General features: G+C 53.9%; 218 protein-coding genes, 3 tRNA genes and 3 pseudogenes (1 of these 224 cut by a window edge). 116 read left to right on the top strand and 108 right to left on the bottom strand.

The features are described from left to right. Positions 1–509: the 5' portion of an ABC transporter ATP-binding protein gene (locus DS739_RS06625; protein WP_006115341.1), read on the bottom strand. The gene continues 283 nt to the left of window position 1, outside the view; 509 of the gene's 792 nt are visible here — the first part of the coding sequence; the start codon lies at positions 507–509; its stop codon lies beyond the left edge, outside the window. 36 nt (positions 510–545) lie between these two features. Next, positions 546–1,076: a DUF2165 family protein gene (locus DS739_RS06620; RefSeq protein ID WP_006115340.1), complete on the bottom strand. Its 531-nt coding sequence runs from the start codon at positions 1,074–1,076 to the stop codon at positions 546–548. Positions 1,077–1,224: 148 nt separating this feature from the next. Here DS739_RS06620 and DS739_RS06615 point away from each other — a divergent pair, with 148 nt between their 5' ends. Next, the gene (locus DS739_RS06615; protein WP_006115339.1) at positions 1,225–2,238 is read left to right on the top strand and encodes an ABC transporter substrate-binding protein; all 1,014 of its coding nucleotides are present in this window, start codon (positions 1,225–1,227) and stop codon (positions 2,236–2,238) included. Then, positions 2,235–3,605, top strand: coding sequence for an amidohydrolase family protein (locus DS739_RS06610; protein ID WP_006115338.1), 1,371 nt, complete (start codon positions 2,235–2,237; stop codon positions 3,603–3,605). Before DS739_RS06615 ends, DS739_RS06610 begins: the two co-directional genes overlap by 4 nt. A gap of 27 nt (positions 3,606–3,632) precedes the next feature. Here the strand turns inward: DS739_RS06610 and DS739_RS06605 are convergent, their stop codons facing one another. Continuing rightward, positions 3,633–4,505 (bottom strand): PhzF family phenazine biosynthesis protein, encoded by an 873-nt coding sequence (locus DS739_RS06605; RefSeq protein WP_006115337.1) that lies wholly within the window; start codon positions 4,503–4,505, stop codon positions 3,633–3,635. A 15-nt stretch (positions 4,506–4,520) separates the two neighbouring features. Continuing rightward, complete coding sequence (locus DS739_RS06600) at positions 4,521–5,435, bottom strand: ketopantoate reductase family protein (protein ID WP_100070278.1); 915 nt, start codon at positions 5,433–5,435, stop codon at positions 4,521–4,523. A 228-nt stretch (positions 5,436–5,663) separates the two neighbouring features. Between DS739_RS06600 and DS739_RS06595 the strand changes: the two genes are divergently transcribed. After that, positions 5,664–6,968 (top strand): aromatic amino acid transport family protein, encoded by a 1,305-nt coding sequence (locus DS739_RS06595; protein ID WP_006115335.1) that lies wholly within the window; start codon positions 5,664–5,666, stop codon positions 6,966–6,968. A 59-nt stretch (positions 6,969–7,027) separates the two neighbouring features. Here the strand turns inward: DS739_RS06595 and DS739_RS06590 are convergent, their stop codons facing one another. After that, entirely contained in the window at positions 7,028–7,369 is a 342-nt protein-coding gene (locus tag DS739_RS06590; RefSeq protein WP_035351694.1) for a zinc ribbon domain-containing protein YjdM, read from the bottom strand. A gap of 216 nt (positions 7,370–7,585) precedes the next feature. On the opposite strand from DS739_RS06590, the gene DS739_RS06585 reads away from it, so the two are divergent. Next, positions 7,586–8,701, top strand: coding sequence for an S-(hydroxymethyl)glutathione dehydrogenase/class III alcohol dehydrogenase (locus tag DS739_RS06585; RefSeq protein WP_006115333.1), 1,116 nt, complete (start codon positions 7,586–7,588; stop codon positions 8,699–8,701). Positions 8,702–8,716: 15 nt separating this feature from the next. Here DS739_RS06585 and treF read toward each other — a convergent pair whose 3' ends face one another. The 3 genes and pseudogenes from treF to DS739_RS06570 all read right to left on the bottom strand — a co-directional run bounded on the left by treF (position 8,717) and on the right by DS739_RS06570 (position 13,445). Next, complete coding sequence (gene treF / locus DS739_RS06580) at positions 8,717–10,771, bottom strand: alpha,alpha-trehalase TreF (protein ID WP_006115332.1); 2,055 nt, start codon at positions 10,769–10,771, stop codon at positions 8,717–8,719. 65 nt (positions 10,772–10,836) lie between these two features. Next, a complete protein-coding gene (locus DS739_RS06575) occupies positions 10,837–12,645 on the bottom strand; it encodes an ABC-F family ATP-binding cassette domain-containing protein (protein WP_035351348.1) in 1,809 nt (602 codons plus the stop codon). A gap of 51 nt (positions 12,646–12,696) precedes the next feature. Continuing rightward, positions 12,697–13,445 (bottom strand): annotated as a pseudogene (locus tag DS739_RS06570) (response regulator). A gap of 187 nt (positions 13,446–13,632) precedes the next feature. On the opposite strand from DS739_RS06570, the gene DS739_RS06565 reads away from it, so the two are divergent. The 12 genes from DS739_RS06565 (at position 13,633) to glpK (ending at position 27,533) form a co-directional block, all read left to right on the top strand. After that, the gene (locus DS739_RS06565) at positions 13,633–14,085 is read left to right on the top strand and encodes a sigma-70 family RNA polymerase sigma factor (RefSeq protein WP_231621187.1); all 453 of its coding nucleotides are present in this window, start codon (positions 13,633–13,635) and stop codon (positions 14,083–14,085) included. Positions 14,086–14,185: 100 nt separating this feature from the next. Further along, positions 14,186–14,779 (top strand): sigma-70 family RNA polymerase sigma factor, encoded by a 594-nt coding sequence (locus DS739_RS06560; protein WP_006115328.1) that lies wholly within the window; start codon positions 14,186–14,188, stop codon positions 14,777–14,779. Positions 14,780–14,853: 74 nt separating this feature from the next. Next, a complete protein-coding gene (locus DS739_RS14440) occupies positions 14,854–15,066 on the top strand; it encodes a NepR family anti-sigma factor (protein WP_003624310.1) in 213 nt (70 codons plus the stop codon). Positions 15,067–15,167: 101 nt separating this feature from the next. Then, a complete protein-coding gene (locus DS739_RS06550) occupies positions 15,168–16,850 on the top strand; it encodes a sensor histidine kinase (protein ID WP_035351697.1) in 1,683 nt (560 codons plus the stop codon). Positions 16,851–16,942: 92 nt separating this feature from the next. Beyond that, on the top strand, positions 16,943–18,664 hold the full coding sequence (cydD, locus tag DS739_RS06545; protein ID WP_006115325.1) for a thiol reductant ABC exporter subunit CydD: 1,722 nt from the start codon (positions 16,943–16,945) through the stop codon (positions 18,662–18,664). Between the two features lie 2 nt (positions 18,665–18,666). Continuing rightward, the gene (cydC, locus tag DS739_RS06540; protein WP_006115324.1) at positions 18,667–20,361 is read left to right on the top strand and encodes a thiol reductant ABC exporter subunit CydC; all 1,695 of its coding nucleotides are present in this window, start codon (positions 18,667–18,669) and stop codon (positions 20,359–20,361) included. 78 nt (positions 20,362–20,439) lie between these two features. Next, the gene (locus DS739_RS06535) at positions 20,440–20,817 is read left to right on the top strand and encodes an OmpA family protein (protein WP_035351352.1); all 378 of its coding nucleotides are present in this window, start codon (positions 20,440–20,442) and stop codon (positions 20,815–20,817) included. A 4-nt stretch (positions 20,818–20,821) separates the two neighbouring features. Further along, entirely contained in the window at positions 20,822–22,702 is a 1,881-nt protein-coding gene (gene recQ / locus DS739_RS06530; protein WP_035351354.1) for a DNA helicase RecQ, read from the top strand. After that, entirely contained in the window at positions 22,699–23,469 is a 771-nt protein-coding gene (locus DS739_RS06525) for a DeoR/GlpR family DNA-binding transcription regulator (protein ID WP_006115322.1), read from the top strand. The genes recQ and DS739_RS06525 overlap by 4 nt, the downstream gene beginning before the upstream one ends. Before the next feature lie 140 nt (positions 23,470–23,609). Further along, positions 23,610–25,130, top strand: coding sequence for a glycerol-3-phosphate dehydrogenase (gene glpD / locus DS739_RS06520; protein WP_035351356.1), 1,521 nt, complete (start codon positions 23,610–23,612; stop codon positions 25,128–25,130). Positions 25,131–25,175: 45 nt separating this feature from the next. Further along, entirely contained in the window at positions 25,176–26,006 is an 831-nt protein-coding gene (locus tag DS739_RS06515) for an MIP/aquaporin family protein (RefSeq protein WP_006115320.1), read from the top strand. A 27-nt stretch (positions 26,007–26,033) separates the two neighbouring features. Continuing rightward, entirely contained in the window at positions 26,034–27,533 is a 1,500-nt protein-coding gene (glpK, locus tag DS739_RS06510; protein ID WP_006115319.1) for a glycerol kinase GlpK, read from the top strand. 62 nt (positions 27,534–27,595) lie between these two features. Here the strand turns inward: glpK and DS739_RS06505 are convergent, their stop codons facing one another. Continuing rightward, a complete protein-coding gene (locus tag DS739_RS06505) occupies positions 27,596–28,114 on the bottom strand; it encodes a copper chaperone PCu(A)C (protein ID WP_035351360.1) in 519 nt (172 codons plus the stop codon). Positions 28,115–28,252: 138 nt separating this feature from the next. On the opposite strand from DS739_RS06505, the gene nrdR reads away from it, so the two are divergent. The 3 genes from nrdR (at position 28,253) to thiL (ending at position 30,277) form a co-directional block, all read left to right on the top strand. Next, positions 28,253–28,729, top strand: coding sequence for a transcriptional regulator NrdR (nrdR, locus tag DS739_RS06500; RefSeq protein ID WP_006115317.1), 477 nt, complete (start codon positions 28,253–28,255; stop codon positions 28,727–28,729). Between the two features lie 65 nt (positions 28,730–28,794). Continuing rightward, entirely contained in the window at positions 28,795–29,319 is a 525-nt protein-coding gene (gene nusB / locus DS739_RS06495) for a transcription antitermination factor NusB (protein WP_006115316.1), read from the top strand. Then, positions 29,288–30,277 (top strand): thiamine-phosphate kinase, encoded by a 990-nt coding sequence (gene thiL, locus DS739_RS06490; RefSeq protein ID WP_006115315.1) that lies wholly within the window; start codon positions 29,288–29,290, stop codon positions 30,275–30,277. Before nusB ends, thiL begins: the two co-directional genes overlap by 32 nt. 24 nt (positions 30,278–30,301) lie before the next feature. Here the strand turns inward: thiL and DS739_RS06485 are convergent, their stop codons facing one another. Next, complete coding sequence (locus DS739_RS06485) at positions 30,302–31,450, bottom strand: hypothetical protein (protein WP_035351361.1); 1,149 nt, start codon at positions 31,448–31,450, stop codon at positions 30,302–30,304. 31 nt (positions 31,451–31,481) lie between these two features. Here DS739_RS06485 and DS739_RS06480 point away from each other — a divergent pair, with 31 nt between their 5' ends. Further along, positions 31,482–32,324, top strand: a complete 843-nt coding sequence (locus DS739_RS06480) for an SDR family oxidoreductase (protein WP_050793082.1) — start codon at positions 31,482–31,484, stop codon at positions 32,322–32,324. A gap of 428 nt (positions 32,325–32,752) precedes the next feature. Here the strand turns inward: DS739_RS06480 and DS739_RS06470 are convergent, their stop codons facing one another. Both DS739_RS06470 and DS739_RS06460 read right to left on the bottom strand, forming a co-directional pair. Continuing rightward, on the bottom strand, positions 32,753–33,013 hold the full coding sequence (locus DS739_RS06470; protein ID WP_035351362.1) for a hypothetical protein: 261 nt from the start codon (positions 33,011–33,013) through the stop codon (positions 32,753–32,755). 358 nt (positions 33,014–33,371) lie between these two features. Continuing rightward, positions 33,372–33,445 (bottom strand) — tRNA-Cys (locus DS739_RS06460). A 153-nt stretch (positions 33,446–33,598) separates the two neighbouring features. Between DS739_RS06460 and DS739_RS06455 the strand changes: the two genes are divergently transcribed. The 5 genes from DS739_RS06455 (at position 33,599) to msrA (ending at position 40,004) form a co-directional block, all read left to right on the top strand. Next, positions 33,599–34,315 (top strand): protein-L-isoaspartate O-methyltransferase, encoded by a 717-nt coding sequence (locus DS739_RS06455; RefSeq protein WP_006115311.1) that lies wholly within the window; start codon positions 33,599–33,601, stop codon positions 34,313–34,315. Between the two features lie 120 nt (positions 34,316–34,435). Beyond that, a complete protein-coding gene (locus DS739_RS06450; protein WP_006115310.1) occupies positions 34,436–35,875 on the top strand; it encodes a TolC family outer membrane protein in 1,440 nt (479 codons plus the stop codon). Between the two features lie 36 nt (positions 35,876–35,911). Next, entirely contained in the window at positions 35,912–36,553 is a 642-nt protein-coding gene (locus DS739_RS06445; RefSeq protein WP_006115309.1) for a DUF2497 domain-containing protein, read from the top strand. Positions 36,554–36,694: 141 nt separating this feature from the next. Then, positions 36,695–39,388, top strand: coding sequence for a valine--tRNA ligase (locus DS739_RS06440; protein ID WP_035351700.1), 2,694 nt, complete (start codon positions 36,695–36,697; stop codon positions 39,386–39,388). A 79-nt stretch (positions 39,389–39,467) separates the two neighbouring features. Then, positions 39,468–40,004, top strand: a complete 537-nt coding sequence (gene msrA, locus DS739_RS06435) for a peptide-methionine (S)-S-oxide reductase MsrA (RefSeq protein ID WP_035351367.1) — start codon at positions 39,468–39,470, stop codon at positions 40,002–40,004. Between the two features lie 12 nt (positions 40,005–40,016). Here the strand turns inward: msrA and DS739_RS06430 are convergent, their stop codons facing one another. From DS739_RS06430 to DS739_RS06410, 5 genes are read right to left on the bottom strand one after another with little or no spacing between them, the layout of a single operon-like run. Then, positions 40,017–41,372: a nitrate/sulfonate/bicarbonate ABC transporter ATP-binding protein gene (locus DS739_RS06430; protein WP_006115306.1), complete on the bottom strand. Its 1,356-nt coding sequence runs from the start codon at positions 41,370–41,372 to the stop codon at positions 40,017–40,019. Positions 41,373–41,387: 15 nt separating this feature from the next. Continuing rightward, the gene (locus tag DS739_RS06425; protein ID WP_006115305.1) at positions 41,388–43,136 is read right to left on the bottom strand and encodes an ABC transporter permease subunit; all 1,749 of its coding nucleotides are present in this window, start codon (positions 43,134–43,136) and stop codon (positions 41,388–41,390) included. Next, complete coding sequence (dut, locus tag DS739_RS06420) at positions 43,133–43,612, bottom strand: dUTP diphosphatase (protein WP_035351369.1); 480 nt, start codon at positions 43,610–43,612, stop codon at positions 43,133–43,135. The genes DS739_RS06425 and dut overlap by 4 nt, the downstream gene beginning before the upstream one ends. A gap of 35 nt (positions 43,613–43,647) precedes the next feature. Next, the gene (coaBC, locus tag DS739_RS06415; RefSeq protein ID WP_006115303.1) at positions 43,648–44,877 is read right to left on the bottom strand and encodes a bifunctional phosphopantothenoylcysteine decarboxylase/phosphopantothenate--cysteine ligase CoaBC; all 1,230 of its coding nucleotides are present in this window, start codon (positions 44,875–44,877) and stop codon (positions 43,648–43,650) included. Positions 44,878–44,888: 11 nt separating this feature from the next. Further along, positions 44,889–45,671: a class I SAM-dependent methyltransferase gene (locus DS739_RS06410; protein ID WP_006115302.1), complete on the bottom strand. Its 783-nt coding sequence runs from the start codon at positions 45,669–45,671 to the stop codon at positions 44,889–44,891. Positions 45,672–45,700: 29 nt separating this feature from the next. Here DS739_RS06410 and mutM point away from each other — a divergent pair, with 29 nt between their 5' ends. From mutM to gyrB, 6 genes are all read left to right on the top strand, one after another. After that, positions 45,701–46,540: a bifunctional DNA-formamidopyrimidine glycosylase/DNA-(apurinic or apyrimidinic site) lyase gene (gene mutM / locus DS739_RS06405; protein WP_006115301.1), complete on the top strand. Its 840-nt coding sequence runs from the start codon at positions 45,701–45,703 to the stop codon at positions 46,538–46,540. A 137-nt stretch (positions 46,541–46,677) separates the two neighbouring features. Next, positions 46,678–46,947 carry a 30S ribosomal protein S20 gene (gene rpsT / locus DS739_RS06400; RefSeq protein WP_012812907.1) on the top strand — a complete coding sequence of 90 codons (270 nt, stop codon included), beginning with the start codon at positions 46,678–46,680 and terminating at the stop codon, positions 46,945–46,947. Between the two features lie 341 nt (positions 46,948–47,288). After that, complete coding sequence (dnaA, locus tag DS739_RS06395; protein ID WP_006115300.1) at positions 47,289–48,722, top strand: chromosomal replication initiator protein DnaA; 1,434 nt, start codon at positions 47,289–47,291, stop codon at positions 48,720–48,722. A gap of 115 nt (positions 48,723–48,837) precedes the next feature. Next, on the top strand, positions 48,838–49,962 hold the full coding sequence (gene dnaN, locus DS739_RS06390) for a DNA polymerase III subunit beta (protein ID WP_006115299.1): 1,125 nt from the start codon (positions 48,838–48,840) through the stop codon (positions 49,960–49,962). A 45-nt stretch (positions 49,963–50,007) separates the two neighbouring features. Next, positions 50,008–51,156: a DNA replication/repair protein RecF gene (gene recF / locus DS739_RS06385; RefSeq protein WP_006115298.1), complete on the top strand. Its 1,149-nt coding sequence runs from the start codon at positions 50,008–50,010 to the stop codon at positions 51,154–51,156. A gap of 91 nt (positions 51,157–51,247) precedes the next feature. Beyond that, a complete protein-coding gene (gene gyrB / locus DS739_RS06380) occupies positions 51,248–53,686 on the top strand; it encodes a DNA topoisomerase (ATP-hydrolyzing) subunit B (protein ID WP_035351372.1) in 2,439 nt (812 codons plus the stop codon). Positions 53,687–53,801: 115 nt separating this feature from the next. Here the strand turns inward: gyrB and kdsA are convergent, their stop codons facing one another. The 4 genes from kdsA to tpiA form a co-directional block, all read right to left on the bottom strand. Further along, positions 53,802–54,635, bottom strand: a complete 834-nt coding sequence (gene kdsA / locus DS739_RS06375; RefSeq protein WP_006115296.1) for a 3-deoxy-8-phosphooctulonate synthase — start codon at positions 54,633–54,635, stop codon at positions 53,802–53,804. Further along, the gene (locus tag DS739_RS06370) at positions 54,632–56,266 is read right to left on the bottom strand and encodes a CTP synthase (RefSeq protein WP_003625521.1); all 1,635 of its coding nucleotides are present in this window, start codon (positions 56,264–56,266) and stop codon (positions 54,632–54,634) included. The genes kdsA and DS739_RS06370 overlap by 4 nt, the downstream gene beginning before the upstream one ends. A 141-nt stretch (positions 56,267–56,407) precedes the next feature. Next, entirely contained in the window at positions 56,408–56,752 is a 345-nt protein-coding gene (gene secG, locus DS739_RS06365) for a preprotein translocase subunit SecG (protein WP_006115295.1), read from the bottom strand. A 26-nt stretch (positions 56,753–56,778) separates the two neighbouring features. Continuing rightward, positions 56,779–57,519, bottom strand: a complete 741-nt coding sequence (tpiA, locus tag DS739_RS06360) for a triose-phosphate isomerase (protein WP_006115294.1) — start codon at positions 57,517–57,519, stop codon at positions 56,779–56,781. Positions 57,520–57,765: 246 nt separating this feature from the next. On the opposite strand from tpiA, the gene DS739_RS06355 reads away from it, so the two are divergent. From DS739_RS06355 to DS739_RS06295, 13 genes are all read left to right on the top strand, one after another. After that, the gene (locus DS739_RS06355) at positions 57,766–59,685 is read left to right on the top strand and encodes a peptidyl-prolyl cis-trans isomerase (protein ID WP_006115293.1); all 1,920 of its coding nucleotides are present in this window, start codon (positions 57,766–57,768) and stop codon (positions 59,683–59,685) included. Next, positions 59,682–61,223 (top strand): anthranilate synthase component I, encoded by a 1,542-nt coding sequence (gene trpE, locus DS739_RS06350; RefSeq protein WP_006115292.1) that lies wholly within the window; start codon positions 59,682–59,684, stop codon positions 61,221–61,223. The genes DS739_RS06355 and trpE overlap by 4 nt, the downstream gene beginning before the upstream one ends. 58 nt (positions 61,224–61,281) lie before the next feature. Next, on the top strand, positions 61,282–61,878 hold the full coding sequence (locus DS739_RS06345) for an aminodeoxychorismate/anthranilate synthase component II (RefSeq protein WP_006115291.1): 597 nt from the start codon (positions 61,282–61,284) through the stop codon (positions 61,876–61,878). Continuing rightward, positions 61,878–62,990: an anthranilate phosphoribosyltransferase gene (gene trpD, locus DS739_RS06340; RefSeq protein WP_035351375.1), complete on the top strand. Its 1,113-nt coding sequence runs from the start codon at positions 61,878–61,880 to the stop codon at positions 62,988–62,990. Before DS739_RS06345 ends, trpD begins: the two co-directional genes overlap by 1 nt. A gap of 17 nt (positions 62,991–63,007) precedes the next feature. Next, entirely contained in the window at positions 63,008–63,874 is an 867-nt protein-coding gene (gene trpC, locus DS739_RS06335) for an indole-3-glycerol phosphate synthase TrpC (protein ID WP_006115289.1), read from the top strand. Between the two features lies 1 nt (position 63,875). Beyond that, positions 63,876–64,352 carry a cyclic pyranopterin monophosphate synthase MoaC gene (gene moaC, locus DS739_RS06330; protein WP_003625539.1) on the top strand — a complete coding sequence of 159 codons (477 nt, stop codon included), beginning with the start codon at positions 63,876–63,878 and terminating at the stop codon, positions 64,350–64,352. 127 nt (positions 64,353–64,479) lie between these two features. Continuing rightward, positions 64,480–65,490, top strand: a complete 1,011-nt coding sequence (gene pdhA / locus DS739_RS06325; RefSeq protein WP_006115287.1) for a pyruvate dehydrogenase (acetyl-transferring) E1 component subunit alpha — start codon at positions 64,480–64,482, stop codon at positions 65,488–65,490. An 8-nt stretch (positions 65,491–65,498) separates the two neighbouring features. Next, complete coding sequence (locus tag DS739_RS06320) at positions 65,499–66,848, top strand: pyruvate dehydrogenase complex E1 component subunit beta (protein WP_035351377.1); 1,350 nt, start codon at positions 65,499–65,501, stop codon at positions 66,846–66,848. Between the two features lie 11 nt (positions 66,849–66,859). Then, on the top strand, positions 66,860–68,107 hold the full coding sequence (locus DS739_RS06315; protein WP_006115285.1) for a pyruvate dehydrogenase complex dihydrolipoamide acetyltransferase: 1,248 nt from the start codon (positions 66,860–66,862) through the stop codon (positions 68,105–68,107). Positions 68,108–68,137: 30 nt separating this feature from the next. Further along, positions 68,138–69,550 (top strand): dihydrolipoyl dehydrogenase, encoded by a 1,413-nt coding sequence (lpdA, locus tag DS739_RS06310; protein ID WP_006115284.1) that lies wholly within the window; start codon positions 68,138–68,140, stop codon positions 69,548–69,550. 121 nt (positions 69,551–69,671) lie between these two features. After that, positions 69,672–70,652, top strand: a complete 981-nt coding sequence (lipA, locus tag DS739_RS06305; protein WP_035351710.1) for a lipoyl synthase — start codon at positions 69,672–69,674, stop codon at positions 70,650–70,652. Continuing rightward, positions 70,652–71,140: a type II toxin-antitoxin system RatA family toxin gene (locus DS739_RS06300; protein WP_006115282.1), complete on the top strand. Its 489-nt coding sequence runs from the start codon at positions 70,652–70,654 to the stop codon at positions 71,138–71,140. Before lipA ends, DS739_RS06300 begins: the two co-directional genes overlap by 1 nt. Positions 71,141–71,289: 149 nt before the next feature. Continuing rightward, on the top strand, positions 71,290–71,715 hold the full coding sequence (locus DS739_RS06295) for a hypothetical protein (RefSeq protein WP_035351380.1): 426 nt from the start codon (positions 71,290–71,292) through the stop codon (positions 71,713–71,715). 58 nt (positions 71,716–71,773) lie between these two features. Here the strand turns inward: DS739_RS06295 and DS739_RS06290 are convergent, their stop codons facing one another. From DS739_RS06290 to DS739_RS06275, 4 genes are read right to left on the bottom strand one after another with little or no spacing between them, the layout of a single operon-like run. Continuing rightward, entirely contained in the window at positions 71,774–72,286 is a 513-nt protein-coding gene (locus DS739_RS06290; RefSeq protein WP_035351383.1) for a CinA family protein, read from the bottom strand. Positions 72,287–72,304: 18 nt separating this feature from the next. Beyond that, the gene (locus DS739_RS06285; RefSeq protein ID WP_035351386.1) at positions 72,305–72,781 is read right to left on the bottom strand and encodes a phosphatidylglycerophosphatase A; all 477 of its coding nucleotides are present in this window, start codon (positions 72,779–72,781) and stop codon (positions 72,305–72,307) included. Position 72,782: 1 nt separating this feature from the next. Continuing rightward, the gene (locus tag DS739_RS06280) at positions 72,783–74,759 is read right to left on the bottom strand and encodes a lytic transglycosylase domain-containing protein (RefSeq protein WP_006115278.1); all 1,977 of its coding nucleotides are present in this window, start codon (positions 74,757–74,759) and stop codon (positions 72,783–72,785) included. Positions 74,760–74,817: 58 nt separating this feature from the next. Then, positions 74,818–75,429, bottom strand: coding sequence for a YjbE family putative metal transport protein (locus DS739_RS06275; protein WP_035351390.1), 612 nt, complete (start codon positions 75,427–75,429; stop codon positions 74,818–74,820). Between the two features lie 171 nt (positions 75,430–75,600). Between DS739_RS06275 and purB the strand changes: the two genes are divergently transcribed. The 9 genes from purB (at position 75,601) to DS739_RS06230 (ending at position 82,423) form a co-directional block, all read left to right on the top strand. Next, positions 75,601–76,950, top strand: coding sequence for an adenylosuccinate lyase (gene purB, locus DS739_RS06270; RefSeq protein ID WP_012812894.1), 1,350 nt, complete (start codon positions 75,601–75,603; stop codon positions 76,948–76,950). Positions 76,951–77,103: 153 nt separating this feature from the next. Beyond that, positions 77,104–77,871 (top strand): phosphoribosylaminoimidazolesuccinocarboxamide synthase, encoded by a 768-nt coding sequence (gene purC / locus DS739_RS06265; RefSeq protein ID WP_003630621.1) that lies wholly within the window; start codon positions 77,104–77,106, stop codon positions 77,869–77,871. A gap of 28 nt (positions 77,872–77,899) precedes the next feature. Further along, positions 77,900–78,142 carry a phosphoribosylformylglycinamidine synthase subunit PurS gene (gene purS, locus DS739_RS06260; protein WP_035351393.1) on the top strand — a complete coding sequence of 81 codons (243 nt, stop codon included), beginning with the start codon at positions 77,900–77,902 and terminating at the stop codon, positions 78,140–78,142. Further along, positions 78,139–78,510: a Rap1a/Tai family immunity protein gene (locus tag DS739_RS06255; protein WP_035351396.1), complete on the top strand. Its 372-nt coding sequence runs from the start codon at positions 78,139–78,141 to the stop codon at positions 78,508–78,510. Before purS ends, DS739_RS06255 begins: the two co-directional genes overlap by 4 nt. Next, complete coding sequence (gene purQ, locus DS739_RS06250; protein ID WP_035351398.1) at positions 78,507–79,208, top strand: phosphoribosylformylglycinamidine synthase subunit PurQ; 702 nt, start codon at positions 78,507–78,509, stop codon at positions 79,206–79,208. The genes DS739_RS06255 and purQ overlap by 4 nt, the downstream gene beginning before the upstream one ends. After that, positions 79,205–81,409 carry a phosphoribosylformylglycinamidine synthase subunit PurL gene (gene purL / locus DS739_RS06245; RefSeq protein ID WP_006115273.1) on the top strand — a complete coding sequence of 735 codons (2,205 nt, stop codon included), beginning with the start codon at positions 79,205–79,207 and terminating at the stop codon, positions 81,407–81,409. The genes purQ and purL overlap by 4 nt, the downstream gene beginning before the upstream one ends. A 27-nt stretch (positions 81,410–81,436) precedes the next feature. After that, positions 81,437–81,667 (top strand): BolA/IbaG family iron-sulfur metabolism protein, encoded by a 231-nt coding sequence (locus DS739_RS06240; RefSeq protein ID WP_006115272.1) that lies wholly within the window; start codon positions 81,437–81,439, stop codon positions 81,665–81,667. Between the two features lie 27 nt (positions 81,668–81,694). Then, positions 81,695–82,033, top strand: coding sequence for a Grx4 family monothiol glutaredoxin (grxD, locus tag DS739_RS06235; RefSeq protein WP_006115271.1), 339 nt, complete (start codon positions 81,695–81,697; stop codon positions 82,031–82,033). A gap of 72 nt (positions 82,034–82,105) precedes the next feature. Then, positions 82,106–82,423: a hypothetical protein gene (locus tag DS739_RS06230; protein ID WP_006115270.1), complete on the top strand. Its 318-nt coding sequence runs from the start codon at positions 82,106–82,108 to the stop codon at positions 82,421–82,423. Positions 82,424–82,482: 59 nt separating this feature from the next. Here DS739_RS06230 and DS739_RS06225 read toward each other — a convergent pair whose 3' ends face one another. Beyond that, positions 82,483–82,932 (bottom strand): YraN family protein, encoded by a 450-nt coding sequence (locus DS739_RS06225; RefSeq protein WP_170315276.1) that lies wholly within the window; start codon positions 82,930–82,932, stop codon positions 82,483–82,485. Between DS739_RS06225 and cls the strand changes: the two genes are divergently transcribed. Next, a complete protein-coding gene (gene cls / locus DS739_RS06220; RefSeq protein WP_035351401.1) occupies positions 82,931–84,358 on the top strand; it encodes a cardiolipin synthase in 1,428 nt (475 codons plus the stop codon). The two genes, DS739_RS06225 and cls, sit on opposite strands and share 2 nt — an antisense overlap. 3 nt (positions 84,359–84,361) lie before the next feature. On the opposite strand, the gene DS739_RS06215 is transcribed toward cls, so the two are convergent. Then, positions 84,362–85,045, bottom strand: a complete 684-nt coding sequence (locus tag DS739_RS06215) for an endonuclease/exonuclease/phosphatase family protein (RefSeq protein WP_006115267.1) — start codon at positions 85,043–85,045, stop codon at positions 84,362–84,364. Next, complete coding sequence (locus tag DS739_RS06210; RefSeq protein ID WP_006115266.1) at positions 85,042–86,133, bottom strand: AI-2E family transporter; 1,092 nt, start codon at positions 86,131–86,133, stop codon at positions 85,042–85,044. Before DS739_RS06210 ends, DS739_RS06215 begins: the two co-directional genes overlap by 4 nt. A gap of 69 nt (positions 86,134–86,202) precedes the next feature. On the opposite strand from DS739_RS06210, the gene DS739_RS06205 reads away from it, so the two are divergent. Then, positions 86,203–87,144, top strand: a complete 942-nt coding sequence (locus tag DS739_RS06205) for a sulfurtransferase (RefSeq protein WP_081461401.1) — start codon at positions 86,203–86,205, stop codon at positions 87,142–87,144. After that, a complete protein-coding gene (gene metC / locus DS739_RS06200) occupies positions 87,141–88,349 on the top strand; it encodes a cystathionine beta-lyase (protein WP_035351405.1) in 1,209 nt (402 codons plus the stop codon). The genes DS739_RS06205 and metC overlap by 4 nt, the downstream gene beginning before the upstream one ends. 30 nt (positions 88,350–88,379) lie before the next feature. On the opposite strand, the gene DS739_RS06195 is transcribed toward metC, so the two are convergent. From DS739_RS06195 to DS739_RS06180, 4 genes are all read right to left on the bottom strand, one after another. Then, positions 88,380–89,891: a YifB family Mg chelatase-like AAA ATPase gene (locus DS739_RS06195; protein ID WP_006115263.1), complete on the bottom strand. Its 1,512-nt coding sequence runs from the start codon at positions 89,889–89,891 to the stop codon at positions 88,380–88,382. Positions 89,892–89,893: 2 nt separating this feature from the next. Next, positions 89,894–91,153 (bottom strand): phosphoglycerate dehydrogenase, encoded by a 1,260-nt coding sequence (serA, locus tag DS739_RS06190; RefSeq protein WP_006115262.1) that lies wholly within the window; start codon positions 91,151–91,153, stop codon positions 89,894–89,896. 103 nt (positions 91,154–91,256) lie between these two features. Further along, positions 91,257–92,054 (bottom strand): inositol monophosphatase family protein, encoded by a 798-nt coding sequence (locus DS739_RS06185; RefSeq protein ID WP_035351407.1) that lies wholly within the window; start codon positions 92,052–92,054, stop codon positions 91,257–91,259. Next, the gene (locus tag DS739_RS06180) at positions 92,051–92,569 is read right to left on the bottom strand and encodes a cytochrome c family protein (protein ID WP_035351409.1); all 519 of its coding nucleotides are present in this window, start codon (positions 92,567–92,569) and stop codon (positions 92,051–92,053) included. Before DS739_RS06180 ends, DS739_RS06185 begins: the two co-directional genes overlap by 4 nt. Positions 92,570–92,676: 107 nt before the next feature. Here DS739_RS06180 and DS739_RS06175 point away from each other — a divergent pair, with 107 nt between their 5' ends. Genes DS739_RS06175 through smpB form a run of 4 tightly spaced genes read left to right on the top strand, consistent with a single transcriptional unit; the run spans position 92,677 to position 95,722 of the window. Continuing rightward, the gene (locus tag DS739_RS06175) at positions 92,677–93,411 is read left to right on the top strand and encodes a 3-deoxy-manno-octulosonate cytidylyltransferase (protein WP_006115259.1); all 735 of its coding nucleotides are present in this window, start codon (positions 92,677–92,679) and stop codon (positions 93,409–93,411) included. Between the two features lie 7 nt (positions 93,412–93,418). Next, the gene (locus DS739_RS06170) at positions 93,419–94,315 is read left to right on the top strand and encodes a prephenate dehydratase (protein WP_006115258.1); all 897 of its coding nucleotides are present in this window, start codon (positions 93,419–93,421) and stop codon (positions 94,313–94,315) included. A 10-nt stretch (positions 94,316–94,325) separates the two neighbouring features. Further along, positions 94,326–95,216, top strand: a complete 891-nt coding sequence (gene dapA, locus DS739_RS06165) for a 4-hydroxy-tetrahydrodipicolinate synthase (RefSeq protein WP_006115257.1) — start codon at positions 94,326–94,328, stop codon at positions 95,214–95,216. Continuing rightward, entirely contained in the window at positions 95,216–95,722 is a 507-nt protein-coding gene (gene smpB / locus DS739_RS06160) for an SsrA-binding protein SmpB (protein ID WP_006115256.1), read from the top strand. The genes dapA and smpB overlap by 1 nt, the downstream gene beginning before the upstream one ends. 109 nt (positions 95,723–95,831) lie before the next feature. Here smpB and DS739_RS14590 read toward each other — a convergent pair whose 3' ends face one another. After that, the gene (locus tag DS739_RS14590; protein ID WP_006115255.1) at positions 95,832–96,509 is read right to left on the bottom strand and encodes a cold-shock protein; all 678 of its coding nucleotides are present in this window, start codon (positions 96,507–96,509) and stop codon (positions 95,832–95,834) included. A 379-nt stretch (positions 96,510–96,888) separates the two neighbouring features. On the opposite strand from DS739_RS14590, the gene DS739_RS06150 reads away from it, so the two are divergent. From DS739_RS06150 to mltG, 10 genes are all read left to right on the top strand, one after another. Next, on the top strand, positions 96,889–97,950 hold the full coding sequence (locus tag DS739_RS06150) for a lipid A deacylase LpxR family protein (RefSeq protein WP_004449120.1): 1,062 nt from the start codon (positions 96,889–96,891) through the stop codon (positions 97,948–97,950). A gap of 214 nt (positions 97,951–98,164) precedes the next feature. Next, positions 98,165–98,527 (top strand): hypothetical protein, encoded by a 363-nt coding sequence (locus DS739_RS06145; protein ID WP_006115252.1) that lies wholly within the window; start codon positions 98,165–98,167, stop codon positions 98,525–98,527. Between the two features lie 202 nt (positions 98,528–98,729). Further along, positions 98,730–99,479, top strand: a complete 750-nt coding sequence (locus DS739_RS06140; RefSeq protein ID WP_006115251.1) for a glycine betaine ABC transporter substrate-binding protein — start codon at positions 98,730–98,732, stop codon at positions 99,477–99,479. Positions 99,480–99,496: 17 nt separating this feature from the next. Then, positions 99,497–100,756: a bifunctional 2-polyprenyl-6-hydroxyphenol methylase/3-demethylubiquinol 3-O-methyltransferase UbiG gene (locus DS739_RS06135; RefSeq protein ID WP_006115249.1), complete on the top strand. Its 1,260-nt coding sequence runs from the start codon at positions 99,497–99,499 to the stop codon at positions 100,754–100,756. A gap of 29 nt (positions 100,757–100,785) precedes the next feature. Beyond that, entirely contained in the window at positions 100,786–101,301 is a 516-nt protein-coding gene (locus DS739_RS06130; protein WP_006115248.1) for a YdcF family protein, read from the top strand. Between the two features lie 171 nt (positions 101,302–101,472). Continuing rightward, positions 101,473–102,417, top strand: a complete 945-nt coding sequence (gene fabD / locus DS739_RS06125) for an ACP S-malonyltransferase (protein WP_035351412.1) — start codon at positions 101,473–101,475, stop codon at positions 102,415–102,417. Between the two features lie 22 nt (positions 102,418–102,439). After that, positions 102,440–103,183 carry a 3-oxoacyl-[acyl-carrier-protein] reductase gene (gene fabG, locus DS739_RS06120; RefSeq protein WP_006115245.1) on the top strand — a complete coding sequence of 248 codons (744 nt, stop codon included), beginning with the start codon at positions 102,440–102,442 and terminating at the stop codon, positions 103,181–103,183. A gap of 303 nt (positions 103,184–103,486) precedes the next feature. Further along, positions 103,487–103,726 (top strand): acyl carrier protein, encoded by a 240-nt coding sequence (locus DS739_RS06115; protein WP_003628807.1) that lies wholly within the window; start codon positions 103,487–103,489, stop codon positions 103,724–103,726. 63 nt (positions 103,727–103,789) lie between these two features. Continuing rightward, the gene (gene fabF / locus DS739_RS06110; protein ID WP_006115244.1) at positions 103,790–105,100 is read left to right on the top strand and encodes a beta-ketoacyl-ACP synthase II; all 1,311 of its coding nucleotides are present in this window, start codon (positions 103,790–103,792) and stop codon (positions 105,098–105,100) included. Beyond that, positions 105,090–106,124, top strand: coding sequence for an endolytic transglycosylase MltG (mltG, locus tag DS739_RS06105; RefSeq protein WP_035351418.1), 1,035 nt, complete (start codon positions 105,090–105,092; stop codon positions 106,122–106,124). The genes fabF and mltG overlap by 11 nt, the downstream gene beginning before the upstream one ends. 55 nt (positions 106,125–106,179) lie before the next feature. On the opposite strand, the gene DS739_RS06100 is transcribed toward mltG, so the two are convergent. The 12 genes from DS739_RS06100 to DS739_RS06045 all read right to left on the bottom strand — a co-directional run bounded on the left by DS739_RS06100 (position 106,180) and on the right by DS739_RS06045 (position 118,852). Beyond that, positions 106,180–107,025 carry a lipid-binding SYLF domain-containing protein gene (locus DS739_RS06100; RefSeq protein ID WP_035351421.1) on the bottom strand — a complete coding sequence of 282 codons (846 nt, stop codon included), beginning with the start codon at positions 107,023–107,025 and terminating at the stop codon, positions 106,180–106,182. 91 nt (positions 107,026–107,116) lie between these two features. Beyond that, positions 107,117–107,944, bottom strand: a complete 828-nt coding sequence (locus DS739_RS06095) for an inositol monophosphatase family protein (RefSeq protein WP_006115241.1) — start codon at positions 107,942–107,944, stop codon at positions 107,117–107,119. Between the two features lie 93 nt (positions 107,945–108,037). After that, positions 108,038–108,961, bottom strand: coding sequence for a lysophospholipid acyltransferase family protein (locus tag DS739_RS06090; RefSeq protein ID WP_006115240.1), 924 nt, complete (start codon positions 108,959–108,961; stop codon positions 108,038–108,040). Next, positions 108,958–109,953 (bottom strand): tetraacyldisaccharide 4'-kinase, encoded by a 996-nt coding sequence (gene lpxK, locus DS739_RS06085; RefSeq protein ID WP_006115239.1) that lies wholly within the window; start codon positions 109,951–109,953, stop codon positions 108,958–108,960. The genes DS739_RS06090 and lpxK overlap by 4 nt, the downstream gene beginning before the upstream one ends. After that, positions 109,947–111,971: a glycosyltransferase N-terminal domain-containing protein gene (locus DS739_RS06080; RefSeq protein ID WP_170315275.1), complete on the bottom strand. Its 2,025-nt coding sequence runs from the start codon at positions 111,969–111,971 to the stop codon at positions 109,947–109,949. The genes lpxK and DS739_RS06080 overlap by 7 nt, the downstream gene beginning before the upstream one ends. Before the next feature lie 15 nt (positions 111,972–111,986). After that, positions 111,987–112,475: a DUF934 domain-containing protein gene (locus DS739_RS06075; RefSeq protein WP_035351716.1), complete on the bottom strand. Its 489-nt coding sequence runs from the start codon at positions 112,473–112,475 to the stop codon at positions 111,987–111,989. Beyond that, positions 112,462–114,153 (bottom strand): nitrite/sulfite reductase, encoded by a 1,692-nt coding sequence (locus DS739_RS06070; protein ID WP_006115237.1) that lies wholly within the window; start codon positions 114,151–114,153, stop codon positions 112,462–112,464. The genes DS739_RS06075 and DS739_RS06070 overlap by 14 nt, the downstream gene beginning before the upstream one ends. 33 nt (positions 114,154–114,186) lie before the next feature. Then, on the bottom strand, positions 114,187–114,528 hold the full coding sequence (locus tag DS739_RS06065) for a DUF2849 domain-containing protein (protein WP_006115236.1): 342 nt from the start codon (positions 114,526–114,528) through the stop codon (positions 114,187–114,189). A 193-nt stretch (positions 114,529–114,721) separates the two neighbouring features. Next, positions 114,722–116,602 carry an adenylyl-sulfate kinase gene (gene cysC / locus DS739_RS06060; RefSeq protein ID WP_006115235.1) on the bottom strand — a complete coding sequence of 627 codons (1,881 nt, stop codon included), beginning with the start codon at positions 116,600–116,602 and terminating at the stop codon, positions 114,722–114,724. Between the two features lie 28 nt (positions 116,603–116,630). Next, a complete protein-coding gene (cysD, locus tag DS739_RS06055; RefSeq protein ID WP_003628792.1) occupies positions 116,631–117,425 on the bottom strand; it encodes a sulfate adenylyltransferase subunit CysD in 795 nt (264 codons plus the stop codon). Positions 117,426–117,489: 64 nt separating this feature from the next. Beyond that, positions 117,490–118,254, bottom strand: coding sequence for a phosphoadenylyl-sulfate reductase (locus tag DS739_RS06050; RefSeq protein WP_006115233.1), 765 nt, complete (start codon positions 118,252–118,254; stop codon positions 117,490–117,492). Positions 118,255–118,576: 322 nt separating this feature from the next. Next, on the bottom strand, positions 118,577–118,852 hold the full coding sequence (locus DS739_RS06045; RefSeq protein ID WP_081461399.1) for a DUF333 domain-containing protein: 276 nt from the start codon (positions 118,850–118,852) through the stop codon (positions 118,577–118,579). A gap of 169 nt (positions 118,853–119,021) precedes the next feature. On the opposite strand from DS739_RS06045, the gene bioB reads away from it, so the two are divergent. The 4 genes from bioB to DS739_RS06025 are packed head-to-tail and all read left to right on the top strand — an operon-like array spanning position 119,022 to position 121,970. Further along, complete coding sequence (gene bioB, locus DS739_RS06040; protein ID WP_035351428.1) at positions 119,022–120,032, top strand: biotin synthase BioB; 1,011 nt, start codon at positions 119,022–119,024, stop codon at positions 120,030–120,032. A 3-nt stretch (positions 120,033–120,035) separates the two neighbouring features. After that, positions 120,036–120,686, top strand: a complete 651-nt coding sequence (gene queE, locus DS739_RS06035; protein ID WP_006115230.1) for a 7-carboxy-7-deazaguanine synthase — start codon at positions 120,036–120,038, stop codon at positions 120,684–120,686. A 2-nt stretch (positions 120,687–120,688) separates the two neighbouring features. After that, positions 120,689–121,429, top strand: coding sequence for a 7-cyano-7-deazaguanine synthase QueC (gene queC, locus DS739_RS06030; protein WP_035351430.1), 741 nt, complete (start codon positions 120,689–120,691; stop codon positions 121,427–121,429). Then, positions 121,422–121,970: a 6-carboxytetrahydropterin synthase gene (locus DS739_RS06025; RefSeq protein WP_035351433.1), complete on the top strand. Its 549-nt coding sequence runs from the start codon at positions 121,422–121,424 to the stop codon at positions 121,968–121,970. Before queC ends, DS739_RS06025 begins: the two co-directional genes overlap by 8 nt. A 48-nt stretch (positions 121,971–122,018) precedes the next feature. Here the strand turns inward: DS739_RS06025 and DS739_RS06020 are convergent, their stop codons facing one another. Further along, positions 122,019–123,518: a malate:quinone oxidoreductase gene (locus DS739_RS06020; RefSeq protein WP_035351721.1), complete on the bottom strand. Its 1,500-nt coding sequence runs from the start codon at positions 123,516–123,518 to the stop codon at positions 122,019–122,021. 287 nt (positions 123,519–123,805) lie between these two features. Here DS739_RS06020 and DS739_RS06015 point away from each other — a divergent pair, with 287 nt between their 5' ends. Continuing rightward, positions 123,806–124,240 (top strand): OsmC family protein, encoded by a 435-nt coding sequence (locus DS739_RS06015; RefSeq protein ID WP_006115227.1) that lies wholly within the window; start codon positions 123,806–123,808, stop codon positions 124,238–124,240. Positions 124,241–124,256: 16 nt separating this feature from the next. Here DS739_RS06015 and aroC read toward each other — a convergent pair whose 3' ends face one another. Together aroC and fabI are read right to left on the bottom strand one after the other, a co-directional pair. Further along, positions 124,257–125,327, bottom strand: coding sequence for a chorismate synthase (gene aroC / locus DS739_RS06010; protein ID WP_006115226.1), 1,071 nt, complete (start codon positions 125,325–125,327; stop codon positions 124,257–124,259). 9 nt (positions 125,328–125,336) lie between these two features. Further along, a complete protein-coding gene (gene fabI, locus DS739_RS06005; protein WP_035351437.1) occupies positions 125,337–126,176 on the bottom strand; it encodes an enoyl-ACP reductase FabI in 840 nt (279 codons plus the stop codon). A 187-nt stretch (positions 126,177–126,363) separates the two neighbouring features. Here fabI and pdxH point away from each other — a divergent pair, with 187 nt between their 5' ends. Further along, positions 126,364–127,002 carry a pyridoxamine 5'-phosphate oxidase gene (gene pdxH, locus DS739_RS06000; protein ID WP_035351439.1) on the top strand — a complete coding sequence of 213 codons (639 nt, stop codon included), beginning with the start codon at positions 126,364–126,366 and terminating at the stop codon, positions 127,000–127,002. 53 nt (positions 127,003–127,055) lie between these two features. Next, positions 127,056–127,934 carry a universal stress protein gene (locus tag DS739_RS05995; RefSeq protein ID WP_035351441.1) on the top strand — a complete coding sequence of 293 codons (879 nt, stop codon included), beginning with the start codon at positions 127,056–127,058 and terminating at the stop codon, positions 127,932–127,934. Positions 127,935–127,993: 59 nt separating this feature from the next. On the opposite strand, the gene DS739_RS05990 is transcribed toward DS739_RS05995, so the two are convergent. Genes DS739_RS05990 through DS739_RS05955 form a run of 8 tightly spaced genes read right to left on the bottom strand, consistent with a single transcriptional unit; the run spans position 127,994 to position 135,849 of the window. Further along, positions 127,994–128,788, bottom strand: a complete 795-nt coding sequence (locus tag DS739_RS05990) for an MBL fold metallo-hydrolase (protein WP_006115223.1) — start codon at positions 128,786–128,788, stop codon at positions 127,994–127,996. 31 nt (positions 128,789–128,819) lie between these two features. After that, positions 128,820–129,632 carry a TatD family hydrolase gene (locus DS739_RS05985; protein ID WP_006115222.1) on the bottom strand — a complete coding sequence of 271 codons (813 nt, stop codon included), beginning with the start codon at positions 129,630–129,632 and terminating at the stop codon, positions 128,820–128,822. Further along, positions 129,632–131,170 carry a methionine--tRNA ligase gene (gene metG, locus DS739_RS05980; protein ID WP_006115221.1) on the bottom strand — a complete coding sequence of 513 codons (1,539 nt, stop codon included), beginning with the start codon at positions 131,168–131,170 and terminating at the stop codon, positions 129,632–129,634. Before metG ends, DS739_RS05985 begins: the two co-directional genes overlap by 1 nt. Next, the gene (locus DS739_RS05975) at positions 131,167–132,111 is read right to left on the bottom strand and encodes a DNA polymerase III subunit delta' (protein ID WP_035351723.1); all 945 of its coding nucleotides are present in this window, start codon (positions 132,109–132,111) and stop codon (positions 131,167–131,169) included. Before DS739_RS05975 ends, metG begins: the two co-directional genes overlap by 4 nt. A gap of 4 nt (positions 132,112–132,115) precedes the next feature. Next, a complete protein-coding gene (tmk, locus tag DS739_RS05970; RefSeq protein ID WP_035351444.1) occupies positions 132,116–132,760 on the bottom strand; it encodes a dTMP kinase in 645 nt (214 codons plus the stop codon). Between the two features lie 3 nt (positions 132,761–132,763). After that, positions 132,764–133,984: a D-alanyl-D-alanine carboxypeptidase family protein gene (locus DS739_RS05965; protein ID WP_006115218.1), complete on the bottom strand. Its 1,221-nt coding sequence runs from the start codon at positions 133,982–133,984 to the stop codon at positions 132,764–132,766. 6 nt (positions 133,985–133,990) lie between these two features. Further along, the gene (locus DS739_RS05960) at positions 133,991–134,857 is read right to left on the bottom strand and encodes a septal ring lytic transglycosylase RlpA family protein (RefSeq protein WP_006115217.1); all 867 of its coding nucleotides are present in this window, start codon (positions 134,855–134,857) and stop codon (positions 133,991–133,993) included. Next, positions 134,854–135,849, bottom strand: a complete 996-nt coding sequence (locus DS739_RS05955) for a lytic transglycosylase domain-containing protein (protein WP_006115216.1) — start codon at positions 135,847–135,849, stop codon at positions 134,854–134,856. Before DS739_RS05955 ends, DS739_RS05960 begins: the two co-directional genes overlap by 4 nt. 228 nt (positions 135,850–136,077) lie before the next feature. On the opposite strand from DS739_RS05955, the gene DS739_RS05950 reads away from it, so the two are divergent. Together DS739_RS05950 and DS739_RS05945 are read left to right on the top strand one after the other, a co-directional pair. Beyond that, complete coding sequence (locus tag DS739_RS05950) at positions 136,078–136,644, top strand: DedA family protein (protein ID WP_006115215.1); 567 nt, start codon at positions 136,078–136,080, stop codon at positions 136,642–136,644. Further along, positions 136,641–137,708 (top strand): ATP-grasp domain-containing protein, encoded by a 1,068-nt coding sequence (locus DS739_RS05945; protein WP_006115214.1) that lies wholly within the window; start codon positions 136,641–136,643, stop codon positions 137,706–137,708. Before DS739_RS05950 ends, DS739_RS05945 begins: the two co-directional genes overlap by 4 nt. A 1-nt stretch (position 137,709) precedes the next feature. Here the strand turns inward: DS739_RS05945 and DS739_RS05940 are convergent, their stop codons facing one another. Next, positions 137,710–139,236: an amino acid permease gene (locus tag DS739_RS05940; protein WP_006115213.1), complete on the bottom strand. Its 1,527-nt coding sequence runs from the start codon at positions 139,234–139,236 to the stop codon at positions 137,710–137,712. 15 nt (positions 139,237–139,251) lie between these two features. Beyond that, the gene (locus DS739_RS05935) at positions 139,252–140,100 is read right to left on the bottom strand and encodes an undecaprenyl-diphosphate phosphatase (RefSeq protein ID WP_006115212.1); all 849 of its coding nucleotides are present in this window, start codon (positions 140,098–140,100) and stop codon (positions 139,252–139,254) included. A gap of 59 nt (positions 140,101–140,159) precedes the next feature. Here DS739_RS05935 and DS739_RS05930 point away from each other — a divergent pair, with 59 nt between their 5' ends. Both DS739_RS05930 and DS739_RS05925 read left to right on the top strand, forming a co-directional pair. Next, complete coding sequence (locus tag DS739_RS05930; RefSeq protein WP_170315274.1) at positions 140,160–140,681, top strand: MlaD family protein; 522 nt, start codon at positions 140,160–140,162, stop codon at positions 140,679–140,681. 99 nt (positions 140,682–140,780) lie between these two features. Further along, positions 140,781–140,855, top strand: a tRNA-Met gene (locus DS739_RS05925). Positions 140,856–141,030: 175 nt separating this feature from the next. Here DS739_RS05925 and DS739_RS05920 read toward each other — a convergent pair. Both DS739_RS05920 and prmC read right to left on the bottom strand, forming a co-directional pair. Then, complete coding sequence (locus DS739_RS05920) at positions 141,031–141,462, bottom strand: DUF4167 domain-containing protein (protein ID WP_006115210.1); 432 nt, start codon at positions 141,460–141,462, stop codon at positions 141,031–141,033. Positions 141,463–141,720: 258 nt separating this feature from the next. Then, positions 141,721–142,599: a peptide chain release factor N(5)-glutamine methyltransferase gene (prmC, locus tag DS739_RS05910; protein WP_006115209.1), complete on the bottom strand. Its 879-nt coding sequence runs from the start codon at positions 142,597–142,599 to the stop codon at positions 141,721–141,723. A gap of 37 nt (positions 142,600–142,636) precedes the next feature. On the opposite strand from prmC, the gene DS739_RS05905 reads away from it, so the two are divergent. After that, positions 142,637–143,101 (top strand): hypothetical protein, encoded by a 465-nt coding sequence (locus DS739_RS05905; RefSeq protein WP_006115208.1) that lies wholly within the window; start codon positions 142,637–142,639, stop codon positions 143,099–143,101. On the opposite strand, the gene prfA is transcribed toward DS739_RS05905, so the two are convergent. The 6 genes and pseudogenes from prfA to DS739_RS05875 all read right to left on the bottom strand — a co-directional run bounded on the left by prfA (position 143,098) and on the right by DS739_RS05875 (position 150,420). Continuing rightward, positions 143,098–144,156: a peptide chain release factor 1 gene (prfA, locus tag DS739_RS05900; RefSeq protein WP_006115207.1), complete on the bottom strand. Its 1,059-nt coding sequence runs from the start codon at positions 144,154–144,156 to the stop codon at positions 143,098–143,100. The genes DS739_RS05905 and prfA overlap by 4 nt on opposite strands. Beyond that, positions 144,153–145,402 (bottom strand): annotated as a pseudogene (gene hisS / locus DS739_RS05895) (histidine--tRNA ligase). Before hisS ends, prfA begins: the two are co-directional and overlap by 4 nt. Positions 145,403–145,527: 125 nt before the next feature. Beyond that, on the bottom strand, positions 145,528–146,688 hold the full coding sequence (gene ispG, locus DS739_RS05890; RefSeq protein ID WP_003623480.1) for a flavodoxin-dependent (E)-4-hydroxy-3-methylbut-2-enyl-diphosphate synthase: 1,161 nt from the start codon (positions 146,686–146,688) through the stop codon (positions 145,528–145,530). 136 nt (positions 146,689–146,824) lie between these two features. Next, positions 146,825–148,099 (bottom strand): RodZ domain-containing protein, encoded by a 1,275-nt coding sequence (locus tag DS739_RS05885; RefSeq protein WP_170315273.1) that lies wholly within the window; start codon positions 148,097–148,099, stop codon positions 146,825–146,827. Next, complete coding sequence (locus tag DS739_RS05880) at positions 148,092–149,174, bottom strand: nitronate monooxygenase family protein (protein WP_170315280.1); 1,083 nt, start codon at positions 149,172–149,174, stop codon at positions 148,092–148,094. Before DS739_RS05880 ends, DS739_RS05885 begins: the two co-directional genes overlap by 8 nt. Continuing rightward, positions 149,167–150,420, bottom strand: coding sequence for an aspartate kinase (locus tag DS739_RS05875; protein ID WP_035351732.1), 1,254 nt, complete (start codon positions 150,418–150,420; stop codon positions 149,167–149,169). The genes DS739_RS05880 and DS739_RS05875 overlap by 8 nt, the downstream gene beginning before the upstream one ends. Before the next feature lie 172 nt (positions 150,421–150,592). Between DS739_RS05875 and ubiG the strand changes: the two genes are divergently transcribed. Further along, positions 150,593–151,333 (top strand): bifunctional 2-polyprenyl-6-hydroxyphenol methylase/3-demethylubiquinol 3-O-methyltransferase UbiG, encoded by a 741-nt coding sequence (ubiG, locus tag DS739_RS05870; RefSeq protein ID WP_006115201.1) that lies wholly within the window; start codon positions 150,593–150,595, stop codon positions 151,331–151,333. A 54-nt stretch (positions 151,334–151,387) separates the two neighbouring features. On the opposite strand, the gene DS739_RS05865 is transcribed toward ubiG, so the two are convergent. The 5 genes from DS739_RS05865 to DS739_RS05845 all read right to left on the bottom strand — a co-directional run bounded on the left by DS739_RS05865 (position 151,388) and on the right by DS739_RS05845 (position 154,912). Then, the gene (locus DS739_RS05865; RefSeq protein WP_006115200.1) at positions 151,388–152,650 is read right to left on the bottom strand and encodes a lactonase family protein; all 1,263 of its coding nucleotides are present in this window, start codon (positions 152,648–152,650) and stop codon (positions 151,388–151,390) included. Positions 152,651–152,681: 31 nt separating this feature from the next. Next, entirely contained in the window at positions 152,682–153,194 is a 513-nt protein-coding gene (locus tag DS739_RS05860) for a DUF2147 domain-containing protein (RefSeq protein WP_006115199.1), read from the bottom strand. Positions 153,195–153,325: 131 nt separating this feature from the next. Further along, positions 153,326–153,808, bottom strand: coding sequence for a DUF1178 family protein (locus DS739_RS05855; RefSeq protein WP_006115198.1), 483 nt, complete (start codon positions 153,806–153,808; stop codon positions 153,326–153,328). 20 nt (positions 153,809–153,828) lie between these two features. Continuing rightward, positions 153,829–154,095: a glutaredoxin 3 gene (gene grxC / locus DS739_RS05850; RefSeq protein ID WP_035351735.1), complete on the bottom strand. Its 267-nt coding sequence runs from the start codon at positions 154,093–154,095 to the stop codon at positions 153,829–153,831. Positions 154,096–154,144: 49 nt separating this feature from the next. Further along, on the bottom strand, positions 154,145–154,912 hold the full coding sequence (locus tag DS739_RS05845) for a ComF family protein (protein WP_006115196.1): 768 nt from the start codon (positions 154,910–154,912) through the stop codon (positions 154,145–154,147). 72 nt (positions 154,913–154,984) lie between these two features. On the opposite strand from DS739_RS05845, the gene DS739_RS05840 reads away from it, so the two are divergent. Then, positions 154,985–155,860 carry a methyltransferase domain-containing protein gene (locus DS739_RS05840; protein WP_035351450.1) on the top strand — a complete coding sequence of 292 codons (876 nt, stop codon included), beginning with the start codon at positions 154,985–154,987 and terminating at the stop codon, positions 155,858–155,860. Between the two features lie 12 nt (positions 155,861–155,872). Here the strand turns inward: DS739_RS05840 and moaA are convergent, their stop codons facing one another. The 4 genes from moaA to DS739_RS05820 form a co-directional block, all read right to left on the bottom strand. Further along, entirely contained in the window at positions 155,873–156,889 is a 1,017-nt protein-coding gene (moaA, locus tag DS739_RS05835) for a GTP 3',8-cyclase MoaA (RefSeq protein ID WP_006115194.1), read from the bottom strand. 137 nt (positions 156,890–157,026) lie between these two features. Continuing rightward, on the bottom strand, positions 157,027–158,436 hold the full coding sequence (gene pgmG, locus DS739_RS05830) for a phosphoglucomutase/phosphomannomutase PgmG (protein ID WP_006115193.1): 1,410 nt from the start codon (positions 158,434–158,436) through the stop codon (positions 157,027–157,029). Further along, complete coding sequence (gene galU, locus DS739_RS05825; RefSeq protein WP_006115192.1) at positions 158,436–159,326, bottom strand: UTP--glucose-1-phosphate uridylyltransferase GalU; 891 nt, start codon at positions 159,324–159,326, stop codon at positions 158,436–158,438. The genes pgmG and galU overlap by 1 nt, the downstream gene beginning before the upstream one ends. Before the next feature lie 335 nt (positions 159,327–159,661). Next, positions 159,662–159,748 (bottom strand) — tRNA-Leu (locus DS739_RS05820). A gap of 72 nt (positions 159,749–159,820) precedes the next feature. Between DS739_RS05820 and lipB the strand changes: the two genes are divergently transcribed. Beyond that, on the top strand, positions 159,821–160,522 hold the full coding sequence (lipB, locus tag DS739_RS05815; protein ID WP_006115191.1) for a lipoyl(octanoyl) transferase LipB: 702 nt from the start codon (positions 159,821–159,823) through the stop codon (positions 160,520–160,522). On the opposite strand, the gene DS739_RS05810 is transcribed toward lipB, so the two are convergent. Both DS739_RS05810 and DS739_RS05805 read right to left on the bottom strand, forming a co-directional pair. After that, complete coding sequence (locus tag DS739_RS05810; RefSeq protein WP_006115190.1) at positions 160,503–161,075, bottom strand: outer-membrane lipoprotein carrier protein LolA; 573 nt, start codon at positions 161,073–161,075, stop codon at positions 160,503–160,505. The genes lipB and DS739_RS05810 overlap by 20 nt on opposite strands. Next, positions 161,075–161,413 (bottom strand): BolA family transcriptional regulator, encoded by a 339-nt coding sequence (locus DS739_RS05805; protein WP_006115189.1) that lies wholly within the window; start codon positions 161,411–161,413, stop codon positions 161,075–161,077. Before DS739_RS05805 ends, DS739_RS05810 begins: the two co-directional genes overlap by 1 nt. Positions 161,414–161,464: 51 nt before the next feature. Here DS739_RS05805 and DS739_RS05800 point away from each other — a divergent pair, with 51 nt between their 5' ends. From DS739_RS05800 to cobT, 3 genes are all read left to right on the top strand, one after another. Then, a complete protein-coding gene (locus tag DS739_RS05800) occupies positions 161,465–162,085 on the top strand; it encodes a J domain-containing protein (protein WP_006115188.1) in 621 nt (206 codons plus the stop codon). 89 nt (positions 162,086–162,174) lie between these two features. Further along, complete coding sequence (gene cobS, locus DS739_RS05795) at positions 162,175–163,182, top strand: cobaltochelatase subunit CobS (RefSeq protein WP_035351452.1); 1,008 nt, start codon at positions 162,175–162,177, stop codon at positions 163,180–163,182. A 13-nt stretch (positions 163,183–163,195) separates the two neighbouring features. Beyond that, positions 163,196–165,112 carry a cobaltochelatase subunit CobT gene (gene cobT / locus DS739_RS05790; protein ID WP_035351737.1) on the top strand — a complete coding sequence of 639 codons (1,917 nt, stop codon included), beginning with the start codon at positions 163,196–163,198 and terminating at the stop codon, positions 165,110–165,112. Between the two features lie 30 nt (positions 165,113–165,142). Here cobT and DS739_RS05785 read toward each other — a convergent pair whose 3' ends face one another. Together DS739_RS05785 and DS739_RS05780 are read right to left on the bottom strand one after the other, a co-directional pair. Beyond that, positions 165,143–166,588 carry a pyridoxal-dependent decarboxylase gene (locus DS739_RS05785; RefSeq protein WP_035351740.1) on the bottom strand — a complete coding sequence of 482 codons (1,446 nt, stop codon included), beginning with the start codon at positions 166,586–166,588 and terminating at the stop codon, positions 165,143–165,145. A 24-nt stretch (positions 166,589–166,612) separates the two neighbouring features. Beyond that, complete coding sequence (locus tag DS739_RS05780; RefSeq protein ID WP_006115184.1) at positions 166,613–167,608, bottom strand: bile acid:sodium symporter family protein; 996 nt, start codon at positions 167,606–167,608, stop codon at positions 166,613–166,615. A gap of 47 nt (positions 167,609–167,655) precedes the next feature. Between DS739_RS05780 and DS739_RS05775 the strand changes: the two genes are divergently transcribed. Next, positions 167,656–168,606 (top strand): DUF945 family protein, encoded by a 951-nt coding sequence (locus DS739_RS05775; protein ID WP_035351456.1) that lies wholly within the window; start codon positions 167,656–167,658, stop codon positions 168,604–168,606. A gap of 51 nt (positions 168,607–168,657) precedes the next feature. On the opposite strand, the gene mfd is transcribed toward DS739_RS05775, so the two are convergent. After that, entirely contained in the window at positions 168,658–172,134 is a 3,477-nt protein-coding gene (gene mfd / locus DS739_RS05770) for a transcription-repair coupling factor (protein ID WP_035351459.1), read from the bottom strand. An 81-nt stretch (positions 172,135–172,215) separates the two neighbouring features. Further along, positions 172,216–172,542, bottom strand: a complete 327-nt coding sequence (locus tag DS739_RS05765; RefSeq protein WP_006115181.1) for a succinate dehydrogenase assembly factor 2 — start codon at positions 172,540–172,542, stop codon at positions 172,216–172,218. Between the two features lie 69 nt (positions 172,543–172,611). Between DS739_RS05765 and recG the strand changes: the two genes are divergently transcribed. Then, positions 172,612–174,759: an ATP-dependent DNA helicase RecG gene (gene recG / locus DS739_RS05760; protein ID WP_035351462.1), complete on the top strand. Its 2,148-nt coding sequence runs from the start codon at positions 172,612–172,614 to the stop codon at positions 174,757–174,759. 12 nt (positions 174,760–174,771) lie between these two features. Here recG and DS739_RS05755 read toward each other — a convergent pair whose 3' ends face one another. The 5 genes from DS739_RS05755 to DS739_RS05735 form a co-directional block, all read right to left on the bottom strand. After that, complete coding sequence (locus tag DS739_RS05755) at positions 174,772–175,377, bottom strand: thiamine phosphate synthase (protein ID WP_006115179.1); 606 nt, start codon at positions 175,375–175,377, stop codon at positions 174,772–174,774. After that, entirely contained in the window at positions 175,374–176,150 is a 777-nt protein-coding gene (locus DS739_RS05750) for a thiazole synthase (RefSeq protein ID WP_006115178.1), read from the bottom strand. Before DS739_RS05750 ends, DS739_RS05755 begins: the two co-directional genes overlap by 4 nt. 3 nt (positions 176,151–176,153) lie before the next feature. Next, positions 176,154–176,351, bottom strand: coding sequence for a sulfur carrier protein ThiS (gene thiS, locus DS739_RS05745; protein ID WP_035351465.1), 198 nt, complete (start codon positions 176,349–176,351; stop codon positions 176,154–176,156). Between the two features lie 13 nt (positions 176,352–176,364). Continuing rightward, on the bottom strand, positions 176,365–177,336 hold the full coding sequence (gene thiO / locus DS739_RS05740; protein WP_006115176.1) for a glycine oxidase ThiO: 972 nt from the start codon (positions 177,334–177,336) through the stop codon (positions 176,365–176,367). A gap of 101 nt (positions 177,337–177,437) precedes the next feature. Then, the gene (locus DS739_RS05735; RefSeq protein ID WP_006115175.1) at positions 177,438–177,914 is read right to left on the bottom strand and encodes a DUF3429 domain-containing protein; all 477 of its coding nucleotides are present in this window, start codon (positions 177,912–177,914) and stop codon (positions 177,438–177,440) included. Between the two features lie 183 nt (positions 177,915–178,097). Between DS739_RS05735 and eno the strand changes: the two genes are divergently transcribed. Together eno and DS739_RS05725 are read left to right on the top strand one after the other, a co-directional pair. Next, positions 178,098–179,378 (top strand): phosphopyruvate hydratase, encoded by a 1,281-nt coding sequence (eno, locus tag DS739_RS05730; RefSeq protein WP_035351467.1) that lies wholly within the window; start codon positions 178,098–178,100, stop codon positions 179,376–179,378. Positions 179,379–179,548: 170 nt separating this feature from the next. Further along, entirely contained in the window at positions 179,549–179,878 is a 330-nt protein-coding gene (locus tag DS739_RS05725; RefSeq protein ID WP_006115173.1) for a septum formation initiator family protein, read from the top strand. A gap of 112 nt (positions 179,879–179,990) precedes the next feature. Here the strand turns inward: DS739_RS05725 and rpmG are convergent, their stop codons facing one another. Beyond that, complete coding sequence (gene rpmG / locus DS739_RS05720) at positions 179,991–180,158, bottom strand: 50S ribosomal protein L33 (RefSeq protein WP_003623017.1); 168 nt, start codon at positions 180,156–180,158, stop codon at positions 179,991–179,993. Positions 180,159–180,227: 69 nt separating this feature from the next. Here rpmG and glp point away from each other — a divergent pair, with 69 nt between their 5' ends. Together glp and lexA are read left to right on the top strand one after the other, a co-directional pair. After that, positions 180,228–181,502, top strand: a complete 1,275-nt coding sequence (glp, locus tag DS739_RS05715; protein WP_006115172.1) for a gephyrin-like molybdotransferase Glp — start codon at positions 180,228–180,230, stop codon at positions 181,500–181,502. Between the two features lie 85 nt (positions 181,503–181,587). Further along, positions 181,588–182,238, top strand: coding sequence for a transcriptional repressor LexA (gene lexA, locus DS739_RS05710; RefSeq protein WP_035351469.1), 651 nt, complete (start codon positions 181,588–181,590; stop codon positions 182,236–182,238). Positions 182,239–182,286: 48 nt separating this feature from the next. Here the strand turns inward: lexA and bioD are convergent, their stop codons facing one another. Genes bioD through DS739_RS05695 form a run of 3 tightly spaced genes read right to left on the bottom strand, consistent with a single transcriptional unit; the run spans position 182,287 to position 185,554 of the window. Further along, complete coding sequence (bioD, locus tag DS739_RS05705) at positions 182,287–183,684, bottom strand: dethiobiotin synthase (protein WP_035351471.1); 1,398 nt, start codon at positions 183,682–183,684, stop codon at positions 182,287–182,289. Beyond that, positions 183,681–184,373, bottom strand: coding sequence for an alpha/beta fold hydrolase (locus tag DS739_RS05700; RefSeq protein WP_035351474.1), 693 nt, complete (start codon positions 184,371–184,373; stop codon positions 183,681–183,683). The genes bioD and DS739_RS05700 overlap by 4 nt, the downstream gene beginning before the upstream one ends. Continuing rightward, the gene (locus DS739_RS05695) at positions 184,373–185,554 is read right to left on the bottom strand and encodes an 8-amino-7-oxononanoate synthase (RefSeq protein ID WP_035351477.1); all 1,182 of its coding nucleotides are present in this window, start codon (positions 185,552–185,554) and stop codon (positions 184,373–184,375) included. The genes DS739_RS05700 and DS739_RS05695 overlap by 1 nt, the downstream gene beginning before the upstream one ends. A gap of 42 nt (positions 185,555–185,596) precedes the next feature. Here DS739_RS05695 and DS739_RS05690 point away from each other — a divergent pair, with 42 nt between their 5' ends. After that, a complete protein-coding gene (locus DS739_RS05690) occupies positions 185,597–186,895 on the top strand; it encodes an adenosylmethionine--8-amino-7-oxononanoate transaminase (RefSeq protein ID WP_006115168.1) in 1,299 nt (432 codons plus the stop codon). A 12-nt stretch (positions 186,896–186,907) separates the two neighbouring features. On the opposite strand, the gene DS739_RS05685 is transcribed toward DS739_RS05690, so the two are convergent. The 6 genes from DS739_RS05685 to DS739_RS05660 all read right to left on the bottom strand — a co-directional run bounded on the left by DS739_RS05685 (position 186,908) and on the right by DS739_RS05660 (position 192,328). Beyond that, complete coding sequence (locus tag DS739_RS05685) at positions 186,908–187,378, bottom strand: molybdenum cofactor biosynthesis protein MoaE (protein WP_006115167.1); 471 nt, start codon at positions 187,376–187,378, stop codon at positions 186,908–186,910. Between the two features lie 5 nt (positions 187,379–187,383). Next, entirely contained in the window at positions 187,384–187,647 is a 264-nt protein-coding gene (gene moaD, locus DS739_RS05680; RefSeq protein ID WP_035351479.1) for a molybdopterin converting factor subunit 1, read from the bottom strand. 63 nt (positions 187,648–187,710) lie between these two features. After that, complete coding sequence (locus DS739_RS05675; protein ID WP_035351481.1) at positions 187,711–188,238, bottom strand: hypothetical protein; 528 nt, start codon at positions 188,236–188,238, stop codon at positions 187,711–187,713. Positions 188,239–188,423: 185 nt separating this feature from the next. Next, complete coding sequence (gene pgsA / locus DS739_RS05670) at positions 188,424–188,993, bottom strand: CDP-diacylglycerol--glycerol-3-phosphate 3-phosphatidyltransferase (protein ID WP_003623001.1); 570 nt, start codon at positions 188,991–188,993, stop codon at positions 188,424–188,426. Between the two features lie 102 nt (positions 188,994–189,095). Next, positions 189,096–191,009 carry an excinuclease ABC subunit UvrC gene (gene uvrC / locus DS739_RS05665; RefSeq protein ID WP_006115164.1) on the bottom strand — a complete coding sequence of 638 codons (1,914 nt, stop codon included), beginning with the start codon at positions 191,007–191,009 and terminating at the stop codon, positions 189,096–189,098. Between the two features lie 257 nt (positions 191,010–191,266). Further along, the gene (locus tag DS739_RS05660) at positions 191,267–192,328 is read right to left on the bottom strand and encodes a dipeptidase (protein WP_006115163.1); all 1,062 of its coding nucleotides are present in this window, start codon (positions 192,326–192,328) and stop codon (positions 191,267–191,269) included. A gap of 105 nt (positions 192,329–192,433) precedes the next feature. Between DS739_RS05660 and DS739_RS05655 the strand changes: the two genes are divergently transcribed. Then, on the top strand, positions 192,434–193,246 hold the full coding sequence (locus tag DS739_RS05655) for an exodeoxyribonuclease III (protein WP_035351484.1): 813 nt from the start codon (positions 192,434–192,436) through the stop codon (positions 193,244–193,246). Between the two features lie 54 nt (positions 193,247–193,300). Here the strand turns inward: DS739_RS05655 and DS739_RS05650 are convergent. Further along, a pseudogene (locus DS739_RS05650) lies at positions 193,301–197,529 on the bottom strand (translocation/assembly module TamB domain-containing protein). Continuing rightward, positions 197,529–199,457, bottom strand: coding sequence for an autotransporter assembly complex family protein (locus DS739_RS05645; RefSeq protein ID WP_035351488.1), 1,929 nt, complete (start codon positions 199,455–199,457; stop codon positions 197,529–197,531). The pseudogene DS739_RS05650 and the gene DS739_RS05645 overlap by 1 nt, the downstream one beginning before the upstream one ends. Before the next feature lie 254 nt (positions 199,458–199,711). Between DS739_RS05645 and DS739_RS05640 the strand changes: the two genes are divergently transcribed. The 8 genes from DS739_RS05640 (at position 199,712) to DS739_RS05605 (ending at position 210,963) form a co-directional block, all read left to right on the top strand. Beyond that, a complete protein-coding gene (locus DS739_RS05640; RefSeq protein WP_035351490.1) occupies positions 199,712–200,803 on the top strand; it encodes a 1-acyl-sn-glycerol-3-phosphate acyltransferase in 1,092 nt (363 codons plus the stop codon). Positions 200,804–200,974: 171 nt separating this feature from the next. Further along, complete coding sequence (miaB, locus tag DS739_RS05635; RefSeq protein ID WP_006115158.1) at positions 200,975–202,393, top strand: tRNA (N6-isopentenyl adenosine(37)-C2)-methylthiotransferase MiaB; 1,419 nt, start codon at positions 200,975–200,977, stop codon at positions 202,391–202,393. After that, the gene (locus DS739_RS05630) at positions 202,378–203,475 is read left to right on the top strand and encodes a PhoH family protein (RefSeq protein ID WP_006115157.1); all 1,098 of its coding nucleotides are present in this window, start codon (positions 202,378–202,380) and stop codon (positions 203,473–203,475) included. Before miaB ends, DS739_RS05630 begins: the two co-directional genes overlap by 16 nt. Positions 203,476–203,491: 16 nt before the next feature. Further along, on the top strand, positions 203,492–203,998 hold the full coding sequence (gene ybeY / locus DS739_RS05625; RefSeq protein WP_035351755.1) for an rRNA maturation RNase YbeY: 507 nt from the start codon (positions 203,492–203,494) through the stop codon (positions 203,996–203,998). Continuing rightward, positions 203,995–204,939 (top strand): hemolysin family protein, encoded by a 945-nt coding sequence (locus tag DS739_RS05620; RefSeq protein WP_035351492.1) that lies wholly within the window; start codon positions 203,995–203,997, stop codon positions 204,937–204,939. Before ybeY ends, DS739_RS05620 begins: the two co-directional genes overlap by 4 nt. 71 nt (positions 204,940–205,010) lie before the next feature. Next, positions 205,011–205,631 carry a thioredoxin domain-containing protein gene (locus DS739_RS05615; protein ID WP_006115154.1) on the top strand — a complete coding sequence of 207 codons (621 nt, stop codon included), beginning with the start codon at positions 205,011–205,013 and terminating at the stop codon, positions 205,629–205,631. 39 nt (positions 205,632–205,670) lie between these two features. After that, positions 205,671–210,218, top strand: a complete 4,548-nt coding sequence (locus tag DS739_RS05610; RefSeq protein WP_006115153.1) for an AAA family ATPase — start codon at positions 205,671–205,673, stop codon at positions 210,216–210,218. Then, on the top strand, positions 210,205–210,963 hold the full coding sequence (locus DS739_RS05605) for a hypothetical protein (protein ID WP_035351494.1): 759 nt from the start codon (positions 210,205–210,207) through the stop codon (positions 210,961–210,963). The genes DS739_RS05610 and DS739_RS05605 overlap by 14 nt, the downstream gene beginning before the upstream one ends. Positions 210,964–211,048: 85 nt before the next feature. Here the strand turns inward: DS739_RS05605 and DS739_RS05600 are convergent, their stop codons facing one another. Further along, positions 211,049–212,566 carry an acetyl-CoA hydrolase/transferase family protein gene (locus tag DS739_RS05600; protein WP_006115151.1) on the bottom strand — a complete coding sequence of 506 codons (1,518 nt, stop codon included), beginning with the start codon at positions 212,564–212,566 and terminating at the stop codon, positions 211,049–211,051. A gap of 306 nt (positions 212,567–212,872) precedes the next feature. Between DS739_RS05600 and DS739_RS05595 the strand changes: the two genes are divergently transcribed. From DS739_RS05595 to gltA, 4 genes are all read left to right on the top strand, one after another. Continuing rightward, the gene (locus tag DS739_RS05595) at positions 212,873–213,604 is read left to right on the top strand and encodes a metallophosphoesterase (RefSeq protein WP_006115150.1); all 732 of its coding nucleotides are present in this window, start codon (positions 212,873–212,875) and stop codon (positions 213,602–213,604) included. A gap of 66 nt (positions 213,605–213,670) precedes the next feature. Continuing rightward, positions 213,671–214,000: a chorismate mutase gene (locus DS739_RS05590; RefSeq protein WP_006115149.1), complete on the top strand. Its 330-nt coding sequence runs from the start codon at positions 213,671–213,673 to the stop codon at positions 213,998–214,000. A 9-nt stretch (positions 214,001–214,009) separates the two neighbouring features. Beyond that, entirely contained in the window at positions 214,010–214,534 is a 525-nt protein-coding gene (locus tag DS739_RS05585; RefSeq protein WP_006115148.1) for a histidine phosphatase family protein, read from the top strand. A 152-nt stretch (positions 214,535–214,686) separates the two neighbouring features. After that, on the top strand, positions 214,687–215,997 hold the full coding sequence (gene gltA, locus DS739_RS05580; RefSeq protein WP_035351757.1) for a citrate synthase: 1,311 nt from the start codon (positions 214,687–214,689) through the stop codon (positions 215,995–215,997). A 162-nt stretch (positions 215,998–216,159) separates the two neighbouring features. Here gltA and DS739_RS05575 read toward each other — a convergent pair whose 3' ends face one another. Continuing rightward, the gene (locus DS739_RS05575) at positions 216,160–216,399 is read right to left on the bottom strand and encodes a hypothetical protein (RefSeq protein ID WP_003622965.1); all 240 of its coding nucleotides are present in this window, start codon (positions 216,397–216,399) and stop codon (positions 216,160–216,162) included. 246 nt (positions 216,400–216,645) lie between these two features. Here DS739_RS05575 and DS739_RS05570 point away from each other — a divergent pair, with 246 nt between their 5' ends. Both DS739_RS05570 and DS739_RS05565 read left to right on the top strand, forming a co-directional pair. Then, positions 216,646–217,401: an orotate phosphoribosyltransferase gene (locus tag DS739_RS05570; RefSeq protein ID WP_006115146.1), complete on the top strand. Its 756-nt coding sequence runs from the start codon at positions 216,646–216,648 to the stop codon at positions 217,399–217,401. A 4-nt stretch (positions 217,402–217,405) separates the two neighbouring features. Continuing rightward, entirely contained in the window at positions 217,406–218,260 is an 855-nt protein-coding gene (locus DS739_RS05565) for a glutamate racemase (protein ID WP_035351497.1), read from the top strand. 34 nt (positions 218,261–218,294) lie between these two features. On the opposite strand, the gene DS739_RS05560 is transcribed toward DS739_RS05565, so the two are convergent. Further along, the gene (locus DS739_RS05560) at positions 218,295–219,365 is read right to left on the bottom strand and encodes a polyprenyl synthetase family protein (RefSeq protein ID WP_006115144.1); all 1,071 of its coding nucleotides are present in this window, start codon (positions 219,363–219,365) and stop codon (positions 218,295–218,297) included. A gap of 117 nt (positions 219,366–219,482) precedes the next feature. Here DS739_RS05560 and DS739_RS05555 point away from each other — a divergent pair, with 117 nt between their 5' ends. After that, on the top strand, positions 219,483–220,238 hold the full coding sequence (locus tag DS739_RS05555) for a tRNA1(Val) (adenine(37)-N6)-methyltransferase (RefSeq protein WP_006115143.1): 756 nt from the start codon (positions 219,483–219,485) through the stop codon (positions 220,236–220,238). A 5-nt stretch (positions 220,239–220,243) separates the two neighbouring features. On the opposite strand, the gene DS739_RS05550 is transcribed toward DS739_RS05555, so the two are convergent. From DS739_RS05550 to DS739_RS05540, 3 genes are all read right to left on the bottom strand, one after another. Then, on the bottom strand, positions 220,244–221,263 hold the full coding sequence (locus DS739_RS05550; protein WP_006115142.1) for a ribonucleotide-diphosphate reductase subunit beta: 1,020 nt from the start codon (positions 221,261–221,263) through the stop codon (positions 220,244–220,246). A 73-nt stretch (positions 221,264–221,336) separates the two neighbouring features. Further along, entirely contained in the window at positions 221,337–223,268 is a 1,932-nt protein-coding gene (locus tag DS739_RS05545; RefSeq protein ID WP_035351500.1) for a ribonucleoside-diphosphate reductase subunit alpha, read from the bottom strand. Between the two features lie 188 nt (positions 223,269–223,456). Then, positions 223,457–224,437, bottom strand: a complete 981-nt coding sequence (locus DS739_RS05540; RefSeq protein WP_035351501.1) for a Gfo/Idh/MocA family protein — start codon at positions 224,435–224,437, stop codon at positions 223,457–223,459. Positions 224,438–224,671: 234 nt separating this feature from the next. Between DS739_RS05540 and secD the strand changes: the two genes are divergently transcribed. After that, positions 224,672–226,237, top strand: a complete 1,566-nt coding sequence (gene secD, locus DS739_RS05535; protein ID WP_006115138.1) for a protein translocase subunit SecD — start codon at positions 224,672–224,674, stop codon at positions 226,235–226,237. A gap of 12 nt (positions 226,238–226,249) precedes the next feature. Further along, positions 226,250–227,200, top strand: a complete 951-nt coding sequence (gene secF / locus DS739_RS05530; RefSeq protein ID WP_006115137.1) for a protein translocase subunit SecF — start codon at positions 226,250–226,252, stop codon at positions 227,198–227,200. A 70-nt stretch (positions 227,201–227,270) separates the two neighbouring features. Here secF and DS739_RS05525 read toward each other — a convergent pair whose 3' ends face one another. The 3 genes from DS739_RS05525 to DS739_RS14155 form a co-directional block, all read right to left on the bottom strand. Beyond that, positions 227,271–227,675, bottom strand: a complete 405-nt coding sequence (locus DS739_RS05525; RefSeq protein WP_231621179.1) for a hypothetical protein — start codon at positions 227,673–227,675, stop codon at positions 227,271–227,273. 85 nt (positions 227,676–227,760) lie between these two features. Beyond that, a complete protein-coding gene (mscL, locus tag DS739_RS05520; protein ID WP_006115135.1) occupies positions 227,761–228,240 on the bottom strand; it encodes a large conductance mechanosensitive channel protein MscL in 480 nt (159 codons plus the stop codon). A gap of 140 nt (positions 228,241–228,380) precedes the next feature. Further along, on the bottom strand, positions 228,381–228,530 hold the full coding sequence (locus DS739_RS14155) for a hypothetical protein (protein ID WP_162269445.1): 150 nt from the start codon (positions 228,528–228,530) through the stop codon (positions 228,381–228,383). Between DS739_RS14155 and rpmE the strand changes: the two genes are divergently transcribed. The 3 genes from rpmE (at position 228,529) to DS739_RS05505 (ending at position 230,283) form a co-directional block, all read left to right on the top strand. Then, complete coding sequence (gene rpmE, locus DS739_RS05515; protein WP_006115134.1) at positions 228,529–228,759, top strand: 50S ribosomal protein L31; 231 nt, start codon at positions 228,529–228,531, stop codon at positions 228,757–228,759. The genes DS739_RS14155 and rpmE overlap by 2 nt on opposite strands. A gap of 183 nt (positions 228,760–228,942) precedes the next feature. Then, entirely contained in the window at positions 228,943–229,449 is a 507-nt protein-coding gene (locus DS739_RS05510; RefSeq protein WP_035351759.1) for an Hsp20 family protein, read from the top strand. A gap of 243 nt (positions 229,450–229,692) precedes the next feature. Then, positions 229,693–230,283 carry a DUF1013 domain-containing protein gene (locus DS739_RS05505; RefSeq protein WP_035351508.1) on the top strand — a complete coding sequence of 197 codons (591 nt, stop codon included), beginning with the start codon at positions 229,693–229,695 and terminating at the stop codon, positions 230,281–230,283. A gap of 69 nt (positions 230,284–230,352) precedes the next feature. Here the strand turns inward: DS739_RS05505 and DS739_RS05500 are convergent, their stop codons facing one another. Next, positions 230,353–230,517 carry a YdcH family protein gene (locus DS739_RS05500; protein ID WP_080585990.1) on the bottom strand — a complete coding sequence of 55 codons (165 nt, stop codon included), beginning with the start codon at positions 230,515–230,517 and terminating at the stop codon, positions 230,353–230,355. Positions 230,518–230,686: the final 169 nt, after the last annotated feature.

Genomic DNA, 230,686 nt, shown 5'->3' with positions numbered 1-230,686 from the left:
AGTTCATCCAAAGCGCCAAAGGGCTCATCCATTAAAAGCAGGTTCGGGCGTGTGACCAACGCCCGCGCAATAGAGACACGCATCTTCATTCCGCCTGAAAGCTGGGCGGGAAAGCGCTCTGCCGCATGGGCCAAGCCAACAATTTCCAGCGCATGCTGCACGCGTGATTCTGATACTGCGGGAGAGATACCTTCCAGATCCAGCGGCAAACGCACGTTTTTGCGTACTGTGCTCCACGGCATAAGGGTAGGCTCCTGAAACACGAAGGACAGCCGACGGTTTTCCTTGCCTACTTCTGCAAACCCTTTGTTCCACCACTTCAAATGCCCAGAGGAAGGTTGATGTAAATTGGCAATCAGCTTTAGCAACGTGCTTTTACCGCAACCAGAAGGGCCAATCAGGCCGATACGTTCTTTGGGATGAATATCCAAGGTAATAGGTGCCAGCCCCTGAACACCGTTTGGAAAGGTTTTTTCAGCAGACTGAATGCTGATAACGGTTTCTTGCATGATCCATCCAAACTTTGCAGAAGAAAAGGCAAAAGATTATTCGGGCTGTTGCACGTAAATACACACAGCCAGCATAGTTATAAAAAAGCGGAATGCAGGTTGCTGGCCATTCCATGCTTGTGATTGCCACATGAGAAACCACTCGGCACCTACAACAGAAAAGCCAAAAAACCAGATCAGAAACCCCAGTGCGGTGGCTACGGGCACAAACTTTTTTGCTACTCTAAACGTATCTTGCGGGGCCAGAAGGCGCGCACCCATCTGGCAAGCAGCAATGGCAAAAAGCAAACCCGTTGCAGCTTCCCCCAGAATAATCAGGCCGTAAAACAGGTGCCACAGAACAGGCTGGGATATAGCGCGCCACATCAGGCTGTTCCCACGGAAAGTTGTGTCCATGCTTAAAACATGACGTACAAACTGAAAATTGGATTTATAATCTGTCACGTTGTTCAGCGCGACAATCAGGCCAAACGTACCCAATGCCCCCACCATGGCGGTTTTAGCCAAACGAGAAAGAACAACCGGGGAAGAAAAAGCGGACAGGCGCAACATATAACATTCCTGCATAGAAATGATTTATGCAGTTTAGGCCATTCAATCCTGCGAAGATCAAGGGGGAAATCATTACAAAAAAAGCAATGGCGCGTGCTCTATTTTACAGCTTCCCAAATGCGTACGTTCTGTATGAACATACCGGATACGAAATAATCAGATCGTGCCAGTGCAGGAACTCGGAATGTCTCTTACACGTCGAACATTGCTTTCAGCTGCTGCGGCATCGTCTGTTGCTGCATTTACGCCGTTTAAACGTGCGCACGCCGCTACGCCGGTCAGGCTGCTGCTATCATGGTTTGCGCAGGCAGAAGTAGGCGGATTTTATCAGGCGCTGGCCAAGGGGTTTTACGCGCAAAAAGGGCTGGATGTACAAATAGATATGGGCGGCCCGCAGGTAAATACTATGCAAATACTGGCCGCTGGCCGCGCAGATTTTGTAACAGGTTATGATTTTCAGACCCTACGCGGCATACAGGGCGGCATGCCGTTGCTGACTGTCATGTCCTCTTTTCAGCATGATCTGCAAGGGTTGATGACGCACGATAACATTACCGATCTAGCCCAGCTACGTAATCATCCCATTCTCATTTCCAGCCCCGCCCATGCATCCTACTGGGGGTGGCTGTGCAAGAAGTTTGGTTACAGCCCAGCACAAGCAAAGCCTTACACCTTTAACCTGCAACCATTTTTTCTGGACCCGGAAATGGCTGTACAAGCCTATGCATCGTCCGAACCCTACGAGGCCCAGCAGCGCAACGTGCCTGTAAAATTTTTTCCATTTGCAGATCTGGGCTACCCACCATACGGCACACCCGTGCTGACCACGCACGAATTTGCAGACAAAAATGATGCCACCACGCAAGCCTTTGTGCATGCCTCTCTCTTAGGGTGGCAGGATTATATGCAAGACCCAGAACCCGGCAATGCCCTGATACGTAAAGCCAACCCACGCATGACAGAAGGCCAGATCATGTTTGGCCATAACGCCATGGCCAAAGCCAATGTTGTGGAAGGTGGAGATACAAAAACATTAGGGCTAGGCTGCATGACAGAAGCCCGCTGGCAGGCAACATATCAATTCATGGTGGATAATGATCTGCTGGATAAAACCGTAAACTGGCAATCCGCCTTTACAAGCAAATTCACAGATCTCGCCAAGGTAATGCCCGCATGAATGATCTGGTTATACGCAACGCATCCGGCATTCTCACTGGCCTGAAAGGGCCACAGGAACGGCGCACAGGAGATATCCGCATACGGGCAGGCCGCATTCTCAGTATTGGGCATATTCCCGAACAGGCAGAAGATACGGTGCTGGATGCAAAGGGTGGGGTGATTACCCCAGGCTTGGTTTCCACCCACCATCATTTGTTCCAGAGCATGCTGAAGGGCATTCCATCTGCCATTAATGCGCCACTTGAAAAATGGCTGCGCTTGGTACCCAACACGTATTGGCGTTATCTGGATGAAGATACGCTGCAAACTGCTGCTCAAGTTGGTATGGTAGAGCTTCTTCTCTCCGGCTGCACGACGGTAGTGGATCATCATTATCTGTTTGCCCGCAGCTATCAGTATGATCCTGCCGCTGTGTTGTTTGAAACAGCGGAAAAACTGGGTATGCGGCTGGTTCTGGCGCGTGGAGGCACCACCCGAACCCGCAAGTTTGATACGGATGAAATTGTTCCAGCCCCCACAGAAACGCTGGATGAAATGCTCAAGCGCGTGAGTGATCTGGTCAGTCGTTATCATGATCCGGCACCAGATAGCAGCAGACGCATTGCGATAGCGCCCAACACCCCTACATGGGGCGTCACACCGGATGAGCTACGCGCACTAGCGGAAGGCGCACGTAGCATGGGCATTGGCCTGCATACCCATCTTTCTGAAACGGAGAATTACGTTAAATACTGCAACGAAGTGTACGGCATGCGCCCCGTTCAGTTTGTAGGGGAGTATGGCTGGCTAGGCCCGGATGTCTGGTTTGCCCATTTGGTGCACCTTGATGCCAGCGAAATAGCGCTTCTGGCCCAAACTCAAACAGGCATGGCCCATTGTCCGCAAAGCAACGGGCGGCTGGGTTCTGGCATTGCGCCTGCACCGGCTTTGGAACAGGCCGGAGGGCGTGTTTCTCTAGCTGTTGATGGCGCGGCTTCAAACGAGGCCTGCGATATGGGGGCAGAAATGCATACCGCGTGGCTTTTGCATCGCTTCGTGCATGGCGCAGATGCTATTCGGTGCGAAGATGTGGTGCGCTGGAGTTCTTACGAGGGCGCCCGTATTCTGGGGCTACCAGATATAGGAGCCGTAGCGGAAGGTATGGTGGCGGATCTGGTTGTGCACGATATCAATCACCCGCGTCATGCTGGGTTGGCAGATCCACTTATTGCACCTGTTGCTTCCGGAGCTGCATGTGTTCGGCACGTGCTGAAAGCGGGTAAGCCCGTTGTGTATGATGGCATCGTAAAAGGTGTTGATCTGCCAGAACTCATGCAGCATTCACGCCACGTTGTAAAACGTCTGGCAAAAATTGTGTCTGCATAAAGGGAAGGTGTTTAAAAACAGTTTCCGTTAGTTTTGTAAAATGCCATCCACTGTTGTCACGCACTGGCCGCCAATTGCTATTTGACCATCGGGGGCAATGTGCACCGCAATACGGCCAGATCGCCCAAGGCAATGCCCTTGCGTGGCTGTATAGGCGCTAGGTCTTTTAGGCAGCAGCCCATGTGCTTGGCAAAATATGGCTACACTTCCGTTTCCGCTGCCACATACCGGGTCTTCCTGCACACCTTGAGAACAGGCAAAAGACCGCACTTCTATTTGGGCATCACCTGTTGCATGCGGCCCAAAAACCGTAATTCCGGTAGCGCCAAGGCTGTGCTCAAATGCCACGGAACGTGCAAAATCTGGGCGCAAGGCACGCACTTTGGCTGCGCTGGAAAGTTGCGCAACAATCCAGACCACACCCATATCCACAATCATGGGGGTTATTTTACGCTCAACTGTAGCGCCCAAAATACCCTCCAACCTTTCAATTTGGGCTGGGTTTAACGGGGTAAGCTTTGCTGGCGGCACGGCAAAAGAGAGTGTTCTGTTTACGCCATCTCCATCCACAGCCAGCTTTACAAGCCCAACGCCACATTCCTGCACCACCACACCATTGCGTGGCGCAGCGCGCCCGACTTCCAGCACGGCATGAGCACTGCCAAGGGTTGGGTGACCGGCAAATGGGAGTTCATGCCGTGGAGTAAATATGCGTAACTGGTAATCAGCCTGCGGGTTTTGAGGCGGCAACAGAAACGTGGTTTCAGACAAATTTGTCCAACCTGCAATGGCCTGCATGGTTTTTGTATCCAGCCCATCTGCATCCAGCACAACGGCTACCGGATTACCCAGAAGAGGCGTTTTTGTAAAAACATCTACAACTTTAAACGCACGTTTCATGATGCTACTGTGCCTTTACGGATGTGCGGGATGGATAGAAGATAACAGAGATAAAACCAGATGGTTCAGTGGCACATCAATTCCATGCTTTTCTGCTGCTTGCACAACGTAACCTGTTAAAGCTTCATATTCCAACTCTCGTCCAGCCTGACGATCCTGCAACATAGATGTGACACTCTCTGCCGGTATGGTTTGCAGCCATAAAAGAATATCCTCTACATGCTGCGCAGTCAGTTTTGCGCCTTCAGCTTTCCCAACCTTTATGGCTTCGGCCATAATCTGCCGTGCGGCAGCCTGAATAGCACATTCTTGCATGATGCCTGTGCGGCGGCCTGTAAGCGTGGTGATAGGGTTGGCTGTAATATTAGCCAACAATTTTAACCACAGTGCAGTGGCCATATCTGCTGTTACCTGCACCCGCATGCCTCCTTTTTGCAGAACATCCGCAAAATATTGTGCTGCGGCATCATCTGGCACGCATAAATCATACGCTCCAATACGCTTTAACGTGACCCTGCCGGGGGCAAAACGCTGCGCGTTAAAATAAACAATAGCTGGCAGAATATTGGCGTGTGGCGCATAGGCAGCCACACGCTCTTTTTGCCCAAGCCCGTTTTGTGCAACCAAAAAAGTGGCGCTGGCCCGGTTAAACGCGCTTATCCAAGCGGAGACATCTTGGGTCTGGTGGGACTTCACAGCCAGAATAGCGGTATCGCAAGGGCCAATATCTGCCGGTGTGGCAGCATGTCGGATAGAATATGTGTGGGTATCTGTTCCTTCGGTTTCTTCAATTTGAGGAAACCTCGCCCGCGCTCCACACACCACAACCTGCCATCCAGCCTGCATAAAAGCCGCAGCTAGACAAAGCCCGACAGCTCCAGCACCGATAAGGGCAACGGTTTTAGTGTTTGGAGAAAACTGTGTGTTCATTTTTATAAAAACAATATCGCTCAGAAGAAAGGATTGATGGCTAAAAACGCCCATAGCATAGACATCATTAAAATGAAGCATATTGGCCGTGCACAGCTTTTAGCTTTAACGTCCTTAATTAACGATTTTTATTCGTTAATTTATCTGATTACGTAAAATTTGTTGTTTTATGTGTTTTCTCAATCTACTCGTTCTATAAATGAGATCACCTAGATTACGGAAACATTTATGCAGCCCCCTGACACACGCATATTAAACGCCGGCCCCGATGCGCTTTCTCCCCAGCAATGGAAAGAGGCAACCCGGTTTGATGGCACAGATATTGGCTGGATTGTCATGAGCATTGGCATGGCCATTGGTGCTGGTATTGTATTTCTGCCCGTTCAGGTAGGGCTGATGGGCGTGTGGGTTTTTTTACTGTCTGCTGTTGTCGGGTACCCCGGTATGTATCTGTTTCAGCGGCTGTTCATCAACACGCTGGCATCTGCGCGCGTAAGCCAGACATACCCAGATATGATCTCCAGCTATCTGGGGCGAGGCTGGGGCACCTTGTTAGGTGCACTGTATTTTGTCATGCTGGTTATATGGATGTTTGTATATGCCACCGCCATTACGCGGGATAGCGCATCTTACTTGCACAGCTTTGGCATAACGCCGCATCTGCTTTCCAATTATGCGTGGTACCCGCTTATTCTGCTAACCGTTCTGGTAGGCTTGGCCTCTCGTGGGGAAAAACTGCTGTTCCGCATGTCTTCCTTTATGGTGATCACCAAACTGCTGATTGTAGCGGCCATGGGCATTTTCATGATCCCACGCTGGAACACCGCCAACCTTGGCGCATTACCACCCGTTGGCACGTTGGTAACAAAAGCCGTTATCACGCTGCCTTTTACGCTTACGTCCATTTTGTTTATTCAAACCCTCAGCCCAATGGTTATTTCCTACCGGGCACGGGAAAAATCTCCAGAAGTGGCGCGTTACAAGGCCTTGCGGGCCATGAATATTGCTTTTGCCATTCTGTTTGTAACGGTCTTTTTCTACGCAATATCCTTTACACTGGCCATGAAGCCCAGTGATGCCATTGCCGCGTATCAGCAAAACATTTCTGCCTTGGCCATTATTGCGCAGGTATTTCCGACAAGTTCTATCAGCTTAATTGGCGTTATTCTGAACCTTTTTGCCGTTATGACAGCATTTTTTGGGGTCTACCTTGGTTTTCGGGAAGCCAGCGTGGGTATTTTCAGTTCCATACTGGGGCATTGGGTCAAACCTGGGCATCTGCACCGCAACTGGGTTCAGTATGGCGTTATGGGGTTTGCTATCCTTCTTTCATGGGGTGCGGTGGTTGCCAATTTGCCGGTGTTGTCTTTTACAACATTCAGTAGCCCGATTTTTGGTATTATTGGCTGCTTGCTACCCGTCTGGCTGGTGGTAAAAACGCCTGATCTGCGCAAATATCGCAAGCCCAGCCTCGTATTTATTACCCTTATTGGCGTACTGCTTTGCATCTCACCCTTGTTGGCGTGGATGTAAACACAAAACCGAACAAACCAAAGGGCGCATGTTTGAACATACGCCCTTTGGTTGACTCATCAGGATTTTTTCACGAATTCTGATTTCAGGTTCATCGCACCAAAGCCAGCTATCTTACAGGCAATGTTGTGGCCATCACCCGCATCAACCAGCCGAATGTTCTTAACCTTGGTTCCGCCTTTAACAGCCTGAGAAGATCCTTTAATTTTCAGGTCTTTCAAAACCGTTACCGTATCACCATCAGCAAGCTGGTTTCCGTTGGCATCTCGCACAACGGAGGAAACCTCCGCTTCTGCAGCATCCGCTTGGGTTTCTGCATTCCATTCATGGGCACATTCCGGGCAAACCCACAAATTTCCATCATGATAGGGATACTCGGAACCACAAGAAGGGCACTTCATTTTATCATCCTTTAATTTCTCCGTCTGAAATCCTGAACCCAAAGGGCAGGGGCAGAAGGTGTTTTTGATAAATACCATTTATGATGGAGAACACGAAATACCACGATGCTTATATTTAAGCAGAAATTGTGATGGGTTCACCCTGAACTCTCAATATCAATAGGCAAGTGAATATGGCAGATTACTGCCAGCCTTGATGAACAGGAGAAAATTTTCATGAAATCACGCGCCGCAGTTGCATTCAAACCGGGCCAGCCTCTGGAAATTGTTGAAATTGATGTAGCCCCCCCACAGGCCGGGGAAGTTCTGGTTAAAATCCTAAACACTGGCGTTTGCCACACAGATGCCTTCACTCTTTCGGGGCAGGACCCGGAAGGCCTCTTTCCCGTTGTGCTGGGGCATGAGGGCGCAGGTATTGTGATGGAAGTTGGCGAAGGCGTTACCAGTGTTAAGCCCGGAGATCACGTTATTCCGCTATATACGGCAGAATGCGGTAAGTGTGAGTTCTGCACTTCTGGCAAAACCAACTTGTGTATTGCAGTGCGTGCCACGCAGGGTAAAGGTGTGATGCCGGATGGCACCAGCCGTTTTTCCTACAAAGGTCAGCCACTTTACCACTACATGGGGTGTTCCACCTTTAGTGAATACACGGTGGTAGCCGAAGTTTCCTTGGCTAAAATCAACCCAGAATCTAACCCCGAACAGGTTTGCCTACTAGGCTGTGGCGTTACCACAGGCATTGGGGCCGTACACAACACGGCCAAAGTGCAAGAAGGGGATTCTGTAGCTGTTTTTGGCTTGGGCGGTATCGGGCTAGCCGTTATTCAGGGTGCGCGCCAAGCCAAGGCCGGACGAATTTTTGCTATTGATACTAACCCGGACAAGTTTGAACTGGCCAAGGCTTTTGGAGCTACGGATTTCATCAATCCCAAGGATTATGAAGCCCCCATTCAGCAGGTTATTATTGAAATGACAGGTTGGGGCGTGGACCACAGCTTTGAATGTATCGGCAATGTTGAAATTATGCGCGCGGCCTTGGAATGTGCACACCGCGGCTGGGGCCAATCTGTAGTTATTGGCGTAGCCGGTGCCGGAAAGGAAATTTCCACCCGTCCGTTCCAGTTGGTAACGGGCCGTACATGGAAAGGCACGGCATTTGGTGGCGTTAAAGGCCGTACACAGCTCCCCGGCATGGTGGAAGATGCCATGGCAGGCAAAATTGATCTGGCCCCATTTGTAACCCACACCATGCCACTGGAAGATATCAACACAGCGTTTGACCTGATGCACGAGGGCAAATCCATTCGGAGTGTAATTCACTACACCCCGTAATACACTAACCGGTGCTTACTGATCCTTTGGTTTAGCTGGCTGATCGCTATGCTGGATCGGTTTGTCTGATGAAGGCGCACTGTGCGGGGCATCCTGTGCAGGGGCGTCATCATCATCGTCTCCATCATCATCCTTGTTGAATTGTTCCATATTGAGGGATGACAACGGCACACCACGCAAGGGCGAACGTTCTTCCACTGGAATTTCCGGGCCCTTTGCATCCCACGCATCAATTGGGGGCAGAGGTTCTTGCGAGGGTTGATCTGCCAGTGGATTGTTATCCAACACCTGCCGCGTATTTTGCGGATAGCGGTTCATAAAGCCCACCAAGGTGCCGTTCGTCCAACCAAAGCCAATCTGCATGGGGTATTCCCCACCACCTTTACCGCCTGTTGGGCTGATCTCGGTGGCAGAAACATCGTATTTTTCCAGCAACACACCACTGCGTTCAAAAGTGCCAATCACGCGGGCCATCCAACGGCGCGCAATATCGGCCGCAAATTCGTGGTGCCCATATTGTTCCAGCCCTTTAACGGCCATCCATTCCAACGGCGCCCAGCCATTTGGGGCATCCCACTGCTGGCCTGTTGGATGCTCTGTTGCAGTTAAACCGCCCGCATGCAGCAAGCGGGTTTTAAGGGTTTCAGCCACCGCATCGGCCTGATTGACACTGGCTTGATGCAAAAACAGCGGCATGGAGGTGGCAATGGAAAGGATATTTGTTTGCCGCCCGGTGCGCCAATTATAATCAAAATAGGCACCCTGTTTTTCGTTCCACAAAAACCGATTAATGCCAGAACGTAAAATTTCTGCCTGCTGCGCGTAATAACTGGCCTTATCTTCCTGCCCATTCAGCGCATAAGCATGAGAGAGTGTCTGATCCAGATGTACCATCAGACAGTTCAATTCAATTGTCAGCAGTGATGTGGTTTGGATTGTTGTCAGCGTTTTACCATCAGCCAACCAACGTGATGAAAAATCCCACCCGCTTTCGGCCCCAGCCCGCAAATCACGCCAGACTTCGCCAGAAGGGCGGCTTGTTTCCTGCGCTGTGGCCATATCCTGCGGCCAGCTTTCATCACGCGGGGCGCTGCGTGTATCCCAGTGGCGGAACATGAGGGTGCCATCTTGCAGGCGCACCACATGGTGCCGCGCCATGCCCGGCGGCAGATTGGCCGCACCCAAGGTCCAGTAATCATATTCCTTCTGCAGTTCTGGCAGAAAGGATGTGTAGGCAATCTGCCCATCATGGCTAGCAAGCAAATCCAGCATGAGGGAAAAAAATGGCAGGCCAGAACGGCTGAGGTAATAGGTGCGGTTGCCGTTGGGCATATGCCCATATGTATCTATAAGCGATGCAATATCGCGCACCATATCACGCATGAGATCTACATGATCATCCTCATACAGGCCGATCATGGTGAAGTAGCTGTCCCAGTAATAAATCTCTGCAAACCGCCCACCCGGAACAATATACTTATAAGGGAGGGGCAGTAGGGTAGACCACGGCATGGCCACGTCCGGGTCTCGCGTCAGAACATCCCACATGCCGGAAATGTAATCCCGCACACTTTCATCCGGTTTGCGCGTATAGGCGGCAGAGCGCAGGGCAGGGATAGTAAAATGCTCTGTTACAAAGTCTTTCAGGTTAAAGCCTGGCTTGTCTTTTTCCTGCTTCCATAATGCCACCAGATCGGTAGGAGAGCGATCGGGCACAATGTCTGAAACCACTTTGGGGTCTGTAAACATACGTGTTTGATGAATGGCTGCAAAAAGCCCATCAAACGCAATAGAAGGCGGGCGGATATCCTGTTCCACCGCTACTGGCGTTTCACTCTTGCTTTTGGCCATAACTTCTGGCGCTTTTCTCCCCTCCGGCTTTGGGGCTGCTGGCTGTGCACTCCCCGGCGGTAAAGGCGCCAGACTGAGCAATGGTTGCGCGCCTTCAGCATCCGCGGCATCAGTCATATCCTGCGCATACGCCATAGGCGCTGCGGTGATGAGAGCAAGAAGCGCCACACTACAGAAAGGAAGAGTGCGCTTATAAAGAGAACCAGTAAAACAAGGCATACCAAAACATAGGCATTGCCACTGCTTACCTGCAAGCCGAAGATGATTGAAAAATGCGCCAGACTTTAATCTACTTGCAGGGCTTCGCGCTTCATTTCCAGTTCCAGCCAGCGTTCTTCAGATTCGGCCAGCTTTGTTTCCAGCTTTTGTAAATCAACCGAAATTTTTTCAAACTGCGCTGGGTTTTTGCCATACAGGTCTGGATCAGCCAGTTTTTCACGCAGCGTTGCAGCCTGTGCTTCCAGCTTTTCCATTTCCTTAGGCAGATTATCCAGCGCGAACTGATCCTTATAACTCAGTTTTTTGGCGGGGCCGCGTGCTGGGGCCGCATCCTTGGGTTTGGCAGGTTCATTTTCCACCACGGCAGCGGTTGTAAGTGGTTTCTGGTGCCGTTGAGCCAGCATATCGCTGTATCCACCGGCATATTCTATCCAGTTACCATCTCCCTCCGTTGCCAGAACAGATGTGGCAACACGGTCCAGAAAATCACGATCATGGCTTACAAGCAGCACTGTGCCTTCATAACTGGCCAGCATATCCTGCAAGATATCGAGTGTTTCCAGATCCAGATCGTTAGTCGGTTCGTCCAGCACCAGCAGATTGGAGGGCTTGGCCAAGGCGCAAGCCAGCATTAACCGCCCACGTTCCCCACCAGATAGAGCACTTACGGGCGTGCGTGCCTGTTCCGGACGGAACAAAAAGTCTTTCATATACCCAATAACGTGGCGCTTTTCTGTGCCCACCAGCACCATATCGCCGCCACCTTCGGTTAGGGTATCGGCCAATGTGCGTTCTGGGTTTAAGCTCCGGCGCTGCTGATCCAGCGTAACCATATTAAGAGATGGGCCAAGCGAGATTGTGCCGCTATCGGGCTGGTCCAGCCCTGTGAGCATACGCAACAATGTGGTTTTGCCTGCACCGTTGGCCCCGACAATACCCAGCCGGTCTCCGCGCAGAACACGCAGATCCAGATGGCGAACCACCTGTTTTTCACCCCATGCCTTGCTGATATCTTCCGCTACAGCCACCAGCTTGCTGGATGTTGCGGCGGCCTGTGTGTTCAGGGTGAGGGTACCGGGGGCGCGAATAGCTTCCTTACGCGCGGTGCGCAAATCTGCCAGTTCTCGCACGCGGCGCACGTTACGTTTACGGCGTGCGGTTACGCCATAACGCATCCAGTCTTCTTCTCGCGCAATCTGGCGGTCCAATTTGTGCGCATCGCGCTCTTCCTGTTCCAGAACCTCTTCACGCCAAGCTTCAAACCGCCCAAATCCTTCATCAAGCCTGCGGGTTACCCCCCGATCCAGCCACACAACAGAGCGTGACAGCGTAGAAAGAAGCCGCCTATCATGGCTGATAATCACCATGGCGCAACCAAGGCTCAGCAATTCACGCTCCAGCCATTCAATGGTGGGCATGTCCAGATGGTTGGTCGGTTCATCCAGCAACAGCACATCAGGGGCCGCAGCCAGCGCCCCGGCAATGGCGCAACGTCGGCCCTCACCGCCAGAAAGGTTTTGCGTGTTTTCTTTGCCTGTCAGGCCCAGCGCATCTAGCAATGGCGCAGCTCGCCATGCCATATCCGGGTCTCCTATCTGGTTCACCACGTAATCTGCTGTTGTGGTATAGGCAGTTAAATCCGGCTCCTGCGGTAGATAGCGCAGGGAAGCGCCGGGCTGCACAAAAACAGAGCCTGAATCCGGCTGAATAACACCAGCCGCTATTTTGAGAAGAGTGGACTTGCCCGATCCGTTTCTGCCCACAAGGCACAGGCGCTCACCCCGCCCAACGGCAAAGCCTGCGCCATCCAGAAGTGGGTTCCCCCCCAGTGTAAGAGTGATGTCCTGCAGGTGGAGTAAAGGAGGATGCGCCATGCTTAGAAAAGATAATCCGTATTTATGAAAGAACAATAAAGGCTGATTTGGTTACGCAGCCTGTGTGCGTGCGCTACTGACAGCCTGATACGTGGCAACCGCAAGGGTGAGGGGATCAAACGGCTTGGTAATAACAAAGCTGGGTTCCATGGTTTCCCCAGTCAGCAAGCGTTCGGGATACGCTGTTACGTAAATAACCGGCACATTGAAGGATGAGGTAATTTCTGCCACCGCTTGTATGCCATCCCCCCAGGGCCAAGGTTGATATCTGCCAGAATAAGCCCCGGCTTGGTTTCTTTAGCCAATTTTACCGCATCTGCCTGTGTATGGGCTATGCCTGCCACCTGATGCCCGCATTGCAGCACAAGCTGTTCGATATCCATGGCAATAATGGGTTCATCTTCAATAATCAGCACAGATGTCTGTACATTTTTGCGCAAGCGGCCCTGTGCGTCTTCCAGTTCCAGTTCCGCTTGCTTGGGGGGCACGCCTGTAATCCGCGCGGCCATTTCAACCGGCACTTCTTCCAGCGTGATCAAAAGCAAAAGCTGGCGCTGTGTTACAGAAAGCCCCGCAACATCATATTCCGCGGCAAATCCCTTGCGAGAAAACAGCCCTGAAATTGCCTCATAGAGCTGATAGAGGGGCGTAAAACCTTCCTTCAGCCGTTGCGCAGAAAGGCCGCGCAGGCTTTCAGCCACCAGCAGATCACCTTCTGGTTGGCTGCCTGTCAGCGCCCGCGCGTAACGTCTGCCATAAGGGAGGGCCCGGATCAGGCCGTCACGCAGCGACTCTGACATGGCAAGTCTCCTTCATAATGGGTCATGACAAAAACATGCGAGAACGCGATGATGCACGCGCACCGGCTTTCCGGAAAGGGGATTTATCCTGACTCGCACTCCACATTCCACCCATGTTGCCACGCGGCGCACGTTTCGCACAGAACTTCTTGCAATTATCCCTGCATTACGTGGGTTTGCACGCTTTCTGGCGCGTGATTCCGCCATTGCAGATGATCTGGTGCAAGATACAATTGTGCGTGCTCTGGATAAGGCAGAAAGCTTTACACCCGGCACAAACCTGCGGGCATGGTGCTTTGCCATTTTACGCAATCTGTTTTTGGAACAGCACCGCCAAGGCCGTAGGGAACGCATTGCGCTGGAAGATTACGGGCACCATCCCGCATTAACCTCCGAATCGTCACCGCACGCGCAAACCGAAATGCAGGAGCTGGAAAGCCTGTTGTGGCAGATATCTCCGCTCCTGCGTGAGGCTTTGGTGCTTGTTGGTGCGCAGGAGCTAACATACGCAGAAGCCGCAGACATATGTGGGGTGGAAGTGGGCACTATGAAGGCCCGCGTTTCCCGCGCGCGGGCCGCACTTAAAAAAGTTATGGCCACGCAGGATGGAAAAAATGGACCAGAGGACACACAAACCTAAAGCTCTCGTTTTCGTGAACACTCACTTGTTTTTAAATGTAACCTTTCCACTTCGCCGAACATTGAAGGGGTAAGAGATCCACAAGGCGGAGAACACAAAAATGACAGCCTCTTTCCATGATCAGGTTATCGCTATCCTCCCCAAACTGCGCGTGCAGGCATTGGCGCTTACCCGCAATCGTTCTGTGGCCGAGGATCTTGTGCAGGATACTGTGTGCAATGCTTTGGCGGCGCAGGATAGTTTTGTAATGGGCACCAATTTTGCGGCATGGATGCACCGTATCTTGCGTAACCGTTTTATCTCCGACCTGCGTAAAAAGCGGGAAGTCGGGAACATTGATGATACCCCTCAATCCCTATTGTCTGTAAGCGGGCGGCATGAAGACAGGCTGGCCCTGAAGGAACTGGATGCAGCGCTTGCACGGCTGCCAGACGACCAGCGGGAAGCTTTGGTCTTGGGTGTTCTGGAGGGGATGAGCTATCAGGAACTGGCAGACGTTGCCGGATGCGCTGTGGGTACAGCAAAAAGCCGGGTTTTTCGGGCGCGCCGGCAGCTAGAAGTCTGGCTGATGGGAGAAGACGAAGACGGTGTTTCTGCCAAAACAAGCGCAGAATCCACCACAAGAGTTTCTTCTACCCGACGCAAAACCCGCACGGCCCGAAACACAACGCGTAACGCACAGCAGACGGCATAAGCGCAATGGCGTACGATACTGATGTTAGGGACCCAAAGCCCGCAGAGTCGTGCAAACACAGCACCCAACAGGCCATGCCCGGATGGATGGCATGGCAGAAACCGGAGTTCAGGATGGGAAAAAGGAGAGACGATGCCCACTCCCGAAAGCCGAAAAAAAAGCGGGATAAAGCTTTTGACCTATGGCTAAAGCGTGGCCTGCACCAGATGTTCGATAACGTTGTGAATGAACCCGTGCCTGAAGAGCTGCTTAAGCTTATTCAGGAAGATCGAGAAAAACAGGATTAAGCATTTTGCATATCAGTGGGCGAGGGGAAGGCCCAGCAAGCCGGGTAGCGGCCTCCCTTCTGTCTGGTCTGGGGCGTATTTTTAGCACCACAAGCGCACGAATGCGGCTGCTGATCTGCCTTTCAGCCGTTCCTGTTATTGCCATTGGCGCCGTACTGGCTCTGCATAATTACCGCGAAGTTACTCTTGGCAGTGCGCAGCGTGCTGGCAATGCCATTATGCGGCTAGACCTGCAATTCCGCCATGATACAGACAGATTACGTAGCGCCCTTGAAACCATAGGCCATATGGATCTGACCCCCGATCAGATCGTGCATGCCCTGCGGCTTATGGAAACCATTAGTGGGCAGCGTTACTGCTTTCTTTCCGTGCTGGATGATGAAGGAAAGCCCATACAATCCGTTTCCCCCCAAGGGCGGGGATGTGCGGAGGTAGGGGCGCTTTCTGCCCCAACCGATGTGCATTCCACTCTACTTGAAGCCGTGCAGACCAGTGGTGGGCCGGGTGAAGGTGGCGCTTTTTTACGTATTACCGTACCCGCAGGGTTTCTAGCTCTACCAGAAGCACATGGTTATCTGATGGGTATTCTCCAGATATCTCGGCAAAGGGCATATCTGGGCAGCGCCTCCGGCTGGCAGGTTTTTGCAGAGGACGATAACCCCATACAGGCATGGCTGCTGATGCATAATGGGCAATTACTGCCCGTATGCTCAGATTGCGGGTGGCAACCTCCACCGCCTTCCATTGTGCATGAACTCAAAAACGCGCTGGAAAACAGCGAGCGCAGCATTATCACACTCCCCACTGGGCTGGGGGGCTATGCTCTGGGCGCTATTGCGGGAGGAGCAGATATTCTGGTTTCCACCCAGCGCACATCCATGGAATCTGATGCTCTGCATACCATGATCCTGCAAATTGTAGGGCTGGTGCTGTTGCTGGTTATCGGGCTTGTTGCCGTTACATTGGCCGCCAATATTGTGCTGATAGGCCCTTTGCGCCGTCTCACATACTCCGTGCAGAAATGGCAGATGGAAGGGATTTTTGATGCACGCATCACCCGCTCCATGCCGCTTGAGCTTCAACGCCTTGGGCAGGCTTTTACCCGTGCCACACGCCGCCTCTCCCGCCATGAAGCGCGGCTTAAAAAAGCCATGGCGCATCAGCAACTGCTAATGAAGGAAGTGCATCACCGCGTTAAGAACAATCTCCAGATTGTGGCTTCCTTGCTCAACCTTCAGGCCAATCAGATTGAACACCCGGAGGTGCGAGCAGAATTTGCCCTGGCGCGAGATAGAATTCGAGCGTTGGCAACACTGCATCGGACACTCTATGCAGAAGATGCTCTGAACAGCCTGAACATGTCTGTCTTTCTGCAAGAACTTTGTGAGCAGACACTTCACATTGCCGGAGAATCTGAATTCGGGCGCATTACGCTGGACGTGATTTCAGACAGTTTCTGGATGGACCCGGATCAAGCTGTGCCGCTTGCCCTGATCGTTACAGAAATTATCACCAACTCCATTAAATATGCTTTTCCGGATAGCCAGAAAGGCACCATTTTTGTGCGCCTGCACCGCAGCCACGGGCAACTCACCCTTCAGGTTGGGGATAACGGGGTAGGGTGCGCATGGGAAGAACCGCCAATACATCAAGGCATTGGCCTAAAACTTATTCACGCATTTGCGCGCCAGCTTAAAGCAACGCTTACGTATAAAGGGGAAGGCGGCGTGCAATATACGTTGGTGATGCGCCTGCCAGAAAACCCGCCAGAGGCCAGAAAATAAGGCAAAAAATACACGCTATGCCCAGATTGCAGCGGGGGATGGCTTTCTAAACTGTTTGCGTCTTGCGTCTGTCGGTATAAACGCCTTGTGTTATGAGCAACGAGAAAGCAGCAATCCGCAACTGGACACGGACACAATCGCGTCTGGGGCGTCAGGCAGCGCGATCAGTGGTTGGAGCCGGGCTGCTCTCCAGTCTTGTCGGTATAGGGCAGGTCTGGTGTGTGGCCGTTGTGCTGGGGCATGCCCTGGTTAACTGGAAGATGGCAGATGCCGCAGGCCCTATGCCTGTATGGCCTTTTCTGGCCTTTCCGGTTTTGGCCATTCTACGCGCTTTGGTTATGGTTCAGGCCGATACAGGTGCCGCGCGTGCAGGCATTGCCGCACGCCGCCGGTTGCGTGGTGAGGTTCTGGCCTCCGTTCTTACAGGTGGGCCTGCACTTTTGCGCCGCGTGCATAGCGGGGTGCTGGCTTCCACCATTGTAGATAGGGTGGAAGCGCTGGATGGCTTTTTTGGCCGTTGGATCCCGGCCTCTATTCTTTGGATTGCTGCACCTGTTGCCATTCTCATTCCCATAGCCATTGTGCAACCACATGCAGCACTGGTTCTGGGCTTATGCGGCATAGCCGTACCTTTCGGGCAGGCTCTGTTTGGCATTGGGGCGGCTGTGGCTTCCCGCAATCAATTTCTGGCCATGACACGCCTGCAGGCTCGGTTTTTAGATCGCGTTAAAGGTATTGCCACTATTGTTCTGGCTGGCCGTGCGGAAGATGAAACCCGCAAGCTGGGCGATGCAGCAGAAGAATTGCGCCAACGCACCATGAAGGTGCTGCGGGTTGCCTTTCTGTCTTCCGCCTCTATCGACTGCGCCATGGTTGTTGCTCTTATTGCCATCGCCATTATGGATGGCCGGCAGGCTTTGGCCCTACAGGCGGAAGGAAGCGCCCCTGCATTGGTGCATGCCGTTACTGCGGGGCTGTTTGTTTTGCTAGCTGTGCCAGAGTTTTTTGCCCCCCTCCGTGGCTTGGCCCTTGCTTATCAAGATAGAGCACATGCCCAAGGGGCTGCTACAGCTGTTCTGGAACTCCCTGAAGCTCAAGAGCGCCCTGCGCCGGAGGGCGCCCGCACCGTCAACGCCAATGGCGTGATGGTCTCCTTTGATGATGTCAGTTTTTCATGGGACCCAGCACGCGGTTTAGCGCTAGACCATGTCAGCTTTACTGTGCCTGCGGGTGAAACACTGATTCTGGCTGGGGCTTCTGGTTCTGGCAAATCCACTATCATGGAATTGCTGCTCGGCTTCATTCAGCCCGATACCGGGCGCGTTCTGTTCAACGGTGCTCCGCTAGATAGCATTGTGCCAGACGCACTGGCTCGCATGGTCTCATGGATTGGGCAAAAGCCTGTTCTGTTTGCTGGCACATTGCGTGAGAATATTCTGTTTGCAAAACCCGATGCCAGCGATGCCGAGCTTCAGGCCGCACTAAAATCTGCTGCTGTTGATCAGTTCTTGCCCAACCTGCCCGAAGGGCTTGAAACCCGGATTGGGGAAGGTGGGTTTGGTCTTTCTGGCGGGCAGGCCCAGCGCATTGCCATTGCGCGCGCTTATCTGAAAAATGCTCCGGTGCTGCTGTTGGATGAGCCCACAGCACATCTGGATCCAGCAACAGAAAAAAGCGTGTTTGAAAGCCTGCAACGCTTGGCCGTAGGCCGCACCGTTATTTTGGCCACCCATTCTGCCGCCGTGCATATGTTCAAAGGCCGCCGCATAGATCTGGCCAGCGGCCGCGTTATCAGCCGACAGGGAGCAGCCTGAGCATGACCTCTCTCCCTAACCCACGCCCCACCGGGGAACTGACAGATTGGCAAGCCATCCGTACTGTTTTTGCGCTCTGGCGCAAACAGGGGGTTCGCCTTGCTGGCGGTATTGTTCTGGCTCTGCTGGCCTTGGCTTTTGGGCTGGCGCTCATGCAAACATCTGGGCTGCGGCTGGCCGGTTGCGTTATGGGTGAAATTGTTATTGCCACAACAGCTTTGCGCTGGATTGGTGCGGGCCGTGTGATCCTGCGTTATGCAGAACGCCTGTTTGCGCATGATGCCATGTTCCGCGCGTTGGCTGATTTGCGTGTGTGGTTTTTCCGCTCCCTCGCGCAGGGAGCTGCTGCCGGTCTGGGCTTCCGGCGGGCGGGGGATATGCTTTCCCGCCTTGTTTCAGATATTGGCACGTTGGACGGCCTTTACCTGCGCATTGTGGTGCCGCTTATCTGTGCCTGCGTTACATTTCCGGCCCTCGTTATTATTGCAGGCCATGCCAGTATGTTGCTGGGCCTTGTTGTGGGGCTGCTATTTGCCTGCTCTGCCTTTGTGGTGCCATGGATGATTGCGCGCTCTAGCCGAGCATCTGCCAGCCAGATCGTGCATCATCTGGCCCATTTGCGCATTACGGTGCTGGATCTGGTTGGTGGCCTGCGTGAAATCCGCGCTTTTGGCGCAGAAGGCCGTATGCTGGCACGTGTGCAGGCGGCAGATGCCGCTCTCCTGCAAGATCAGCTCCGTCTGGCGCGGCGGGCAGCCCTTGCCAACGCCATGGCCTTTCTGGCCGGACAGATTGCTGTATTTGCTGTGCTACTGAGCATTGGCGGACTGTTTGCAGAACATATTCCTGCACTGGAAGGCGTGGGCATTCTGTTTTTAACCATTGCTGCTTTTGAAAGTGCCGCGGCACTTACCCGTGCAGGGCTACAGGCTGGTGCAATGGGGGCAGCAGCACGCCGCGTAGTGGAAGTGGCTGAACAACCTTCCGCCATCACCATTCCCACGTCTGAGCAAACAGATGCACCGCTAGATACGCATATCCATGTAGAAGGCGTAAAGTTCCGCTGGGCGGCAAATCGCCCATGGGTGTTTGATGGCCTTACACTGGATATTCCGGCAGGTGCACGCGTGGCCATTCTGGGGCCATCTGGCGTGGGCAAATCCAGCCTTGCAGCTCTCCTTCTTAAAGCTGCCACACCAGAAGCCGGAACAATCACACTGGGCGGGGAAGACATTTCCCGCATTAAGGCAGACTCTTTGCGCCAGCGTATCGCATGGCTTTCCCAAGCCACGCATTTGTTTGATGATACCATCCGCGCCAACCTGCTACTGGGCCAGCCAGATGCTACGGAAGAAGACCTGTGGCAAGCGTTGGAAGAAGCCGCCATTGCAGATGTTGTGCGGAACCTGCCAGAAGGGCTGGATACATGGTTGGGTGAAGGCGGTGTTCGGCTATCTGGCGGGCAAGGGCGGCGTATTGCGCTGGCCCGCACATTACTGACACAAGCCCCCATCATGATTTTGGATGAACCCGCCACTGGGCTGGATGCTCAGACAGAGCAGGACTTCCTACGCACACTCAACACCGTTACAGAAGGGCGCACAGTTATCCTTATCGCACACCGCCTGACTGGCGTTGAAAAGCTGGATCGCATCTGGCGGCTTTCTGCTGGAGTTGCCAAGGCCGCCGTTGCATAAGCAAATCTATGTTGACGTAATGCCCCCGGCAGGGCACCAGTTAGGAAATAATGACATATCTTGATTAGGATATTTTATATGCGCCGCTTGCTTCCTGTTGCTGGTCTCTGCCTTTTGGCTGCTTGTGCTGGCAATGCACCACGCAAATACGTGGTTTTCTTCTCCGCTCGTTCAACAGAGCTGGATGACAATGCTCGCAATGTCCTGTTGCAGGTGGCAGACGAATCCAGAAAGCATCCTTCCCGCATTGTAAAGGTGGAAGGTTACGCACATGCAGGGCAGGATCTTTCTGCCGATGCGCTTTTGGCCATTCAGCGCGCTAAAACTGTTGCCCAGCAGCTAAGCGAAGATGGTGTGGCGGGTGATCATATCGTTCAGACCCCACGCGCACCTTCCAGCAGCGAAGGCATGCAGGTTGGCTCCCGCCGCGTGGAGATCGAACTGGCCAACCCCTGATAGAATGACAGAAACCGGCTCCATATCCACGCCCTCTCAGTTTTCACATAACAGGCTGGAACGGGATCGGTTTGCTGGCAAACCGCCGCAGGAGGTTCTGCAGGCGGTTTTTGGCTTTCCGGGTTTCCGCAGCCTTCAGGCGCAAGCCGTTGAATGCGTTATGGAAGGCAGAGATACACTGGTGCTTATGCCAACCGGCGGCGGCAAAAGTGTTTGTTACCAAATACCCGCCCTGTGCCGCGAAGGCATGGGGCTGGTTATTTCCCCCCTTATTGCCCTTATGGATGATCAGGTTGCAGGCCTGCGCCAACTTGGCATCAATGCAGCGGCCCTTCATTCTGAACTGGAAGGGGATGAAGCCGCCAAAATCAGATCCGATCTGGCAAATGGGCGGATAGACCTGCTGTATATTTCCCCAGAACGGCTGCTTTCATCCGGCACGCTAGACAGGCTTGTGCGCATACCGCTTTCGGTTATCGCTATTGATGAGGCTCATTGTATTTCGGCATGGGGGCATGAGTTCCGGCCAGAATACCGCGCCCTTACAGCGTTGCCACGCCATTTTCCGCATGTGCCACGTATTGCCCTTACCGCTACCGCGGATGAACGCACGCGAGAAGATATTCTAACGGCGCTGGATATGCCGCATGCCGAGGTGCTGGTTTCCAGCTTTCATCGGCCTAATCTCAACATTTCCGTGCAGCCCAAAGCGTCTGAAACCCGCCAGCTTATTACAGCACTGGAACGGCATAAGGATGCCGCCAGTATTGTATATTGTGGCAGCCGTGCCCGCACAGAGCGCATGGCCGCTTCTCTGCGTGAACGCGGGTGGCCTGCCTTGGCCTATCACGCCGGGCTTTCCCCCATAGAAAAACGTGCCGCGCTCCTGCGTTTTCGATCTGGTGAACCTCTTGTTATTGTTGCCACTGTCGCCTTTGGCATGGGCATAGATAGGCCAGACGTGCGCGCTGTCGTGCATCTGGACATGCCATCCTCGCCAGAGGCCTATTATCAGCAAATTGGTCGGGCAGGGCGTGATGGCCTGCCATCTGACACACTTCTGCTGTACGGCGGGGAGGACATGGCTCGCGCCCGTTATTGGCTGGATCAATCCGCCGCACCAGAAAGCGAAAAACGGATTATGCGCAGCCGGCTGGAAGCCATGATCGCACTAACCGAAACCACGGGTTGCCGCACCCGTGCGTTATTGCATTGTTTTGGTGAAGAATTGGCCGAACCCTGCGGCCATTGCGATAACTGCCTACATCCGGTGCTAACATTTGATGGCACAGAAGCCGCCCGCAAGCTGCTTTCTGCTGTGTATCGCACGGGGCAATGTTTTGGTGCACTACATGTTATCAGTGTGCTGCGCGGCAAAACCACAGAAGCCGTTAAGCGTAATGGGCATGACAAGCTGACTGTGTGGGGTATTGGTAAGGATAAAAGCGAGCAGTTCTGGCGCGGCGTGGTGCGTCAGCTTATTGCGCGTGGGGCCTTGCGCACAGAAGGCCAATACGGCGGCCTGATTTTAAACCAGAATGTAGCGCGCCCCATTTTACGCGGTGAGGAAGACATTCACCTACGTGCAGATCCTGTAGTGGAAACAGCCAGCCGCATATCAGACCGCAGCAGCCAAAGCGCAGGCATTACCCTTACGGAAGATAGCAAAGCCCTGTTTGATGCCCTACGCCAATGGCGCCGGGAAGAAGCGCAGGAGCAGGAAATTCCGCCTTACGTTATTTTCCATGATTCCGTGCTGCGCGATATCGCCATGGAAAAACCCTCAGATTTGGATGAACTGGGAGATATCAAAGGGGTAGGGCGCTCCAAACTGGAACGGTATGGAGAAGCCGTGCTGGAGGTTCTTGAGACAGCGCAGGCATGACACAGGCAGTGCAACAACGTCGGTTTCGCATTCTTAAACTGGTGCAGCAACACGGCTATGCAACCAGCGAAGATTTGGCGCGTGAACTCAATGTTACCGTGCAAACCGTACGCCGAGACGTCAACATCATGGCTGCACAGGGGCTGCTGGCGCGCCATCATGGTGGAGCCAGCTCTCTTTCGCCATCAGAAAATATTTCTTATTCCGATCGGCAGATCCTGAATTTGCGCGAAAAGGAAGCCATTGGGCGTAATGCCGCACAGGCCATTCCCAACGGGGCTTCGCTTTTCATCAATATTGGCACAACTACAGAAGCCTTTGCGCAATCTCTCCGCACCCATAAGGCACTGCGGGTGATTACCAACAATATTCATGTAGCCACGCTTTTGGCCCCCGCTCCAGAATGTAGTCTGATTATTACGGGTGGGCACGTTCGCCTGCGTGATGGCGGCATAGTTGGCCCCACAGCCGCCGCCATGATGGAACAATACCGGGCAGATTTTGGCGTAATCGGCATTAGCGGCATTGATGAAGACGGCACATTGCTGGATTTTGATGCAGATGAAATTAGCGCCGCGCAGGCCATTCTGCGCAATGCCCGCACTGTTTTTTTGTTGGCAGACCACACCAAGTTCCGCCGCAGACCCATGGCGCGGGTAGGGCATATTACGCAGGTCAACGCGTTTTATACCGATCAACCACCACCAGCGGGCATTCGCGCGCTGTTAAAAGAACACGATATCAAACTGCATATTGCCCAACCATGATCCATGATTTTCGTAAAGGAAAGCAGGAAGGGCCGTTAAAAACCGCCATCTGGCCATATTGACGCCATTCTTCTTGCGTTTTCTTTTCGAATACGAATAAAAGACAGAAGTTTGCGTTCTGACCGAAACCGGAAGAAACCATGACCACACCTACTGCATCTCCCGCCCGCATTTATGATCTGCTCATTGTTGGAGGAGGGGTAAACGGCGCAGGCATCGCACGAGATGCTGTTGGCCGTGGCGCCTCTGTTCTGCTGGTAGAGCAGGATGACCTTGCCAGCTACACATCATCTTCCAGCACGAAGCTTATCCACGGTGGCTTGCGTTACCTGGAATATTACGAATTCCGCCTGGTGCGCGAAGCCCTTATGGAACGTGAACGCCTGCTGAAAATGGCCCCGCATATTATGTGGCCACTCCGGTTTGTGCTGCCTCATTCCAAACTGGTGCGCCCGGCGTGGATGCTTAAGGCTGGCCTGTTCCTTTACGATCACCTTGCCTCCAACATGACGCTGCCGAAGTCTCGCGGCATTGATTTCCGCACGCATTCATCTGGCGCGGCTCTGAAGCCAGAATACACCAAAGGTTTTGTGTATTCCGATGGTTGGGTGCAGGACAGCCGCCTTGTGGTGCTGAACGCCATGGATGCCGCAGAACGTGGTGCAGATGTGCGTACACGCACACGCCTGATTGCGGCCAACCGCGCCAACGGTGTGTGGGAAGCCACGCTGGAAGACCGCACAACCGGCAAAACCACAACCGTACGCGCCAAGGCGCTGGTCAACGCTGCTGGCCCGTGGGTTGCGCGTTTGCTGGCCGATACGCTGAAAATCCCGAATTCCAAATCTGTTCGGTTGGTCAAGGGCAGCCATATTATTGTGCCGCGTGTGTATGAAGGCCCGCAGGCTTACATCTTCCAGAATCCGGATAAGCGTATTGTGTTCGCTATTCCATATGAACAGAATTTCACGCTGATCGGCACCACCGATATTCCGTGGAAGCAGGAACCGGGCAAAGTGAACATTGCGCCCGATGAAGTGACTTACCTGTGTGAAAGCGTAAACCGCTACCTGAACGTGCAGGTGAAAGAAAGCGACGTGGTGTGGAGCTATGCTGGCCTACGTCCGCTGTATGATGATGCCTCTGCCAACGCCTCTGCCGTAACGCGTGATTACGTGCTGGATCTGGATACGCAGGACGGTGCGCCGCTACTTTCTATTTTTGGCGGCAAGATCACCACATACCGCAAACTGGCCGAACACGCGCTGGAAAAACTGGCGCCTGTTCTGCCCGCAGTGGGTGGCGAAAGCTGGACTGCACAGGAAGTTCTGCCCGGTGGTGACTTGGGAGATGGCGGCTTTGATCAGGCTCTGGCTCGCCTGCGCCGTACAGCCCCATGGCTGCCAGAAGGTCTTGCATGGCGCCTGATGCGCAATTATGGCAGCCGCACCTACGAAATTATTGGTGAAGCCAATAGCATGCAGGATATGGGCGAAGTGCTGGGCGGTGACTTAACATCGCGTGAAGTAGATTATCTGATCTCTCGCGAATGGGCTCGCACGGCAGAAGATGTTCTGTGGCGCCGCAGCAAGCTGGGTCTGCATCTGAGCGATGCAGAAAAAGCCAATGTTGAAGCATATGTCGGGAAGAAACTTGCCTGATATCTGAGAACCATAGATACGTCCTTTCCAACAAGAAAAATAATAATGAGGAAGGTCATGGAAAAAACAGGAAAAGCCCTGCTTGGGGAAATGATAGCCGAATGTCTGGCTGTTATGATTATTGTGACTATAGGGGATTCAGTGGCAGCAATGTTCTCGCTGTATGATCCCAGCCCCTTCAAGCAGGCTTACTGGGGTGTTGCCATTACATGGGGGCTGGCTGTTACGCTGGCCATCTATGTCACTGGTTCTGTATCTGGCACGCATGCCAACCCGGCCGTTACGCTGGCTTTGGCATGCTACCGTGGTTTTTCCTGGAAAAAAGTTGTGCCTTATTGGGTGGCGCAAGTTGGGGGCGGCTTTTTAGGCGCTTCGCTTGTATATGCCCTGTATGGCTCCGTTATCCAGCATTACGCGCTCGCTAATCATCTGGATTGGGTGAATGACGGCGCAGCTTCTGGCGTTTTCTTTACCCATCCCGGTGATTTTGTAACCCCACTTCACGCCATGATGAATGAGGTTATCCTTACCGCTATTTTGGTGCTGGGTATTTTTGCCATTACCTGTGAATACAATACCGTGGCCCCGCAGGCTAATTCCGGTGCGCTGATTATTGGCTTGCTGGTTGCCATTTTGGGCGCATCTTCCGGCTTTTTGGAAGGCTGGGCCCTCAACCCTGCGCGCGATCTTGGGCCGCGCATTTTCTGTTTTGTTGCAGGATGGGGACGTGCCGCGTTTCCTTCCCCCGGCAATTATTGGTGGATGCCTATTGCTGGCCCCATGGTGGGCGGTTTAGTGGGCGCCACACTTTACCAGACACTTCTCCGCCCATTTATGCCCGCAAGGGCCCGGGTGACCACGACGGCGGCAGACTGACCGCAACACGCAGAAGGATACTCCTTAATGAGTAAGCAAGACTGTGTCCTGGCTATTGATCAGGGAACGACATCAACACGCAGCATTGTCTTTGATCGTGATGCGCAGGAACTCGCTGCCGCCAGAGAGGAGTTTGCACAGCATTACCCCAAGGCGGGTTGGGTAGAACACTGCCCGGAAGATATCTGGAAAGATGTTGTTAACACCGCACGCACAGCGCTGGAGAAATCTGGCGCGGCAGACCGGGTGGCGGGCATTGGCATTACCAACCAGCGCGAAACCATTGTGGTGTGGGAACGCGCCACAGGTAAGCCTATCCACCGCGCCATTGTCTGGCAGGATCGGCGCACGGCCAATGTGTGCCAGAAACTGCGTGATGAAGGCGCAGAAACACTGGTGCGCGAACGCACCGGGCTTTTGATTGATCCGTATTTTTCTGCCACCAAGCTGGCATGGCTGCTGGATAACGTGCCCCAGGCCCGTGAGCGTGCAGAAAAAGGCGAGCTGGCTTTTGGCACCATTGATTCCTTCATTCTCTGGCGTCTGACTGGCGGCAAGGTGCATGCAACGGATGTCACCAACGCATCTCGCACCATGTTGTTTGATATCCACCGCCAACAGTGGGATGAAGACCTTCTGCGTCTTTTCCGCGTACCTGCGGCACTTTTGCCAGAAGTGAAAGATAGCAGCTGCATTTACGGTGAAACTGATCCCGAACTGTTCGGCCGATCCATTCCTATCGCAGGTATTGCGGGGGATCAGCAGGCCGCTGTGGTCGGGCAGGCGTGCTTTACACCAGGCATGGCCAAGGCCACCTATGGCACGGGCTGCTTTTTGCTGCTGAATACGGGGGATAAACCCGTAACATCTCGCAACCGCATGCTCACCACCATTGCCTACCGTATTAATGGCAAAACCACCTACGCGCTGGAAGGCTCCATTTTTGTGGCGGGTGCCGCTATCAAATGGTTGCGTGATGGGCTGCACCTGATCACCCACGCATCTCAAACCGATGATATGGCGACACGTGTGCCAGATAGCCACGGCGTTTACATGGTGCCGGGGTTTGTAGGCCTAGGCGCCCCGCATTGGGACCCTGATGCACGCGGACTGATCTGCGGCCTAACGCTGGATTCAAGTGCTGCGCATATTGCCCGCGCTGCTTTGGAATCCGTAGCCTATCAGACGCTCGATCTGGTTACGGCCATGATGCAGGATGGCGGTGGCACCACAGATAGCATTCGCGTAGATGGCGGCATGTCTGCCAATGACTGGTACTGCCAGTTTCTTGCAGACATGCTGCAAGCCAAGGTGGAGCGTCCACGCAATGTGGAAACCACCGCTCTGGGCGCAGGCTTTCTGGCGGGCATTGCAACAGGTGTGTGGGATAGCGAGCAGACCGTGGCTTCCGAATGGGCACGGGGCTCTCTATTTGAACCTAAAATGGAAAATGAACAGCGCCGCACCATGATTGCCGGATGGCATCAGGCGGTTAAGCGCACTCTTAGTACCTATACGGGCAGCTAAAAAACAAGCTCTGGCGGGAATATTTTTCCTGCCAGAGCAACGCTTTGCTGAATAAGGCGTGATCAGTCTGGCTTATGGTCGCTTTCTGCATCTGTGCCTGCATCCTGAACAGGAACAGATACGGTTTTTGAAGATCCACCCATAAATGTAAATGTAAACGGCACGTTCTGATTGGCATGCACGTTATTGGAAAGGCCAAAGCAGAGCAGGTGGTACCCGCCCGGCGGAAACACCAGTGTAGAGTTGCCCGGCAGGGCAAGATGGGTAAACAGCACCCTAGTACCACCTGTGCTTTCCTGATCGGCATGGTGGCCCACCAGTTTCTGGCAAACGGGAGAACTTACCCCCGTAAGCAGATGCGCGGTTTCACTGGCATTGGACAGGGCAAAATAAACTGTTGCCGGTTCTCCTTCCGATGCCAGATGCAAAGATGTGTCAAATATGGTAATATCCTTTTGAGCATCCACCTGCTCCGGCAAAACGGGCTGGGAAGGCTGATTATCGGCCAACGCCTGCGGTAAGGCATAGGCTGAACAAGAAAGAGCTGCACAGAACAGAACAGCAAAATGGCTGCGTTTCATAATTTCTCCATCCAGATGGACCGCCACATGGTATGGACGAAACGGCCCAAAAGAAATAAGTGGTGCCTTTACATACGCGCTCTTTTAACAACAGAAAACGCCAGCCAAAAATGCGCCTGAGGGAAGGTTGATACCACCATGCGTTGCCCTTTTTGCGGGAACCCAGATAGTCAGGTCAAGGACAGTCGCCCCAATGAGGAAGGACTGGCCATTCGGCGGCGGCGTGCATGCCTGTCCTGCGGGCAGCGTTTTACCACGGTAGAACGTGTGCAACTACGAGAACTGGTTGTGGTGAAAAACGATGGCAGGCGCGCGCCCTTTGATCGGGAAAAAATTGCACGCTCCATCCGTATCGCCCTGCGCAAACGCCCTGTTTCCGAAGAACAGATTGAGCAGATTGTTACCGGCATTGTGCGCCAGCTTGAAGGGAACGGAGAAACCGAGGTGACATCCACCCGCATAGGTGAACTGGCAATGGATGCCCTTAAGGAAGTAGATGGCGTTGGATATGTGCGGTTTGCAAGCGTGTACCGCGATTTTACGGAAGCCAAGGATTTTTCGGAAATTCTGAACCTTATGGAATCAGGTGGCGCCCCAGCCCCCGGAAAAGACTAGACCTTAGAACAGAAAAGCGCCATGAAACCCGGCTTTGCAACTGACTGGCCGGGCAGGAGGGATGGATGACAGAACTACAGGACGAACCCCGTTTGAAAGGGGCGCAACGGCCCCGCACGGCAGCACGCGTTGCCGCTGTGCAAGCCCTGTTCCAGATTGACCAGAATGGAGACCGCCCAGAAAACGTTATTGAACAGTTTCTGGTCCATCGGTTTGGCACAACGCTGGATGGCGCAAGTTATGAAGACGGCTGCATTCCAGAGGCCGATACACAGCTTTTCAGCCACATTGTGCGGCTGGTAACCTCCCTACGCACGCAGGTTACGCAGGAAGTTGAAAAAACGCTTCCAGAAACGTGGCCCATTGCACGGCTAGACCCCGTATTGCGCGCATTGCTTCTGGCAGCCGCGGCAGAAGCAACAGAAGGCGATGCACCAGCCCCTGTGCTGATCAACGAATATATGGACGTGGCCCACGCCTTCTTCTCTGGTGACGAACCGCGCCTTGTGAACGGCGTTCTGGATACGCTCTTCAAACGTCTGGCGGCTGAACGGAACCATGATACAGAACAAACCCAGCAACCAGACTGATCTGCCGCAGGAATTTGCGTTTATCCGGCAGCACTTTTCTGCTCTGGCTGGGGCTGCTGCCCTTGAATTGAGGGATGACGCCGCTGTTTTCACGCCGCCCGAAGGGCGAGAACTGGTGATTGCAGCGGATGGTATGGTAGAAAATGTTCACTTTCTGCCAGATGATCCGCCAGAAACCATTGGCCGCAAGCTGCTACGCTGTAACCTGTCTGATCTGGCTGCCATGGGCAGCCGCCCGGAAGGTTGGCTGCTAACATTTGCACGCCCACCTCATACTACCGAACAGTGGGTGGCACAGTTTTGCAAAGGGCTTAAAGCGGATCAGGAGCAATTCGGGCTCCAGTTACTAGGGGGCGATACAACCTCCACCCGTGGCCCGCTGGTCTTATCCCTGACCATTCTTGGCTCTGTGTTGCCGGGGCAGGCTATCCGCCGACAAGGCGCTCAGGCTGGTGATGGTTTATGGGTTACCGGCACTATTGGTGATGGCGCATTAGGCCTACGCGCCCTTAAAGGTGAGATACCTGATCCATCTGGCCATCTGGCGCAGCGTTACCGCCTGCCACAGCCCCGTATTGGTTTGCCCTTATACGGCCTTGCTTCTGCTGCCATGGATATTTCAGACGGTTTGCTCCAAGATGCAGGGCATCTCGCGCGGGAAAACGCGCTGCATGTGACCATCCACGCAGATACCGTGCCTCTATCAGACGCAGTTCGCCAAGCAGGCCCCAAATGGCTGGAAACCTGCCTGACTGGCGGCGATGATTACGAGATTTTATTTGCCGTTCCCACGCAGCATGAAGCCTCATTGCTACGCAAAGGCGCGTTAGATACCGCCTGCGGCCCCATAAAAGTAACCCGTATCGGGGAATTCACGCGGGGATCTACCAGTGTAACGGTTGTAGATAGCACAGGCAAAAGCCTGCAATTCCGTTCCCACGGGTGGAGCCACCTTTAGGCGCTCCACCCGCCAGAGCGCGATTTATTCCACCAGAAGTTTTTCGTACATCCGGTGCCGTTTGTAAGGCGTGGGAGAAATGCGCTCAATCAGCTTACGCAGGCCTTCATGCGTTTCCAACACCCAGCCTAGCTCAATACTGCGATAAGGCAGCACATGGCCACGCTTCATCAGTTCATCAATAATCAGGGCAGGTAGCATGGCGCGCAGGGCGGTGCCGAGATACTTCTTGCGCACACCCAACAGCACCACCCGTGCAGACCGGAAATCATGGCTCATTACGCGAGAGGCCAGCTTGAGCCAGCCCAGCGGAGAGGGCGCACCACCTAAGTCACCGCTGATATCAAACATGTTGGGAATAACCAGCGCAATGGCAGCCGGTTCTCCGGCTACTTCAGCCAGCACATACTGTTCTGGCCGCAAAATGGGCTTAAGGGCCTTTAGCAGGCTTTTGACCTCATCCTGCGTAAGGGGAATATTTCCCCACGTATCAGACCACGCATCATTATAGATTTCACGCAGGATTTCGGCATCTTCATTCACCTTATCCTTACGCAGGCCGCGCATGGTAATCGCACCCAAGCGCTGCCGAATGTTGGCAGGTATCTGGTTTGCACGCTCTGCAGAAGGGCTGGTTTCCATCCGGTAGGATAGCAAATCTACCGCACGCTTAAACCCAGCAGCCTCCACAGCAGGCCCCAGAGTTTTGGGGTGCCACGGTATGCCAATCATGGGGGGCTCATCTTGCCCCTCCACCATAATCCCGGATTCACCATTGCTATTCAGTGTCCACGGGCCACGTATGCGCTCAATTTTGCGCAATTTTAGCCATTGTATCGCGGCTTCAAGCAATGGGGCCACGCATTCCGGCTCCAGCGTATCCAGCGCCCCAAAAAAGCCTGTGCGCGGGCCGGGCTGCTTGAGAGCCAAAGCATCTATCTGGGCAGATATACGCCCAATGGGCTTTCCATTCCGCCACGCAAGAAAATAACAAGCAAAGCCGTGCTCAAAAAATGGCGCATGCGTGGGTGAAAAAATATCCCGCTGCTCCATATCTAAAGGAGGCACATAACTTGGCAAGCCATCGTAAAGAAGGCGTGGTAGTTTTATAAAGAGAGAAAGCTGGCGTGAACCCGAAACAGGTGTAACCGTAATCTGAGTGGGGGAAGACATTGCCACTCCGTTGTGTGAAAGCCAAAAGCCAATGGGTGATGCCTTATTACGCAGCATTGGGAAAGGGAAAAGTGTGAAAGTTGTTGCGAACGGAAAACACACCGCACGCTCTGTTCTGCTGACTGGGGCCACCGGCGGAATTGGAATGGAACTGGCCAAACGTTACGCACGACCAGGCCGGACACTGATACTATGGGGCAGAAACCCGCAACGGCTGACAGAAATTGCCACAACGTGCTGTGCACGCGGCTCTGCTGTTTTTACCCGGCAGATTGATCTGTGTGATGGTGAAGCCGCTCTGGCAGCATTTAAGGCAGATTATGCTGAGCATAAACCTGATCTGGTTATTCTGGGGGCAGGGCTATCTGACATACAGCCATTAGACAGCATGACAGAAGACCCGCAAAAGGTCTTACAGCTTGCGCAGGTTAACTATGCCACGCCTGTAGCTTTGGCCACAGCCGCTGCCCAGAATATGATTCCTAATGGAGGCGGGCATATTGCCCTTATCGGCTCTGTTGCAGGTTTTTACGAACTCCCGTGCTCTCCTGCCTATAGCAGTTCTAAATGTGGGCTGGATTTTTTTGCACGTGCGGCAGGTCTGGCGTGGGAAGATAAAGGTGTGGGCCTTACGCTGATTGTGCCCGGCTTTATAGACACACCTATGAGCCGCAGACTGGAAGGGCCACGGCCATTTCTGGTTTCAGCCAAAAGTGCTGCACGCCGCATTATCCGGGCCATTAACAAAAGAAAGAAAGTTTATATCTTTCCGTGGCCATTTCGGGCGCTGCGCGTTCTTGAGCGGCTGCTGCCTCAATGCCTGCGCGAACGCATTTTACGCAGCCTGATTGTTGGCCAAAAAGAGCGACAATAAGTTTTTCTGGATAGCTTGTGCTGCTTGAAAAAAGTAAAGCACAAGCTTGATGGAGCAGAAAAAACTAACTCTCACCACCCGGTAATCTGCCTTTTCCAACCCATAAGATGAGAGGAGGCAGGAAAAAATAAAATGCCATGATAAAAATAAGATCTCGCACCAGATAAGCCAGATCAATATGCAGGCCAAAATGGCAGATCAGATTAGCCAACCCCAGCATAAAACAGACACATAAAAAAGCGCCTGCGCTGGCATAAATAGTCCGCCCAGCGTTTATCTGTTCTACTTTCTCCAAAAAAACATCAGCAAATTTTTTCTGCACAAGCCAAGCCCTTATTTTACGAAATATTTATACCCGGCATGGCACACCGGAGCCCAAGATATGCGGGCAGCAGCACCTTTTTCAGATTCGCTGCCCGCAGTATCTTTTATTCCGCAAAATTTGGAAGCGTGATGTTCTGATCTTTTGCCAGTTTCTGAATAGCAACCTTGGTCAGGCCCAGCAGATTGGCTGTATCAACAAAAGCAGCATCGGCACTTGCGCCAGGCGTTGGGGGCAGGGTGACCGTTACAGAAAATTCAATATTCTGATCCTGCTTTGTAAAGCACAGCTTAGCCTTGGTGCTTCCGTCCTTCTGCACCTTAACGGAACGCAGAATGCCATTTTGTGCTGTAGTGTCATTACCCACGAGCGTATTCCTTTGCAAAATTATGACAGCGGGAATGTGAACGCAGCAGCCACAAGTAGCAACGCTTCTACCTGCACCCCAGACCACCCAAAATATGCAGACTCCCCAAGAGATTCTGAACACACACTGTAAGCTATACGTGCAATAAGGCGGCTTTTCCTGACAGCAGAAAAATCATCTGCATTCACGCAGGTAAATCTCTTCCGAATCAGCTCATTTAAGTGGGGTTTATTTCGAGGCTTTACGCAACAAATTTCGGCATCTTCCGCCGCATCATTCCATGTCATACGAATAAGAGCTGACAACCGCAGTTTTCTGCGGAAACTGTCAAGCATTGTCTTTTAGTTTCGTAGGGAATTGGAGGTCTGGGCGGGAATCGAACCCACATTCGCGGATTTGCAGTCCGCTGCATCACCATTCTGCCACCAGACCATCGGGTGATGGGGAGCCTTATCTCCTGTTCTGGCGCATTGGTCAAGCCGTTGTGTTGTGCGAATTTTAAATCTGTGTGTCACAAAATGTTTTGCCCTTAATCTGGCAGGCACTGCAAAGGGCATAAACCTTAACCGCAAGGGATAGGAAAACGTGACACTTCAGGCCGCAATACAGCAGAATTCCTACCCAATGCCGTATCCAAAAGATAAAGATATGGAAACAGCTCGTAACCTTATGGTGGACGATCAGCTTCGTCCTTCAGAAATTACAAACCTCTCATTATTATCGGTTATGCGGGAATTGCCCCGCGAATGCTGTGTTATGCCCGATCAGCAATCTGTAGCTTATGCAGATATGACACTCTCCCTAGGGCAAGGGCGTGTATTGCCCCAACCTTTGCTCACAGCGCGCCTTGTGCAGGCCGTTATGCCAGTAGAAAAAGCGCGGGTTCTTGTTGTAGGGGCTGCAACCGGATACACAGCAGCACTTTTTGCCGCCCTTGGTGCCGATGTCACGGCGCTTGAATCAAGCACACGCCTTGCCGAACAAGGGCAGCACTTCTGCCAGCAAGAGTCTCTGAACGTTTCATGGGTTATCGCCCCCCTTAGCGAGGGCATAACGGGCAACGCGCCTTATGATGTCATTTATTTTGATGGCGCCATTCTACGTTTTCCCGCTTTTTGTGCTGCGCAACTGGCCACATCCGGCATCATGGCTGGTGTTATGGCCACCCCCAATAGATTAGCAGAAGCTTTTACGGCCAGAAGAGAGCCAGAAAGTGCGTCCAGTTTTATTGTCACTAACCTTTTTGAAACACAGCTACCTTTACTGCCAGATCTTGCCGCACCCGTTACTTTTGAATTCTAGAAATAAACTTTTAGAAAGATATTATGCCGCAGATGATTACAAACTTGTAGAAATAGGTTCAGTATCGTGGCATGAGCAGTGCCTTAAGCGGCAATACGGTAACTGAATCAGGAGTATCAGATGCGGCGTATTTGCGGAGCAGGGGTGGGTATGGCTGTTGTGCTATGCAGTTCCACTGCATGGGGGCAGAAATACGATGGCAGTGGTTCGCCAACCTTTGTGCCACATACGCTGCAGGAAGCACTTGCTGCGGCCTATCTGACAAACCCGACCCTTCAGGAAGCACGTGCCACCCTACGCGCTACCGATGAACAGGTGCCAACCGCTTTGGCTGGCTGGCGGCCAACCGTAACCGGCACAGTAGGCCTGACATACTATAAGGGTGTGAACGATTATCAGGGTGAGGCAGATCAGCCTTCTACTGGTTATATTCGCCAATATAACACCCCTGGTTATACGGCAGGCGTAAGTGTTAATCAGCCGTTATATACGGGTGGCAAAACCACATCCTCTACACATCAAGCTGTTAACAAAGTTATGGCAGCCCGCGCGCATCTGATTTCTGCCGAACAGCAAGTGTTCAAGCAGGTTGTGAATGCGTATGTTTCCGTTATTGAAGATGAACAGCTCTTGCAGTTGAACATCAACAACGAACGCGTGCTTCAACAACAGCTCCGCGCAACGAATGAACGCTTCCGGGTAGGGGAAATTACGCGCACAGACGTTGCGCAGGCTGAATCTGCTTACGCAACAGCCAAAGCTACCCGCCAGCAATCCGAAGGCACACTTCAAACTGCACAAGCCACATATATGCAGATTATCGGCATGGCGCCGCCGCCTAATCTGGTTCCGCCGCAGCCTTTGGTATTACCTGTTAAAAATGAGCAGATGGCCGCAGCTATGGCGGTTAAAAACAATCCAGATGTCATCAATGCACTCTTTACCGAATCTTCCCAAAAAGATGCAGTAGCCGTTGCAATGGCAGCCATTATGCCAAAAGTTTCCGCCACTCTGGCTTATTCTAGGCAGGTAAACCAAAGCCTGAATAACCAGATTGACGAAAACAAATACGCCATGATCAACTTCAACATCCCGGTTTATCAGGGGGGCTCAGAATACGCAGCTGTGCGGCAGGCCAAGCAGCAGGCGCAAGCAGCACACCGTGAAGTTGATGTGCAGCGCAGAACAGCCGCGCAGGATGCTGTTTCAAACTGGCAGAAACTGGTTGCCTATCAGGCTGCAATCAACAGTAACCGCGCCGCTATTCAGGCAGGCACCGTGGCTCTTGATGGGGTGGAACGTCAGGCTATTGTAGGCACCAGCACAACGCTGGAAGTGTTGCAGCAGCAGCAAACTTTGCTGCAAGCACAGGTGGCTCTTGTTCAAAGCTTAAGCAATATGGTGCTGACTTCGTACAATGTTGCCGCAGCCATTGGCCGCCTAACCGCAGCCGATCTCAAGTTGAATGTTCCTCTTTATGATGACAAAGCTTACTATAACGCTGTAAAAGATCGTCTTTGGGGGCTGAACGATTATGCGGTCAGCCAGCCAGGGCGCTAAAAGCTGAACAGTAAGGGTAAGGGCAGGGGTTATTGTATGGCATCGTCACAGGATCCATCTGAAGGCACAGGTAAATCAGTAGCAGATGTGCTGTCTTCTATACGGCAGACCCTGCATGATGAGCATCTGGCAGCCATGGCTCCCCCTTCTTCGGACACAGACTCCGCAGAGGGTGATGAAGACGATGATATGCTGGTTCTTTCCCCTTCCATGATGGAAGGGCTTGTGCAGGAATCGCAGCCGGATCATCATTCCAGCCAGCCCAATAGTTCAGCGCATCATCCAGTCAATATGGGAGAAGACACGGCTCTTGTGCAGTCATCACCTATCGCTCATGATGACGGTATCCTATCCGTAACTGATCTGAGACAGATCCCGCTAACTGAAAAGGCAGAACACGATATGTCTGGTCCTCTCCCAATCCCCCTGAATGACGAAACCATGTCAGATACATCAAATTCATTCGCTGTTCTGCAGAAAACCCTGCAGGATAAGTATCTAAGAGAGCATGAGGAGAGAAAAGTGGCTATTTCACATGAAGGGTCTCTGACTGTTGAAGATATCGTGCGCCAGGAAGTGCGCGTATTCCTTAAAAAGTGGCTGGATGCACATCTTGCAGGCATCGTGCAGGCTGCTGTCCGTAAGGAAGTGGAACGTCTGACGCAGCGCGGTCTGTAATACCGGAAACCAGACACGCCGTTACTGGGTGAACGCACACATTTCAGTAACGGGTGCTCTGCCAAAAACCGGATGATTGCTCTGCAAAGGCGGAGGCAGTACATGCCTGCCGCCTTTTTTACGTTGTGTGGTGGAATACATATGCTGAACAAGTCTTTTGAGCCGGCCCAGATAGAAACACGTCTGTACGAATTATGGGAAAGCAGAAAGGCATTTTCTGCACAGCCCAACAGCGGCAAAAAGCCGTTTACTATTATGATTCCACCGCCGAATGTTACCGGCACCCTGCACATGGGCCATGCCCTTACCATGACATTGCAGGATACGCTTATCCGCTGGAAGCGTATGCAGGGGTTTGACACCCTGTGGCAGCCCGGCACAGACCACGCAGGCATTGCCACCCAGATGGTGGTGGAACGCACCTTGGCCACCGAAGGAAAAACCCGTCAGGAAATGGGCCGTGATGCGTTTATTGAGCGCGTGTGGGAATGGAAGGAACAATCCGGCGGCGGCATTACAAAGCAGCTGCGCCGCCTTGGCTCCTCTCTCGATTGGCCGCGTGAACGCTTTACGATGGATGAAGGCCTTTCCCGCGCAGTGCGGGAAGTGTTCGTAACCCTTTATAATGAAGGGCTGATTTATCGTGATCGCCGGTTGGTAAACTGGGACCCGGTTTTCCGCTCCGCCATTTCTGATCTGGAAGTGGAAAGCAAGGATGTTGCCGGTAATCTGTGGTATATTCGCTACCCTGTTGAAGGCGCTGGGGATGCAACAATTACCGTTGCCACCACGCGGCCAGAAACCATGCTGGGCGATACCGCTGTAGCCGTTCACCCAGAAGATGAGCGCTATAAAAACCTGATTGGTAAATCCGTTCGTCTGCCACTAACTGGCCGCCTGATTCCGATTGTTGCAGATGAACATTCGGATCCGGAAAAAGGCACGGGCGCTGTTAAAATCACGCCCGCGCACGATTTTAATGATTTCGAAGTCGGCCGCCGCCACAACCTGCCCATGATCTCTGTTCTGGACGATCAGGCCCGCATTGTGCTGGATGAAATCGAGCAAGACCTCAGCGCTGTTGAAGGACTGGCTGACCCAGTTTTTGTGCGCAGTCTGGCTGGCCTTTCCCGCGAGGAAGCACGTAAAACTATTGTCGCCCGTCTGGAAGAAGATGGCTGGCTGGAAAAAATCGAACCCCATCGCCATCAGGTGCCGCATGCTGAACGTGGTGGAGCAGTTATAGAACCACGCCTAACCACGCAATGGTATTGTGATGCTGGCAAACTCTCTGGCCCAGCCGTGGAAGCCATTACATCCGGCCGCGCCAGCTTTATTCCCAAACAGTGGGAAAACACCTTCTTTGCTTGGATGCGTGATATCCAGCCTTGGTGTATTTCGCGCCAGCTTTGGTGGGGCCATCGTATTCCGGCATGGTATGGCCCGGACGAACATGTGTTTGTGGCGCATGATGAAGCCGATGCTCAGGCACAGGCCAACGCCCATTACGGCAAGGTAGAAGTACTACGGCGTGATGATGATGTACTGGACACATGGTTTTCTTCCGCCCTATGGCCGTTCTCCACATTGGGCTGGCCAGATAAAACACCAGAACTCGCCCGGTATTACCCAACTGATGTTCTGGTAACAGGCTTTGACATCATCTTCTTCTGGGTTGCCCGGATGATGATGATGGGCCAGCACTTCATGCATGATGTGCCGTTCCGCAACATTTTCATTCATGGCCTTGTGCGCGATGAGCACGGGCAGAAAATGTCCAAAAGCAAAGGCAATGGCATTGATCCGCTGGAACTGATTGACCAGTACGGTGCGGACGCCATGCGCTTTACCATTTGCGCACTCACCGGTATTGGACGAGACGTCAAACTAGGCCGCAAACGGGTAGAAGATTACCGCGCCTTCATTACCAAGCTCTGGAATGCTGCTCGCTTCTGTGAAATGAACGGCGTTAAACCTGTTGAAGGGTTTGATCCGGCAACCGTTAAATCTCCGCTTGGTCGGTGGATTATTGCCGAAGCGGCCGCTGCTATTACAGAAGCAACGCGTGCGCTGGATTCCTACCGTTTTGATGAATACGCACTCAGTTGCTACCGCTTTGTATGGAACCGATTCTGTGATTGGTTCCTTGAATTCGCAAAACCCGTATTTAACTCTACGGATGAAGCCGAAGCCGCAGAAATTCGCGCTGTAGCAGCTTATGTTTTGGGCGTTATCCTGCGCCTGCTACAGCCTGTTATTCCGTTTGTAACGGATACGCTGTGGCACTCCTTTGGATATGGGGAAGAAGGCAGCCTTATTTCTGCAAGCTGGCCAGAACCTGTTGTGCCAGCCGGTGCAGAAGCAGCTCAGGCAGAATGCGACCAGATTATTCGCCTGATTACGGAAATCCGTACAGTGCGGGCAGAAATGAACGTGCCACCAGCACAGAAAGCCCCTGTGTTTTTGAAAGATGCCTTGCAGCAAACATTGGATCACGCACAGCGGTGGCAGGAAGCCATTGGCCGCATGGCGCGTGTTTCTGAAATTGCGCCATTGCAGGGTGATATTCCGCACGGCTCTGCACAGGCTGTGGTGGATGAGGCAACTCTTATCATCCCGCTGGCCGGGTTGATTGATCTGGATGCCGAACGTGCACGCCTGAAAAAGGAGCTGGGTAAGGCAGAAGATGAAGTTGCCAAAACTGAAAAGAAACTTGGCAACCAAAACTTTGTCACCCGCGCCAAACCCGAAGTGGTGCAGGAAATGCGGGACCGTCTGGAAGTGCAGCAGGGTGAGTGCGTGCGCCTGAAAGCAGCTCTATCTCGCATCGGGTAACAACCGCGCGATCCCATATAGCCTGCTGGCTTAATTGCTGGCAGGCTATATGAGCATACAAGCAGGAGAGAACAGCAGCATGGAAACAGCAATACTTGGCGGTGGATGCTTCTGGTGTCTGGAAGCTGTTTACCGTGGCATGAAAGGCATTCTCTCTATTGCGCCGGGTTATGCGGGCGGCACTGTGCAGCATCCTACCTATCAGCAAGTGTGCACCGGGCAGACAGGCCATGCCGAAGTTATCCGGCTAGAGTTTGATCCTGCCATTATCAGTTATGCTGAAATCCTACGCATCTTCTTTGTTATGCATGACCCCACAACCCTGAACCGACAGGGAAATGATAAGGGCACACAGTATCGCTCTGTTATTTTCTATGAAAATAACCAGCAGAAGCAGCTTGCGGAAAGCGCCAAACAAGAAATTGCGCAGGAAAAAATCTGGGGTAATCAGCCTGTGGTGACAGAAATTCAGCCTCTCACCACTTTCTGGCCAGCGGAAGAAGCGCATTTTGATTATTACGCCCGCAACCCTATGGCGGGGTACTGTCAGGTTGTTATCAGCCCCAAAGTGGCTAAAGCCCGCAAGGAATTTGCGCGTTACTTTAGCCCCACATAAAAAACAAATGGCTTATTCTGAAGTTTCATCTTCCAGAAAAAAGCGGTCTCCTTCTTCATCATAATCAAACAGTTCCGCAAACCGGCCCCAACCAATAATGGTCTGGAGTGTCTGGCGCGCGTAATCGGCAGACATACTATCTTCCAACTCACTACGGAAACGCTCTGCTTTAATGCTGTGAGATGGCCGTTCATCCAGAAGGGTGCAGATCATCCGCACCAACGGCACGTTATGGAGCAACGCGTGGCCCATAATAGCCTTGCGCTCATCCAAATCGCTCAGAACAAAATGCACGCCCTCGTTGGTGAGCAGGATATCTCCATCTTCCAGTTCTGCCAGACGCAAAAGTTCCAGAGATTCCCCTAGTGGGAACAGATCATCCAGTTCAAGCTGAAGCTTTTCTGCCAATACCGGCAAATCCGCTCGGCCATTGAGCGGGGGTGCAGCCAAGGCCTCCATCATTCCAATCATCATGGTAATGGAAACAGGCACCAAAGCGCGGAAGGAGCGGGTAAGGGCCGCGCCTTGTGGCGCGCCTCGGCGTGCCAGATCGGCCTCAGAAACAATAGGGGCACGCTGCGTCATCAACGCGTAAATGTGATCTACCAGTTGGCGGAACTCTGCATCTTCGCGGTTACGCGGGTGTGCAAACGGCACATTCAGCACATGCGCAATGCGCCCAGGGTTGGAAGATGCAATCACGATGCGATCACACATCAACACAGCTTCTTCAATATTATGCGTCACAATCAGCATACATTGAACTGGCAGCTTTTCTTCCGACCATAGCTCTATCAGATCTGTGCGCAAATTTTCCGCTGTCAGCACATCCAGGGCAGAAAAAGGCTCATCCATAAGCAGCAAGTCAGGATGCACCACCAAGGCACGAGCCAACCCTACACGCTGCTGCATGCCGCCAGAAAGCTCCTTGGGCCAAGCATTCTCATACCCACCCAAGCCAATCAGATCTATGGCATCATCAACCAGCTTGTCACGCTCTGCGGCAGGCACTCCGCGCGCATCTAGCCCCAGTGCTACGTTTTCTTCAACTGTCATCCACGGAAAGAGGGCGAAGGACTGAAAGACCACTGCAATTTCCTGCGTGGGTTTATGCAGAGGCTGCCCTTTCCACACTATCTCACCAGAAGAGGGCGGCAGCAAACCAGCTAAAATACGCAGCAGGGTAGATTTGCCCGAACCTGAACGCCCAAGCAGCCCAACTATTTCTCCGGCATGCAAGGTAAGGCTAATGTTATCCAGCACCTGCACATCAGCAGCGCTGTCCTTATGGTAAAAACGGCTGACATGACGTGCTTCTGCCAAAACAGAGCCGGATGGAAATGTTTTTTTCTCTGGGCCAGATGCCATTGCTCTCTATCCGGTTCAGTTCAGTTTTAGGCGACGAGCGACAAAGTCCGACAAAGGCCGCCATACCAAAGCATTGGTGAACATGACAAATATACACATCACCACCGTACCCAACCCAACATTACTTATGTTTCCCAGTTGAGTGCTTTGCGCAACATAAGCGCCTAGGCCGTGGGCCGTTAAGGTTGTTTCTCCCCACTGCGCCACTTCCGATGCAATGGCTGCATTCCATGCGCCACCTGCGGCCGCCATAACGCCCACAAGGTAATAAGGTGCAATGCCCGGCAGTATAATACGCCGCCACCAGAACCAGCCTCTCACTTCCAGATTTCGGCCAACTTCCAACAAATTGGACGGGAAGGAGGACGCCCCAGCAATAACGTTGAACAGGATGTACCACTGCGCCCCCAAAATCATCAGGGGGGTGAGCCAGATATCTGGCGTCAGATGAAAATGTACAATTACCACCACAAACACCGGAAAGAACAGGTTAGCCGGAAAAGCCGCCCCATACTGTGCCAATATCTGCGCCCGCCGGGCGCGCATGGGGTCCAAACCGCACCAGATACCCACCGGCACCCATATTAACGATGCCAGCACCAACATGCTGACCACACGCAGCAATGTGATACCACCCAACCCAAACACATAGGCAATCTGGCCAAACGTGTAATGGGTATGCGCGTAAGCCCACACCTGCCATGAAGCCGCAAGGCAGACAATCAGAAGAAAGCCCCACCACAGCCAATCTGCACCATCACTGTTGTCATCCGCTGTGGCATGCACTGTATCAGGGCGAGCCCCCAGAGGCAGGTAGCTTATACGCCGCCCAACAGAAAGCAGGGCATTGCCCCCCATCCGCAGCAAACGTGTACGGCGCACCAGCCGCAAAAACCATGGCTCCACAACCTGGGCCGTATTAACACTTTCCAGCCTGAAGCGTGTGGCCCACGCGGCCAAAGGCCGAAACAGCACCTGATCATAAACCAGAATAACAACCATCATGGCCACAATGGCTGCGGCTACAGCACCAATATTCTGCTGATCTATGGCCATACCAACATAGGAGCCTATGCCCGGCAGCGTAACATCCGTGCTGCCAACGGTAATGCTTTCAGAATACACCACCATGAACCAGCCACCGGCCATGGACATCATGGCGTTCCATACCAAGGATGGGATAGTGCAGGGCACTTCCAGCCGCCAGAACTTCTGCCAGCTTGTTAGGCCAAAACAACGTGCGGTTTCTTCCAGCTCAGGCGGCACAGACCGCAGGCCCTGATACATGCCCAACGCCATGTTCCATGCCTGACTGGTGAAAATAGTAAAAATTGCCGCACATTCTGCCCCCAGTATACGCCCCGGAAACAACCCCAGAAAAAACGTGATGGTGAAAGACAGAAACCCAAGGATGGGAACAGATTGCAGTACGTCTAATAAAGGTATCAAAATCTGCCCTGCACGCCTGCTTTTGGCCGCCAACGTTGCATATACAAACGTGAACACCAAAGAGCACGCCAAAGCCGCAAACATGCGTATGGTTGTGCGCAGCGCATAGCCGGGCAAATGCCACATATCCAAATGTATGGGCATGCTGGCAGGCGCCACCAATGGCCCCAGCATGTGCCTTACTGCTGCCCCCAGCGCTATTGCCGCAGCCGCCAGACACAAAAGCAGAAGAGCATCTGCGCTGTTCAGATAACGTAAAGGCAGAGAAGACGAACCTTGTGGCCGAGGTACAAGGTTCATCCAGCTTCTGTTCATGGCACTCCGGTTCCCGTGCTGCCAAACCCACCTGCGCCGCGCTGGGTTTCATCCAGCTCGTTACATTCGGCCCATGCCACCCGTGTAACGGGGGCCACAACGGCCTGTGCAATACGCATGCCGCGCTCAATGGTAAACGGGGTTTGGCCAGCATTCAGCACAATTACCCCCAGTTCTCCGCGGTAATCTTCATCCACTGTTCCGGGGGAATTGGGAAGGATTATGCCGTGCTTGAGAGCCAAGCCAGAACGCGGACGCACCTGAAGTTCATACCCACGGGGCAAGGCTATGCGCAGCCCGGTTGGTACCAACACTCGCGCACCGGGCAGCAACACCACGGGCTCTGCTACTGCGGCCAGCAAATCCATCCCCGCAGCCCCAGCCGTGGCGTAGGAGGGTAGGGGCAAACCCTGCGCATGAGGGAGGCGTTGCACCTGCACACTAAGATCAGCCGAAGGAGAAATGGGTGCAGACATCAACAAGCCTCTATCAAAATTTCAAAAACAATCTATCAGGATTCTGTAAACCAATCTGCCATGCGAGAAGCAAGCCTTTGTGCAACTTCTTCTTTTGGCATATGTGGCCAGCGCTCACTGCCTTCGGCGGTTATCAGAACAACCTGATTTCTATCACCCCCCATAATGCCTGTGCCAGCACTTACATCGTTTGCAACAATCCAGTCACATCCTTTGCGTTGGCGCTTGGCGGTTGCGTGCTCCTCCACCTTTTCGGTTTCTGCGGCAAACCCCACAACAAGCATCGGGCGCTGTGGGCCGGGGGCGGAAATTTCGGCCAGAATATCTGGGTTAGACACCAGCCGAATAGGAGCGGGCACATCATCTCGGCTGGTTTTTTTAATTTTTTGCCCCGCTTGCACCTCAGGCCGCCAATCTGCCACCGCCGCGGTGCAGACAGCCGCATCAAACGGAGCTGCTGCCTTAACGCATTCCAGCATTTGGCAAGCTGTTTCGCACGGAACAAACGTAACACCAGCAGGCGCACGCAACATGGTTGGGCCACTTACCAATGTCACGGAAGCTCCAAGATCCGCCAACGCCGCAGCAATGGCATAGCCCTGTTTGCCGGAAGATCGGTTAGCCAGATACCTTACAGGATCCAGCGGTTCTTGCGTAGGGCCCGCTGTTACCAAAACAGACTTACCCGCCAAAGGGCCATTCTGCTGTTGCCGCTGGCGGAAAAATGCTTGCACGGCATCCAAAATATCGGCGGGTTCCGGCATCCGGCCTGCGCCAAATTCACCGCAGGCCATGGGGCCAATAGCTGGCGGCACAACATGTACGCCGCGCTGCTGTAACGTGGCCACGTTATGCTGCGTAGCAGCGTGCTCCCACATTCTCACATTCATAGCGGGAACGGCCATTACAGGTGCATCTGTCGCCAATAAAAGCGTGCTGGCCAGATCATCCGCCAGACCACCGGCCATGCGTGCCAGTAAATTGGCAGATGCAGGGCAAACAAGAACCAAATCTGCCCAGCGGGAAAGCGCAATATGCCCCATTTCCTGCTCAGCCGTTAACGAGAACAGGTCTGCATAAACCGGCTGCTCACTTAACGCTTGCAGGGTAAGGGGCGTTACAAACTGGCTTCCGCCTTCCGTAAGCACGCAGCGCACCTGCATGCCAGCGCCTTTAAGCAGACGTATCAACTCCGGCGCCTTGAAGGCGGCAATACTGCCGCCCACAATAAGCAAAACGGAACGGGAAGGCAAAGCCACGTCCATACCCTTTGGCCTTATACGCGCCAGCCGGAATGAATGGCTGCAATACCACCGGAAAGGGACTGATACCGCACGTGAGAGAACCCAGCCTCACGGAACATATCTGCCAGTGTTTCCTGATCCGGGAAGGTGCGAATGCTTTCCGCCAGATACTGGTAGCTTTCACGGTCCTTGGCGATCAGATTGCCCATGGCAGGCAGCACCTTGAAAGACCACGCATCATAGATAGGTGCCAGTGCCGCCACCTGAACGCGGGAAAATTCAAGGCACAGAAAACGCCCGCCGGGTTTGAGCACACGCCGTGCTTCACGCAGCACAGCCATTTTATCTGTGCAGTTTCGCAGGCCAAAAGCGATGGAAACCCGATCGACGGACATATCGCGCAGCGGAATAGCTTCTGCATCCACAACGCAAAAAGACAGATCGGATACAAAACCACGATCAATGGCCCGATCCCGCCCAACAGACAGCATGCTGCTGTTAATGTCGGTCATAATGGCGGAGCCACCGCCACCCTTCAGCCAGCCAAAGGTAATATCACCCGTGCCACCGGCCAGATCCAACAAAGACATGCCGGGCTGCGGGCCAAGCTCTGTTACAAAAATACGCTTCCATACCCGATGGATGCCAAGGGACATGATATCATTCATCACGTCATACTTACCCGCAACGCTATCAAACACGTCACGAACAAGGTTTTTCTTTTCTTCCTTCCTTACGGAACGGAAGCCGAAATCCGTTTCTTCCACTGTTGCGTCAGAAGAAGCGGGGGAGGGCGTAAAGCTGTTGTCGGTCATGGGGTTCCCCTATACCCTGCTTTTTAGCCATGCCGGAACTCCCTGAAGTAGAAACCGTAATGCGCGGGATGCAGATTGCCCTGCAAAACGGTACCATCAAAGAAGCAATTGTGCGCCGTCACGACCTGAGATGGCGGATTCCTGCCGATTTCTCACAAACAATCGAAGGCCGCCGGATAGAAGGCTTTCGCCGTCGGGGCAAATATATTCTTATGCGCCTGTCTGGTGGAATGTCCATAATCTGGCATTTAGGTATGTCTGGGCGCGTGCTTCTCGATTCTCCAACCACGCCATTATTGCATGAGCACATTGTACTGATTCTGCAAAATGGAAAGCGCTGTGGTTACATAGATCCGCGCCGGTTTGGCATGCTGGATCTGGTTCCAACCGATCAGGAAGATACCTATCCATTGCTGGCAGGCATGGGGCCAGAGCCGCTTGAGCCAGATTTTACCCCCAAAACGCTTTTGGCTGCTAGCAAGAACAGGCGGATGCCCATTAAACCTTTCCTGCTTGATCAGAAGGTTGTGGCGGGGTTAGGCAATATTTATGTGTGTGAAGCCCTGTTTCGGGCTGGCATTGCCCCAACCATGCCAGCCTGCAATCTTACCACCCCCAAAGCCCGCAAATTGGCGCAAGCCATACGTGATGTGCTGGAAGAAGCCATAGAGGCAGGTGGTTCCAGCCTGAAAGATTATGTACGCCCAGAGGGCGGGTTGGGGTATTTCCAGCACGCATGGCGGGTATATGGGCAAACGGGTAAACCATGCCCCAATTGCCCCGGCACACCCGCATGTTCTGGTGTGCAGCAGATAACGCAGGCCGGACGATCCACATTTTTTTGTCCCCAAAGGCAGAAAAACGGGTAAAATCCTAGTGGTCGGCATGGAAGAAGCTTGACGGAAGGCGCTTAGGTGCATTACAGCACCGCTTACTCTTTTGGGTAGCGCGTTCCGGCGTGTCTATCCTATTAATCTTTCTTAAGTGCTGGACAGAATAGAAACTCATGGCGAATATCGCTTCGGCGCGTAAGCGCATCCGGCAGACCGCGAAGCGGACTGCTCGTAACACCGCCCGCAAATCCCGCATGCGTACTTTCATCAAGAAAGTAGAAACCGCAGTTGAAGCTGGTGATCATGGCGCTGCGCGCGAAGCACTGCGCCTTGCTCAGCCAGAAATCCAGCGTGCGGCCACTAAGGGCGTTATCCACCACAACACGGTGGCCCGCAAAATTTCCCGCCTGTCTGCCCGTGTGAAAGCACTGGCTCCGGCCTGAGGAAAGTGCGGGGCCACCTTAATTGGTGGCCATCTGACGCTTTGAGATAAAGCCGAATCATCACCCAGATGGTTCGGCTTTGTTTTTATCACCACCTTGGCTGGATAAAGCGCAAGCAGGGCAGGCAGCATGAAATATTGATTGCTCCATTTGCTCTCACTGCTTTACCTTGCTGGATGGCTTGGCGCTGTTCGGGCTACCTTCCGCAAGATATAAGCAAGCCTGCACCATAGGCCGCCAAGGCCGTTACAGATGTTACACAGCACCGGCAGCACACGTGTCGCCTGTTTTGTGAAAATGCGTGAACCCATTCGCGCCTTAATGACCGCTCGGGAGCAAAAATGACAATCGGAGTGGACGATGACGAAAGCGCCTTTTCCCGGCTTGAAGACGGCAAGGGGCTTGAGGAATCGTGGCTGCGTATCTGCGCCCGCCTGAAGGGCGAAGTTGGCGAAGTTGAATACCGCACCTGGCTGACCAAAATTGCGCTGGGCCCGATTGATGGTGATGAAATCACCCTGCTTTTACCCACACGCTTTTTGCGCGACTGGGTAAGAAGCCAGTATGGTGACCGCCTGAGCGAACTGTGGAATCAGGAAATCCCCAGTATCCGCCGGGTGGAGCTACAGGTTGCCCGCGCCGGAGATCCGGCCCCCATACCTTTGGAAAGTGTGCCAAGCGCCAACGCCGCAACACCCGCGCAGGAAGAGGCCACCCCAGCAGCACGCACCGCGCCAGAAGTGCGGAGTGACTTGGTGACTGCGCTGGATAGCCGCTTTACGTTTGATACGTTCGTGGTGGGCAAGCCCAATGAATTTGCTTATGCCTGCGCCCGCCGGGTTGCAGAAAAACCCTCCAGTGTTGGGTTTAACCCGCTGTTCCTTTACGGTGGCGTTGGGCTGGGTAAAACGCATCTGATGCATGCCATCGGGGCCGAACTGATCCAGAGTGGCAATGTGTCCGTGGCCTATATGTCTGCCGAAAAGTTCATGTATCGGTTTATTGCGGCCATTCGTTCGCAATCTACCATCGAGTTCAAAGAGCAACTGCGTTCCGTTGATGTGCTGATGATTGACGATTTGCAGTTCCTGATCGGCAAGGACAATACGCAGGAAGAATTCTTCCATACCTTTAATGCGCTGGTAGATGCCGGGCGGCAGATTGTGGTTTCGGCTGATAAATCCCCATCCGATCTGTCGGGGCTGGAAGATCGGCTACGCACGCGTTTGGGCTGCGGTATGGTGGCAGATATTCATGCCACCACGTTTGAGCTACGTATTTCCATTCTGGAATCAAAAGCCGCTGCCTCTGGCGTTGTGGTGCCCGGTAAGGTTCTGGAATTTCTGGCACACAAAATCACGTCCAATGTGCGTGAGCTGGAAGGCGCGCTCAACCGCCTCATTGCTCACGCCAATCTGTTTGGCCGCCCGGTTACTCTGGAAGCCACACAAGAAGTGCTGCACGATATTCTCAAAGCGCATGACCGGCGTGTAACGATTGAGGAAATCCAGAAAAAAGTAGCCGAGCACTGGAACATCCGCCTGACAGACATGTCATCCGCCCGCAGGGCCCGCAATGTGGCGCGGCCCCGGCAAGTTGCAATGTATCTGGCTAAGCAGCTTACAAGCCGCTCTCTGCCAGAAATCGGGCGCAAGTTCGGTAATCGTGACCACACAACCGTTATGCATGCGGTAAATCGCGTTACGGAACTGATGGGGCTGGATGCTGCTTTTGCAGAAGATGTGGAACTCCTGCGGCGGATGCTGGAAAGCTGAAAACGTAGAGATTCCAAAGGGATTGACTGATAATGCCCACCTGTTACTTTTCGAGGTGGAAAAAGCAGGTGCCTCTTGCCAAACAGAGGCCCTGTCTTGCAGGAAAGAGGGTTAGATGAAGTTTTCGGCGGAACGTGCAACACTGCTTAAGGCGTTGGCCCATATCCAGAGTGTTGCAGAAAAGCGTAACACCATACCCATTCTAGCCAATGTTCTTATTCAGGCTGCTAATGGACAGCTCAGCCTGAAAGCCACGGACATGGAAATTGAAGTGGTTGAAGGTGTTCCCGCCAACATCACGCGGGAAGGGGCGACAACTGCACCTGCATCTGTTTTGTACGAAATCGTGCGCAAGCTGCCCGATGGTGTGGATGTAGAGCTGGATCAGGCCGATAGTGAAGGCCCACTTCTGCTGCGTGCGGGCCGCTATGCTACCCGTCTGAACGTGCTGAGTGTGGATGACTTTCCATCCATGGGGGCAGGAGATTTCCCATATCGCTTCAAACTGCCCGCAACAACACTGCATTCTCTCATAGACCGCACACGTTTTGCCATTTCAACCGAAGAAACCCGTTATTACCTCAACGGTATCTTCCTGCATGGCACAGAAGTAGATGGCGAACCCAAGCTACGCGCTGTGGCTACAGATGGGCACCGCCTAGCCCGTGTGGAAGCCGATCTACCATCTGGCGCCGCCGGAATGCCGGGGGTTATTGTCCCACGCAAAACCGTGGCCGAAGTGCGCAAGCTGATTGATGAAGCACCAGAAGAAGTGGAAATCGCACTTTCTGAAACGCGTATTCAGTTCACGGCAGGCCCCGTTACACTTACATCTAAGCTGATTGATGGCACGTTCCCTGAATACGAACGGGTGATCCCACGCAACAACACACGCATCCTGCGGGTTGGCAAAAAAGATTTTGCAGATGCCGTGGCACGTGTTGCCGCTATTAGTCAGGAACGTTCTCGCCCGGTAAAGCTCACGCTCGAACCCGGTCTGCTTACTCTGTCTGCCAGCAGCACAGAGCAGGGCATGGCTAAGGAAGAGCTGGATGACAACCGCATTTCCTACGATGCAGAAGGGTTGGAAATCGGTTTTCAGGCACGCTACCTTAACGACATCACAGATCAGGTAGAAAAAGAGGTGGAATTTGCGTTTGCAGATAGCGCATCCCCCACCATTGTGCGCGATGTAGATAGCCCATCCGCACTCTATGTTCTCATGCCGATGCGCGTGTGATCTGCTTTTTTGCTTTAATACTTACGGCCTGCCTGCATTGCCCAAATGCAGGCAGGCCAACAGAAGCAGCGTGGCATGCCCCGGCTTCTTAAACTTACGCTTTCCAATTTTCGCAATTACGAACGGCTTGTATGGTCCCCCAATGCAAGCCTATTGGTGCTGACAGGCGAAAACGGCAGCGGCAAAACTAATCTGCTGGAAGCAGTTTCTCTTCTCTCGCCCGGCAGAGGGCTGCGCGCGGCACCTCTTACACAATTTGGCCGAATGGGCGCGATCAACTGGGGCGTTTCTGCGCGTATTGAAACGAAAGATGAGTTTCTTGAACTCGGCACCGGCACGCAAGGCGGGCAGGAGAGGCCGCGCCGCGTTTTTTTGCTCAACGGTCGGCAAATTCGGGGGCAAGAAGCGTGGGAAGATACTCTTGCTACTGTGTGGATTACCCCACAGATGGATCGGTTATTTAGTGAGGGCGCATCCGGTAGGCGGCGCTTTCTAGATCGCCTGGTTATGGCGGTAACACCGCATCATGCGCGGGAACTGGCCGCATATGATCGTGCCATGACGCAACGCAATCGCCTGCTGCAAACACGCTTTTCCGAACACTCATGGCTATCTGGATTAGAAGCCTCCATGGCGCGTCATGCTGTGGCTGTTGCCGCAGCTCGGCAGGAAACCGTGCGCCAGATTTGCCATTATGCCCAAAATGGTCTGGGCGCTTTTCCTGCTGCCATTGCGACACTGCAATGCGCTATTGCCCAGAAACTGGAAACATCTCCAGCGCTGACCGTAGAAGATTGGCTATGTGCAAAACTTGCCGAGTTGCGAGAAGATGATGCCGCACGTGGGCGCGCCACATTTGGCACACATCGCAGTGATTTTTTGCTGGAAGATCTCTCGTCCAGACAACCGGCAGCACTCGCCAGCACTGGCCAGCAGAAATCCTTGCTTATTGGCATTGTGCTGGCACACGCGCGGCTTGTAACCGACTACCGCGGGCAGCCCCCCATTTTGCTATTGGATGAACCTTTAGTGCATCTGGACGCTGCGCGCCGGGCTTCATTGCTGGAAATTGTGCAGGATTTTCGCACAACTGTGCTGCTTACCGGCACAGATCAGGCACCTTTTGCCCCACTTAAGCACAGCGCTCAGTTCGAAACCCTGAAAAACGGTGCTTTTTTGCCATCTGGGCCATAAAACATACGGCTCAATCTGGCCCCAGAGGCTTGATCAGGGTATAAGAATAAAAGGTTTTTTTGTTCTTTCCTGTACGGAGCGTACCGTTCTTATGACCGACCTCTCTCAGCCCACGCCATCTGCCGTTTCCGAAGAGTATGATGCCGCGTCGATCTCTGTGCTGAAGGGGCTGGATGCTGTCCGTAAACGGCCCGGCATGTACATTGGTGATACGGACGATGGTTCTGGCTTACACCACATGGCGTTTGAAATTATTGATAACGCAGTGGATGAGGCTCAGGCCGGTTTTGCATCGCGCTGCATTGTCACTTTTAATGCAGATGGCAGCGTAAGCGTACGCGACAACGGGCGTGGCATTCCTACAGACATGCATACAGAAGAGGGTATTAGCGCCGCCGAAGTGGTGCTGACCCGCCTGCATGCTGGCGGCAAGTTCAACCAGAATTCCTACAAGGTTTCTGGCGGCCTGCACGGGGTGGGCGCTGCTGTGGTGAATGCGCTTTCTGAGTGGATGGAAGTGCGCATCTGGCGTAACGGACAGGAACACTTCATTCGCTTCCAACATGGTGAACGCGATGCCCCGTTGGAAGTGGTTGGCCCATCTTCCGAACCATCAGGCACGGAAGTAACCTTTAAACCCAGCAGTGAAACATTCCCCAAAACGGATTTTGATTTCACTATTCTGGAGCGCCGCCTGCGTGAGCTGGCCTTCCTGAACTCCGGGCTAGAAATTGTGCTGCGCGATGCACGCGTTACCCCTATGCGGGAAGAAAAATTCTTTTACGAAGGTGGGCTAGAAGCTTTTGTAGATTGGTTGGATAGGTCTCGCACCTCGCTGTTTGCTCCACCCATTACTGGTAGCCTAGAAAATCCGGATAACGGCATTAAGGTCGAGTTCGCGCTCACATGGAATGATAGCTTCCATGAAACTATGCTGTGCTTCACCAACAACATTCCGCAGCGCGATGGCGGAGCACATCTGGCTGGCTTCCGTCAGGCACTTACCCGTGTTGTTGGCAAATATGCCGAAAGCATTGCCAAAAAAGATGCGCTTTCCCTGCAAGGGGAAGATATGCGGGAAGGGCTGACGGCTGTTCTGTCCGTTAAGGTGCCAGACCCCAAGTTCTCTTCCCAAACCAAGGACAAGCTGGTTTCGTCCGAAGTGCAGCCCGTTGTGCATGCTGCTGCGGCAGACATCATCAGCCACTGGTTTGAAACCCACCCCAAAGAGGCAAAAATTGTTGTCTCTAAGGTGCTGGATGCCGCCTCTGCGCGTGAAGCCGCCCGTAAGGCGCGTGAGCTTACACGCCGCAAAGGGGTTCTGGATGTTTCATCACTGCCCGGCAAACTAGCAGACTGCCAGGCGCGAGACCCAGCCAAAGCTGAACTGTTTATTGTGGAGGGTGATTCCGCAGGCGGCACCGCCAAACAGGGGCGTGATAGGCGCTTCCAAGCCATTCTGCCTCTAAAAGGCAAGATCCTGAACGTAGAACGCGCGCGGTTTGACCGCATGCTAGGCTCTGCCGAAATTGGCACACTCATTACGGCTCTTGGCACTGGTATTGGCCGTGGCGAGCCAGAGCAGGGTGGTTTCTCTATTGAAAAACTGCGTTACCACCGCATTGTCATTATGACTGACGCTGACGTGGACGGATCTCATATCCGTACACTGCTGCTGACCTTCTTCTTCCGCCAAATGCCAGAACTGATCGAACGCGGTTATCTGTATATTGCCCAGCCGCCGCTTTACCGTGCCAAACGCGGGAATGAAGAAACATACCTGAAAGACGATGCTGCACTTGAGCAATATCTGCTCAACAAGGCCCTGAACAATGCCAGCTTTGTTTACACGGACAAACGCGTTGTAAGTGCTGAGGAGCTGGCCGCAGATCTTCCGTTCATTCGGCAGGCAGCGCAAGCGATTAACCGCCTTTCCAACCGCATTCCTTCTTGGATTATCGAACAGGTTGCCTTGGCTGGCGCGCTAACAACAGATATTGAACTGCTCCAGCAACGGATGCCAGCACTTCAGCAGCGCCTTGATGCGGCATCTGCTGAAAATGAAAAAAGCTGGAAAGCCGTTGCGAGTGCAGATGGTGTAGAGCTGGCCCGTAATGTGCGTGGGGTAGGGGAAGTGTACCGCATTGACCCAACCATGCTGGCCAGCAACGATGCCCGCTGGCTGACCATGCAAGCAAACCGCCTGCAAAAAGACTTTGCAGAAGGCGTGGCGCTGAAAAACGATACCACCGAACACCAACTGAGTGGCCCGGCTGATCTTTATACCCGACTGCTGGCACAGGGCCGCCGTGGGCTGACAATTAACCGCTTTAAAGGTCTGGGCGAAATGAATGATGCTCAGCTTTGGGAAACCACGCTGGACCCGGCTATGCGCACGCTGTTGCAGGTACGCGTAGGCGATGTGGAAGAAGCTGGCGATGTGTTTACCACCCTGATGGGGGATATTGTTGAACCCCGGCGTGATTTCATTGTCGGCAACGCACTTAAAGTTGCCAATCTGGACGTCTAACCCTGCACAAAGGGGGAGAATTTACCTCTCTCCCCCTTTGGGACTATAAAAAAGCCGCAGCCTGAAAAATCAGGTTGCGGCTTTTTTGTTAGCAAGAATACTGGCTTCGCCTAGTTTACCCTTTAATCAGAGCATCAATCTTCTTGAACTGCTCCAGCAAGGCTGGCAGGCTTTTTATAGGTAACATGTTGGGGCCATCGCTGGGCGCTTGGTCTGGGTTCTCATGCGTTTCAATAAACAGAGATGCCACACCAATTGCCAAAGCAGCACGAGAGAGCACAGGGGCAAACTCACGCTGACCACCAGATGCACCACCTAAGCCACCCGGTTGCTGTACAGAATGCGTAGCATCAAACACAACGGGGTAGCCAGTCTGGGCCATAATAGGCAGGCCACGCATATCATTTACCAGCGTATTATAGCCAAAGCTGGTACCACGCTCACACAGCATGATGCGATTATTGCCCGTAGAAGCAATTTTGGCCGCAACGTGCTTCATATCCCACGGGGCAAGAAACTGGCCTTTTTTCACATTCACCGCAGCGCCCGTTTTACCGGCTGCTAATAACAGATCTGTCTGGCGGCACAGAAAAGCCGGAATTTGCAGCACATCCACAGCTTCTGCAACCGGAGCGCACTGTTCTGGCGCATGCACGTCTGTTAGCACCGGAATATCCAGCGTATTCCGCACGTTAGCCAGAATATCCAGCCCTTCGGCCATGCCAATACCACGCGCACTGGAAATACTGGTGCGGTTGGCTTTATCGAACGAGCTTTTATAGATCAGCCCAACACCAGCCTTCTGGCAGATTTCCTTCAAAGCCGTGGCTGTTTCCATTGCATGTACAGCGGATTCAATCTGGCACGGCCCGGCAATTAGCACAAATGGCTGATCATTACCGATGTACAAAGAACCAAGCTGAAAATCCGAACCCAATGCCTGCGTCATGCTTTTTTAGCCTTTTCCAGCGCAGCCCCCACAAACCCGGCGAACAGCGGATGCGGTGCAAACGGCCGAGACTTGAGTTCCGGGTGATACTGCACAGCAATGAACCACGGGTGATCTGGATATTCCACCACTTCTGGCAAAATGCCATCTGGTGAAAGGCCAGAGAACTTCATCCCGGCTTTTTCAAGCTGATCCTTGTAATGGATATTCACTTCATACCGATGGCGATGCCGCTCACGAATGGACGTTGCGTTATACACTTCTGCCGCGCGGGAGCCTTCAATCAGCTTGGCTGGATACGCGCCAAGGCGCATGGTGCCGCCCAGTTCTCCACCTTCGCTCCGGCGCAGGCGTTCGTTACCGCGTGCCCATTCGGTCATCAGGCCCACCAATGGCTCTTCCGTATAGCCAAATTCGGTAGAAGATGCGTTGGGTAGGTCAGCCAGATTACGGGCACATTCAATAACCGCCATCTGCATGCCAAAGCATATTCCAAGGAACGGAATACCTTTTTCACGCGCAAAGCGAATGGCCTCAATCTTGCCCTGAGATCCACGCTCACCAAACCCACCGGGCACCAGAATGGCATCTACATCGCCCAGTTTAGCTTCCAGTGATGCCGGGTCTTTTTCAAAAACTTCGGCATCCACCCAATCCAGAACAACCTTGGTACGGTGGGCAATGCCACCATGCAGCAGAGCTTCGTTCAGAGATTTGTAGCTATCCAGCAGGGCTGTGTATTTACCAACCACTGCAATGCGCACCTCGTTATCGGGGTGGCGGATGGCATCTACAATTTTTTCCCACCCTGTCAGATCAGGTTCTTCAGCGTGGGGCAGGCCGAAGTAACGCAGCACTTCGGTATCCATGCCTTCTGCATGGTAGGAAAGAGGGCAGGAGTAAATGGTATCTACATCCCGCGCGGCAATAACGGCTTCGGGGCGCACATTGCAGAAATTGGCAATCTTGCGCCGCTCTGTTGGCGGAATAGGGCGATCACAGCGGCACAGCAAAATTTGTGGCTGAATACCCACATTCTGCAATTCCTTAACGGAATGCTGGGTCGGCTTGGTTTTCAGCTCACCCGCAGAAGGTATCCACGGAAGCAGCGTAAGGTGCACAACCATGGTCTGATCCGGGCCCAGATCATTACGCAGCTGGCGGATAGCTTCCAGAAATGGCAGGCTTTCAATATCGCCAACTGTGCCGCCAATTTCCACCAACACAAAGTCCAGATCATCCGTATTGGCAACAACAATGTCTTTAATGGCATCCGTAATATGCGGGATAACCTGCACGGTTGCGCCCAGATAATCACCACGCCGTTCACGGGCGATAACATCTGAATAAATTTTGCCTGTTGTGGTGTTGTCTTCCTTAGAAGCATTTACCCCCGTGAAGCGTTCATAATGGCCCAGATCAAGGTCTGTCTCGGCGCCATCCTCGGTCACAAACACTTCCCCATGCTGGTAGGGGCTCATGGTGCCGGGATCAACGTTCAGGTAGGGATCAAGCTTGCGTAGGCGCACTTTGTAGCCACGCGTCTGCAACAGGGCAGCAAGGGCAGCAGATGCAATGCCTTTGCCAAGAGAGGATACCACACCACCGGTGATAAAAACAAAGCGGGTCATGAGCAGACTTCCTACACGGACAAGGCCGGGCGGGTAAAGATGGACAAACGCAAACTACCGCATGCCACAGGACATGCGGAGCTGAAGGGATGAAAGGGCTCTCTCCTCACACATAGCGGAAAGGAGAGAGAAACCTGCATTTTACGGATGCGCCGGAGTAGCTGGCTGCGGAGCGGGAGCTGTTGTTGCCGGAGCAGCAGGTGCGGGCGCTGTGGCTGCCGGGGGTTGGGCCAGAATATCATGCCCTTCACCCGTAACGGAGCCTTTGTAAAGCATGGCTAACAACAGGGAAAGCAGCATGAACACACCAGCCAGCACAGCCGTTGTGCGCGTAAGCAGGTTGGCTGTTCCGCGGCCGGACATGAACGCACCCATGCCCTGGCTGCTGCCAATTCCAAGGCCACCGCCTTCACTCCGCTGAATTAGCACAACGCCAATCAGGGCTATGGTCACACAGAAATGCAGGATCAGCAGGGCTGTGGTCATGTCAGATTCCAGATCAGAACAGCAAATCAGGCAGCAGATGCTGCGCTGACGATGGAAAGAAACGCGTCCGCCTTAAGGCTGGCACCGCCAACAAGCGCACCCGCCACTTCAGGAATGGGCAGGATGGTGGCCGCATTCCCGGCGTTTACGGACCCTCCATACAGGATTTTGATGACTTTTCCAGCCTCTCCAAACTGCCGCACCAATTCTTCACGCAGGAATTTCATGGTTTCGGCAATCTGATCAGTGGTGGCGGCAAGGCCTGTACCAATCGCCCAGATAGGCTCATATGCCAAAATACCATTAAACCCATCGGGCAAAGAGCCCTTGATCTGCCAACCCAACGCATCAAAGTGCTCACCAGTTTCGCGCTGTTCTTCGGTTTCACCAATACAGACAATCGGGGTCAGCCCGGCTTTGGCGGCGGCCATGGCTTTTTCACGCACGGTTTCATCCAGCTCACCATGTTCCTGACGGCGTTCTGAATGGCCCAAAACAACATAGGACACGCCCAGATCAGCCAGCATGGAGGCAGAAATATCACCCGTATGCGCGCCAGAAACATCCTGATGGCAATCTTGCGCGCCCAACTTTACCGGTGTGGGCTTTAACGCATCTGTCAGCAGTCCAAGCTGGGTAAAGGGCGGGCACACCACCACATCCGCGCTATTGGCGGGCAAGCCGCTGGTGATAGCCTTGACGAGTTCCTGCGAATCACGGCTTAGGCCATTCATTTTCCAGTTGCCGACAATAATCTGTCTGGTCATGTCCTGCTCCTTGCCTGTAGCGCGCCATGCCAGCGGGCACGTGCGTTTATAATATGGTTCTTACATGAAGGCTAAACCATAGACGCCCCCCTTGGGGCAAGAGAGCAGGCGCCTTAATTCTTGCCTGTCTGTCGTGCAGGAGCGGTTATGTCTGGTCAAGCACCGCAGCTACCCTTATGGTGCCGCGCCTGTGCATACCCTTTGTGGTATGATGTTTTTTAAGCATAGCTGTGGATCCATCGGGTCATGATTTCCTATCTACGTCGCGTTTTTGTTGAGTCCTGGCTGGGCCGGGTGACTGCAATTGTCATTTTTCTGGCCTTTGTCGGCTGGGGAATAGGCGATGTTATGGGCTATATGGGGGAAGAAACGGATGTTGTCGCCAAAGTGGGGCAACAGCAGGTTTCTTCCGATGATCTGGCTACAGCCCTGCAATCTGAACTGCCAACAATTGCCCGCCAGATGGGGGTATCAGACCCATCGCACATTCCTTTGGCCATGCAGCGGCAGGTTGCCTACCAGATTCTGCACCGCCTGATTGGACAAGCAGAGCTACTGAATACCGCACAGAAGTTAAAAGTGGCAGTGCCTGATTCGGCCGTACGGGATGAAGTATTCTCGCTCCCTTATTTCAAAGGCGCGAATGGCCAGTTTGATCGCGCCAGCTTCAATCAGAAACTGCATGACCGCGGGCTAACGGAGCAACGCTTTTTGGACATGGTGCGGAATGATCTGACCACACGCACCATTCTACAACCCTTGGCGCAGGCGGGCAGCGTTTCCGACACAATGCTCCAGCGCTTTCTAACCTATGGTGCAAAAACGCGCGTGGTGGATTTTGTGAGTATTCCGTTTGCTGCGCAGCCCACCCCCAAAACACCAGATGATGCCGTATTGCAGCGCTATTACAACAACCATCCGTGGATGTTCCGTACGCCGGAACTGCGCCATGCCAAGATTGTGGTGCTTTCCCCACAAACAGTGGCAGACAGCATCACCATGGATGAAGCCGATATCAAGCGTATCTATGATGAGCAGAAATCTCGCTACAACGTACCAGAAACGCGCGATATCCAGCTTATAACCCTGCAAGATCAGGCACAGGCAACCGCCATTGCAAACGCGTGGAAAGTAGGTGGAAACTGGCAGGCTATCCAGAACAGCGCAAAAGATGCAGCTGCGGTAGAAATGCCAAATGCTCGCCCGTCCACAATTCCTTCTACTACTCTACGGCAGGCTGTTTTCCATGCTCCAGAAGGTCAGGTCAGCGATCCGCTTAAAACCGAAGGTGGATGGGCTGTTTTTCGCGTTACCAAAATAACAGCTCCGCACACCACGCCGTATGAAGATGCAAAAAAAGACATCCTCTCGCAGTATCGGGCTGCTGTTGCGCCATCTGTTGCAGGTGAGCGCAAGCGCAAGCTGCAAGATGCGCTTGCAGGCCAAGGGCTAGATGCCATTCCGGCAGATCTGGGTGCGGTTGCTGCAGCAGGCACACTAGATGCTCAAGGCATGACGGCTGATAAAGAACCCGCACCATTGCCAGCATCCGGCAAGCTGCGTGAAGCCATTATCCACCAGATTTTCACCCAAAAACCCGGCGCACGTGCAACGCTTGTGGATGGGCCGGACAACAGCAGCTTTGCTGTGGAAGTGGATACCGCTACACCCGCAGCCCCTCGTACATTTGCGCAGGCACAAACAGATGTTTTGGCCGCATGGCAGGATGAAGCCCGCAAGCATGCAGCAAATGAGCAAGCAACAACCCTGTATCTGGCAGCCAAAAACAAGCAGGCTTTAGGCACAGTAAACGCATCAGGTGCACAACTTACGCGGGATGCAGCTTTCTCCTTCGCCAAGCCCAACAAAAATATTCCGGCAGCACTCATGGATTATCTGCCACGCATGCAGCCGGGGCAGGCGGTTATGACAGAAGATGATGGCCACTTCCTTGTGGCAGTTGTCACAAAGCTGTTCGTGCCCAACCCACCAGCCCCAGCCGATGGCGTACAGCGCCTGAAAGACTCTCTGGCACAGGCAGATAGTGATGATCTGGTTGCCAGTTATGTGGAGGCATTAAGCAAGCGCACACCGCCCCATATTAACGAACGCGCTGTTATGGCCACACTATCTGCCGCCGGATTTGGAGGAGAAGCCACGCCATGAGCATTACCGCACGCATTGCGCCTTCACCCTCTCGCCAGCAGTGTGAAGCCGCTTGGGCGCAAGGCCAGCCTTCTGTTGTGTTTTCTGTAGAAGCAGCAGATTTGCTGACACCTGTTTCAGCCTACCTGCGCCTTGCGCGCTTTGATGGTGGCACCGGCAAAAACACGTTGTTGCTGGAAAGTGTGGAAGGTGGCACATCGCGCGGGCGGTATTCTGTTATTGCCCTCAAGCCAGATATTATCTGGACCTGCCATAACGGGCAGATCACACTGGATGAAAGCCCGGAAAACCCGGATATTGCCCCGCGTATTCTTACAGAAAAGCCATTGGAAAGCCTGCGCGCCCTGATCCATGCCACGCGCATGGAGCTGCCCGAAGGCGTTCCTCCAATGGTTGCGGGTCTGTTTGGATATTTGGGCTATGACATGGTGCGCCAGATGGAGCATCTGCCAGATGCGCCACCAGATGATCTGAACCTGCCTGAATCCATTCTCATGCGCCCCGGTCTTTTTGCTGTGTTTGACACGGTAAGCGATGAGCTGATTCTGGCCGCGCCTGTTCGCCCACAAAAAGATGAAACCGCCGCACAGGCTTGGGATAAAGCGCAAGATCTGTTGCGCCGTGCGCGCGAATGCCTGTCAGGAGCGCTGCCGCCTTTACCAAAACAGCCAGAAAACTTGCCAGAACCGGCTGAACCGCGTTCCTCCTTCAGTAAGGATGAGTTCTGTCAGGCCGTTGAGCGTATTCAGGATTATATTGCGGCTGGCGATGCCTTTCAGGTTGTTCCCAGCCAGCGTTTTTCTACGCCGTTTCCGCTTCCATCTCTGGCGCTGTACCGTACGCTACGACGTATTAATCCAGCGCCATTTCTGTTCCATCTGGATTTTGGTGATTTCTCACTTGTTGGGTCCTCGCCTGAAATTCTGGTGCGCTTGCAGGATGGTACCATGACGGTACGCCCGCTTGCTGGCACACGCCCGCGCGGCAAAACGGCGGAAGAAGACCTGCGGCTTGAAAAAGATCTTCTGGCCGACCAGAAAGAACTGGCCGAGCATCTGATGCTGATAGACCTTGGCCGTAATGATGTGGGCCGTGTGAGTATTCCCGGCACGGTGAAAGTGACAGAACGATTCGTGATTGAGCGTTTCAGCCACGTCATGCACATTTCTTCCAACGTGCAAGGCACACTCAAGCCGGAACTGGAAGCGCTGGATGCCCTTGTGGCCGCTTTTCCCGCAGGCACACTAACAGGTGCGCCCAAAATCCGCGCCATGGAAATTATTGATGAAGTAGAACGTACCCGCCGCGCCACCTACGCCGGATGCATTGGCTATTTTGGCGCTGGCGGCAACATGGATACGTGCATTGGGCTGCGCATGGCCGTTGTAAAAGACGGGCAAATGCATGTGCAAGCTGGCTGCGGCGTAGTGGCAGACAGTGTGCCAGAAACAGAATATGAAGAAACACGCCATAAAGCCCGCGCTGTATTCCGCGCCGCAGAAGCCGCGTTGGAACAGGCAAGGGCAGGGCGTTCTTAATGTCGTTTCTGTTCCATTCTTATTTGACCCCAACAGTACATAAGGTCATCATTCGGCCATGATCCTTCTGATCGACAATTATGATAGCTTCACCTTCAACCTTGTTCACTATCTGGGTGAACTGGGGGCACAGTGTGATGTCCGCCGCAATGATGCCCTAAGCGTAGAAGATGCACTGGCCCTCAAGCCGGATGTCATTGTGCTTTCTCCCGGCCCATGTTCCCCCAATGAAGCCGGTATTTGCTGTGATCTGATATCTGCCGCAGCCGGTAAGGTGCCTGTTTTTGGTGTATGTTTGGGGCATCAAGCTATCGGGCAGGTGTTTGGTGCACAGGTGGTACGTGCCCCTACGCCCATGCACGGCAAGGTGAGCCCCGTTTTCCACAACGGGCAGGATGTTTTTGCGGGCCTACCCAACCCGTTCAATGCCACGCGCTATCATAGCCTTACGCTTGAACCTGCCAGTATTCCGGATGCTCTGGAAGTTACGGCATGGACGGAAGATGGTGTTATTATGGGTGTGCGCCACCGGCAGTATCCCATTTCGGGCGTGCAGTTCCATCCGGAAAGCATTGCCTCGGAATATGGCCATGATCTGATGAAAAACTTTCTTTCCATCGCATCTGCTTGGAAAGAAAAACAGGCTGTTGCCTGATGTCCGCTCCCCTTCATGGCGCTGCATCTCAAGTAGCAGGTGAGCAGTTTTTTTCTACCATTCTGGCACGTGTTGCAGACGGGCAAACACTAAGCGCAGCCGAAGCCGAAGCTGCTTTTGGTGTTATTATGGATGGCCTGATTGCGCCAGAACGCATTGCGGCTTTTCTTATGGCTTTGCGCGTGCGTGGTGAAACGCAGGATGAATTGCTTGGTGGCGTAACGGCTTTACGGGCCCGCATGCACACTGTGCCCGCCATGCTTGCCGATACGATAGACGTATGCGGCACGGGCGGAGACAATTACGGCACGTTGAATGTATCCACCGCTGTTGCCTTTGTGCTGAGTGCGCTTGGTGTGCCCGTTGCCAAACACGGTAACAGGGCTATTTCTTCGCGTTCTGGCGCTTCCGATGTGCTGGCTGCGCTAAGTGTTCCGCTTTCTGCACAAGCCGAGGTTCTGGCGGAGCAGATGCAGGTGCACCGGGTCATTTTTCTATCTGCCCCGCACCACCATCCCGCCATGCGTTTTGCTGCTCCGATACGTAAAACCTTAGGCGTGCGTACGCTGTTTAACCTCATGGGGCCATTGGTAAACCCGGCAGGTGTTAAGCGGCAGCTTGTGGGCGTTTTTTCGCCCGCATGGCTGGAGCCTATGGTCAATGTGCTCAAAAATCTTGGCTCCCAGAAGGTCTGGGCCGCATGCGGCCTACCATCAGACGGGCAGGGCGGCATTGATGAAATTACGCTGGCAGGCCCTACACAGGTTGTGGCGTTGGAAAATGATGCCATCTGCTCGTTTTCTATTACGCCAGAAATGGCTGGCCTTGCCTATGCTCCGGTCAGCTCCATATTGGGGGGAGATGCCCAATACAATGCGCAAGCTCTAGAAGCTTTGCTGCATGGTGCATCAGGAGCATATCGTGATACAGTTGTTTTAAACGCCGCCTGCGCACTTCACGTGGCAGGGCGGGTAACACTCCTGCGGGACGGACGCATTGATCCGCAGGCCTTGCGGGAAAGTGTGGCTTTGGCCGCACGCCCACTGGATGATGGCACGGCTTTGGCAGTGCTAAACGGTTTGCGCGCTTCCAACCCGGATGCACGCGCCTGAGACATGACAGGATAATCATGACCGATACACCACTCGCGTCCTCGGCAGCTTCTGCTTCGGACACTCTTGCCAGCAAGATTGACGAACTGCCGGATGTTCTCTCCCGCATCTGCGCACGCACCAAGCTGGAAGTTGAACATCGCTCCACCCTGATGTCCCTTAAAGAAATCACAGCCAAAGCGCAGGAAACCAAAGAGGCTCCACGCGGGTTTGGTCGGGCGCTGAAGGAAAAAGCTGCTGATCGCGCAGTTGGCCTGATTGCAGAAATCAAGAAGGCTTCTCCTTCCGCTGGTATCCTGCGCGAAACGTATAATCCGGCAGAAATTGCCGCAGAATATGAGCAGGCAGGGGCAGCCTGTATTTCTGTGCTAACGGAAAGCTCCTGTTTTCATGGTGATAATGAAGATCTGGGCAAGGCGCGGGCTGCATGTTCCCTTCCTGTTCTGCGCAAGGATTTTATTCTTGATCCGTGGCAGGTTTATGAAAGCCGCATGATCGGGGCAGATTGCATTCTGCTCATTATGTCTATCCTGTCTGATGAAATGGCGCTGGAACTGGTTGACCACGCCAAAGGGCTAGACATGGATGTGCTGGTGGAAGTGCATGATGAGGAAGAACTGAACCGCGCCCTTGCGCTGGATACCTTCTTGATCGGTATCAACAACCGTAACCTCAAAACGCTTCAGACCAGCTTGGATACCACGCGGGAACTTTCTCCTCTGGTGCCGCCAGATCGGATTATTGTGTCTGAAAGTGGCATCAAAACGCATGAAGATATCGTGCAGCTTTCCGGCATTGGCGTAACGGGCTTTCTGGTAGGTGAATCCCTGCTGCGAGATCCGCATCCCGGTGATGCTGCCAAAAAACTGTTGGGGCTGGCCTAACGTGCCCTCTCCAGCACTCACACATCTGGATGCAGCCGGGCATGCGCATATGGTGGATGTTTCCGCTAAAGCTGCCACGCGCCGTAAGGCTGTTGCCACCGGGGCTATTATTATGCAGCCCCAAACGCTGGAAATGATCCTTTCAGGCGCAGCCCCAAAAGGTGATGTTCTGGCAACGGCCCGCATTGCTGGCATTATGGCTGCAAAAAAAACAGCAGATATTATCCCGCTCTGTCACCCGCTTAGCCTAAGCAGTGTAACTGTGGATCTGGCTCCGAATGATAACAGGATCGAGATTACCGCAACTGTTACAACAACTGGCGCAACCGGGGTGGAAATGGAAGCGTTAACCGCCGTGTCTGCTGCGGCCCTTACACTGTACGACATGTGCAAAGCAGTTGACCGTGGCATGCAGATAGAAAATATAAAGCTCCTTCATAAAAGTGGGGGACGCTCAGGAGACTACAACGCTGCATAATAAAACACGCGAAACAGCAGGCAGTTTTACTGGAGCTTTAGAAACCATCTGAAGGCCCGGAAACGGATGCCGCTGTTGCGCACCATTTATTACGAACTGTTTACATATCGCAAAAGGTTCATCACGCATGGGAACGAACGCCAAACAGGTCGACAAGGCAGGAAATAACGGTCCTTCCTTAACACGAGACCAGTTTCTTAAAGCCTACTATGACATGCTCCTGATCCGCCGCTTTGAAGAAAAAGCCGGGCAACTTTACGGCATGGGCCTAATTGGCGGTTTCTGCCACCTGTATATCGGGCAAGAAGCTGTGGTGGTTGGTATCCAGATGAGCCTGCATGAAGGCGATAAGCTGATTACATCCTACCGAGACCACGGCCAGATGCTGGTGGCGGGCATGACTCCCCGTGGCGTGATGGCAGAACTTACGGGCCGTTCTACCGGGTATTCTCACGGTAAAGGGGGCTCCATGCATATGTTCTCCCGCGAGAAGAATTTTTACGGGGGGCATGGCATTGTTGGTGCTCAGGTTTCTTTGGGTATCGGGCTGGCGTTTGCCAACAAATACCGCAATACAGATGAAGTTTCCGTAGCTTATTTTGGTGACGGCGCCGCCAATCAGGGGCAGGTTTACGAAAGCTTTAACCTGGCCGCTCTGCTCAAACTTCCCTGTATTTTTGTAATTGAAAACAACCGTTACGGCATGGGCACCGCTGTTGAGCGGGCATCTGCCTCGCACGAATTGTACAAAAATGGCGAACCATGGGGCATTCCCGGCAAACGGGTAGATGGCATGGATGTTGCCGCCGTATATGCCGCAGCAGAAGAAGCCGTAAAACATTGCCGTGAAGGCAAGGGGCCTTACCTGCTGGAAATGATGACATACCGCTATCGTGGCCATTCCATGTCAGATCCTGCCAAATACCGCACGCGGGATGAGGTGGATGAAGTCCGCAAAACGCGAGATCCCATTGAACACGTCAAACACATCCTGCTGGATTCTGGCGTGACAGAAGCAGAATTGAAAACAATGGAAACCGAGATCAAGAGCATTGTAAACGACTCTGCAGAATTTGCGCAGACCAGCCCGGAACCCGATCCGGCCGAACTTTATACGGATGTTGTTCTGGAGGCTTGAGCATAAACATGGCGACTGAAATTTTAATGCCCGCCCTTTCTCCTACCATGACAGAAGGCAAACTCGCCCGCTGGTTGAAGAAGGAAGGAGATGCCGTAAATAGCGGTGACGTTCTGGCCGAGATTGAAACCGATAAAGCCACAATGGAAGTAGAAGCCATTGAGGAAGGTATTCTGGGCCGCATTCTAACACCGGAAGGTGCAGAAGGCGTTGCCGTAAACACACCTATCGCCATTCTGGTGGAAGAAGGTGAAGCGGTGCCCGATAATATCGATACACCTAAAAACGTAGCTGTTACAGAACCCGCCTCCGCGCCACAGTCTTCACCCTCTGTTGCCGCACCAGTTTCCACGCCGGTTGAAGAAGAAAAAGACTGGGGTGAAACGCAGGAAATCACTGTACGTGAAGCCCTGCGTGATGCACTGGCCGCCGAATTACGGCATGATCCAGATGTCTTCCTGATGGGTGAAGAAGTAGCCCAGTATCAGGGGGCTTACAAAATCTCCCAAGGCCTGTTGCAGGAATTTGGCGATAAGCGCGTAATTGACATGCCAATTGCCGAACATGGCTTTACAGGCATGGCCGTGGGCGCAGCCCTTACTGGCCTAAAGCCTGTTGTTGAGTTCATGACCATGAACTTTTCCATGCAGGCTATCGACCATATCATCAATTCCGCAGCCAAAACGCTGTATATGTCTGGCGGCCAGATGGGGTGCCCCATTGTGTTCCGTGGGCCAAACGGCCCGGCATCTCGCGTGGGTGCGCAGCATTCTCAGTGTTACGGTAGCTGGTATGCCCATGTGCCGGGCCTGAAAGTGGTTGTGCCTTGGTCTTCCGCAGATGCCAAAGGCCTGTTGCGCGCTGCCATTCGTGACCCCAACCCCGTTGTGGTGCTGGAAAACGAAATTCTTTACGGGCGCAAATTCCCATGCCCGATTGATGAAGATTTCATTGTGCCCATCGGTAAAGCCAAGATCGAACGCGCTGGTTCTGATGTCACCATCGTTGCGTTCTCTATAGCTGTCACCACAGCGCTGGATGCTGCTGCCGAGCTGGCCAAGCAGGGGATTGAGGCAGAAGTTATCAACCTGCGCAGCCTGCGTCCGCTGGATACAGACACAATTGTAGAAAGCGTTAAAAAAACCAGCCGCTTGGTAACGGTGGAAGAAGGCTGGCCGTTTGCAGGTATTGGCGCAGAAGTTGCCATGCAGGTGATCGAGCATGCGTTTGATTGGCTGGATGCTCCACCAGCCCGTGTAACGGGTGTGGATGTGCCGATGCCATTTGCCGCCAATCTGGAAAAATTGGCCCTGCCACAGCCTGAAGATGTGGTTAAAGCCGCACTTGGCCTGATGTGAGGGAATGACAGATGGCGACTGAAATTTTAATGCCCGCCCTTTCTCCTACCATGACAGAAGGCAAACTCGCCCGCTGGTTGAAGAAGGAAGGGGATGCCGTAAATAGCGGCGATGTTCTGGCCGAGATTGAAACCGATAAAGCCACAATGGAAGTAGAAGCCATTGAAGAAGGTATTCTGGGCCGTATTCTTGTTCAAGAAGGTGCAGAAGGTGTTGCCGTCAACACACCTATCGCCATTCTAGTAGAAGAAGGCGAGGCGGTACCAGACAATATCGACACGCCTAATAACGTGGCATCTGCCGCCCCCGCAACGGCATCACAGCCTGCGGCTGCTTCTGCTCCTATAGCAACACAGGCAGCACCAGCACAGCGGGCAGACAAGCCTGTTGGCCGGGTTGTGGCCTCTCCGCTTGCACGCCGCATTGCGCGCCAGAAAAACATTGATTTGGCAGCCCTTAAAGGCACGGGACCAAATGGCCGTATTGTCAAACGGGATGTAGAAGCGGCTCTTAACAAAGCCCCAGACGCAGGGCAGGTGGCTTCTGCCCCGACAGCATCTGGTGGTAGCCGTGCTGTGCCGCACACTACCATGCGCAAGGTTATTGCACGCCGCCTGAGTGAATCCAAATCCACTATTCCGCACTTCTATGTCTCCATAGATGTGGAGCTAGATGCGCTGTTGGCTTTGCGTTCACAGCTTAATGCCATGTCTCCGGCAGAAGGGGCTGATGCCTTTAAACTGTCTGTGAATGACATGCTCATTAAGGCTTCTGCTGTTGCCCTTAAGCAGGTACCGGAAGTGAATGCTTCCTACACCGAAGATGCTATGATCCTGCATGAAGATGCAGATATCTCGGTTGCGGTTTCTCTGGATGATGGGTTGATCACGCCTATCGTCAAACAAGCAGACCGCAAGAGCCTGAAAGACATCAGCCAAGAAGCCAAGGATCTGATTTCCCGCGCCCGCGCTGGCAAATTGAAGCCAGAAGAATTTCAGGGCGGTACATTCTCCATCTCCAACATGGGTATGTATGGCGTGAAAGACTTTGCCGCCATTGTTAACCCGCCGCAGGCTGCCATTCTGGCTATTGCAGCGGGTAAAAAACAGGCCGTGGTAAAAGGAAATGAACTGGCTATTGCCACTGTTATGACCGTTACCCTCTCGGTTGATCATCGCGTGGTGGATGGTGCTGCGGCAGCCCGCTGGCTTTCTGCTTTCCGTGCAGCGGTTGAATCTCCGCTCTCACTCGTTCTCTAACCGCGTGGCTTTCTGAGGATCAGGCATATTATGAGCCAGACTGATTTTGATATCATCGTTGTTGGCGGTGGGCCGGGTGGTTATGTGGCGGCACTTCGGGCAGCGCAGCTTAAGCTTTCTGTTGCTGTGGTGGAAGCCAACCACCTTGGGGGTATCTGCCTGAACTGGGGCTGTATCCCCACCAAGGCATTGCTGCGTGCTTCCGAGATCAACCATCTATTGCATGACCTTGGCACATATGGGTTTAAGGCAGATGGTGTAAGCTTTGATTTTAAAGCAATTGTTGCCCGTTCACGCGCCGTTTCCAAACAGCTTGCCTCTGGTGTTCAGCACCTGCTCAAAAAAGCCAAAGTTCCTGTTTTTAAAGGATTTGGTAAGCTGGATGGCGTTGCTGCCGGTAGTAAACGCAAAGTATTGGTGCAGCCAGAAAGTGGTGCGCCGCTAACCCTCACAGCCAAACACGTTATTCTGGCCACAGGAGCACGCGCACGTGCGCTGCCGGGGCTGGAAGCAGACAGCAAACTTGTCTGGTCTTATCGGGAAGCCTTGGTGCCAGATGAACTACCCAAACGGCTACTGGTCATTGGATCTGGCGCTATCGGCACAGAATTTGCCTCGTTCTACCGCAATATGGGTTCTGAAGTTACGCTGGTGGAGGTTGCGCCGCGCATTCTGCCCGTAGAAGATGAAGAAATCAGCGCCTTGGCGCGTAAGGAGTTTGAAAAACAGGGCATGCGTATTCTTACCAGCGCCAAGGTTGGAGCGCTGAAAAAGGGCAAGAACGATGTTACTGTGCCAGTAGAGGTGGGCGGCAAAACGGAAACCATTACCGTGGACCGCGTTATTTCTGCTGTGGGCATTGTGGGCAATGTTGAAAACATCGGGCTGGAAGGCACCAAGATCAAAGTAGACCGCACACATGTGGTAACGGATGATCTGTGCCGCACGGGTGAGCCCGGTGTTTACGCAATTGGTGACCTGGCAGGTGCCCCGTGGCTTGCGCACAAAGCCAGCCATGAAGCTGTTATGTGCGTTGAAGCTATTGCTGGCAAAACCGTGCATCCTATTGATATTACAAAAATTCCCGGCTGCACATACTGCCGCCCACAGGTGGCTTCTGTTGGTTATACGGAAGCACGCGCAAAGGAAGCGGGCTATAAAGTGCGGGTTGGCAAGTTCCCGCTTATGGCAAACGGAAAAGCACTTGCTATGGGTGAACCAGAAGGCATGGTGAAAACTGTATTTGATGCCCAGACAGGTGAGCTGCTGGGTGCACATATGATTGGCGCGGAAGTTACGGAAATGATCCAAGGCTTTGTTATTGCCCGCACAGCAGAGCTGACGGAAGCCGAGCTGATGGAAACCATTTTCCCACATCCCACCATTTCTGAATCCATGCACGAAGCTGTTCTGGCCGCTTATGGTGGAGCGCTTCACTTCTAGTTTTGGTGTATCATCTCAAGGGTTTGATGTTGCCAGAACACTATATGGCGCGTTCCTGCCTTGACGCCACGGCAGGAGCGTTCCAGTTCTGTGGTAACCCTTGGCAAAAGCGGGCAAAGATATGTCTATTCGCGTTGTGATTGATCATCGAACAGGAGGCAGCAGCCCCAACAAGCTGCGTCATCCAGAAAAAGCACATCGGCCAGACAACCCCATAGCCCGCAAACCGGACTGGATACGCGTTAAGGCGCCCAATCACCCCATTTACCACGAAACACGTGCGCTTATGCGCAGCAACAAACTGGTAACTGTGTGTGAGGAAGCCGCATGCCCCAACATTGGGGAATGCTGGTCTCAACGCCATGCCACCATGATGATCATGGGGGAAATCTGCACCCGGGCCTGTGCATTTTGCAATGTTACTACCGGCCTGCCGCATGCGTTGGATGCGGATGAACCCGCCCGTGTGGCAGAAGCGGTGGCACGCCTTGGGTTGCGGCATGTGGTTATTACATCGGTAGATCGGGATGATCTGGAAGATGGGGGCGCGCACCATTTTGCCCGCGTTATTCATGCTATTCGTGCGGCGGCGCCAGAAACAACCATCGAAATCCTGACACCTGATTTTTTGCGTAAAAAGAATGCCTTAGAAGTGGTTGTTGAAGCACGACCTGATGTTTTCAACCACAATTTGGAAACCGTGCCACGCTTGTATCCGACCATTCGGCCGGGGGCGCGTTACTACCAATCTTTGCGCTTATTAGATCGGGTTAAACAGCTTGATGCGTCCATCTTTACCAAATCTGGGCTCATGCTTGGTTTGGGGGAAGAAAAGATGGAACTCGCTCAGGTCATGGATGATCTGCGCGTGGCAGATGTAGATTTTATTACAATGGGCCAGTATCTCCAACCAACAGCCAAACATGCCCCAGTTGCACGTTTTGTTACCCCGGCAGAGTTTGAGGACTACGGCACAATGGCACGCGTAAAAGGCTTTTTGCAGGTAAGTTCCAGCCCACTTACGCGCTCCTCCTACCATGCCGATGCCGACTTTGCCGCACTGCGTGAAACACGCAATGCCCGCCTGAAGGAGGATCAGTAATGCCACAGCACGCAGAAAAGCGTGTTTTACCTTATCGCCCAGATCAGATTTTTGATCTTGTTGCCGATGTTGGTCATTATCCCAAGTTTCTGCCTTGGTGCGTTGCAGCCAAAGTGCGCACGCGCACCGCTACAGAACTGGTTGCGGACTTAACCATTGGTTTTGGCCCATTCCGGGAAAGTTTTACATCGCGCGTTACGCTAGACCGCCCATCATCCATTACTGTTCGGTATGAGCGCGGGCCTTTTAGGTATTTGCGCAATATCTGGAAATTCACTGCAACGCCCGAAGGTTGCCTTGTAGAATTTTTTGTAGATTTTGAATTCCGTTCGCGCATTTTGCAGGCCGCTATTGGCGTGGTGTTTACAGAAGCCACACGGTTGATGGTTTCTGCCTTTATCAAACGCGCGCGCGAAGTATATGGGCCGCCACAAACGCCCATCACCAACACAACAACAACCTGTACCAGTGAACACCCTGCCACCTGAAAGCAGAGTGGATATTTTCTTTGGTTTATATCCTTTGTTTCGGTTGAAACCCTGCTTATGATGCACGCAGGCAATTTTCTGTAACCTATTGTGGAATATGGGAATTGCCTGTGACAAGGCGATTCAACCTTATTAAGGAATATATCCATATGAAAAAACTTTTCGCAGCAGCTCTGCTGGCCTCTTCTGCAACTCTGGCTGTTGCGCCAGCTCTGGCTGCTGAAACCGCAACGCATCACGGCATGCATGCACATCACCATCATGAACATTGCCTAAAAGGCAAATGTGCCGCGGGTGAAAAATCTGCACAGAACAATGGTGATGCCGAAACAGCTGATCTAAATGCCAAAAGCCTGGCTGCGGCACAGAACAATCAGGTTCCGGCCATTGCTGGCGCAGCACCTGCCGTAACGGCGCCATCCGCACCTGTGCTTACAGCACCTAGTGTGTCTGCTCCTGGTATTCCGGCTCCGGTGGCTGCTGGCACAGGCGTCAAAGCACCAGCTCTGCCTACAGCTCCTACAGCTACAGTTCCAACAAATGCCCCACTGCCGGCACCTGTTCCGGTTCAGTAATGTGAACATAGATACTGCTGCCGACATCTGTTTCGGCAGCAGTATTTTTTTGCAAATTTCAGCTCAAACGCTGCAAAATCAACTCAAACGCATGCTGTGCCGCTTGCGCTCTGACATCTTCCCGGCTGCCAGAAAAAACCTGCTTATCCGAGATAACAGCGCCATTTTTCATGGCCGTTGCAAACCATACAAGCCCTACGGGTTTTTCTGCTGATCCCCCATCTGGCCCAGCTATACCGGAAATAGCCACCGAGATAGAAGCAATGGGTGAAGCCTTTAAGGCGCCTTCGGCCATTTTTTCCACAGTTTGCGCGCTTACGGCTCCGTGCTTTTCCAATACTTTGGCCGGAACCCCCAGCACCTTTTGCTTCATGGCGTTGGAATACGTTACAAACCCACCTTCCGTTACATCGGAAGAACCGGGAAAATGCGTCAACATTGCTGCAACCAAACCGCCAGTGCAGCTTTCCGCTGTAACCATATGCCCATCTACCTGCCGCAAGCGGGAGAGAGTGCGCTCAGCAGCAGCCAGCACAGAAAACTCTGAAAAAGAAGCATTAGTCGCAGACATTACCAAAAAACCTTCCGCTTAGTGTGATGCGCGCCCCACAACTGCACGCACGCCTCTTACACATAACGCGGCCATGGCGCCTGCAATCACGTCATCTCCCATCACACCTATGGCATCGTGCCGTCTATCCAGCACGCCAACCGGGCCGGGCTTTGTAATGTCAAACAAGCGGAAAAAGGCAAACGCCAGCAAAGGGTACATCCAGAACCATTTTTCACGGGCCTGTTCCTCTGTTTTTGGCAGGCAGGCCAGCAAGGCTATCCACATTCCGGCCACTTCATCAATTACAATCCAACTGTGATCTTCGCCTTTGCCGCTGCGTTTTGTGGCCCACCAGCCCACCATAGTTACCGCAGCAATACCTGCCACCAAAAGGCGAGGGCGCTTTAGCAAAGGCAGCCCCACCACTAATGCCGCCAAGGAACCAACCGTACCCGGCGCCCGGGGTGAAAGCCCGCAACCACCAAATGTTGCAATCAGCCGTGCGATGTCCATTTTACTTGTTCCCCAATGCCACATAGATGGTCATGTTTTCCCACACACGCTGCACGTAATTCCGTGTTTCGGAATAGGGAATGCTCTCAATCCAATCGATCATCTCTTCGGCAGAAGCGCCGTTCTGGGCTGGGTTACCGGCTGTGTTTAACCAACGCGCCAAACGGGTAGGCCCACCATTATAGGCTGCGGCCATATACGGCACCACCGCCCCAAAACGAGACTGGATGTGCTCCAGATAAGCTGTGCCCAACTTCATGTTGTTTTCTGGGTCATGCAGCCCGGCAGCCGTTGCCGCAGAGGCAGGTAGGCCCGTTACGCGCAGCATATCTCCCGCAGTGGACGGTTTAAGCTGCATAAGCCCAATAGCATTGGAAGGGCTAATGGCATCGGGATTAAAGTTACTTTCCTGCCGCATCAGGCCGAGCGCCACACCAGCGGGCAAAGTGCTGGATGGCGGCGTATAAGGAAGCGGCCAACCAGAGCGCAGCAGAAAGACACCATCGCGCCCCGCATGGCGGGAGACTGTTACAGCGATATCCGGCAATCCCAACTGAGCAGATAAAGAGGAAAGCGCCAGACGCTGCGGCGTGCTTGTAACCTGCTGTTCAAGCATGTTCATGAAATCTCGCGCATGTGGGCGATCTCCCCATGAAACAAGGATCTGTGCAGCCTGCGCCAGTTCACTGCCAGAAACGTAAACATCTTCCGATGTGGTTGTTTCTGGGTCACGCTCCGCTTTAAGGCGTGTGCGCGTTTCCTCTGGCACATTGGCTGGGTCTAGCAGCACGTTATTGCGGCCTTCCAACGCAGCCGCAGCCATTTGCCCATAAAATGTTCCGGGCAGGGCAGCCGCCTGCTGCCAATTTGCATGGGCTGAAGCGGAATCCCCCGCTGCGGCACGTGCACGCCCAAGCCAGTAAAAGCCACGGCTCCGTGTAATAAGCGCAGTGGACTGAGCCAGTGGACGGAAAAAAGTTTCTGCAGTTGCAGGATCATGCTGAAGGCGCAGGGCAATCCACCCGGCAAGAAACTGTGCATCTAGCCTGTTTGTTGGTGTTGTGGCTGTATCATTTGCTACAGCAAAAGCATCTGCGGCACGCCCAGCCTGAATCAATTCACGCGCCAGCGTATCCCGCTCTCGCCAGAATGAGGCACCATGTGTGCTGCGTTCAGCCTCTGCCCCAGCGCTTTTCCATAGCGCCACGGCTTCATCATAACGCTGTTGTTTGCGCAGCCAGCGCGCATGATCGAGAATAAGGTACGGATCAGACCGCTGGTTAGCGGGTAGGGCAGCGGCCAGTGTTTCTGCTGCTGGGTCATCTGCACGGAAAGCTAAGCGGGCCTGTGCCAGTGGCTGTTTTTGGGCAGAAAGATAGGGCAAGGTTTGCTTGGCAGCCGCTACCAGCCCATTTTTTTCTTCACGATCAAACCGCAACCAAGAACGTTCTGGCGTGATGGCAGATGCAAAATTGCTTTGCAAAGCGGTGGCTGCGGAACTGGCATCGTTGCCATTTGCCCATGCCTGTGCGGCTTCCGTATTCAAACGTTTGCTTAAATCTGCCGAAGCCGGAACCTGTGTGGCACATTGCGCAAGCGCTGGGCCGTATGTCAGATTTTGCGAAGCGCATAGCCGGGCCAGCACTGCCGGATCTGTTTCCTTGGCCAAAGCAAGTTGCATGCGCGATGTCAACAACTGCCAGCGGGGCCATACTGGACGCGTTTGCAGAAAATCAGCATAAGCCTGCGCACTGTTCTGCGAGGATTTCACCAACCCCAGCCAAACAGTCAACCGACTGGCAACATCACTTGTAGGGGGCGTGCCTTGGGCGGCCTGCTGCTCCGTTGGCCATGCCAAACGGTTTTCAGAAGCTCCTTGCTGTTCTGATGAGGGGGACGAGCAGGCGCTCAGCCCCACACACGCCAGAGAAACAGCCGCCACAAGGCGGTATCGGTAAGAAATCGCAAAACGTCTCATACCGCAGAATCAGCGCGTTTCCCGCACGTTGGCAAGTGCTTTCCGCACTGCCCAAAAATCAGTGGGGCAAATGCCCCCAAACTTCGCCACCACCTTTAACTATCAGTTCTATGGCAACAGCCAGAACAATCAGCAGGCCAACCCAGGAAATCCACTTATATTTATCCAGCAAGCGCGCAATAACAGAAGCCGCCAACCCCATAAGCAGTACGGAAAGAGCCAAGCCTGCTATCAAAATAGCCGGATGCTCTCTCGCAGCACCGGCAACAGCAAGCACGTTATCCAAGCTCATGGATAAATCTGCTATCAGGATACGGAAAATAGCCTTCCCCAAACTTCCTGGGGGTGCGGGGCCTGTATCGTCATTTGCGTGGTTTTCCTGCATTTCGCGGTACATGCGCCAGCATACCCAAAGCAGCAAAAAACCACCGGCTAGCGTAAGGCCCACAATCTCCAACAGCCGCACAGCCACCAGAGCCAGCAAAATACGGATAATGGCCGCCAGCCCCACACCGGCAAGAATAGCTTTCTGCCGCTGTGCGCCAGAAAGAGACCGCACCGCCATACCAATAACAACGGCGTTATCTCCCGCCAGTGTCACATCAATCAGCACAACCTGCAAAAAGGCGACAAATGCTGTCAGGCTGAAGGAATCTAGAAAGCCGTTCACGTAAGCTCCGATTCGAAAAACAAGGGGCAAAATGCGCCCGAAAAGGCAGCAGTTTCGGGAAGGAACACAAAAAGTCAAAGTTTTCCGCTTTGCGGGCAGACGAAAGGCACGAAATCCGCTAGAGAGACGCCACCTGTTGGCTTTATTTTTTTGGTTAAGGAATTCTGCGTTATGGTGCCGCGTTATACTCGCCCCGTCATGGCCGCCATCTGGTCTCCCACAAACCGCTATCGCATCTGGTTTGAAATTGAAGCGCTGGCGTGTGAAGCCATGGCTGAATATGGCACCGTGCCCAAGGAAGCCGCCAAGGTGGTGCGCGAAAAGGGCGATGCCGCAATGGCCGCTTTTTCTGATGCCGATCTGGCCCGCATTGATGAAATTGAAGCCGAAACCCGGCATGATGTTATTGCCTTTCTGACATGGCTGGCAGAAAAGGTTGGCCCCGAAAGCCGCTTTGTGCACTTGGGCATGACATCATCCGATGTGCTGGATACTTGCCTTGCCGTGCAGCTTGTGCAGGCAACAGACCTGCTGTTGAAAGATCTGGATGGTGTTTTGGATGCGTTGAAAACACGCGCTTTCGAACACAAACACACTCTCACCATTGGCCGCAGCCACGGCATTCATGCCGAACCCACATCTTTCGGGCTAAAGCTGGCTGGCCATTACGCAGAATTTGCCCGTAACAAAGAACGGCTTGAAACCGCACGCGCTGAAATTGCCACCTGTGCTATTTCTGGCGCTGTTGGCACCTATGCACATCTAGACCCGCGCGTTGAATCCTACGTGGCAGAACGCTTGGGCCTGAAACCGGAAACCGTTTCTACGCAGGTTATCCCGCGTGATCGGCATGCTGCTTATTTCTGTGCTCTGGCTGTTATTGCCAGCGGTATTGAACGTCTGGCAATTGAAGTACGCCACCTCCAGCGTTCTGAAGTGCGTGAAGCAGAAGAATTCTTCCATAAGGGCCAGAAAGGCTCTTCCGCTATGCCGCACAAGCGCAACCCGGTGCTGACCGAAAACCTTACGGGGCTGGCTCGTCTGGTACGGGCCGCCGTTATTCCGGCACTGGAAGACGTAGCACTATGGCATGAACGCGATATCAGCCATTCTTCTGTAGAACGGAACATCTGCCCAGATGCCACAATCGGGCTGGATTTTGCCCTTGTGCGCCTGTCCGGCATGATCTCCAAAATGTTGGTGTATCCAGACCGCATGGCCGCTAACATTGAAAGCCTTGGCGGTGTGGTACATTCTGGCGAAGTGCTTCTGGCACTGGCCAAAGCTGGCCTCTCGCGGGAAGATGCCTACCGGATCGTGCAGCGTAACGCCATGGAAACATGGACCAAACTGGGCACGCCAGAATGCAAAACTTTCCGTGAAAATCTGGATGCAGATCCGGAAATTTCTGGCCGTATCTCTCCAGACGTTCTGGACGCGGCAATGGATAGCCGCCAACACCTGAAGGCGCTGGATACCCAGTACGAAAAAATCTTTGGTGAAACAGGGCCCCGCCAGTAAGCAGGCTCCCTTGTCATAGCAGGATATATCTTCCTACCCGGAAGCCTGCTATGAACCATATTTAGCATATAAGGGGCCGTACTGGCTGGCCCCTTGAATAATAGCCAGTTCTGCCCGAACTGGCTTACCCTTTTTCGACAGGTAAGGATCATCATGGCCCGTCGGCGTCAGCTTTATGAAGGTAAAGCCAAAATCCTTTTTGAAGGCCCCGAACCTGGCACCCTTGTGCAATATTTCAAGGATGATGCCACAGCAGGGAACGGCGCAAAAAGCGGCGTAATTACCGGGAAAGGCGTTCTGAACAACCGTATCAGTGAATTTCTGATGCTGCGGTTGCAGGAAATTGGCATTCCCACGCACTTTATCCGCCGCATCAACATGCGTGAGCAGTTGGTGAAGGAAGTGGAAATCATTCCGCTGGAAGTGGTTGTGCGCAATATTGCCGCTGGCAGCATTTCCAAACGCTTTGATATTCCCGAAGGTGAGCGCCTGCCACGCCCGATTGTGGAATTCTATTACAAGAATGATGCGCTGGGTGATCCTCTGGTTTCAGAAGACCACATCATCGCCTTCGGCTGGGCTTGCCCGCACGATATGGAAGAAATTACCGGCATGGCCATGCGGGTAAATGACTTTCTGTGCGGCCTGTTCAGCGGTATTGGCATCCAGTTGGTAGACTTTAAACTGGAGTTTGGCCGTATCTGGGAAGGCGAAGATATGCAGATTGTGCTGGCGGATGAAATCTCGCCCGATAACTGCCGCCTGTGGGATATGCACACAAACGAAAAACTGGATAAAGACCGGTTCCGCCGCGATATGGGCAACGTAAAAGAAGCCTATCAGGAAGTGGCGCGCCGCATGGGTATCCTGCCAGAAAACGGGGCAGGCGGAGATATGAAAGGGCCGGAAACGGTTCAGTAACCACGCTGGTGGCAACGGGAGCTTGAAAATGAAGGTACGTGTAACCGTCATGCTAAAGGACGGTGTTCTGGATCCGCAGGGCAAGGCCATCAGCCACGCATTGCAAACACTTGGCTTTAAAGGCGTGCAGGATGTGCGCGTGGGCAAGGTGATTGAACTGGATCTGCCCGGCGCTAAAGCCGAAGAAGCCCAGAAAAAAGCCGATGCCATGGCGCGTGACCTGCTGGCCAATCTGGTAATTGAAGATTACGCTGTAGAGGTGGTGGAATGAAGCGCACCCTCCTTGTAGCACTGGCCTTGGCATGTGCGGCACCGGGCTTTGCCCATGCCCAGCGCATTGCACCCATGAAGGCAGGTAACTTTGCCCGCCTGTGCACACGCCCCACCAGCGCTGGCATTTGCGATGCCTATATTGGCGGCCTGACGGATGGTGTCTCTCTTTCCAAAATCAATGATCGGAATGAGGGTGATCCATCTGCGCCTGCTGGTTTTTGTGTGCCTACCACAGAAACCATGCCCGTAATGCGCTCCAAGGTTCTTGCTTGGCTGAAAGCGCATTCCGAAACGCTGGACAAGCCGGTTGGTGAAAGTGTTTTTGCCGCCCTGCATGCCTCTTATCCGTGCAGTGTGAAAAAATGAAAGCAGCAATTATCGTATTCCCCGGTACGAACCGGGAGCGCGATATGGCCATTGCCCTTAAGCGTGTTACAGGGCAGGCCCCGCGCATGATCTGGCACCATGAAACAGATCTGGGAGATACCGATCTGGTCGTGTTACCAGGTGGTTTTAGCTATGGCGATTATCTGCGCTGTGGCGCTATGGCCGCGCATTCTCCCATCATGGGGGCTATCAAAGCCCACGCCCAGAAGGGTGGCCATATTTTGGGCGTTTGCAACGGCTTCCAGATTTTAACAGAAACAGGGCTGCTGCCCGGTGCGCTGTTGCGCAACGCCAATTTGCGCTTTCTGTCTCAGGACTGCTACCTGAAGGTTGAGGCCGAAAATACGCCTTTCACCCATAAGTGGAAAAAGGGCGATGTCTTCCGCACTCCGCTGGCGCATGGTGATGGCAATTACACGGCAGATATCGCCACGCTGGAACGGCTTGAAGGCGAAGGCCTTGTGGCTTTTCGCTACGCCGATGCCAAAGGCAACGTGCAGGCTGATGATGCCGATAGTAACCCCAATGGCAGCGTTAACAGCATTGCGGGCATTCTTAGCGAAAACAAACGCATTTGCGGCATGATGCCTCATCCAGAAGATCTGGTTGATCCTCTGATGGGCGGTGAAGATGGTCTGCCGCTATTCCAAGGTCTGGTGGAGGCTGTAGTCCGGTGAATAAGCCTGTAACCGTTGATGAATCTCTTGCCCGTGAATTCGGGCTGACATCCGAGGAATACGGTCGTGTGCTGTCCATTATGGGCCGCACCCCCAGCCTGACAGAGCTGGGCGTGTTCTCCGTGATGTGGTCGGAACACTGCTCCTACAAATCCTCCCGCAAATGGCTGCGCACGCTGCCAACCAAAGCGCCGTGGGTTATTCATGGCCCCGGTGAAAATGCTGGTGTGGTAGATATTGGGCAGGGCTATGCCGCCATCTTTAAGATGGAAAGCCATAACCACCCATCCTTTATCGAACCCTATCAGGGTGCAGCTACAGGTGTTGGTGGTATTCTGCGCGATGTGTTCACCATGGGTGCACGCCCCATTGCCAATCTGAACGCCCTGCGTTTTGGCAGCCCGGAAAACCCCGTTACCCGCCGCGTTATTGATGGTGTGGTGCGTGGTATTGGCGGCTATGGCAACTGTGTTGGCGTACCCACGGTAGGCGGGGAAATTAACTTCCATCCGGCCTATGATGGCAACCCGCTGGTAAACGCCATGACGGTTGGCTTGGCCCGTAAGGACCGCATCTTCCTTTCGGCTGCGGCTGGTGTTGGCAACCCGGTTGTGTACGTGGGCTCCCGCACAGGGCGTGATGGTATTCATGGCGCCACCATGTCTTCCGCTGAGTTTGATGAAGATGCACTTTCCAAACGCCCCACAGTGCAGGTGGGTGACCCCTTCATTGAAAAGCTGCTGATTGAAGCCTGTCTGGAACTGATGGCAACAGATGCCATTGTGGCTATTCAGGACATGGGCGCTGCTGGTCTGACATCTTCTTCCGTAGAAATGGCAGGCAAGGGCGGCGTGGGTATCGAGCTTGATCTGGATGCCGTACCGCAGCGTGAGCCGAACATGACGGCTTATGAAATGATGCTGTCTGAAAGCCAGGAACGCATGCTGATGGTGCTGCGCCCTGATCGGACAGACGTGGCCCGCAAGATCTTTGAAAAATGGGAACTGGATTTTGCCATTATCGGGCATCTGACAGACACCGGCCACATCGTCGTTAAGCACAAAGGGGAGCTGGAAGCTGATATTCCGCTAGACCCATTGGCAGAACAGGCCCCCATTTACGATCGCCCAGCAACACCGCCCAAGGCACCAGCTCCGCTGGAAGGCGTGCATGCACCGCTTTCTTTGGATGCCACGCTGCTCAAGCTGGTGGGTTCGCCAGATCTGGCCTCCCGCGCATGGGTATGGAACCAGTACGACAGCACCGTAGGGGGGCAGACAGTCCGCCGTCCGGGCGCTGCTGATGCAGCTATTGTAAAGGTGGAAGATACAGACATTGGTCTGGCCATTACCACCGATTGCACGCCGCGCTACTGTCAGGCAGACCCTAAAACAGGTGGTGCACAGGCTGTTGCAGAAGCATGGCGTAACCTTACAGCCACCGGCGCACGCCCCTTGGCCGTAACGGATAACCTAAACTTTGCCAACCCTGAAAAACCCGAAATCATGGGCCAGTTTGTGGCTGCGGTTGAAGGTATGGGGGAAGCCTGCTCAGCGCTGGACTTCCCGGTCGTCAGCGGTAACGTGTCTCTTTATAACGAAACACGTAACCCAGATGGCTCCACCACCGCCATTCTGCCCACACCCGCCATTGGTGCGTTGGGCGTTCTGGATGATGTGAACAAGGCTGTTGGCCTTGGTATGCAACCAGAATCTGATGTGGTGCTAATTGGTGAAACCAAAGGTGAACTCGGCCAGACCATCTGGCTGCGTGAAATCCTTGGGCAGGAAGCTGGCGCGCCGCCGCCGGTCGATCTGGCTGCTGAAAAACGCAATGGTGACTTTGTGCGCAGCGCCATTCTGGATGGCACCATTACCGCATGCCATGACATTGCTGATGGTGGCATTATGGTTGCCGCCGCAGAAATGGTGATGGCAAGCGGCATTGGGTGTGAACTGGAAAGCCCAGATTCCGGCATCCGGCCAGAAGCTTTCTGGTTTGGGGAAGATCAGGCCCGTTATCTGGCATGTGTGGCAGATGGCAAAGCCCTGTGTGAACGCGCCAAGGCTGCCGGGGTGCCTGCACGTATTATTGCACGCTCAGGCGGAAATGATTTGATTCTGCCAAGCGGCGTCACCATATCCGCAACACGCCTAAAAACAGCCCATGAAGCGTTTTTCCCGACGCTAATGGGCAACTAACAAAACAAGCGGGAAGGAAGCAGACCGATGGCAATGTCCGCCACAGAACTCGAAACCTATATCCGGCAGGCTTTTCCGGATGCCCAGATCAAGATTGATGATCTGGCAGGGGATGGTGACCATTATGCCTGTTCCGTGGTGAGCGAAGCCTTCCGGGGTCTTTCACGCGTGCGGCAGCATCAGCTTGTCTATCAGGCCCTGCAGGGCCACATGGGCGGCAAGCTGCATGCGCTGGCGCTTACAACTTCTGCTCCCTAATCACTTAGCTTTTAAGGATATCAGACCATGACAGACACAGCACAGCAGCGCATCAAGCAGGATATTGAAGCCAACCCCGTCATGCTGTTCATGAAAGGGGATGCTGATTTCCCTCAGTGTGGTTTTTCTGCGCGCGTAGTGCAGATTCTCCAGCACCTTGGCGTTCCCTTCAAAACCGAAAATGTTCTGGCTGATCCGGGCATCCGTCAGGGTATTAAAGATTTCTCAAACTGGCCGACAATTCCGCAGCTTTACGTAAAAGGGGAATTCATTGGCGGGTGTGATATTGTTACCGAAATGTATCAGTCCGGCGAACTCCAAAACCTGTTCAAGGAAAAAAACATTCCTTGTAACGCCCCAGCCTGATTTTTAGGTTGTCAAGTGGGGAAGGGGCTGTATAGTTCCTGAAGAAAAGAGAAACAGGTTGGGATTAGATTAATGAAACGAGTTGCGGTTGTACGTGGCGCTCTTGCTCTTACAGCACTTGGCGTAGGGTTAGTCACCACATCTTCCTCTGCTCGGGCAGAACGCATTATTTCTGATCTGGAAGCCAGCAAGCTGACTTTTGCGGCGCTTACAGCAGCGCCGCCGCCAGTTATGCATCATGTGCGGCACGTTGCTGCGGCCAAGTCTTCACACCGTGTTGTTCTGGCCGCTGCGCAGCATGGTAAAGCCCATAGCATGGTGCGCCTTGTAAGCTACCATCCTGCGCATGCCGTTTCTGCACATAGTGTAAAGCGCCGCCACCGCACCTAATCTTTTCTCTTTTACACCCACTTACGTTTTAAAGGCGTTCCTATTTCAGGAGCGCCTTTTTACATTTGGCGGATAATATCTTCCAACCGTTCCATTCTGCCTGCATCATCAAATACAAACAGATCAAAACGCATTTCTTCGTATTGCCAATACGGATGTTTTTGCAGCAGGCATTCCGCAGCGCGAAACAAACGCCGCTGTTGCGCTGGTTGTAAACTTACCAACGCGTCTTCTATAGAACGCCGTTTTTTTACTTCCACAAAACACAGAACTACTGCTTTACTGGCCACAATATCAATTTCGCCGCGGTGGGTGCGGGCTCTGCGCAAAAGCACAGTCCATCCGTCCTGCTCTAGCCAGTCGCAGGCTTGCTGTTCAGCAGCTACGCCTTGCATGTAAGCAACACTGCCGCTTCTTTGTTTCTGTAAAAATGCTGATCCCTGTTTTGCAGCTACTTTGTTCGGTATCTTATAGCCCAGCCCATTTTGTGTGAGCATTTTACCTATCATGTTGCCAGACTTGTCCATTTCACCCTTTACGCTTGCGCTTACAGTTATCAGGTTTGTGCTGGTTGTTTCTGTCGGGTTGCACATTCTACTTACAAAACGCAACACGGCATCCGCTATTGGGTGGATAGGTGCATGTGTTTTTATGCCGCTGTTGGGCACAACACTTTATCTAATGTTCGGCATCAACCGCGTTACCCGCTTGGCCAAAAAACTGGTAGGAGATCGCTCCCCCCGGCGGTTGGAAACAGAGCAACCTTCATCTTGGAACAGAGAGCTGGAAGGGCAGTTTGCCCCATTGGCGCTTATGGTGGGCAAGCTCAGCAGTCGCGCTTTGGTAGGGGGCAACTCCATTATTCCGCTACATGATGGAGATGGCGCATACCCGCATATGCTGGATGCCATAGAACACGCCAGCAAGAGCATACTGCTGTGTTCCTATATTTTCAGAGATGACAAAGTGGGCGGCCTGTTTGCAGATAAACTGGTTGCAGCCCATAAACGCGGCGTACAGGTGCGTGTGCTGGTTGATGGCATCGGCAGCGGCTATTTTCTTTCACCGCTTTATCATCGGTTACGCCGGGCAGGGGTACCGTGCGCACGCTTTATGCATTCTCTGCTGCCGTGGCGGATGCCTTTTATCAATTTGCGAGATCACCGCAAAATTCTGGTGGTAGATGGACGTATTGGCTTTCTGGGCGGCCTAAATATTGCCGATGAAAACATGGTCTCCCGCAAACCCAAGCACCCAGTATCAGACACGCATTTTAAAGTAGAAGGCCCGGTTGTGCGCCAGTTGGCCGAAGCTGCCGCATGGGATTGGTATTTTACCACGCAGGAGCGCCTACATGGCGATCTATATTTTCAGGAGCATAAAAGTACGGGCGAATCACTGGCGCGTATTGTAACGGCTGGGCCAGATACGGATCTGGAAAAAATAGAATACACCATGTTGCAGGCCATTACGCTGGCCCGCAAAAACGTAAGGTTGATGACCCCTTATTTTCTACCGGGCCAACGCCTGATGTCCGAACTGGGCCTAGCGGCCCTACGGGGCGTGCAGGTTGATTTGGTCATACCCCGCCAGAGCAATCATCTCCCGCTGGACTGGGCCTGTGCAGCCAATATTGCACCTTTGCTGAACGCAGGGGTGCGGGTATGGCTAGCAAATCCGCCTTTCAATCACTCCAAACTGATGGTGGTGGATAGAGCATGGTCTTTTGTAGGCAGTTCCAACCTTGATATTCGCAGCCTGAGGCTGAATTTTGAAATCAATATGGAAATATACGATACCATATTGGCTGAAATGCTGGATGACTTCATTACCAAGCACCGCAACAAACGGCTTACACATTATGATCTGGATAACCGCAACAAAATCATCCAGATCCGCGATGCGTTTGCCAGATTGTTCATGCCTTATCTGTAAAAGTTACAACCCGATCAAAGGTCGCAAAGTAACTGCAATAGGCCGATGATCCGAGGCAAAAACCGGCAGAACACGCGCGCTTAAACACTGCATGCCTTCCACCAAACACCGGTCAATTCTGATAGGCAGAAGATCTACCATCCGATGCGTAGGAGCCTTTGGGCCGACATCCTTAAAGCCCGGCACCAATGTTGGGCCTAACAGGTTGAAGTCCCCCAGAATGGCACATGGGGGAGAAAGCAGTGTGGCCAAGCGCCGCAACTGCTTACGGTTCAACATCTGCCCATGAGACAAATGTACGTTGGCCAAAGAAAAATTTTCATACTCAATAATCTGGGCATGGCGCTTAAACAGTGGGCCAGAAGGAATGGTGCAAGCTCTGGGCGCACGCGCAAACGGAATACGGCTCCAGCACGCCACACCATGAATACGCCCCGGTTGCGGATTACGCGCATAGTGGCCACCAATAACATCTGGCAGCACATCTATTTCTATTGTGGCCTCTTGCATAAGCAGCACATCGGGCTTTTCGGCCTCAATAAGGGCGGCAATGTCATGCACTGTTGCCCCGGTACGCCGCAACAGATTCCAACTGATAATCCGCACGCCCTCCATATCACAGGATACAAAGGAATGGGCTGACTTGCGACGCGCAAACTCAACCAGCCGAGAGAGTGGACGCCTCATGATGTCAGAGTCCTTTTTTCATCCTGCGCAAGAGGTTGCGCGGCTTCATCCGCTGCAAATTCTGTTGTGAGTGTAAAGCCTATAGCCAGCAGAATTGGCCCCAGAAAAATGCCTACACCACCAAAGGCCAGTAAGCCGCCAATAACGCCCAGCACTGTCAGCAAATAAGGAAGCTTACTGCCGCGTGCAATAAACAGCGGGCGAATAAGGTGATCTGCCCCTGATATAATCAAAACACCATAAAGCAGCAGTAAAATGCCTTTTCCTGGGTGGTGCATACCAAACAGCCATAGCGCGGCAGGTATCCACACCAAAGGAGCACCTATGGGAAAAACCGCCAGAAATGCCGCCAGCACACCCAAAATAACGGCTTCTCCAACTCCTAGCAGCCACAGGCCCAAACCTGTGAGAATACCCTGTATGATCGCGGTGCCTAAAATGCCATACACTGTTCCGCGTACTGTGCTGCCCACTATATGCAGATGCCGCCCAGCTTGATGCCCTGCAATACGCACCATAACGGCTTGCACCGTATCCCATAACATGGGGCCGCTCAGCCAGAAAAAGAAGGCAATAAACAGCGCCATAACCAGATGCAGGGCTCCATTGGCCATGCGCATCAACACTTCAAGGAGAGATTGAATAATCTCACCCGCATAGGGGCGCAGCTCATCCCCCACAGAGCTGATGTTGCGGCTCCAGCGTTCCCAATGATGGCTGATATCAGGCCCAAATGCGGGCAGCGATGTTATCCAATGGGGGAGGGGAGGCAGTTCATGAATAGTGCCAACAAACGCCATAACCTGCCGCGCCCAGCGCGGGCCGGATGATACGCAGGCAGATGCCAAAAATGCCAACGGCAACACCACGCCTACAGCGCACAGCACTGTCATAGTCAGGCTGGCCGCATTTGGCCCCATGCGCCGCCGCAAATGCTGGAACAATGGCCACGTTGTATAGGCCAGCACGCCCGCCCATAACAGGGCGGAAGAAAAGGGTGCAAGCACCAGCACGCACCCATACGTAATGCCGCCCAAAAGCAGCAGCCGCATGATGCGTTCGGTAGAAGCGGGCTGACCAGTTGCCATTCCGCCATTAAATCATGAAATCCGGTTTTTGTCTGGTGTGAAAACAAAACTTCTTTATGCACAGCCAACATAACGCACCATGATGTTTTGTTTGCCAGCCAGACAGGGCTGTGTGATCTTGACCGTAGAATATTCAAAATCACAATGGGTCAGGCAGCCGATATGTCACCTCTTATTTCCACACAAAAACTGGCTGAAATGCTTGGTACGCCCGGTGTGCATCTGCTGGATGCCACAGCTCTGTTGCCCGGAGAAACCATTAACCCGCAGCAAAGCTTTGCTTCAGCGCATATTCCCGGCAGCCGGTATTTTGATATCGAACTGTTTTCTGACCCAGAAAGCGCATTGCCGCATACAGCCCCTTCTGCTGCGCGGTTTAGCCACCTGTTCGGCAGGCTGGGCGTAACCGCGCAAGATACAGTGGTTTTTTATGATCAGGGCAATGTTGCATCGGCTTGCCGTGGGTGGTGGCTCACACGCCTGTTTGGGCATGAACGCAGCTTTATTCTTGATGGTGGGTTGCCAGCATGGGTACGTGGTGGGCACCCAACAGAAGCAGCAGCCCCTAGCGCAGCGTTGCCCGCGCCCTATCAGCCACGCACATGCTATACGCGTATTGTAGGGTTAGGTGACGTGCTGGATGTTGTAAAACACAATACACGCCCTATTCTGGATGCCCGCAGCGCTGCCCGTTTTTATGGTGAAACCCCAGAACCACGGCCCAATGTTGCCTCTGGCCACATGCCGGGCGCACGCAGCCTGCCGTATAAAAACCTGCTGAATACAAAAGGGCAGTTTTTATCCCCAGAACAGTTGCACGCTCTATTTGCGCAAGCAGGTATTACGGAATCTGATGCCCCCATAACCACCTGTGGCTCTGGTATGACAGCAGCAGTGCTCGCGGCAGGTCTGGCTATCGCCGGGCTTAATATGGGCGCTTTGTATGATGGATCTTGGGCAGAATGGGGCAGCTTCCCCAATGCGCCCGTAACAGTGGAACACACAGCATGACAGACGAAAACAGGGTTTCCGCCGGTTGGCTGAAATTGGCATCCTCCCTCAGCCATGTTGCCCGCCCACAAGCGGCAGAGGCAGGAACTTATGTAAACCTGCCGCTGGAACGTGGCTCTACCGTTGTGTTTCCGTCCTTGGACGCCATGCAGCAAACAGGCCGCAAACGGTATGAGCATGTGAGTATTTATGGGGCTATGGGCTCTCCCACCCAGCACGCGTTGGAAAAGGCTATTGCAACCATAGAAGGCGGTACAGATACACAAATTGTCTGCTCTGGCTTGGCTGCCTGCACCACACCGCTTCTGGCTTTTCTAAAAGCAGGAGATCACTGCCTGCTGGCCGATAACGTATATGGCCCAACCCGACGCTTTGCAGAAAACATGCTCAAGCGCTTTGGTGTGGAAATTTCCTATTTTCCACCTTGCGCGGATGCCGCAACCATAACCGCCCTGATGCGCCCCAATACACGCGTGGTGTTTACAGAAAGCCCCGGCAGCCACACGTTTGAGGTGCAGGACGTTGCCATGTTGGCAGAAATTGCCCATGCGCATGGGGCCTTGCTATTTTTTGATAATACATGGGGCTTTGGCATTTTTGCGCCATTCAAGCATGGTGTAGATGTTTCCATTCAGGCGCTTACAAAATACCCGGCAGGCCATTCAGATGTCATTGCAGGGGCCATTACCGTTGCGGACACGCGCCTGTGGCATACCTTGCGCGATGCGGCCATTCAGATGGGGCAGGTGGCCGGGCCAGATGAATGTTGGCTTACGCTACGTGGCCTTCGCACCATGGGCGTGCGGTTGGCCCAGCAGGCAAAATCTGCCTTGCAGATTGCCAAATGGCTGCAAACCCGGCCGGAAGTGGCCCGCGTGCTGCACCCCGCATTACCAGAATGCCCCGGCCATACATATTGGAAACGCGATTTTACCGGAGCAGGCAGCCTATTTGGCGTTGTGCTGAAAGCCGATTACACAGCGCAGGATATGCAGCGCATGATTGATGCCTTGAATATGTATGGCATTGGCGCCTCTTGGGGCGGGTATGAGAGCCTGATTCTGCCGACTACTGGCGGCATTACCCGAAGCAGTGAATCCCCCGTGCAGGATGGCCCCGCCTTCCGCCTTCAGATTGGATTGGAAAGCCCGGATGATCTGATTGCTGATCTGGAACAAGGCCTACAAGTGCTACCCGGTAAGTAACCAAGAAAACCATAGCTATCACAGCCGGGGTTAATGAGCAGAACTCCGGCTGCGATAGGTAGCTGCTTCTGCCACATGCTGAGGCTGAATATCTGCTTCAGCAGCAAGATCAGCAATGCTGCGCGCCACGCGTAACATGCGCGTATAGCCGCGTGCTGAAAAACGAAATCTGGCCGCTATAGCTTGCGCCATATTCTGCGCTTCTGCCGATACGCACAAATCTTCCAAAGCGGCTTCTGCATTTTTGCGCACACCTTGCCGCTCTGCTTGCATCTGGCGGGCACACCGCACACGCTCTGCTACTGTTGCACTGTTTTCTCCCGGAGGACCGGCCATATATCCCAGCGGTTCATAGGGCTGCATAGCAAGATGCATGTCTATTCTGTCCAACAATGGGCCAGAAAGACGGTTCATGTAATCCTCACCACAGCGCGGGGCTTTTCTGCATTCCCGGCTGGCGTCACCCAGATAACCGCAACGGCAAGGGTTCATGGCCGCAATAAGCTGAAAGCGGGCAGGGAAGGTGACATGCACGGCAGCACGTGCAATGCTGATCTGGCCAGTTTCCAACGGTTGCCGCAGCGCTTCCAAAGCAGAGCGAGAAAACTCTGGCAATTCGTCCAGAAACAGCACACCCCGATGCGCCAAACTAATTTCGCCCGGCCGCGCACGCGCACCTCCGCCTACCAAAGCAGGCAGGCTGGCTGAATGATGCGGATCACGAAATGGAGGACGTCTGATAGGCCGACCGCCTACCAGCAAGCCCGCCGCGCTATAAATGCGCGAGACATCCAAGCTTTCCGCCACAGAAAGATCTGGCAACAGGCTAGGCAAACGCGCTGCCAGCATGGATTTACCCGCACCCGGCGGCCCGCTTAACAAGAGGGAATGTCCGCCTGCCGCTGCAATTTCCAGCGCGCGACGGCCTGTTTCCATCCCACGTATATCTGACAGATCGGGTTCAGATACTGGCTCATCTTCCTGCGCGGAAAATATTGGGGGAGATAAAACCTGTAGCCCGTTAAAATGGTTGATAAGCGCCAGCAAATCTGGTGCGGCCAGAATGGAAATATCTCCACCACACAGGGCTTCCTGCCCCTGCGCCGCAGGGCACACCAAACCCAGATTCATGGAAGATGCTTCCAGAGAAGCAGAAAGCACACCCGCAACAGGGTTAAGCCGTCCATCTAGGGAAAGTTCACCTAAAGCGGCATAACGCGCCACTTCCTCACCCGGTATCACGCCCATGGCGGTAAGCAATGCCAACGCAATGGGAAGATCGAAATGAGATCCTTCCTTGGGAATATCCGCTGGAACCAGATTAACCAGAATACGCTTGGCAGGCAGCGCAAGCCCAATGGAAGTAAGTGCCGCACGCACACGCTCGCGCGCTTCTGCCACGGCTTTATCCGGCAGGCCAACCATTAAAAAGGCTGGCAAACCGCTGGAAATTTGCACTTCCACCCAAACGGGGCGGGCTTCTATGCCGCAAAAAGCAAAGCTTCGGATGCGGGAATTGAGTATTCCCGCCCCGATAGACACGCTTATTTACCTTTGTAAATCAAGCGTGCGCGGATTGTGCCTTCCAGCCCACGCAATGCCTGCAAAAGACGATCATCCAGTTCCGTGCTGCCGCCGGTATCGGCTTCAATCACCACGTAACCGATTTCTCCATCCGTCTGCAAAAACTGCGCCGTAACGTTGCAATCTGCATTCATGAAGATTTCGTTCAGGCGCATCATCATGCCCGGCACGTTGCGATGCGCATGCATAAAGCGGGTGCCACGTGGGCTTTGCGGCAACTGTACGCCGGGGAAATTCACGGAACCAAAGGTGGACCCCACATCGGAATATTCCACCAGCTTACGCGCCACTTCCACGCCAATGCGTTCCTGCGCTTCCACGGTGGAACCACCAACATGCGGGGAAAGAATAACGTTATCCAGCCCCTGCAATGGTGTTTCCAGCTTGTCGTTCGGGCCTTTGGGTTCCTTGGGGTACACATCAATAGCGGCACCCAGCAGATGGCCGCTTTTCAGCGCTTCTGCCAAGGCATCCAGATCAACCACGTTGCCGCGTGCGTTGTTGATGAGGAAAGATCCTTTCTTCATCGCCTTGATCTGGGCTTCACCCATCAGGTTCTTGGTTGTGGGCAACTGTGGCACGTGCAGGCTCACCACATCGCTCTGCCCCAGCAGGTCTTCCAGCGTTTCTACTGGTAACGCATTGCCGTGGCCCAGTTTGTCCACCACATCGTAATACACCACGCGCATGCCAAAGGCTTCTGCCAGCACAGAAAGCTGGGAGCCAATGGAGCCATAACCGACAATACCCAGCGTTTTGCCGCGCACTTCCCAGCTATTATGAGCGGATTTAGACCATTTACCCTCATGGCATTCCACAGAGCGGGGGAAAATGCGGCGCATGAGCATAACAATTTCGCCCATCACCAGTTCCGCCACGGAACGTGTGTTGCTGTAAGGTGCGTTAAAAACGGGAATACCGTTCATACGCGCGGCTTCAAGATCAACCTGATTGGTGCCGATACAGAAGCAGCCAATGGCCATAAGCCGGTCTGCGCCATCCAGCACGTCCTTTGTCAGCTGCGTGCGGGAACGAATGCCAACAATATGCACACCTTCCAGCGCTTCTTTGAGGGCATCCCCCTCCAGCGCGCCTTTATGACGCACAACGTTTTCATAACCGCTGGCCTTAAGAAGGGCGACGGCACTGTCGTGGATACCCTCCAGCAGCAGAATGCGGATCTTGTCCTTGGGGAGAGACAGGTGCGTGCTTGTGCTCATGTAGAACCGACCAAATAGCTGTTGTGCCGAGCCGCAGACCTATCTCAAAAACCACAAAATTGATAGGGCTGCCGCATGAGAGATAAAGAAATGACGCCGAAATCTAGCGATCTGCCTGCAAAGTTGCCACGGCTTGCTGATGCAGGGGGGCCGAACCAGCAGCTAGAACTGTGCGGTCTCCATCCATCCGCAAGGGCGTACCGTCCCACGCCGTTATGGTGCCACCGGCACCTTCAATAACAGGTACAAGGGCGGCCCAATCCCACGGATTCATGTCACATTCGGCTATCAGGTCAATCTGCCCTAAAGCCAGAAGGCCATAGGCGTAGCAATCCCCCCCCCATGTCATGCGTTTGGCGCAGGCTTTTAGGGTTTTCCAACCTGTATGCGGGGCCAGTTCCAGCATTTCGGGGGAGGTGCAGGACATTTCTGCTGCTTCTAACGCCACGTTCTGGCGTGTAGCAGGGCGTCCGCCCAGAGGTGAAAAAAACTGCGTAGGCTGGCCCTTCACGCCCAACCAGCGCTCATCCAGCACCGGCTGATCCAACAGCCCAAGCACCGGCACGCCATGATGGCAAAGGGCAATAAGCGTACCAAACATGGGCCGCCCCGTTACAAAGGATCGCGTACCATCAACTGGGTCCAGCAACCATTGCCACGGAGCCGCTGCGTTTTCATGGCCAAACTCCTCACCAAACACGCCATGATCTGGCAAGCGCTCGGCCAGAATGGCGCGCATCACCCGTTCCGCACTGCGATCCGCAATGGTTACGGGGCTTTCATCCTTTTTATCGTCCACCGCCACATCCCGTCGGAACCACGGGCGAACAACCGTGCGGGCGGCATCTGCCATCATGGTTGCTACATCTGTAAAAAGGCCGAGTTCTTCCGAATGTGTCATGGTGTGCATCCTGCCTGTGCGGGCGCAGCCTGCCCGCCGAGAGTATGAAGAAATGCAATAACATCTGCCCGCTGGGCGGGATCAGGTATGCCGGTGAGTGACATACGTGTACCGGGCGCAAAGCGGGCAGGGGCCATAAGCCAATCTGCCAGCATCTGGTCTGTCCAGTGTTGGCCTGCATGCTGCTGCAAAGCCGTAGAATAAGTGTAGCCAGCGCAGGATGCCACAGCACGCCCTGCAACACTGGCCAGCGGTGGCCCAGCGTTTTCCGCAGATCCACCAGCCAAAGCGTGGCACTGTGCGCAAACCTGTCTTACGGTTGCGCCACCACGTTGCACATTGGCCTGCGCCATAAACGGAGCGATAGGTACAGGCTCCAGCCCCGGCAAGGAAAAAGCAGGGCGGGCAGGGGTTGTATCTGGCACAGTACTGCGGGCGGCAAACACACATGTTGCCAGCACTCCCACACTTAATAAGGCGGAAACCGCTATTCTGTTCAGAAACCTACCATCCATGCCGGGAGGCACCTCACTTTCTGCCGGTTGCGTTTACCGTGCAGCTTTCATAAACTACGCGCCGCTTTCAACCGGCTATAAGACGAGCCGCTTTTCGGAGCAAGCTGATGGTTTCTTCTCTTGTTGTCATACCTGCTCGGCTTGCTTCCACACGCCTGCCGGGAAAGCCGCTGGCAGACATTGCTGGCCGCCCCATGGTTCTGCGTGTGTGGGATGCCGCCATGGCCGCCAATATTGGCCCGGTTGTGGTGGCCGCAGCGGATCAGGAAATTTATGATGCCGTCACCGCAGCAGGCGGCACCGCGATTCTAACAGATCCTGACCTCCCCTCCGGGTCAGACAGAGTATGGCAGGCCACTCAAGCCTTTGACCCCGATGGCAAATATGATGTGCTGCTGAACCTGCAAGGTGATCTGCCGACATTTGAACCGCAAGCCCTACACGCCGTTATGAGCGTTATGGCCAACCCGATGTACGATGTTGGCACATTGGTCGCACCTGTAACATCGGATGCAGAAAAAAACGCGGCTTCTGTGGTAAAGGTGGTCTGTGATTTTTCAGGGGACGCACAAATAGCGCCCGCTCTTTATTTTTCTCGCCAACCTATTCCATGGGGTGATGGGCCGCTATGGCACCATATTGGTGTTTATGGGTGGCGCAGAGCAGCTTTGGCACAATTTGTAGCCCTACCACCATCCGGTTTGGAAAAGCGGGAAAGTCTGGAACAGCTCCGTGCATTGGAAGCTGGCATGCGTATTGGCTGCACACGCCTTGCATCAGCACCATTTGGGGTGGATACACCAGAAGATCTGGAACGTGCACGCCGTGCATTTGGAGCATAATTGAGGCATGACACAAAAGGTTATCGCCTTTCAGGGCACACCGGGCGCGTATTCTGATCTGGCCTGCCGTAATGCCAAGCCGGGATGGAAAACCCTGCCATGCCGTACCTTTGCCGATGCTATTGATGCCGTGCATCAGGGCCGGGCAGAACTAGCCATGCTGGCGTGCGAAAACAGCTTGGCCGGACGTGTGCCTGATATTCATTCCCTATTGCCTGCTTCTGGCCTGCAAATTGTGGGAGAGCACTTTCAAAGGGTAGAACACTGCCTGCTGGTTGTGCCTGGCACACGTATGGAGCAGGTGCGGCGTGTACATACCCACCCGGTAGCTTTAGGACAAATCCGAAACCTGATTCGTGATTACAATTTGGAACCCGTGGCCGAGTTTGATACGGCAGGAGCTGCGGAACTGGTAGCCCTATGGAAAAAACCGGAAGAAGCTGCTGTGGCATCTGCTCTGGCGGCAGAACTCTACGGGCTGGACATTCTTAAAAAGAATGTAGAAGACGCAGACCACAACACCACCCGTTTTTACATTGCCTCCCACACGGCAGATCGTCCGCCGGTTGAAACCCCTAATGTGATGACGACACTCATCTTCAGTGTCAAAAACCAGCCCGGCGCGTTGTATAAAGTACTGGGCGGTTTTGCCACCAACGGCGTTAACATGACCCGGCTGGAAAGCTACATGTCTGGTGAAACCTTTGCCGCCTCCCGCTTTTTGTTGGATGTTGATGGACATCCAGATGATATACGCTTGAGTAAAGCACTGGCTGAGCTTGATTTTTTTGCACAGAACACCACAATTCTAGGTGTCTACCCTCAATCGCCCTTCCGCCAGCATACCTCTGCCGAAGGGCAGGACACGCCGCGCAGTATGCCGGTACATGCCATTTCAGGATAAGTGACTGCCCATGTCTGATACCTTTTTCTCCGGGTCTATTACCGCGCTGATTACCCCCATGAACCGGGACGGCAGTCTGGATTTTGCCTCGTTCGAAAAACTGGTGGACTGGCAGATCCGTGAGGGAACATCTGCCTTATGCGCCGTTGGCACAACGGGAGAAAGCCCAACCCTTTCTCATGCTGAACACCACGCGGTTGTAGAACGCACCATTAAAGTATCAGCGGGCCGCGTTCCTGTTATTGCGGGTGCGGGATCAAACAGCACATCCGAAGCCGTAGATCTGGCTCAGTACGCAGAAAAAGCTGGAGCAAGCGCTGTATTGGTAGTGGCGCCTTATTATAACAAACCCACGCAGGAAGGACTTTACCGGCATTACATGGCTATTGCGGATGCCATTTCCATTCCGGTTATTCTTTACAATATTCCGGGCCGTTCCATTGTTGATATCAGCGTAGAAACAATGGCGCGTCTGGCACGGCACCCAAATATTATTGGTGTAAAAGATGCCACAGCCAACCTTCTGCGCCCATTGCAGGTGCGCCGCGCCGTAGAAAAACGCTTTAACCAGCTTTCTGGGGAAGATGGTACCGCTGTGGCGTTTTTGGCTGCCGGGGGCGATGGCTGCATTAGTGTAACCGCCAATGTTGCGCCTGCTTTGTGTGCCAATGTGCAAAAAGCATGGCAGGAAGGCCGCGTGCAGGATGCCATTGCTATTCAGGATAAGCTTTTGCCTTTGCATGATACGCTTTTTTGCGAAAGCAATCCGGCTCCGGCCAAATACGCTGCCAGCCTGTTAGGGCTGGCTGGTGAAACCTGCCGCCTACCGCTTGCCCCCCTCACCGAACCTTCTCGCGAGAAGGTTCGTGCGGCCCTTGTTGATATCGGGCTACTAAACTGATGAGTTCAAAATCGGGAAAATCTGCCAAAAGTTCCATGATCTCTCATGGCATGGTGGCGCAAAACCGTAAGGCGCGCTTCAATTATAATATTCTGGAAACCATTGAAGCTGGGCTTGTACTAAGAGGTGCCGAGGTTAAAAGCCTGCGTCTTGGCCGTGCCACCATTAACGAAGCCTTTGCTGGCGAACGGGATGGATCACTATGGCTGTTTAACAGCTATATTCCTGAATATCAGGGGGGGGTTCTTTCCCGTTTTGATACGCGTGCGCCACGTAAATTACTGATGCACCGGAAGGAAATGCGTAAGTTTATCGGCGCCATTGCCAAACAGGGCGCAACTTTGGTGCCATTGAATGTGCATTTTAATGAGAGAGGCTTGGCTAAAGTTACGCTTGGCTTAGGCGTTGGCAAAAAAACCCACGACAAGCGGCAGAGCATTGCAGACAGAGATTGGCAGCGTGATAAAGCGCGCTTAATCCGAAATAAGGGGAAAGGGGACTACTAAACGTTCCCGTCCACTTTATAAAAACGGACACAGTCTCAAGCTAGAGCCCATAAAAAAAAACCCCGGCATAACCGGGGTTTTTTCTTGAAACCTAATTCTAAAATCAGGATCAGGCCGGAGAAACTTCAGCAGCTTCTGGGCCTTTCTGGCCCTGAACCACCTTTACGTTTACACCCTGACCTTCGTTCAGTGCGCTCAGGCCAGACCGTTCAAGAGCAGAAGCGTGAACAAAAATGTCCTTACCGCCGCTTTCCGGTGTGATGAAGCCAAAGCCTTTGACAGAGTTGTACCATTTTACGGTACCACGTGTGTCTTCAGCCATGGACAGATCCGGGGCTGGGCGGCCAGCCGGACGGCTGCCAAAACCGGGGCGCGGTGCACGGGGGCGTTCTGGCTGGGCGGTGCTTTCGTCAACGGAAATAACTTCCGCAACCTGGCGACCTTTCGGGCCCTGGCCAATCCGTACAACCAGTGTCGCACCCGGGCTTACACCCTGATGGCCTGCCTGAGAGAGTGCATTGGCGTGCAGGAATACATCACCGGTACCATCTGCCAGTTCAACAAAGCCGAAGCCTTTTTCGCTGTTGAACCATTTAACAGTTGCACCAACTTCCGGCCCGGAAGCCACAACCTGCGGACCACCAGCGCCACGGCGCGGTGCAAATCCACCACGGTCACCGCCACCAAAAGCAGGGCGCTCACCAAAGGAAGGCATGGACATGTAATCGTCATCAAATCCGCCGCGGCGAGGAAAACGAGAGCTGCGGTCGGTCCTGTTACTTTTCAACGGTCTTGATCCTGGAGTACGGAGAAGGCTGAAGCTTCTCCCGATATTGAAAAACGGGCAGTTTGCCGGAATGGGTTGACAGGTTTACGTAATTTGAAGAAAACGCCACCGTTCCCGTTCCTGAAAGCTGCAAATGCGCCCACTGTTTCCGTAGCACAGCCAACAGCGTGCGACTATAGGAAAGCATGAAATTGGCGGGAGTTTCACACACTTTTCTTGATCTCACAGTTATGTGATACCTCTGCGCCCATAGAGGTCTGACGTTGGCATGATAGCCACAGCCAGACAGGATAAGGGGAAACGGGCTTTCTTGTGCGGGTATTATCCATTAAGAACAGCCTAGAATCATGCCCGCACATGGCCAAATGGAAGAAAAAGCATGCCCGTAGTTTTAAAACGGCTTCGCGCACGGCGCCTTGCCCTTGCGTCTCTTATGCTGGCAGGGGCATCCGTGTGTTCTCTTTCTTCCGCCAAAGCGACTCCTGCCTCTGACAACAAAGGCACATGGACCCTTCAGGGTGAAAACGATGCCATCACCACCCTAAAAGGCACATCGGACCAATATTATACCAGTGGCCTGCGTTTTAACTGGACATCTGGCACCAATACGCTGCCCACCCCCATTGCCGCCATTAACAAGGCCATTTGGGGGGAAGGCGTGCAGCGTATTAGCATTGGCCTGCAACAGCTTATCTTCACGCCACGCAATACACAGGTTTCCAGCCCGTGGGCTCCGGGGCAGGCGCAAACTGCGCGTATTAATGACAGGCCTTATTCCAGTCTGCTGCTAGGCACCGTAAATCTTATTAATGATACGGACAGAACCCGCAGCGTATTTGGCATTCAGTTTGGTATTATGGGGCCGGGTGGCTTGGGCGAGCAGCTCCAGAATGGATTCCACGGCCTGATTGGTGATACCAAAAACCAGGGCTGGTCTCATCAGCTTAAAAATCAGCCCATCTTTCAGGTGCAGGGTGGGCGTATCTGGCGTTTGCCTTTGGCGCATGTGTTTGGCGTGGAATTTGACATGCTGCCATCTGCCGCCGCCGCCATTGGTGATTATCAGATTTATGGCCGCATTGGTGATGTGTTCCGGATCGGGCAGGGGCTGGATAGTGATTTCGGCACACCCACCATTCAGGCTTCCGGCACAGATGGTACGGATGCCTATAAATCGCGGCGTCCCTTTTCATGGTACATCTTTGGTGGCGTAACGGGTGAAGCCGTTGGGTATGATGCCTCATTGCAAGGCAACACCATGCGCAGCAATTCCCTACACGTGATTAAAAAGTGGGATGTGGGTGAAATTCATGCCGGTTTGGCCTTCATGTTCTGCGGTTTGCGCATTTCCTACAGCCAGGTTTGGCAGACGCAGCAGTTCACCACAGCCAAGTCTGGCCTGTTTAACTATGGTTCATTAATGGTTTCGGCAAAGTTCTGATTCTTTTTCCTGCACCACAGAAAGTCGTTTGCACAAAAAACAGGCATAAAAATTGTGCGCTTTGTGTGCGTTTGTGTTTTTTTCGTCACGAAGCCTCAAACCTGCCTGCTTTTAAGGCGTTAATATTCGTTTTCTCATAGCGTAGCGCGCTGCAGCTCTTTTACACTCCAAACATCAAGACCGAACCGGGATTGTCAGGGGGATAAAAGAAACCATGCCGCGCACAACAGCATCTTCTCAGCAACACACCTGCCAGATCATTCCATTCCAGATGGAAATCACATCCCGCCAGCAGGCTTACCTTACCCGTTGGGTGCAGGCTGCTCAGCCCATGGGCATTTGCGATGCAGATGTTTTTGTGTCTGAACAGAAGCAGGCCGGCATTTCTGCTGGTTACGTTGTGGTATGGGTGCGCGAAACTCCAGATCCTGCTTACCAGATTTACTGCCACGGCAACCGCTGGATTGTTATGGATGCTATCCGTGATAATAAACTGGGCAGCTTCAACACTTTTGCAGATGCCTTGAACATGATCCGCCCCGTCATGCCGCGCGAACAGGGCATTGTTGCCGCTTAAACACCCCTGTTTAAGTTATGCATTCCGGTTGGCCGCCTTCTTCCCGTCTAAGGGAAGGGCGGCTTTTTTTTTGCCCTCAGCCTTGCACCAAATCATTAAGAAATCCTGTTATTTCCATTTCAGGGATTGCCTCATGGGTTTCTCCTGCTGCAAGGACTACGCAGACCATCACCAGTTCGAGTAGATCTGAAAGGATCCTGAGATGACAAGCCTGACCCTCGCATACCCCGAAACCACCGTGCATGAGGCTACGGCAGCAGCAATCATCCGCGTTCTGGAAGCCAATGATGTAGAGCCGGATATTGTAACCGGCCCCAAAGACGTGCTGACAGACATGCTCAAAAAGGGTGAGGTTGATTTTTACGTTTCTGCATGGCTGCCGGATGAAGATGCGGGCATGCTGGCCCCCGGTATTCTTCCGCTTGGCAATCTGTTTCGTCCCGCAGCTCATTGCTGCATTTCTGCAGAAGATACGCCGCTGACATCTTTGGATGACGTAGCACAGGCTGGGCCAGAACTTTCCCGCACGATTATCACGCCTGAATCTTTGCAAAAACACATGGAAAAAGTGTTGCAGCAGTATGGGCTGGATACCGCCGGCTTCAGCCTGAAAGTGTTACCGGATGAAGAAGCACTGGCAGAACTGAACGCTGCCCTCAAGCGGGAAGAACTGGTGCTGATGCCACTGTTTCAGCCTTGCTTTCTGTTCCACATTGGCGGTTTCCGTATTCTGAACGATCCCAAAAATGCATTGGGGGGCGAACAGGACGCGCGCATTCTGATCCGTACAGAAATCAAGGATGAAATGGAGCAGGATCTTCTGGACGAACTGGATGAGCTGATGCTCAGCGCCAAAATTATCAGCGCCATGGATTACGCCATGCGTGTTGAAGGCATGACAGCCGATGAAGCAGCAGAAGCCTGGCAGCGCGGCAAACTGCTGCCCCGCTAAGGAAAGGCCGCGCCAGCATGACAGATCAATCCCCCGCCGATACGCGCGATTCCAGCCTAGCCGCCCAATATGAGGTGTATCCATACCCAGAAAGAAACCCGCAGGATGAGGCCAAGCGCCTTTTAATAGGCAGCCCCAGCCATTTGCGGGAAATTGACTACTGGGTTTTTGGTGCCAAACGACCGCAAAGCCAGCCTTTGCGGGCATTGGTGGCAGGGTGCGGCACCGGGGATGGTGCCATTATGCTGGCAACACACCTGCAACGTGCCGGACGCCCCGGTGAGGTTGTATGTGTAGATCGCTCCCAAAAGGCGCTTTCCATTGCGCAAGCGCGGGCGCAAACGCGGGAGCTGGCAAATATCCGCTTCATTCAGGGGTCTCTGACAGAACTGGATGCGCTGGATCTGGGGCTTTTTGATTATATTGATTGCTGTGGCGTACTGCATCATCTCCCAGATCCTGATGCCGCATTAGCCATGTTAGAAAAACACCTCGCACCCGGTGGTGGCATGGGGCTGATGGTCTATGCACCTTATGGACGCACAGGTGTTTACATGGTGCAGGATGCGCTGGAAAAAATTGCGCCTCATTCCGAATCTCCTCAAACACGGCTCGATATGGCACGCCGCGTGATGCGCACGCTGCCTGCCACTGCGTGGTTGCGGCAGAACGGCAACTTTGGAGATCACCTTTCTGGCGGTGATGCAGGCTTATACGATCTGCTGCTGAACCCCAGAGACCGCGCTTATACCGTTACAGAGTTTTTGGATTTTCTGGGCAAAGCCGGGCTGGAACCTTCCTGCTTAATGGAACCGGCACGATATGATCCAACCCTGTTTTTGCCAGATCCACGCCTGCGCGCGCGCATAAGCAGCCTGCCGTGGCAACAGCAGGCTGCCATAGCGGAAGACCTTGCAGGTAATATGCCCACTCATGTTGCTTATGTTGTCCGCAAGGGCGCACGCATTACGCCGCCAGACCCCATGGATTTTTCTGCCGTGCCAATCATGCGTGAAATACCGGGGGTAGAATTGGCCAAGCAGATGCAGCCAGACCACACGCTGCCTTTTGCTTTTGGCACATTGGTTGTGCCCATTCCCTTGCCACCACAAATGCGCGGCATCCTGCCCCTGATTGATGGTGAACGTACTGTTGGTGCTTTGGCAGAAGCCGTGGCACCTCGCGGTATTTCAGAAAACAAATTTCGCAAAGTGTGGGCAGAAGGTTTTACTACTTTGGAACGGCTGAACCGCGTGCTCTTGCGTCCACCGGCTTAAAAACATTCTCTGCGGGAAAGAGATTTGAAATGTCAGCACTGCCCGTCATTATTTTTGGTGCAGCCCTCAACCCGGATGGCAGCCCGTCTGTTGCGCTGTTAAACAGGGTGCATTCTGCGCTTATGTTTGGCGCTGCGCATGGGCCTGTTATGTATATTCCCACAGGTGGCGTGCCACAAAATGGCCAGACGGAAGCAGACGTTATGGCCGCCTGCCTGTTAAAGGCTGGTATTGCTCCAAAATGTATTCTGCCCGAGCCCACGGCAGGAGATACGTTTGATTCCGCTGTTGCTTGCACGCATCTGCTACGCCGGGCAGGGTATCTTACGGCTCAGCCCATAGCGGTTGTTTCCAGCCCTTTGCACCTGCCTCGCTGTGTTTTGCTCATGCGTCTTGCGGGGTGGAAAGTGCAGCCCGTGCCATTTTTACGTGCTCAGCCGCATGTTCCCAACATGCGCAAAAAACTCCTACGTATCGCGCATGAATGCCTTGCCCTGCCTTGGGATGCACTGCTTGTTCTGGGCTGGCGTATTGTGCGGCGTTAAACTGCGCCGTATTCTGCCCCCGATTTCCTGCCGGTCTGCGTTTTGCGTGGCTTCCTTTTATGGGCCGCCATATTGCGCAAAGCATAGAAAGCAGCCCGTGCAGTTCATGATCTTGCCAAAGCAGGTGGCTTCCATCCGTTTGGCAAGGAAAAATTTGGAACAGTGAGTATCATGGCCGTTTACGCATTTGTTTTTCCCGGACAGGGCAGCCAGTCTGTTGGCATGGGGCAGGAGCTTGCAGAGGCTTTTCCTGCGGCGCGTTCTGTTTTTGAAGAAGTTGATGACGCCCTGGGCGAAAAACTCTCCAAAATCATTTTTGAAGGCCCGATAGAAAGCCTTACCAGCACAGAAAACGCTCAGCCTGCACTTATGGCTGTGTCCATGGCTGTTCTGCGCGTTCTGGAACAGGATGGCGGTTTGGATCTTGCTGGCAAAGTTACGTTGCTTGCTGGGCATTCTCTGGGGGAATACTCTGCTCTGGCCGCGGGGCGTGCCTTTGGTGTGGCAGAAGCCGCACGCCTGCTACGGCTGCGCGGGCAGGCCATGCAGAAAGCAGTTCCCGCTGGGGAAGGCGGCATGGCGGCCCTGATTGGCGTAACATTGGCACAGGCAGAAGATATCTGCACCAAAGCCTCTGCCAAAGGCGATGTAGAAATTGCCAATGATAACGGCGGCGGCCAGATTGTTATTTCCGGCAAGATTGCAGGTATTGATGAAGCCATTGCTATCGCCAAAGAATTGAAGATCAAGCGCGCACTCAAGCTGCCGGTTTCTGCACCATTTCATTCTTCGCTCATGAAGCCAGCAGAAGATGTGATGGCCGAAGCATTAGCCAAAGCTGACATTACCGCCCCGATTGTGCCCGTAATTGCCAACGTAACAGCCGAGCGCGAAACAGATACCGATACGATTCGGCAAAATCTGGTGCGTCAGGTTACTGGCCGTGTGCGCTGGCGGGAAAGTGTAGCCGCTATGGTCGGCATGGGTGTGGATACATTTGTAGAAATTGGTGCAGGCAAGGTGCTTTCTGGCTTGGTGCGACGCATTGATGCCGAAGTATCTGGTCTTTCTGTGGGCACGCCAGCCGATATCGAATCTTTCCTGAAAACTTTGTAAAAACAGCGGGTAAACAAAAATTATGTTCAAACTGGACGGAAAAACCGCACTGGTTACAGGCGCAACAGGCGGTATTGGCAGCGCCATTGCGCGTTTGCTGCACGCACAGGGTGCAAAGGTTGTGCTGTCTGGCACGCGTGAAGCCGTGTTGCAGAAGCAGGCGGAAGAACTGGGGGAAGGGCGTGCATTTTACGTGGCAGCCAACCTTTCTGATCCAGCAGAAGCCGATGGCCTTATTGCCAAAGCGGAAGAAGCAGCTGGGACGCCTGTTGATATTCTCGTCAACAACGCGGGCCTTACGCGCGATATGCTGGCCCTACGCATGAAAGATGAAGACTGGGATCAGGTTCTAAACGTTGATCTGTCCTCTCCTTTCCGGCTGTGCCGTGCCGCACTTAAGGGCATGCTGCGCCGCCGGGCAGGGCGTATTATCAATATTTCCTCTGTTATCGGTTCCACCGGCAATGCTGGGCAGGCCAATTATGCGGCTGCAAAAGCAGGTATTGTGGGCATGAGCAAATCCTTGGCGCAGGAAGCCGGTTCGCGTGGCGTTACGGTAAATGTTGTGGCCCCAGGCTTTATTGTTACCCCCATGACAGACGTTCTGCCCGATGCGCAAAAAGAAAAACTGCTGGGTGCGATTCCACTGGGCCGCCTAGGCCAGCCAGAAGATGTGGCTTCTGCCGTGCTATATCTGGCATCAAACGAAGCCGCATGGATTACAGGCACCACGCTGCACGTAAACGGCGGCATGGCAATGGTTTAAGGGAGTTCTCCCTTAAATTTGGCCTCTAGAATGTCTGCGCAGAAGAGAGGGTGCAAAATACTTTCAGATGTGGCAGACAGACTATGCAAACACGCGCATAATCAAGGGGGCGGAAGAAAGACTTTTCCGGTTTGCCTTGGCTTGTGATGGAAAAACGTGCTAAGCGCCCGCAACCCCTGTTGCTGGGGAAGAATAACGGAAGCAGTGCTGTTTTCTATTCTTCCACCAATAGGGATTGTGGTAGAGCAGGCACCAGAACAACCTGCCCGCATGTAAAACCGGGCCTATGGGATACAAAGACAGATGAGCGAAATCGCTGATAAGGTTAAGAAAATCGTGGTCGAGCATCTCGGCGTCGAGGAAAGCAAGGTCACACCGGATGCATCGTTCATCGATGATCTGGGCGCTGACAGCCTTGATACCGTTGAGCTGGTGATGGCGTTTGAAGAAGCCTTCAATGTCGAAATCCCGGAAGATGCAGCGGAAAAAATCACCACCGTTAAAGATGCTATCGATTACATCGAAAAGCAAAAAGCTGCCTGATTTTCAGGTAATTTTGCGTTTAACGGAACTGTGGGTCCCTCTACTATTTGAGGGACCATATACGTGCAGAACAGGGAGCGGGCTGGTTTGTTGCAGTCGGCCGGAGTAAATTCTGGACGGAGACGGGTAGTCGTCACCGGAATGGGCATCGTCGGACCTCTGGGTCTGGGTGTTGAAAACGTATGGTCACGTCTGATTGCAGGCGAAAGCGGGATTGGTAGAATCACGCAGTTCGACCCAAGCGATCTGCCGGCCCATGTGGCTGGGGAAGTGCCGGAAGGGCCGACCGCAGAAGGAAAGCTTACACTTTCCGAGTGGATTTCCCCCAAAGACCAGCGCAAAATGGACCGCTTCATTCACATGGGGTTGGTGGCAGCAACGGAAGCGGTGGAGGATTCCGGTTGGAAACCCGAAACCGAAGAAGATAAATGCCGCACCGGTGTAATGATTGGCTCTGGCATTGGTGGTCTTCAAACCATCTATGATGCCTCCATTACCGTGCATGAAGGTCGGGCGCGGCGTCTTTCGCCGTTCTTTATCCCGTCCGCTCTCATCAATCTGGTTTCTGGCCATGTTTCCATCAAATATGGTTTTCAGGGGCCAAACCATTCAGTTGTTACGGCTTGCGCTACCGGCGTGCATGCCATTGGTGATGCCGCGCGCATTATCATGTTTGGTGATGCCGACGTAATGGTAGCTGGTGGTGCAGAAGCAACCGTTTGCCCGTTGGGCATTGCTGGCTTTTGCTCAGCCCGTGCGCTATCTACCGGCTTTAATGACACCCCCGGAAAAGCCTCCCGCCCATGGGATAAAGACCGTGATGGTTTTGTAATGGGTGAAGGTTCCGGCGTTGTGGTGCTGGAAGAATATGAACACGCCAAAGCCCGTGGCGCCAAAATTTATGGCGAAATTATCGGCTATGGCATGTCTGGTGATGCATACCACATTACCGCACCGGCAGAAGGCCATTACGGGGCATACCGTGCCATGCGCGCTGCACTGAAAAGTGCAGATCTTACCCCGGCAGACATCAACTATGTTAACGCCCACGGCACCTCCACCATGGCGGATGACCTTGAGCTGGAAGCTGTTGAACGCCTGTTTGGTGATGATGCCCGTAAGCTGGCCATGTCTTCCACCAAATCGGCCACAGGCCATTTGCTTGGCGCGGCTGGTGCAGTAGAAGCCATTTTCTCCATTCTGGCTATTCGGGACAACGTGGCGCCGCCTACGCTGAACTTGGATAACCCATCGCGTGAAAGCGTGATTGACCGCATTGCCCATACAGCGCAGCAGCGGGAAATCAACGTGGCTCTTTCTAACAGCTTTGGATTTGGCGGCACAAATGCCAGCCTGATTGTGCGTGGCGTCTAAACCAAAAAGAAAGCCTGCAAAACAGCCTACCAAAAAAGGTCGTGCTGCCCTGCAATGGCTAGGGGGCCTGTTTCTTCTTTCTGCATTAGCAGGGGGAGGAACAGGTTTTTTTGCATGGTATAGCTATATAAAACCGGGGCTTTTGCCAGAAGCTATAGATGTTGTTGTGCCACACGGTGGTTACGCCAGCACCTTAAATGCACTGCAACACGCGCAGGTGCTGCCATCTGGCTGGTTCACAGATAAGCTGTTTGTCACGGCCATTTCTCTTACACGTAAAAGCGGCCAGCTACACGCAGCAGAACTGCATTTTCCGCAGCATGTTTCCATGCAGGATGTGCTGTTTATTCTGCGGCATGGTAAACCTGTTTTACATAAGCTGACCATTCCTGAAGGGCTTTCTGCCCGTCAGATCCAAGCTGTTATTGCCTCTGCTCCTTTTTTAGAGGGCGAAACACCCTTGCCCACAGAAGGCAGCATATTACCGCAAACCTATAATTACCTGCGGAATAGCGAACGTGCGGATATTGTAAAACGTGCGCAAAACGCCATGCAAACGGCGCTAGATACTGTCTGGCAAAAGCATGATCCAGCCCTTGATGGCATGATACCATCCCCACAGCTTCTGCTTGTTCTGGCATCCCTGATAGAAAAAGAAACAGCCTTACCTGCAGAAAGGCCCATGGTTGCACGTGTTTTTCTAAACCGCTTGCAAAAAGGCATGAAACTGCAAACAGATCCAACCGTGATTTATGCCATAACACATGGTAACCCGCCGTTGGGCCGCGCACTTACGCGCACTGATCTTGCTACGCCAGACGCATATAATACATATGTTGTTACAGGGTTGCCTCCCGGGCCTATCTGCTCACCCGGCATGTCCGCATTAGAAGCGGCAGCACATCCTGCCAGTGGAGATGCACTTTTCTTTGTGGCCAATGGCAATGGTGGACATAATTTTTCCACCACTCTGGCTGAACATAATCGGAATGTTTCTGCTTTTCGGCAGCATAATACGCATTAAGCGCCTTCCATCCCATAAAGGGCAGAAAGCGCTTAATTTTGTAACCCAGAAAAACTTATCTAGACGGGCTCAGGCTTTCCTGCTTGATACCACCACCGCCAGATGCCCCAACGGTATCTGCTGCCAGAGCATCTGCATCGCTCTGAGAAACCGTATTGCTGTTAGATGCGCGTGAGGATGTAGAAGATGCACTTACGTTTTTTGCCATGGCTGCATAACGCATCAGCACACTCCTCAGGGGGTCTGCATCCGGGTTATTCACACGCATGCTCACCACAATATCTTCCGGCCCAACACTCTGCTTGTAGTATTCACGGTTAGCATCACTGTTCACTGTCAGCTTGCTGCCTCCCAGAGAAGCACCGGCAAATACACCCTGAGATTTCTGGGCAATCAGAATATCTGTATTGCGCGCGCCAGCATTCCCCTTAGCAACTGCCGTGCTCATGCTGGCAAAAGAGGCACCTGCATTGGAAGAAAACTGGAACTGGCTATCCAGCAGAGCCTGCAAGCCGCGATCCGTCATGACAAAGAAAACGATCTCGGAACTCTGCACCCCAAATTGCAAACCGAATGATGCGGTGCTGAGGGTGTAAAATGCCGGATCAGACCACGAGCCGCGCGCATCACGCGCCAGCAGCAGGCAGCCACCATGTGCGCCGCCAAATGCAATAGACATGCGGAACATATCTGGGCACACCATGACAGCACGCGCTTTAGCCAGATTGGTTACCATCGGACTTCGGCTGGTTGCGCCTACAAAAACATCCTGCACGCTCAGGGCTGCCTTATCAACCAGTGCCTGCGGCTTATCAGCCGCCTGAGCCGGCGCTGCAACACACAGAGAAAATGCTGCAGCCAAAGCCAAAGAAGCAGAAGAAAGATGAGTAACCAGACGCATGCCGGAATTCTCCACAATAAGCCGGTAAATATGATCTGCTAGAAAGCACGCTTTTGTGGCCGCAGAAAGGCCCTGCGTGCATGTTTTTCATTTATGCCAGCGGAATGGACACGGCCTCGGAAAGAGCCTGCGCAATATGCGGGTTTGCTGCCATAATTGTAGCTGGCCCTGTCAGCCCGCCTTCCTGCAGAAAAGGTGAAACTCGTGCGCCAGCTTCTGCCAGCAAGGGCAGGGCGGCAGCCACATCCCACAGGTTAATAACGATTTCAATATAGCCATCCAGCCGCCCGCTTGCCACGTCAGCCAGCGCCAGCGCACCACATCCGCCAGAACGCGGCATGGTGCCCATTGCCATAATGGCATCCATTTTTTCCATAAACACAGGCTTGGGCACTCTGTTGCTCCAGCCCATTTCAATCATGGAACTGGCAGGGTCCTTTACCGGAGAAGCCTGAATGCGCTTGCCATTCAAAAACGCGCCATATCCACGCAGGGCAGTATAAACTTCGCCCAAAGCGGGGGCATCAATCACACCCGCAACGGGTTCATCTCCATCCAGCAAGCCAAGAGAAATACACCACCGACAGCGACCGCGTGCATAGTTGGATGTGCCATCAATAGGGTCCACCACCCAGCGCAGGCTGCCTGTGCGTGCCACGCCGCCTTCTTCCCCCTGGAAGCCATCATCGGGGAAAAGCGCTTTCATGCGGTTGGCAATAAAGGCTTCTACTGCACCGTCTGTTTCTGTCAGCCAGTCCTGTGCAGATTTTTGCGATGCCTGCGGCCCACCCGGTGGCGGACGCATAGCCATGGCCATCTGTGCAGCATCATGCACCACAGCCCGCGCGGCTTCCAAACGTGTGGCAAGGGCAGGGCTGGGTGAAGACATATTGCTGTAACTCCTGATAAAATAAGGCATTAAAGGCTGAACACATCATACGCCTTTACAGGCAGCAAGACGAGCGCGCAGGCCTGCATTCGGCCTATGCCTTGCATGCACATGCCCAAAACACTAGGCTTTGCGCTTATAAAGTTCCTTGGGCCAACGCCGGTGTAACCACAGCCAGCTTTCTGGCTTGCGCCTTATCCATGTTTCAAGGCGATCATTAATCATCTGCGCTAATATGTGCAGATCCTGCTTGCGGTCTCCCGTATCTGGCAGGTCCAACGGTGGCTCAACCACAATACGCAACCGGGCTGGGCCAAGGCGCTCTACATAGCCGGGAATAACAGGGCAGCGATAACGTAGCGCCATAGCGGCAAGGGCAGGGGCTGTCATTGCGGGGTGGCCGAAGAATGAGACCTCAATGCCATCATTCATTTTCTGGTCAACCAGCATACCCAGCCTGCCACCCTTGGAGACGTAGGAAAGCGCCTCCCGCGCGCCTTTGGCACCTTTGGCAAATAGCGGCACAGGCGTGTTGCCCATGGCTTTATCACGCAACCGGCGGATCATGCCATCTATTAGCGGGTTGCCTGCTGCGCGGTAAAAAGAGGCAAAAGGTGTGCCATGCCGTGCAACACCGGGGGGCAGCATTTCCCAATTTCCGATATGGCCAGACACAAACAGAACAGATCCACCTTTGCGGGCCTGTTCTTCCAGATATTCTGCACCCTTAACCTCAAAACCGGGGCCAGAGAGCGTGTTTTCCTGCAAGGCCGCTATATGAGGCAGCTCTCCAACCGTGCGGCCGAGATTTTCCCACACACCATGCACAATCTGGCGCCGCTGTTGTGGGTTTAGCTCTGGCATAGCCAGTTCCAGATTGCGATATGCCACCCCAGAAACCGGCAGTTTAGGGCCAATAAAACGGCAAACACGCCCGGCAACATTGGAAGCGGCAGAAGGGCCTAGCCATGTAAGAAACTTTAGCAGACCACTTGCTAAAAGAGCTTCTGCCTGCATCAAAGTGGCTGTAAGGGCTTTGCTGCTCATCCTGCTGATCCATTCAGAAACTGGTTCAACAAGGCCTCAGGCGCGGCTGGATTCTGCCACACCAGATCCACCCCTACGATAAGTACTTTCTGACGGAAATATTCAGGCAAACGCACGGCATCCTTGGGTGTTGTCACCAAACACGCCTGCAGAGAGACAGCCATATCTGCCAGACGCTTTAAATCTTTTTGTTTATAAAAATAATGATCAGGAAAGGCTACGGTCTGCGCTAATGTGATGTTGCAGTTTTTAAGCCCTTCAAAAAATTTTTCTGGCCGCCCCAGCCCCGCAAAAGCTACGCAACGTTGCCCTTGTAACGCGCTAACAGTATCGGACTGTTGAAGTTCTGCCTGCATAACATGTGGTGCCACGTGCCCGAACCGCGCCAGAAATCCTGTTTTATCTGGCCCGATCAAAACTGTGGCCTGTGCACGCCCAAAAGCCTGCGCTGGCTGCTCTCTTAACGGGCCAGCGGGCAATACGTAACCATTGCCCAAGCCTACGCCACCATCCACCACCAGCAAGGACAGATTTTTGTAGAGGGATAGATTTTGAAACCCATCATCCATCAACAAGCAATCTGCGCCATGAGCCACAGCCATACGGGCAGAAGCCGCACGATCTGCGCCAACCCATACAGGGCAAAGCTGTGCCAGCAGCAAGGGTTCATCCCCCACATCCTGTGCGGTGTGTTGTGCCGGGTTTACTTGTGTTGTTGTGCGTAGGCGTCCGCCATATCCTCGCGTGAGAATGTGGGGCTTTTTACCACGACGGAGCAGGCGGGCAGCTAAATCCAATACAACTGTGGTTTTGCCTGCGCCACCTACAGAAATATTTCCGCAGCACAGCACGGGTACCGGAGCTGTCCAGCCCTGCTGGTGCTGCTTGCGTGCCGTTATTGCCGCTACAATGCCCGCAAATGGAGATAACAGGAGCGGCCTTATTGTTGCAGAAGGCTGGCTCCAAAACGCGGGAGCGCGCAGCTTTACCATATTTGTGCTAGAATATGCTTGGCCAGACGTTCCGGCAGATCTGCGTTGGCTGTCGCAATGTGCTGCACATTCTCGCCCAGTTGTTGGCGCTTGGAAGGGTTTGCGAACATGTCCCGCGCCCATACCGCCAGCTCCTGCGCGTTGCTGACAATCGTAACGCCTGCCGCCATGTGCTGGAAGGCATCTGTAAAGTTCTGCACCAATGGGCCAGATGCAATGGCACACCCCAGCCGAGCAGGCTCAAACGGATTATGCCCGCCGCCGCCGCCCAGCACGCCGGGCAGGCTGTTGCCAATAAACACACAGGGTGCCAAACGAAAAAACAGCCCTAACTCACCCAACGTATCGCACACCCAAAGCAGATCATCTTCAGTCGGAATCTGGCCAGCCCCACGGCGTGGCACATACCCCAGCATTACGCTTAAGTCTGCCCCACGCTCTGGGTGGCGTGGAATAACCAGCACCAACACATCCGGGTAATCACGCCGGATAAGCTTGGCTGCCTGCGCAATCTGCTGCTCTTCACCCGGATGCGTGGAAACCGCAGCCAAAATTCTGCGTCCTGCCAAACGTTCTTTCAGGCCTGCCAGTTCGGCTTCATTTACCGGCAAGGGTGGGGCGGCTATTTTTAGGTCTCCCGTTTCAAGCAGCTTGGAGGCACCAAGTTGTTGCAGCCGCTGTGCATCTTCATCAGAACGGGCAGAAACCCATGCAAAACGCTCCAACATGCGCCGTGCCACTCCCCCCATACGCTGCCATCCTTTAAAGGAAGATGCAGACATGCGGCCATTAACCAGCATGACAGGAACATTACGCGTATGGCATAGCCCCAGCATGTTGGGCCACAATTCGCTTTCTGTAAAAACAGCGGCTTTTGGCTGCCAGTAATCTAAAAAGCGTCTGCCCCAACGCGGCACATCCAAGGGCATAAACTGGTGTACAACGCGCGGATTTACAACGCGCTGTGCCAATAAACGTGCAGCCGTTACCGTGCCTGTTGTGACCAATACCTGAAGATCAGCTTTTTGCGCCAAGCACGCGGCAACAAGCGGCAGGATGGAAACGGTTTCTCCCACACTGGCGGCATGGAACCAAACCAGATTTCCGCTGCACCGAGGCAGTGAAGGAAAACCCATTTTTTCCCGCACACGGGCTGGAATTTCTTTTCCTTTGGTTTGCCGCCATCTCAGGAAAAAGGGCAAAGCGGGAGAAAGAACAGAGGCTGCCACCTGCCACACGCGCGAAGGCATAAGAGAAAGTGGGCTAAGGGCTACTTTTTCTTGCGAATAACCTGCGGGAGAAGACATGTTGGAAGGCTGTTGCGCTAGGTGCATCATATTATCCAGCGCGTGTTCCAACTGTTGGGTAAAAGTTTCGCTGCTGCTGCTTTCTTCCTGATTATGCCGCCGCATATCTATGGGTGGAGCACATGCCATAGTGCCATGACCAAAAGGCAGCGGAAAAATCATCCGATCCCATGTTTTCAGCCGTATGCCGGTGCATGTTGCGCCCACCAGCACAATGGGTTTACCCGCCAGCTTGGCAAGAGCCAGTGTACCTTGCTGTGCCTGCCTGCGTGGGCCACGCGGCCCATCCGGCGTGATGGCAACAAGGGTGGCATTGCGCAAGCTTGCACGCATCCGCCTAAGCGCCGCAGCACCACCTTTGTTTTTTCCTTTGGAATCTGATGATCCGGCAATGGACCAAATACGCCACGGAGCCACCACATCTGCAATCATGCGGCCATCACGGTTGCGGCTTATCAGCACACGCAGGCGGATATGAGGGTTCTGAGGCTCGGCCCACCACCATAAAGCTGGCGTAAGGGGCAGTATTTCGTGCCAGAAAGCTACGACTGCTGTTTGCCCATTCTGGCTGGTTAACAGCGGCCACGCCTGTTCGTTTACCCGAAACGTCCAGCGCGTGGTTTTAAGTGCAAATCCCAAGTACTGGCGTAAACTCCATACGCCAGCCTTGCGGGCCAATATTTTACAGTCTGTTTTCAGGGTGCGCAGCATAATCACGCAGCCTGATTAGGAGAGAAATCTCCTGAACGCAAAACCTTCCGGCTTTTCGGTCAACACAGAAGGCTGATAGGCGATGGTAAAGCGATGATGTGCTTTTTCCCACACATCAAGTTTGCTGCCTTCAGGAATAACCACCTGATCAACCCCGCAACGCAGCAAAAACTCGTATTGATCCGGCAGGAAATGCCCAGTTACACGGATTTTGCCAGCATAGTGCAGGTGTTCACGCAGGGTACGTGCCTGCGTAAATGCCCGACCATCCCGGAAAATGGGGAATGTGAGGCACACAACATCAAGCCGGGGCAGGGCAGTTTTAAGGTTTTCCACCTGCTCATCCTGTTTGAGCAAAACGCCCAAACGTCCATTGCCATTACGGCCCAGCCCTTCAGCCAAACGCGCCAACGGCACCAGCACATCACCTTCCGGCAAAGGCTGACCATCCTGTGCAATCAGCCATGTGTCTTCAATAATCTGGCCGTTTTCAAACAGGGGCATAAGCTGCATCCTTGAAGGGGGCTGTGCCAAGGCGGCGGCACGTATCAATAAACCGTTCTCCGGCATCACGCTGGGCCAGATATGTATCTATGATGCGCGCCACAGCATCAACCGTTTCATCTTCAGAAAGTGCAGACCCCAGAATCTGCCCAACCGAGGCATCTTCCATCGCGCTGCCGCCCAGAGTGATCTGGAACGCTTCCTCACCCCGTTTATCAACACCCAGAATACCAATATGGCCTGCATGATGATGCCCACAAGCATTGATGCAGCCAGAGATATTCAGCCGTAGGCTACCAATTTCCTGCTGGAGTGTGGCATCGCCAAAGCGTTCGCTCAGCTTTTGCGCAATGGGAATGGAACGGGCATTAGCCAGCGCGCAATAATCCAGACCGGGGCAGGCAATAATGTCTGTCACCATCTCGATATTGGCCGTGCCTAGCCCATTTGCTTTAAGAATCTGCCACAGCTCATGCAGCGCATCCTGCCGCACATGCCCCAACACCACGTTTTGCAAATGCGTAATGCGCAGTTCGCCAAAGCTGTATTTATCTGCCAGATCAGCAAGCAGATCCATCTGGGCGGATGTAACATCCCCCGGAATACCGCCAACCGGCTTGCAGGATATAGTAACGCATGCATAGCCCGGTTGTTTGTGGGCATGCGTGTTGGTGCGTACCCATGTATCAAATGCCGCATCTGCTTTTTGTTGAGCAGCCAGCGCATCAGCCGCGCCGTTTTCTGACTGAAACTCCGGCGTGCCAAAGCGAGCCTGAATGGCTGCAACAATTTCTGGTGGCAGGCGATAGCGCGCCCGATCCATAGCTGCAAATTCTGCGTTCACCTTAGCCAGAAAAGCTTCTGCGCCCAAAGCCTGCACCAGTATTTTAATACGGGCTTTGTACATGTTATCGCGCCGCCCGTATTCATTATAAACACGCAGCACAGCTTCCAGATAGGCAATCAGATCTTCTTCTGGCAGGTCATCTCGTAGCTTTACACCCACAATAGGGGTACGGCCCAAGCCACCACCAACATACACCTCAAACACGGCACGGCCATTTTCACCCTTGCGGGCCAGCAGGCCGATATCATGAAAGCGCGCGGCAACACGATCTTGCTTGCTGCCAGAAATGGCAATCTTGAACTTACGTGGCAAAAACGTAAATTCCGGGTGCAGGGTGGACCACTGGCGCAGGATTTCAGCATGCACGCGCGGGTCCAGAACCTCATCCGCCGCAGCACCAGCAAACTGGTCTGATGTAACGTTACGAATGCAGTTACCACTTGTTTGAATGGCGTGCATTTCTGCATCGGCCAGCACGTTCAGAATATCTGGCGTATCTTCCAGCTTGATCCAGTTGAACTGGATATTCTGTCGCGTTGTAAAGTGCCCGTAATCCCGGTCATACGTTCTGGCGATATGTGCCAAAGCGCGCATCTGGGAAGAACTGAGCGTGCCATACGGAATGGCCACACGCAGCATATAAGCATGCAACTGAAGGTACAGGCCGTTCATCAACCGCAGGGGTTTGAACTCTTCTTCGGTCAGCTCACCAGCGATACGGCGTTGAACCTGATCCCGAAACTGCTCAACACGCTGCTTAAGAAACGTACGATCAACATCATCATACGCGTAACGGCCAACCGAAAGGGCAGGCTGGGTGGAATAAGACATGGCTTTAACTGTGTCCGTCTTGCTCTGCTGGTATCAGGCGCTGGCGTGTTGCGCAGCCTGCCATGCAGGTGTGAACTCGGCATGAACGCTTGGCCCAAGGGCACGAATACGCTCCCGCGTGGTTATGGGCAGCAGGCCAGACGATGTTTGCGCAACCTGCACACCATACACCCCAACCACTTCATCCGCAGCCGCTTTTGCGTTCTGGCGGGCCAGAATCTGTTCCATTTCCGCATTGGGGAAAGGGTGCGCATGCTGGATAAAAAGCTGCCATTCTCCTTGCGCATCCAACCACACAATGCGCCCATCAAGCAGACGGTTGGCTGTTACAACGCTCAGCCCTTGTTCATCCCGCCGATTATTTCTCCGATCCAACGCTTAATCCCTTTCTGCCCCCGTGTGCAGGTTGAGAATTACACAACAGATGCGAGAATATCAATATACCACGAATTAATAACGTATCTTGAAGCATCCCCGGCACCTCAAAATACACATATGCTTTTAACAACCACCTGCAAGGGAAAATAAGGCGGGTATTTTACACCCGCCTTATCAAGCCAGAGCGCAATCAGGACTGCGCACGCGCACCCGCTTTGTTACGCACGGCGTCTTCCACAAAAGTCACCAGCGTTTTTGTGGCAGCCTCTACACTATCCTTACCTGTTATCAGGTGCAGGGCAGGCTTGGCAGGGGCTTCATACGGGGCATCAATGCCCGTAAAGCCACTGATTTTTCCTGCACGTGCTGCGGCATACAGCCCCTTGGGGTCACGCTGTTCACAGGTGCCCAGATCAGCATCTACAAACACTTCCTCAAACCCATCACCAATAATCTGCCGGGCCAGATCACGATCGGAACGCAGAGGAGAGATCAAGGCCACGATAACAACCTGACCGGCATCACGCAGCAGGCGAGCCACTTCCGCAGCACGGCGTACGTTTTCGGTTCGGTCTGCTTCAGAGAAGCCCAAATCCTTGCACAGACCAGCGCGCAGTGTATCACCATCCAGCACTGTTACATCCACACCATCTGCAAACAGACGGGTTTCTGCCGCACGGGCCAGCGTGCTTTTGCCAGAGCCAGACAGACCAGTCAGCCAGAACACAGAGCCTTTATGGCCTTTAGCGCGTTCACGATCCTGCACGGTAACGGTGCTGGCGCTTGGATGAATAACCTTTTCACCATCTGCAATATTGGCCGGGCCAATAATGGGTGCCCCCCCCACAATACGCTGCTGGCGGTCAACCAACACACCACGGCCATCCGTTGTGCCGGGTGTGAACGGGTCAAACTGAATGTTTTCTGCCGCAGACAACACAATTTCCGCAAAGCCTTCGGGCGGAACTTCCGTGCCGGGGTGTTCTGTCAGATCATCCAGATCCACCACTTTATCAATGGCGGTAACGGTAACGGCGTGTTCTGCCGTAGCCAAACGCAGGCGGAAATGCTCACCCACACGCAGCGGCTCCTGACGCAACCAGAACAGACGCACCCGCACGCGGGAAGCTTCCATTGGACGTGCATCCGCATGATGCAGCAGATCTCCACGATCAGGAATCACGTCTGGTTCCAGCGTGACTGCGATGGACTGCCCAGCAGAAGCAGAAACATGCGGCGCTGTATGCCAGCTTTCAATCGATGCAATGCGGGCAGGGGTTTTCTGTGTGCCGATAATAACGGTATCGCCCACGCGCACCCGGCCACGCTCAACACGGCCTGCCACATAACGGGTGTTATCAAAACGGTACACGTCCTGCACGGGCAGACGAAGCGCCAGCTCGGAGCGGGAAGCGGGAGAGGGCACGCTGGCCAGAGCTTCTGTTAGCGTGGGGCCTTTATACCACGGAGAGCGCTCTGAGCGGCTGGCAATGTTATCACCATCACGCGCAGAAGCCGGAACGAACAGGGCCGCTTCCAGCCCCAACTTGTTCAGCAGTTCCGTTACGGATTTTTCGACGGCCTCAACCTTAGCCTGATCGAAATCAAGCAGATCCACTTTGTTCAGCAGCACAATAACGTGGCGAATACCGATAAGGTGCAGCAGCATGGCGTGGCGGCGTGTCTGTTCACGCGCACCTTCCTGTGCATCCACCACCAGTACTGCGGCTTCTGCATCGGCGGCACCTGTAATCATGTTGCGTAGGAACTGGCGGTGTCCTGGTGCATCCACAATCACAAATTCGCGCTGCCCCAAGCGGAACGGAATACGGGTGGAATCAACAGTTACGCCCTGATCGCGTTCAATCTGAAGGGAGTCCAGCAGGAAGCTCCACTCAATCTTCAGGCCGCGCTTTTTGGATGATTCAATAATCTGGGCAACCTTGCCATCCTGAAGGCTGTCCGTATCGTGCAGCAAGCGCCCGATAAGGGTGGATTTGCCGTGGTCAACATGCCCCACAATCACGATTGGCGTGGCGGCATCCTGAGATGAATAAATTTTTTCGCTCATGATATTTTATTTCCAGTCCACGCCGTAATCAGAGGTAACCCGCCACACGCAGGCGTTCAAAAGCATCTTCGGATTCATGATCCATTGCGCGGCCTGCGCGTTCAGATGTTTTGGTTGTTTCCAGCTCTTCAATCACTTCCGCCAAGGTGGAAGCATTGCTTTCTACCGGGAAGGTGATGTCTGAATCACCCAAGGAACGATAGCGCTTGCCATTTTTGGAGAAATACAGATCAACCAGCGGAATGCCTTCACGCTCAATATAACGCCAGATATCAATTTCACGCCAAGCCAGCAGCGGATGCACACGAATATGCATGCCTTCTTCGTGTGGGGTTGCGTACTGATCCCAGAATTCGGGCGGCTGATTGCGGATATCCCACTTATGGCTGGCACCACGGGGGCTGAAAACACGTTCCTTGGCGCGTGTTCCCTGCTCATCACGGCGGATACCGGCAATAACACCCTGTAGCTTATGCTTTTCAATCATAGCGGCAAGGCCTGCTGTTTTACGCGCAGCAGAACGGGCGGCAGGCGGAAGGGAGGGATCCATATCCTCTACCGGCGGGCACTCACCCAACAGCAGATTGAGATCCCACTTTTTGGCGTATTCATCCCGAAATTTGTACATTTCCGGGAACTTCTTGCCGGTATCAACATGCATGACAGGGAAGGGAACCCGGCCCAGAAACGCCTTTTTGGCCAGCCAGACCATAACATTGGAATCTTTACCCAAAGACCACAGCATGGCCAGAGGTTTGAGCTTTCTGTAGGCTTCTCTCAGAATAAAAACGCTCTGAGCTTCGAGTTGATCAAGATGATCCATGTTTCCGTTTCCGTAACCCTGTGTATGACACAATGTGGCTGAGGGTAAAATCAGCCAGAACCCGTTAGTGTTTAATGTGGATACCGCATTCGGTTTTGTTCAACCCGGCCCAACGCCCGGCCCGCGCATCCTGATCACCATTGACTGGTTGCGTGCATGGGGCGCAGCCGATGGAAAGATAGCCTTCAGCCACCAACGGGTGAGAAGGCAGCTCCCGGCGCTGCATTTCCTGCGTGATGTCTTCCGCACTCCAAAATGCAAGAGGGTTCAGCCGCAGTTGCCCATCTTCTCGTAATTCCACAATTTCCAGCGTAGATCTTGTAGCAGCCTGCCCACGTTTACGCCCGGTAACCAGTGCCTCATAGGGCAGAGAAGCCACTTTTAGGGGCTCTACCTTACGCAAGGCGCAGCAGGCATCGGGATCAAACGCCCACAATTCTCCCGTAGGGTCTCGATTTTCCACCTGCTGGGGTTGTGGCGCAATGTCCTGAACGTTGGAAAGATGCAGAAAATCCGCCAAATTCCGCCGATATTCAAGGGTTTGTGGAAAGTGTTTCCCGGTATTCAGAAACAGCACTTTCATGGCCGGATCAGCCTCTGCCACCATTGCCAGAAGCAATGCAGATTCCGCCCCAAAAGAGGAGAGGACAGCCAACCGATCACCCAAAAGCTCACTTGCCTTGCGCAGCAGAAGAACGGGGCTCTCCTGCATGGGCACAAGCTGCTTTGCTATGGTTACTGTATCATCAGAAAGAGCAGTCACTACACACAAACCCGTATGACAGAAAATGTAATTAACGACGTGATACAGATATAATAAGGAACTCACAACCCAAAGTTCAACGCTGCAAGGGTCGCATTCCTCAATTAACCATCATAATGAATAGTTATATACACGATCCCTCATACATTCATGTTTTATAGTCAATTTTGTTGGCATAATATATCTTATGCAATTTATGGCCGTTTGAAAAATATCCCGATCCATCAATCACATCAGCGCCACGTCCTTTCGCATGCTCATTCTGGCGCCCTAAAATCCTAAAATCGATCCACCCTACCGCCTAAAACGCTCAAAATGCCCGATGCAAAGCCCCCTCACGGGTTAAAACGCCCTGCATCAGGCCAAAATTCATGTTCGATCGATCACATTACTTTTTGGGCATCGGATTATCCCTACGGAACAGTTCCCATTCTTCCATCACGCTACCGTCTGGCAGATGGCAGTAGCTGATCTGCCCCTTGTCTGTGCTTTCGGTGCTCAGCGTGCCACCTTTTTTAATACAATAGACTGCGGCCGGATTAGGCATCCGCAACGGCCGCACAGCACGGTTGGCATTTTCTTCATGTTGATCATGGCAGCCACCCAGAATACCGGTGATTGCTACAGCAAGGATCGCGCCGGAAACGCCTTTTTTTGCAGACATTTTGTTCTCCTTCATTCCAGCCGCATCGTGACAAGCTGAATTATAAACATTTAGTATGGCGCATAGCCCTGAATATGTCTTTAACAAGCAACGTGAAAACTGGCCTTGCGTCGATAAAAAGGCTATAAATCACTTTCCTTCTCTATAAATCTGGTTCGGTTTGCACTCCATGCCTGATGGTTCTTCCCCGCTTGCTCACTCTTCTGTCTCATCCTCTTCGGAAGTCCGCCATGATTGGACGGTCGCAGAAGTTCAGGCCTTGCTTGACCTGCCATTTCCTGAACTGATGTTCAGGGCGCAAACGCTGCATCGTGCTACGTTTGACCCCACGGAAATCCAGATTTCCACGTTGCTTTCCATTAAAACTGGCGGCTGCCCGGAAGATTGCGCCTACTGCCCCCAAAGCGCCAAGCATGAACAAGGCGTAAAGGCAGATAAGTTGATGGCCGTGGAAGCCGTATTAACCGAGGCAAAAAAAGCCAAGGCCGCTGGTGCCAGCCGTTTTTGCATGGGGGCTGCGTGGCGCTCTCCCAAGGAGCGCGATCTGGATACCGTGTGCGCCATGATTGAAGGCGTAAAGCAGCTTGGCATGGAAACCTGCGTAACACTCGGTATGCTGGATAACACACAAGCCCACAAACTGCATGATGCCGGGCTGGATTACTACAACCATAATCTGGATACTTCGCCGGAATATTATGGAGAAATCATCAGCACCCGCACCTATCAGGAACGGCTGGATACACTTTCTAACGTGCGAGACGCAGGCATTAATGTGTGCTGTGGCGGCATTGTGGGCTTGGGTGAAAATGAAACAGACCGTGCGGGCCTGATTACAGCGCTTGCCACCCTGCCCGCACACCCTGAAAGCGTGCCGATCAATCTGTTGGTCAAAGTGGAAGGCACGCCGCTGGCCAAAGCGGATGAAGTAGAACCGCTTGACTTTGTGCGCATGATTGCCGCCGCCCGCATTACCATGCCCAAAAGCCGTGTACGCTTGGCCGCTGGCCGCGAAAACATGAGTGATGAAACGCAAGCTCTCTGCTTTTTGGCCGGTGCCAACTCTATTTTCTATGGTGAACGTTTGTTGACCACCCCTAACCCACAAGCCACGCGTGACAGAGCTTTGCTGGATAAGCTTGGCATGCACACAACAGGCATTGGCCTGCCTTCTGCATAATTCATGACGTATTCGGTTAAAGAAATTTTCCTTACCCTTCAGGGTGAAGGCGGACAAGCGGGCCGCGCGGCGGTTTTCTGCCGCTTTACGGGCTGCAACCTATGGTCTGGGCGAGAGGAAGATCGGGCTACAGCCACCTGTCAGTTTTGCGATACCGATTTTATCGGCACGGATGGCATAAACGGTGGCAAGTTTGAAAACGCAGCAGATCTGGCGGCAACCATTGCCAGTTTTTGGCCACAGCCCACGCAGGATGTAAAAGCAACTGGCCAAAAACTAGTTGTTTTTACGGGAGGTGAACCCCTGCTCCAGCTTGATACCGCCCTGATAAATGCTATGCACGCCCAAGGCTTTACCATTGCGGTGGAAAGCAATGGCACAATAGCCGCCCCTAAAGGCATAGACTGGTTGTGCATTAGCCCAAAAGCCGGGGCTGAACTGGTGCAAAAAGCAGGAACCGAGCTAAAACTCGTATTCCCTCAGCCGGGTATTGACCCAGCCTCTGTGGAAAATCTTGATTTCCAACATTTCTGGCTTCAGCCTATGGATGGCCCGCAGCAGGCAGCCAACACGCAGGCTGCTATTGAATACTGTCTGGAACACCCTTTATGGGGGCTTTCGCTCCAGACCCACAAGCTTATCGGAATACCTTAATCATGCCTCTTCCCGCCCGTGATAAACAGGAATCTGCCCTCGTTCTTTTCTCTGGTGGCCAAGATTCCGCAACCTGTCTGGCATGGGCGCTGGAACGCTATGGGCGCGTAGAAACGCTGGGTTTTGATTACGGCCAACGCCATGCGGTTGAACTGGAATGCCGTGCCAGTATTCGCCAAGGGCTTGTCAATCAGAATCCCACATGGGCAAGCCGCTTGGGGGATGACCACACCCTGCCCTTGCACGCACTGGGCGAGGTTTCCGAAACGTCCTTAACGCGAGATGCTGAAATCAGCATGGCGGAAAATGGCCTGCCCAATACGTTTGTACCAGGCCGAAACCTTATTTTTCTAACTTTTGCGGCTGCTTTAGCTGCGCGGCGCGGCATTAAGCACATTGTTACAGGTGTGTGCGAAACAGATTACTCGGGATACCCGGATTGCCGGGATGATACCATCAAGGCTCTACAGGTTGCGCTCAACCTTGGTATGGAATCCCGCTACGTTCTGCACACACCTTTGATGTGGCTAGATAAGGCCGAAACATGGGAACTGGCAGAAGAACTTGGCGGACATCCGCTTGTTGAACTTATTAATAAAGAAAGCCACACCTGTTATTTAGGAGAGCGCGGCATATTGCATGCATGGGGGCATGGATGCGGCACCTGCCCTGCTTGTCAGTTGCGTAAATCTGGGTGGGATGACTACGTAGCCCATAAAAAAGGCACACAGACTCATGCCTGATCTTGTTTTTACCCGCCGTTTTTCTATGGGGCATCGGCTCATTCATGGTGCGAGCGAAAGCTGCGCCCTGCCCCACGGCCATAATGAGTTTGTGACTGTACGCTTAAAACCCACATCTTTTGCGCCTCTGGATGGCAAAAGCAATATGCCGGTATCCTTCCAGAAAGCCAAAAGCACGTGGCATCGCTTTGTGGATGAAAAGCTGGATCATGCCTTGCAGCTTGCAGAAGATGATCCACTGCTGGCGTGGTTTCAAACCAACGAGCCCGCCCGTGCGGCCCGCATTGTCACGACACCGGGAGACCCCACCACAGAATTAATGGTTTGCCTACTTATGGCCAAGATCAACGCTTTTCTGGCAGCAGAAGGCGGCGTTTTGTGGTGTTCTGAACTGAGTATTCAGGAAACACCCACAAATACGGTCTCTTTTTCTGGCAATCCGGCGGAGTTTATCCCTACCCCACGCCCGCCAGAAAATTGTTGGTGGAACCGGGCGGATATGAGCATATCCAACACCGATAGCCCGGTTACCGTTATCTGATAAAACGCAACAAGAGCCTGCCTTATAACAAGCAGGCTCTCTGCGATATCAGGCTTCCTTCAGCCCCAGAACGCTGGTGGTTTTATCAAATAGCTGTGCACACAGTGCCGTATTATCCGCCAGTTTCTGGCCGTAAGATGGGATAATCTGCTTCAGCTTATCTTCCCATTCTGGCAGCTTACTGGCAAAGCACTTCTTCAGCACTGTCAGCATAATTGGGGCTGCGGTAGATGCTCCCGGAGAAGCCCCCAGAAGTGCGGCCACAGATCCATCTGCGCTGGAAATAACTTCCGTACCAAATTGCAGAACACCACCTTTTTTGGCGTCTTTCTTGATAATCTGCACACGCTGGCCCGCTACAACCAGTTCCCAATCCTTGGCTTGGGCATCGGGAATAAAGTCACGCAGCGCCTTTATCCGATCATTGTGAGACTGCATGACCTGTTCGATCAGATACTTGGTGAGCGGCCAGTTATCACGAGCGACCGCCAGCATGGCGCTGATATTGCCCGCCCGGATGGAACGCGGCAGATCCATCAGAGAACCATTTTTCAGGAACCGAGTGGAAAAGCCCGCATATGGGCCAAACAGCAGTGCTGGTGTGCCATCTATCATGCGTGTATCCAAATGCGGAACAGACATGGGCGGCGCGCCAACAGAAGCCTTGCCGTAAATTTTGGCATGATGCTGGGCAATAATATCCGGGTTGGTACAGCGCAGGAACTGGCCACTCACCGGAAAACCGCCAACACCGCGAGATTCTGGAATACCCGTTTTCTGCAACAGCGGCAGGGCTCCGCCACCCCCGCCAATAAAGACAAACCGCGCCTTAACCTCACGCTCGGTATTCAGGCGCGTGTCTTGCACCTTGATAACCCAGCGGCCATCTGAACCCCGGCGAATATCATGCACATCATGCTTTGTATGCAGTGTGCAAGCCGGGGTGCTCACCAGATAGGTAAACAGTAAGCGCGTTAATGCACCAAAGTTTACATCCGTGCCACGCAGGCTGCGGGTAACGGCCAAATTCTGCCCTGCGGGCCGATTACGCATAATGAGTGGTGCCCACTGCGCAATCTGCGCCTGATCCTGCGCAAACTCCATGCCGGAAAACAGCGGATGCGCACTCAGCGCCTTGTAACGCGCTTGCAGGAAGGACACGTTTTTATCCCCCCATACAAAGCTCATATGCGGCACGGGGGTTAGGAAATCTCGCGCAGAAGCCAGAATGTTCTGCTCAACCAGATATGTCCAGAACTGGCGAGAAACCTGAAACTGCTCGTTTACGTTAATGGCTTTGCTAATATCAACGCTGCCATCGGCCTGCTGTGGTGTGTAATTCAACTCACACAAAGCGGAATGGCCTGTGCCGGCATTATTCCAGGCGTTGGAGCTTTCTTCCGCCACGCTATCCAGGCGTTCAAAAATACTGATGCTCCAGTCCGGCTGAAGCTGCCGCAGCAGGGTTCCCAGCGTGGCGCTCATGACGCCCCCACCGATCAGGACGACATCAACAGAAGAAGCGGTATCGGTCGTGGTGGAACTCATCGTGGTCTCCGCATTGTCAGCCGTATTTGCCTTTTGCACCTTACATGCTGGCAGGGCTGGATCCATACCTGCACATGCTCCCAACTTCTTTTGCATGCAAGAAAGAAGTATGCGCGCGCGGCAGGCCTTTAACTGAAAAGCATTATAGGCACATCGTTCCGCTCTCGCCTGCTCATCTCTGCGAGAGCATGGCAGCTTTTCCTGAACCATTCCCCCAGAAAGGCGTTTGGGCTGCTAACCGTTAGAATAGTTTTCTAGCATGCACACATAAATGGAAGGGTTTTTACATGAGCATTATCAAATACGGCACAGCCCATTGGGAAGGCGCTATTAAGGAAGGCAAAGGCACAATTTCTACCGAAAGTGGCGCCTTAAAAGATCAACCTTACGGCTTTAATACCCGGTTTGAAGGCAAACCCGGCTCCAACCCAGAAGAGCTTTTGGGCGCGGCCCATGCGGCCTGCTTTTCCATGGCTTTTTCGCTTATTTTGGGTGAAGCAGGGCTTACCGCCTCTGCCATTGATACACGGGCAGATGTCAGCTTGAACAAAAAGGATGGCGGGTTTGAAATAGATAAAGTTAACCTCACCCTTAAGGCGCGTATTCCGGGCGCCACGGCTGATCAGTTTGAAAAACTGGCCACAAAAGCTAAGGAAGGTTGCCCGGTTTCCAAACTGTTCAAAGGGGCCTCCATTACCTTGGAAGCCACTTTGCTGGACTAAAGGTGAGGTAGGCTTTTTAGCCCATCTGTGCCCGATGGCGCATAAGATGGTCTGCCAACACGCAGGCCATCATGGCTTCCCCCACAGGCACGGCACGAATACCCACGCATGGATCATGCCGCCCTTTGGTGATCACTTCCGTTTCCTTGCCATCGGTGGTGATGGAAGGAACAGGCGTGAGCATGGAACTGGTGGGCTTAACAGCAAAACGCGCCACAATAGGCTGACCGCTGGAAATACCCCCCAAAATGCCGCCTGCATGGTTAGCACCAAAAGTCAGCTTGCCATCTCGGATATATAATGGGTCTGCATTTTCCTGCCCGGTGAGAGATGCCGAAGCAAATCCATCGCCAATTTCTACACCTTTTACGGCGTTGATGCTCATAAGAGCAGCAGCCAGATCTGAATCCAGCTTGCCATAAACAGGGGCCCCCAAACCGGCAGGCACGCCTTCGGCTACAACTTCAATTACGGCACCAATAGAAGAACCCGCCTTACGAATGCCCGCAAGATATTCTTCCCATTCCGCCACCACACCGGCATCGGGGCAGAAAAAAGGGTTACGGTTTACCTCTTCCCAATCCCACCGCGTGCGGTCGATATCATGTGGGCCAAGCTGCACCAAAGCCGCGCGAATACGCACGCCTTCGCCCAGAATCTTACGCGCCACCGCACCAGCCGCCACACGGCAAGCCGTTTCACGCGCAGAGGAACGCCCGCCCCCACGATAATCACGAATGCCGTATTTAAGATCATACGTCAGATCAGCATGGCCGGGGCGATATGTGCGGGCAATATCACCATAATCGCGCGAGCGCTGATCTGTATTTTCGATCATCAAAGAGATAGGCGTGCCTGTTGTCTGCCCTTCGAACACGCCAGACAGAATACGCACCTGATCCGGCTCTTTACGCTGTGTGGTAAAGGCGGATTGCCCCGGCTTGCGCTTATCCAAAAACGGCTGAATATCCGCTTCTGTTAACGCCAGACGTGGCGGGCACCCATCTACAACACAGCCAATGGCTGGGCCGTGGCTTTCACCCCATGTGGTCACACGAAAAAGCTGTCCGAAGGTATTGTAAGACACGGTGCGCCCTCAGTCCCCAGCTACAGAAATATCAGGGGCAGTTGGGTTTTTCATGCCCACAACATGGTAACCGCAATCCACATGGTGCACTTCACCCGTTACGCCGGATGAAAGATCAGACACCATATACAGGCCAGCGCCCCCCACTTCTTCCAACGCCACATTGCGTTCCAGCGGAGAATTGTACTGGTTCCACTTCAGAATGTAGCGGAAATCCCCAATGCCATTGGCAGCAAGGGTTTTGATCGGGCCAGCAGAAATGGCGTTCACACGGATACCATCACGCCCCAGATCTGTTGCCATATAACGCACCGAGGCTTCCAGCGCAGCTTTTGCAACACCCATAACGTTATAATGCGGCATGACACGTTCTGCACCCAGATAGCTCAGGGTAAGCAAAGAACCGCCATTTTTCATCAGCTTGGAGGCGCGCTGCGCAACCGCCGTAAAGGAATAGCAGGAAATATCCAGCGCCTTCAAAAACGCTTCACGCGGGGTATCAACATACCGCCCACGCAGGAACTGCTTGTCTGCCCAGCCAATGGCGTGCACCACAAAGTCCAGTTCACCCCATTCTTTTTCAATGGTGGCAAAAGTAGCATCAATGGCGGCGTCATCTGTCACATCGCAGGGCAGAACCAGGCTGGAGCCTACGCTTTCTGCCAGAGGCTGCACGCGCTTGCCCAGAGCTTCGCCCTGATACGTAAATGCAAGCTCCCCACCCTGTGCCGCAACGGCGGAGGCAATGCCCCATGCAATGGAACGATCATTAGCGACACCCATTACCAGACCCTTCTTGCCCTTCATGAGCGTTCCCTGAGCAGGCAATGTGGCGTTGGGAGAAGACATGCGTGACCTCAACCTATTTCTGTTGTTCAAATATCCGAATGTTAGCTGGTTGGTCGCATACACACGCTATTGAAACAAGAGCAAAGCGACACGCATGCTTCAAACCCGGTGAACGTAGGAGTATGATAACAGGCACAAAGCTGCAATGCCGTAGCTTTACGTAAACGAACACGAATTGAGTCCGAGCATGACGGAAACCTCACCTTCTCCCGCGGCCCTCCCATTAGACAGTCAGCCTTTGATTGATCTGACAGCCAACCCGTTTACGCTGTTTGAGACATGGATGAAGGAGGCGGAAAAGACAGAGGTGAACGACCCCAACGCCATGGTGCTGGCCACCGCCACGCGAGATGGCAGACCATCGGCCCGCATTGTGCTGCTAAAAGGGGCAGACCATCGGGGGTTTGTTTTTTATACCAACATGCACAGCCGCAAAGGGCGTGAGCTGGAAGAAAACCCGCACGTCGCCCTGCTGTTCCATTGGAAAAGCCAGCGCCGCCAGATTCGTATTGAAGGGGCTGTTACCCCTGTAACACCGGAAGAAGCCGATGCATATTTTGCGAGTCGGAGCCGTGTTTCCCGTCTTGGCGCCGTGGCCTCGGATCAATCCCGCCCGCTGGCAAACCGTGCCATCTTTGAAGAACGCCTCAAACAGGTGGAAGAAACATACCCGCAAGACCCAATCCCTCGTCCGGCCAACTGGTCTGGCTATCGGGTAAACCCAGAATATTTTGAATTCTGGCAGGAACGGCGCTTCCGTTTGCATGATCGCGCTGTATGGGCACGCAATGGAAACGATTGGGATGTCACGCGTTTATATCCGTAAGCGCACAGCCACTTGAAACACATTATTTTAAAAGACAGCGGAGAAAAATAAGAATGAAAGACGTTCGTAAAATTCTGCTGCCGCTTCCCAGCACATCTAATGCTGAAGCCGCACTTATCCGAGGCTACAATTTTGCCCGCCGCTTTGGCGCGCATCTGGCTGTACTGCACATTCGCCCAGATGGGCGAGAAATGGCGCCATTGGCTGGGGAAGGCCTTTCCGGCGCTATGGTGGAAGATCTGATGCGCTCTGCCGAGCATGAAGGCGCACGCCATGCGCATGAAGTGCATGCTCTGTTTGAACGCTTTGTGGCCGCGCATCCAGATATTCAGGTTGTGCCCCCACGCGGCCCCTTCCCTATGGATGCGCCAACAATCAGCTTCAACATCATGCGTGGTGCGGAAAGTGAAATTGTGCCTGCACAGGCTCGCTTGTCTGACTTTACACTCGTGCCGCACCCGGATTCCGGTGATGCTGTCTCATCTTCCGAAACCCTGCATGCCGTTCTGTTTGATAGCGGACGCCCAGTGGTAATTGCCCCACGCACACCGCCCAAAGGGCTTATTAAACGCGTTTGCATTGCCTGGAATGGCACGGCAGAAGCCTCATCCGCGCTACGCGGTGCTTTGGCATGGGCGCTTACGGCAGAGGCTGTGCGTGTGCTGCATTGTGGAGATTATCAGCGCCGTGGCCCCACTGCACGGGACGTAGTGGATTATCTAGCCATCCACGGCATTACGGCTGATTGTGTGGAATTCCCGCACGTGGACCGCGATGTAGGCAAAGGGCTGGAAGCCGCGTGTAAGGACTTTGATGCAGACATGCTGGCAATGGGCGCTTACTCCCACTCCCGTCTGCGCCAGCTTATTCTGGGCGGTGTAACCCGTTATACGCTGGAACATGCAGACATTACGGTACTGATGAGCCGCTAAGACCCAAACACAAAACAGAGGGTTTTGCTTACACAGGCAAGCCCTCTGGTGCCTTTATTTCAGGGATCAGCCACTTCAAACACTGCGCCATCCCATGCGGGCTCTACACCTGCGGGAAGATGATCCTGCATCCACTGCCAATCCATATCCGGGCCCATATGGGTGAGTATCATGCGGCGTGGGTTGAGAGCTTGCTGCCATTCCAACACCCGCTCCAACCAAGCATGTGCACTATGAGGCTGCCGTTGGAAGCAATCCACCATCCACGTATCCACCCCACGCAGAATGTCTAGAGATGCTTCGGGAAACTCCACAACATCCGTGCTGTAAACAAAACCGCCACAACGCACGCCTGTTGACCCAACACGCCCGTGTACCTGATTGAAAAAAGTAAACTCCGTGCCGCTTATGGTAATAGGTTGCTCCATTTCTACCGGGTGCGCCTGCACCACAGCACGGAAGAAGTTTGGGGGTGTCCACGGTTTGAACACATAATCAAACCGCCGCTGAATATCTTCTAGCGTTTCCGCTGCACCGTAAGCATGTAGCGGCTTTTGAATTACGCGATTAATGGCGCGCACTTCATCCAGCCCAGAAATATGGTCTGCATGGGCATGGGTAAAGATAATGGACTGAAAATCCTTAATGCCATTTGCCAGAAGCTGGGCGCGCAAATCTGGCCCTGTATCCACCAATACGCCAGCACCGTTTTTTAACCGCAGTAAAATAGAAGAACGGGTACGGGTATTCCGAGGCTCCTTCGGGTTACACGCGCCCCAGATTCCATGGCCATCGGCCCCGCCCACCATAGGCACACCGGCAGACCCACCACACCCCAGAACTGTCACTTTCATACCCGCTTACTCCGCTTTTTCTCGGCAACCATCACACGGCTTTGCGGAATAACCGGTAAAAATTTTCTGTAGTCATGCGGGTGAGATCAGGCAGTTCCATACCACGTTCCTGCGCAATCCGGGCTGCCGTGTGCGCCACAAAAGCAGGCTGATTACGCTTACCCCGCTTTGGCACGGGCGCGAGATAGGGAGAATCCGTTTCCACCACAATGCGGTCTGCCGGAATATCCCGCGCAACGGCCCGTATCTCATCACATTTCGGAAATGTGGCGATACCGGAAAAACTAACATATCCGCCCAGATTGACCACGCGCTGCGCCAGCTCTGGGCCTGAGGCAAAACAATGCAACAAAATGGGAAAAGCCCCTTTTGCATGTTCTTCCTCTAAGATACTGGCCACATCCTCATCTGCCTGACGGGCATGGATGATAACCGGCACATTCAGTTCCCGCGCAGCGCGAATATGCTGGCGAAAATACTCATGCTGGAGCGGGCGCACATCTTCCTTGCCGTGGAAGTAATCCAGCCCGGTTTCACCAATACCTATCACTTCGGGCACATCTGCAATGGCCACAATATCCGCAACAGTAGGAAGAGGTTCTTCCTCCACATGGTCCGGATGCGTGCCAACGGTGCACCATACGCGCATGTCTGGCGTATCCAGCTTGGCCAGCGCCTTTTGTTCTGGCGCACGGGCCAAGCGAGTACCAATAGTGACCATACCACCCAAGCCCGCATCCTTAGCGGCCTCAAGCAGTTCTGGCATTTCCTCGGCTGAGAAATGATCAAGATGACAGTGAGAATCTATCAACCCTGCCAGCTTTGTACTGTCCTCTGTCATCATTATGCCTGTTCTGGCTCAACGTAACGGGGGAAAATGCCCTGTGGTGCCGGAAGCTGACGCCCACCGGGCAATGGTGTTTCCAGCGCGGCAAAGCTGCGTTCTTCTGCCGTAACAGAAAGCTGGTCCAACATGCGTTCCATGCTCTGCGGCATAAACGGCTGGAGCATGGTGGCAATACCGCGCAGGGCATCTACCAACACACGCAACACGTCCTTCATGCGTTCTGGGTCTGTCTTGCGCAACGCCCACGGGGCCTGATGGTCAATATACGCGTTGCAAGCGCGGATCACCTTCCACACATCTTCCAGCGCATCTGTAAGTGCACACCGCTCGATCTGAGATTTCAGCAGATCGGGCAGCACCATCACCTGCCCTAGCAGATGGGTATCTTCTTCCGTTAGCGTACGACGTTCTGGCAGAACACCACCGCAGTTACGCGCTACAAGAGAAAGCGTACGCTGGGCCAGATTGCCCAGATCATTCGCCAATTCCACATTATTGCGCATAATCAGCGCCTTGCGAGAAAGATCACTATCCCCGCCAAAAGGCACTTCGCGCAGCAGGAAGAAGCGCACAGCATCTAGCCCGAATTCTTTAACCAGATCACGCGGGTCCACCACATTGCCTAGAGATTTGCTCATCTTCTGGCCTTCAATGGTCCACCAGCCGTTGGCAAACACCTTGCGTGGCAGCTCAATACCAGCAGCCATAAGGAAGGCAGGCCAGTAAACGGCATGGAAGCGTGCAATATCCTTGCCAACCAGATGCAGGTTGGCAGGCCAGAACGCCATGCGCGGGGCAGAGGTATCCGGATAGCCCAGAGCGCTCAGGTAATTGGCGAGTGCATCAAACCACACATACATAACGTGCTTATCATCACCCGGAACAGGAATGCCCCACTTAAAACTGGTACGGCTGATGGAAAGATCGCGCAGGCCCTGCTTAACAAAGCTTACAATCTCATTCCGCGCACCATGAGGGCCCAGAAAATCCGGATTATTTTCATACAGCTCCAGCAGCCGATCCTGATATTCAGACAGCTTGAAGAAGTAAGAGGGTTCCTTCACCCATTCTACCGGTGCGCCTGTTGGAGCAACTTTTTTGCCATCCGGGCCGGGCACCAGTTCATCTTCACCATAGAAGCATTCATCACGCAGAGCATACCAGCCCTCATACGCGCCCAGATAAATGGCCCCGTTATCCGCCACTTTTTTCCACAATGCCTGCGTGCTGGTAATATGGCGCGGCTCTGTCGTGCGGATGAAATCATCATACGAGATGTTCATGGCATCGGCCATATTGCGGAAATCGGCCGAAACCTTATCCGCAAAGCTTTTGGCATCTATGCCATTGGCCTGTGCAGCCTGCTCTACCTTCTGGCCGTGCTCATCCGTGCCTGTCAGAAAGAAGACCTCATCCCCTGCCAGACGATGAAAGCGGGCCATCACATCCGCAGCAATAGACGTGTAAGCGTGGCCAATATGGGGCGCTCCGTTCACGTAATAGATGGGCGTAGTTACATAGAAACGACGGGTCATTCTCGGCTCGCAATCGTCATAGCTTCAAGCAGGGCTTCCTGTTTATCCAGATTAAAGCGTTCCGTCTCGGTGTGCTTGCGCATGGTGGCTTCCCACGCATTGGCCAAGGCCACACATTGCGGGTTTCCCTGCCGCGCCGCCTGACGAGCTTGCATCTGGAGTGTGTCTGATAACAGGCTGAAAAACAGACTGAAACCATAATCCCTGCGTAAAATGGTTTCTGCAACCTCATAGCTGCGTAATGGCGTAATGCCCTGCACCACCTCGTGCACAAGGCTGGCAATTTCACCGCCCTTATCTGCCAGCAACGCCAGAGCACGCCCCGGCGCACCATGGGCTTCTGCCATAACGCGCTGTATTTCTGTATCCGAAGCTTCTGGAGCCTGCGTATGCAACACGGCAGACATATCTGCCGCATCCAGCGGTGCGAGTTCCAGTTTACGGCACCGGCTACGAATAGTGGGCAAAAGCCGCCCTGGAGCGGAACAGGTTAACAACAATACCGTAGCTGGCGGCGGTTCTTCCAGAATTTTCAGCACGGCATTGGCTGCACTACGGTTCATCCATTCCGCGCCATCTACAATGACAACACGCCACCCACCTTCTGCCGCCGTACGCCGCAAAAAAGAGTTAATAGGCCGCACATCATCCGCTACAATCTCGCTGCGGTATTTCTGGCGTTTTTCATCAAACCCGCGGGCAACAACCAGCAAATCTGCATGCGTGGCGGCAGAAACACGGCGCCCAGCGGGGCTTAGTTCATCCTCCCCGCCCAGCAATATACGCGCCAGCCGGAACGCAAATGTGGCCTTACCAATACCCGGTGGGCCTGTAATCAACCACGCATGGGGCAAGCGCCCACCCTGCATGGCCTGCCGAAATGCCTGCAAAGCGGCCTGATGCCCACGCAACTGCAAAGATGCCAGACGTGGCTCCTGCACGATCTCAGCCCTCGGCATGGGCCAGACGGGTCTGGATATCTTTCAGAATCTGAGCGTTTACCTGCTCTGCTGAATAAACGGAGGTATCTACCACTACCACCCGTTGCGGTTCTGCCTGAGCAATATGCGCAAACCCATCTGCCAAACGCGCATGAAAAGCCTCATCCGCCTGCTCATACCTATCTGTTGGCGCACCACGCGCTGCCAAACGTTGGCGGGAAACGGCGCGCGGCGCTTGCAACAGAAAGGTTATATCTGGCTGCAAACCAAGCTGCTTTTGCAGTATTGCAATCAGGCTTAAAATAGCCGGGTCACCATTGGCGCGCCCGTATCCCTGATACGCCAAAGTGGAATCGGTAAAGCGATCACACAGCACAATCTGCCCAGCCTTAAGAGCGGGCAGAATAACCTGATCAACGTGATCATACCGTGCGGCAAAATGTGTCAGAATTTCCGCCCGGGCAGAAAGCGGATTTTTACCAAACAACAAAAGCTGACGCAGATCTTCCGCACCGGCAGAACCACCCGGTTCACGCGTGGCCAAAACCTTCTGGCCTTGCGCTTCCAGCTTTTCCTTCAAAAGCCGCAGCTGGGTGGATTTTCCCACCCCTTCTGCGCCTTCCAGCGTTATAAACATGCCACAAGCCATCAATCAGAGGTGCAGCCGACGTGCAGCCCGCCCCAAAAAGCTGAGTGCAGGCACGCTCTGCCCGGCTTGCACCGGAATACTGGCCTGCCGCCCACCGGGCAAAGACACTGTAAGTTGGCCTACAACCTGCCCGGCCTGCACTGGCGCAATAATCGGGCCATTGTAATCCAGCGCCAGATGTGTGCCATTGCGCCAGCCATGTGGCAGCAAAATCTTGAAATCCTGCGCAGCCACCAGCGGCACTGTCTGGGTTACACCCATCCATACAGGGGCCTGTTCCAGCACATCGCCTTTGCTGACAATTTGCGCGGTTTCAAAATTGGCGAAAGCCCAGCCCATCAGACGTTCAGCTTCCCGCCCACGTGCTGCGGATGAAGGCAGCCCGTTCACAGCCAGCACAACACGCCGCCCTTCGCGCTCAGAAGAAGCGCATAGGCCAAACCCACCTGCATCTGTGTGGCCGGTTTTTAAACCATCGGCCAAACCTTTAACCACCAGAGAGTTCCGGTTTTCCTGCCTGATTTTGTTAAACAGGAACTCTTTTTCCGAGAAGAAATGATAATATTCCGGAAAATCATGAATCAAACGCAGCGCCAGATAGGCCACATCTCGCGCAGACATGTAATGATTTTCTGCGGGCCACCCAGTTGCGTTCATGAAGTGCGAATTGGTGAGCCCCAGTTTGGTGGCTGTGTCGTTCATCAACGCAACAAACTGTTCTTCCGAGCCGGAAATGCCTTCTGCAATCACAATACAGGCATCGTTACCGGACTGGATAACCATGCCCTGAATAAGATCCTGCACGCTTACGCTTTGCCCCAAGGGCACAAACATGCGTGAACCCTGCATACGCCATGCGCGTTCACTCACAGGCAGCATCTGATCCAGCTTCAGGCGGCCAGATTTGAGCATGCCAAATGTAACATACGCCGTCATCATCTTGGTCAGGGATGATGGGGGCATGCGCTCATCTGCATTTTTCTCAAGCAGTGTGGCACCGCTATTGTAATCCAGAATGCAGGCCCAGCGTGCCTGTGTATCCACCGGCCCCACGGGCGTAGTGGCGGGTGTATCCGCCCCCGGCACAGCAGGCTGGGCCGCCGCAGGTGTTGCACCTTTGGCCGCCGCGCCGTGGTGGCGAGGCCGTGCCATGGCATCAAGCGCATAGGCACCAGAGAAAAGGGCAGCGCCCCCTGCGAGTAAGAACCGTCGAGTCTGCAACATTTTTCCCTATTCGACGACGATATGAGATCCGGTTAAACCAGTAGCAAGTGCTCGCTTAAGGGCGGCATCTGCTTCGCTTATAGTCGTAAAAGGCCCATAGCGCACAGCCCACATTGTGCCATGCCCCAAAAACACAGGCCGAACGCTGGCACCTTGTGCCGCCGCCTGCCGCATGGCGGCCAAGCGAGATGTAAAATCCATGGTTTCCACCCACAGCATGCTGGACACAGGCGCGCCCTGCATAACAGTGGCTGGCAGATCTGCCAGCACTACCTTGCCCGGCGCAGGCGTTTCCTGCGTGGTGTTATCTGCCAGAACTGTAAGGCCCTGCCTATCCACTGCCGCGTTACCTAATGCTGTTTGCTGCACTTTTTCCAGCGGGGCTGCACTAATCTGCAACATGGGGCCACCGGGCAGTACTTCGGCAAACTGCCTGCTGGCCATTTCATCTTCTACCACCTGCACACGCGCAGGCTCTTTGCCCACACCCAGCAAATCTGCGGCACGCGGGGAAAGACCGATCATACGCCCCGGATCATTCGGGCCACGATCATTCAAGCGGATCACAATTTGCCGCCCGTTATCCAGATTGGTCACCCGCACCACGGCGGGTAGTTGCAAGATTTGATGGCTACCTGTCATGCTGGCGGCGCGCCAGACCTCACCATCTGCTGTCAAGTGGCCTTCTGCCTGTGGGGGTTCCCTTACAGCCAAGCCCGTGCCTTGCCACGCAAAGTCTTCCCGCGGGTAAAACCACTTGTTGCCTGCCTGCCATGCCGGCCCAACTGTATAATGCAGATCCTGCTGTGCCACAGGCTGCTGGCGCGAACAGGCCAGCACCGCCAGGCACCCTACAAGGGCGAGTTTTTTCACGTTATTGCATCACCAAGAAGCCCTACACCCAGCGCGTAGAAATCGGAGGGGTTGTAGCGGCGGATCACGTTGAAATTATGATAGACGATAAAGGCTTCGCCCCCCACCCCATCTGGGCGGATAATAGCGCCTTCCTGCACAGCACTTGAAAACTGCCCTGCACGTGGCCGCACGCTCTGCTGCGCCCACCATGAAATAGGGTGCACAGCCGTACGGCCAATTTGTGCCTGCGTTATGGTGTCAGGCAGCAAGACTTCCTCTCCCCACGGCTGTCCGGGCAGCCAATGGCACTTGGCCAAATAATTGGCGATAGAGGCAAAAACATCGGCTTCATTATGCCAGATATCGCGCCGCCCACCTTCTGGGTAGCTGGCTGCGTAACGCAGATAGGCGCTTGGCATAAACTGTGGCTGCCCCATAGCGCCTGCATAGCTGCCCAGCATACCTGCGGGCGTGATGTCCCCTTGGCCCAGAATGCTCAGCGCCTTCATCAATTCTGAGCGGAAAAAAGCCGAACGCCTGCCATCGTAAGCCAGAGTCGCTAAAGCATCGATCACATGGAATGTGCCCATGCGTGTGCCGTAAGCAGATTCCAGCCCCCAAATACCCGCAATAGCGCCTTTATTAACGCCATATGTGGAACTGATACGGTTGAGCAGCGCTGTACGTTGGCCAACAGCAGCAAGCCCATCGGAAATTTTCTTTTCCGTCAGAATCCGATCTTTATATTGCGCCCATGTCAGGGTGAATTCTGGCTGATGCCGGTCTGCCTTAAGCACTTTGGCATTCGGTTGGGTGGTAAGAGCCAGCGCCTGATCCACCACAGAAGCAGAAATACCCTGCCCTATGGCCTCTCGCCGCACGCCAGCCAGAAAGGTGGCATAACTGGAAGATGCAGCAGGGTGCGGAGTAGTAGCCGCAGTTGTGCGGGCCAATACAGGTGTGGCGAACAGAGCAGAAGCCCCACCAACAAGAAGTTTTCTTCGTAGCATTAAGGCTTCACGCTTCTGATCTGTGTAACATTCAATGTCATAGAATATAGTGGAATAAGGCCTTTGTCAGGCCATCTTCTTTATTCCTTATTTTTGGTTCCGAACACGCAGCTCCATACCTGTCTCCGCCCCTTGACAATACTGTCACAAAAGAGCCTGTTGGAGCCCTGCTCACACTCTTAAAACCTTCAAGACCGTGCTGTTCTGGCCGGAGAGAGATTACCTTCTTTGCTGGATCAGTTTCTGGAACTTACCGCCGCTTACCCTCTTGCGCAGGTTATTATTGTTATTCTGGCCACGTTTGTGCTGGAAGATGCCGCCACGGTTATTACGGCCATTCAGGTTAACCTTCACACTCTTTCCCCCATTACAGCACTTGTTGCGTTGTATATTGGCATTGTAACGGGCGATGTAGGGCTTTACGGGTTGGGCTACCTGGCAGCACGCTGGAAACCTGCCCAAAAGTGGGTGAACACATCACAGATGGAAAACCAAAAAGTCTGGCTTTCCAAAAACCTGTTCTGGGTTGTATTTGTCAGCCGCTTTATTCCGGGCACCCGGTTGCCGCTTTACACGGCAAGCGGTTTTTTTAACGCGGGCTTGCCTATATTTACTGCCGCCACATTTCTGGCCACGCTTATCTGGACAACTGCGCTTTTTGCGCTTTCGCTCCATGTTGGTGGGTTTATTCTAGATCATCTTGGCGCTTGGCGCTGGGCTGGCTTGGCTGGATTTGTGCTGGTTATTTTCTTTATGGGCCGTTTGATTGCCCGAGCACAGAAACAGAAGACATGACGACACAGGCCGAAAAACAGCCTTCTCCTCTCTCCCTTTTTGAATTCTGGCCTGGTTGGGTTTTTTACACGCCCGTTGTGGCTTACTGGATTCTGCTTGGCATACGCTATGGGGATGTGACCCTACCCACAGCCGCCAACCCGCGTATTGAAACAGGTGGCCTGTGCGGTGAAAGCAAAAGCAGCATTCTGGATATGGCGGGCAATTATGCCAAACGCTGGATTGCTCCTTACGTAACGCTACCAACCGGCACGCATGATCTTGCCCGCGCCCACGCAGCCATGCAGGCCAAAGGGCTCACGCTGCCCGTAGTGGTTAAACCCGATATTGGATGTAATGGCACCGGTGTAAAACTGGTGCGCACGGAAGATGAGCTGAAAGCAGCCCTTGCCTCCTTCCCGCGCAAGATCCGGCTGGTGATACAAAAACTCATTACATGGAAGCACGAAGCCGGGCTGTTTTATATTCGTCATCCTGACAGCCCTATGGGGGAAATTTCATCCCTCACTTACAAAGATATTCCGGCCCTGCGCGGAAATGGGCGCGATACAGTGCTGCAACTGCTGCAAAAAGATAGCCGCACCAGCAAAGTGCTACACATCTACACGCCACGCCTAACACACTGTCTGCACGAAGTTTTGCCAGATGGGGATGAACTGGAACTGGTATTCGCAGGCAACCATTGCAAAGGGGCCATTTTCCGCAACGGCAAGGCAGACATTACGCCAGAACTCACCCGACAGATTGACGCCATCATGCAGGATATTCCCGATTTTCACTTCGGACGTATTGATGTAAAATTCCGCTCTGCCGAAGCACTGCGTGAAGGCAAGGATTTTGAAATTATCGAAATCAATGGCGTAGGTTCAGAAGCTATCCACATTTGGGATTCCCGCACAACGCTGCGCGAAGCCTATGCAGCCCAGTTCCACCATTACCGGGAAAGTTTCCGTATTGGCGCCAAAAAGAAAAAGGCTGGCTGGTCCCCCACCAATTTGTGGGAAGGTGTGCGCCTCTGGCAGCGCCAGAAGCGGCTTTTGGCATCCTATCCGTTGAACGACTGAATTATTTGACTTTTTCGCGCTGTTCCCGCCCTAGGCGGGAATGGACGTGACCATAAAACCGATAGCTGGCCCACCCTATACCGGCATAAGTGAGCAGAAGCAGCAGAGGTATGGGATCCCCTTTATACAGGGCCAACATCATATCTACACAAAGGGGCGCCACCATAACTGCGCAAAAGAAAATCCCTAAAAGCGGCACATAGCCCAGCCAGATACCGCGTACGGTAAAGCCGCCCCACGGCACACTAAAACGACGCGGAATTTCGGGGGCCTTATTGCGCACCCAGATAACGGTAAAACACACAATGCCAAACGCTACAGCCGTGCCAAGGCTAACCAGATCACCAATAATATCAATCGGCAACGTGGCAGTTGCCAGCGCTACGCCAAGCCCCAGCACAATGCTGCCGATCCACGGTGTTTGAAAGCGCGGATGCAGCTTACTGAACATCGGCATTAGCAAGCCATCTTCCGCCATGGCAAAAAAGATGCGGCTTTGGGCATATAACAGCCCCATCAGCACGGAACACAGGCCGATAACGGCCCCCAGCTTTACAAACAAAGCCAGCCACGGCTGATGCATGGCGTTAACGGCTATTGCCAGCGGGTCTGCTACATCCAGCGTCTGCCACGGCACCACACCAATCAACACGGCAGCCACAATCATGTAAACAACCGTGCAGATAATGAGCGAAAGCACGATACCAACAGGCACATCCCGCCGAGGGTTTTGGGCCTCTCCCGCTGCGGTAGAAACAGCCTCAAACCCTACATATGCAAAAAAGATAACCGATGCTGCGCGGAAAATACCGGGGAAGCCAAAGCGGAAGCCTCCTTCATACTTCGGAATAAAGGGAGACCAGTAAGACGGATGCACCTCCCACACGCCCAGCGCCACAAAGAGCGCCAGAACGCCCACTTTGAGAAAAACAATGAGCGCATTGATTTTGAAGGATTCACGCACGCCCAAAACCAGCAACAAAGAAACGGCCAGAATAGAGAAAGCGCCCACCGCATCTATCCGCCACCCCGCAGCAACATGGCGGGATGCCCCTTCAAACGCGACTTGCAGCGTAGTGGTGGACAGCGCTGATGGCACATGCACGCCAAAATCTTGCAAAAGGCTGACCGCATAACCTGAAAAACCAGCAGCCACACCTGCGCAGGAAATACCGTATTCCAGCAAAAGCAGCCACCCAACAGCCCATGCCCAACGCTCCCCCATGGAAACATAGGCATACGTATAGGCAGAGCCTGAAACCGGCATGGAAGATGCCAGCTCACCATAAGAAAGGGCCGTAAAAAGGCAGGCAACCCCTGCCACAATAAAGGACAAAAGGATGGACGGCCCCGCATAGTTGGCGGCTGCCGTGCCTGTCATAACATAAATACCCGCGCCAATAGTGGAGCCCACGCCCAGCATGGTAAGCTGCAAAGGCCCCAGTGTTCTGCTTAGGCGTTGGGTGCTGTTTTCCTTTTCAATGCGCTGCAAAGACTTGCGCCGCGGCGAACCAGAAATATCTCCCATTAGACTATTTCTGGATCAGTGCATAAAATGGAACAGAATGGTCGCAATACCGCCTACGCCCATGCAGTACCAAGCGAAGGGAGAAAGCGCCCATCTGTCGTGATCACGGAAATACCGCATCAGAAAAGCGGTGCTGAACAATGCCGTCAGGCCAGATACAAGAGCTGCCACCACGGCAATGCGCATCTGCCCCGGCTGTAGCTCCAGATGCCGCATTTTGAAGGCTTCACGCACCGTGGCGGCCAGAATAACAGGTTGCGCCATCAAAAAGGAAAAACGTGCTGCCGTATCATGGTGCAGCCCCCGCAACAAACCACCACAAATGGTTGCACCAGAGCGAGAAAGCCCAGGAAAGAATGCAAGGCACTGGAACAGGCCAATAATGACCGCATCGCGCGATGTCATGCTGGCAACAGAATTAACGTTTTTCCGCACCACACTGCTGCGCAGCCGTTCTACCACCAGCAAAAGCAAACCATTTAAAAACAAGAAAATGGCAGCGGATGAGGCTGAGCCAAACAAATTGCGCAAGAAGTGCTCAAACAGGCCACCCACCACAACAGCGGGAATGGTGGCTACAATGAGCAGCCACAGAATATGCAGGCTTTCCATTTGCATGCGCTGGCCGCAACTGCCACTGGCCCCTTTGAATATGGCCAGCCAATCTTTCCAGAAGAAAACTAGCAGCGCCACAGAAGTACCCAGATGCAGCATAACCAGAAACGGCAGAAATGCCGGATCATGCAGATCGTACGACCAATGGAACAACGCCGGAAGGATAACAGCATGTCCAAGGCTACTTACGGGAAAGAGTTCTGTTGCTCCCTGAAGAAGAGCGATAATGATAGCCTGAAGAAACGACATATGCAGTTACAACCCACGCTGGCACAACTTTGCTGCCTGTCCTTGCACCATGCGCCACCATGCTGCAAGGATTCATGCTAATCTTATGCCACAACATTATTATTCGGGATGAAAACACACCTATGAGCAGGCAAAACCGTGCAGGCGCATGTCTTTTTAGCGGAGCAGTTCTGGCAGCCACGCTGGGTTTTGCTTTTTATGCACATGGCACTCAGAAATCTCCGGGCACAAATAACTACGCTCTCTCTGCCCGCTTTGTCTCGGCCAACGGGCTGGAACGTGGCGCAGATGTAGATATTGCCGGGGTAAAAGTGGGCCGCGTTTCATCCATCGTACTAGACCCAGCCACTCAGATGGCTTTTGTGCACTTTACACTGGATGGCGCACTGCACTTGCCACAGGACAGCACGCTCACAATCAGCAGTGCCACGCTTTCATCTGAAAACGCTTTGATGATTGAACCTGGCACATCCTCCACCATAGCACCACCCAATGGAATGCTGACACATACGCTGGAGCCCACAAGCCTTGAGCAACAGGTCAGCAATTACATTTTTGGCGCCGGAAATCTGGGGCAGTAAGCTCTTATATTCTCTTATCTGATTATTTTTATAACAAAATACGCCAAACCGGGTTGACGGCATCCCGGAGAATCAGGTAGATGAGCGCCATCACATGATGGCGGCGTAGCTCAGTGGTAGAGCAGGGGAATCATAATCCCTTGGTCGGAGGTTCAAATCCTTCCGCCGCTACCAATTCCCTAAAAAATCAACACACTAAACCCACCACATCAAGCCAAGAACTTGTTGTGTTATTTTTGCGTTGCGCGCGTTTTATGGCTGCCTAAACACCTTACACGCAAACACAATTTATACCCCGCCCACCCCGCTCCAGATATCAGAAGCAGGGCAGCAAGGTATCAGAAGTTTTTTAGCCTTCGGAAAGTTCAGGCTGAGGTTCGGATTCTTCCTGAATATCAGGCTGAGGGGCATTTTCCTGCCGGTCTTCGCCATCTTCATTGGTCTGCGCAACGGCACGCTGCTGGCGGGCGGCAAGGCGTTCGGCGCGCTCTTGCTGGCTTTGCTGCGCAGCCTGCGCCATGGCGTTCATGATACGGAAGTAATGTTCGGCATGCTGGAAGTAACCTTCTGCTGCCACGCGGTCTCCGCTGCCTGTGGAATCACGACCAAGCTGGAGATATTTTTCAAAAAGCTGCTGGGCTGTGCCACGTACGCGCACATCCGGGCCATGACTATCAAAAACATGATTCCTGTTCATCGGAATCTGTCCATTCAGTTGTCGGGAACTCCCATTGCTCCCGTTGGAACGATGGTGTCTTGTCCGCATCCGTTTTACGTTCATGGGTTTATCACAGCGCTTTCCTGTTCAGGGCACTTTGGCATAAAGAAACAGTCCTGTATTAAAAAGGTATGCTTCCTGAGTGAAGGCCGAATTGTTTTTTCGGAATGGGCTTTATGTAAGGCAACACATAAATTGTTGCCAAATGAAAGGCCCCCTTGCTGCTTTAATTTCTGATGCAGTGATTTTAGGTTTTTACATCTGCTACAGAAGCAAGCTTGAGTAGTGTAGCAACCCAAGCCTATAAAGCCAAGTTATTTTTCACGCCTGTTTTTCTAGCACCACAGCGCGGGCAATACCTGCCAGATCTGCTTTTACATCTACCACGCGCAAGGCATTGGTGGCTGCCAAGGCGCGCAAAGCCTCTTCCTGCCCTATGCCAATTTCCAGCACAGCCACCCCGCCATCTACCAATAAAAATGGCAGACGACCGCAAAGATAGCGGTACGCACTCAACCCATCATTCCCACCATCCAGTGCGCGCACAGGCTCATGCTCACGTACTTCCCGCATAAGGTCTGCCAGATCTGAAGTCGGAATATAGGGAGGGTTGCTCAGCACCACATCAAACCGCGCATTTGGAGCCAACGCGGCATCCCACTCCGCCGCTATAAATAATGCGTGATCCTGCATGCCACAACGCTGGGCATTCGCATGCGCCAACATGGCGGCCTGTGGGTTGATGTCCACCCCTACCCCACGCGCTTTAGGGTATTCCGCCAAAGCAGCCAGCAGCAAACAGCCCGTACCAGTACCTAAATCCAGAATATTCTGCACGGATGTCTGATCCGGTCGATATTCCAGAAGGCTTGTAATAAGTGTTTCTGTATCTCCGCGCGGCACCAAACTTGCTGGAGATACTGCCAAATCCAAGCTCCAAAACCCTTTACTGCCTGTAATATAGGCAAAAGGTTCGTGTGCAGCGCGACGTTTTACGTAAGAAAAAAAGGGCTCACTGGGCACATTCTCTGTTGGAGAGCGGGCTAGCAGTTGCTCTGGTGTAAGGGAAAGCGCATGAATAAGTAGTAATCGCGCTTCCCGCCGCGGGCCTTCAATACCGGCCTGTGCCAAAAGTTGTGTACCCTCACGCAACAGTTGCGCTATTGGCTGGCAGGGAATTGTTTTTTCTGCTGTACTCACACGCGCAACCTTGATGGATTGATCTGGTTAGACATCAATGCCCCAATTTTTCCGCCGTATCCAGAACACAACTTTTTGCCTGCTTGGCCTTATGGCCGCATTGCCCCTTTCTTACGCCTATGCGGGCGAATTTACGGTAACAGACGGCAAGGCAGATACGGAAATTTCTGAAGTTTCACGCATCTATCTGGATGGCAAACTTGTAAGCGTGATCCGACTGGATGATAAAAATCAGGAAAAAACGGTTAAAGTCACCACCCCTATGGGGCGGTTAGACCACACCTATACCTTATGCGGTGAAATCACCATCCGCTCTCCCGAAGGACGGGTAGAAACTCATGAGGTAGATAGTGATGGCACGCTCCACAACCCCGATGGGCACCATTTTTACGCCTTGGGGTCTGATAACTTCACTGAATTCTTTTTAACTGATCCAAACGCGCCAGAAGCAGCGGAGCATCACCCCGGCCATTCTGGCGTGTGTGCAGCACCTATCAGTTAAAAACCTTCAGCCGCCAGCAGAGCCGCCTGTTCTTCCTGCGTAAGGGCATCTACAAACTCATCCAGTTCCCCCAACATGACACGATCAATTTTATAGAGTGTCAGGTTGATACGATGATCCGTGACACGCCCTTGCGGGAAGTTATAGGTGCGAATACGCTCTGATCTATCTCCCGTACCTACCTGAGAGCGCCTATCTGCCGCACGGTTGGCATGGGCCTGCGCTCTTTCACGCTCATACAAACGTGCACGCAGGATTTTCATGGCCTTGGCACGGTTTTTATGCTGGCTTTTTTCTTCTTGCATAGAAACCACAATGCCGCTGGGCATATGGGTAAGGCGTACGGCACTTTCCGTCTTATTCACATGCTGCCCACCAGCCCCAGAGGCTCGAAACACATCTACCCTCAGGTCTGTTTCGTTAACCTCTACATCAACATCTTCGGCTTCTGGCAGCACAGCCACCGTAACTGTGGAGGTATGGATACGGCCCTGACTTTCCGTAGCGGGCACGCGCTGCACCCGATGCACACCGGATTCATACTTCAACCGCGCAAACACGCCTTTGCCGTTAATTTCGGCAATCCCTTCGCGCAGGCCGCCTAACTCGCTTTCGTCATAATCCATAACGGTAAAGCGCCAGCCGTTTAGGTCTGCATAACGGCGGTACATGTCAAACAGTTCGGCCGCGAACAGAGCGGCTTCATCGCCCCCAGCCGCAGGCCGCACTTCCAGAATAGCACTGCGGGCGTCTGCCACATCTTTTGGTAACAAAGACAGACGCACATCTTTTTGCAGTTGTGGAAGTTGCTCACGCAGCTCAGTCAGCTCTGCTTCTGCCAGTTCCTTCATTTCTGGATCTGCTAAAAGCAGCTCAGCTTGCCGGATACCGTCTTCCACCCCGCGCAGGGCGTTGATACGCGCCACAACGGGTTCGATTTCAGCATATTCTCGTGATGCCTGCGTAAAAGCTTCACCATTTAGCCCGCTTGCTAGCTGCGCTTCCAACTCCAGAGCGCGGCTGACAATCTGGTCTAGTCGTTCGTCAAACTTCATGCTGCAAATACGTCTTGCGCTTTGGAAAGCAACGTATCACGAGAGACTTCCTGTTCGGCCCCTGTTTCCATATTTTTTACACGAAACAGACCTTTGGCTAGTTCATCTTCCCCAAGGAAAAGCACATGGCTGGCGTTCTGCTTACCTGCGCGTTCCATACGCTTACGCAGTGAACCCTTGTAGCCAATTTCTGTTCTTACACCCTGCCCGCGCAAACCCTGCAAAATCTGCACAACTGCGCTTTCATCAGGCGCGCCAACAGGTACCAACACAACAGAGCGCGGCGCCGCAGGCACTTGTTCTAGCAGCATAGACAGGCGCTCAATACCCGCAGCCCAGCCAATAGCTGGCACTTCTGGCCCACCCATCTGTTTTACCAAACCATCATACCGGCCACCAGCCAGCACTGTGCCCTGAGAACCCAGACGATTGGTGACGAACTCAAACGTGGTGTGGTTATAGTAGTCCAGCCCACGCACAATGCTGGGGTTTACAGTGTAGGCAATGCCGAACACATCCAGCTTATTGCGCAAATCCTCCCAAAACGTACGGGCTTCTGGTGTTAGAAACTCTGCCATCATGGGCGCATCAGCCACCAGAACCTTATCGCCTGCATCCTTGCTATCCAGAATGCGCAGCGGGTTCTTTTCCAAACGGGTTAGACTGTCTTCAGACAATTTATCCTTATGGGCCGAAAAATACGCTACCAAAGCATCTCGCCATGCATCACGGCTGGCAGCATCACCCAGCGTATTCAGTTCCAGCGTCACGTAATCTGCAATGCCCAACGCCTTGAGCACTTCGTACCCCATGGCAATGGCTTCTGCATCTGCCAGGGGTTCGGCTGCACCCAGAAGCTCTGCGCCAATTTGGTGAAACTGGCGATACCGCCCTTTCTGGGGCCGTTCATGCCGGAACATGGGGCCTGCATAAAATACTTTCTGCGGCAGAGACTGCGTAAGCGCATTGGTAACCAAGGCCCGGCAAATGGCTGCCGTACCTTCTGGCCGCAATGTTAGGCTTTCACCATCCCGATCACTAAAGGAATACATTTCTTTGGAAACAACATCGGACGTATCCCCAAAGAGCGAGAGAAAACCCGTGTATCTTCAAAAATCGGGGTTGCCCATTCATCAAACCCGTAAACACCTGCAATCCGGCGCGCTGTGTCTACCACATGCGCATGGCGGCGCTGGTCTTCTCCAATAAGGTCGTGCGTTCCTCTTACGGGCTGAATGCTGCTCACGAATACATATTCCCACACCACGGCACCCGTCACCTTGGCTGGCGTGGTGTTTTTTGCTGTTTAAAATGGCACGTCTGCCCCTGCCCGCGCCTTTTGGCGCAAAGCAGAGGAAGAAAGTTGAATGCTTAGTTGGCAGATGCCATGTCTGGCAGTTCCTGCGCTTTACCTTCCTGCTTTTCCTTGGCTTCTTCTGCCTGAATAGCAGCAACGCGCTCTTCTACCAGTTCCACAACATGTTCGATCATGTCTGCCGCAGGCACGGTATGATCCTGCTTGCCACCGGCATACACCATGTGGCGGCCAGAGCCACCGCCGGTTACGCCCAGATCGGTCAGCAGGGCTTCACCCGGGCCGTTCACCACACACCCGATAATGGACAGGGTAAGTGGGGTTTTAATATGTGCCAGCCGGTCTTCCAGCGTCTGCACTGTTTCCACCACGTTAAAGCCCTGACGCGCGCAGGACGGGCAGGAAATAATCTTAACACCACGGTGGCGTAGGCCGAGGGACTTAAGAATATCCCAACCCACCAGCACTTCTTCTTCCGGCGCAGCGGAAAGAGAAACACGCATGGTATCACCCACACCGGCCCACAGCAGGTTGCCCAGACCAATAGAGGATTTTACGGTGCCAGCACGCTTGCTGCCTGCTTCTGTAATGCCAATGTGCAGCGGGTAATCGCAGGCATCTGCCAGTTGCTGATACGCAGCCACCGCCATGAACACATCTGATGCCTTCACGCTGATCTTGAATTCACGAAAATCATGATCTTCCAGAATTTTAGCGTGTTCCAGAGCGCTTTCCACCAGCGCATCTGGGTTAGGCTCACCATATTTTTCAAGCAGATGCTTTTCCAGTGATCCAGCGTTCACACCAATACGGATGGAACAGCCGTAATCCTTAGCGGCCTTAACCACTTCACGCACACGCTCGGCGCTGCCGATGTTGCCTGGGTTGATACGCAGGCAGGCAGCACCTGCCTTTGCAGCTTCAATAGCGCGTTTGTAGTGGAAGTGAATATCGGCCACGATAGGGACATTCACTTCCTTTACAATTTCTTCCAGCGCCTTGGTGCTTTCCTCATCCGGGCAGGACACACGCACAATATCCACACCCGCCATTTCTGCACGACGAATCTGCTCGATTGTTGCCTGTGCATCAGTCGTGAGGGTGTTGGTCATGGTCTGGACGGAAATCGGCGCATCACCACCGACGGCTACCTTGCCGACATGGATCTGCCGAGATTTCCGACGCTCGATATGCTGGTAAGGCCGGTAGCCGCTCATTTTACATCCTTTTGTCGAAAACGACAGTTGAGGGAAGCTGCCGTGTTCGGCCACACGGCGTTCTCCATTGCGTTTGGTGTTTTCCTGCCAAAATCAGGGCCATTTGGCTACACATAATACGCGCGAGGGTGCCATTCTAGTGTGAACCCATGCCCTGAAGCTGGCGCGCATTCAAATCATCAGCGCTTGGTTCTGCTTGCACAGGCGCGGCCCGATGGCGTGTGCGAGGTGCAGTTTCCTTGGGCTTAAGCGCCTGTTCCGAGGCTGCCAGATCTGTCTGCGCATCGGTTGGTATCTCTGATACCGTATTGGGCGTAGGGGCTGCAACATCTGCATGCATCGGCGGTGTGGCAACGTTATTTTGCACGGCAGGTGCGGCCAATATACCATCACGCACACTTTGCGGTGTTAGCAGCATTTTGCGGCGTACAGCACCGTTGCGCCCTAAAGGCGCTGTCAGCACATCCCCCATACGCAAAACAATGCCACCCGCATTGCCTACGGTCAGGCTATAGGGGCCACCCTCCACCGGCACATTCCATTCCTCATCGGGTTGTAAAATGTGATCGTAAACAACCTTGCCGTTGGCATCCTTCACCTGCACCCAACTGGCAGCAAGCGCCTTCAGCACGATCTGATTATCAGCAACCACCTCAGAAGGAGCCGCTGGCGTTGCAGCAGGTAGCGTTTGCGTGTTGGGTTGTTGGGGAGTTTGTGCAGATGTTGCGCCAATATCACCAACTGGCTGCGTTGCTTCCGGTGCTACGGCGCCTTCAGGCGAAGCACTTCCCGCACCTTGTGCGTTCGATGCCGGTTCAGAACCTGATGGCTTAGGCTGCGCAGAGGGTGGCAAAGGTGCTGGAACGGCACTTTTGTCCGGCAAAATGGAAGCCACTTGCGGAGAAGGCGCATTATGCGTCTGCTCACCAGGCAGAAGGCTTGCCACTGGCGGCACACGCTCCGGAGCAGGTGGCGTGTGCCCTGTAAAGTAATACCACCCCACATAGCTGGCCAGAATAACAGCAAGCCCAAGAGAAATGGACACAGCCGGAGGAATACGCCGATCTGGCGGCGGATCTGGAAACACAAGTTCTGGCTGCCGAATAGCGTTGCGCGCTTCCTGCCTGTAACGCTCCACCATAGGGTTTGGATCAAACCCCAAAGCCTGCGCATAGGCCCGTAAAAACCCAAGCGTATATACTTCCGCCGGAAGCACATCCGCTTTTCCGGTTTCCAGCGCATCCAGATATGCATCTCGGATGCGCAGATACGCGGCAACATCATCCAAGGACCAGCCAAGCTGTTCGCGGCGTTTGCGCAGCGCGCCCCCTACCCCGTATGTACCAATATCGGGGAGCGGAGGCAGAGCAGCCGGCTGCTCCTGTTCAGAACTTGGGGCGTTTTCAGCCATCAGCATCCATGCGGCGTTGTTGACGGATCAGCGCTATCACGGCCTGATCTATCAGGTCAGCAATAATCTGGGCCACCGGCTGCACAGATTTTACCATGCCAACAGATTGCCCGGCCATAACAGAGCCTTCTTCTACATCTCCATCAATAACCGCACGCCGCAAGGCACCCGCCCAGAAATGTTCGATTTCCAGTTGCGCATCTTCACGCGTGAGATCACCCGCCTGAAAGCGGCGGATAACATCGGCCTGATGCGCTACAAATTTACGCCCGCCCTCATTGCTGATGGCCCGCACCGGAATAACCGGAAAGCGTTCATCAAGCTGAACCGAGGTCGTAGCATCACGCGCATTGGCCCGCACAAAAGCTTTTTTAAAGTTTTCGTGGGCAATGCTTTCCTCTGCCGCAGCAAAACGTGTACCAAACTGGCCACCAGCAGCGCCCTGCTCCAAATAGGAAACAAGCGCATCACCACGGCCAAGGCCGCCAGCCACAAAAACCGGCACGTTCTGGATATGCGGCAGAATTTCCTGCGCCAGCACAGTCAGGGAAACGGGGCCGATATGACCACCTGCTTCTGCACCTTCAATGACCAGCGCATCCACACCCATCTTGATCAGCCGCTTGGCCAACACCAATGCTGGGGCAAAGCCAATAACCTTGGCGCCACCATCCTTGGCGGCCTTAATGGCGGCGCTGGGCGGAATACCACCTGCCAGCACAATATGGCCCACCTTGGCATCCAGACACACCTGCACCAGCTCATCCAACTGAGGGTGCATGGTAATCAGATTTACGCCAAAAGGGCGATCTGTCAGCGCACGGGTGGCGGCAATTTCCTCAGCCAAACGGGCTGGTTCCATAGCACCACAGGCAATCACACCAAACCCACCTGCATTGGAAATGGCGGATACAAGGTGACGTTCACTCACCCAAGACATTGCCCCAGCCAAAATGGCGTAAGGCGTGCCCAGAAAATCCGTCCCCCTTTGCCACAACTTATCCAACCGCGTGCGGGCGCGCTGCCATTCTTCAGACGTTGGAGCGGGATTCAGGCTGCTTGCAATATCAGACATCATCAAGACCATAGGCCGTGTGCAGCGCACGCACTGCCAGTTCGGCATATTCTGCGGCTACCAGCACGGAAACCTTGATTTCGCTGGTGGAAATGGCCTGAATGTTGATGGAACGTTCAGACAGCGTGCGGAACATGGTGCTGGCAACACCTGCATGAGAACGCATGCCACTGCCCACCACACTCACCTTTACGATATCCGGGTCTGTTTGCAGTTCTTCATACTGCACAGCGCCGCGCACGCTTTCCAGAATGCTTATAGCGCGTGGCAGATCGGTCTTGCTGGTGGTGAAGGTCATGTTTGTGGTGCCATCTGCGCCGGTGCTCTGCACAATCATGTCCACATTCACATTGGCTTCGCTCAATGGGCCAAAAATTGCCGCCGCAATGCCCGGACGGTCAGGAATACGCCGAACCGACAGTTTGGCTTCATCACGGGAGTAGGCAATGCCGGTGACCAGTTTCTTTTCCACGATTTCGTCCTCATCCACCACCATAGAGCCGGGAAGGTGACCTTCCGTAACTGCGGGGCCATCTTCAAAGCTGGAAAGCACCTGCACACGCACACGCTCGCGCATGGCAAGGCCTACACTGCGTGTTTGCAGCACCTTGGCGCCAACAGATGCCAGCTCCAGCATTTCTTCATACGTAATTTTGTCCAGCTTACGCGCCTTGGGCACGATTCTGGGGTCTGTGGTGTAAATACCGTCCACGTCCGTGTAGATATCGCACCGATCCGCCTTAATGGCAGCGGCAAGCGCCACGGCAGATGTATCTGAGCCACCGCGCCCCAACGTGGTTACGCGGCCATCTGGCCCAACACCCTGAAAGCCGGCCACAACCGGCACCATACCATCGGCCATGCTGCCCAGCAGACGCGCGCCATCTATCGAATCGAGGCTGGCCTTGCCGTGCAGGGAATCCGTAAGAATGGGCACCTGCCACCCGGCAAAGGAGCGCGAAGGCACGCCAAGCTTTTGCAAGGCAATAGCCAGCAAACCACTGGTTACCTGCTCACCCGTTGCCACAACGGCATCGTATTCGCGCGCATCATACAAAGGAGAAAGAGACTGACAGAACCCAACCAGCCGGTTGGTTTCTCCTGCCATGGCTGAAACAACCACCAGCACATCGCAGCCTGCGTCTTTCTGTTTTTTGACGCGCTCGGCCACGGCTCTGATACGGTCAAGATCCCCCACGGATGTCCCGCCGAATTTCATGACGATCCGGGGTGCGGAACCGGACATAGCTTTATTCTCCACCAAACAGGCCGTAAAACGCATTGCACCAGCCCTTCCCGCCACCTGCATAGCGGAAAAGACGCATGGGAACGGTTGCGCTGCTTCACAAGCCGCGTCACATACCTCTCCCGGCCCCCTTTCGTCCAGCGGGGAGACCAGCAGGAAAGGAATTTGTTGTATGCACGCCACCCGAGAGGAAGCGCCTTCCTCTGTTTCTTCCGAGGAAATTGCCCGCTTTAGTGCTCTGGCAGACAAGTGGTGGGATCCAACAGGCCCCATGCGCCCCCTGCATGCCATGAATGGCCTGCGGATTGAATGGGCCAGCCGCCACCTGCCCCTGCGTGGCCGCAAATCACGCAAGCCGCATGTGCTGGATATTGGCTGTGGCGCGGGGCTGGCTAGTGAAGCCCTGGCAAAAGCCGGATATAACGTATTGGGGCTGGATGCATCGGCCAATGGTATTGCCGCTGCACAGGCACATCTGGAAGCCAACCCGCTTCCTGCCGGTTCTGGCACGCTCCATTATCGCCAAGGCAGCGCGGAAGAATTGGTGGCCGAACACGCCAAGTTTGATGCTGTAATGGCTTTAGAAATTATAGAGCATGTGACTGATCCTGAAGCATTTATGGTTATGCTGGCGCAGCTTGTAGATGCCAATGGCACAATCATTGTTTCTACCATGAACCGCACCTTGCGCTCCTTGGCTGTCGGCAAGATTGGAGCGGAATATTTGCTGCGCCTGCTACCTGTTGGCACACACGAATGGCGCAAGTTTATCCAGCCTTCCGAACTGGGGCGCTATGCCCGCGCCGCTGGCCTGCGGATGGTTGCCATTTCTGGCATGGCCCCCGGCATTGGCAGCTGGAAAGAAACGCAGGACTTGGGCATTAACTACATCGCTGCCTTCAAAAAAGACTGATACAGAATTTACTTTTAATATCAGTGTGTTGCTGACGCTTTCTTACACAATATGTTAAGCAGGAAGCGTCAGAAACTCAAAGCAGGTTGGGCTGCCGATGGGTGTAAAATCCCACGTAAAGCCAATCTTGCCGGTGGTTTTATCTACCCGGAAAGATGTAATGGAATCACTCCGCTGGTTGGCCACGTATAAATAGCTGCCAGTAGGATCAAATTTGAGCGCCCGCCCGTAATCGGCATGTGTCCAGATTTCATCCACCAATGTTAGGCCACCATCCTGCGCCACCTGAAACACAGCCAGAGAATCGCCCAAGCGGTTAGAGACGTAAAGAAAATGCTCATCGGGTGAGAACAGAATGCCCGCAGCCAGCGTGCTCCCCCGGAAGTGTGCGGTTAAGCTACTTACGGCCTGTTGCGGTGCAATATCTCCTGTTTTGGCATCAAAATTTGCCACCACAACTTTGGAATCCTGTTCGCACAGAATGTACAGCCGCGCGCCATCCGCAGAAAACTGAAAATGCCGCGGGGCGGAGCCCGCTGTCATGGTGGTAAACGGCTTTTTGGCCGGGAACAGACGCCCCGTATCCAGATTGATCCCATACACATACATTCTATCCAACCCGGCATCTGCCACTGCCACAAAGCGGCCGGATGGGTCTGCATGGATCATATGTGGGTGAGAGCCTGAGTGGTCACTTATTGCAAAGTTACCCGGCGGATTATCCGAAGCCCGATCTGGCATACGTGGGCCAGTATTGTGGATGAGAGTTGTCATCGGCCCCAAGGAACCATCTTTTTGCACGCGCAACAGTGCAAAATTCCCACCCGTATAATTGGCCACCATAACGTATTTACCAGAGGGATGGACGCTCAGATGCGCCGGATCTGCCCCACCAGAAGAAACGGTATTCAGCTTTGTTAACGCGCCCGTGCCATGATCTACCGAAAAAGCCGTGACGGCTCCGGTGTTTTTTCCTTCAAAATCATTGATTTCGTTAACGGCGTAAAGAAAACGCTTATCCGGAGAAAATGCGATAAAAGAAGGGCTGGCAACATCTGTAAATGTATTCAGATGGTTGAGAGAACCTGTTTTACGGTTCATTTCAAAAACCGTAATGCCATCCCCATTGCCACCCGGCGGCCCGTGCTGCGTATAGCCGCCTACATAACATAAAATACGCTCTGGCGATGGTGGCGTTGCGGCATCCTGTGTATCGGTTACAGGCGTGTTATTGTCTGCCCGCACATAGGTGCTTCCCAAAAAACCACACGCCAGACCACCCAGCCCGAAAGCACGACGCGAAAACGAGCCGCTCATAATCCTGTTTTTCTCCTTAATGCGCGTATGCTCAGGGCATCTTGCAGACAGGCCCCATTGGCGGCCCGGAATACCGTGTCCATGTCTGGGTTTCACCAAAAATGGGCAGGCCTAGATAACCGCGCAGTTTCAGCACACCAGACTGGGGAGACCAGATCCGAGCGTCATACTTATGGCCACTATCGGGGTCCAGAATATTCCCTTCCCACTTGTTTTTTTCATCTTTCAGCGGACGAAAATCCGTTAGCATCAAGAGGTTACACTCGGTTTTTCCATCATGCCCCTTGGGAACATCCGTGCCATCGTAGCGTAAGCCAATCAATCGGCCACAAACAGTTTCCCCACATTTTTCAATCTTAAAAACGCCGTCATGATCTTGGCTTAGCCAGTAACCCATCAGGCTGCTTTCATCCCCCAAGGCAACAGAATCTGCCATGGCAGGCTGAGAAATTGCAGGAAGCAGCGCGGCAGATATGCCTAATACGGACGAAAGAAAAAAAGCCCTAATTCCGGTTTGAGCGCCGCGCGCCATGAAGTTTTTCATGCTCTCTTTCTCCTTCGCCCAGCCCTGTTGCCAACATATAATTTTTACGTAACCGGCTGGTTTGCCCTGTTAATTTGGGCACCGTAACCCCTGCCTGCCACCCCCAACACTGTTCCGACAACCCCGAAAAATTAGCTGTCGGTCTTGCGTACCCACGGAAGCGGCAGCACATCAACCCCTTCATCTTCCAGCATTTCGCGCTCTGATGCCGTCATATCTCCATAGATACTGCGTTCTGGCGCTTCTCCATGATGAATACGCAGGGCTTCATCCGCAAAATTGGAACCTACGTTTTCGCAGTTTTCTTCCACCGCGGCTCTGATCTGGCGCAAAGCGCTTATCAGATTATCTGACACTACGGGTTCTAACTGTTGCGGTGCAGGTGGCGCTTCGGGTTGTTGTGGCATTTCTTCGGGTTTGGAAGGTTCCATTTGTTTCGGATGCGAGCGGCCCTTTACAATAGCGGGTGCCATGAGGGCCTGCTCTACCTTAGCCGTGCCACAAATGGCGCAGCTCAACAGGTTTTCCTGCTTCAGGCGTGCAAAAGCGGTGCTATCCCGATACCAGCCTTCAAACGTATGCCCATTTGCACAACAGAGCTGATAACAGATCATCCGCTTTTACCTCCTACCTTTCAGTTTTCACCCAAACCCAGAGCTGCATCCAGCTTGCCTTGGCGCTCTAGTGACATCAGATCATCACATCCGCCCAAGCACCGATCTCCTACAAAAACCTGCGGTACAGTTGTGCTGCCACCAGAGCGGCGGATGGCATCTTCACGTGCCTGCGTGCCACGAGGGGCGTTAATTTCCTTGAACGGCACCTTTTTGCGTTCCAGCAATGTAACGGCCCGCATGCAAAAAGGGCATCCCGGCTGCGTGTAAATTTCGATTTCAGGCATAAACATTTTCCTTCTGTGTGTTGGTAAGTCCGGTTTTTACACCGCACATCTATTCTGGAAGGTTTATATCAACTTCTGGCCGCGCAGGCACCAGCCCCGCCACTAAAAGACTGACATCCAGCACCCCGGCCTGCCTTAATGCCTGCACACAGGCCGTAGCTGTAGCGCCTGTTGTGAGCATATCATCCACCAACACAACAGAACGTCCGTGCAGTTTTTGCTGCCATTTGGGCCTAAATGTAATGGCGCTTTGCATTTCCTGCTGCCGTTCCTTGCGGGAAAATCCAGCTAATTTTGTTGTGGCGCGCGTACGCATAAGGGCATCAGGCAGCACCTGTAAATGCTTTACGCGCGCCACCTCAGCCGCCAGCAGTGCCGCCTGATTGTAACGACGCCGGAGCAACCGCCACCTATGCACAGGCACGGGCACCAGCAACACATCTGGCCGCAGAATATCTTGCCCTATCTGCATCATACGTTGCGCCAGAAAACGAGCGTTTTCTGTTCTATCTGCATATTTTAGCTGTAAAATGAGATCTCTGGCGGCCGCCGTATAAACAAAAGCCGCCCGCGCATGTTGCCATGCAGGATGATGCTGCTCACACGCAGCGCACAACCCCGTATGCCCCAAACTTTCCTGCGAGGGCTGAGGCGCTGCACAAGCATCACAAAATGGGCGACTAATTGATTGTAGGCGATCAAAGCAGGAAACGCAGGCTGCCCCCTGCTGCGCCACGTCTGCCCCACACAATATGCAACTTGGCGGATACAAAATATCCAACAAAACCGCGCCTAGTTTGCGTATTTTCACTTGCATTTCATGGGTTCACACAAAATTTCCCGGCCTCTATCCTTGGCAAACCGTAGGGAAGCACGCACATGTTCTAAAATGGATGTGCCCGTAATTTTTGATCGCAAAGCTGTAAGGCTGCACCGTGAACGTGCAGCCCGCACCCAGCACGCCACTGCCCCCATATTAGAAGCGGCAGCAGATATTCTGCTGGATCGGCTGGATGATGTGATGCGTTCATTTTCCAGCGCACTGGATATTGGGGGCCGGGGCATTATCTGCCAAGGGCTGAAACGCAGAAATATTCCAACCATTACCTGCGATCTTTCAGAAGCACAGGCACGTTGCGCATCCACCCCAAGCCTTTGCGCTGATGAAGAACGCCTCCCCTTTGCCCCCGGCAGTTTTGATCTGGTGATTGCCAGCCTGTCCCTCCATTGGGTGAATGATCTGCCGGGTTTATTCCACCAAATCCGCTCTATTCTGCGGCCTGATGGGCTCTTTTTGGCCAGTATTCCCATTTTACCTACGTTGCGGCCTTTGCGGCAGGCATTGGAAATGGCTGAACTGGCATTAAGCGATGGTGTTTCACCCCGCGTATCACCCTTACCCACGCAACAAAGCTGTGTCTCGTTACTTCAGCGGGCCGGGTTTGCGTTGCCGGTGGTGGATACAGAAACGCTGGAACTACGTTACCGCTCCTTACGGGCATTGATGGCAGATTTACGCGCTGCGGGAGAAACCAATGCGCTTGCCCTACGCTCTCGCATCATTCCGCCACGCTTACTGTTTCCTGCCGCTGCGTATGAACTAGAGGATGAAAAAGCAGAAAGCTTCTGCATGCCATTGCATATGGCAATACTTGCTGCGTGGTCTCCCTCTGGCAATCAGCCGCAACCGCTTACACCGGGGCAATTTACACATTCGTTGCATGATGTGCTGCAACAGCAGCCCCATCCTTTAACCAAACCATAAGCAAACAGGTTTTTACCCGCCCGTAACGCTCATATGCCGTTGGGGGCCAGAAACATCAGCTTCCGATGCGCCAAGCAGGAAATCATGCCCTTTAGGTTTACGGGCGATAGCATCCTGAATAGCTTTTTCCAGCGCGGCATCATTGGCGCCAGCCCGCATCAGACTGCGCAAATCTGCGCCATCCTCCTGCCCCAAGCAGGTATAAAGCCGCCCTGTGCAGGACAACCGCACCCTGTTGCATGTTGCACAAAAATTATGGCTCATCGGGGTAATCAACCCCAACCTTCTACCGGTTTCTTCCACCCGCAAGTAACGGGCCGGGCCGCCGGTAACATCCGGAATGGGCGTAAGCGTCCAACGCTTGGATAAATCAGCTTTTACATCCAGCAATGGCAAATAGCGAGATGTGCGATCTTCCCCCGTGTCTCCCATTGGCATGGTTTCAATCAGGCACAAATCTGCGCCTATTTCCCCACACCATGCCAGCAGCGTATCAAATTCATCATCATTCACACCGGCCATAGCAACGGTGTTGATACGCAGCGCCAGCCCGACATCTCGCGCTGCACGTATGCCTTCTAATGTAGCCGCCAGTTTGCCCCGGCGGGTTATTTGCGCAAACCGGGCTTCATCCAATGTATCCAAACTTACATTCACACGCCGCACACCTGCATCAAACAAGGTTTGCGCATACTGGGCCAAGTGGCTGCCATTGGTTGTAAGAGTGAGCTCTTCCAACTGGCCCCGATTATCTGAATGCTTGAGCCATGTGCCCAGTTCCTGAAAAAACGGGCCAATATCACGGCGCACCAAAGGTTCTCCGCCTGTTATACGCAGGCGGCGCACACCGTGCTGCACAAACACACGGCATAGGCGCAACAGTTCATCGTAATCCAGAACATCTGAGCGCGGCAGAAATGTCATGCGTTCGGCCATGCAGTATGTGCACCGCATGTCGCACCGGTCTGTTACCGATACACGCAGGTAAGAAATCCGCCGCCCGGCAGGGTCCGTTAAAGAGGACAACATTGGTTCTCTATATCAGAAACCAACCCCACATAAAACGACAGTTTGAAGGTTGATCACGGAAAAACACATTGCTTAGATAGCAAAGCGGGCAGCCCTGAAAGAACTGCCCGCTTTACATAACAACCTATACTAAAAACCTAGTGGCCAGAACTGTTACCTGAAAAATCAGGGCGCGGCAGAGCAGAAAGTTCAAGTTGCTTCACCACAGCTTCCTTCAGACGCTCCAGACATGCTTCTGTCCGGCCTTCTGCACGCGCAACCAGAACAGCCTGCGTATTGGAAGCTCGCAGCAGCCACCAGCCATCTGGAGTATTTACGCGCACACCATCAATTTCGGAAATATCCGCACCTTGCTTACGCAGGCGTGCAGCGACTTCCTCCATCACCTTGAACTTGCGATGGTCATCACACTCAAAACGCACTTCCGGGGTGGATGTGGTTTTGGGCAGAAATTCACGGAACACAGAAAGTGGTTCATCCATACGGGCAACAATATCCAGCACGCGCACACCGGCGTACAAGGCGTCATCAAAGCCGTACCATTTATCTGCAAAGAAAATATGGCCAGACATTTCACCTGCCAGAGGTGAGCCCGTTTCCGCCATTTTGGATTTGATAAGCGAATGGCCGGTACGCCACATCAATGGCTTGCCACCAGCGCTTGCCACTTCATCAAATAGCACCTGACTGGCCTTAACATCGGCAATAATGGTGGCCCCTGAATGAGCCTTCAGCACATCACGCGCCAGCAGAATAAGCAGTTGATCACCCCACAGAATTCCGCCTGTGTTGTCCACCACGCCAATGCGGTCTGCATCACCATCAAATGCGATACCCAGATCAGCCTTATTTGCGCGCACAGTGGCAATAAGCTGTTCCAGATTTTTAACAACCGTTGGATCAGGATGATGCACGGGAAAAGTGCCGTCAATTTTAGCGTTTAGCACAATGTGCTCGCCCGGCAGCTTTTTTACCAACATTTCCAGAACTTCACCGGCGGAGCTATTGCCGTTATCCCAGACAACTTTCAGCTTGCGCGGGCCGCCAACATAATCTTTTACAAGACGCTCTACATATTCTTCACGAATATCTACATCGCGTACGGTGCCTTTTTCTTCTGGCACCACATCACCTTTGGCCGACAGATCACCCAGTTCCCGTATCTGGGCACCGAAGAATGGCTTGCCAGCCAAAGTTATTTTAAAGCCGTTGTGATCAGGCGGATTATGACTGCCTGTTACCATAACGGCGCCATCGGCCTTAAGAATAACAGACCCATAATACAACATGGGTGTGGGGCCTCGCCCCACACGCACCACATCCAGCCCGCATGCTACGGCACCGCGCACCAGCGCTTCTTCCAATAAAGGAGAAGACAGGCGGCCATCATAGCCCACAACCAATGTTTTGCCGCCACTGCGGCGCACAACACTGCCAAAAGTGCGGCCAATGGCAAACGCATCATCGGTTGAAAGGGTTTTACCGACAATTCCGCGAATATCGTATTCACGCAGGCTGGTAGCTTCAAACCTATGTGTAAAAAACATTAGGCTCTATCTGTATATTTTTTCAAAAATGCCTTTACGCCATCAGCGAGATCCGGCCGTTCCAGAGCAAAGGCAACCTGCGCTTCAAGGAAGCCAAGCTTATTGCCGCAATCAAAACGGGTGCCTTCATACCGCAGGCCGTGGAAAGGCACCTGCCCAATGGTTTTTGCCATGGCATCTGTCAACTGCACTTCACCGCCAGCGCCTTTTTCCAGCTTGGCAAGATACGGCATAACTTCTGGGGTCAGCACATAGCGGCCAATGATGGACAAGTTGGAAGGCGCGTCTTCTGGCTTTGGTTTTTCAACCAAACCTTTTACTTCCACAAGGTGGCCATCATCCTTGCCGGTATCCAGAATACCGTAACGGTTTGTTTGTTCACGCGGTACTTCTGTAACCGCTACAACGCTACCGCCTGTTTCATTATACGCATCGGCCAACTGCTTCAGGCAGCCTTTGCCGGGTGCGGCCTGCACAACATCATCTGGCAGCAGGATAGCAAACGGGTCATCCCCAATAAAGGAGCGTGCACACCAGATAGCATGCCCAAGGCCCAGAGGTTCCTGCTGACGCACGGCAATAAGAGAACCTGCCTCAATAGAGCTGGGCTCCAATGCTTTCAGGCAGTCAAGCTTATGGCGCTCTCTCAGCGTATCTTCCAGCTCATAAGCAATATCGAAGTAATCAATAAGAGAGTCCTTACCACGGCCTGTAATCAGGCAGAACTCTTCAATCCCGGCTTCACGCGCTTCATCAATCGCATACTGGATCAGCGGCCTGTCAACAACAGGCAGCATTTCCTTTGGCATGGCCTTGGTTGCGGGCAGAAAGCGCGTTCCCAATCCCGCAACAGGCAGGACTGCTTTACGTAAAGGCTTGGGTTTGGACACGAATACAACACCTTAAAAAACGGGTTAAACCTCAACCACTAGAACCACCCTGCCCGCAGAGACCCCCTGCCAACAACACGGCTCTGAAGAATGCAGAAAAACCCACCCAACGCGCAAAAACGCGTGTGCGTGTTTTAGACCACACTCTACATGGCTTTTATTTTACACATCTAAAACCATGCGCCTATTCTAAAAACCGGAAAAGAGAGGCGTGAATATGACAATTCATGCACAAAAATGCAGAATTATACTCTGGCAGAACAGCTATGCACCCAACAGACAGAAAACTCTGCTGTATTTTATTGCTCTGATTTAATTTTGTTTTTGAAGAAATGTGGTGCGGCCGAGAAGACTCGAACTTCCACGGGGTATTCCCCCACAAGCACCTCAAGCTTGCGCGTCTACCATTCCGCCACGGCCGCACGTGACAATCGGCACCAGAAGAGCGATACCGTTGGTGAACAGCCCTATAGCCGAAGCAGGAACGTGCGGCAATGACAAAAGAACAGATTTTATGGGAAATCAGTAAAAAACTGGTTCCATACCCTCAGGCACTCAGCCGCATGGAAAGCATGGCCCGCAGCATACGTGCGGGAGAAACCACAGAACGCGTGTGGTTGTTGGAACATCCACCGCTTTACACTTCAGGCACATCCGCCAAAGCAGAAGACCTTTTTAACCCCGCAAACTACCCCACGTATCACGCAGGCCGCGGCGGGCAATGGACATATCATGGCCCCGGGCAAAGGACTGCTTATGTGATGCTGGACCTACAACACCCCCACGGCCCCGTGCCGGGGAGAGACCTGCGGGCTTATGTGCATGCGCTGGAATCGTGGGTAATTGGCGCATTGGCCCATTTTGGCATTCATGGTGAAGTGCGCGAAGGCCGCGTGGGCGTATGGGTAACAGACCCCAAAACCGGGAATGAGGAAAAAATTGCCGCCATTGGGGTTCGTGTTTCCCGCTGGGTAAGCTGGCATGGCGTTGCCATTAACCTAGACCCCAACATGGCGGATTTTGAGGGCATTGTGCCCTGCGGGATCAGAGAATTTGGCGTAACCAGCTTTCGCAAGCTAGGACTTTCCACCACCATGCAGGAGCTGGATCACGCGCTGGCCCAATCCTGGGCCAACACATTTGGCAGCGTACCTTCCGCCTTGCAGGAAGTGGCCGTTACACAGGGTCCAGACTGATGGAAATAACATGCCTGCGTTCATCCACAATCTGGATGGAGGAAAGCGCAAGCCTGTTTGCCACATCATGAAAAACCAGCGTGACCAACCCCTGTGAAGGATTATCCGTGCGTGTGAGCGAAAGCTGCAACACGCCGGGTTGTTTTTGCACGTTGGTAACAGTCACCTCACCAGACAACACCACAGGGTTTCCCATAAGCAACCCCAGCGGGTTATGGGCCAGACCAATACGGGTTTGAGAGCCCTGCTGGGCATCGGTAAACACAGCATGATGGCCAGAAGCCCGAAGCTCCATTTCATGCGGTGCCGTATAGTGCATGTATAACGATCCGGGTTTATAGGTAATTAACCCACCCCCACGGCTGCCATTGGCCCATGTTTGAAGAAACGGGGTGTTTTCCAGATCCACAGTGCGGAAATAATTTTCTACGCGCGCAACATCGGCATTTTTTACGCCAGATGTACCCTGCATGGCCTGCCCCGCGCAGGCTGCCAACGCCAGAGGGGCCAGCAAGGTAAATGCGCGTCGGTTAAATTTTAAGCCTTTGCGCATTATGCCACCTTCTCGGATTCCTGCGGTGTACGCAGGGTAAGAGCCAGCGCATGCAAACCGCTGGAAAATTCCGGGGCTAAAGCTTCATGCACCATGCGGGAGCGATTCACGCGGTTCACGCCTTCAAAAGCGGCAGAAACCATAAGCACCCGAAAATGCGTTTCCGTGGCGCCTGCCTCTGGACCGCGAACCATGGCTTTATGATGTGCGTGGCGGTGGCTTTCATCCTCAATTTCCAACACAATGGGGTTGAATGTTTTTTCCAGAACATTACGAACCCGCTGCATACGCACACCTTCTGCCTTGGAAAGAGCCGAAGAATCTGAAAGACTGGTCATATCCCTGTTTACCTCTTGCTACAGATGCTTTTGCACCGCACATAACGCTAAATGATTAAACGTAGGAACACCCGCCCCCGCGCGTTCGATCCTGATCCTGATGCACCAGCACGTTGCTGTGACATGCCGAGCTGTCAGGAACAGGCTGGTTACCGTGCCCCTCGCTCGCGCGATGCGCTGAACCAGTATTACTGGTTCTGCCTCAACCATGTTCGGGAATATAATGCGCGGTGGGATTATTATAAAGGCATGAGCCCTGGCCAGATTGAAGCGCATCTGCGCGCAGATATCGGGTGGGATCGGCCAACATGGGCTTTTGGCCAAAGCGCCAAAGGTGCAAAGCGCGCTACACCCAATGAAGAGGATATTCTAGACCCGCTGGATATTCTGGGCCAGAACCGCCGCTCCCGTGCGGAACGCGCACGGGCGCAGGCTTATCAGGAGCGCACATCCGCCCCTGCGGCATTGCGGGAACCTTTGGCAATTCTGGGGCTTTCTTGGCCTGTCAGTATGGAAGAAGCCAAAAGCCATTACCGGGCATTGGCGCGCAAACACCATCCGGACACCAATAACGGAGACCGGAATGCCGAAGAACGGCTTAAAAAAATCAATGTTGCCTTCACGATTGTGAAGACCCATCTCTTAACCGAAAGCCTCGAAAAAGCGCTGTAATGATGTATGCTGCATTTTAAGGCATCATATATTTTCGGTTGCTTTGCCTTTTTTCTTTCCTGTCAGACAAAGAGCGCAGACATATAGCCATGACGGATATTTCCAGCCAGTCCAACGCTTCCGAACTCCCGCCCATTTCAGCCATTTCTGTACCAGATATGGAAGTAAGTGTGCGTGATGTGTTCGGCCTTGATTCTGACATGAAGGTGCCTGCCTTTTCCATTCGCACAGAACATGTGCCAGAAGTGGATAAAGCTTATCTGTTCGACCACGATACCACGCTGGCCATTCTGGCAGGCTTTGCCTTCAACCGCCGCGTGATGGTGCAGGGCTTCCATGGCACCGGCAAATCCTCCCACATTGAACAGATTGCCGCACGCCTGAACTGGCCGTGCATTCGCATCAATCTGGACAGCCACATTTCGCGCATTGATCTGATTGGCAAGGACGCCATTGTGGTGAAGGACGGCCAGCAGATTACCGAATTTCAGGAAGGCCTGCTGCCGTGGTGCCTTCAGCGCCCCTGCGCACTGGTGTTTGATGAATACGATGCAGGCCGCGCTGATGTGATGTTTGTGATCCAGCGCGTGCTGGAAGTAGAAGGCAAACTGACCCTTCTAGACCAAAACCGCGTGATCTCCCCCAACCCGTTCTTCCGCCTGTTTGCCACGGCCAACACCGTTGGGCTGGGTGATACAACCGGGCTGTATCACGGCACGCAGCAGATCAACCAAGCCCAGATGGATAGGTGGAATATTGTCACCTCCCTAAACTATCTGCCGCACCAGCAGGAAGTGGGCATTGTATGCGCGCGTCTGGGCGTTGCAGAAGATGACAAAGCCACACGTGATAAAATTGATAACATGGTGGCGCTAGCAGCCCTCACCCGCTCCGGCTTTATGGCGGGAGACCTCTCCACCGTTATGTCTCCACGTGGGGTTATTGCCTGGGCAGAAAATGACCGCATCTTCAAAGATGTGGCCTTTGCCTTCCGCGTCACCTTCCTGAACAAGTGTGATGAAGCCGAACGCGGCATGGTAGCAGAGTATTATCAGCGCTGCTTCAATGCCAGCCCGCTGCCCGGCCGCACTGCCTGAATCGGATTTCTTCATGGCTGATCGCACCAAAGGCCCGTCTGCTCCCAATACACCGTCTCTCTCTCGGGAGCAGGCGGAAAAACGGGCGGATACTTTCAAACAGGCCACATCTGCCGCTTTACGCGCCATAGGCGGACAAAAAGAGGCAGATGTTTCCTTCCACAGTGGCAACATGCCGCTGGCCCCGATCAGCCTTGGGGAAAAAGTGCGGCTCCAATCTCCCTCTCTCAATCTGAGTGAGGAAGAAAGGCAGCGCATTCGTGGCGCAGCAGATGCACAGGCGCTGCGCCTGAAACACCATGACTTTGCCCTGCACGCTGCCCGCCAACCTGCCGAAACGCAGGCGCGTGATGTGTATGATGCGCTGGAACAAGCTAGAATCGAATCTGTAGGCGCGCGCCACATGAAAGGCGTGGCGGCCAACCTGCGGCATCGGCTTGAACAAGATATACGTGCATCTGGGCTAGATCGGATGACAGAGGCATCTCAACTTTCCCCTGTGGTTGGGCTGGAACTGCTGGCGCGTGAAAAACTGACAGGCCAACCAGTTCCTGAACCTGCGCAGGCCATTTTAGAAAAATGGAAGCAGACGCTGCCACCCAACGCGTTAAGCGCCTTGGATGAAATGGCAAAGCACCAGACGGATCAGGCCGCATATGCACGCGCCAGCCGTCAACTTATGGCTGCCTGCGCCCTGACAGAAGATGACACGGCATCTGAAGACATGGATGCCAACAACGATTCTTCCCAAGCTGCCGATTCGCAAGATGATTCAAACCCACCACCTCCAGATCAGGAAGAAAATACATCTCCTCAACAGGAGGAGCAGGAAGAGGAAATCTCTCAACCTCAACTGATGGCAGGCGGCAGCGAATCTTCTTCAGAGTTTGCAGAAGAAGAACGTGATGCCAGCATGGGAGAAGGTACGGGGGAAGCCGCAGGCCCCGGCCGCCAGCCGGAAAATGAACCCGGCCTGACAGCCAGAGGCTACCACCCCTACACCACCCAGTTTGATGAAGAAATTCGCGCAGAAGAACTGTGTGATCCAGAAGAACTCTCTCGCCTGCGGCACCAGCTTGATCTGCAATTAGCCACCTTGCATGGTGTGGTATCTCGGCTTGCCAACCGGCTCCAGCGCCGTTTGATGGCGCAGCAAACCCGCTCTTGGTCTTTCGATCTGGAAGAAGGCATTCTGGATGCAGGCCGCCTGTCCCGCATTGTGGTCAACCCCATGCTCTCCCTATCCTATAAGCAGGAAAAGGATACGGAATTCCGCGATACGGTTGTAACCCTGCTGATTGATAATTCCGGCTCCATGCGCGGACGGCCTATTTCTGTTGCCGCATCGTGCGGGGATATTCTGGCCCGCACGCTGGAACGCTGCGGCGTAAAAGTGGAAATTCTGGGCTTTACCACTCGCGCATGGAAAGGTGGCCAAAGCCGGGAACTCTGGTTGCAAAACGGCAAGCCGCCTGAACCGGGCCGCCTGAATGATTTGCGCCACATTATCTATAAATCAGCAGATATGCCGTGGCGGCGTGCGCGCACCAATCTGGGCCTGATGCTGCGTGAAGGCCTGCTGAAAGAAAACATAGATGGTGAAGCCCTGCTTTGGGCATGGAATCGCATTAAAAACCGGCAGGAAGCCCGTAAGATTTTGATGGTGATTTCAGATGGCGCGCCAGTGGATGACAGCACACTTTCCGTCAATCCGGCATCCTATTTGGAAGATCACCTGCGCGCTGTTATCGATATGATCGAAAACCGTAGCCCGGTGGAACTCACTGCCATTGGTATTGGGCACGATGTTACCCGCTATTACCAAAAAGCCGTTACCATTACAGATGCGGAGGAACTGGGGGGAACTATGCTCCAGTCCCTTTCCGCTCTGTTTGAAGAAAAACGCCGGCCGCGCAAACGCGCACGTTAAGGAAGAACGCGCCGCCCGCCCGGCTTTTGTTTAGGCCAGCGGGCGGCCCAAACGGGCTTGCGCCAGATCTACCAAGCCAGCCAGCATGATATCTGCATCTTCCTTGGTTGTGCGGTGGTTTACAATAGCCGCACGAATAGCCAACTTGCCGTAAAGGCGCGTGGTAGATGGCGCGGCAATGCCACTTTCCTGAAGATCCTTCACCAGTTCCGCATTAAGCGTATCCAGATCATCCACATCAGGCACATCCACCCGAAAACACACAATATTCAGTGTTACCGGAGCCAGCAGCGTAAGGCCGAGCGTATCCGCCACGCGGGATGCCAGATACTGCGCCACCGTGCAGGATTGCGCCACCACATTGCCCAGCCCTTGGGTGCCAAACCCCGCCAGCGTGAACCATACCTTAAGCGCACGAAAGCCGCGTGAAAGATCTGGCCCCAAATCACAAAACCACGGGGCATCCGCCGCCAACCCACGATCCTCGCGCGAGAGATAGGCTAAGGACTGTGCAAAGGTTGCCGCTTGCCGCCCCTGTTCACGCACCAACACGCAGCCTGCATCGTAAGGTACCTGCGCCCATTTATGAAAATCGAAGGCAAGGCTATCGGCTCGCTCCAGCCCCTTGAGTAATGGCGCATAGTCTGGCGCCAACTGCGCCAACGCCCCAAATGCGCCATCTACATGAAACCAGAGCTTTTCGGCCTTTGCGTAATCTGCCAGATCGTCCAGAGGGTCCACACTCCCGGTATCTACAGTGCCTGCCGTGCCGACAACCAGAAAAGGCTCGTATCCATCTGCCCTATCCTGCGCCACCATGCGGCGTAGCGCCTGCATATCCAGACGAAATGCGGCATCTACTGGCACGCGGCGCAGGGCCTTCATGCCCAATCCGGCCATATCAAATGCCCGGGCTACACAGCCATGTGCCGTTTGTGCGGCGTATCCTACCAGCTTACGGCCTGCCACGCCTTGCTCGCGCAAATCCGTACCATCTGGCACTGCGCGGCTGGCCGTAAGAATGGCAATAAAATTGGCCATGGAAGAACCGGTTACCAGCACACCGCTGGTAGTATCCGGAAAGCCGAACATTTCCGCTGCCCAGCGGATAACCATGCGTTCCACTTCTACTGGTGCATGGTTACGCCCACCCAGATTGGCATTTAGGCCCGCAGCCAACATTTCTGCCAGCATGCCCTGCGCCGTGCCGCCGCCATGCACCCACCCCATAAAACGTGGGTGCCGATTACCGACAGCATAAGGCTGAACTGTATTGGCAAACTGCTCATACAGCCCTTCAAGCGCCTGTGCGCTGTGGGGTAAAGAAGCCTGCTTAAAGTTCTGCCGCAATGTATCTGGCATAGGCTGCCACACGGGGCCTTTTGCCACGTTTTTTATGGACTCAAGCATGTCGTCCAACATGCGGTGGCCTAGTGTGCGCAATTCTTCCCAGTTTTCTGGATCTAACCCGGCCACTTCTGTTTTCTCCAATATCCGTATTCAGGATGCGTGACGTATCTCTGGCTTTTGCTCATGCTGTTCTGCCTGCTGTGTCATACGGGCAAAACGGCGGGCCAGAACAGCGCACACAAAAAGCTGGATCTGGTGATACATCATAAGTGGAAGAACAATCATCCCCACCGATGCAGGCGGGAACAGCACGTTGGCCATAGGCACCCCAGATGCCAGCGTTTTTTTGGAGCCACAGAACACCACGGCAATTTCATCTTTAAGTGGCAGGCCAAAAGCACGACCGGCAAAAATGGTAATACCCAGCACAACAAACAGCAACACAGCATCTACCAGCGCAATCACGCCCATTTCCGTTACCGGTAGCTTGTGCCACAGCCCTTGCATAACGGCATCACTGAACGCTGCATACACCACTACCAGCACAGAGCCTCGGTCTGAAAAAGACAGAAGTTTTTTATTGCGGTGCGCCCACGGGCCAAGCCACGGTTGCAACACCTGCCCCAAAATAAACGGCAGCAAAAGCTGGTAAACAATATCCAGCGGGTTACCGGCCGCGCCCCCATGCTTGCTCAGAATCAGCCCCACCAAAACGGGCGTAATAAAAATACCCAGAACATTGGAGGCCGTGGCCGCACACACCGCCGCAGGCACATTGCCCCCGCCAATGGATGTAAAGGCAATGGAAGACTGTACCGTAGAAGGCAGGCAGCACAAAAACAGCACGCCCATCCAGATTTCAGGCTGCATCAGGTTGGGCAGCAGCGCATGGCCCAATAGCCCCAGCAAAGGGAACAACACAAAGGTGCAGCACAAAATAAGCAGGTGCAGCTTCCACGCAACCAAGCCATCCACCACAGCTTTGCGAGAAAGCCTTGCTCCTTGCAAAAAAAACATTAGGGCAATCAGGCTAATGGAAAGCCACCTAAAAACCGGCACAGCTACCCCATGACAGGGAAAGAACGTTGCCAGCAGCACAGCACTGACCAACCCCATTAAAAAAGGGTCCATTTTCAAAAACCGCACGCGCCTGCCCTTTCGTTTTTCTTTCTGGCTTCTTTCTGGTTGCCTGCCTGTTTTACTTACGGCACCCTTTGGTTGAAATGAAGCAGTATACTTTCCTGTCCCTCTCCGCTCTCGGTGCTGTGAGCATTTATGCCACAGTTACTGCGGCTCCGGCTTTTGCGGCCCCTCCTTCTGGCTGCGCGGTGGTTTCCCGCGCTTCTGGGCAGGAAACGGCGCAAGGCGTTACCTACCAGAATCTGGTGTTACGCACGCCAGACGGTGGCACAACCTTTAAGGCTGGCCACTTAACCCTGCATGGTTCTGGCGAAACGCCTGAAGCCACGCATGATCTGGCAGATGCGGCCTCTCTGCTCCTGATGTCCGCCATGACGGGGCATCACAATGCCGCATGCACAGATTGGCTGAACACACAGGGCAAACGCGTGTTGGCAGGCCTGCAGGCCGGTAAAAGCTATGATCTAACATGGCAAAACGCCACGCTGGCGCACGGGGCTGCACAGGTAACTGTTAATACCGCGCGCTATCAGATGCAGGGCGGCAGTGCGACGGCTTCAGCATCATTGGGGATGGATGGAGTAAGCTTCCATAACGTTGCCAATCAGGATTTGCTGCCCACAGCAGCCCATGCCACGTTCTCACTTCCTGCTGCGGAAGTGCCCGCCCTTATGAGCGCCATTGGTGGCCGCAGTGCCAGCGCTCCGGCTGTGCATGCCACCATTTCCAGCTTTGATGCCACGCAGGGTGAGGCTTCTTTGCACGGCAATGGTGTGGCAACGCTGACAGGCAATGTGAACAACACATCAGCCTCTGGGCATTTGGAAATTACCAATCTGGAAACACTTATTGATAAGGCCCGCACCGCCAAACAGATGAAGCTGGCCGCAGGCATGGTTGTGGCCCGTTTGGTCAGCCACAAACATGGTGAACAGAATACGTGGGATACAAAATGGGAAAGCGGCGTACTCACCGTAAATGGCTTCCCCATTCCGCTTAAATAAACAAAGCGCCGGAGGGGATGCTTTTAAACCCCTCCGGCTCTCTAGGTCTTGTTAGGCCATTTCCATTACTTTTTCGCACATACCAGCCAGGTCTTTCAAAACACGCCGGGCCAGATCTATGCGCTGCACATTCGTCAGTTCGCGCACAACCGCCATTTTATGGTCTGGGCGTAGGCGGACTGTGCCATCCTTCCATTTCCCCATCCACTGCACCAACCCTGCCGGGTTGCGGAAGGTGTTGTTACGGAATTGCAGCACCATGCCTTTAGGGCCAGCCTCTACACGCTCTACCCCGGCCTGACGGCACAGGCGCTTAAGCTCTACAATATCCAGAAGGTTTTTTACCTCCGGCGGCAGAGAACCAAAGCGATCTATCAGCTCGGCTTCCATGGCTTCCAGTTCTGCATCGGATGCCAGCGCGCTGATACGACGGTAGAGCCCAAGCCGGACAGGCAGATCGGTTACATATTCATCCGGGATCAATACGGGCAGACCCATGACAATGTTGGGCGTCCAATCCCGATCTTCTGCGGCACGACGATTTTTATCTGAGCGCAGGTCGGCCACGGCATCTTCCAGCATCTGCTGGTACAGTTCGATCCCCACTTCACGCACATGGCCGGATTGCTGATCGCCCAGTAGATTACCCGCGCCACGCAAATCCAGATCGTGCGAGGCCAGCGTAAAGCCAGCACCCAGCGTATCCAGCGTTTGCATTACTTCCAGCCGCTTTTCCGCAGAAGCTGAAAGCACATGTGTTTGAGGCCATGTAAGGTAAGCATAACCTCGTTGCTTGCCACGCCCCACACGCCCGCGCAGCTGATAAAGCTGCCCAAGGCCAAACATATCCGCCCTATGGATAATCAGCGTATTCACTGCGGGCATATCCAGTCCGCTTTCCACAATATTGGTGGAGAGCAGAATATCGTATTTGCCGTCTGAAAACTCGGTCATCACCCGTTCCAGCTCGGTAGCGGAAAGGCGGCCATGTGCCTGTATCAGCCTGGCATCGGGCACAATGGCCGTAAGCCGTTCGGCCAGCCTGTCCAGATCCTCAATACGCGGGGCCACGCAGAAAATCTGCCCACCACGGAAGCGTTCGCGCTGGATGGCCTCCCTTATCACCACGCTATCAAACGGCATGATGAAAGTGCGCACCGCCAGCCTGTCTGTTGGTGGGGTGGCAATCAGGCTCATTTCCCTCACGCCGGAAAGCGAGAGTTGGAGCGTACGCGGCAATGGTGTGGCGGAAAGTGTAAGCACATGCACATCTTCGCGCAGGGCTTTCAGCTTTTCCTTATGAGACACGCCAAAGTGCTGTTCTTCATCAATAATCAGCAGTTCGAGCGAGGCAAACTGAACCGTTTTGGCCAGCAGTGCATGCGTACCAATAACAATGTTCACGCTTCCATCTGCAATGCCCTTACGCACTGCTGTTGCTTCCTTACCCGTTACCATGCGGGAAAGTTGCGCCACCTTGATGGGAAAGCCCTCAAACCGTGCGGCAAAGGTGCGATAATGCTGCCGCGCCAACAAAGTGGTGGGCACCACAACAGCCACCTGCCCGCCAGACATGGCCGCCACAAACGCCGCGCGCAATGCTACCTCGGTTTTACCAAAGCCGACATCACCACACACCAGCCGATCCATTGGTCGGCCGGAGGACATATCTTCCAGCACATCAGCAATAGCGCGTGCCTGATCATCCGTTTCTACAAATGGGAAGCGGGCACAGAACTCATCCCACTGCCCCTCCGGCGGAACCAGTTCTGGTGCCTCCTTCAACGCCCGCATGGCGGCGGTTCTGATAAGCTCACCCGCCATATCGCGGATGCGCTTTTTCATTTGCGATTTACGGTTCTGCCATGCCGTGCCGCCCAGCTTATCCAGCGCAACACCAGCTTGGTCTGATCCAAAGCGGCTAAGCAGTTCAATGTTCTCTACAGGCAGGTAGAGTTTCTGTCCGCCATCATACAGCAGGCGCAAGCAATCATGCGGGGCTACGCCTACACTTACTGTTTCCAGCCCATCATAACGGCCTATCCCGTAATCCTGATGCACCACCAGATCACCGGCTGAAAGTTCACTGGCTTCGGCAATCAGTTCATCAGCACGACGGCGACGGCGCGGTGGACGACCAATACGTTCACCCAACAGATCCTGTTCAGAAACAAACGCCAGATCATCCGCAACAAAGCCGCGTTCCAAACCAAGGGTCAGCAAACCAACCGGGCCGGGTTTGGCTTTGTGGGCTTGCTCCCATGTCTCATATGTTTGGGTGGGTACGCCGTGCTCTCGCAGTAATGTGGCAATGCGCTCGCGCGAGCCTTTGGTCCATGCGGCTACAAAAGCGCGGCGCTTAACCTGCGCCCATTCCTTTACCTGATCCCCCAAGAGCGTAAACACCTGCTCACGCTGGGCACCGGGTACAATTTTGGAGAACATCTTGCCCGGGCGGCCACCTACATCCACACCTCCGGCGCCCTCGGGTTGTGCATAGGGGCTAAATGCCACCACAGGCACACGAGCCAAGCTGGCATCCCACCCTTTTTCATCCAGATAGAGCAAATGCGGAGGCAGCGGACGGTAAGGTATTTCCCCTTCCCGCACAGGTTGGCGGCGGGCCTGATAGTGATCTTCTATCATTTCCAACCGGGCTTTAAGCACATCCTCTGCCTGATGTTCGAGTGAAACAGCCACATCGGGCAGATAATCAAACAGTGTTTCTAAATGGTCATGGAACAAAGGCAGCCAGTGCTCGATACCCGGATGCCTGCGCCCGTCTGAAATATGTTCATAAAGTGGGTCAGACGTTGCTGCGGGGCCAAAGGCATCACGCCAGCCAGTGCGGAAGCGTGAAATGCTTTCCTTATCCAATGAGAATTCGGAAACAGGACAAAGTGTCAGCCCATCGCGCTTAGCGGTAGAACGCTGGGAACCGGGATCAAACGCCCGGATGTTCTCAACTTCATCGCCAAACAGATCAAGCCGCAGGGGTTCACCCGCCCCGGCGGGGTACAAATCAAAAATACCGCCACGGGTTGCAAACTCCCCGGCTTCCATCACGGTATCCGTGCGGGTGTAACCATTGGCGATCAGCAACTCGATCAGAAAGCCCTGATCCAGACTTTCCCCCGTGCGGATGGAAAGGGATTGCCCCTCAAACGTTTTACGTGGGGCAACACGTTGCACCACGGCGTTCACCGTAGCCAGCACAAGCCGTGGGCGACCTTTTGCAGGTTCCAGCAAGCGCGTAAGGGTGGAAACACGCTCAGCCACAATGGAAGGGTTGGGAGAAACCCTGTCATACGGCAGGCAATCCCATGCGGGAAAACGCAGCACTTCCACATCAGGCGCTACAAAGGCCAGCATATCATTCAGGCGGGCCATAGCGGCATCATTTCGCGCAATATGCAGCACGGGGCCTTTATGATCCCGCGCACGGCGGCCCAGCAAAAGGGCATCATACCCTTCTGGCACGCCCCATACGGTTGCTATCCGCTTTTGTGCGCCTGTTTGTGCTGTCATCCCGGTATCCGCCTGTTCTGCTTAAATACGCAAACCCCGCAAGCCGCCAGCATGCCTGTGCCGGAGCCTGAAGGGTTTATACTAACCGCCGCGCCTGATACGGCTATCTTCCACCATACGGCGTAACATGGGGGTGGCTTTCTCTTCCGGCAATGGCAGGCGGCCAAACAGCCAGTCTGTTAGTTCCGGATCTGGCATTTCCAGAATGTTTTCCATGTCCGTCAGTTCTTCTGCCGTCATGGTATCTGCATTGGCTTCTACAAAGCCGCCTATCAGAATATCTGTTTCAAACGTGCCCCGATGGTTGGCACGGAACTTCAGCCGCCGCCTGCGGGCAGCCAGATTATCTTCCGCCACGCCAGATGCGCTGGAGGAAGATGAGGAAGAAACTGTAAAATTGTCTTGCATGGCGCTGGTATCCTATACCGTTGCTAAACCTGTCTGTCAGCCTGCCAAACAGAGGCTTGTGTATCGCTTGTGTCCAGTCCCCTTTCCTTCACATCCTCTTCGGCTACAGGGCAAGATGGTAATTCTGCCCTAGCCCCATTACTGGCCCCGCTTGAAAGCCTGCCCGGCATTAGCACCGCACGTGCCAAGCTGCTGGGCCGCATTGCGGGCGGGCGCAGGGTGATAGACCTGCTGTTCTGCCTGCCCGAAAGCATTACAGACCGCAGGCTGCGCCCCACATTGGCGCAACTCAGGCCCGATACAATCGCAACCGTTACAGGCGTGGTGCAGGATATTCGCAGCCCCGCCCCACGCACCCGCCAACCGTGGCGCGTGATGATTGATGATGCCACCAGTGTACTGGAAGTTGCCTTCTTTTCCCCCTGGCAGGCCAAGCAGGTTGTAAAGGGAGAAAGTATTGCCCTTTCTGGCAAGGTTGAACGTTTTGGTGATAAACTCACCATCACGTCCCCCGATTATCTGGTGCCAGCAAACCAGATAGAGCGCATTCCGCTGCTAGACCCCGTTTGGCCCCTTACGGCTGGATTGTTTACCGGGCAGGTGCGCATGGCTATGGCCGCCGCTCTGCGCCTTTTGCCGCCTACCCTACCTGAATGGCACGATAAAGCGCTTATCAAGCAAAAAAACTGGCCCGATTTTGCCACAGCTCTAAGCTGGGTGCACTTTCCAGACACCATTCCCGATAGCGCACAAGGTGATGCATGGCACGGCAGCCGCACGCGTGCGCAGGCTCGCTTAGCGTGTGATGAACTGCTGGCAGACCAATTAGCCATGCGCATTGCCCAGCAAGCATCCCGCGCCCGGCCCGGCCGGAGCCTGAATGGTGATGGCACCTTACAAAAGCAGGCACTCGCCAGCTTTGGGCATGAGCTTACTTACGGCCAAAAACACGTTCTGCGCGAGATTGAAACCGATATGGCTACTCCGCACTGTATGAGCCGCCTTTTGCAGGGTGATGTGGGTGCGGGCAAAACGCTTGTGGCTCTTATGGCGATGCTGCGTGCAGTAGAAGCTGGCACTCAAGCCGCCCTTATGGCCCCTACGGAAATTTTGGCCCGCCAGCATGCGGCTACGTTCCGGCGCCTCTCCCCCGTGCCGGTGGCGTTTTTATCCAGCTCTGTCAAAGGCAAGGCGCGCAAACAAACCTTGCAGGATATAGCAGATGGCACTGCCAAGCTGGTGGTCGGCACCCACGCGCTTGTGCAGGACGGTGTAAAATTTGCTGATCTAGGTCTGGCCGTTATTGATGAGCAGCACCGCTTTGGGGTCGATCAACGTCTGGCCTTGGTAGAAAAAGGCCATGAGACCGATATGCTGGTAATGACAGCAACCCCTATTCCCCGCACGCTGTTGCTTACCCGGTTTGGGGAAATGCAGATCAGCCGGTTGGAAGGCAAACCCGCAGGCCGCAAGCCTGTGCACACATCCCTGCACAGCCTTGGTAATTTTGAAGATGTGCTGGCAGGCATTGGTCGCGCTCTAGATAAAGGTGCACAGATTTTTTGGGTATGCCCGCTGGTTTCTGAAAGTGAAGCCATGGATCTGGCCGCTGCCGAGGCCCGCCATGCAGCTTTGGTTGAACGATTTGGAGATAAAATTGGACTGGCACATGGGCAGCAAGATGCCAACGTGCGCGAAGAAGTGCTGCAAGCCTTTTCCAATGGTGAAACCCGCATGCTCGTGGCCACTACCGTCATTGAAGTCGGTGTGGATGTGCCTTCCGCCACCATTATGGTGATCGAACATGCAGAACGCTTTGGCTTGGCACAGTTACACCAGCTCCGTGGCCGCGTGGGACGTGGGGCGGATGCCTCCTTCTGCCTTATGCTGCATGATGAAGGCTTGGGCCTTACGGCGCGCCGTCGGCTTTCCTGCCTGAAGGAAACGGAAGACGGCTTTCTTATTGCAGATGAGGATTTCCGCCTGCGCGGCGGAGGGGAGGCAACAGGCCGCCGCCAATCCGGTCTGCCCGATTACCGTATGGCACCGGAAATGCTGGTGGATATGCTGTTAGACACCGCACATGATGAAGCCACGGAGATTCTACCAGATGGACCACCCACCAGCACACCAGAAAAGAACTTGCGAGTAGCAGCCCGTATTTTGCTGGCGCTGTTTAATAAAACCGATGCCGCACGCATTTTTAGCGGCGGCTAAACGGGGGCTTCTTTAGCCCTCTACGGCAGCCAGCCACGCCTTAACCTGCCCTTCTGGGTCTGGCTGGCGAATAAAGGCCGATACGGCAGAAACGCTATCGGCCCCGGCTTCAATACACGCCCAAGCACGTTCCAGCGTAATGCCACCTATGGCAACCAGTGGCAGGTTGCCAATCAGCTTTCGCCATTCTGTCAGCTTCAACGGGCCTTGGGGGCCGAATGCCATTTTTTTCAGCTTGGTTTCCCAAATAGGACCAAGGGCCACGTAATCCGGGGTACAACCCAGAGCGCGGTCTAGCTCTTCGTGGCAATGGGTACTGATGCCAAGGCGAATACCGCCTTTACGAATGGCAGCCAGATCTGCCGTATCCAGATCTTCCTGCCCCAGATGAATGTAATCTATGCCTTCATCCAGCGCGATCTGCCAATAATCGTTCAGCACAAGGCAAACACCATGCTGCTTGGCGTACGCATGGCCTTGGCGAATTTCTGCCCTTAGCGCATCTTCATCCATGTCTTTCAGGCGAAGCTGAATAAAGCGTGCGCCTGCACCCCCCAGCCTGTCCACCCATATGGCACTATCAACAACGGGATAAATCTTTTGGGGCAGAGCTGTCATGCCAGCATGGCCTTTCCTGCAACGGGAGTAGAAGGAACAGCCATATCGCGCTCTTCCATCGGGTCTGCAATACGGGCCAGTTCCCCTGCCTCTACTGCCAGACGAAACGCACGGGCCATATAAACGGGATCTCCCGCCTTGGCCACGGCAGTATTTATCAACACGGCATCATAACCAAGCTCCAGCGCCTGCGCAGCGTGTGAGGGTACGCCAATGCCAGCATCCACCACCAACGGTACGCCGGGAAAATGCGCCCGCATGGCCCGCAGGCCAAACACGTTGTTCAACCCCTTGCCAGAACCAATAGGAGCGCCCCACGGCATCAGCACCTCACACCCTACGGCCAGCAGCTTTTCCGCCACTACCAAATCTTCCGTGGTGTAGGGAAATACCTTGAAGCCGTCTTCCGTAAGAATACGGGCGGCCTCTACAAGCCCGAACACATCTGGCTGGAGCGTATCCAGCTCGCCAATCACTTCCAGCTTGATCCAATCCGTGCCGAACACCTCCCGCGCCATATGCGCAGTGGTGACGGCTTCTTTAACCGTATGGCAGCCCGCCGTGTTTGGCAGCACAGGCACCTTGAGTTCCTGAATAAGAGACCAGAATGCCTGTCCAGCACGCTCCCCCGCAGATTCGCGGCGGAGGGAAACAGTCACAACGCCCGGCTGTGCCGCCAGCACGGCATCGCGCAAAATTTCAGGAGATGGATACTGCGCTGTACCCAGCATAAGTGGCGAGACAACATCCTGCTCGTAAAATGAAACAGCCATGCCTTAGCCCCCTTGCATAGGAGCGACAATTTCAATTTGCGCACCCTCTTGTAGCTGTGTTCCCTCTCGCGTAGCCTTGGGCACAAACCGACCATTCAGCGCCGTGGCAATGCGTGCGCCGCTATAGCCAAGCTCATCTATCAGGGCCGCCAGTGTTTTGGCGGATACTTCGTGCGCTGTATCGTTAACCACAACTTTCATCGGGCGTTGCTCCTTAGGCTTGTGCGCCAAATATCAAATCCGCCGCCTCCCGCGCCCGAGCGGGGGAAAGCAGAAAACCATGCCGATACATACCGTTGATATAAATGCGTTTTCCATCCTGCACCACGCGCGGCATGTTATCTGGGTAAGATGGCCGTAAACCTGTACCCATTTCCAGAATTTCTGCCTCGGCAAATCCGGGGTGGAGGGTCCATGCCGCGTTCAGCAGTTCCATCATGGAACGTACTGTCATGCTGCCTGCATTTTCGCTTTCAATCATGGTGGCACCTACCATGAACACATGGTCAGCCCTTGGCACAATGTAAACAGGTATACGGGGGTGCAACATGCGCACTGGGCGATGCAGCGTTACGTCCGGGCAACGCAACAGCAGCATTTCACCCCGCACACCTCTCAGACCCTCCAGCTTGTTACGCGCAGCCAAGCCGGTGCAATCCACCACCCAGTCAAACGCAGCTTCATTCGGGCTTATTTCGCCAAACTCGGCACGGCCACTCAATTGCTCCAGCCGCGCCAGAAGGGCCTTTAAGGCTTTACGCGGATCTACATGCCCTTCATCGGGAAAAAACAGTCCTTTATGAAAACGGCCTGCCAGATCTGGCTCAAGCTGGGTAATTTCTACCGTGCCTACAGTCTGAAAATGTGATGTGCGGCGGCCAAAGCGGGCAATTTCACCCACATCTCGCGCAGGCGCCAACACAAGGCTGCCCTCACGCGTAACATCGGGCACGTGCTCCGCCCACCAATCTACCGAATCGATAGATTGAGCTGTTACTTCCTCTGGCGCAGATTCGGCCTCGCACCATGGGGCAAGCATACCGCCTGCCATCCATGAGGCCCCGGCCCCCACGCGGCCTCCGCTGTCATACAGGGTAACATCTCCACCCCGTTCGGCCAAAGCTACGGCGGCTGTCATACCCGCCACACCGGCCCCTTTTACCAGAATGCGCGGTTTGCCGTTCATACTCTCTACCTTGCCTCCGTTACTGGCGATGTGCTGCTACAACTTGGCGTTATAACACGCCTCAAACCCTGCTTCTGCAAGGGGTTATGCCGCTTTAATGTTTAGAATGCGCGCACAAGCAGCACCATCAACAGGCAACATTCCGTTACCGCCGTGGCAATCCAGCGCATGCCCATGTAACCGGGCGGCAACCATCCACGTTGCCATGCCCCACGCTCTGCCAATGCCACCAGCGGGAAAAGCACAGCCAAAATTATCACCCCGGCAAGCGGCACCCATGCATACGCCAGATAAGCAGCAATCCATCCGGCAAAGGCAGGCACAACCCCCAAGACCAAACGCAAATTATCTACTCTGTCTGCCCCGCTGGTTAAAATGGCGCGATCAAGCTCCAGCGCCAGACCCCAATGCACGGCTCCAATAAAGGACAGACACACCGCCCCGTAAATGACCAACGCCATTAACAGATTGGGCACTGGCACGCCGGAATCGAAAAATACAATGCCGCATGTGCAAGCAACAAAGGGCAAAAGCCCTGCCACCATGAGCACGACAGCCAGAAATGGAAGTTTTTTCATGAACGTGCAGCAGGCCTTTACCTGATAATTTCATACCCAATGTGGTTGACAGAAAAGCCCAACAAGCGGCCACTAGCAACCGTAGGCAGATTTACCCTGCCCACCGTGTTCCGCCCGGAACCAAAAAAAAGAACACCGGCTTCTGCCCGCCAGAGGCCAGACAATAAAGGAACGGAAACACCAATGAGTGCCATTGTTGACATTATCGCACGTGAAATTCTGGACAGCCGCGGCAACCCAACGGTTGAAGTAGATGTGGAGCTGGCATCCGGCGCCAGAGGGCGTGCGGCTGTTCCTTCTGGTGCCTCAACCGGTGCGCATGAAGCCGTAGAACTGCGTGATGGTGACCCCAAGCGGTTTGGTGGCAAGGGTGTTCTCAAGGCTGTTGAGAACATTGAAAACGAAATCCTGCCCACGCTACAGGGTGCCGAATCGGCAGATCAGATTGATATCGACAACGCCATGATTGATCTGGATGGCACACCCAACAAAAGCCGTATGGGTGCGAACGCCATTCTGGGTGTATCTCTTGCCATTGCCAAAGCCACGGCAGCCGAACTGCATGTTCCGCTGTACCGCTACATTGGTGGCGTGTTTGCCCATGTTCTGCCCGTGCCGATGATGAACATTGTCAACGGTGGGGAGCATGCAGATAACCCCATTGATATTCAGGAATTCATGGTGCAGCCGGTGGGTGCGCCTACTGTGGCCGATGCCATCCGCTGGGGTTCGGAAATTTTTGCCCAGCTCAAAAAAGCCCTGAGCGCTGCTGGTTACAACACCAATGTTGGGGATGAAGGCGGCTTTGCCCCAGCCCTTAAATCTGCCGATGAAGCACTGGGCTTTATTACCCGCGCCGTAGAAGCCGCAGGCTACCGCCCCGGTGAGGACGTAACCTTTGCGCTGGACTGCGCAAGCACCGAATTTTTTAAAAACGGCAAATACAACCTGAAAGGCGAAGGCAAGGAATTCGATTCCGCTGGCATGGTGTCCTACCTGTCTGACCTTGTGAGCCGTTACCCGATTGTTTCCATCGAAGACGGCATGGCAGAAGATGACTGGGAAGGCTGGGCCCTGCTCACGCAGGAACTGGGCAAAAAAGTCCAACTGGTTGGGGATGATCTGTTTGTAACCAACCCAGAACGCCTGCGCCGTGGCATTCAGGCTGGTGTTGCCAACTCCCTATTGGTGAAGGTTAACCAGATTGGTACGCTTACGGAAACGCTTGAAGCCGTGCAAATGGCCCAGCGCGCTGGTTACACTGCGGTTATGAGCCATCGTTCTGGTGAAACGGAAGATTCCACCATTGCGGATCTGGCTGTGGCTACAAATTGCGGACAGATCAAAACCGGCTCTCTTTCCCGTTCTGATCGGACAGCCAAATACAACCAGCTCATTCGTATTGAGCAGGAATTGGCAACTGCTGCACGCTATGCAGGCCGTACCATTTTGAAAAACGCATAAGCTACAGCGCTTTTGGCGCAACAGACTGCAAAAAAGCTGCCTCCCCACCCGGAGGTGGCTTTTTTCATGCCCTCATGCCTTGGCGCTGCCACACTTCATGGTTTAGACAGAAAGGAAGACCCAGAGGTGCAGGCTAAGCTGCACAGAACCAGAAAAAAGGCAGCGCCAGAGTGCAGATCGGTCGTTTCATTCGTCGCACAGTGCGGGCGGTTGTGCCCCCTTTGGTTTTTCTTGGCATTGCGGGCTATTTTGGCTGGAACGCAACGCAGGGCGATCATGGTATTCAGGCCTATAAGCAGCAATTAGGTCTGCTGGAACAGGCCAAGCAATCCAAACAGGATGCTATTGCTGAGCAAGCTGCATGGCACCGCCGCGTAAATGGCTTGCGTGAGCAATCTCTGGATACAGATATTCTGGATGAACGCGCCCGCGCCATGCTGAACATGGCAGATCGTAACGATATTGTTGTGCCTTACGATAGGCGAGACCCGCTGTTTTAAGCGCCTTCCCCTAAGATCTGTGCTGGATACCGCATTTTTCTGGCACAATCAGGCATAAAAAAACGGCGCCCGAGAGCGCCGTTTTTCGTATCCACATTCCGAAGAATGCAGATTATTTGATTTTAGCTTCGCGGAACACGACGTGCTTGCGCGCAACCGGATCGTACTTCTTGAGTTCCATTTTGCCGGTGTGTGCACGAGCATTTTTCTTGGTCACGTAGAAGTAACCGGTGTCCGCCGTGGAGACGAGACGGATCTTGATAACGTTGGTCTTGGCCATGACTTCCTCAGCAGAGCATGATGTACGGAGCCGCATAAACGGCACCGACGGTGTTCAAGTGCCGGCAAAATGCGCATACAAGTGCAAAAGGTCAAGTATTCTTGCATCAAAGCGGTGCAACAGGCCCAAAAAGGAGGAATTTTTATGCTGGATGTGGCTGTTGCGCGCGCCCGAATTCTTGAAAACCTAAAAACATGCGGGCAGGAAATTGTGCCGCTTTCACACGCCTGTGGCCGGGTGCTGGCCCAGCCGGTGCATGCCCGCACTGCCAACCCACCGGTTTCTGTTTCCGCAATGGATGGATACGCAGCCAAAGCGGAAGATGCGCTGGAAGGCGCAGTTTTACACATTGTGGACGAAGTGCCCGCTGGCCACCCATCCGCCGTTACCGTGCAGAAAGGAGAATGTGTGCGCTTATTTACCGGCGCGCAAATTCCCGCTGGCGCAGATACCGTTATCATTCAAGAAAACGTGCAGCGTGAAGGTGACCACGCCAAGCTGGCGGCTCCGGCGCGCCAAGGGCAGTATATTCGCCAGCAGGGGCAGGATTTTCAGAAAAATGACACGTTATTGCCAGCAGGGCGCAGACTCGGCCCGCGTGATATCGGGCTGGCGGCTGCGGGTGGACATGTCTGGCTTACGGTTTCACGCCGCCCGCGCGTGGGTATTTTGGCCACGGGTGATGAAATTATCCTGCCCGGAGACCCAGCCCCTGCGGATGGCATTTTTAATTCCGCCTCCTTCATGGTGGCAGCGCTTCTGCAACAACAGGGCGCAGAAACAATTATGCTCCCCATTGCACGAGACAATATGGAAAGCCTGACAACCCAGTTTCGCCAAGCGGCCACGCTGGACATGCTGGTAAGCATTGGTGGTGCAAGCGTGGGAGATTACGATCTTGTCCGCCCTGCGCTGGCTGAAATTGGGTTGCAGCAGGATTTCTGGAAAATTGCCATGCGCCCGGGCAAACCGTTGATGTTTGGCCAGCTCGGCAACACACCCGTTATTGGCCTGCCCGGTAACCCAGTGGCTGCCATGGTGTGTTCCATCGTGTTTGTAACCCCTGCCCTGCACGTCCTTATGGGCCTACCCGTTGGCACCGAACTGCAAACAGAACCCGCCATTCTGGGCTGTGATGTAAAAGAAAACGATACCAGACAGGATTTTTTACGCGCAACACTTGCGCCCTCCCCACAAGGCGCTGTACCTGTGGCCACACCTTTTTCCCGGCAGGATTCAGCCCAGCTGAATATTCTCAAGCAAAGCCAGGCTCTGGTCATTCGTGCTCCCTTTGCGCCAGCACAAAAAGCAGGCATGCCCTGCCAGATTATCCGCCTACCCTGATCTCTCCCTTGACATAAAAAGAGAACTTATATAGAACAAGACTAAGATTTTCTTTTCATTACGACAGCCGCTTTTGAGGTGCGATATGCTAACGCGCAAACAGCACAAACTTCTGCTTTTTATTGATTCGCACCTCAAACAGACAGGTTTTTCGCCTTCCTTTGATGAAATGCGTGAAGCCATGGGCCTGCGCTCCAAATCTGGTATTCATCGGCTGATTTCCGGGCTGGAAGAACGCGGTTTTTTGCGCCGTCACCACCATCGGGCACGGGCTTTGGAAGTTATTCAACTGCCAGAAATGCAAGAATTGCCACCCAATGTGGTGCGTGCCAGCTTTACCCGGCCTAAGGCTGAAACCGTAAGAATTCCGCTTTATGGGCGCATTGCAGCAGGCCTGCCCATAGAAGCCGTGCCAGATACCTCCCACGTTCTCACTGTTCCAACAGAAATGCTGGGTACGGGAGATTATTACGCGTTGGAAGTAGCTGGAGATTCCATGGTGGATGCTGGCATTCTGGATGGTGACAACGTGATTATCCGTCGCACGGATCAAGCCGAAAACGGGCAGATTGTGGTGGCGTTGATTGATGAGCACGAAGTGACGCTCAAACGTCTGCGCCGCAAGGGCAACATGATTGCGCTGGAACCTGCCAATTCCAGTTACGAAACCCGTATTGTTCCGGCTGAAAAACTGCGTATTCAGGGCTGCTTGGCTGGACTGATCAGGCAGTATTAAGCAAAGTGCCTGCGTGGTAAAAAACTTCCCCCGTAGGCATCTGTTTTTCTATTCCGGGGAGATATCATCCCATTGCGGAAAAAGCTTTGCCAGTTCGGAAACCACAGCAGGCGTAATTTCCGCACAAAATGGTACTTCTGCCAAAATACGTACCTTGCCTTTTTGCTCTATGGTCTCACGGTTTTCTGCATTAAGCGGGCCGCTTAACACCACACCTGCCACGGCAATCTGCCGTGTGCGTAAGGCTTCCAAACTCAACAAAGTATGATTGAGAGTGCCTAGCCCGCTACGCGCTACTAGCACGACGGGCAAGCCCCAACGCTGTGCCAGATCAATCATCATCAGCTCTGGCGTTGCAGGCACCATCAGGCCGCCTGCGCCTTCTACAACCAATGGTTTGTCTGCTTCACCTTGGGGCAGCATCAGTTGGGCCGGATCAATCTGCATGCCTTCCGCACGTGCGGCAGCATCCGGGGAAAGTGATGCAAGAAAAGCCCCTGCGGGTTTGAAACAAGGCGCATCCCCCGCCAGATGCTTAACCGTAGGGGTATCCCCTTCTTCATCCGCCAAACCGCTTTGCAGGGGCTTCCAATAAGCACCCTGCCAGCGCCGCACCAAACAAGCAGACACAAGGGTTTTGCCTATGCCGGTATCCGTGCCCGTTACAAACACACCCTTACGTGGCAGTTTGCGAAAACAGGCATACCCAACCCGCCACGTAACGGCGCACCCTGCCTGCTGAAACCGCAAGGCAACACGGCGCAACTGAACTGCAGATAATGGTACGGCCCCTTCACGTGGGGTAGATGCACCTGTTGCTTTCAGATGCCTTACAAAATCCATCCCATCTGCAAAAGCCTGCACAATATCCTGTTCAGCCCAACCGCCAGAAAACGCAGCCGGTCGCCAACTTTGTGCATCGGCCAATTCTGGATAAACCGGGGTTGCCGCCTGCCGCCCTTCCTGCTGGCAAGCCTGCTGCCATTCAGCAAATGTACCGTCCAATAATGTTGAAACCGCAAACACACCATCCGGAGCCAAAAGCCCTGCAAGGTTGCGCAAAACCTTTTCTGGTTCAGGCAGCCATTGCATAATCAGGTTGCCACAAATCACATCAAACGGGCCAGAAACATCCGGTGCGGCTGCGTCCATCTGATGGTAGGAAACAGCTTCTCCTAGCCGCATTTTAGCCCGCGCCATCATATTCGGGGCAAAATCTGTTGCCAGAATTTCTGCTTCTGGCCAGCAAGCATGCAGATGCTCTGTCAGCAATCCTGTGCCACAGCCAATTTCCAAAATACGCAGGGGACTTTTGCCCGCCATACTGGTTTGTATGCGCTGGAACAGTTCACGCGCCGCCACACGCTGAACCGTGGCAGCTTGATCATACTTTTCCGCAGCATCAAAACTTTTACAAATACGCGCGGCGCGGGTGGGTGTTTTCATGGTTGTTGTTCCATCCTGTTGCGCAGCATTTCCAAAAACCGAGCACACTCAACCGGGTGCGTTTGAGGAAGCAAATGGCCACCATTTTCTACCCATTTTATATGGGCCAAAGCCCGAAAAGAAGCCTCGGTCATACTGGGGGAAGCAATTTCATCCTGCCGCCCCGCCAATACATTTAATGGGCCTAATGGTAAATCTGCCCGTGCATCTTCCGTGCGCAGAATATCCAACCCATATGCCAGTGCTTCTGGCTGGCAGCGTGCCGCCAAAACGGAAGATGCCCCACAACGCTGGCGAAAGTCATTCACCACAGCAGCAGGTTCGCGCCCCAAGCCACGTATCATGCGTTGCACAATACGCGGTGCCACACCTTCAGGAAAATCTTCTCGGCTGGCAAAACAGGCAAACGTGTTGATACCTGCAAACCTGCTTTCGGCTGGCCAAACGCCCTGCCTGCGTTGCAACATCAGCCACATGAACCCAAGGGAATGGCCAATTCCCAATATGTGGTGCTGACTTTGGCGCAGATCATCCAACGTAACCGTTTTTTCTGCGCCAGTGGTTTGTGGTTTCAAAAAACCCAGATCCAGCGTTACGGCATCTGGCCAATTCAGTTGCATAAGCACAGGTTGCCAGAATTCCGGCCCAAACCCCCAACCATGCACAAACACGGGTAAAAGCCGCGCCATTATGCCATGCCTTTGCTGGCGCGGATAAACGTATCAGCCAAAGCCTCCATTTGCGCCCATGTATGGTTGGCATGAAAAACCACCCGCAAACGGCAGCCCCCCGGTGGCACAGTAGGCGGGCGAATAGCCACAGCAAGAAAACCCGCCTCTGCCATTTTCTGGGCCAGAGTGCGTGCTTGTGCCTCCTGCCCTACCAGAATGGGCACAATCTGGGTGCTTGATGGCCCAGTATCCTGCCCCGCATCGTGCATTTTCTGGCGAAAGCTGGCGGCAAGTGCACCCACATGTGCGCGTTGGGTATCCATTTGCGGCAGCAGATCAAGCGCTGCATCAACAGCCCCCAAGACCAAAGGAGACGGCGCAGTGGAATAAATAAAACCGGAAGCTGCGTTATCCAACCATCTGCATAAGCCTTCAGATGCTGCAATAAACGCGCCCATACTGCCTAAGGCCTTGCTGAATGTGCCAACCACCACATCTGCCAGCCCGTTTGCCAGCCCGGCACCTTCTGGCCCCAGTATGCCGGTTGCGTGGGCTTCATCTACGCACAGTAGCGCATCGTATCTTTGGGCCACCTCATGCAACGCGGCAATATCCGCCACATCACCATCCATGCTGAACACGCTTTCTGTCAGCACAATGCGTAGGCCTGCCCCTTCGATTTTCTGAAGTTGGCTTTCAAGGTGCGCCACATCATTATGGCGGAACCGAATCGGGCGGACACCTGCTGCTGCACAACCATGATACAGGCTGGCATGAATAAGCTTATCCGCCAGAATAACGGCGGGAGCACCACATACCTGCGCAGAAAGCCGCGCCAAAGCTGGCACCAGAGAGGCATTGGCCTGCCAGCCAGAAGAAAACAAACGTGCCGCCTGCATATGCTTTAGCCGCGCCACGCGCTTTTCCAGCGCACAAGCCTGGGAGGATGTGCCCGTTACCAACCGGGAAGCACCACTGCCGCTGCCTTCTACCTGTGCCCAAGCGGATGCGCGCTCACGCAACAAAGGGTGCATGCGCAGGCCCAGATAATCGTTGGACGAAAAATCTATGACCACAACGCCATCTGAACGTTTGAGCAGCGCACCACCCGCATATTGCCATTGCTGACAGGTGCGCAAACGCCCCTGAGCAGACAGATCCGCCAGCCCCTTCTGGAAAAGATTATCAAACCGCGTCATGTAACATGTGGTGCCGCAGCCTGAAGGGCGGGTCAATCATCTATGGGGAAACATTCCATGACAGAAGCTTCCGGCTCATCTTTATCTTCCATGCCGGAATGGTACACGCAGGGCCTGCCCCATATCTGGCTGCCTTATAGCCAGATGAAAACAGCCCCTGCGCCTCTTGCCGCCGCAAGCACGCATAACACGCGCATTACCCTGACAGATGGTCGGGAACTGGTGGATGGCGTGGCGGCATGGTGGACAGCCTGCCACGGCTATAATCACCCGCATATTCGCCAAGCCGTCTGCCGGCAAATGGAAACCATGCCTCATGTAATGTTTGGCGGCATGGTGCATGAACCTGCCTTACGCTTGGCGAGCAGATTATGCGCCATGCTACCGGGAGACCTAGAGCGGGTGTTCTTTACGGATTCAGGTTCGGTTTCTGTAGAAGTCGCCATGAAAATGGCTATTCAGTACCGTTTGAACAAAGGGCAAATCAAACGCACCAAAATGCTGGCGTTCCGTGGCGGCTATCATGGAGACACACTGGCCACCATGTCTGTTTGCGATCCGGAAGAGGGCATGCACCATCTCTATGGCTCTGCCCTGATGGAGCACGTCATCTCCCCACTGCCAGTAGATGCGGCCAGCACGGCCGTTTTTATGAATCTGTTGGCAAAACACGCGCACGAACTGGCCGCCATTATCACCGAGCCTTTGGTGCAAGGTGCTGGCGGCATGTTGTTTCATTCTCCGCAAACATTGCGCACCTTACGCAAAGCTGCGGATGACCATGATGTTCTGCTGATTTTAGATGAAATCTTCACCGGCTTTGGCCGAACAGGCACCATGTTTGCCTGTGAACAGGCTGGTATTGTGCCCGATATTATCACGCTTTCAAAAGCGCTTACCGGGGGCACCATGGCCCTTGCCGCCACAGTAGCACGCCAACATGTGTTTGAGGCTTTCCTTTCTGATAACCCCGAACATGCGTTAATGCACGGCCCCACCTTTATGGCCAACCCACTGGCTTGCGCCTGTGCCAATGCCTCGCTTGATCTTTTTGAAACCGCGCCACGCCTTCAGCAAGTCCAAGCTATCAACGCGTTTCTCACTGAGGCGCTAGAACCCTGCCGCACGCTGCCCGACGTAAAGGATGTGCGCACACTTGGGGCTATTGGTGTTGTAGAACTAGAAAAAATCAGTAACCCGGATGCGTTGCGCCAACGTTTTATTGCTGAAGGCGTGTGGATACGCCCTTTCCGCAATATTGTTTACCTAACACCTGCTTTTACCATTGAAAAACAGGATTTACGCAAACTTACCAATGCTATTTATAAAGTATTATCCTGAAAAACCGTAAGGTCAGGAAGATGAAGGTGCTGTGCGCGTCCATGCCGCCGCAGCATGTTCATCTTCTTCCCGCGCATCCACCCATGCGGTATGGCCATTGGCAAATTCTTCTTTTTTCCAAAACGGCGCGCCGGTTTTAAGCCGATCAATCAAGAACGATGTGGCCGAAAGCGCAGCACCCCGATGGGCCGCAGCCGCCCCAACCAGCACAATGGGTTCGCCCACTTCTAACCGGCCAACCCTGTGTATAAGGGTGCACCCAAGCAGGCTAAAGCGCTGCATGGCCTCCTGCGCAAGTTGGTTGAGAATGGTTTCCGTCATGCCGGGATAATGTTCCAGTGTCAGGCTCAGCAAGCCATCTCCACCACGCACCTGCCCTACAAACAGGCCCATACCGCCAATGTGTTCGGAAAGGTTGGAAAGGCGCAAGGTTTCAGCCCCTATGTCAAAAGCTGCCTGCTGCACCAGAACACGGACAGACATAAGTATCAGCCGCCCGTCATGGGGGGGAAAAACGCCAGCTCATCACCCGGCTGCACGCAGGTATCAAACCCACCCAGCTTTTGGTTGATGGCCACACGGATGCGAGGCGTCGCTGCAAACACCTCATCCAGCTTAGCATCGTGCAGGCGCAGTTCCTGCACCAAAGCCGCTACAGGCACACTATTGGATGGCAGAGTAACCTGCTGGCCTTCACGCCCCAGTTGCTCACGCAGGGCGGCAAAATAAAGAATATTTACTGAGCCTGTCATGGCCTGCCTACTGCGGTTTGAGTTTTCAGCCGTTTCATCTGCCACGCTTCAACCGCGTAGCGGTTAATGATGTACGGTAGAACGGTTATCTTTGATGGTGCTAACGGATCCATCTGGCTGGATCAAGGTAATGGTACCATCATCATTTGGGATTTCAATGGGGGCCCCATTACCACGATGCGCCCCGTATTTGCTGGAAACATCTGGTTCTGCATCTGGCAGTTTACCTGCCGTGCCTCCCCCAATAACACCGTGGCGAATATCTTCTTTTTCGCCAATACTCATTTCCTCGCCATCAGGAAGCTGCGGGCCTGCGGCAGAGTCTCCGCCCAACACGGTGCCAGCACGGTCTTTTTCAACATCTTCCAGCGTAGGCAGCGGCGTTGGTGGGCCGGGCCACATATTACCGCCTTCTGGCAGGATAGGGACATCTACAGCAGACTGCCCCCTGATCCGCCGCATGTTTAAATCATCCCCGGTGGCTGCATTGGGGTTTTCACCCGGAAGCGTTGCTGTATCCGAGACAAACTTGTCAAAGCCTGCACATCCGCTCACGATCATACATAAACCTAGAAGAGCGGCTTTCCGCATGCCCTGACTCCGCAATCATCATCTTTCAACAGCAGGCGAATCATTCCCTGCCTGCGATTGCGGCCTTTTAGAACCGCACCTCATGCTAAATAACGGTTTATCCACCAGACACAAGGCGATGCAGCAAAATGAAGTTATTTTTCTGGAATAGATGCAACGTATTACTAAAATAGTAACAAAGTTTTTTACATTTCAACATGACGTAGGCCGGTTGTTAAATAATCCCAGCCGGTTATCAATGTAAGCACCGCAGAAATCCAAAGTAATACAGCACCAATAAGCGCAACTGGCAGCCACGGCATACCCAATAAAGCGCCTGTGCCATCCCCCGCCAGCAAAAAACCAATAGCTGTCATCTGGAAGCCGGTTTTCCACTTTGCCAAACGGGTTACAGGCAAGCGTGCGCGGCGTTCCGCCAGATATTCCCGCATGCCGGACACCAGAATTTCACGGCACAGAATAATAATGGCAGGCCATAAACCCTGATAAGGCAGGCGCGCAAAACCAGCCAGAACCATTAAACAAGCCCCAACCAGAAGCTTATCTGCAATGGAATCAAACATACGCCCGAAATCTGACATCTGATGGCGTGAACGTGCCAGCTTACCATCAAAATAATCGGTTATTCCCGCTAGAATAAACAGCAGACACGCCAAGGCATCTGTGCGCGGGCTCCCCCATGCAGCCAGAGTGACCACAATGGGTATGGCTACAATACGCGAGATTGTCAGGACATTCGGCAGATCTGTCAGCATTGCGGGATATAGTAACCTATTTCCTGCACTGCTGGAATGGCTTATGCCATCGCAAAGGTGTCAGATACCCAGAATTCTTCTGCAATGCTCATATGCCCATATTTATCCCGGTGTCCAATCCGGGTGAAAATGGCCGTAAATGGCACGCGCTGTTTCCCGGCTGATACCATGAGCGGCTTCCAGTTCTGCCAAACCAGCCTGCTTGATGGCGCGCGCTGAACCAAATGTGTTTAACAACAGCTTTTTACGTGCAGGCCCAATACCGGGCACATCATCCAGTTCGGACTTCACCAGTGTTTTGGATCTACCAGACCTATGGGTGGTAATGGCAAAACGGTGGGCCTCATCGCGCAACCGTTGCAAATAGTACAGTACGGGGTCTCTCAGATCGAGCTGGAAGGGTTCCTTATCCTCCGTATAGAACCACTCCTTCCCGGCATCGCGGTCCGGCCCTTTGGCAATACCTACAAGTTTTACACCCGTTACGCCCAGATCATCCAGCACGCTGCGCACGGCAGAATATTGCCCTGCCCCACCATCAATCAGCAGAACATCTGGCCAGTTAGAGGTATCGCCCTCTTCTGCCTCTTTCAAAGCGCGGCCAAAGCGGCGTTCCAGCACTTCGCGCATCATGCCAAAATCATCCCCCGGCGTGACAGGGCCTTTAATTTTGAACTTGCGATACGCCTTGCGGTTAAAGCCCTCCGGCCCGCCCACAATCATAACACCATAGGCGTGCGAGCCCTGAATATGGCTGTTATCGTACACTTCTATGCGTTCTGGCGGCGCATCCAGCCCCAGAACATCTGCCACGCCTTGTAGCAACTTGGCCTGCCCTGCGGTTTCCGCCAGCTTGCGGCTTAGTGCATCCCGCGCGTTGCTCACGGCATGGTCAAGCACCTGCTTTTTCTCGCCCCTTTGCGGCGCAAGAATTTCCACCTTGCGCCCCCGCCGAAGAGAGAGTGCCTCTGTCAGCAGCAAAGATTCCGGGAGTTCATAATTGACCAAAATCTGTGCTGGACAGGGTTTGTCATCGTAAAACTGCGCGATAAAGGCAGAAAGCACATCTGCGGGTGAGGCATCCTGCGTATGGGCGGGAAAGAATGAGCGGCTGCCATTATTACGCCCACCGCGAATGAAAAAGACCTGAATACAGGCGTGTCCGGCCTCCTGCCACAGGGCCAGCACATCTGCATCCTGAAGAGATGCGGGGTTGATGACGCTGGATTCCTGCATTTGCGCCAACGCACGAATACGATCGCGCAATACAGCAGCACGCTCAAAATCCAGCGCTTCTGCTGCCGCATTCATTTCCTGCCCCAAGGTTTCACGCAGCGCCGTATCCTTGCCAGAAAGGAACTCTCGCGCCTGCTCCACCAATTTGCCGTAAGCTTCCTGATCTATTCGATCCACACACGGGCCAGAGCAACGTTTGATTTGATAAAGCAGGCACGGCCGGGTGCGTGCGTTAAAAACCGCATCAGTGCAGGAGCGTAGCAGAAAAACGCGCTGGATCAGATTAAGGGTCTGATTAACCGCCCAAGCCGAAGCAAACGGCCCCCATAGGCTGGCCCCTTTAATGGCCTTGCCACGGTGTTTGGCAATTTGCGGAAACGCATGCGCATCTGTCAGCATCAGCCACGGATAGCTTTTGTCATCCCGCAGCAGAATGTTGAAGCGCGGCTTCATGCGCTTGATGTAGTTGGCCTCCAGCAACAGTGCTTCGGCTTCCGTATGGGTGGTAACAATTTCCATTGCTACCGTTTCGGAAACCATGCGCCGTAGCCGTTCGGGCAAGCGGTTAATGTGGGTGTAAGACGTTACCCGCTTTTTAAGCGCCAACGCCTTGCCAACGTACAACACTTCCCCCTTAGCGCCGAGCATACGATACACGCCGGGTGAAAGCGGCATGGTTTTAAGTGCATGCCGAATGGCCTCTACCCCCTTTACAGCAGGGGCTGCCTGTTCCTGCGCCACAGGCAGGGTATCTGAAGGGGAAGAATCAGCTGTCATCATACGCTCTTGGTCGAAAGGGAAATTTCATCCACCGTTTTTGTGGATAACTCTGTGGAACAGCTGGGGCTGACTCATCATAAACCGCAGAAAGTCAGCCCTTTCAACAGATTGCACAGTTTTTGGTCATTCCCGCCAACTCACTGATTTCAAAAGATTTAATGTGTTGCGGTTTTTTGACACCCTATGATTTTTGAACTTTTTGTTGAAAATACGCGATGTCAAGACAGGAAGTGGACAATTTTTGCAGTTTTTTGTTCTCATACAATCCTGCTTTGTTCTGCCGCCTGTTCTGCCTTTTCCAACACGCGCAGGAAGTTTTCACCCCAGAAAGCCGCAATTTCACTTTTGTCATAACCTCGGCGCATCAACTCGGCAGTTATGTTCACGCCCTGCGTGGCGTTCTGCCAGTCTTCCAACGCGCCACCGCCATCGAAATCTGAGGAAATACCGACGTACTCTGGCCCAAGCCTGCGCACAACGTAATCAATATGATCCACCAGATCAGCCACAAAGCCTTGCCGTTTACCTTCCTCCGGCTTGGGCTTCAAAAACGCGGGCATGGCCGTAATCTGGATAACGCCACCACTTTCCTTGAGCGCATCCAACTGCTCACCATCCAGATTGCGCGGATGATCGCACAGCGTGCGCACACAGGAATGACTTGCCACAATAGGCGTGGTTGAAACCTGCACCGCCTGAAGCATGGTTTGCTTGGAGGAATGAGAAACATCCACCACAATGCCAAGGCGGTTCATTTCTGCAATTGCTTCACGCCCAAGGGCAGAAAGGCCGTTGTGGCGCTGTGGTGCATCCCCAAGGCTAGGGCGATGAATGGCCGCATCTGCCAACGCGTTATGTCCGTTATGGGTGAGCGTAACATAACGCGCCCCCTTGGCCCGAAACTGCTTGAGCAATGCGGGGTCATCCCCCATGCCGTAGCCATTTTCCACAGCCGGAACAACAACCAGCACACCTTCATCAAACGCGGCGCGCATATCTGCCACAGCGGAGCATACACGTGCGCTTATACCATTATGGGTGCCCTGCATGCGGCCTATGGCATCCAGCATAGCCAAGCACTGCGCTTGCGCCTGTGCGTGCCCTTCCCGGTCTATGGCGGCTTGGGCAATGTACGCCACAAAGCATCCGGCAGACATGCCGCCCTTTTGCATTTTAGGCAGATCCACCCGTCTATCTGCCGTATTCTCAAACGCATCATTCCGATCGGGCCACGGAATATCAATATGGCTATCCAGAGTGAACAAGGCGCGATGCAGCGCAACTGCATCCGGAGAAACGGAAGAAGATTGGGTTGTCATAATCTAGAAAATGGCCCTGTTACATGAAATTACAAGGGAACAGCCGGGTTCCATCTGCCCCAGTTATGCGCCTGATTTTGCTTGCCCTGCAAACTGCAATCCGTCATGCCACCGCACATGCGATTAGTAACATGGAACATCAATTCCCTCCGCCTGCGCCTGCCTCTGCTTGAAAAGCTGGTGCAGCACCTCGCCCCAGATGTTGTGTGCCTACAGGAAACCAAGGTGCCAGACCCTCTGTTTCCCGAAGACGGCGTGAAAGCTCTGGGGTTTGAGCACCTGCATTACCGGGGCATGAAAGGCTATAACGGCGTTGCCATTCTTTCTCGCCACCCGTTAAGGCCTGTCACGCAAACCCCAATATGGTACGGTAAGGAAGATTGCCGCCACGTAGCCGCAACCGTATGCACGCCAGAAGGCGAAATGGAATTGCACGACTTTTACATTCCCGCAGGTGGGGATGAGCCAGACCCAGAAACCAACCCAAAATTCGCCCACAAACTGGCTTTTGTAGAAGAAGTGACAGAGTGGTTTCAGTCTCGCCCCCTTAACCGCACGGTATTGGTGGGAGACTTCAATATCGCGCCGCTTGAGCATGATGTATGGAGCCACAAGCAGCTTCTTAAAATTGTCAGCCACACCCCGCCGGAAACAGAACGCCTTAACCGCTGGCTACAAACCGGCTTTGTGGATGCCATGCGCCACTTTGTCCCGCCGGAAGAAAAACTTTATACGTGGTGGTCTTACCGTAACCGGGACTGGAAAAAATCTAACCGTGGCCGCCGTTTGGACCACGTATGGATGACGCCTGACCTCCTACCCAACCTGCATGGCATGACGGTTGTGCGTGAAGCACGAGATTGGGAAGGCCCTTCCGACCATGTGCCCGTTGTGGTGGATTTCAGCCTTTCGGACTAAAGCCTGATTTGAGGCGCTTGTGAGAAAAAGCGCCTCAAATATGCGCCTGAATGCTTAGTAACGATACTGCCACAGCAGCCCAACACTACTGCCCGGATCGTTTTCCGGGGTGGTAAAGCCTGTTACGGTGCCACCTGTGCCCACGGTTGTGTTCAGCTTGAGATGTTTTGTCAGGTCAACCTGCACCTGTGCCTGTGTGCCAGAGCCAGAAGTGGCCTGCTTGGCACCTACGTAAACACCTTTCATCACATATTTACCGGCCTCAACACTGGTACCGCCATTCCCCACGCCAGAACCGCCGCCAATAGCCAAACGATCCAGATGCAAGGTTTTGCGGATAGTGCCCATTGGATCAAACGGTGTAAGCCCTGTAAGGGTGGCAAGCGCCGTGCCCAATTCCACCATCTGTGTGGAGGAGAGAGAGTGCGCATCCGTGCCAAATAACAGCATGGCCAATACCTGATCCTGCGGCAGCGGCGGCATGGATTCAAACGTAATCTTGGGCGCGCTGGCATACCCGCCCACCTTCAGCATAGCCGTTTGGCCCTGCACGGCACGGTCGGCCTCAAAATCCAACGTGGGGTCCATTTTATGGCCAACGCCAGAGCCATTAAAAGCCACCCGCCCCTTGGTGAAGTTAAGTGAAATACCAGCCAGATCAAAGTTACCACGCTTGAGATCAAACCCTCCGCTAACCTGCGGAGCCTGCGTTGTGCCGCCAACTTTCAACTTGCCAGCCATTTCTGCATCCAAGCCATGCCCACGCACAAAGAACTTGCCCGGAGATGTCACGCTCAGGTTCAGCCCGATCACCGCGGCCTTGGTGCTTTCTACTTTGGCGGCTTCCGCCTGCTTTTGCTCATCACCGGGGCGCACAACATCAAGCCGCGCTACGGATGACGGCAAGGAATTGGGAATGTTAATTTCCACACGCCGCAAATCCACTGTGCCATCAACATCCATGCGGGTTTGCACCTGCCCTTTTACGGCAATATCCGCGTTCATCACCGCTGTTAGCAGATCACTGGAAATGGGCCGGGCATCATGGGCCTGCAAACGAATATCCAGCGGCATGCCGGGGGAGCCAATGCCCACAAAGCCGGTGACGCCCAAATTGCCATCACCAGCCTTGGCCGTAAGGTTCTGAATAACGATCTTGTCGTTCTCGCCCACCACGCGGCCATTGATATTGGCCAGATGGAAGCCTTGGGCAAAATCCTGCACATCGGCATCGCGCAGATCCACCGTACCCGTTACACGGGGGAGGACATGGAGCCCGCAACCAGCAGCGCCATTTGGGCTTGCCCCATGGCCTGCCGCGCCTGCGCGCCCAGAATGCCATTGGCAATGCTTAAATCCAGATTGCCATTTACGCGCAGGTTCATTGGCCCGGTTTTGTTCAGCGGGGCCGTGCCAGCCACATTCACGTTCAGCTTGGGCCCCGCACCTGCCGCCACCTGCACCTTGGCAGAACTACCGGCCAGATTGGCTGCGGCATCTAGATGCAATGGCGGAATGGAAGCCGCAGCAGAACTGCCAGCCATACGCAAATCACGCCCGGTAAGCTTAACCTGCCCTTGCGGTGCATTTAACGTGCCCGCCACCTTGGCCTGAACGGAAACCGTGCCAGATGCCTTGAAATCTGGCGCAAACGGGTGTGCCAACGCAGGCGTAAGATTACGAATATCCGCCGTAACAGCCAAAGAAGGCTTGATCTTGCCTGCAACATCAATGGTGGCGGGCTGGCTGCCTGCCGTTACCAACGTGGCCCGCAGCCGATCAACCCCCATAGTCTCCCCAAACGAGACCAAGGCAGGCGCTAAAAGGCGCAATGTTTCCTGCTTGGCCGTGGCATTCAGGCGCTGCACTTTCACCTGTTTGGCAGGCAGGTTTAACAGGGCTGCGGTATCCAGCATCAATGGGCTTCCAGACCAGCTTGCTGGCCCCACCTGAGCGGTCAACGCCATAGCATTATCCGGCCCTTTGGCACTCAATCGCGCCTGCCCGGTTACGCCAGAAGCAGAAAGGCCGCCCAGTTTAAGCGTAAGATCAGCATTAGGGTGAGCCGCCGGATCTTTTACCGTGCCAGCTAAAGCCAGAGAGCCAATTTTCACACTGGGCATAGCCACGTTGCCATCCAGCTTAAGGGCAACCTGAGGTGTATCCGCCACCTGCGTGGTTTTAACAGAAGCTGCCAGCGCGCCAGAGATAGCCTGCCCAATAAGCGGACGAAAATCTGCCAAGCGCCCCACTTTCAGATCCAGCGTGCCCAGAGGCACCACCTCACCTGTAGGAAGAGAAAGCTGCCCCTGCCCGGCCACGCTGTTCCATGACAGTTTACGAATATCAACCTGCCTGTCACCCTGTGCGCTTTGGGCCAAAGCCACATCCAACACCAATGGGGCGCGGTTAAGCGTGCCATTTGCCTGCACCGTGCCTTCTGGCGCAGTTGGCAAGTGTTGCACATTGGCATCCAGCGCTATGGGGCCGCGTGGCATGGTGGCGGTACCGGGGTCTCCCTTCGCATGCAGGGTGGCTGTAAAATCCTGCATCGGGCCTTTGGCCTGCAAGGCCAGCGTGAGCGCCCCACGCAAGGAGGGTAACGCCCGCGCCAGATCTGTCAGCCCCAGATCAAACGCCAGATCCATATCGCGGCCCGTGTTTACCTGCCCGCCCCCTTTAAGATTAAGGGCGCGGCCATCCACACTGAAGTTTTGCAGGTCAATCTGTTTAGCCGCTGGTAGCTTATCCTGCGCAGGCAAGGGCCGCATGGTGGCGGTAAGGGCAAACTTACCATCCGGCCCGATCAGCCCGGCTGCCTGAGGCTGCCCCCCTGTAATAGCCAGCGTGCCATCTGCTGTAAGGTGCGTATCTCCCTCCGGCTTTGCCGGAAGGTCAAACTGTGCGTTCATGCCCGCATGACCGCGCAAAGGCGTACCGGCCATTTCACCAAACGGTAGCAAATCGGGCAGCTTTAACGCTACCGTGCCACGCTGTGGCGCAGCAGACTGCACATTGCCAGAAAGATTCAGCAAAGGATGAGACAGCGTAAAAGCCAGGGGTTTGCCGGGCTTTTGTGGTTCTAACTGCGCATCAAGCTGCAACGGCGCAGATGCCAGCAATGTTGGCGCTTTGCCCGGCAGGCGCACACCATCTGCTGTTGCCACCACATGCAACAGATTGGCCATATCGGCACTGCCATTCTCACCTGAGAACTGAACTTTCAGCGTGCCCACACCAGCGCCAGATGCAGCAAGCTGATCAACCTGCACCTGTGCTGTGCCCAGCGGTGCTGCCATTTTACCATGCAACTGCGCCCCTAAATGGATGCCCCCCCACGCCAGATCGGGCGAGAGAGACATGGCGGGGGCATCTACTCCGGCATTCAGGTTACCAAGCTTTTCAGCCAGCAAATCCAGCACGCCATCTGCATGGGCTTTTATATCCCCAGCAGAAGCAGCAAAACCAAGCACAGCGGCCGAAGGAGGGCCATTGATATCCAGCTTAAGCGCCAGAGGCACCAGTTGCGGCATTTTAAGGCGCGTGGCAGCAAAACCATCTGTGCCCTCGCTGGCATCCAGATGCAGGCCCAGCTTACCTTTGCTGGTGGTGGTTGCCAGATCAATCTGCCCGGCGGCATCCAGCCTTTTCAGATGCAGCGCAATATCCGCACCCGGCAAAGAAGGCAGACTTAACCCATTGATAACCGGATCAATATTGGATAACTGACCGCGCCCAGCCAAGGAAAAACTTGCCGGAGAACCCGCAAGCGCAGCCCCCACGTTAATACGCCCCACTGCAAGTTTGCGAATATCCACCCCCAGATGGAGCGCAGAAGGTGAGCTTTTGGAAGGCGTGGCTGGCTTGGCCGGATCAGACACAGGCAGGCGCGGAATATCCAGCTCATCTGCCGTAACGGCATAAATACGCGCTGTGCGCCCAATTATTGCCAGAGGTGACCAGTTAAGCGCCACGTTATGCAGCGTAAGCCAAGCACCCTGTTTATCGTGAATTTCCAGCGTATCCAGCCGGAAGTTATCGGGGAAACGCCCAGACATGCCCGAAAGCCCGATCATCCCGCCCGTAAGGGAGGATGTCTGGTGCATGAGCATTTTGCGGCCCGGCCCGGTATTGGCCCCCACCAGCAAAACAGCTACGGCAAGGCCCGTTATGCCAAGCAGAGAACCACCGGTTATAAGGGCAACACGCCCTACACGCCGCCACAGTGGGCGTGTAGGTTTATCTGGTGTGCGTGGCAAAATGGGTTCTGGCGTATCGGCCATTAGAATGTCTCCCCAAGGCCGATATACAGATCCCACTTATCACCACGTGGGGCGCGGTTAAGAGGTACGGCAACATCCAGCCGGATGGGGCCAATAGGCGTATAATAACGTACACCCCCACCAGCACCCACGCGCAGCTTGCCCGTAAAGGGCAAACTGCTGCTGCCAACCTGACCGGCATCTATAAAACCGGCCATGCCTACGTTGCCTATAATTCTTTGGCGAAATTCTGCACTTCCTGCATCTAGCGAGGTTCCGCCAATAGCATAGCGCGTATTTTTATACTGCGGCCCCACACCCTGCCAGCGAAAGCCTCTTACTGTAGAACTGCCCCCAGCATACAGACGTTGATCTGGCGGAATATCCCACGTGCTGGCGCCCTGAATACTGCCAACCATGCCACGAAACGCCAGAACACTATTGCCGGGCTTGCTGATGCCCAGATGGTGCAGATCAAAGTATGTAGAGGCCGTGCCGTTCAGAATGGCAAAAAACGAGGTGCCGCTGCCCTTATTCCCCAAGGAAACGGATGGCGTAATGCTCATGCTGGCGCGTACGCCGTGTGTTGCGGGTTCGATAGGGTTTCCAACGCCTGTGTTGTCAAACATGACGGAAAGTGGCGCAGAAATAATGGTGTAATCCCGCGTGACACCAAACTGCTCGATCTTTTCCTGCTCTGCCATCAACCCAAAGCTGCCGTTCCAGTTTTTAGCCAGCGGGCGTGTAATGCCGCCACGGATCAAAAATGCCGTTTGCCGGTAAGACCAGAACAACTGCCGCAGCCCTTCAATACGCGCACTTAGATTCTGATTGCGTTCCAGAAAATCGGGTTTGAAGAAATCTGCATACACATCATACCCCAAGCCTTGCTGGGCCGAGCCACCAAGCCCGGTAATAAGAGCTGTCAGCCGCAAACGCTCTGCATTGCCCAGCAGGTTATAATGTGTCCATGATCCGCCAGCACGCGCGCCCAAATCTGTGGAATATCCGCCCTCTGCCCCCACGGAATGCCGCTTGGCTTCCTTAAAGCTGAAATCCAGCGGCATGGTGCCATCTACCGCATAGGTGGAGGCATCCTGCACTGTTACGTTCGAAAACACCCCAACGGAGGCCAGATCCTGCCGTGCGTTTTCAATTTTAGAAGGCTGATAAAGCTGGCCTTCCTGCACTGTCATACGGCGACGCACGAATTTTTCGTGCACCTGTTTCAGACCGGTTGTGTCTATCTTACCAATATTTAGCACCGGACCTGGCGTGACCGGATAGGTAATATTCAGCGTATGCGTAGTGGGTTCCAGAAAAGCCTTGGGCTTTTCCACTGTCGCCAGTGCGTGCCCATCTTCCCGCAGGGCGTCCATCAGGTTGCTGCCACCATCCAGCACGCTTTTGGCAACGGCTGGCTGGCCCGATGCAAGGCCAAAGGCTTTTTTCTGGGCATCTGTTAAAACAGGTGGTTTGCCAGTTTTACCATCCACCAGCGTAACGGTGCCCAGATGAAACAGTGGGCCTTTATCTACCTTCACCTCAGCCTGAATCTTTTCACCCGTCGGCACGGATTCGATCCATTGAGAAAGGGCGGGAGACATCCCGTCCATCTTCACGGCATCCTTGCCGCCATTCCGGCTGAGGGTGATATGCACTGTACCGGCGTAATAACCACAGCTTTCCAGCGCCGTGCGTAGGCGGTCATATTCATTCCGCACACGCCCGGCCAACGCAAATGGCCCCACCGCATGCGTGGACTGGAGAGACTGCAGATCAGATGAGCTTTTAATAGCCGTATCCAAATCCGCCTCTCCGGTCGGCACCAGTTTGGTAGTGTAAGGCTGTGGATCTGCCGCCCAAGACCAAGACAGGCAGGACGATGCCCCCCACAGGGCGGCACCAGCCAGAACACGATTCGCGGTGAGAGCAAGCCTGTTCAGCATGTTATTCTTGCGTGTCCTCACCGATAATCTGCCTGCCACCTATTTGCGGAAGTTCTGCTTACAAACCCTTTTATGCACATACCATGACAAAAATACGGTGCCGAAGCCGAAAACAGCTTCTGTTGCGCATAAATTGGGAGATGGATTGTCCCGCCAGCTAAAATCGCGGTAAGAGAGCGCATGCTTTTTCATTCCATCTGCGCCGCTGCCGGGCGCGTTTGTCCGACAGAGCTGTGTCTGGCAGAAATGAAACGATGACACCACGCCCGTCTGATCAAACCCATCCCCCTTATGCTTCCCCCAAAAAGAAGCCCAATGGCCTTTCCCCCTTACCTGCATGGGTGGAAGCTTATTTCCGCCGCACGGCAGATTTAAGGGCAGCCCTGCGCCTTGGTGCGCTGGTTGTCTGGGTGCCACTATCTGTGGGTTTTGAAGCGTGCCTGCTGCTTGTGCCCGGCACGCCAAAAATCCGCTGGACGCGGGTTATCTGGGGCGTGCTGTGCCGTATTATCGGGTTGCAGATCCATGTTGTGGGGCAACGTGTGGGCACAGTGGGCGGCCTAAAAGCCCGCCAGCGGGGGGAACGCCCTGTTATCTATATTTGCAACCACATGTCTTGGTTGGATGTGCCTGTGCTGGGCACCATCCTTCCCTCCGTATTTGTGGCCAAGGGCGATATTGAAAAATGGCCCATCATGGGGTTGGTCTCACAAATCGGGCGCACCATTTTTGTCAGCCGCCAGCGCAGCACCACAGGCCGTGAGCGTGATGAAATGATCCGCCGCATGGTGGAGGGGGATAATCTGGTATTGTTCCCTGAAGGTACATCATCCGATGGCTCCCGCGTGTTGCCGTTTATGTCCGCCTTTTTTGCCATCGCAAAATTGCCACGCCTGAAGGAAGGCATGGATAAAAGCCTGCTGCCCATAACGTTTGAACCCGGCATGACGCCCCTTATCCAGCCCGTATCCCTTGTATATGACCGGCTGGAAGACCTGCCCATTTCCCGCCTCCGCCGCCCCGTGTTTTCATGGTACGGAGATATGGATCTTGGCCCCCATGTATGGGCCTTGCTGAAATGGAAGCGTTCCCGCGCAACTGTGTTGCTGCACGAACCGCTAGACCCAGATATGTTCCCCAGCCGCAAGGCTTTGGCACAGGCGGCATGGAAAGCCGTATCCATAGGGGCGGCAGAACTGCGCCAGAACCGTAAACCTACGGTTATCAAAGGCCGGTTTAACCCAGCCACTCTGCCTGCCAATTTTCTGCCGCCTTCTGTCAAGAAAGCCAAAAGGATACTTGACAGAACCGCCTGCTTTTTTGCTTCAATACGTATAAGACTTTAGGCAACAAACTAGGTGGCTGTTGCAAGCCACCAAACCCATAAGGAACATTCGGTCTGTTAACCGCCAGAATACTTTTTGGCCGTTCTTACCTTTCCACTATTCTCGCCTTGGTGAGAAAAGAGGCTTGACCTGCACGCGCTCTGGCCCGATTTCCTCCACCTGCCGCATGGAATGGGCCTGCGGCATAGCGGAGCGCCTGCCATCATGACCGGAACCCCAGCCAACACATCCCCTGCTCGTGGCCTGCACGTTATTACGTGGGGTTGCCAGATGAATGTGTATGATAGTGCACGTATGGGGGATGTTCTGCGGCCACTTGGCTATCAGCCTGTTGCCACGCCAGATGCAGCGGACATGATTATCCTGAACACCTGCCACATTAGAGATAGAGCGGCAGAAAAAGTGTTTTCAGAACTCGGTCGCCTGCGCAAGATCAAGGAAGCGCGGGAAACCGCTGGGCAGCAAACCATTATTGCCGTAGCCGGATGCGTAGCACAGGCAGAAGGACAGGAAATTCTGGCCCGCGCGCCGTATGTGGATATTGTTCTGGGCCCGCAAACCTATCACCGCCTGCCAGAAATGGTGGCCCGTGCGGCCCGTGCAGGTGGCGCGGTTATTGAAACGGATTTTCCAGCAGAGCAGAAATTCGATTTTCTGCCAGAATCCGAAGCCCCGCAGACCGCAGGAAATTACACGGCTTTCCTTACCATTCAGGAAGGGTGCGATAAATTCTGCTCCTTCTGTGTGGTACCTTACACACGCGGGGCAGAAAGCAGCCGCCCCGTGCTTTCCGTGCTGGCAGAAGCACGCCGTATGGTGGAAAGCGGTGTAAAGGATATCTGCCTGCTAGGGCAGAACGTAAATGCCTATCATGGTGAAGGCCCGGATGGCTCCACATGGGGCTTGCCGCAACTGGCATATGAGCTTGCCAAGCTGCCCGGCCTTTCCCGCATCCGTTACATGACATCCCACCCGCGAGACATGGATGATGCGCTGATAGCCGCCCACCGTGATCTGCCGGAGTTGATGCCGTTCCTGCATCTGCCGGTTCAGGCTGGATCTGACCGTATTCTGCGTGCCATGAACCGTGGCCATACAGCAGATGAGTATCGGGATATCGTGCGCCGCCTGCGTGAAGCACGGCCCGATCTGGCTCTTTCATCCGATTTCATCGTGGGCCACCCCGGTGAAACGGATGAGGATTTTGAAGCCACCATGCAGCTTGTGCGTGATGTGGGCTTTGCTTTGGCTTATTCCTTCAAATACTCCCCACGCCCCGGCACCCCTGCCGCAGGCGCTGGCATGCAGGTGCCAGAGGATGTGAAGGATGCCCGCTTGCAAGCTTTGCAGGCCCTGCTGCGTGAACAGCAGGATGCCTTTAATGCAACACTTGTGGGCAAAACCATTCCTGTTCTGTTTACCTCAGAAGGACGGAAACCGGGCCAGATAGCCGGGCGTTCTCCGTGGTTGCAGCCTGTGCATGTTTCTGGGCCCAAGCATCTGATTGGCAAGGAACTGCCCGTGCGTATTGTTGAACGCCTGACCAACTCCCTGTCCGGCGTTTTAGAAGAGGAGTGTGTGTCCGCTTGAGTAGCACGCGTATTTCCGCCTCACCCCGCATGGCAGCAGAAATGCCCCATGCCTCTGCTACCCTACAGTTTGAAGATAACACCCTTCTGGCGCGCCTTGTGGGAGACCACGATAAGCACTTACGCTGCTTGGAAGAAGGTTTGGAAGTGGAGGTTGCCCGGCGCGGCAACCGCATTTCCATTCAAGGTGAACCTGAACAAACAGCCCGCACGCGTGCGGTGCTTGGCGTGCTGTACCAAAAACTGGCAGCAGGCGAAAACGTGGATATCAGCAGCATAGAGGCCGCCATACGCATGTCCCGCCCGCTCCAAAACACCACCAGCATTCTCCCCAACGCGCCACAGATCGCCCCGGAATTGGAAGGGGATCTCCCCCTTATCCGTATGCGGCATGGCAATATCGAACCCCGCTCCCCCGGTCAGGCCGCATATATGAAAGCACTGGCCAAAAAGGAACTGGTGTTTGGCATTGGCCCAGCAGGCACGGGCAAAACCTATCTGGCCGTGGCGCAGGCGGTGGCCATGTTGCAGGCTGGCTCCATTGATCGGATCATTCTTTCCCGCCCGGCTGTGGAAGCGGGTGAGCGGCTGGGTTTTCTGCCCGGAGATATGAAAGACAAAATCGACCCCTACCTGCGCCCGCTGTATGATGCCCTTTACGATATGCTGCCAGGGGATCAGGTCGTGCGCCGCATGGCTTCAGGGGATATTGAGGTAGCTCCGCTGGCCTTTATGCGCGGGCGCACGCTTTCGCATGCCTTTGTTATTCTGGATGAAGCCCAGAACACCACCATTGCACAGATGAAGATGTTTCTTACCCGCCTTGGCCCCGGCTCTCGCATGGTGGTTACGGGCGATCTTACGCAGATTGATCTGCCAGCAGGCACCACCTCCGGCCTACGTGATGCCGTAGAAACGCTTGAAAACGTAAAAGGAATTACTATTTCCCGCTTTGATTCAACAGATGTGGTGCGGCATAAGCTAGTCGCCCGCATTATTGAAGCCTATGATGCAAAGGCGACGGCTGTAAGGGATCCCTCCCATAGCAAGGGCCGTCAGGAGAAAAATGGAACCGCCAAGTAGCCCCGCCCATATCCCTATGCAGGATATGGATGCCCCAGAAAAAAGCCTGCCTTTTCAGGCTGTTTTTTCCGATGAGCAGAACGAAGGCCCTGAAATCCTTATCCGGGATAGGCGCTGGCGCTCTTATGTGCATAACCCGGAACAGTTGGTATGGCGCGCCTTGGCCGCTTGCTCAGAATATGGCGGCCTGCCCGATACTGTTGTTTTGGCAACAGATCGGGAGGTGCGAGAACTGAATGGCCGCCACCGCGGCAAGCAGCGCCCGACCAATGTGCTAACATTTGAACCTCCGCCCGGCATTAACGGCGGAGACATTATTCTGGCGCTGGAAACCGTGGTGCGTGAAGCCCGCAAAGCTGGCAAACCTGTTGCAGACCATCTTGCGCATTTGGTCATCCACGGCAGCCTTCATCTGGCTGGGTATGACCACCACCATCCTGGTGAAGCGCGCGAAATGGAAATGCTGGAATCCCGCCTGCTTTCGCGGCTCAGGGTTCCCAACCCTTGGAAACCCCGATCATGAGCGAACACGATTCCTCTTCAGACAAGCAGGAAGCCAATAGTCGCGGCCTGTTTTCCTTTTTCCACCGCAAAAAACATCAGACAGACCTGCGCAGCTCCATTGCCGCGCTTGTGCAGCAGGCTGCGGATGAACCAGAAGACTCTGCAACAGGTGAAAAACCGGAGCTAGACAGGCAAGAACGCGCACTTATTGCCAACGTACTGCGCCTGCGCAACATTTCCGCCGATGATGTGATGGTGCCACGCGCCGATATTGTGGCCATGCCGGTTTCCATCAGTCTGGACGAAGCATTGGCCATGATGCGGCGGGAAAACCATTCCCGCATGCCAGTTTATCGGGATCAGTTGGATGATATTGTAGGCATGATCCATGTGAAGGATCTGATTGCCTATGTTGGCACCAGCGAGGCCTTTAATCTGGAAGTGCTTTTGCGCCAGCCGCTGATGATTGCCCCCCAAATTCCGGTGCTGGATCTGCTGTTACAGATGCGCCAGCGCCAGACCCACATGGCGCTTGTGATTGATGAATACGGCGGCATTGATGGTTTGGTAACCATTGAAGATCTGATTGAAACCATTGTGGGTGACATTTCAGATGAGCATGATGAGCCTGCCATTGTCATGATCACCCCACGGCCTGATGGGTCTTTCGATATAGATGCACGCTGCCCGATTGAAGAGTTTGAAAAAACCATCGGCCCCATTCTGACCGAGAGTGAAAGAGAGGCCGAAATTGAAACCATTGGCGGGCTTGTGTTCCGCATGGCAGGGCATGTCCCTACCCGTGGTGAAGTGCTGACGCATGAAAATGGCTATCTCTTCCGCGTGCTAGATGCAGATGCCCGGCACATCCGCCGTGTGCGCGTGCGCAAGCTAACCGAACAGTCTGCAACACCTACTCTGGCGGAAACATCTGCTACTACGGATAAATCTGTGGGTTGACGGCAGAGCAAATCTGCCGTCATGCCTTTAACCGCTTATGATTTGCACCCATTAAGGGAGACCGGATTTCCATGTCTTTCACCCGCCGTTCCATTTTAGCTGCCGGAAGTCTGGCCGTTGCCTCCACTGCCCTGCGCGGTATCTCTTTAGCGGCAGATGCCACAGATACACGCTTCACCCCGCGTGAACTGGGCAACCCGAACGCCAAAATTGTTGTGGAAGAATGGTTCTCCCTTACCTGCATTCATTGTGCGCATTTTGCAGAAAACACCTTTCCACAGGTGCAGAAAGAACTGATCGATACCGGGAAAATCCGCTACGTTTTTCATGATTTTCCCACAGATCAGTTGGCAACAGTTGCCGCCATGGTCGCCCGCACCCTGCCACCAGAACGGTATGAGCCTTTCTGCTCCTCCCTGCTTTCCAGCCTAGACCGCTGGGCCTACACCAAGGAAGGCAACCCAAAGGATGAGCTCAAGAAAATGGCCGCCTTTGCTGGTATGCCGGGCGATACGTTTGAAAAAGCCATTGCTGATCAACAACTCATGCAGTTCATTCTAAACCAGCAGACCGAAGCGCAGGACAAATTCCATTTTGATTCCACCCCCACTTTCCGCTTCAACAATAAAGAGCAGGTGTCCAGCGCGCTAACTTACGATGACTTTGCCAAATATTTGGCAAAAGCCAGCTAAGTTTACGCATGTTCTCCTAAGCCCGCGCACCTTACCTGCATGACAGTTCGTTTTGTTCGTCTGCGCATTGTCGGATTCAAAAGCTTTGCGGATCCGGTAACGGTAGAAATCCTACCCGGGCTGACAGGTATTGTCGGCCCCAATGGGTGTGGCAAATCCAATGTGGTGGAAGCCCTGCGCTGGGTTATGGGCGAATCTTCTGCCCGTTCCCTCCGTGGGGGGGAAATGGATGACCTTATTTTTGCAGGCACCACAGGCCGCCCCGCCCGATCTTTAGCCGAAGTAACTGTTACGCTGGAAGGCACCAAGGGTTTTGGCCCTGCCGCCTTTGCAGATATGGACGAACTGCAAATTACCCGCCGGGCAGAACGCGGGTCTGGCAGTGATTACCGCATAAATGGTCGGCCCGTACGTGCGCGAGATGTGCAAACCCTATTTGCCGATCTGGCATCTGGCGCACGTTCTTCCGCCATGGTGAGCCAAGGCCGCGTGGCCATGCTGGTGGGCGCTCGGCCAGAAGAACGCCGTACCATTTTGGAAGAAGCCGCAGGCATTACCGGCCTGCACGCCCGCAGGCATGAAGCAGAACTCAAGCTGCGTGCCACAGAATCCAACCTGACACGCGCAGAAGACCGCCGCCAGCAACTCTCAGACAGACTGGATGGGCTAGCCGAACAATCGCGCGATGCCAGCCGCTACCGAGAGCTTTCTGCTGCGTTACGAGAAGCAGAAACAGAACTTCTGGCCGTATTACATGCACGTGCCCGATTGGCTGTAGAACGCGCGATTGATAACGCCGCCCGCGCCCGCAAAGCCCTAACCGAACATGAGGAAGCCGCGGAAAGCGCGGTGGTTGCCGAGTTTGAAGCCAATAAGGTTTTGCCCGGAGCCAGAGAAAAAGCTGATGCAGCCCGCACCGCGCTGGAACGGTGCCGTGTGCTGGCCGAAGGCGTTGCACGGGAAGAAGAACGCGCCGCCACACAGGCCAATGATGCAGCAGAACGCCTAAAACAGCATGAAGCAGACGCAGACGCGGCCAAAACCCGGCTGGATGATGCCACTGCAACACTTGAACGCCTACAAGCTGAAAAAGCAGAAACAGAAGCCAACATTATCTCACTCCCTGCCCGCACGGCAGAGACAGAGGCAAAGCAACAGGCTCTTACAAAAGAACTGGCAGAAACAGAGCAGAAGCTCACCCAGTTAACCGCAGACCTGAACACCGCACGCGCCGCCCATGAACGCGCAGCAGAAAATCTAACAACCGCACAAAATCACCATGCCCGTATTGCGGCTGCATACACCGCATTACAGGCAGAATTGACATTACTAGAGCAGCAACTACCGGATTCTGAGGCCATTCAAGCGACACAAAAATCTGTCGAAGAAGCCCAAACCGCTTTTCAGAATGCCAAAACCACATTGGATGCGGCGGAGCGCACGCGGTCTGAATGCAATGTGGCGCTTTCCGTTGCGCGCAATAATGCACAAGCAGCAGAACAAGCGCTCACCGAACTGCGGCGCACTCTGGAACAAGCACGCTCTCGGCTGGATTCTCTCAAGGCTGATCTCGCCCAAGCGGAAAAACGTCATGCCGATACGCTGGCCGCTTTGGTTGAAGAAAGCATCCGAACCCAGCTTAAGCAGGAAACCGAATCTGCCTTTCAAGCCGTGCACGCTGCCCGTGAAGCGCTGGAAAAAGCTGAAACAGAACGGCTAACCACCAATACAGCCCTAACTGATGCCAGCCGCGCCGCGCAGGAAGCTGAAGCCCAGCGCCGCAATGCAGAAAACAACCTGCGGGCTGCCGAATCCTCTTTCAAACGCGCAACGCAGGAAGCCCAAACCCTTACGCAAGCGCTGGAAAAGGCACAGGCAGACGCCCCGCCTGAAGATGCGCTCAAGCAAGCGCGGGAACAACGCGCCACACAAGAACAGGCCCTGCAAACAGTTGTGCAGGCGCTTGAAACAACAGAGCACAACCTGCAACACCATCGGCAGGAACAAACGCAAACTCAGCAACAGCTTACCACTCTGCAAGCCGAACTCACCCGCCTTCGTGCGCAAGCTGAAGGCTTGGCCGAAGCACTGGGGAATGAGAAAGAAGCCTCGGCTGAGCCCATATCCGCTCAGATCACCGTTCCCGAGGAATACGAAGTTGCGCTGGCTGTAGCGCTTACAGATGGGTTGGACGCCCCCGCGGCAGACAATGCCCCGCACGGCTGGCATTTGCTAAAAGATGCCGCTACCGCACCTCTGCCCGGCAAAGCTGTTGCGCTTAAATCCGTTATTACGGCACCGCCAGAACTGAACAGAGTGCTGGCATATACTGGCGTTGTACCCGATGGCATAGATGGTACCAGCTTGCAGGCACAACTTTTGCCGGGGCAATGCTTGGTTTCTCGCGCCGGAGATTTATGGCGGTGGGATGGTTTTTACACCCGCGCGGGTGAACCCGATTCTTCTGCCCGCAGGCTGGCCCAGCGCCGTATTCTGCGCGAAACGTCGGCCCGCATTGTGGAAATGGAACAGCATGTTCCGCAAACTGAGCAAAAAGCTGTAGCCGCCCGCGCCAATGTACAGGCCGGGGAAAAGCTGGCGCAGGAACAGCGCATAGAACGCAGCAAGCTAGAACAAAACCTGCAAAAAGCCCGTACGCAGGAATCTGAGCTGGAACGCCAGCACACATCGTTCCGGGCACGGTTAGATGCGCTGCGGCCACAGCAGGAACGCGCGCTTGCCGCCAAAACAGAAGCCGAATCTGCCTTGGCAACGGCCACAGCAACACAACAGAATCTGCCCCCCGCTCACAGCTTTCAACAAGCCCTCGCCACCGCGCGGGAACAACATGCCGCCGCACAAAAAGCGGAGCAGGACTGCCGCACAGCCCTTAAACTGGCAGAACAGACCTTCCAACGTGCGCAGCAAAAGCAGACCCAAACAGAAAACCAGCACACAGCCGCCACAACACGACTGGAAACACTGGCGCCAGAACGCCTACGCCTACGCCAGAATCTGGAAGCTGAAGAAGCCAACGTTCTTGAACTTGAGCAGCGGTTAACATCTGCCCAAACAGAAAACGCCACAGCGGTGGCCCTGAAAGACGCACAAAACAATCTGGAACAGGCGCAACAGGCCTTTCAAACAGCCACATCCACCTTTGCCCAAGCCGAAAAAGCTGCTCAAGACACCATCCAACAGCAGCAAAAAATACAGGAGCAGGCCCTTACGCTGCGCAGCCGAATTGCCGCCCTAACCCCTCGGCTAAAAGAATTGCAGCAAGAACAGCAGGACTCCCAAGATAAACTCACAGCCGCCACACAAACAGAAGCCCAAACAGCCGCAGATCTGCCACAGGATGCCGAGGAAACACTCGCCCAGTTGCACACACAACGCGCGGCTCTTACCCGTCAGCTAGAAGCAACGCGTGAACTGCGCGCCACCCTTCAGGCCGAATCCTCAACGCTGGAAACACGCCTGACATCTCTTGTGGCCGCAGCAGAAGAATGGGGCCAACGCGCCACCACAGCGCGCACAGAAGCCGAGAACGCAGCCCAACGCGTGGAAACAGCACGTAATGAGCACACCAAGGTTTCAGAACTTCCGGCCGAAGCGCAACGCCAGAAACAACAAACCCTTTCAGCACTAGAAGAAGCCGAAGAAGCCTATGCACAGGCGGATAAAATACGCGCTGAAGCCGAAGCCGCATTAAACGCCGCCAATGAACAACGCCGCCGTACAGAATCTGAGCTGAACACTGCGCGTGAAAACCTGCTAAAAGCCGATGCTAAAAGTGAGCAGGCACAGGCCATTCTGGATCAACTTTTGGCCGATACCCCTGCCCCGCCGCGTCAACCCACGGGGGATCTGACAGAAGCGGCTGAAAGCTCCCTACGCCGCAAAATCTCTCGCCTCACGCGTGAACGCGAGGATATGGGGCCAGTCAACCTGCGTGCAGAAATTGAAGCCGAAGAGGCATCTACCCAAGCGCGCACACTGGCAGATGAGATTGCAGATCTAGAAGCCGCCATTAGCCGCTTGCGTGGCTCCATCGGCACACTAAATAAAGAAGGACGTGAACGGCTGATGGCCGTGTTTACGCAGGTTGATCACCACTTCCAGTCCTTGTTCACCCGCATGTTTGGCGGTGGGCGTGCGCATCTGGGGCTTGTGGGCAGTGATGATCCGCTGGAAGCAGGGCTGGAAATTTACGCCCAGCCACCGGGTAAAAAGCTTGCCACACTTTCTCTTCTCTCTGGGGGTGAACAAGCTTTAACCGCATTGTCATTGATTTTCGCGGTTTTCCGCTGTAACCCTGCACCAGTATGCGTTCTTGACGAAGTGGACGCACCGCTGGATGATGCCAATGTAGGCCGGTTTAGCGCCCTACTTGGTGATATGGTAACCGAAGCGGGAACCCGTTTTCTGGTGGTAACCCACCATCAGTTAACTATGGCCCATATGGATCACCTGTTTGGTGTCACCATGCAGGAGCGAGGCGTAAGCCGCGTGCTTTCAGTTGATCTGGCACGGGCTGCTTCCATGGCTGGCCAGAATGATAAGGAAGAACCGAATGTCGCATCCTGAAAAGGCGGCTGACATCTCTGTGCAACAGAGCAGCAAGTCTTCTCGTGGCTGCTTTAAAAAGATCGCTCTGGCTGTTGGGCTGTGCGTAGCCGTGGGCACAACACTGGTTGTGCAACACTCCAAGGCCTATGGCATTATGGCGCGCATCCATCATGGGCTGATTGTTTGCACACCGGGTACAGGGCTTGTAACCACCCCGGTTTCCACCTCCTCACCTCATAATGGCGTGCCCTCCATGCTACGGTTGGAACTTGCCAATGGGCCGGATGGCCGGATTATGGTGGAACCCGGCTCTAATGAGCTAGAAGGCGTGCTGGCCTCTGCCCACCACTCCAACACACTGCTGATGCTGGATATCAACAGCGCCAGTGCCGATAATGTGGTAAAGCTGGTACGCAAAACCCGGATGCGGGATAGGGTTATTCTGGTGCCTTCAGATCATAAGGACACAGAAACCGTTCTGCATGCCGATTCCAAAATTATGGTGGCCATTCCCGTGCATTCCGAGCGCGATGCCTATGCTGCCCACAAACTGGCAGGCCACCATCCTTATGCCGCCTACCTTTCGCCTTCTGCCGCACCGTATTTGTTTGCCCTGACACACCGCGATGCCGAAGCTATTATTACGGATAATCCGGACACACCCAAAAGCTCCACCAGTGAGTTTCTGGCTGAACGCCCTGTGGATATCATGATTACTCAACAGCCCACACAAATGGCTGATACAACCACCAATAAAAGCTAAGCGTAAAAAAGGCTTCTTCCCACCTCTGTTAAAGATGCAGGAAGAAGCCAGAAAAAAGAGGTAGAAAACCTACCTCTTCTTCTTTTTACGCAGGCATCATGGTGCCTGTTTCAATAAACCGCTGATGCCAGGAAAGGGCTTCCGTCAGCAAGTGTGGTGTATGCTTGCCAAAGGAGTTCTTGAGCGCACGGTCAAAGTAATCCTGCAACATGGGCCGGTAATCTGGGTGTGCGCACTTAGAAATAATTTCACGCGCACGCTGCACGGGTGAAAGCCCACGCAAATCTGCCAGACCCTGCTCGGTTACAAATATCTGCGCATCCTGCATGATGTGGTCCACATGCGCAGCCATAGGCACAATAGCAGAAATCTTGCCACCTTTGGCCGTGGAGGGAGACAGGAAGATGGATAGATAGGAACTGCGGGCAAAATCTCCCGAACCCCCAATACCATTCATCATCTTGGAACCCATCACGCGGGTAGAATTTACGTTGCCGTAAATATCTGCCTCAATCATGCCGTTCATGGCAATACAGCCCAAACGGCGGATAATGCCGGGGCTGTTGCTCACATCCTGCTGGCGCAGAATGATCTTGCTCCGGAAGAAATCCATACGGTTATTGATTTCTTCCGCCGCTTCCGGGCTGAGTGAGAAAGATGTGGCAGAGGCAATACGCATACGGCCAGAATCCAGCATAGCCAACATGCCATCCTGAATGACCTCACTATACCCGACCAAATTTTCAAACGGGCCTTCCTTCAGCCCTTCCAGCACGGCATTGGCCACATTGCCCACGCCAGACTGAAGCGGCAGAAGTGATGGCGGCAGCCGGTTCTGTTTGACTTCATGCCCAAAGAAATCAAGCAGGTAGCCTGCAATGGCCTTGGCTGTTTCATCCGGCGCAGCAAATGGGGCGTTTCTATCCCTATCATTCGTGCGCACAATGGCAGCAATTTTGTCTGGGTTTACACGTAAAACCGTACCACCCACGCGCTGGTCTGCCCGTACAATCGGCACAATATCACGCGTTGGCGCACCGCTTACGTTGCCATCCCAGATATCATGAATGCCTTCCAGCGCCGGATTCTGCCATTCATTCACTTCGATAATGACTTTGTCAGCCAGATTGAGGAATGTCTGGGAGTTACCGACAGAAGATGTAGGCACAATACCGCCATCTTCCGTAATGGCTGTAGCTTCCACCAGAGCAATGTTGAACTTGCCGTAATTGCCCTGAATGGCGCGGCCAGCTACCTGCCCCAGATGGTTATCAAAATATTCTGTCTCACCCGAATTAATACGGTTGCGCATGGTGGCATCCGTATTGAATGGTGAGCGGAAATAAACCCCGTTGGCCTTTGCCAGTTCACCATCCAACTGTGGGCCGGTAGAGGCACCCGTAATCAGGCTGATCTGGTATTTCTCACCCCGATCATGCGCAGCCTCCATTCGGCGGGCCAGCGCCTTGGGTACTTCCTTGGGGTAGCCTGCACCAGTAAAGCCACTGGTGCCCACCACATCACCGTGTTTAATCAACTCGGATGCGGTTTCTGCCGGACATACTTTACTGCGCAGCGCGACGTTCCGAATGCGCTCTGTCATGAGAGGGCTTCCTGTTCTTTTTCAAGCTGTTCCGAATTCCCGAAAGCACAGACCACCAAGAAGGCGCGGCTGCAACTGTTTGAAGCCGTTCCAGCACATTCTTCTACCTGTGGCATGTTATCCTTCCGTTTCAGGCTGTTTTTCAAAAACCCGATTGCCCGTATAACGTAAGCGCAAACAGATCGTGCTGGCGCGTCACATACTTGTGCACGATCTGGGGGCAAATGAAAAAAAACTTGCTGTTCCAGTTCCTGTTTGATCTCGAAAAGCCTACATGGAAGTAAGGAAATAACGGATTAAAACACCATGCTTGAACTGCTTCCCCCTGACGGAAACGTGAAAGATACAATGCGAAACGGACTCCGCATTGTGGGGGACGTGCATGGAGATCTGGACGCTTTCCGCCATGCCGTTGCCACAGACCGCTTTGTGATTCAGCTAGGTGATCTTGTAGATTACGGGCCAGACAGCGCAGGCGTATTGCGGCTGATGTTGCAGGTTATGCACGAAAAACGGGGGCTGTTTTTAATTGGCAACCATGATCGCAAACTTGGGCGCGCCCTTATGGGTAAGCGTTTGCGCTCTACCCCTCATTTAGAAGAAACACTGGCACAGCTTTATCAGCCAGAAAACACCGATGTCTTGCATGCCCTTTTGCCCGTGCTGGAAAACGCCCCGGCATGGCTGGTGATGGGCCAGACCGTTTTTGTGCACGGCGCGTTTGACCCACGTATGCTGATGGAACCACCTCCGCCGCCATTAGGCCGCGTTACCTATCTGCTTTCCCGCGCTTTGTTTGGAGAAACAACAAACCGCATGCAGCCAGATGGATACCCCGAACGCACACTAAATTGGGTAAACACCATTCCCGCAGGGTACACCATTTATTGCGGGCATGATCAGCGCTCCACCAATGGCTGCCCGCTGGCCATTCCGGGCCGTTCTGGCGGTCAGGCCATTTTTGTAGATACGGGCGCTGGCAAAGGGGGACATCTGGCATGGCTAGACCTGCCCCCACCTTTTGTGGAAAAAGCCTGAGCAGACTTTACCAACCACAGCGCATTTTACAGGCGCTGGTGCATATTCTGACAGAACCGGAACAGCATGACCGTGACAGACGACCAGTCCATCTCCCCCACTCAGGCCCTTCAGGACCTGCGCTGCAGCATAGACAACATCGATTCCGCCTTGGTTTCCATGCTAGCGGAACGCTTCCGTTGCACCAAGGCTGTGGGGGCACTTAAAGCACGCTACAACATGCCACCAGCAGACCCAGCGCGTGAGGCCCAGCAGATTGCCCGCCTGCGCAAACTGGCAGAAGATGCGCATCTGGACCCGGATTTTGCTGAAAAGTTCCTGAACTTCATTATCCATGAAGTTATCCGGCACCATGAGGCCATCGCACGGCAAACAGCCGAAGCCCCCAAGGCATAAGGCCTACGCATGCGCCGCCTTGTTCTGCTTCGCCATGCTGAAGCAGCTTCCGCCCCGTTAGGAGATTTCAGCCCTGAAGCTGATATGAACCGTCCCCTTACACCTGCGGGGCAAGAGGCGGCACGGCGCTGCGGGCATTGGCTGGCAGCGCACAGCATTGTTCCTGATAGTATTATATGCAGCCCGGCCTTACGCACACGGCAGACATTGGCTGGGGCAGTTACGGCTCTCCCGCCCACTCTCCCTCCACCGGATTATTGTGCGGATATTTACGAAGCCACGCCCGAGGCTTTGTTGGCACACATTCAGCAGGTGCCTGATACAGCTTTTACCGTGCTGATGGTGGGGCATAATCCAGGTATTTCCTTATTGGCCCACCACTTAGATATGCAGGCCAGTGAACTGGACCAGGGATTCGCGCCGGGGGCTGTTGCTATTTTTGAAATGTACGGAAGCAACACATTGCCGGATATGACACACTGGCAAATGTGCGATGGCCAAAGCATGCATTTGCACACATTCGCGCGACCCTAACCCCAAAAAACTGTGGTTTTCCAAGCATACTCCGTTCCGATAACGCTTCGTTTATCGCCAGCAATCTTCCGGTTTCCTTTTGAATAGGTGACAAAGTGGAACGAGCAGGCCGCAGCAGCGACCGTGGCCCAAACATGCAAAAGGAAACACTAATGAGCGCGTCGCAGAAAGAAGGTAAGCTATCTACCGCTACCATTTCGGTTGGTGGGAAATCCGCCGAAATGCCTGTACTTTCAGGCACTCTGGGACCGGATGTTGTCGACATCCGCAAACTTCCGGCGCAACTGGGCGTTTTCACGTTTGACCCCGGTTACGGGGAAACAGCCGCCTGCAACAGCAAAATCACCTTTATTGATGGCGACAAGGGTGTTCTGCTGCACCGTGGCTACCCCATTGCCCAGCTAGCGGAAAATGCTTCCTATGAGGAAGTTATCTATCTGCTTCTGAATGGTGAACTGCCGAACAAAGCACAGTACGATACCTTCACCAACACCCTTACAAACCACACCCTGCTGCACGAGCAGATCCGCAACTTCTTTAACGGCTTCCGGCGTGATGCCCACCCCATGGCCATTCTGTGCGGCACGGTTGGGGCTTTGTCTGCCTTCTACCCAGATGCCAACGATATTGCCATTCCCGCCAACCGGGATCTGGCCGCCATGCGCCTGATTGCCAAAATCCCAACCATTGCAGCATGGGCATACAAATACACGCAGGGTGAAGCCTTCATCTATCCGCGGAATGATCTGAACTACGCAGAAAATTTCCTGTCCATGATGTTCGCGCGCATGTCCGAACCCTACAAGGTTAACCCTGTTCTGGCCCGCGCCATGAACCGGATTCTGATCCTGCATGCCGATCATGAACAGAATGCTTCCACCTCTACCGTGCGTCTGGCAGGTTCTACAGGCGCCAATCCGTTTGCCTGTATTGCCGCGGGCATTGCGGCCCTGTGGGGGCCTGCACATGGTGGTGCTAACGAAGCCGTGCTGAAAATGCTGGCTCGCATTGGCAAGAAAGAAAACATCCCTGCCTTTATCGCGCAGGTGAAGGACAAGAACAGCGGCGTAAAGCTGATGGGCTTTGGCCACCGCGTTTACAAAAACTTCGACCCACGTGCGAAGATTATGCAGCAGACCTGCCACGAAGTGCTGACAGAACTGGGCATTAAGGACGATCCGCTGCTTGATCTGGCTGTTGAGCTGGAAAAAATTGCTCTGAGCGATGATTACTTCGTGCAGCGCAAGCTCTACCCGAATGTGGATTTCTATTCCGGCATCATTCTCAAGGCCATGGGCATTCCCACCAGCATGTTCACCGTGCTGTTTGCCGTTGCCCGCACCACCGGCTGGGTTAGCCAGTGGAAGGAAATGATTGAAGAACCGGGCCAGCGTATCAGCCGCCCTCGCCAGCTGTATATTGGCGCACCACAGCGCGACTATACGCCTCTTGCCAAACGGTAAGATAGGTTAACCCAAAAAGCCGGTTTTCCTTATGGAAGACCGGCTTTTTGTTTGTGCTGTTCTTCAGCGCCACAAAGACACAAGCCACCACTTGGGCATAAAAAAACGCATGCCCTAACGGAACATGCGTCTGATTACATAGGGCTGTACGCCTTAGGTGCGTTAGTTGCAATCACACCCTTTGGTTGGCCCGGAATCCATGCGGACAACATGATGATCAATCCATTCGGACACAAGGCGGCGCGCCTCATTCACTGATGCTTCGGGGTGATGAATACGGTACAAGGTGGTGCAGGCATTAAATGCCGTAACATCCGCTGTCCCAACTTCGCGCAGTTCCTTGTAAGCCGTTATAACGGCCCGCTCACACTTGCGCGCGATACGATTAGCTTCGGCGGCCACGGCATATTCCTTAACTGATAATCAATCTTAACTGGGAATGATTAAACGCTACATCCACCATATAAGCAAGGTGCAAAAATCAATTCTGGGGCTTTTGAACATCACAAGTTTTTCACTCATACGCCGCCCACCTATTTATCTGGCATGCATATGCAGGAAAACTGCCATATCAGGCATAGATTTTCCACGCCTGCGGCGTTATTCCAAACATATATAGACAACCGCCAAATTCAAGGACATGCGCACATGACATCACCCTCAGGCGTGGCCTCTGCCCACCCCGCTGAGACCAGCGACTGGGACCGCGACGCGGCCCTGACCACCGCACGCCTGCTGCTGGAAATCAAAGCCGTAAATTTCCGCCCGGAAGATCCGTACACCCTGACTTCTGGCTGGAAATCTCCCGTCTATATTGATTGCCGCCGCATTATCTTCTTCCCCCGCGCCCGTGCCAAAATTATGGAACTTGGGGTGGAAAAAATTGGCCGCCACGTTGGGTATGAAAGCCTGGATGCCGTTGTGGGTGGTGAAACCGCAGGTATTCCGTTTGCCGCATGGATGGCAGACCGCATGATGCTGCCGATGGCTTATGTGCGCAAAAAACCCAAAGGCTTTGGCCGCAACGCTCAGATTGAAGGCGATGTGCCCGAAAACATGCGCACCCTGCTGGTAGAAGATCTGACCACCGATGGTGGCTCCAAAGTGCAGTTTGCCAATGCGTTACGTAATGCTGGCGCCATTATCAACCACGCATTTGTTGTGTTCTATTACGGCGTTTTCCCCGGTGCGCAGAACACGCTGGCAGAAATGAACGTATCTTTGCATGCCCTGTGCACGTGGTGGGATGTGCTAGAAGCATGCTCTACACGGCCATACTTCTCTGAAGAAGCTGCATCAGAAGTGCGGCGTTTTCTGGAAGATCCTTGCGCTTGGTCTGCTCGCCACGGTGGCGTTGGCACTTTGGAAGAAGCCGCTACATTTAAAGCCAACAAGGATAAATAAAACGGTGCAGATAGATGGCCCTGCCCTTTTTGGCCCCCGGCATATTCTGGCATTTGATTCCGGAATTGGAGGTTTGGGTATTGTAAGGGCCATTCAAGCGCTGGCGCCAAATGTCTGCATAGATTATTTGGCCGACACTGCCATTTTTCCGTATGGCGAACAGGATGACGATTTTCTTATTGAGCGAATCGTCTCCTTGCTCTCTCAGGCTATTCGGCGGCTTCAGCCTCAGGCTGTGGTGGTGGCCTGCAATACGGCCAGCACATTGGCGCTGGAAGCCCTGCGGGCCGCATGGCCAGATATGCCCTTTGTAGGATGTGTTCCGCCCATACGCTGGGCTGCGCGTATCACCCAAACCAAGGTTATCGGGTTGCTGGCCACACGCGCTACCGTGCGGCGGCCATACCTTTCTCGACTCCATGCGCTTTACGCGCCAGAATGCACACTTATTGCCCATGCCGCCCCCGGCTTAGCTGGATGTGCGGAATTAGCCTTCCGTGGACAGGATGTGCCTGATTCTACGATTTTACGAGAAATAGAAGGGCTGTTTGTTCACCCGGATTCTAACAGACTGGATGCCGTAGGCCTTGGCTGCACACATTATACCTTTGTGCTGAACCGCCTGCGTGCGCTCTCTCCACCCGGCCTGACGTGGCTAGACCCTGCGCCAGCCGTAGCGCGGCATACCTGCAACCTGCTGGCTCATTTACCACAGAAAACCCACGCACACCCCTGCGCATGGTTTACGGCCCTACCTGATACCCAGAACGATCAAGCCCTGCTCACACACTTAAAGCCTTACGGGTTCAGTGCCGTGACATTATGGGAAGATATTAATGAGGTAGAAGCCAGCTATTAACCCGTAATAGCCAGCCCCCAATACACAGCCGCTCTTAACGCTCGCGGCTGGCAGAATAGCTGGCCGTTTCCAGCAGCAGGTTTTTCAATGTGTCATCTGGGAACATGGAAAGATTTTCACGTGCTTTAGCCGCGTAATCTTCCGCACATTTTAGGGTAATCCCAATTGCATTTGTTTCTGCAATACGGCCCAACGCGGCTTCCAGATCCCCGGGGTGCTGATCACATTCCTCAATCACCCGGCGCCAGAAAATACGGTCTTCCTCATTCCCGGCTTCGTAAGCTGCCAGAACAGGCAGGGTGACTTTTCCTTCACGGAAATCATCCCCCACTTCCTTACCCAGTGTGGCCTGATCTGCCGCATAATCCAGCGCATCATCAACAAGCTGGAAAGCCATGCCCAAATTGGCACCATACATGCGCAATGCTTCACGCTGTTCTGGCGTAGCTTCACCAATGACAGCGCCAGATTCGCACGCAGCAGCAAACAGCGCTGCTGTTTTGCCGTAGATAACCTGCAAATACTGATCTACCGATGTGGAAAGATCATTCTGCGTGGTCATCTGCATGACCTCACCTTCCGCCAGCGTGGCAGAAGCCGCAGACAGAATCGCCATAACACCCAATGAGGCATCGGCTGTTAGAATCTGGAAAGACCGCGCAAACAGGAAGTCCCCCACCAGCACAGAAGCCTTGTTGCCAAAAATGGCATTGGCGCTTGCCAGCCCACGGCGGAGCTGGCTGTCATCCACCACATCATCATGCAGCAGCGTGGCTGTGTGAATGAATTCTACACACGCGGCAATTTCTACATGCCGCATGCGCCCATCCTGATTATTGTAGCCGCACATTCTGGCCGCAGCCAGAGTAAGCAAGGGCCGCAGCCGCTTTCCGCCAGCCGCCACTAAATGGGCCGCAAGCTGCGGTATAAGTGCCACGGGGCTTTGCATACGGTCTACAATGACCTGATTGCAGGCAAGCATGTCCGACGCAAGATAATCGGCCAGCGCTTTCAGGCCTGCTTCTCCTGGTTTACTCACTGAAACTCCAGATCCATCCTGGCTTGTGGTTCTGCCTGTTTCTGACAGACTGATTGCAACACCCAAACGTTTTATCCCCCAGCCATGGGATGAGTTGACGTTCTTCTATATGCGAGGCACCTGAAAAACGGTCAAGCGCCTACGAATTCAAGCCAGCCAGACACATAGCTCCCATCGGAAACCATGCCAGCTCGTTTTGCCATTACTCCCGGAACGCTTTTGCGTGGCCGTATCTCCTATAGCCAGTTTCTGCAAGGCTATCGCACCGGGTTGGAACCCGTGCTTATGGCTGCCGCTGTACCGGCCCGTAAAGGCCAGCATGTGCTGGAAATTGGCTGTGGCGCTGGAGCCGGGCTGCTTTGCCTGCTCCACCGCGCGCCCACCCTTCAGGGCACGGGCGTGGAAAAAGAAAGTGATACAGCAACCCTGGCCCAGCAAAACATGGTCGCCAACCATCAGCAGAATATCAGGATTCTGAATGCCACATTTCCCGATGTTTTTCTGGAAGATAACCCGCTGCCCGAACAATATTTTGACCACTGCATGGCGAATCCACCGTGGCATGCCCCTTTAGGCACAGCCTCGGCGCACCCGCGTCGTGATCTGGCCCGGCGGATGGGGGCAGATACCTTACCCACATGGATTGCAGGCGCTGCCCGAATCCTGCGCCATAAAGGCAGCCTTACGCTTGCTTTACCCGCGGCATTAGCAGACCAAGCCATTTTCTGCCTGAACAAATCCGGATTTGGGGGTGTTACGCTTTATCCGTTCTGGCCAAAGGCCGGGCGAGAATCGCGCATTGTCTTGGTGCAGGCCCGCAAAGGCGTTAAAAGCCCAGCCCGTGTTTTGGCTGGGCTGGTGCTGCACGAAGCCGATGGCGCTTTCACGCCATCGGCCCGCACAGTGCTGGAAGAAGGCGCCCCGTTGCCAGGGCTATAAGCTGTTTATTCGAACACAGAGTTTTCAAAAGCCTCTTCCCACGTACCGGCTGTGGAAGCACGGCTGTATTCTGTGGAGCGGTTTTCAAAGAAGTTGGTGTGTTCTACGGCATTCAACATATCATCCAACCACGGCAGAGGGTTGGTTGTGGTGTTGTAAATTGGCTCCAGCCCAAGCTGGGTAAGGCGACGGTCTGCAATAAAGTGGATGTAGGTTTTCACCTGCTCCGCATTCAGCCCTTCTACAGCACCCATTTCAAAGGCCAGATCAATAAAGGCTTCCTCATGCTCTACAATGGTGCGGCAGATATCTGTTAGTTCCGTGCGTAGCTGCTCTGTCCACAGCTCAGGGTTTTCCTGAATGAACACGCGGAACAACCGGATAATGGACAGGCAATGCAGTGTTTCATCACGCACAGACCATGAGACAATCTGCCCCATGCCCTTAAGTTTATTGAAGCGCGGGAAGTTTAGCAGAATGGCAAAAGATGCAAAAAGCTGAAGCCCTTCCGTAAAGGCCCCAAAAGCTGCCAGCGTTTTGGCGATTTCATGCTTGCTGTCCACCGTGAACGTTTGCATGTAATCGTATTTATCCTTCATTTCCTTATACTTAAGGAAAGCGGAATACTCGGTTTCGGGCATGCCGAGTGTATCCAGAAGGTAGCTGTACGCTGCAATATGGATGGTTTCGATGTTAGAAAAAGCTGAAAGCATCATCAGCACTTCCGTGGGTTTAAACACACGGCTGTAGTGCTTCATGTAGCAGTTGTTTACTTCCACATCGGACTGGGTGAAGAAGCGGAAAATCTGCGTCACCAGATGCTGTTCACCTTCGTTCAGAACGCGGTGCCAGTCTTTTACATCATCGGCCAGAGGCACTTCTTCTGGCAGCCAGTGCAGCCGCTGCTGCGTCAACCACGCATCATACGCCCACGGGTAGCGGAACGGCTTGTAAACCGGGTTGGCTGTCAGCAGGTCAAACTTCTGTTCCTGCTGCGGCTCCTGACCAGACATATGCTCGCTCATGCTGCCTCCCTTAACGGCAACACGCAGGATGCCGTCATATTTCTTTTATAAACAAATTGTTAGTAGCCAATGCTTACTGACAGGCCAAGCATTCTTCGTAGTCATTCCCGCTTGATGCAGAACCTGACGATGCTTGGGATGAATCCACATTCATCACATCATTCTTGGCCAGAACATTGCTCACTGTATCTGCACGCTGGATAGACAGGCTGCGGCAATAATACAAAGATTTCAGGCCCTTTTTCCAAGCCATGTAGTGGATCTGGTGCAGATCCCGCTTATGCACATCGGCCGGAAGGAACAGATTGACGGACTGTGCCTGACAGATAAACGGCTGGCGATCTGCCGCATGCTCCACGATCCAACGCTGATCCAGTTCGAACGCGGTTTTAAACACGTCCTTTTCCTGCTGGGTCAAAAAGTCCAGATGCTGCACGCTGCCCTTGCTGGTGGTAATGGAAGACCACACCTCCGGCGTATCCTGCCCTTTTTCCTCCAGCAGCTTCTGCAAGTGCCGGTTACGTACGGTAAAGGAGCCGGAAAGCGTTTTCTGCAAGAACACATTGGCCGCAATTGGCTCAATGCCAGGGCTAGCGTTCCCCGCAATAATGGAAATGGACGCCGTAGGCGCAATAGCCATCTTGTTAGAAAAGCGTTCCATAACGCCGTATTCTTCAGCATCCGGGCATGGGCCGCGCAGTTCCGCCAACTTGCGGGATGCCGCATCTGCCTGCTCACGAATATGCTTGAAAATCTTACGGTTCCAGACCTTTGCTATCACACTTTCAAACGGCACATTGCGGCTTTGCAGGAAGGTGTGGAAGCCCATAACACCAAGCCCAACAGAGCGTTCACGCATGGCCGCATATTTGGCGCGGTGCATATCTTCTGGCGCACGGTCGATGAAGTCCTGCAGCACGTTATCAAGGAACAGCATCACGTCCTCAATAAACTGCGGGTTATCCTTCCACTCATCCCATGTTTCCAGATTCAGGGAAGAAAGACAGCATACAGCCGTACGTGCCTTACCGTGATGATCGATCCCGGTTGGCAGCGTAATTTCGGAACACAGGTTGGAGGTTTTGACTTCTAGCCCAGCTAACTTGTGGTGTTCCGGCCGCGCATTGTTCACATGGTCGGAGTAAACAATGTAGGGCTCACCTTGCTCCATGCGGGCCGTAAGAATACGTATCCACAACCCACGGGCAGAAATCTTACGGATAACACTGCTATCTTTAGGGGAGATCAGCGCCCATTCATCATCGCTTTCCACAGCCCGCATAAAGGCGTCTGACACCAGCACACCATGATGCAGGTTCAGCGCCTTACGGTTGGGATCCCCCCCAGTGGGGCGACGCAGTTCGATAAATTCTTCAATTTCTGGGTGCCAGACGGGCAGATACACCGCAGCAGACCCGCGGCGCAAAGAGCCCTGAGAAATAGCCAGTGTGAGGCTATCCATCACGCGGATAAACGGAATAACGCCGGATGTTTTGCCATTGCGGCCAACATTTTCACCAATGGAGCGCAGATTACCCCAATAGGAACCAATGCCGCCGCCCTTACTGGCCAGCCAGACGTTCTCATTCCACAGATCAACAATGCCCTTCAGGCTATCGCTGGCTTCGTTCAGAAAGCACGAAATAGGCAGCCCGCGTGATGTTCCGCCGTTAGACAGAACGGGCGTTGCTGGCATGAACCAGTGCTTACTGATGTAATCATAAATGCGCTGGGCATGGGCTGCATCTGCCCCGTAATACGAGGCCACACGGCCAAACAGATCCTGATACCCTTCATCCGGCAAAAGGTAACGGTTATCCAGCGTGGCCTTGCCAAAAGGTGTGAGCAACGCATCACGGGAGCGATCTACCCGCACTTGGTGGTGGCCGGGCAACTGCACCATATCTTCCATCTTGCCAGCGTTGAACAGATCGGGTTCCCCGGCTTCTGCCCCCCCGGACGAGGAACGACGAATGTCATTTTCCTGTACGTCAATCAGGGTCATGGCTGGGTTACTCCGCTATTTTCTGCGTCAATTTTGGGGTCGGATGGGGGGCTTTGCCTCCGCACCATATCTCGTGCTTGTGCTCTATCTTGCCCCCTATATCTAGTGAATTTTTGCACAGAAAGCTAGAAAAAGGGGCTTGAAATTTTGAAAGTGGCGGTTTTCTCCCGCTTCTGTGGGGTGCTTTTTTATTCGGCCTGAATCAGTCCGGAAAGCTCCATCCGGCGGCGAGATTCGGCAATACCATCTGCCACGGCCAGAGCTGCCGCCAGAGCGCGCCGACCGGCATTTGCGTCCACCACCACAGGGGCACCGTCCAGACACGCAGCAACAAAAGCTTCGTGTTCAGCCATAAGCGAATCATGCTCTTTCCACGTGATGTGCTCGCGCCGGAATCCGCCTGTACCCGGTAAGGGAAGGCCCCGATCACGGCCAATCATTGTCAGTTCCCGTTTTACAAAATCGGCGGACAAGTAGCCTTCCTCAGAAAACAGGCGCATGCGCCGTTCCGTTTTCAGCGAGATGCGGCTGGCGGTTATGGTGGCCACACAGCCGTTTTCAAACCGCACACGCGCATTGGCAATATCTTCATGAGCAGAGCTTACCGCCGCACCCAAGGCATCCACCTGCGCAATAGGGCTATCTACAATAGCCAGAACCAGATCCAAATCATGGATCATCAGATCCAGAATAACGGATACATCCGTGCCGCGCGGCTTGTAGGGGGCAATGCGTGTGGCCTCTATATAAAGAGGGCGGGTGATGCGCTGGGTAATGGCATCGTGCTCGGCAGAATAACGCAGCAGGTGCCCAACCTGACAGACCAACCCGCTTTCATGCGCCAGAGTAACCAGAAAATCTGCCTGTTCCAGCGTGGCGGCTATGGGCTTTTCCACCAGCACATGCTTGCCCGCACGCAGCGCTTGCACTGCCAGTTCAAAATGAAATTCTGCTGGAGCAGCCACAACCACGGCATCACACGCTGCCAGTAGGGTATCAACATCCTGCATAACGGGGCATCCGGCTTCCTTTGCTACCAAGGCCGCGCGCTTGTTATCGGGATCAAACAGCCCCACCAGCGTTTCCCGCGCAACGTGGCGCACTTTCAAGGCATGAAAACGTCCGAAATGTCCGGCTCCAATTACGCCAACCTTAAGTGTTTCAGCCATGAAATCCGCCTTCTTTTTGTGCCCTACAAGACTGCATGCAGGCGTAGCACCCCCGTAGCCGAATGCAAGCGCCCTCAACAACAGGCAGCCTTGCCGCAAACTGATGCAGTTTGGCCACGTACATCTTGGTGTGGCGGCCATACAACAGGTATGAAACGCGAATAATGCAGCACAACGGTTGCATCCCGCCTGCCGGGGCGGCATGTTCCCGGCAAGAAAACTGCAAGCGATCAGGTGAGAATGTATTACAGCCGCCTCAAACTGGCCTCGGTGCTGGGCGTGTGCCTGTTGGGCCTGCTGCTGTGCCTACCCAACGGTATGCGCAAGCCTTTCCCTTCCATACCATGGCGTCAAATCCATCTGGGGTTAGATTTGCGGGGCGGGTCTTACCTGCTGATGCAGGTTGACCTTAAAAGCCTCACGCACGACAGGCTCCAGACCTTGGCAGAAAACACGCGTGATGCCCTGCTGAAATCTCAGCTCGGTTATCAGAACATCAACGTGAATGCCGACAAAAACACCGTCTCCTTCCAACCGCGTGATACGGCTGAAGCAGATAGGGATGTTGCTACGCTGGACAAGCTGCCCCGCGTTGTGCCCAATGAATTCAGCGTTAAAAAGCAGGATGACGGCACAATCGCTCTGGTGCTTTCTGCAGATGCCATTAAGGCCCGCGCGCGGGAGGCTGTGACACAGTCTATCGAGATTGTGCGTCGGCGTATTGATGGCACGGGCGCGGTTGACCCCGAAATCACCCGTCAGGGCGATGATCGGATTGTGGTAGAGCTGCCCGGCATCAGTGATCCAGAACGGATTAAAGCGCTGCTTGGCACCACGGCCAAAATGACCTTCCGGCTGGTAGATTCCAACCCGCTGCACGCCACCTATGCCCCCCCGGGTGTGAGCCTTGTGCCCATGGCTAACCCGGCGGAAGGCGGCCCCCTGCCTGTTTTTGACCATGTGGATGTGGATGGCACAGACCTGACAAACGCAGGCGCAGTGATTGACCAGCAAACAGGCGAATGGGCTGTCAGCTTCTCATTCGATTCAGTAGGCACGCGCGCTTTCTCATCTGTTACACAAACCAATGTTGGCAAACGCTTCGCCATTGTTCTGGATAACAAGGTGATTGAAGCCCCCGTTATCCGCACCCCCATTACGGGCGGTAACGGGCAGATTACGGGCGGATTTGATGCCCAGAAAGCCACGGATCTGGCACTTATGCTCCGCGCTGGCGCACTGCCCGCACCCTTAAGCGTGGTGGAACAGCGCAGCATCGGGCCATCTCTTGGGGCCGATTCCATTCGGGCCGGTATTCTCAGCCTTGGCGTTGGCTTCCTGCTGGTTGTGGTTTTTATGGTGCTGTTTTATGGCCGCTTTGGCTGGTACGCAGATATCGCCCTGCTGGCCAACCTTGTGCTGATGGTTGCCATTCTCTCTCTGTTCGAAGCCACACTTACACTGCCGGGTATGGCGGGTATGCTGCTGACCTTGGGTATGGCGGTGGACGCCAATATTCTGATTAACGAACGCATACGTGAAGAAGTAGCCCGTGGCCGCACCCCTTTGGCTGCCATGCAAACCGGGTTTGAACGCGCCACCTCCACCATTGTAGATAGTAATGCCACGGCCTTTTTGGCCCATGTCATGCTGTTTGTATTTGGCACCGGGCCGGTGCGTGGCTTTGCGCTAACCATTACCATTGGTATTGCCACCACGCTGTTCACCACCCTGCTGCTTTCCCGCATGCTTATGGCCCGCTGGTATGCGCGTACGCGCCCTGCCAGCCTGCCTGTCTGAAGCGAGGCCATTATGTTCGGACGTCCTCTTCTGCGTTTTGTGCGCAAAGACACGCATATCAACTTCATGCGTGGCCGGTACATGGGGCTTATTGTCTCGGCCGTGCTTTCCATTGCCTCTATTATTCTATTCTTCCACCCCGGCCTTACGCTGGGGCTGGATTTTAGAGGCGGCATTGTGGTGGAAGCCAAAACCAGCGGCCCGGCAGATTTTGCCAAGCTGCGTACGGCGCTGGCGGCACAGCATATCTCCCACGCATCGCTACAGGCATTTGGCGCACCCGATGATGTGTTGATACGCCTAGATGCCAGAGATGACCAGAATACAGATGCTGTGGTGGACACTGTGCGCCGCGCGGTTACAGATGCACAGCCCGGCACCACCATTTTGCGGGCTGATGCGGTTGGCGCTTCTGTTTCGGCCGAGCTGTTCCGCAATGGTATGCTGGCCCTTGGGCTCAGCTTGGCCATGATTCTGGTTTACATCTGGTTCCGCTTTGAGTGGGAATTTGCCCTTAGCGCCGTGATCACACTGGTTCTAGACCTGACCAAAACCATGGGCTTTCTGGTTATCACGGGTTTTGAATTTGACCTTGTGATGGTGGCCGCCATTCTGACCATTCTGGGCTATTCCACCAATGATAAGGTGGTGGTGTATGACCGCGTGCGTGAAAACCTGCGCAAATATCGCACCATGCCCCTGATGGAACTGATTAACCTTTCCATTAACGAAACGCTGAACCGTACTTTGGGCACATCCTCCACCGTGTTTTTGGCAGCTCTTCCGCTGGCGCTATGGGGCGGCGCTACGCTTTCCGGTTTTGCATGGACCATGTTGTTCGGCATTGTGGTGGGGACTTCCTCCTCCATCTTCATTGCAGCGCCGCTGCTGCTGTTTATGGGAGAAGGCAGACTAAAACGTGGGGCCAAGGCTGGCCCAGCCCCGGCGCAGCAGAAAAGCTGATACGCTTTTCCTTGCAACAATAAGCCAACAAAAACGGAGCGGGTTATGCACCCTGCTCCGTTTTTTATGTCTAGCGCATGAAACCGGATGTTGGCGGTGGTGGTAAAAGAATGGCGCCAGACAATGCAGGAGAAAGAGGCTGCGTGGGTTGTTCCACCGCGCCAATAAAATCTTCCACCTTCTGGCCCGCCTTCCGCAGCCTGCGCCGGGTTGGTTTATCCCGAAACGCCAGAATAGCCAAAAGCGCGTTTCTGTCTGTTGTAATAATATTGAAGACTTGGGCAGGTGGCAGATCTTCTGTCATTATCCGCCCGCGCGCCATACCATTGGCTATGACGTAACTGTACAGCAATGTGCGCGGTGTTTCCTGCACCTTCAGCCCGCGTGAGCTTTGGCACCCTGCCAGCCCTAAAATGGCCAGAACACCTATTGCTGAACGAAAAAAAACCGGAAAGCCGGATCGGGAGCGCTTCATATAAGAAGCATATCCCATATCCCACTTTCCGGGAACAGATCACACAGCTACCATTTTAAGCCAATGGTGGCTGGCATAAGGCGTATTAGCCCTGATGCGGTGCCTGATCTTTATTGTTGGCTGCCAGTTCATCACGAATCTGCTCAAGCAGAACTTCGGTTTTGGATGGCGGCGGCGGTGCCTTGGGTTCTTCATCTTCACGCACATGCAAGCGTGTCAGGGCTTTAACCATCCAGAAAATAGCCATGGCTACAATCAGGAACTGGATAACGGCGTTCAGGAACAAGCCAAGGTTCAGTGTAACAGCACCTGCTTTCTGGGCTTCTGCCAGAGTTGCCAGATGCGGGCCCTTAAGCGTGATGAACAGGTTGGAAAAATCAATCCCGCCAATAAGCAGACCAATCAATGGGTTGAAGATGTCTTTTACCAAGCTGTTCACAATGGATGTAAACGCAGCACCAATAATAACACCAACAGCCAGATCAACAACGTTGCCGCGCATGATGAATGCCCGGAACTCGCCCACCCAACCTGGGGCATGGACGTGAGATTTAAGGTCAGCCATACAAAAATTCCTGTTTAATACTGAAAAATCCGCCCAGAGGTAGCCGTTTTACTGCTTTTTCCTCAAGCCCCTGTATCAAGATTGACACATTTTTCTTAATATTTAAGGTATTCTGTAACACAAATGCTGCACAAACGCTGTTATTTGCCCTTTATATGCTTCACTTCATTATCATGCCCAACAAGGCAAATGAACGGTTGATCCAGCATACGCATTTCGTTTATATGCACGGCAATCTTGGCCCGGTCGGTATCGGGCCCTTTCTGCTGTAACGAAAGAACCAGTTTCATGAAACCCGGCATTCACCCCGATTATCACGAAATCAATGTTGTCATGACTGACGGCACGGAATTCAAGACGAACTCCTGCTATGGTAAGGCTGGCGACACGCTCCGTCTGGACGTTGACCCCAAGTCTCACCCAGCTTGGACAGGCGTGCAGCGTATGCTGGATACCGGGGGCCAGGTTGCCAAGTTCAACAAGCGTTTTGCTGGTATTGGCACCCGCAAAAAAGGCTGATTTTTCAGTTCTTTGCGTATGCAGAAAAGCCCCGCCTCTTGAAAAAGAGCGCGGGGCTTTCCACGTTCAGGGGTAAGGAAATGCCCGCATATGGGGTTTCCGCCAAAAAATGCTGCCGGGCACGATTGCCTTCGGGGGTCTTGGCAAAACCGGCAGAACCTTGCTGAACGAGGAGGTTCTTACATGAGTTACGATTTTACACCGCTATTTCGCACGGCAATTGGCTTTGACCGCCTTGCACAGGTTATGGATTCTGCGGCCCGCTCACCGGGCAACTCCAGCTTTCCGCCCTACGATATCGCCAAAACGGGAAGCGATAGCTACACGCTTACCATGGCCATAGCTGGCTTTGGGCCGGAAGATATAGAACTGGTGGTGCAGGATAACACGCTTGTTGTATCTGGCCGCGTTAATGCTCCGCAGGATGAAGGAGAAATCCTGCACCGAGGCATTGCCCGCCGTGCGTTTGAACGCCGCTTTGCACTGGCAGACCATGTGGAAGTAACAGGCGCAGAAATGAATAACGGGCTTTTGCGCATTACGGTGCAGCAGATTATCCCTGAAGCGCTTAAGCCGCGCCGTATTCCTGTTAAAACTGTCAGCACCACGCCAGAAGAACGCGCCGTTACAACCGAGCAGAAAAATCAGGTGTCGCAGCAACCTCAGCAATCTATTGCCACAGCCGCCTGATTGCTGAAGTGTTACCAATACACTTCATATAGGCCCAGCAAGGGGGAAACTGCGGTTTCCCCTTTATTTAATGTGTAGAATATTGGGCCGTTATGTGTATTGCGGCTTGACCTGAAGCTGCCACTCCCCCCATATCGTGGCACAGATGCGCGCCGGCAGGCACGCAGGCCTGCGGAACACGTTCCGGGCCGTCAAGTTCCCGGTGCCTGCGCAAGCGCCGCCCGACGACAGGAATACAAAAACATGACGACCCTACCGTTAATGCCCAAAGCAACTGCTGTGTGGCTGATTGAAAAAACTGCTCTCAGTTTTGAACAGATTGCCGCTTTCTGCGGTATGCACCCGCTGGAAGTGCAGGCCATTGCTGATGGCGAAGTGGCACATGGTATTGTCGGGTATGATCCGGTTGCGAATCACCAGCTCAAGCAGGAAGAAATCCAGCGTTGTGAAAAAGACCCCAACGCACGGCTGAAAATTCTACCTTCTAACAACCCTGTGCGCCGTCGCTCCAAGGGGGCGCGTTATACGCCTGTTGCTAAACGTCATGATCGTCCGGATGGCATTGCATTCCTGCTGCGCAACTATCCGCAACTGAGCGATCAGCAGGTTGTTAAGCTGCTTGGCACCACCAAAGATACCATTGCCAAAGTGCGCAACAAGCAGCATTGGAACACCCCCAACATCAAACCGCGTGATCCGGTAACCGTGGGGCTGTGCAGCCAAACAGATCTGAACGCTGCCGTGCACGAAGCCAATATGCGTCTGGAACGTGATGGGCAGGAAATTCCTGCACCCGTAACAGATATGGAAAGCTTTAGCTCTTCCGAAAACTAATGGAATGATGCCCTGAGGCAGAAGATCGTTCTTTCTGCCTCAGAAGCATTTAAGCTGCCAAATACGGCGTTAAACCGAAAGGCGCTCTATTTCTTCCTTTATTCGTAGCTTTTGTAATTTTAAGCACATCAGCACGCGCTCGTCCGGTCTGGGGCGTCCACCTTCGCTCATAATTTTCTGATCAATACGGAAATGGCGCGATTTAAGACTCTCGATCCTTGAAAGGCGTGTCATTTGGGTGCCTCCACTCGATTGATGACCTACAAACGCTAACGTACTGAGGATAAGAAAGTTCATGTTAATTTCATATATCACGCCCTGCTGGCATGCGGGCTGAGCATAGAAGTTTTTTTGTAATCCTGGCTGGCGTCCGGCTCTTACATGGTAAACACTGCTTCGGGCA

Source organism: Acetobacter sp. JWB (assembly GCF_003323795.1).
GTDB classification, from domain to species: domain Bacteria; phylum Pseudomonadota; class Alphaproteobacteria; order Acetobacterales; family Acetobacteraceae; genus Acetobacter; species Acetobacter oryzifermentans.
Note: the sequence above shows the minus strand (reverse complement) of the source record. Positions and strands in the feature narration are given on the sequence as shown.

Bases quoted from the DNA above. Each gene is read 5' to 3' on its own strand.
- DS739_RS05555 (WP_006115143.1), top strand. From the start codon at position 219,483: ATGCCAGCTCGTTTTGCCATTACTCCCGGAACGCTTTTGCGTGGCCGT.
- kdsA (WP_006115296.1), bottom strand. From the start codon at position 54,635: ATGACGCAGGCATTGGGTTCGGATTTTCAGCTTGGTTCTTTGTACATC.
- glpD (WP_035351356.1), top strand. From the start codon at position 23,610: ATGACCACACCTACTGCATCTCCCGCCCGCATTTATGATCTGCTCATT.
- tmk (WP_035351444.1), bottom strand. From the start codon at position 132,760: ATGGCTTGTGGCATGTTTATAACGCTGGAAGGCGCAGAAGGGGTGGGA.
- DS739_RS05525 (WP_231621179.1), bottom strand. From the start codon at position 227,675: ATGAAGCGCTCCCGATCCGGCTTTCCGGTTTTTTTTCGTTCAGCAATA.
- DS739_RS06230 (WP_006115270.1), top strand. From the start codon at position 82,106: ATGAAACGAGTTGCGGTTGTACGTGGCGCTCTTGCTCTTACAGCACTT.
- DS739_RS05885 (WP_170315273.1), bottom strand. From the start codon at position 148,099: ATGGCTGAAAACGCCCCAAGTTCTGAACAGGAGCAGCCGGCTGCTCTG.
- DS739_RS06560 (WP_006115328.1), top strand. From the start codon at position 14,186: ATGACAGCCTCTTTCCATGATCAGGTTATCGCTATCCTCCCCAAACTG.
- DS739_RS05510 (WP_035351759.1), top strand. From the start codon at position 228,943: ATGAGTTACGATTTTACACCGCTATTTCGCACGGCAATTGGCTTTGAC.
- DS739_RS05880 (WP_170315280.1), bottom strand. From the start codon at position 149,174: ATGTCTGATATTGCAAGCAGCCTGAATCCCGCTCCAACGTCTGAAGAA.
- DS739_RS14440 (WP_003624310.1), top strand. From the start codon at position 14,854: ATGCCCGGATGGATGGCATGGCAGAAACCGGAGTTCAGGATGGGAAAA.
- DS739_RS06550 (WP_035351697.1), top strand. From the start codon at position 15,168: ATGCGGCTGCTGATCTGCCTTTCAGCCGTTCCTGTTATTGCCATTGGC.
- uvrC (WP_006115164.1), bottom strand. From the start codon at position 191,009: ATGATGACAGCTGATTCTTCCCCTTCAGATACCCTGCCTGTGGCGCAG.
- DS739_RS06075 (WP_035351716.1), bottom strand. From the start codon at position 112,475: ATGCCCCTGTTTGAAAACGGCCAGATTATTGAAGACACATGGCTGATT.
- cysD (WP_003628792.1), bottom strand. From the start codon at position 117,425: ATGGATCATCTTGATCAACTCGAAGCTCAGAGCGTTTTTATTCTGAGA.
- nusB (WP_006115316.1), top strand. From the start codon at position 28,795: ATGACAGAACTACAGGACGAACCCCGTTTGAAAGGGGCGCAACGGCCC.
- recF (WP_006115298.1), top strand. From the start codon at position 50,008: ATGCAGGCAGGCCAACAGAAGCAGCGTGGCATGCCCCGGCTTCTTAAA.
- DS739_RS05640 (WP_035351490.1), top strand. From the start codon at position 199,712: ATGACACCACGCCCGTCTGATCAAACCCATCCCCCTTATGCTTCCCCC.
- cysC (WP_006115235.1), bottom strand. From the start codon at position 116,602: ATGAGCGAAAAAATTTATTCATCTCAGGATGCCGCCACGCCAATCGTG.
- cls (WP_035351401.1), top strand. From the start codon at position 82,931: ATGTTGCCAGACTTGTCCATTTCACCCTTTACGCTTGCGCTTACAGTT.
- DS739_RS05550 (WP_006115142.1), bottom strand. From the start codon at position 221,263: ATGAGCGAGCATATGTCTGGTCAGGAGCCGCAGCAGGAACAGAAGTTT.
- cobS (WP_035351452.1), top strand. From the start codon at position 162,175: ATGACGGATATTTCCAGCCAGTCCAACGCTTCCGAACTCCCGCCCATT.
- lpxK (WP_006115239.1), bottom strand. From the start codon at position 109,953: ATGGTAAAGCTGCGCGCTCCCGCGTTTTGGAGCCAGCCTTCTGCAACA.
- cydD (WP_006115325.1), top strand. From the start codon at position 16,943: ATGAGCAACGAGAAAGCAGCAATCCGCAACTGGACACGGACACAATCG.
- grxD (WP_006115271.1), top strand. From the start codon at position 81,695: ATGACAGACACAGCACAGCAGCGCATCAAGCAGGATATTGAAGCCAAC.
- DS739_RS05765 (WP_006115181.1), bottom strand. From the start codon at position 172,542: ATGCAAGACAATTTTACAGTTTCTTCCTCATCTTCCTCCAGCGCATCT.
- msrA (WP_035351367.1), top strand. From the start codon at position 39,468: ATGGAAACAGCAATACTTGGCGGTGGATGCTTCTGGTGTCTGGAAGCT.
- DS739_RS06605 (WP_006115337.1), bottom strand. From the start codon at position 4,505: ATGAAACGTGCGTTTAAAGTTGTAGATGTTTTTACAAAAACGCCTCTT.
- purS (WP_035351393.1), top strand. From the start codon at position 77,900: ATGAAGGTACGTGTAACCGTCATGCTAAAGGACGGTGTTCTGGATCCG.
- trpE (WP_006115292.1), top strand. From the start codon at position 59,682: ATGAGCATTACCGCACGCATTGCGCCTTCACCCTCTCGCCAGCAGTGT.
- mfd (WP_035351459.1), bottom strand. From the start codon at position 172,134: ATGACAGCACAAACAGGCGCACAAAAGCGGATAGCAACCGTATGGGGC.
- recQ (WP_035351354.1), top strand. From the start codon at position 20,822: ATGACAGAAACCGGCTCCATATCCACGCCCTCTCAGTTTTCACATAAC.
- DS739_RS06610 (WP_006115338.1), top strand. From the start codon at position 2,235: ATGAATGATCTGGTTATACGCAACGCATCCGGCATTCTCACTGGCCTG.
- DS739_RS06290 (WP_035351383.1), bottom strand. From the start codon at position 72,286: ATGTCTGCGACTAATGCTTCTTTTTCAGAGTTTTCTGTGCTGGCTGCT.
- DS739_RS05735 (WP_006115175.1), bottom strand. From the start codon at position 177,914: ATGAAAAAACTTCCATTTCTGGCTGTCGTGCTCATGGTGGCAGGGCTT.
- purB (WP_012812894.1), top strand. From the start codon at position 75,601: ATGGTGCCGCGTTATACTCGCCCCGTCATGGCCGCCATCTGGTCTCCC.
- DS739_RS06255 (WP_035351396.1), top strand. From the start codon at position 78,139: ATGAAGCGCACCCTCCTTGTAGCACTGGCCTTGGCATGTGCGGCACCG.
- DS739_RS05545 (WP_035351500.1), bottom strand. From the start codon at position 223,268: ATGACCCTGATTGACGTACAGGAAAATGACATTCGTCGTTCCTCGTCC.
- DS739_RS06135 (WP_006115249.1), top strand. From the start codon at position 99,497: ATGACAGATCAATCCCCCGCCGATACGCGCGATTCCAGCCTAGCCGCC.
- DS739_RS06285 (WP_035351386.1), bottom strand. From the start codon at position 72,781: ATGGACATCGCACGGCTGATTGCAACATTTGGTGGTTGCGGGCTTTCA.
- miaB (WP_006115158.1), top strand. From the start codon at position 200,975: ATGGGCCTGCGGCATAGCGGAGCGCCTGCCATCATGACCGGAACCCCA.
- DS739_RS06505 (WP_035351360.1), bottom strand. From the start codon at position 28,114: ATGAAACGCAGCCATTTTGCTGTTCTGTTCTGTGCAGCTCTTTCTTGT.
- DS739_RS06440 (WP_035351700.1), top strand. From the start codon at position 36,695: ATGCTGAACAAGTCTTTTGAGCCGGCCCAGATAGAAACACGTCTGTAC.
- moaA (WP_006115194.1), bottom strand. From the start codon at position 156,889: ATGTTGTCCTCTTTAACGGACCCTGCCGGGCGGCGGATTTCTTACCTG.
- DS739_RS06140 (WP_006115251.1), top strand. From the start codon at position 98,730: ATGACAAGCCTGACCCTCGCATACCCCGAAACCACCGTGCATGAGGCT.
- DS739_RS05855 (WP_006115198.1), bottom strand. From the start codon at position 153,808: ATGATCTGTTATCAGCTCTGTTGTGCAAATGGGCATACGTTTGAAGGC.
- smpB (WP_006115256.1), top strand. From the start codon at position 95,216: ATGAGTTCAAAATCGGGAAAATCTGCCAAAAGTTCCATGATCTCTCAT.
- DS739_RS05810 (WP_006115190.1), bottom strand. From the start codon at position 161,075: ATGCGCAAAGGCTTAAAATTTAACCGACGCGCATTTACCTTGCTGGCC.
- DS739_RS06370 (WP_003625521.1), bottom strand. From the start codon at position 56,266: ATGACCCGCTTTGTTTTTATCACCGGTGGTGTGGTATCCTCTCTTGGC.
- thiS (WP_035351465.1), bottom strand. From the start codon at position 176,351: ATGAAAGTTGTGGTTAACGATACAGCGCACGAAGTATCCGCCAAAACA.
- DS739_RS06025 (WP_035351433.1), top strand. From the start codon at position 121,422: ATGCCTGATCTTGTTTTTACCCGCCGTTTTTCTATGGGGCATCGGCTC.
- DS739_RS06445 (WP_006115309.1), top strand. From the start codon at position 35,912: ATGGCATCGTCACAGGATCCATCTGAAGGCACAGGTAAATCAGTAGCA.
- DS739_RS06210 (WP_006115266.1), bottom strand. From the start codon at position 86,133: ATGGCAACTGGTCAGCCCGCTTCTACCGAACGCATCATGCGGCTGCTG.
- pgsA (WP_003623001.1), bottom strand. From the start codon at position 188,993: ATGCTGACAGATCTGCCGAATGTCCTGACAATCTCGCGTATTGTAGCC.
- DS739_RS05700 (WP_035351474.1), bottom strand. From the start codon at position 184,373: ATGGCGCGGCTTTTACCCGTGTTTGTGCATGGTTGGGGGTTTGGGCCG.
- DS739_RS05875 (WP_035351732.1), bottom strand. From the start codon at position 150,420: ATGTCCGGTTCCGCACCCCGGATCGTCATGAAATTCGGCGGGACATCC.
- purQ (WP_035351398.1), top strand. From the start codon at position 78,507: ATGAAAGCAGCAATTATCGTATTCCCCGGTACGAACCGGGAGCGCGAT.
- DS739_RS06180 (WP_035351409.1), bottom strand. From the start codon at position 92,569: ATGGATGGTAGGTTTCTGAACAGAATAGCGGTTTCCGCCTTATTAAGT.
- queE (WP_006115230.1), top strand. From the start codon at position 120,036: ATGACGTATTCGGTTAAAGAAATTTTCCTTACCCTTCAGGGTGAAGGC.
- eno (WP_035351467.1), top strand. From the start codon at position 178,098: ATGAGTGCCATTGTTGACATTATCGCACGTGAAATTCTGGACAGCCGC.
- DS739_RS06450 (WP_006115310.1), top strand. From the start codon at position 34,436: ATGCGGCGTATTTGCGGAGCAGGGGTGGGTATGGCTGTTGTGCTATGC.
- DS739_RS05965 (WP_006115218.1), bottom strand. From the start codon at position 133,984: ATGTTGCAGACTCGACGGTTCTTACTCGCAGGGGGCGCTGCCCTTTTC.
- DS739_RS06100 (WP_035351421.1), bottom strand. From the start codon at position 107,025: ATGCGTCTGGTTACTCATCTTTCTTCTGCTTCTTTGGCTTTGGCTGCA.
- lexA (WP_035351469.1), top strand. From the start codon at position 181,588: ATGCTAACGCGCAAACAGCACAAACTTCTGCTTTTTATTGATTCGCAC.
- pdxH (WP_035351439.1), top strand. From the start codon at position 126,364: ATGACGGAAACCTCACCTTCTCCCGCGGCCCTCCCATTAGACAGTCAG.
- DS739_RS06620 (WP_006115340.1), bottom strand. From the start codon at position 1,076: ATGCAGGAATGTTATATGTTGCGCCTGTCCGCTTTTTCTTCCCCGGTT.
- DS739_RS06215 (WP_006115267.1), bottom strand. From the start codon at position 85,045: ATGAGGCGTCCACTCTCTCGGCTGGTTGAGTTTGCGCGTCGCAAGTCA.
- thiO (WP_006115176.1), bottom strand. From the start codon at position 177,336: ATGAACGGCAAACCGCGCATTCTGGTAAAAGGGGCCGGTGTGGCGGGT.
- fabG (WP_006115245.1), top strand. From the start codon at position 102,440: ATGTTCAAACTGGACGGAAAAACCGCACTGGTTACAGGCGCAACAGGC.
- DS739_RS06020 (WP_035351721.1), bottom strand. From the start codon at position 123,518: ATGAGTTCCACCACGACCGATACCGCTTCTTCTGTTGATGTCGTCCTG.
- DS739_RS06070 (WP_006115237.1), bottom strand. From the start codon at position 114,153: ATGTCTTATTCCACCCAGCCTGCCCTTTCGGTTGGCCGTTACGCGTAT.
- dnaA (WP_006115300.1), top strand. From the start codon at position 47,289: ATGACAATCGGAGTGGACGATGACGAAAGCGCCTTTTCCCGGCTTGAA.
- DS739_RS06600 (WP_100070278.1), bottom strand. From the start codon at position 5,435: ATGAACACACAGTTTTCTCCAAACACTAAAACCGTTGCCCTTATCGGT.
- DS739_RS05755 (WP_006115179.1), bottom strand. From the start codon at position 175,377: ATGACAGCTCTGCCCCAAAAGATTTATCCCGTTGTTGATAGTGCCATA.
- DS739_RS06090 (WP_006115240.1), bottom strand. From the start codon at position 108,961: ATGAGCAGCAAAGCCCTTACAGCCACTTTGATGCAGGCAGAAGCTCTT.
- DS739_RS06185 (WP_035351407.1), bottom strand. From the start codon at position 92,054: ATGACACATTCGGAAGAACTCGGCCTTTTTACAGATGTAGCAACCATG.
- DS739_RS06295 (WP_035351380.1), top strand. From the start codon at position 71,290: ATGAAAAAACTTTTCGCAGCAGCTCTGCTGGCCTCTTCTGCAACTCTG.
- fabI (WP_035351437.1), bottom strand. From the start codon at position 126,176: ATGTCTTCTCCCAACGCCACATTGCCTGCTCAGGGAACGCTCATGAAG.
- DS739_RS05620 (WP_035351492.1), top strand. From the start codon at position 203,995: ATGAGCGAACACGATTCCTCTTCAGACAAGCAGGAAGCCAATAGTCGC.
- thiL (WP_006115315.1), top strand. From the start codon at position 29,288: ATGATACAGAACAAACCCAGCAACCAGACTGATCTGCCGCAGGAATTT.
- DS739_RS05940 (WP_006115213.1), bottom strand. From the start codon at position 139,236: ATGGGAGATATTTCTGGTTCGCCGCGGCGCAAGTCTTTGCAGCGCATT.
- DS739_RS06425 (WP_006115305.1), bottom strand. From the start codon at position 43,136: ATGAACAGAAGCTGGATGAACCTTGTACCTCGGCCACAAGGTTCGTCT.
- DS739_RS06315 (WP_006115285.1), top strand. From the start codon at position 66,860: ATGGCGACTGAAATTTTAATGCCCGCCCTTTCTCCTACCATGACAGAA.
- DS739_RS05660 (WP_006115163.1), bottom strand. From the start codon at position 192,328: ATGACAACCCAATCTTCTTCCGTTTCTCCGGATGCAGTTGCGCTGCAT.
- cobT (WP_035351737.1), top strand. From the start codon at position 163,196: ATGGCTGATCGCACCAAAGGCCCGTCTGCTCCCAATACACCGTCTCTC.
- DS739_RS05600 (WP_006115151.1), bottom strand. From the start codon at position 212,566: ATGACAGAGCGCATTCGGAACGTCGCGCTGCGCAGTAAAGTATGTCCG.
- DS739_RS05500 (WP_080585990.1), bottom strand. From the start codon at position 230,517: ATGACACGCCTTTCAAGGATCGAGAGTCTTAAATCGCGCCATTTCCGT.
- DS739_RS06095 (WP_006115241.1), bottom strand. From the start codon at position 107,944: ATGCCTTATTTTATCAGGAGTTACAGCAATATGTCTTCACCCAGCCCT.
- DS739_RS05585 (WP_006115148.1), top strand. From the start codon at position 214,010: ATGCGCCGCCTTGTTCTGCTTCGCCATGCTGAAGCAGCTTCCGCCCCG.
- trpC (WP_006115289.1), top strand. From the start codon at position 63,008: ATGACCGATACACCACTCGCGTCCTCGGCAGCTTCTGCTTCGGACACT.
- DS739_RS05990 (WP_006115223.1), bottom strand. From the start codon at position 128,788: ATGAAAGTGACAGTTCTGGGGTGTGGTGGGTCTGCCGGTGTGCCTATG.
- pgmG (WP_006115193.1), bottom strand. From the start codon at position 158,436: ATGTTTTTTACACATAGGTTTGAAGCTACCAGCCTGCGTGAATACGAT.
- DS739_RS06150 (WP_004449120.1), top strand. From the start codon at position 96,889: ATGCCCGTAGTTTTAAAACGGCTTCGCGCACGGCGCCTTGCCCTTGCG.
- rpmE (WP_006115134.1), top strand. From the start codon at position 228,529: ATGAAACCCGGCATTCACCCCGATTATCACGAAATCAATGTTGTCATG.
- DS739_RS06430 (WP_006115306.1), bottom strand. From the start codon at position 41,372: ATGGCATCTGGCCCAGAGAAAAAAACATTTCCATCCGGCTCTGTTTTG.
- DS739_RS05905 (WP_006115208.1), top strand. From the start codon at position 142,637: ATGCCCCAATTTTTCCGCCGTATCCAGAACACAACTTTTTGCCTGCTT.
- DS739_RS06480 (WP_050793082.1), top strand. From the start codon at position 31,482: ATGGGTGATGCCTTATTACGCAGCATTGGGAAAGGGAAAAGTGTGAAA.
- DS739_RS06585 (WP_006115333.1), top strand. From the start codon at position 7,586: ATGAAATCACGCGCCGCAGTTGCATTCAAACCGGGCCAGCCTCTGGAA.
- prfA (WP_006115207.1), bottom strand. From the start codon at position 144,156: ATGAAGTTTGACGAACGACTAGACCAGATTGTCAGCCGCGCTCTGGAG.
- DS739_RS06485 (WP_035351361.1), bottom strand. From the start codon at position 31,450: ATGTCTTCCCCCACTCAGATTACGGTTACACCTGTTTCGGGTTCACGC.
- DS739_RS05695 (WP_035351477.1), bottom strand. From the start codon at position 185,554: ATGACGCGGTTTGATAATCTTTTCCAGAAGGGGCTGGCGGATCTGTCT.
- DS739_RS05655 (WP_035351484.1), top strand. From the start codon at position 192,434: ATGCCACCGCACATGCGATTAGTAACATGGAACATCAATTCCCTCCGC.
- mscL (WP_006115135.1), bottom strand. From the start codon at position 228,240: ATGGCTGACCTTAAATCTCACGTCCATGCCCCAGGTTGGGTGGGCGAG.
- DS739_RS05920 (WP_006115210.1), bottom strand. From the start codon at position 141,462: ATGAACGTAAAACGGATGCGGACAAGACACCATCGTTCCAACGGGAGC.
- DS739_RS05690 (WP_006115168.1), top strand. From the start codon at position 185,597: ATGGGGAAACATTCCATGACAGAAGCTTCCGGCTCATCTTTATCTTCC.
- DS739_RS05865 (WP_006115200.1), bottom strand. From the start codon at position 152,650: ATGAGCGGCTCGTTTTCGCGTCGTGCTTTCGGGCTGGGTGGTCTGGCG.
- DS739_RS06320 (WP_035351377.1), top strand. From the start codon at position 65,499: ATGGCGACTGAAATTTTAATGCCCGCCCTTTCTCCTACCATGACAGAA.
- dapA (WP_006115257.1), top strand. From the start codon at position 94,326: ATGTCTGATACCTTTTTCTCCGGGTCTATTACCGCGCTGATTACCCCC.
- DS739_RS05805 (WP_006115189.1), bottom strand. From the start codon at position 161,413: ATGACCAGTCTTTCAGATTCTTCGGCTCTTTCCAAGGCAGAAGGTGTG.
- pdhA (WP_006115287.1), top strand. From the start codon at position 64,480: ATGGGAACGAACGCCAAACAGGTCGACAAGGCAGGAAATAACGGTCCT.
- DS739_RS05930 (WP_170315274.1), top strand. From the start codon at position 140,160: ATGCTGCAAGGATTCATGCTAATCTTATGCCACAACATTATTATTCGG.
- DS739_RS06575 (WP_035351348.1), bottom strand. From the start codon at position 12,645: ATGGCGCATCCTCCTTTACTCCACCTGCAGGACATCACTCTTACACTG.
- glpK (WP_006115319.1), top strand. From the start codon at position 26,034: ATGAGTAAGCAAGACTGTGTCCTGGCTATTGATCAGGGAACGACATCA.
- DS739_RS05505 (WP_035351508.1), top strand. From the start codon at position 229,693: ATGACGACCCTACCGTTAATGCCCAAAGCAACTGCTGTGTGGCTGATT.
- purC (WP_003630621.1), top strand. From the start codon at position 77,104: ATGGCCCGTCGGCGTCAGCTTTATGAAGGTAAAGCCAAAATCCTTTTT.
- lipA (WP_035351710.1), top strand. From the start codon at position 69,672: ATGTCTATTCGCGTTGTGATTGATCATCGAACAGGAGGCAGCAGCCCC.
- fabD (WP_035351412.1), top strand. From the start codon at position 101,473: ATGGCCGTTTACGCATTTGTTTTTCCCGGACAGGGCAGCCAGTCTGTT.
- DS739_RS05860 (WP_006115199.1), bottom strand. From the start codon at position 153,194: ATGAAAAACTTCATGGCGCGCGGCGCTCAAACCGGAATTAGGGCTTTT.
- DS739_RS14155 (WP_162269445.1), bottom strand. From the start codon at position 228,530: ATGAAACTGGTTCTTTCGTTACAGCAGAAAGGGCCCGATACCGACCGG.
- DS739_RS06225 (WP_170315276.1), bottom strand. From the start codon at position 82,932: ATGATAGGTAAAATGCTCACACAAAATGGGCTGGGCTATAAGATACCG.
- DS739_RS06170 (WP_006115258.1), top strand. From the start codon at position 93,419: ATGACACAAAAGGTTATCGCCTTTCAGGGCACACCGGGCGCGTATTCT.
- ubiG (WP_006115201.1), top strand. From the start codon at position 150,593: ATGCACGCCACCCGAGAGGAAGCGCCTTCCTCTGTTTCTTCCGAGGAA.
- DS739_RS06080 (WP_170315275.1), bottom strand. From the start codon at position 111,971: ATGCTGCGCACCCTGAAAACAGACTGTAAAATATTGGCCCGCAAGGCT.
- DS739_RS06015 (WP_006115227.1), top strand. From the start codon at position 123,806: ATGAGCATTATCAAATACGGCACAGCCCATTGGGAAGGCGCTATTAAG.
- DS739_RS05955 (WP_006115216.1), bottom strand. From the start codon at position 135,849: ATGCTACGAAGAAAACTTCTTGTTGGTGGGGCTTCTGCTCTGTTCGCC.
- gyrB (WP_035351372.1), top strand. From the start codon at position 51,248: ATGACCGACCTCTCTCAGCCCACGCCATCTGCCGTTTCCGAAGAGTAT.
- DS739_RS06280 (WP_006115278.1), bottom strand. From the start codon at position 74,759: ATGAGACGTTTTGCGATTTCTTACCGATACCGCCTTGTGGCGGCTGTT.
- DS739_RS05675 (WP_035351481.1), bottom strand. From the start codon at position 188,238: ATGCGGAAAGCCGCTCTTCTAGGTTTATGTATGATCGTGAGCGGATGT.
- serA (WP_006115262.1), bottom strand. From the start codon at position 91,153: ATGAGCACAAGCACGCACCTGTCTCTCCCCAAGGACAAGATCCGCATT.
- secG (WP_006115295.1), bottom strand. From the start codon at position 56,752: ATGACCACAGCCCTGCTGATCCTGCATTTCTGTGTGACCATAGCCCTG.
- DS739_RS05840 (WP_035351450.1), top strand. From the start codon at position 154,985: ATGGATGTGCCCGTAATTTTTGATCGCAAAGCTGTAAGGCTGCACCGT.
- grxC (WP_035351735.1), bottom strand. From the start codon at position 154,095: ATGCCTGAAATCGAAATTTACACGCAGCCGGGATGCCCTTTTTGCATG.
- DS739_RS06345 (WP_006115291.1), top strand. From the start codon at position 61,282: ATGATCCTTCTGATCGACAATTATGATAGCTTCACCTTCAACCTTGTT.
- DS739_RS06175 (WP_006115259.1), top strand. From the start codon at position 92,677: ATGGTTTCTTCTCTTGTTGTCATACCTGCTCGGCTTGCTTCCACACGC.
- ybeY (WP_035351755.1), top strand. From the start codon at position 203,492: ATGCAGGATATGGATGCCCCAGAAAAAAGCCTGCCTTTTCAGGCTGTT.
- treF (WP_006115332.1), bottom strand. From the start codon at position 10,771: ATGCCTTGTTTTACTGGTTCTCTTTATAAGCGCACTCTTCCTTTCTGT.
- dut (WP_035351369.1), bottom strand. From the start codon at position 43,612: ATGTCTGCACCCATTTCTCCTTCGGCTGATCTTAGTGTGCAGGTGCAA.
- DS739_RS06590 (WP_035351694.1), bottom strand. From the start codon at position 7,369: ATGAAGTGCCCTTCTTGTGGTTCCGAGTATCCCTATCATGATGGAAAT.
- DS739_RS06240 (WP_006115272.1), top strand. From the start codon at position 81,437: ATGGCAATGTCCGCCACAGAACTCGAAACCTATATCCGGCAGGCTTTT.
- rpsT (WP_012812907.1), top strand. From the start codon at position 46,678: ATGGCGAATATCGCTTCGGCGCGTAAGCGCATCCGGCAGACCGCGAAG.
- nrdR (WP_006115317.1), top strand. From the start codon at position 28,253: ATGCGTTGCCCTTTTTGCGGGAACCCAGATAGTCAGGTCAAGGACAGT.
- DS739_RS06300 (WP_006115282.1), top strand. From the start codon at position 70,652: ATGCCACAGCACGCAGAAAAGCGTGTTTTACCTTATCGCCCAGATCAG.
- DS739_RS05935 (WP_006115212.1), bottom strand. From the start codon at position 140,100: ATGTCGTTTCTTCAGGCTATCATTATCGCTCTTCTTCAGGGAGCAACA.
- tpiA (WP_006115294.1), bottom strand. From the start codon at position 57,519: ATGACCAGACAGATTATTGTCGGCAACTGGAAAATGAATGGCCTAAGC.
- DS739_RS06515 (WP_006115320.1), top strand. From the start codon at position 25,176: ATGAGGAAGGTCATGGAAAAAACAGGAAAAGCCCTGCTTGGGGAAATG.
- metG (WP_006115221.1), bottom strand. From the start codon at position 131,170: ATGACCCGTCGTTTCTATGTAACTACGCCCATCTATTACGTGAACGGA.
- DS739_RS06525 (WP_006115322.1), top strand. From the start codon at position 22,699: ATGACACAGGCAGTGCAACAACGTCGGTTTCGCATTCTTAAACTGGTG.
- DS739_RS06045 (WP_081461399.1), bottom strand. From the start codon at position 118,852: ATGTCTGCAAAAAAAGGCGTTTCCGGCGCGATCCTTGCTGTAGCAATC.
- DS739_RS05985 (WP_006115222.1), bottom strand. From the start codon at position 129,632: ATGATGACAGAGGACAGTACAAAGCTGGCAGGGTTGATAGATTCTCAC.
- dnaN (WP_006115299.1), top strand. From the start codon at position 48,838: ATGAAGTTTTCGGCGGAACGTGCAACACTGCTTAAGGCGTTGGCCCAT.
- cydC (WP_006115324.1), top strand. From the start codon at position 18,667: ATGACCTCTCTCCCTAACCCACGCCCCACCGGGGAACTGACAGATTGG.
- DS739_RS05685 (WP_006115167.1), bottom strand. From the start codon at position 187,378: ATGTCTGTCCGTGTTCTGGTGCAGCAGGCAGCTTTTGACATAGGGGCT.
- DS739_RS06115 (WP_003628807.1), top strand. From the start codon at position 103,487: ATGAGCGAAATCGCTGATAAGGTTAAGAAAATCGTGGTCGAGCATCTC.
- DS739_RS06130 (WP_006115248.1), top strand. From the start codon at position 100,786: ATGTCAGCACTGCCCGTCATTATTTTTGGTGCAGCCCTCAACCCGGAT.
- DS739_RS05595 (WP_006115150.1), top strand. From the start codon at position 212,873: ATGCTTGAACTGCTTCCCCCTGACGGAAACGTGAAAGATACAATGCGA.
- secF (WP_006115137.1), top strand. From the start codon at position 226,250: ATGTTCGGACGTCCTCTTCTGCGTTTTGTGCGCAAAGACACGCATATC.
- bioB (WP_035351428.1), top strand. From the start codon at position 119,022: ATGCCTGATGGTTCTTCCCCGCTTGCTCACTCTTCTGTCTCATCCTCT.
- DS739_RS05590 (WP_006115149.1), top strand. From the start codon at position 213,671: ATGACCGTGACAGACGACCAGTCCATCTCCCCCACTCAGGCCCTTCAG.
- DS739_RS05570 (WP_006115146.1), top strand. From the start codon at position 216,646: ATGACATCACCCTCAGGCGTGGCCTCTGCCCACCCCGCTGAGACCAGC.
- DS739_RS05540 (WP_035351501.1), bottom strand. From the start codon at position 224,437: ATGGCTGAAACACTTAAGGTTGGCGTAATTGGAGCCGGACATTTCGGA.
- gltA (WP_035351757.1), top strand. From the start codon at position 214,687: ATGAGCGCGTCGCAGAAAGAAGGTAAGCTATCTACCGCTACCATTTCG.
- DS739_RS05800 (WP_006115188.1), top strand. From the start codon at position 161,465: ATGATTAAACGTAGGAACACCCGCCCCCGCGCGTTCGATCCTGATCCT.
- glp (WP_006115172.1), top strand. From the start codon at position 180,228: ATGCGCATACAAGTGCAAAAGGTCAAGTATTCTTGCATCAAAGCGGTG.
- DS739_RS06355 (WP_006115293.1), top strand. From the start codon at position 57,766: ATGATTTCCTATCTACGTCGCGTTTTTGTTGAGTCCTGGCTGGGCCGG.
- queC (WP_035351430.1), top strand. From the start codon at position 120,689: ATGCCTCTTCCCGCCCGTGATAAACAGGAATCTGCCCTCGTTCTTTTC.
- lpdA (WP_006115284.1), top strand. From the start codon at position 68,138: ATGAGCCAGACTGATTTTGATATCATCGTTGTTGGCGGTGGGCCGGGT.
- mutM (WP_006115301.1), top strand. From the start codon at position 45,701: ATGCCGGAACTCCCTGAAGTAGAAACCGTAATGCGCGGGATGCAGATT.
- DS739_RS06595 (WP_006115335.1), top strand. From the start codon at position 5,664: ATGCAGCCCCCTGACACACGCATATTAAACGCCGGCCCCGATGCGCTT.
- ispG (WP_003623480.1), bottom strand. From the start codon at position 146,688: ATGAGCGGCTACCGGCCTTACCAGCATATCGAGCGTCGGAAATCTCGG.
- DS739_RS05605 (WP_035351494.1), top strand. From the start codon at position 210,205: ATGTCGCATCCTGAAAAGGCGGCTGACATCTCTGTGCAACAGAGCAGC.
- DS739_RS05645 (WP_035351488.1), bottom strand. From the start codon at position 199,457: ATGCTGAACAGGCTTGCTCTCACCGCGAATCGTGTTCTGGCTGGTGCC.
- metC (WP_035351405.1), top strand. From the start codon at position 87,141: ATGACAGACGAAAACAGGGTTTCCGCCGGTTGGCTGAAATTGGCATCC.
- moaD (WP_035351479.1), bottom strand. From the start codon at position 187,647: ATGACAGGCTCAGTAAATATTCTTTATTTTGCCGCCCTGCGTGAGCAA.
- trpD (WP_035351375.1), top strand. From the start codon at position 61,878: ATGTCCGCTCCCCTTCATGGCGCTGCATCTCAAGTAGCAGGTGAGCAG.
- rpmG (WP_003623017.1), bottom strand. From the start codon at position 180,158: ATGGCCAAGACCAACGTTATCAAGATCCGTCTCGTCTCCACGGCGGAC.
- DS739_RS05615 (WP_006115154.1), top strand. From the start codon at position 205,011: ATGTCTTTCACCCGCCGTTCCATTTTAGCTGCCGGAAGTCTGGCCGTT.
- DS739_RS05845 (WP_006115196.1), bottom strand. From the start codon at position 154,912: ATGCAAGTGAAAATACGCAAACTAGGCGCGGTTTTGTTGGATATTTTG.
- DS739_RS06535 (WP_035351352.1), top strand. From the start codon at position 20,440: ATGCGCCGCTTGCTTCCTGTTGCTGGTCTCTGCCTTTTGGCTGCTTGT.
- DS739_RS05995 (WP_035351441.1), top strand. From the start codon at position 127,056: ATGAAAGACGTTCGTAAAATTCTGCTGCCGCTTCCCAGCACATCTAAT.
- bioD (WP_035351471.1), bottom strand. From the start codon at position 183,684: ATGAAAACACCCACCCGCGCCGCGCGTATTTGTAAAAGTTTTGATGCT.
- lipB (WP_006115191.1), top strand. From the start codon at position 159,821: ATGACAAAAGAACAGATTTTATGGGAAATCAGTAAAAAACTGGTTCCA.
- coaBC (WP_006115303.1), bottom strand. From the start codon at position 44,877: ATGGACGTGGCTTTGCCTTCCCGTTCCGTTTTGCTTATTGTGGGCGGC.
- DS739_RS05610 (WP_006115153.1), top strand. From the start codon at position 205,671: ATGACAGTTCGTTTTGTTCGTCTGCGCATTGTCGGATTCAAAAGCTTT.
- DS739_RS06145 (WP_006115252.1), top strand. From the start codon at position 98,165: ATGCCGCGCACAACAGCATCTTCTCAGCAACACACCTGCCAGATCATT.
- DS739_RS06410 (WP_006115302.1), bottom strand. From the start codon at position 45,671: ATGACCGACAACAGCTTTACGCCCTCCCCCGCTTCTTCTGACGCAACA.
- DS739_RS05945 (WP_006115214.1), top strand. From the start codon at position 136,641: ATGACGACACAGGCCGAAAAACAGCCTTCTCCTCTCTCCCTTTTTGAA.
- DS739_RS05750 (WP_006115178.1), bottom strand. From the start codon at position 176,150: ATGGCTGTTTCATTTTACGAGCAGGATGTTGTCTCGCCACTTATGCTG.